At 67.4% G+C, this 227,632-nt stretch carries 213 protein-coding genes, 2 tRNA genes, 1 pseudogene and 2 riboswitches (2 of these 218 cut by a window edge); of the genes and pseudogenes, 95 read left to right on the plus strand and 121 right to left on the minus strand.

Going from position 1 to position 227,632, the window contains the following annotated elements; all coding sequences use genetic code 11:
• From EV650_RS12515 to EV650_RS12535, 5 genes are all read left to right on the plus strand, one after another.
• Positions 1-294, plus strand: partial view of an acyltransferase domain-containing protein gene (locus EV650_RS12515; protein WP_134118479.1) — the end only. The gene continues 900 nt to the left of window position 1, outside the view; the window shows 294 of its 1,194 coding nt (coding positions 901-1,194); its start codon lies off the left edge, out of view; it ends in the stop codon at positions 292-294.
• Positions 291-1,280 (plus strand): beta-ketoacyl-ACP synthase III, encoded by a 990-nt coding sequence (locus EV650_RS12520; RefSeq protein WP_134118481.1) that lies wholly within the window; start codon positions 291-293, stop codon positions 1,278-1,280. Before EV650_RS12515 ends, EV650_RS12520 begins: the two co-directional genes overlap by 4 nt.
• Positions 1,281-1,395: 115 nt before the next feature.
• Positions 1,396-1,644 (plus strand): acyl carrier protein, encoded by a 249-nt coding sequence (locus EV650_RS12525; RefSeq protein ID WP_130446978.1) that lies wholly within the window; start codon positions 1,396-1,398, stop codon positions 1,642-1,644.
• Between the two features lie 119 nt (positions 1,645-1,763).
• A complete protein-coding gene (fabF, locus tag EV650_RS12530) occupies positions 1,764-2,999 on the plus strand; it encodes a beta-ketoacyl-ACP synthase II (RefSeq protein WP_134118483.1) in 1,236 nt (411 codons plus the stop codon).
• 16 nt (positions 3,000-3,015) lie between these two features.
• Entirely contained in the window at positions 3,016-4,440 is a 1,425-nt protein-coding gene (locus tag EV650_RS12535; RefSeq protein ID WP_134118485.1) for an acyl-CoA carboxylase subunit beta, read from the plus strand.
• Between the two features lie 207 nt (positions 4,441-4,647).
• Here the strand turns inward: EV650_RS12535 and EV650_RS12540 are convergent, their stop codons facing one another.
• On the minus strand, positions 4,648-5,145 hold the full coding sequence (locus tag EV650_RS12540) for a DUF3145 domain-containing protein (protein WP_134118487.1): 498 nt from the start codon (positions 5,143-5,145) through the stop codon (positions 4,648-4,650).
• Positions 5,146-5,331: 186 nt separating this feature from the next.
• Positions 5,332-6,342 (minus strand): LacI family DNA-binding transcriptional regulator, encoded by a 1,011-nt coding sequence (locus EV650_RS12545; RefSeq protein WP_202874477.1) that lies wholly within the window; start codon positions 6,340-6,342, stop codon positions 5,332-5,334.
• Positions 6,343-6,444: 102 nt separating this feature from the next.
• Between EV650_RS12545 and EV650_RS12550 the strand changes: the two genes are divergently transcribed.
• Entirely contained in the window at positions 6,445-9,552 is a 3,108-nt protein-coding gene (locus EV650_RS12550) for a glycoside hydrolase family 9 protein (protein ID WP_166678095.1), read from the plus strand.
• Here EV650_RS12550 and EV650_RS12555 read toward each other — a convergent pair.
• The 3 genes from EV650_RS12555 to EV650_RS12565 are packed head-to-tail and all read right to left on the minus strand — an operon-like array spanning position 9,549 to position 12,528.
• Entirely contained in the window at positions 9,549-10,502 is a 954-nt protein-coding gene (locus tag EV650_RS12555) for a VWA domain-containing protein (protein WP_134118489.1), read from the minus strand. The genes EV650_RS12550 and EV650_RS12555 overlap by 4 nt on opposite strands.
• Entirely contained in the window at positions 10,502-11,464 is a 963-nt protein-coding gene (locus EV650_RS12560; RefSeq protein ID WP_134118491.1) for a DUF58 domain-containing protein, read from the minus strand. The genes EV650_RS12555 and EV650_RS12560 overlap by 1 nt, the downstream gene beginning before the upstream one ends.
• A gap of 29 nt (positions 11,465-11,493) precedes the next feature.
• A complete protein-coding gene (locus tag EV650_RS12565; RefSeq protein ID WP_134118493.1) occupies positions 11,494-12,528 on the minus strand; it encodes an AAA family ATPase in 1,035 nt (344 codons plus the stop codon).
• A gap of 205 nt (positions 12,529-12,733) precedes the next feature.
• Between EV650_RS12565 and EV650_RS12570 the strand changes: the two genes are divergently transcribed.
• Complete coding sequence (locus EV650_RS12570) at positions 12,734-13,588, plus strand: hypothetical protein (RefSeq protein ID WP_134118495.1); 855 nt, start codon at positions 12,734-12,736, stop codon at positions 13,586-13,588.
• Here EV650_RS12570 and EV650_RS12575 read toward each other — a convergent pair.
• The 7 genes from EV650_RS12575 to EV650_RS12605 all read right to left on the minus strand — a co-directional run bounded on the left by EV650_RS12575 (position 13,585) and on the right by EV650_RS12605 (position 20,696).
• Positions 13,585-13,833 carry a CBU_0592 family membrane protein gene (locus tag EV650_RS12575; RefSeq protein WP_134118497.1) on the minus strand — a complete coding sequence of 83 codons (249 nt, stop codon included), beginning with the start codon at positions 13,831-13,833 and terminating at the stop codon, positions 13,585-13,587. The two genes, EV650_RS12570 and EV650_RS12575, sit on opposite strands and share 4 nt — an antisense overlap.
• A gap of 22 nt (positions 13,834-13,855) precedes the next feature.
• Positions 13,856-13,919, minus strand: a riboswitch (guanidine-III (ykkC-III) riboswitch).
• On the minus strand, positions 13,920-14,723 hold the full coding sequence (locus EV650_RS12580; protein ID WP_134118499.1) for an aldo/keto reductase: 804 nt from the start codon (positions 14,721-14,723) through the stop codon (positions 13,920-13,922).
• An 85-nt stretch (positions 14,724-14,808) separates the two neighbouring features.
• Entirely contained in the window at positions 14,809-15,933 is a 1,125-nt protein-coding gene (locus EV650_RS12585; RefSeq protein WP_134118501.1) for a lactonase family protein, read from the minus strand.
• Positions 15,930-17,516 (minus strand): alpha/beta fold hydrolase, encoded by a 1,587-nt coding sequence (locus tag EV650_RS12590; RefSeq protein WP_134118503.1) that lies wholly within the window; start codon positions 17,514-17,516, stop codon positions 15,930-15,932. The genes EV650_RS12585 and EV650_RS12590 overlap by 4 nt, the downstream gene beginning before the upstream one ends.
• Before the next feature lie 58 nt (positions 17,517-17,574).
• Complete coding sequence (locus tag EV650_RS12595) at positions 17,575-18,504, minus strand: oxidoreductase (protein ID WP_134118505.1); 930 nt, start codon at positions 18,502-18,504, stop codon at positions 17,575-17,577.
• Positions 18,505-18,663: 159 nt separating this feature from the next.
• Positions 18,664-20,127: a M4 family metallopeptidase gene (locus EV650_RS12600; RefSeq protein ID WP_134118507.1), complete on the minus strand. Its 1,464-nt coding sequence runs from the start codon at positions 20,125-20,127 to the stop codon at positions 18,664-18,666.
• Between the two features lie 113 nt (positions 20,128-20,240).
• Positions 20,241-20,696 carry an Lrp/AsnC family transcriptional regulator gene (locus tag EV650_RS12605; RefSeq protein WP_134118509.1) on the minus strand — a complete coding sequence of 152 codons (456 nt, stop codon included), beginning with the start codon at positions 20,694-20,696 and terminating at the stop codon, positions 20,241-20,243.
• An 83-nt stretch (positions 20,697-20,779) separates the two neighbouring features.
• Here EV650_RS12605 and EV650_RS12610 point away from each other — a divergent pair, with 83 nt between their 5' ends.
• Both EV650_RS12610 and EV650_RS12615 read left to right on the plus strand, forming a co-directional pair.
• Entirely contained in the window at positions 20,780-21,343 is a 564-nt protein-coding gene (locus EV650_RS12610; RefSeq protein ID WP_134118511.1) for an RBBP9/YdeN family alpha/beta hydrolase, read from the plus strand.
• Between the two features lie 48 nt (positions 21,344-21,391).
• The gene (locus EV650_RS12615) at positions 21,392-22,528 is read left to right on the plus strand and encodes a winged helix DNA-binding domain-containing protein (RefSeq protein ID WP_134118514.1); all 1,137 of its coding nucleotides are present in this window, start codon (positions 21,392-21,394) and stop codon (positions 22,526-22,528) included.
• A 27-nt stretch (positions 22,529-22,555) separates the two neighbouring features.
• On the opposite strand, the gene EV650_RS12620 is transcribed toward EV650_RS12615, so the two are convergent.
• The 8 genes from EV650_RS12620 to EV650_RS12655 form a co-directional block, all read right to left on the minus strand.
• Positions 22,556-23,425, minus strand: a complete 870-nt coding sequence (locus tag EV650_RS12620) for a M48 family metalloprotease (RefSeq protein WP_166678096.1) — start codon at positions 23,423-23,425, stop codon at positions 22,556-22,558.
• A gap of 215 nt (positions 23,426-23,640) precedes the next feature.
• On the minus strand, positions 23,641-24,783 hold the full coding sequence (locus EV650_RS12625; RefSeq protein WP_134118518.1) for a VldE C-terminal domain-containing protein: 1,143 nt from the start codon (positions 24,781-24,783) through the stop codon (positions 23,641-23,643).
• A gap of 15 nt (positions 24,784-24,798) precedes the next feature.
• Complete coding sequence (locus tag EV650_RS12630; RefSeq protein WP_134118520.1) at positions 24,799-25,722, minus strand: hypothetical protein; 924 nt, start codon at positions 25,720-25,722, stop codon at positions 24,799-24,801.
• A gap of 6 nt (positions 25,723-25,728) precedes the next feature.
• Complete coding sequence (locus EV650_RS12635; RefSeq protein WP_134118522.1) at positions 25,729-27,750, minus strand: TrbL/VirB6 family protein; 2,022 nt, start codon at positions 27,748-27,750, stop codon at positions 25,729-25,731.
• Complete coding sequence (locus EV650_RS12640) at positions 27,747-31,034, minus strand: ATP-binding protein (RefSeq protein WP_134118524.1); 3,288 nt, start codon at positions 31,032-31,034, stop codon at positions 27,747-27,749. The genes EV650_RS12635 and EV650_RS12640 overlap by 4 nt, the downstream gene beginning before the upstream one ends.
• Positions 31,031-31,594, minus strand: a complete 564-nt coding sequence (locus tag EV650_RS12645) for a hypothetical protein (protein WP_134118526.1) — start codon at positions 31,592-31,594, stop codon at positions 31,031-31,033. The genes EV650_RS12640 and EV650_RS12645 overlap by 4 nt, the downstream gene beginning before the upstream one ends.
• Positions 31,594-31,881, minus strand: a complete 288-nt coding sequence (locus tag EV650_RS12650) for a hypothetical protein (RefSeq protein ID WP_134118528.1) — start codon at positions 31,879-31,881, stop codon at positions 31,594-31,596. Before EV650_RS12650 ends, EV650_RS12645 begins: the two co-directional genes overlap by 1 nt.
• Positions 31,882-31,930: 49 nt before the next feature.
• A complete protein-coding gene (locus tag EV650_RS12655; RefSeq protein ID WP_134118530.1) occupies positions 31,931-33,187 on the minus strand; it encodes a conjugal transfer protein in 1,257 nt (418 codons plus the stop codon).
• Between the two features lie 442 nt (positions 33,188-33,629).
• Here EV650_RS12655 and EV650_RS12660 point away from each other — a divergent pair, with 442 nt between their 5' ends.
• Positions 33,630-34,505 carry an aldo/keto reductase gene (locus EV650_RS12660; protein WP_134118532.1) on the plus strand — a complete coding sequence of 292 codons (876 nt, stop codon included), beginning with the start codon at positions 33,630-33,632 and terminating at the stop codon, positions 34,503-34,505.
• A 149-nt stretch (positions 34,506-34,654) separates the two neighbouring features.
• On the plus strand, positions 34,655-35,044 hold the full coding sequence (gene trxA, locus EV650_RS12665; RefSeq protein ID WP_134118534.1) for a thioredoxin: 390 nt from the start codon (positions 34,655-34,657) through the stop codon (positions 35,042-35,044).
• Between the two features lie 10 nt (positions 35,045-35,054).
• Here trxA and EV650_RS12670 read toward each other — a convergent pair whose 3' ends face one another.
• The 3 genes from EV650_RS12670 to EV650_RS12680 form a co-directional block, all read right to left on the minus strand.
• A complete protein-coding gene (locus tag EV650_RS12670; RefSeq protein ID WP_166678097.1) occupies positions 35,055-35,516 on the minus strand; it encodes a GNAT family N-acetyltransferase in 462 nt (153 codons plus the stop codon).
• Between the two features lie 37 nt (positions 35,517-35,553).
• Entirely contained in the window at positions 35,554-35,955 is a 402-nt protein-coding gene (locus EV650_RS12675) for a VOC family protein (RefSeq protein ID WP_134118538.1), read from the minus strand.
• Between the two features lie 272 nt (positions 35,956-36,227).
• Positions 36,228-37,499: an NAD(P)/FAD-dependent oxidoreductase gene (locus tag EV650_RS12680; protein WP_134118540.1), complete on the minus strand. Its 1,272-nt coding sequence runs from the start codon at positions 37,497-37,499 to the stop codon at positions 36,228-36,230.
• 90 nt (positions 37,500-37,589) lie between these two features.
• Between EV650_RS12680 and EV650_RS12685 the strand changes: the two genes are divergently transcribed.
• Entirely contained in the window at positions 37,590-39,128 is a 1,539-nt protein-coding gene (locus EV650_RS12685) for a helix-turn-helix domain-containing protein (protein WP_134118542.1), read from the plus strand.
• A 275-nt stretch (positions 39,129-39,403) separates the two neighbouring features.
• Here the strand turns inward: EV650_RS12685 and EV650_RS12690 are convergent, their stop codons facing one another.
• Genes EV650_RS12690 through EV650_RS12700 form a run of 3 tightly spaced genes read right to left on the minus strand, consistent with a single transcriptional unit; the run spans position 39,404 to position 41,990 of the window.
• Positions 39,404-40,420, minus strand: a complete 1,017-nt coding sequence (locus EV650_RS12690) for an NAD(P)/FAD-dependent oxidoreductase (RefSeq protein WP_134118544.1) — start codon at positions 40,418-40,420, stop codon at positions 39,404-39,406.
• On the minus strand, positions 40,417-40,944 hold the full coding sequence (locus tag EV650_RS12695) for an isoprenylcysteine carboxyl methyltransferase family protein (protein ID WP_134118546.1): 528 nt from the start codon (positions 40,942-40,944) through the stop codon (positions 40,417-40,419). The genes EV650_RS12690 and EV650_RS12695 overlap by 4 nt, the downstream gene beginning before the upstream one ends.
• Positions 40,944-41,990, minus strand: a complete 1,047-nt coding sequence (locus EV650_RS12700; RefSeq protein WP_134118548.1) for a type III polyketide synthase — start codon at positions 41,988-41,990, stop codon at positions 40,944-40,946. Before EV650_RS12700 ends, EV650_RS12695 begins: the two co-directional genes overlap by 1 nt.
• Before the next feature lie 18 nt (positions 41,991-42,008).
• Between EV650_RS12700 and EV650_RS12705 the strand changes: the two genes are divergently transcribed.
• Entirely contained in the window at positions 42,009-42,812 is an 804-nt protein-coding gene (locus tag EV650_RS12705; protein ID WP_238174174.1) for a UbiA family prenyltransferase, read from the plus strand.
• On the opposite strand, the gene EV650_RS12710 is transcribed toward EV650_RS12705, so the two are convergent.
• Complete coding sequence (locus EV650_RS12710) at positions 42,809-43,681, minus strand: LysR substrate-binding domain-containing protein (protein WP_134118550.1); 873 nt, start codon at positions 43,679-43,681, stop codon at positions 42,809-42,811. The genes EV650_RS12705 and EV650_RS12710 overlap by 4 nt on opposite strands.
• Positions 43,682-43,806: 125 nt before the next feature.
• Between EV650_RS12710 and EV650_RS12715 the strand changes: the two genes are divergently transcribed.
• Positions 43,807-45,339 carry an MFS transporter gene (locus EV650_RS12715; protein WP_134118552.1) on the plus strand — a complete coding sequence of 511 codons (1,533 nt, stop codon included), beginning with the start codon at positions 43,807-43,809 and terminating at the stop codon, positions 45,337-45,339.
• A gap of 75 nt (positions 45,340-45,414) precedes the next feature.
• Here EV650_RS12715 and EV650_RS12720 read toward each other — a convergent pair whose 3' ends face one another.
• The gene (locus EV650_RS12720) at positions 45,415-46,893 is read right to left on the minus strand and encodes a lysyl oxidase family protein (RefSeq protein ID WP_238174175.1); all 1,479 of its coding nucleotides are present in this window, start codon (positions 46,891-46,893) and stop codon (positions 45,415-45,417) included.
• 207 nt (positions 46,894-47,100) lie between these two features.
• On the opposite strand from EV650_RS12720, the gene EV650_RS12725 reads away from it, so the two are divergent.
• A complete protein-coding gene (locus EV650_RS12725; protein ID WP_134118556.1) occupies positions 47,101-49,164 on the plus strand; it encodes a fibronectin type III domain-containing protein in 2,064 nt (687 codons plus the stop codon).
• Between the two features lie 61 nt (positions 49,165-49,225).
• Positions 49,226-49,954, plus strand: a complete 729-nt coding sequence (locus tag EV650_RS12730) for a DUF427 domain-containing protein (RefSeq protein WP_134118558.1) — start codon at positions 49,226-49,228, stop codon at positions 49,952-49,954.
• 1 nt (position 49,955) lies between these two features.
• Here EV650_RS12730 and EV650_RS12735 read toward each other — a convergent pair whose 3' ends face one another.
• Together EV650_RS12735 and EV650_RS12740 are read right to left on the minus strand one after the other, a co-directional pair.
• Positions 49,956-50,723, minus strand: coding sequence for an SDR family NAD(P)-dependent oxidoreductase (locus EV650_RS12735; protein WP_134118560.1), 768 nt, complete (start codon positions 50,721-50,723; stop codon positions 49,956-49,958).
• Positions 50,724-50,731: 8 nt separating this feature from the next.
• The gene (locus EV650_RS12740) at positions 50,732-51,112 is read right to left on the minus strand and encodes a winged helix-turn-helix transcriptional regulator (RefSeq protein ID WP_134118562.1); all 381 of its coding nucleotides are present in this window, start codon (positions 51,110-51,112) and stop codon (positions 50,732-50,734) included.
• Positions 51,113-51,205: 93 nt separating this feature from the next.
• On the opposite strand from EV650_RS12740, the gene EV650_RS12745 reads away from it, so the two are divergent.
• Positions 51,206-52,528 carry a nuclear transport factor 2 family protein gene (locus EV650_RS12745; protein WP_134118564.1) on the plus strand — a complete coding sequence of 441 codons (1,323 nt, stop codon included), beginning with the start codon at positions 51,206-51,208 and terminating at the stop codon, positions 52,526-52,528.
• 231 nt (positions 52,529-52,759) lie between these two features.
• Positions 52,760-54,697: pseudogene (locus tag EV650_RS12750) on the plus strand (bifunctional SulP family inorganic anion transporter/carbonic anhydrase); the annotation flags it as partial.
• A 14-nt stretch (positions 54,698-54,711) separates the two neighbouring features.
• On the opposite strand, the gene EV650_RS12755 reads toward EV650_RS12750, so the two are convergent.
• Positions 54,712-55,539 carry a phosphatase PAP2 family protein gene (locus EV650_RS12755; RefSeq protein WP_202874479.1) on the minus strand — a complete coding sequence of 276 codons (828 nt, stop codon included), beginning with the start codon at positions 55,537-55,539 and terminating at the stop codon, positions 54,712-54,714.
• Between the two features lie 221 nt (positions 55,540-55,760).
• Between EV650_RS12755 and EV650_RS12760 the strand changes: the two genes are divergently transcribed.
• Positions 55,761-56,948: an MFS transporter gene (locus EV650_RS12760; protein WP_134118568.1), complete on the plus strand. Its 1,188-nt coding sequence runs from the start codon at positions 55,761-55,763 to the stop codon at positions 56,946-56,948.
• On the opposite strand, the gene EV650_RS12765 is transcribed toward EV650_RS12760, so the two are convergent.
• From EV650_RS12765 to EV650_RS12780, 4 genes are read right to left on the minus strand one after another with little or no spacing between them, the layout of a single operon-like run.
• Complete coding sequence (locus EV650_RS12765; protein ID WP_166678098.1) at positions 56,918-57,802, minus strand: neutral zinc metallopeptidase; 885 nt, start codon at positions 57,800-57,802, stop codon at positions 56,918-56,920. The two genes, EV650_RS12760 and EV650_RS12765, sit on opposite strands and share 31 nt — an antisense overlap.
• Positions 57,799-58,212 carry an aconitase X swivel domain-containing protein gene (locus EV650_RS12770; RefSeq protein WP_134118572.1) on the minus strand — a complete coding sequence of 138 codons (414 nt, stop codon included), beginning with the start codon at positions 58,210-58,212 and terminating at the stop codon, positions 57,799-57,801. Before EV650_RS12770 ends, EV650_RS12765 begins: the two co-directional genes overlap by 4 nt.
• Positions 58,209-59,429, minus strand: a complete 1,221-nt coding sequence (locus tag EV650_RS12775; RefSeq protein WP_134118574.1) for an aconitase X — start codon at positions 59,427-59,429, stop codon at positions 58,209-58,211. The genes EV650_RS12770 and EV650_RS12775 overlap by 4 nt, the downstream gene beginning before the upstream one ends.
• A 3-nt stretch (positions 59,430-59,432) precedes the next feature.
• Complete coding sequence (locus tag EV650_RS12780; RefSeq protein WP_134118576.1) at positions 59,433-61,400, minus strand: S41 family peptidase; 1,968 nt, start codon at positions 61,398-61,400, stop codon at positions 59,433-59,435.
• 129 nt (positions 61,401-61,529) lie between these two features.
• Here EV650_RS12780 and EV650_RS12785 point away from each other — a divergent pair, with 129 nt between their 5' ends.
• Positions 61,530-62,234, plus strand: a complete 705-nt coding sequence (locus tag EV650_RS12785) for a M50 family metallopeptidase (RefSeq protein ID WP_134118578.1) — start codon at positions 61,530-61,532, stop codon at positions 62,232-62,234.
• On the opposite strand, the gene EV650_RS12790 is transcribed toward EV650_RS12785, so the two are convergent.
• Complete coding sequence (locus EV650_RS12790; RefSeq protein WP_134118580.1) at positions 62,231-62,956, minus strand: DUF5995 family protein; 726 nt, start codon at positions 62,954-62,956, stop codon at positions 62,231-62,233. The genes EV650_RS12785 and EV650_RS12790 overlap by 4 nt on opposite strands.
• 24 nt (positions 62,957-62,980) lie before the next feature.
• Between EV650_RS12790 and EV650_RS12795 the strand changes: the two genes are divergently transcribed.
• Positions 62,981-63,568, plus strand: a complete 588-nt coding sequence (locus EV650_RS12795) for a hypothetical protein (protein WP_134118582.1) — start codon at positions 62,981-62,983, stop codon at positions 63,566-63,568.
• Here the strand turns inward: EV650_RS12795 and EV650_RS12800 are convergent.
• Positions 63,565-64,596 carry an aldo/keto reductase gene (locus EV650_RS12800; protein ID WP_134118584.1) on the minus strand — a complete coding sequence of 344 codons (1,032 nt, stop codon included), beginning with the start codon at positions 64,594-64,596 and terminating at the stop codon, positions 63,565-63,567. The two genes, EV650_RS12795 and EV650_RS12800, sit on opposite strands and share 4 nt — an antisense overlap.
• 50 nt (positions 64,597-64,646) lie before the next feature.
• On the opposite strand from EV650_RS12800, the gene EV650_RS12805 reads away from it, so the two are divergent.
• Entirely contained in the window at positions 64,647-65,147 is a 501-nt protein-coding gene (locus EV650_RS12805; RefSeq protein ID WP_134118586.1) for a mycothiol transferase, read from the plus strand.
• Here EV650_RS12805 and EV650_RS12810 read toward each other — a convergent pair.
• Genes EV650_RS12810 through EV650_RS12820 form a run of 3 tightly spaced genes read right to left on the minus strand, consistent with a single transcriptional unit; the run spans position 65,140 to position 67,933 of the window.
• A complete protein-coding gene (locus tag EV650_RS12810; protein WP_134118589.1) occupies positions 65,140-66,255 on the minus strand; it encodes a hypothetical protein in 1,116 nt (371 codons plus the stop codon). The two genes, EV650_RS12805 and EV650_RS12810, sit on opposite strands and share 8 nt — an antisense overlap.
• Complete coding sequence (locus tag EV650_RS12815; protein ID WP_134118591.1) at positions 66,255-67,124, minus strand: exodeoxyribonuclease III; 870 nt, start codon at positions 67,122-67,124, stop codon at positions 66,255-66,257. Before EV650_RS12815 ends, EV650_RS12810 begins: the two co-directional genes overlap by 1 nt.
• Before the next feature lie 32 nt (positions 67,125-67,156).
• On the minus strand, positions 67,157-67,933 hold the full coding sequence (locus tag EV650_RS12820; protein WP_166678099.1) for a uracil-DNA glycosylase family protein: 777 nt from the start codon (positions 67,931-67,933) through the stop codon (positions 67,157-67,159).
• Between the two features lie 111 nt (positions 67,934-68,044).
• Here EV650_RS12820 and EV650_RS12825 point away from each other — a divergent pair, with 111 nt between their 5' ends.
• The 6 genes from EV650_RS12825 (at position 68,045) to EV650_RS12850 (ending at position 72,732) form a co-directional block, all read left to right on the plus strand.
• Positions 68,045-69,556 (plus strand): amidohydrolase family protein, encoded by a 1,512-nt coding sequence (locus EV650_RS12825; protein ID WP_166678100.1) that lies wholly within the window; start codon positions 68,045-68,047, stop codon positions 69,554-69,556.
• An 86-nt stretch (positions 69,557-69,642) separates the two neighbouring features.
• A complete protein-coding gene (locus tag EV650_RS12830) occupies positions 69,643-70,527 on the plus strand; it encodes a sigma-70 family RNA polymerase sigma factor (RefSeq protein WP_134118597.1) in 885 nt (294 codons plus the stop codon).
• 47 nt (positions 70,528-70,574) lie between these two features.
• Positions 70,575-71,114, plus strand: coding sequence for a hypothetical protein (locus tag EV650_RS12835; RefSeq protein ID WP_134118600.1), 540 nt, complete (start codon positions 70,575-70,577; stop codon positions 71,112-71,114).
• 93 nt (positions 71,115-71,207) lie between these two features.
• Positions 71,208-71,280, plus strand: a tRNA-Asn gene (locus EV650_RS12840).
• Positions 71,281-71,352: 72 nt separating this feature from the next.
• Positions 71,353-71,964 carry a DUF4232 domain-containing protein gene (locus EV650_RS12845; RefSeq protein ID WP_134118602.1) on the plus strand — a complete coding sequence of 204 codons (612 nt, stop codon included), beginning with the start codon at positions 71,353-71,355 and terminating at the stop codon, positions 71,962-71,964.
• Positions 71,965-72,069: 105 nt separating this feature from the next.
• The gene (locus EV650_RS12850) at positions 72,070-72,732 is read left to right on the plus strand and encodes a hypothetical protein (RefSeq protein ID WP_134118604.1); all 663 of its coding nucleotides are present in this window, start codon (positions 72,070-72,072) and stop codon (positions 72,730-72,732) included.
• A gap of 133 nt (positions 72,733-72,865) precedes the next feature.
• On the opposite strand, the gene EV650_RS40335 is transcribed toward EV650_RS12850, so the two are convergent.
• Entirely contained in the window at positions 72,866-73,018 is a 153-nt protein-coding gene (locus EV650_RS40335) for a hypothetical protein (protein ID WP_166677961.1), read from the minus strand.
• 113 nt (positions 73,019-73,131) lie between these two features.
• On the opposite strand from EV650_RS40335, the gene EV650_RS12855 reads away from it, so the two are divergent.
• Both EV650_RS12855 and EV650_RS12860 read left to right on the plus strand, forming a co-directional pair.
• Positions 73,132-73,205, plus strand: a tRNA-Ile gene (locus EV650_RS12855).
• A gap of 297 nt (positions 73,206-73,502) precedes the next feature.
• A complete protein-coding gene (locus EV650_RS12860) occupies positions 73,503-73,991 on the plus strand; it encodes a hypothetical protein (RefSeq protein ID WP_134118606.1) in 489 nt (162 codons plus the stop codon).
• Positions 73,992-74,048: 57 nt separating this feature from the next.
• On the opposite strand, the gene EV650_RS12865 is transcribed toward EV650_RS12860, so the two are convergent.
• The 3 genes from EV650_RS12865 to EV650_RS12875 form a co-directional block, all read right to left on the minus strand.
• A complete protein-coding gene (locus tag EV650_RS12865; protein ID WP_134118608.1) occupies positions 74,049-75,773 on the minus strand; it encodes a S8 family serine peptidase in 1,725 nt (574 codons plus the stop codon).
• Between the two features lie 435 nt (positions 75,774-76,208).
• Complete coding sequence (locus EV650_RS12870) at positions 76,209-77,045, minus strand: hypothetical protein (RefSeq protein WP_134118610.1); 837 nt, start codon at positions 77,043-77,045, stop codon at positions 76,209-76,211.
• Positions 77,042-77,620, minus strand: a complete 579-nt coding sequence (locus EV650_RS12875; RefSeq protein WP_238174176.1) for an RNA polymerase sigma factor — start codon at positions 77,618-77,620, stop codon at positions 77,042-77,044. Before EV650_RS12875 ends, EV650_RS12870 begins: the two co-directional genes overlap by 4 nt.
• 216 nt (positions 77,621-77,836) lie before the next feature.
• Here EV650_RS12875 and smpB point away from each other — a divergent pair, with 216 nt between their 5' ends.
• Positions 77,837-78,316: an SsrA-binding protein SmpB gene (gene smpB / locus EV650_RS12880; RefSeq protein WP_134118612.1), complete on the plus strand. Its 480-nt coding sequence runs from the start codon at positions 77,837-77,839 to the stop codon at positions 78,314-78,316.
• 342 nt (positions 78,317-78,658) lie between these two features.
• Positions 78,659-79,762, plus strand: coding sequence for a TolB family protein (locus EV650_RS12885; RefSeq protein ID WP_134118614.1), 1,104 nt, complete (start codon positions 78,659-78,661; stop codon positions 79,760-79,762).
• 45 nt (positions 79,763-79,807) lie between these two features.
• Here EV650_RS12885 and EV650_RS12890 read toward each other — a convergent pair whose 3' ends face one another.
• Genes EV650_RS12890 through EV650_RS12900 form a run of 3 tightly spaced genes read right to left on the minus strand, consistent with a single transcriptional unit; the run spans position 79,808 to position 81,561 of the window.
• On the minus strand, positions 79,808-80,467 hold the full coding sequence (locus EV650_RS12890) for a phosphatase PAP2 family protein (RefSeq protein WP_134118616.1): 660 nt from the start codon (positions 80,465-80,467) through the stop codon (positions 79,808-79,810).
• Positions 80,404-81,111, minus strand: coding sequence for a phosphatase PAP2 family protein (locus EV650_RS12895; protein WP_134118618.1), 708 nt, complete (start codon positions 81,109-81,111; stop codon positions 80,404-80,406). The genes EV650_RS12890 and EV650_RS12895 overlap by 64 nt, the downstream gene beginning before the upstream one ends.
• 15 nt (positions 81,112-81,126) lie before the next feature.
• Positions 81,127-81,561, minus strand: coding sequence for a MarR family winged helix-turn-helix transcriptional regulator (locus tag EV650_RS12900; RefSeq protein ID WP_134118620.1), 435 nt, complete (start codon positions 81,559-81,561; stop codon positions 81,127-81,129).
• 103 nt (positions 81,562-81,664) lie between these two features.
• On the opposite strand from EV650_RS12900, the gene EV650_RS12905 reads away from it, so the two are divergent.
• The 3 genes from EV650_RS12905 to EV650_RS12915 all read left to right on the plus strand — a co-directional run bounded on the left by EV650_RS12905 (position 81,665) and on the right by EV650_RS12915 (position 83,440).
• On the plus strand, positions 81,665-82,108 hold the full coding sequence (locus EV650_RS12905; RefSeq protein WP_134118622.1) for an OsmC family peroxiredoxin: 444 nt from the start codon (positions 81,665-81,667) through the stop codon (positions 82,106-82,108).
• Positions 82,109-82,217: 109 nt separating this feature from the next.
• On the plus strand, positions 82,218-82,445 hold the full coding sequence (locus EV650_RS12910) for a mycothiol transferase (protein WP_134118625.1): 228 nt from the start codon (positions 82,218-82,220) through the stop codon (positions 82,443-82,445).
• Complete coding sequence (locus EV650_RS12915; RefSeq protein ID WP_134118627.1) at positions 82,442-83,440, plus strand: phosphotransferase enzyme family protein; 999 nt, start codon at positions 82,442-82,444, stop codon at positions 83,438-83,440. Before EV650_RS12910 ends, EV650_RS12915 begins: the two co-directional genes overlap by 4 nt.
• Positions 83,441-83,443: 3 nt before the next feature.
• Here the strand turns inward: EV650_RS12915 and EV650_RS12920 are convergent, their stop codons facing one another.
• Positions 83,444-84,562, minus strand: coding sequence for an FAD-dependent oxidoreductase (locus EV650_RS12920; protein WP_134118630.1), 1,119 nt, complete (start codon positions 84,560-84,562; stop codon positions 83,444-83,446).
• 92 nt (positions 84,563-84,654) lie between these two features.
• On the opposite strand from EV650_RS12920, the gene EV650_RS12925 reads away from it, so the two are divergent.
• Positions 84,655-85,257 (plus strand): TetR/AcrR family transcriptional regulator, encoded by a 603-nt coding sequence (locus tag EV650_RS12925; protein ID WP_238174177.1) that lies wholly within the window; start codon positions 84,655-84,657, stop codon positions 85,255-85,257.
• Here the strand turns inward: EV650_RS12925 and dnaG are convergent.
• Positions 85,254-87,158 carry a DNA primase gene (dnaG, locus tag EV650_RS12930; RefSeq protein ID WP_134118634.1) on the minus strand — a complete coding sequence of 635 codons (1,905 nt, stop codon included), beginning with the start codon at positions 87,156-87,158 and terminating at the stop codon, positions 85,254-85,256. The genes EV650_RS12925 and dnaG overlap by 4 nt on opposite strands.
• Before the next feature lie 40 nt (positions 87,159-87,198).
• Between dnaG and EV650_RS12935 the strand changes: the two genes are divergently transcribed.
• Positions 87,199-88,044 carry a TolB family protein gene (locus EV650_RS12935; protein WP_134118636.1) on the plus strand — a complete coding sequence of 282 codons (846 nt, stop codon included), beginning with the start codon at positions 87,199-87,201 and terminating at the stop codon, positions 88,042-88,044.
• On the opposite strand, the gene EV650_RS12940 is transcribed toward EV650_RS12935, so the two are convergent.
• On the minus strand, positions 88,041-89,285 hold the full coding sequence (locus EV650_RS12940) for an NAD(P)/FAD-dependent oxidoreductase (protein WP_134118638.1): 1,245 nt from the start codon (positions 89,283-89,285) through the stop codon (positions 88,041-88,043). The genes EV650_RS12935 and EV650_RS12940 overlap by 4 nt on opposite strands.
• 97 nt (positions 89,286-89,382) lie before the next feature.
• Here EV650_RS12940 and EV650_RS12945 point away from each other — a divergent pair, with 97 nt between their 5' ends.
• Positions 89,383-91,275, plus strand: a complete 1,893-nt coding sequence (locus EV650_RS12945) for a sialidase family protein (RefSeq protein WP_134118641.1) — start codon at positions 89,383-89,385, stop codon at positions 91,273-91,275.
• Between the two features lie 470 nt (positions 91,276-91,745).
• Here EV650_RS12945 and EV650_RS12950 read toward each other — a convergent pair whose 3' ends face one another.
• Both EV650_RS12950 and EV650_RS12955 read right to left on the minus strand, forming a co-directional pair.
• Positions 91,746-92,972, minus strand: a complete 1,227-nt coding sequence (locus EV650_RS12950) for a deoxyguanosinetriphosphate triphosphohydrolase (protein WP_134118643.1) — start codon at positions 92,970-92,972, stop codon at positions 91,746-91,748.
• A gap of 42 nt (positions 92,973-93,014) precedes the next feature.
• Positions 93,015-93,620 (minus strand): dihydrofolate reductase family protein, encoded by a 606-nt coding sequence (locus EV650_RS12955; RefSeq protein ID WP_134118645.1) that lies wholly within the window; start codon positions 93,618-93,620, stop codon positions 93,015-93,017.
• 95 nt (positions 93,621-93,715) lie between these two features.
• On the opposite strand from EV650_RS12955, the gene EV650_RS12960 reads away from it, so the two are divergent.
• Positions 93,716-94,330 carry a winged helix-turn-helix domain-containing protein gene (locus EV650_RS12960; RefSeq protein WP_134118647.1) on the plus strand — a complete coding sequence of 205 codons (615 nt, stop codon included), beginning with the start codon at positions 93,716-93,718 and terminating at the stop codon, positions 94,328-94,330.
• Entirely contained in the window at positions 94,327-95,586 is a 1,260-nt protein-coding gene (locus EV650_RS12965; RefSeq protein ID WP_134118650.1) for an MFS transporter, read from the plus strand. Before EV650_RS12960 ends, EV650_RS12965 begins: the two co-directional genes overlap by 4 nt.
• Here EV650_RS12965 and EV650_RS12970 read toward each other — a convergent pair.
• Entirely contained in the window at positions 95,526-96,152 is a 627-nt protein-coding gene (locus tag EV650_RS12970; protein ID WP_238174178.1) for a TetR/AcrR family transcriptional regulator, read from the minus strand. The genes EV650_RS12965 and EV650_RS12970 overlap by 61 nt on opposite strands.
• Before the next feature lie 88 nt (positions 96,153-96,240).
• Between EV650_RS12970 and EV650_RS12975 the strand changes: the two genes are divergently transcribed.
• Positions 96,241-97,086: an alpha/beta hydrolase gene (locus EV650_RS12975; RefSeq protein WP_134118654.1), complete on the plus strand. Its 846-nt coding sequence runs from the start codon at positions 96,241-96,243 to the stop codon at positions 97,084-97,086.
• Here EV650_RS12975 and EV650_RS12980 read toward each other — a convergent pair.
• The gene (locus EV650_RS12980; RefSeq protein WP_134118656.1) at positions 97,051-98,577 is read right to left on the minus strand and encodes a helix-turn-helix domain-containing protein; all 1,527 of its coding nucleotides are present in this window, start codon (positions 98,575-98,577) and stop codon (positions 97,051-97,053) included. The genes EV650_RS12975 and EV650_RS12980 overlap by 36 nt on opposite strands.
• A 173-nt stretch (positions 98,578-98,750) precedes the next feature.
• Between EV650_RS12980 and EV650_RS12985 the strand changes: the two genes are divergently transcribed.
• Positions 98,751-99,971: a type II toxin-antitoxin system Phd/YefM family antitoxin gene (locus EV650_RS12985; protein ID WP_134118658.1), complete on the plus strand. Its 1,221-nt coding sequence runs from the start codon at positions 98,751-98,753 to the stop codon at positions 99,969-99,971.
• Between the two features lie 54 nt (positions 99,972-100,025).
• On the opposite strand, the gene EV650_RS12990 is transcribed toward EV650_RS12985, so the two are convergent.
• From EV650_RS12990 to ppdK, 3 genes are all read right to left on the minus strand, one after another.
• Complete coding sequence (locus tag EV650_RS12990; RefSeq protein WP_134118660.1) at positions 100,026-100,307, minus strand: YciI family protein; 282 nt, start codon at positions 100,305-100,307, stop codon at positions 100,026-100,028.
• 159 nt (positions 100,308-100,466) lie between these two features.
• On the minus strand, positions 100,467-101,246 hold the full coding sequence (locus EV650_RS12995) for a class I SAM-dependent methyltransferase (protein WP_134118662.1): 780 nt from the start codon (positions 101,244-101,246) through the stop codon (positions 100,467-100,469).
• Positions 101,239-103,899: a pyruvate, phosphate dikinase gene (gene ppdK, locus EV650_RS13000; protein WP_255512022.1), complete on the minus strand. Its 2,661-nt coding sequence runs from the start codon at positions 103,897-103,899 to the stop codon at positions 101,239-101,241. The genes EV650_RS12995 and ppdK overlap by 8 nt, the downstream gene beginning before the upstream one ends.
• A 285-nt stretch (positions 103,900-104,184) precedes the next feature.
• Between ppdK and EV650_RS13005 the strand changes: the two genes are divergently transcribed.
• A complete protein-coding gene (locus EV650_RS13005; protein WP_134118666.1) occupies positions 104,185-105,051 on the plus strand; it encodes an ABC transporter substrate-binding protein in 867 nt (288 codons plus the stop codon).
• Positions 105,052-105,084: 33 nt separating this feature from the next.
• A riboswitch (cobalamin riboswitch) is annotated at positions 105,085-105,307 on the plus strand.
• Positions 105,308-105,432: 125 nt separating this feature from the next.
• Positions 105,433-107,667 (plus strand): 5-methyltetrahydropteroyltriglutamate--homocysteine S-methyltransferase, encoded by a 2,235-nt coding sequence (gene metE / locus EV650_RS13010; RefSeq protein WP_134118668.1) that lies wholly within the window; start codon positions 105,433-105,435, stop codon positions 107,665-107,667.
• A gap of 77 nt (positions 107,668-107,744) precedes the next feature.
• Here the strand turns inward: metE and EV650_RS13015 are convergent, their stop codons facing one another.
• The 6 genes from EV650_RS13015 to EV650_RS13040 are packed head-to-tail and all read right to left on the minus strand — an operon-like array spanning position 107,745 to position 114,905.
• Positions 107,745-109,703 carry a vWA domain-containing protein gene (locus tag EV650_RS13015; protein ID WP_166678101.1) on the minus strand — a complete coding sequence of 653 codons (1,959 nt, stop codon included), beginning with the start codon at positions 109,701-109,703 and terminating at the stop codon, positions 107,745-107,747.
• Between the two features lie 2 nt (positions 109,704-109,705).
• Positions 109,706-111,103 carry a sigma 54-interacting transcriptional regulator gene (locus tag EV650_RS13020; RefSeq protein WP_134118673.1) on the minus strand — a complete coding sequence of 466 codons (1,398 nt, stop codon included), beginning with the start codon at positions 111,101-111,103 and terminating at the stop codon, positions 109,706-109,708.
• Positions 111,104-111,147: 44 nt separating this feature from the next.
• Entirely contained in the window at positions 111,148-112,425 is a 1,278-nt protein-coding gene (locus EV650_RS13025) for a serine hydrolase domain-containing protein (protein ID WP_134118675.1), read from the minus strand.
• 10 nt (positions 112,426-112,435) lie between these two features.
• Complete coding sequence (locus EV650_RS13030; RefSeq protein WP_134118678.1) at positions 112,436-113,152, minus strand: Clp protease N-terminal domain-containing protein; 717 nt, start codon at positions 113,150-113,152, stop codon at positions 112,436-112,438.
• A gap of 48 nt (positions 113,153-113,200) precedes the next feature.
• The gene (locus tag EV650_RS13035; protein WP_134118680.1) at positions 113,201-114,367 is read right to left on the minus strand and encodes a serine/threonine protein kinase; all 1,167 of its coding nucleotides are present in this window, start codon (positions 114,365-114,367) and stop codon (positions 113,201-113,203) included.
• Between the two features lie 10 nt (positions 114,368-114,377).
• Positions 114,378-114,905, minus strand: a complete 528-nt coding sequence (locus EV650_RS13040; protein ID WP_134118682.1) for a hypothetical protein — start codon at positions 114,903-114,905, stop codon at positions 114,378-114,380.
• A gap of 89 nt (positions 114,906-114,994) precedes the next feature.
• On the opposite strand from EV650_RS13040, the gene EV650_RS13045 reads away from it, so the two are divergent.
• From EV650_RS13045 to EV650_RS13065, 5 genes are all read left to right on the plus strand, one after another.
• Complete coding sequence (locus EV650_RS13045; protein ID WP_166678102.1) at positions 114,995-115,315, plus strand: hypothetical protein; 321 nt, start codon at positions 114,995-114,997, stop codon at positions 115,313-115,315.
• Complete coding sequence (locus tag EV650_RS13050) at positions 115,315-115,599, plus strand: hypothetical protein (RefSeq protein ID WP_202874481.1); 285 nt, start codon at positions 115,315-115,317, stop codon at positions 115,597-115,599. The genes EV650_RS13045 and EV650_RS13050 overlap by 1 nt, the downstream gene beginning before the upstream one ends.
• Positions 115,599-116,276, plus strand: coding sequence for a hypothetical protein (locus EV650_RS13055; protein WP_134118684.1), 678 nt, complete (start codon positions 115,599-115,601; stop codon positions 116,274-116,276). The genes EV650_RS13050 and EV650_RS13055 overlap by 1 nt, the downstream gene beginning before the upstream one ends.
• Positions 116,277-116,382: 106 nt before the next feature.
• On the plus strand, positions 116,383-116,883 hold the full coding sequence (gene mug / locus EV650_RS13060; protein WP_202874483.1) for a G/U mismatch-specific DNA glycosylase: 501 nt from the start codon (positions 116,383-116,385) through the stop codon (positions 116,881-116,883).
• Between the two features lie 24 nt (positions 116,884-116,907).
• Positions 116,908-120,240, plus strand: a complete 3,333-nt coding sequence (locus EV650_RS13065) for a HEAT repeat domain-containing protein (protein ID WP_134118686.1) — start codon at positions 116,908-116,910, stop codon at positions 120,238-120,240.
• A 2-nt stretch (positions 120,241-120,242) separates the two neighbouring features.
• Here the strand turns inward: EV650_RS13065 and ligD are convergent, their stop codons facing one another.
• The 9 genes from ligD to EV650_RS13110 are packed head-to-tail and all read right to left on the minus strand — an operon-like array spanning position 120,243 to position 129,728.
• A complete protein-coding gene (gene ligD / locus EV650_RS13070) occupies positions 120,243-121,235 on the minus strand; it encodes a non-homologous end-joining DNA ligase (protein ID WP_134118688.1) in 993 nt (330 codons plus the stop codon).
• Positions 121,236-121,256: 21 nt separating this feature from the next.
• The gene (locus EV650_RS13075; protein WP_134118690.1) at positions 121,257-122,420 is read right to left on the minus strand and encodes a hypothetical protein; all 1,164 of its coding nucleotides are present in this window, start codon (positions 122,418-122,420) and stop codon (positions 121,257-121,259) included.
• The gene (locus EV650_RS13080; RefSeq protein WP_134118692.1) at positions 122,417-123,262 is read right to left on the minus strand and encodes an acetylxylan esterase; all 846 of its coding nucleotides are present in this window, start codon (positions 123,260-123,262) and stop codon (positions 122,417-122,419) included. Before EV650_RS13080 ends, EV650_RS13075 begins: the two co-directional genes overlap by 4 nt.
• Before the next feature lie 4 nt (positions 123,263-123,266).
• Entirely contained in the window at positions 123,267-124,193 is a 927-nt protein-coding gene (locus EV650_RS13085; RefSeq protein WP_134118695.1) for an acetylxylan esterase, read from the minus strand.
• Complete coding sequence (locus tag EV650_RS13090; RefSeq protein WP_134118697.1) at positions 124,190-125,287, minus strand: ABC transporter ATP-binding protein; 1,098 nt, start codon at positions 125,285-125,287, stop codon at positions 124,190-124,192. Before EV650_RS13090 ends, EV650_RS13085 begins: the two co-directional genes overlap by 4 nt.
• A gap of 4 nt (positions 125,288-125,291) precedes the next feature.
• Positions 125,292-126,185, minus strand: a complete 894-nt coding sequence (locus tag EV650_RS13095; protein WP_134118699.1) for a carbohydrate ABC transporter permease — start codon at positions 126,183-126,185, stop codon at positions 125,292-125,294.
• Positions 126,182-127,102, minus strand: coding sequence for a carbohydrate ABC transporter permease (locus tag EV650_RS13100; RefSeq protein ID WP_134118701.1), 921 nt, complete (start codon positions 127,100-127,102; stop codon positions 126,182-126,184). The genes EV650_RS13095 and EV650_RS13100 overlap by 4 nt, the downstream gene beginning before the upstream one ends.
• A gap of 2 nt (positions 127,103-127,104) precedes the next feature.
• Positions 127,105-128,430: an extracellular solute-binding protein gene (locus tag EV650_RS13105; RefSeq protein WP_134118703.1), complete on the minus strand. Its 1,326-nt coding sequence runs from the start codon at positions 128,428-128,430 to the stop codon at positions 127,105-127,107.
• Entirely contained in the window at positions 128,397-129,728 is a 1,332-nt protein-coding gene (locus EV650_RS13110; protein WP_202874485.1) for a hypothetical protein, read from the minus strand. Before EV650_RS13110 ends, EV650_RS13105 begins: the two co-directional genes overlap by 34 nt.
• 142 nt (positions 129,729-129,870) lie before the next feature.
• Here EV650_RS13110 and EV650_RS13115 point away from each other — a divergent pair, with 142 nt between their 5' ends.
• Positions 129,871-130,752, plus strand: a complete 882-nt coding sequence (locus EV650_RS13115) for an NAD-dependent epimerase/dehydratase family protein (protein ID WP_134118705.1) — start codon at positions 129,871-129,873, stop codon at positions 130,750-130,752.
• A 68-nt stretch (positions 130,753-130,820) separates the two neighbouring features.
• On the opposite strand, the gene dusB is transcribed toward EV650_RS13115, so the two are convergent.
• Genes dusB through EV650_RS13135 form a run of 4 tightly spaced genes read right to left on the minus strand, consistent with a single transcriptional unit; the run spans position 130,821 to position 134,357 of the window.
• On the minus strand, positions 130,821-131,942 hold the full coding sequence (gene dusB, locus EV650_RS13120) for a tRNA dihydrouridine synthase DusB (protein ID WP_134118707.1): 1,122 nt from the start codon (positions 131,940-131,942) through the stop codon (positions 130,821-130,823).
• A gap of 1 nt (position 131,943) precedes the next feature.
• The gene (locus EV650_RS13125; RefSeq protein WP_134118709.1) at positions 131,944-132,606 is read right to left on the minus strand and encodes a hypothetical protein; all 663 of its coding nucleotides are present in this window, start codon (positions 132,604-132,606) and stop codon (positions 131,944-131,946) included.
• 2 nt (positions 132,607-132,608) lie between these two features.
• The gene (locus tag EV650_RS13130) at positions 132,609-133,994 is read right to left on the minus strand and encodes a glycine--tRNA ligase (protein WP_134118711.1); all 1,386 of its coding nucleotides are present in this window, start codon (positions 133,992-133,994) and stop codon (positions 132,609-132,611) included.
• A gap of 30 nt (positions 133,995-134,024) precedes the next feature.
• On the minus strand, positions 134,025-134,357 hold the full coding sequence (locus EV650_RS13135) for an antibiotic biosynthesis monooxygenase family protein (protein WP_202874489.1): 333 nt from the start codon (positions 134,355-134,357) through the stop codon (positions 134,025-134,027).
• A gap of 33 nt (positions 134,358-134,390) precedes the next feature.
• Here EV650_RS13135 and EV650_RS13140 point away from each other — a divergent pair, with 33 nt between their 5' ends.
• Entirely contained in the window at positions 134,391-134,687 is a 297-nt protein-coding gene (locus EV650_RS13140; RefSeq protein WP_134118715.1) for a DUF6703 family protein, read from the plus strand.
• Here EV650_RS13140 and EV650_RS13145 read toward each other — a convergent pair whose 3' ends face one another.
• Positions 134,688-135,230: a TetR/AcrR family transcriptional regulator gene (locus tag EV650_RS13145; RefSeq protein WP_134118717.1), complete on the minus strand. Its 543-nt coding sequence runs from the start codon at positions 135,228-135,230 to the stop codon at positions 134,688-134,690.
• Between the two features lie 97 nt (positions 135,231-135,327).
• Between EV650_RS13145 and EV650_RS13150 the strand changes: the two genes are divergently transcribed.
• Entirely contained in the window at positions 135,328-136,539 is a 1,212-nt protein-coding gene (locus EV650_RS13150; protein WP_134118719.1) for an FAD-dependent monooxygenase, read from the plus strand.
• Here the strand turns inward: EV650_RS13150 and eboE are convergent.
• Positions 136,495-137,634 (minus strand): metabolite traffic protein EboE, encoded by a 1,140-nt coding sequence (gene eboE, locus EV650_RS13155; RefSeq protein WP_134118721.1) that lies wholly within the window; start codon positions 137,632-137,634, stop codon positions 136,495-136,497. The two genes, EV650_RS13150 and eboE, sit on opposite strands and share 45 nt — an antisense overlap.
• Positions 137,635-137,742: 108 nt before the next feature.
• Positions 137,743-139,029 carry a YibE/F family protein gene (locus EV650_RS13160; protein WP_134118723.1) on the minus strand — a complete coding sequence of 429 codons (1,287 nt, stop codon included), beginning with the start codon at positions 139,027-139,029 and terminating at the stop codon, positions 137,743-137,745.
• Between the two features lie 51 nt (positions 139,030-139,080).
• Here EV650_RS13160 and EV650_RS13165 point away from each other — a divergent pair, with 51 nt between their 5' ends.
• From EV650_RS13165 to EV650_RS13195, 7 genes are all read left to right on the plus strand, one after another.
• Positions 139,081-140,028, plus strand: a complete 948-nt coding sequence (locus EV650_RS13165; RefSeq protein WP_134118725.1) for a metal ABC transporter substrate-binding protein — start codon at positions 139,081-139,083, stop codon at positions 140,026-140,028.
• A gap of 65 nt (positions 140,029-140,093) precedes the next feature.
• Entirely contained in the window at positions 140,094-140,783 is a 690-nt protein-coding gene (locus tag EV650_RS13170) for a metal ABC transporter ATP-binding protein (RefSeq protein ID WP_238174179.1), read from the plus strand.
• Positions 140,780-141,784 carry a metal ABC transporter permease gene (locus tag EV650_RS13175; protein ID WP_134118729.1) on the plus strand — a complete coding sequence of 335 codons (1,005 nt, stop codon included), beginning with the start codon at positions 140,780-140,782 and terminating at the stop codon, positions 141,782-141,784. The genes EV650_RS13170 and EV650_RS13175 overlap by 4 nt, the downstream gene beginning before the upstream one ends.
• Before the next feature lie 52 nt (positions 141,785-141,836).
• Positions 141,837-142,229: a Fur family transcriptional regulator gene (locus tag EV650_RS13180; RefSeq protein WP_134118731.1), complete on the plus strand. Its 393-nt coding sequence runs from the start codon at positions 141,837-141,839 to the stop codon at positions 142,227-142,229.
• Positions 142,230-142,285: 56 nt separating this feature from the next.
• Positions 142,286-142,759: a MerR family transcriptional regulator gene (locus tag EV650_RS13185; protein ID WP_134118733.1), complete on the plus strand. Its 474-nt coding sequence runs from the start codon at positions 142,286-142,288 to the stop codon at positions 142,757-142,759.
• A 58-nt stretch (positions 142,760-142,817) separates the two neighbouring features.
• On the plus strand, positions 142,818-143,786 hold the full coding sequence (locus tag EV650_RS13190; RefSeq protein ID WP_134118735.1) for an aldo/keto reductase: 969 nt from the start codon (positions 142,818-142,820) through the stop codon (positions 143,784-143,786).
• A gap of 83 nt (positions 143,787-143,869) precedes the next feature.
• Positions 143,870-144,364: a GNAT family N-acetyltransferase gene (locus EV650_RS13195; RefSeq protein ID WP_134118737.1), complete on the plus strand. Its 495-nt coding sequence runs from the start codon at positions 143,870-143,872 to the stop codon at positions 144,362-144,364.
• On the opposite strand, the gene EV650_RS13200 is transcribed toward EV650_RS13195, so the two are convergent.
• Complete coding sequence (locus tag EV650_RS13200) at positions 144,350-145,309, minus strand: sigma-70 family RNA polymerase sigma factor (protein ID WP_134118739.1); 960 nt, start codon at positions 145,307-145,309, stop codon at positions 144,350-144,352. The genes EV650_RS13195 and EV650_RS13200 overlap by 15 nt on opposite strands.
• Before the next feature lie 135 nt (positions 145,310-145,444).
• Here EV650_RS13200 and EV650_RS13205 point away from each other — a divergent pair, with 135 nt between their 5' ends.
• Complete coding sequence (locus tag EV650_RS13205; protein ID WP_202874491.1) at positions 145,445-146,800, plus strand: MFS transporter; 1,356 nt, start codon at positions 145,445-145,447, stop codon at positions 146,798-146,800.
• Here EV650_RS13205 and EV650_RS13210 read toward each other — a convergent pair.
• On the minus strand, positions 146,778-147,872 hold the full coding sequence (locus EV650_RS13210) for an S-(hydroxymethyl)mycothiol dehydrogenase (RefSeq protein WP_134118741.1): 1,095 nt from the start codon (positions 147,870-147,872) through the stop codon (positions 146,778-146,780). The two genes, EV650_RS13205 and EV650_RS13210, sit on opposite strands and share 23 nt — an antisense overlap.
• 124 nt (positions 147,873-147,996) lie before the next feature.
• Here EV650_RS13210 and EV650_RS13215 point away from each other — a divergent pair, with 124 nt between their 5' ends.
• Genes EV650_RS13215 through EV650_RS13230 form a run of 4 tightly spaced genes read left to right on the plus strand, consistent with a single transcriptional unit; the run spans position 147,997 to position 151,665 of the window.
• The gene (locus EV650_RS13215; RefSeq protein WP_134118743.1) at positions 147,997-148,881 is read left to right on the plus strand and encodes an ABC transporter ATP-binding protein; all 885 of its coding nucleotides are present in this window, start codon (positions 147,997-147,999) and stop codon (positions 148,879-148,881) included.
• Entirely contained in the window at positions 148,881-149,693 is an 813-nt protein-coding gene (locus EV650_RS13220) for an ABC transporter permease (protein ID WP_134118745.1), read from the plus strand. Before EV650_RS13215 ends, EV650_RS13220 begins: the two co-directional genes overlap by 1 nt.
• Positions 149,693-151,027 carry a sensor histidine kinase gene (locus EV650_RS13225; protein ID WP_238174180.1) on the plus strand — a complete coding sequence of 445 codons (1,335 nt, stop codon included), beginning with the start codon at positions 149,693-149,695 and terminating at the stop codon, positions 151,025-151,027. The genes EV650_RS13220 and EV650_RS13225 overlap by 1 nt, the downstream gene beginning before the upstream one ends.
• Positions 151,024-151,665, plus strand: a complete 642-nt coding sequence (locus EV650_RS13230) for a response regulator (RefSeq protein ID WP_134118748.1) — start codon at positions 151,024-151,026, stop codon at positions 151,663-151,665. The genes EV650_RS13225 and EV650_RS13230 overlap by 4 nt, the downstream gene beginning before the upstream one ends.
• Position 151,666: 1 nt before the next feature.
• On the opposite strand, the gene EV650_RS13235 is transcribed toward EV650_RS13230, so the two are convergent.
• The gene (locus EV650_RS13235; protein ID WP_134118750.1) at positions 151,667-152,644 is read right to left on the minus strand and encodes a hypothetical protein; all 978 of its coding nucleotides are present in this window, start codon (positions 152,642-152,644) and stop codon (positions 151,667-151,669) included.
• A 167-nt stretch (positions 152,645-152,811) separates the two neighbouring features.
• The gene (locus EV650_RS13240; RefSeq protein ID WP_202874492.1) at positions 152,812-153,654 is read right to left on the minus strand and encodes an isoprenyl transferase; all 843 of its coding nucleotides are present in this window, start codon (positions 153,652-153,654) and stop codon (positions 152,812-152,814) included.
• Positions 153,655-154,384: 730 nt separating this feature from the next.
• On the opposite strand from EV650_RS13240, the gene EV650_RS13245 reads away from it, so the two are divergent.
• Entirely contained in the window at positions 154,385-155,386 is a 1,002-nt protein-coding gene (locus EV650_RS13245; protein ID WP_134118752.1) for a hypothetical protein, read from the plus strand.
• A gap of 62 nt (positions 155,387-155,448) precedes the next feature.
• Positions 155,449-155,952: a hypothetical protein gene (locus EV650_RS13250; protein ID WP_134118754.1), complete on the plus strand. Its 504-nt coding sequence runs from the start codon at positions 155,449-155,451 to the stop codon at positions 155,950-155,952.
• Positions 155,953-156,722: 770 nt separating this feature from the next.
• Here the strand turns inward: EV650_RS13250 and recO are convergent.
• The 3 genes from recO to EV650_RS13265 are packed head-to-tail and all read right to left on the minus strand — an operon-like array spanning position 156,723 to position 159,289.
• The gene (gene recO, locus EV650_RS13255) at positions 156,723-157,466 is read right to left on the minus strand and encodes a DNA repair protein RecO (protein WP_134118756.1); all 744 of its coding nucleotides are present in this window, start codon (positions 157,464-157,466) and stop codon (positions 156,723-156,725) included.
• Positions 157,467-157,478: 12 nt separating this feature from the next.
• A complete protein-coding gene (locus EV650_RS13260) occupies positions 157,479-158,303 on the minus strand; it encodes an SDR family oxidoreductase (RefSeq protein ID WP_134118758.1) in 825 nt (274 codons plus the stop codon).
• A complete protein-coding gene (locus EV650_RS13265) occupies positions 158,300-159,289 on the minus strand; it encodes an aldo/keto reductase (RefSeq protein WP_134118760.1) in 990 nt (329 codons plus the stop codon). The genes EV650_RS13260 and EV650_RS13265 overlap by 4 nt, the downstream gene beginning before the upstream one ends.
• 168 nt (positions 159,290-159,457) lie before the next feature.
• Between EV650_RS13265 and EV650_RS13270 the strand changes: the two genes are divergently transcribed.
• The 3 genes from EV650_RS13270 to EV650_RS13280 are packed head-to-tail and all read left to right on the plus strand — an operon-like array spanning position 159,458 to position 164,039.
• Entirely contained in the window at positions 159,458-162,562 is a 3,105-nt protein-coding gene (locus tag EV650_RS13270; protein ID WP_134118762.1) for an FtsX-like permease family protein, read from the plus strand.
• Positions 162,559-163,395 carry an ABC transporter ATP-binding protein gene (locus EV650_RS13275; protein ID WP_134118764.1) on the plus strand — a complete coding sequence of 279 codons (837 nt, stop codon included), beginning with the start codon at positions 162,559-162,561 and terminating at the stop codon, positions 163,393-163,395. The genes EV650_RS13270 and EV650_RS13275 overlap by 4 nt, the downstream gene beginning before the upstream one ends.
• The gene (locus EV650_RS13280; protein WP_134118766.1) at positions 163,392-164,039 is read left to right on the plus strand and encodes an ABC transporter ATP-binding protein; all 648 of its coding nucleotides are present in this window, start codon (positions 163,392-163,394) and stop codon (positions 164,037-164,039) included. The genes EV650_RS13275 and EV650_RS13280 overlap by 4 nt, the downstream gene beginning before the upstream one ends.
• Here EV650_RS13280 and EV650_RS13285 read toward each other — a convergent pair.
• The 9 genes from EV650_RS13285 to leuA form a co-directional block, all read right to left on the minus strand.
• Positions 164,017-164,223, minus strand: coding sequence for an SAV_915 family protein (locus EV650_RS13285; RefSeq protein WP_134118768.1), 207 nt, complete (start codon positions 164,221-164,223; stop codon positions 164,017-164,019). The genes EV650_RS13280 and EV650_RS13285 overlap by 23 nt on opposite strands.
• 126 nt (positions 164,224-164,349) lie before the next feature.
• Positions 164,350-165,807 (minus strand): GNAT family N-acetyltransferase, encoded by a 1,458-nt coding sequence (locus tag EV650_RS13290; RefSeq protein ID WP_134118770.1) that lies wholly within the window; start codon positions 165,805-165,807, stop codon positions 164,350-164,352.
• A 51-nt stretch (positions 165,808-165,858) separates the two neighbouring features.
• Positions 165,859-167,718 (minus strand): ABC transporter substrate-binding protein, encoded by a 1,860-nt coding sequence (locus EV650_RS13295; protein ID WP_134118772.1) that lies wholly within the window; start codon positions 167,716-167,718, stop codon positions 165,859-165,861.
• Between the two features lie 58 nt (positions 167,719-167,776).
• Positions 167,777-167,983 carry a hypothetical protein gene (locus EV650_RS13300; protein WP_134118774.1) on the minus strand — a complete coding sequence of 69 codons (207 nt, stop codon included), beginning with the start codon at positions 167,981-167,983 and terminating at the stop codon, positions 167,777-167,779.
• Positions 167,983-169,032: an ABC transporter ATP-binding protein gene (locus EV650_RS13305; RefSeq protein WP_134118776.1), complete on the minus strand. Its 1,050-nt coding sequence runs from the start codon at positions 169,030-169,032 to the stop codon at positions 167,983-167,985. Before EV650_RS13305 ends, EV650_RS13300 begins: the two co-directional genes overlap by 1 nt.
• Complete coding sequence (locus tag EV650_RS13310; protein ID WP_238174181.1) at positions 169,029-170,111, minus strand: ABC transporter ATP-binding protein; 1,083 nt, start codon at positions 170,109-170,111, stop codon at positions 169,029-169,031. Before EV650_RS13310 ends, EV650_RS13305 begins: the two co-directional genes overlap by 4 nt.
• A 5-nt stretch (positions 170,112-170,116) precedes the next feature.
• Complete coding sequence (locus EV650_RS13315; RefSeq protein ID WP_134118778.1) at positions 170,117-171,013, minus strand: ABC transporter permease; 897 nt, start codon at positions 171,011-171,013, stop codon at positions 170,117-170,119.
• Positions 171,014-171,017: 4 nt separating this feature from the next.
• Entirely contained in the window at positions 171,018-172,112 is a 1,095-nt protein-coding gene (locus tag EV650_RS13320; protein ID WP_238174182.1) for an ABC transporter permease, read from the minus strand.
• Positions 172,113-172,370: 258 nt separating this feature from the next.
• Entirely contained in the window at positions 172,371-174,044 is a 1,674-nt protein-coding gene (gene leuA / locus EV650_RS13325; protein WP_202874699.1) for a 2-isopropylmalate synthase, read from the minus strand.
• Positions 174,045-174,372: 328 nt separating this feature from the next.
• Between leuA and EV650_RS13330 the strand changes: the two genes are divergently transcribed.
• Both EV650_RS13330 and EV650_RS13335 read left to right on the plus strand, forming a co-directional pair.
• Positions 174,373-175,035, plus strand: coding sequence for a response regulator transcription factor (locus EV650_RS13330; protein ID WP_134118782.1), 663 nt, complete (start codon positions 174,373-174,375; stop codon positions 175,033-175,035).
• Complete coding sequence (locus EV650_RS13335) at positions 175,032-176,444, plus strand: HAMP domain-containing sensor histidine kinase (protein WP_238174183.1); 1,413 nt, start codon at positions 175,032-175,034, stop codon at positions 176,442-176,444. Before EV650_RS13330 ends, EV650_RS13335 begins: the two co-directional genes overlap by 4 nt.
• A gap of 73 nt (positions 176,445-176,517) precedes the next feature.
• Here the strand turns inward: EV650_RS13335 and EV650_RS13340 are convergent, their stop codons facing one another.
• Together EV650_RS13340 and EV650_RS13345 are read right to left on the minus strand one after the other, a co-directional pair.
• Positions 176,518-177,768 carry a DUF1501 domain-containing protein gene (locus tag EV650_RS13340; protein ID WP_134118784.1) on the minus strand — a complete coding sequence of 417 codons (1,251 nt, stop codon included), beginning with the start codon at positions 177,766-177,768 and terminating at the stop codon, positions 176,518-176,520.
• 11 nt (positions 177,769-177,779) lie between these two features.
• Positions 177,780-179,054, minus strand: a complete 1,275-nt coding sequence (locus EV650_RS13345) for a DUF1800 domain-containing protein (protein ID WP_134118786.1) — start codon at positions 179,052-179,054, stop codon at positions 177,780-177,782.
• Positions 179,055-179,166: 112 nt separating this feature from the next.
• On the opposite strand from EV650_RS13345, the gene EV650_RS13350 reads away from it, so the two are divergent.
• The 3 genes from EV650_RS13350 to EV650_RS13360 are packed head-to-tail and all read left to right on the plus strand — an operon-like array spanning position 179,167 to position 181,067.
• Positions 179,167-179,952 (plus strand): EamA family transporter, encoded by a 786-nt coding sequence (locus EV650_RS13350; protein ID WP_202874494.1) that lies wholly within the window; start codon positions 179,167-179,169, stop codon positions 179,950-179,952.
• A gap of 11 nt (positions 179,953-179,963) precedes the next feature.
• Positions 179,964-180,611 carry an alpha/beta fold hydrolase gene (locus EV650_RS13355; protein WP_166678104.1) on the plus strand — a complete coding sequence of 216 codons (648 nt, stop codon included), beginning with the start codon at positions 179,964-179,966 and terminating at the stop codon, positions 180,609-180,611.
• Positions 180,612-180,650: 39 nt separating this feature from the next.
• Entirely contained in the window at positions 180,651-181,067 is a 417-nt protein-coding gene (locus tag EV650_RS13360) for a PPOX class F420-dependent oxidoreductase (protein WP_134118792.1), read from the plus strand.
• Here the strand turns inward: EV650_RS13360 and EV650_RS13365 are convergent.
• A complete protein-coding gene (locus tag EV650_RS13365; RefSeq protein ID WP_134118794.1) occupies positions 181,057-182,022 on the minus strand; it encodes an AraC family transcriptional regulator in 966 nt (321 codons plus the stop codon). The two genes, EV650_RS13360 and EV650_RS13365, sit on opposite strands and share 11 nt — an antisense overlap.
• A 74-nt stretch (positions 182,023-182,096) precedes the next feature.
• Between EV650_RS13365 and EV650_RS13370 the strand changes: the two genes are divergently transcribed.
• A complete protein-coding gene (locus tag EV650_RS13370; protein ID WP_134118796.1) occupies positions 182,097-183,083 on the plus strand; it encodes an oxidoreductase in 987 nt (328 codons plus the stop codon).
• Positions 183,084-183,124: 41 nt separating this feature from the next.
• Positions 183,125-184,114 (plus strand): GNAT family N-acetyltransferase, encoded by a 990-nt coding sequence (locus EV650_RS13375; protein ID WP_238174184.1) that lies wholly within the window; start codon positions 183,125-183,127, stop codon positions 184,112-184,114.
• A gap of 72 nt (positions 184,115-184,186) precedes the next feature.
• On the opposite strand, the gene EV650_RS13380 is transcribed toward EV650_RS13375, so the two are convergent.
• The 9 genes from EV650_RS13380 to EV650_RS13420 all read right to left on the minus strand — a co-directional run bounded on the left by EV650_RS13380 (position 184,187) and on the right by EV650_RS13420 (position 191,116).
• Positions 184,187-185,140, minus strand: coding sequence for a hypothetical protein (locus EV650_RS13380; protein ID WP_134118798.1), 954 nt, complete (start codon positions 185,138-185,140; stop codon positions 184,187-184,189).
• A gap of 117 nt (positions 185,141-185,257) precedes the next feature.
• The gene (locus EV650_RS41470; RefSeq protein ID WP_369409956.1) at positions 185,258-185,473 is read right to left on the minus strand and encodes a GNAT family N-acetyltransferase; all 216 of its coding nucleotides are present in this window, start codon (positions 185,471-185,473) and stop codon (positions 185,258-185,260) included.
• 475 nt (positions 185,474-185,948) lie between these two features.
• The gene (locus EV650_RS13390; protein ID WP_134118800.1) at positions 185,949-186,374 is read right to left on the minus strand and encodes a hypothetical protein; all 426 of its coding nucleotides are present in this window, start codon (positions 186,372-186,374) and stop codon (positions 185,949-185,951) included.
• Between the two features lie 64 nt (positions 186,375-186,438).
• A complete protein-coding gene (locus tag EV650_RS13395; RefSeq protein WP_134118802.1) occupies positions 186,439-187,107 on the minus strand; it encodes a GNAT family N-acetyltransferase in 669 nt (222 codons plus the stop codon).
• The gene (gene era / locus EV650_RS13400) at positions 187,107-188,036 is read right to left on the minus strand and encodes a GTPase Era (protein WP_134118804.1); all 930 of its coding nucleotides are present in this window, start codon (positions 188,034-188,036) and stop codon (positions 187,107-187,109) included. The genes EV650_RS13395 and era overlap by 1 nt, the downstream gene beginning before the upstream one ends.
• On the minus strand, positions 188,020-188,352 hold the full coding sequence (locus EV650_RS13405) for a cytidine deaminase-like protein (protein WP_134118806.1): 333 nt from the start codon (positions 188,350-188,352) through the stop codon (positions 188,020-188,022). The genes era and EV650_RS13405 overlap by 17 nt, the downstream gene beginning before the upstream one ends.
• Before the next feature lie 52 nt (positions 188,353-188,404).
• Positions 188,405-189,709 (minus strand): hemolysin family protein, encoded by a 1,305-nt coding sequence (locus EV650_RS13410; protein ID WP_134118808.1) that lies wholly within the window; start codon positions 189,707-189,709, stop codon positions 188,405-188,407.
• A 7-nt stretch (positions 189,710-189,716) separates the two neighbouring features.
• Positions 189,717-190,193 (minus strand): rRNA maturation RNase YbeY, encoded by a 477-nt coding sequence (gene ybeY / locus EV650_RS13415; RefSeq protein ID WP_134118810.1) that lies wholly within the window; start codon positions 190,191-190,193, stop codon positions 189,717-189,719.
• Positions 190,190-191,116 carry a PhoH family protein gene (locus EV650_RS13420; protein WP_238174282.1) on the minus strand — a complete coding sequence of 309 codons (927 nt, stop codon included), beginning with the start codon at positions 191,114-191,116 and terminating at the stop codon, positions 190,190-190,192. Before EV650_RS13420 ends, ybeY begins: the two co-directional genes overlap by 4 nt.
• A gap of 279 nt (positions 191,117-191,395) precedes the next feature.
• Between EV650_RS13420 and EV650_RS13425 the strand changes: the two genes are divergently transcribed.
• Positions 191,396-191,905: a SigE family RNA polymerase sigma factor gene (locus EV650_RS13425; RefSeq protein ID WP_238174185.1), complete on the plus strand. Its 510-nt coding sequence runs from the start codon at positions 191,396-191,398 to the stop codon at positions 191,903-191,905.
• The gene (locus tag EV650_RS13430) at positions 191,902-193,032 is read left to right on the plus strand and encodes a Gmad2 immunoglobulin-like domain-containing protein (protein WP_134118812.1); all 1,131 of its coding nucleotides are present in this window, start codon (positions 191,902-191,904) and stop codon (positions 193,030-193,032) included. The genes EV650_RS13425 and EV650_RS13430 overlap by 4 nt, the downstream gene beginning before the upstream one ends.
• Positions 193,033-193,034: 2 nt before the next feature.
• On the opposite strand, the gene EV650_RS13435 is transcribed toward EV650_RS13430, so the two are convergent.
• Complete coding sequence (locus tag EV650_RS13435; RefSeq protein WP_134118814.1) at positions 193,035-193,364, minus strand: ArsR/SmtB family transcription factor; 330 nt, start codon at positions 193,362-193,364, stop codon at positions 193,035-193,037.
• A 64-nt stretch (positions 193,365-193,428) separates the two neighbouring features.
• Between EV650_RS13435 and EV650_RS13440 the strand changes: the two genes are divergently transcribed.
• Entirely contained in the window at positions 193,429-193,914 is a 486-nt protein-coding gene (locus tag EV650_RS13440; protein ID WP_134118816.1) for a YybH family protein, read from the plus strand.
• Here EV650_RS13440 and EV650_RS13445 read toward each other — a convergent pair.
• The 5 genes from EV650_RS13445 to EV650_RS13465 all read right to left on the minus strand — a co-directional run bounded on the left by EV650_RS13445 (position 193,911) and on the right by EV650_RS13465 (position 199,057).
• Positions 193,911-194,627 carry a 16S rRNA (uracil(1498)-N(3))-methyltransferase gene (locus EV650_RS13445; RefSeq protein ID WP_134118818.1) on the minus strand — a complete coding sequence of 239 codons (717 nt, stop codon included), beginning with the start codon at positions 194,625-194,627 and terminating at the stop codon, positions 193,911-193,913. The two genes, EV650_RS13440 and EV650_RS13445, sit on opposite strands and share 4 nt — an antisense overlap.
• A gap of 406 nt (positions 194,628-195,033) precedes the next feature.
• The gene (dnaJ, locus tag EV650_RS13450; RefSeq protein WP_134118820.1) at positions 195,034-196,176 is read right to left on the minus strand and encodes a molecular chaperone DnaJ; all 1,143 of its coding nucleotides are present in this window, start codon (positions 196,174-196,176) and stop codon (positions 195,034-195,036) included.
• 26 nt (positions 196,177-196,202) lie between these two features.
• Positions 196,203-197,225, minus strand: a complete 1,023-nt coding sequence (hrcA, locus tag EV650_RS13455; RefSeq protein ID WP_134118822.1) for a heat-inducible transcriptional repressor HrcA — start codon at positions 197,223-197,225, stop codon at positions 196,203-196,205.
• 102 nt (positions 197,226-197,327) lie between these two features.
• The gene (locus tag EV650_RS13460; RefSeq protein WP_134118824.1) at positions 197,328-198,431 is read right to left on the minus strand and encodes a Gfo/Idh/MocA family protein; all 1,104 of its coding nucleotides are present in this window, start codon (positions 198,429-198,431) and stop codon (positions 197,328-197,330) included.
• The gene (locus EV650_RS13465) at positions 198,416-199,057 is read right to left on the minus strand and encodes a ThuA domain-containing protein (RefSeq protein WP_238174186.1); all 642 of its coding nucleotides are present in this window, start codon (positions 199,055-199,057) and stop codon (positions 198,416-198,418) included. Before EV650_RS13465 ends, EV650_RS13460 begins: the two co-directional genes overlap by 16 nt.
• A 93-nt stretch (positions 199,058-199,150) precedes the next feature.
• Here EV650_RS13465 and EV650_RS13470 point away from each other — a divergent pair, with 93 nt between their 5' ends.
• From EV650_RS13470 to EV650_RS13485, 4 genes are all read left to right on the plus strand, one after another.
• Positions 199,151-199,540: an EF-Tu/IF-2/RF-3 family GTPase gene (locus tag EV650_RS13470; RefSeq protein WP_134118827.1), complete on the plus strand. Its 390-nt coding sequence runs from the start codon at positions 199,151-199,153 to the stop codon at positions 199,538-199,540.
• Between the two features lie 10 nt (positions 199,541-199,550).
• Positions 199,551-200,318, plus strand: coding sequence for an MBL fold metallo-hydrolase (locus EV650_RS13475; protein WP_134118829.1), 768 nt, complete (start codon positions 199,551-199,553; stop codon positions 200,316-200,318).
• A gap of 91 nt (positions 200,319-200,409) precedes the next feature.
• A complete protein-coding gene (locus EV650_RS13480; protein WP_134118831.1) occupies positions 200,410-201,948 on the plus strand; it encodes an NCS1 family nucleobase:cation symporter-1 in 1,539 nt (512 codons plus the stop codon).
• Positions 201,949-202,470: 522 nt separating this feature from the next.
• The gene (locus EV650_RS13485) at positions 202,471-203,295 is read left to right on the plus strand and encodes a DUF3097 domain-containing protein (RefSeq protein ID WP_134118833.1); all 825 of its coding nucleotides are present in this window, start codon (positions 202,471-202,473) and stop codon (positions 203,293-203,295) included.
• Here the strand turns inward: EV650_RS13485 and EV650_RS13490 are convergent.
• The gene (locus EV650_RS13490; protein WP_134118835.1) at positions 203,270-205,852 is read right to left on the minus strand and encodes a DUF3376 domain-containing protein; all 2,583 of its coding nucleotides are present in this window, start codon (positions 205,850-205,852) and stop codon (positions 203,270-203,272) included. The genes EV650_RS13485 and EV650_RS13490 overlap by 26 nt on opposite strands.
• Positions 205,853-205,954: 102 nt before the next feature.
• Here EV650_RS13490 and EV650_RS13495 point away from each other — a divergent pair, with 102 nt between their 5' ends.
• Together EV650_RS13495 and EV650_RS13500 are read left to right on the plus strand one after the other, a co-directional pair.
• The gene (locus EV650_RS13495) at positions 205,955-206,605 is read left to right on the plus strand and encodes a hypothetical protein (RefSeq protein WP_134118837.1); all 651 of its coding nucleotides are present in this window, start codon (positions 205,955-205,957) and stop codon (positions 206,603-206,605) included.
• 3 nt (positions 206,606-206,608) lie between these two features.
• Entirely contained in the window at positions 206,609-207,445 is an 837-nt protein-coding gene (locus tag EV650_RS13500) for a hypothetical protein (protein WP_134118839.1), read from the plus strand.
• Here the strand turns inward: EV650_RS13500 and EV650_RS13505 are convergent.
• Entirely contained in the window at positions 207,387-208,292 is a 906-nt protein-coding gene (locus EV650_RS13505; RefSeq protein ID WP_369409954.1) for a helix-turn-helix domain-containing protein, read from the minus strand. The genes EV650_RS13500 and EV650_RS13505 overlap by 59 nt on opposite strands.
• A gap of 84 nt (positions 208,293-208,376) precedes the next feature.
• Here EV650_RS13505 and EV650_RS13510 point away from each other — a divergent pair, with 84 nt between their 5' ends.
• Complete coding sequence (locus tag EV650_RS13510) at positions 208,377-209,405, plus strand: SDR family oxidoreductase (RefSeq protein WP_134118843.1); 1,029 nt, start codon at positions 208,377-208,379, stop codon at positions 209,403-209,405.
• Here the strand turns inward: EV650_RS13510 and EV650_RS13515 are convergent, their stop codons facing one another.
• From EV650_RS13515 to EV650_RS13525, 3 genes are all read right to left on the minus strand, one after another.
• Complete coding sequence (locus EV650_RS13515; protein ID WP_134118845.1) at positions 209,406-210,413, minus strand: LacI family DNA-binding transcriptional regulator; 1,008 nt, start codon at positions 210,411-210,413, stop codon at positions 209,406-209,408.
• Positions 210,414-210,518: 105 nt separating this feature from the next.
• Positions 210,519-211,844 (minus strand): ABC transporter substrate-binding protein, encoded by a 1,326-nt coding sequence (locus EV650_RS13520; protein WP_134118847.1) that lies wholly within the window; start codon positions 211,842-211,844, stop codon positions 210,519-210,521.
• A gap of 212 nt (positions 211,845-212,056) precedes the next feature.
• The gene (locus tag EV650_RS13525; RefSeq protein ID WP_166678105.1) at positions 212,057-212,914 is read right to left on the minus strand and encodes a LacI family DNA-binding transcriptional regulator; all 858 of its coding nucleotides are present in this window, start codon (positions 212,912-212,914) and stop codon (positions 212,057-212,059) included.
• A 71-nt stretch (positions 212,915-212,985) separates the two neighbouring features.
• On the opposite strand from EV650_RS13525, the gene EV650_RS13530 reads away from it, so the two are divergent.
• The 6 genes from EV650_RS13530 (at position 212,986) to EV650_RS13555 (ending at position 219,682) form a co-directional block, all read left to right on the plus strand.
• Positions 212,986-214,200 (plus strand): ROK family transcriptional regulator, encoded by a 1,215-nt coding sequence (locus tag EV650_RS13530; protein WP_134118851.1) that lies wholly within the window; start codon positions 212,986-212,988, stop codon positions 214,198-214,200.
• Between the two features lie 210 nt (positions 214,201-214,410).
• Positions 214,411-216,075 (plus strand): ABC transporter substrate-binding protein, encoded by a 1,665-nt coding sequence (locus EV650_RS13535; protein ID WP_238174188.1) that lies wholly within the window; start codon positions 214,411-214,413, stop codon positions 216,073-216,075.
• A gap of 9 nt (positions 216,076-216,084) precedes the next feature.
• Positions 216,085-217,074, plus strand: coding sequence for an ABC transporter permease (locus EV650_RS13540; protein ID WP_134118855.1), 990 nt, complete (start codon positions 216,085-216,087; stop codon positions 217,072-217,074).
• A 15-nt stretch (positions 217,075-217,089) separates the two neighbouring features.
• Complete coding sequence (locus EV650_RS13545) at positions 217,090-218,004, plus strand: ABC transporter permease (RefSeq protein WP_238174189.1); 915 nt, start codon at positions 217,090-217,092, stop codon at positions 218,002-218,004.
• The gene (locus EV650_RS13550) at positions 218,001-218,885 is read left to right on the plus strand and encodes an ABC transporter ATP-binding protein (protein WP_238174190.1); all 885 of its coding nucleotides are present in this window, start codon (positions 218,001-218,003) and stop codon (positions 218,883-218,885) included. The genes EV650_RS13545 and EV650_RS13550 overlap by 4 nt, the downstream gene beginning before the upstream one ends.
• On the plus strand, positions 218,882-219,682 hold the full coding sequence (locus EV650_RS13555; RefSeq protein ID WP_134118859.1) for an ABC transporter ATP-binding protein: 801 nt from the start codon (positions 218,882-218,884) through the stop codon (positions 219,680-219,682). The genes EV650_RS13550 and EV650_RS13555 overlap by 4 nt, the downstream gene beginning before the upstream one ends.
• Before the next feature lies 1 nt (position 219,683).
• Here the strand turns inward: EV650_RS13555 and EV650_RS13560 are convergent, their stop codons facing one another.
• Both EV650_RS13560 and hemW read right to left on the minus strand, forming a co-directional pair.
• Positions 219,684-222,041, minus strand: coding sequence for a polysaccharide lyase 8 family protein (locus EV650_RS13560; protein ID WP_134118861.1), 2,358 nt, complete (start codon positions 222,039-222,041; stop codon positions 219,684-219,686).
• Positions 222,042-222,134: 93 nt separating this feature from the next.
• Entirely contained in the window at positions 222,135-223,388 is a 1,254-nt protein-coding gene (gene hemW / locus EV650_RS13565) for a radical SAM family heme chaperone HemW (RefSeq protein ID WP_134118863.1), read from the minus strand.
• 329 nt (positions 223,389-223,717) lie between these two features.
• Between hemW and EV650_RS13570 the strand changes: the two genes are divergently transcribed.
• Entirely contained in the window at positions 223,718-225,730 is a 2,013-nt protein-coding gene (locus tag EV650_RS13570; RefSeq protein ID WP_134118866.1) for an MDR family MFS transporter, read from the plus strand.
• A 6-nt stretch (positions 225,731-225,736) separates the two neighbouring features.
• Here the strand turns inward: EV650_RS13570 and EV650_RS13575 are convergent, their stop codons facing one another.
• Positions 225,737-226,519 (minus strand): META domain-containing protein, encoded by a 783-nt coding sequence (locus EV650_RS13575; RefSeq protein ID WP_166678106.1) that lies wholly within the window; start codon positions 226,517-226,519, stop codon positions 225,737-225,739.
• A gap of 107 nt (positions 226,520-226,626) precedes the next feature.
• On the opposite strand from EV650_RS13575, the gene EV650_RS13580 reads away from it, so the two are divergent.
• Together EV650_RS13580 and EV650_RS13585 are read left to right on the plus strand one after the other, a co-directional pair.
• Positions 226,627-227,313 carry a Crp/Fnr family transcriptional regulator gene (locus EV650_RS13580; protein WP_166678107.1) on the plus strand — a complete coding sequence of 229 codons (687 nt, stop codon included), beginning with the start codon at positions 226,627-226,629 and terminating at the stop codon, positions 227,311-227,313.
• Positions 227,314-227,416: 103 nt separating this feature from the next.
• On the plus strand, positions 227,417-227,632 hold the start of the coding sequence (locus EV650_RS13585; protein WP_134118872.1) for an N-acyl homoserine lactonase family protein. It continues 681 nt past the right edge of the window; 216 of the gene's 897 nt are visible here — the first part of the coding sequence; its start codon is at positions 227,417-227,419; the stop codon falls past the right edge of the window.

Consider the following 227,632-nt stretch of genomic DNA (forward strand, 5'->3'; position numbering starts at 1 on the left):
CGCGCGTTCGTCGAGAAGCACGGCAGCCCGTCCGAGATCGACGCCTCCCCGACCTGGCGGCTGCTGGTCGCCCCGATGAAGGGGACGTTCACCCGCTCCGAGCAGGTACGCCGGGAGTCCGGTGACACGGTCGAGGCCGGCGAGGTGGTCGCGACGGTGAAGAGCCTCCGCGACGAGATCGAGGTCAAGGCCCCGCACGGCGGCATCGTGGTCGAGTGGCTCGCCGAAGAAGGCGACCCGGTAGCACCGGGCCAGCCCCTGGTCCGCCTCCACCCAGCCGGGAGCAACACATGATCAATGCGTCGACAGGTTCGCAGTACGCCGGAATTCTCGGGATCGGGTCGTACCGGCCGCGGCGCGTCGTACCGAACGCGGAGATCCTCGAGCAGATCGACTCCAGCGACGAGTGGATCCAGACCCGGTCCGGGATCAAGGAACGCCGCTGGGCCAGCGACGACGAGACCGTGCTGATGATGTCGGTGAACGCGGCCAAGGACGCCTTGCAGGAGTCCGGCATCGACCCGGCCGAGATCGGCGCCGTCGTCGTCGCGACCGTCACGCACCTGTACCAGACACCGGCGATCGCGACCCGGGTCGCCGTCGAGGTGGGCGCTCCGACCGCGGCCGCGTTCGACATCTCCGCGGCCTGCGCGGGCTTCTGCTACGGCGTCGCGATGGCGAACGACCTGGTCCGCGGCGGCAGTGCGAAGTACGTGCTGGCGATCGGGGTCGAGCGGCTCAGTGACATCACCGACCGGACCGACCGCGGTACGGCGTTCATCTTCGCCGACGGGGCCGGCGCCGCGATCGTTGGTCCGACCGACGAACCGGGCATCGGCCCGGTGGTGTGGGGCTCGGACGGCACGCAGCACCAGGTGATCAGCCAGACCGAATCGTGGCCGGAGGCAGTCGCCGACTCCAAGTGGCCGCACCTGGCGATGGACGGCAACCCGGTGTTCCGGTGGGCGTCGTTCGCGATGGCGAAGGCCGCGCAGCAGGCGCTGGACGTGGCCGGCGTGAAGGCCGAGCAGCTCGACCTGTTCGTGCCGCACCAGGCGAACATGCGGATCACCGACGCGATGCGACGCACGCTGAAACTGCCCGAGCACGTCAAGGTTGCCCGCGACATCGAGCGCCAGGGCAACACCTCGGCCGCCTCGATCCCGCTCGCGATCACCGCGATGCGGGAGGCCGGCGAAGCCAAGAGCGGCGACCTCGCTTTGATCATCGGCTTCGGCGCGGGCCTCGTGTACGCCGCCCTGGTGATCCGGCTTCCGTAGCTTCTCAATTTAATTCCGTCATAGTTGTCCGGGGCAGCTCAGGTGGCTGTACCCGGCTGTAGCGGCCAGCGAAGCTGGCACAAAGCCAGAAGAATCCGAAAGGGAACCAGAGAACATGGCCAGCACCGAAGAGATCCGTTCCAACCTCGCCGAGATCGTGAACGAGATCGCCGGCATCCCGGTGGAGGACGTCCAGCTGGACAAGTCCTTCACCGACGACCTCGACGTCGACTCGCTCTCCATGGTGGAGGTCGTGGTGGCCGCCGAGGAGAAGTTCGACGTGAAGATCCCCGACGACGAGGTCAAGAACCTGAAGACCGTCGGCGACGCCGTCGCGTTCATCGAGCGCGCCCAGAACGGCTGACGTCCGCCGTCACCCGTGCTGGCCGGGTGCTCACCGGCTCCCCCGGTGAGCACCACGCAGTACCGAACTCCCCTCGCTCCCCAATCCCGCAGATCGCTGATGTGAAGGATGAGGTAACCATGTCGAAGACCCGAGTCGTCATCACTGGGCTCGGAGCCACGACCCCGCTCGGCGGCGACGTGGCCAGCTCCTGGGAAGGGTTGCTGGCCGGTCGTTCCGGCGCTCGGCGGCTGACCGACGACTGGGTGCAGAACCTGGCGGTCCAGATCGCCGCCCCGGCCGCGGTCGACCCGACCGAGGTGATCGAGCGGGTCAAGGCCCGCCGCCTGGACCGGACCGCGCAGCTCGCCGTCGTCGCCGCCCGTGAGGCCTGGGCCGACTCCGGCCTGGAAGAGTCCGGAATGGACAAGGAGCGGCTCGGCGTCGCGGTCGCCTCCGGTATCGGCGGTCTGCACACCACGCTGTCGAACTACGACGCGCTGAAGACCAACCCGCGCCGGGTGTCGCCGCTGGCGATCCCGATGCTGATGCCGAACTCGTCCGCGGCGTACGTCAGCCTGGAGTTCGGTGCGAAGGGCGGCGTACACACCCCGGTCTCGGCCTGCGCCTCCGGCAACGAGGCGATCTGGCTGGGGCTGGACCAGATCCGGCTCGGCCGCGCGGACGTGGTGATCGCCGGTGGCGCCGAGGGCGCGATCATGGCGCTGCCGCTGGCCGCGTTCGGGATGATGCAGGCGCTGAGCAAGCGCAACGACGACCCGGAACGCGCCTCGCGGCCCTGGGACGTGGACCGCGACGGCTTCCTGCTCGGTGAAGGCGCCGGGGTCTTGATCCTGGAGTCGTACGAGCACGCGAAGGCGCGCGGCGCGAAGATGTACGCCGAAGTGGCCGGCGCGGGCATCTCCGCCGACGGACACGACATCGCGCAGCCCGACCCGACCGGTTCCGGCGCACGCCGGGCGATGGAGCGGGCGCTGGTCGAGGGCGACCTGACCCCGGCCGACATCTTCCACATCAACGCGCACGCCACGTCGACGCCGCAGGGTGACATCGCCGAGTCGCTCGCGATCCGGCAGGCGCTCGGCAAGGAGGCGGACCACGCGGTCGCCACGGCGCCGAAGTCGATGATCGGTCACCTGCTCGGCGGCGCAGGTGCGGTGGAGTCGATCGCGACCGTGCTCGCCGTACACAACCGGGTCTCGCCGCCGACCATCAACGTGGACAAGCTCGACGACCAGATCGACCTGGACGTCGCGACCGAGCAGCGCAAGCTGCCCGACGGGGACATCGCGGCGCTGAACAACTCGTTCGGCTTCGGCGGCCACAACGCCGCCATCGCCTTCAAATCGCTTTAATTCCCTGGAGGCCCGCATGACCGTTGCCCCGGCGAAACCGGCCAAACTACCCCGTGAGCTGGACCCGCGTAATCCGGTCAGCCGGCTGACGAATCTGCTCGACGCGGGGAGCCTGGAGCTGATCACGCCGGACAACCTGTCCGGGATGATCGCGGCTCGCGGCCGGATTGCCGGGGCGAAGGTGGTCGCGTTCTGCTCCGACGCCACCGTGATGGGCGGCGCGATGGGCGACGAGGGCTGCGACGTCGTGGTCAAGGCGTACGAGGTCGCTCGCGAGGAGCAGGTGCCGATCATCGGGCTGTGGCACTCCGGCGGCGCGCGGCTGGCCGAAGGGGTGCTGAGCCTGCACGCGGTCGGCAAGATCTTCTTCGCGATGACGCAGGCGTCGGGGAAGATCCCGCAGCTTTCCGTCGTCCTCGGCCCGGCGGCGGGCGGTGCGGCGTACGGCCCGGCGCTGACCGACATCGTCATCCTCGGTCCGGAGGGCCGGATCTTCGTCACCGGGCCGGACGTGGTCCGCTCGGTCACCGGTGAGGACGTCGACATGCTCCGGCTCGGCGGTCCCGAGCCGCACGGCCGGCGGTCCGGCGTCGTCCACATCACCACAGATTCCGAGGCGGCCGCGCTCGAGCAGGCGCGCCGGCTCACCGACCTGCTCGCCAACCAGGGCTCGATGTCGACCGACATCCCGGACACCGATCTGTCCGGGTTCCTGCCCGAGTCGGCCAAGCGTGCGTACGACGTCCATCCGCTGGTCGGAGGGGTGCTCGACGACGAGTCCTCCGTCGAACTTCACCAGCGCTGGGCGCCGAACATCGTCACCACGCTCGGCCGGCTCGGCGGGCGGACGGTCGGCGTGATCGCGAACAACCCGCTCCGGCTCGGTGGTTGCCTGGACGCGCTGTCGGCCGAGAAGGCGTCCCGCTTCGTCCGGATGTGCGACGCGTTCGGGGTGCCGCTGGTCGTGCTGGTCGACGTACCCGGGTACCTGCCGGGTGTCGGTCAGGAGTGGGACGGCGTCGTACGACGAGGTGCCAAGCTGCTGCATGCCTTCGCCGAGGCCGTCGTACCGCGGGTGACGCTGGTGACCCGGAAGACGTACGGCGGGGCGTACATCGCGATGAACGCCCGGTCGCTGGGGGCGACCCGGGTGTTCGCGTGGCCGCGGGCCGAGGTGGCCGTGATGGGTGCGATCGCTGCGGTCCGGGTGCTGCACCGGCGGAAGCTGGCCGAGGTCGATCCGGAGGTCCGGCCGCAGGTCGAGGCCGAGCTCGCCGCGGAACACGAGAAGATTGCCGGTGGCATCGACCGGGCCATCGAGATCGGCGTGGTCGACGAGGTCGTCGAACCCACCCGCACCCGCACCGCCCTCGCAACAGCCCTCGCCAAGGCAGAGTCGACCGGCACCATCCGCGGAAACCACGGCAACATCCCGCTCTGACACGCACGAAGGGCACGGATCCTAGGATCCGTGCCCTTCACGTGGTGCGGCCGCTGTTGTTCACAACCACCGGGGGTGTCCCGACACCCGGTGGCCCAGCGGCCACGGCCCCTCCCACCCTGTATGAAGTCTGATGCTCAGTCTCATCGAAAAGTTGTCGGAAGTCGCCGTGCTTCACAGCTTTCTTCTGAAGTTCTCAGGATCCGCTTAGACAACCTGGTGCAGCCAGCGAACCGGAGCACCGTCTCCGGCGTACCGGAACGGCTCCAGCTCGTCGTCCCACGGGCGGCCGAGCAGGCGCTCGACCTCCTCGGTCAGGTCGGCCTCACCGCTGGCCGCCTTCAGCATGGCCGCCTTCAACCGCTCCTCCGGAACCATGATGTCGCCGTGTACGCCGGTGGTCGCGTGGAAGACCCCGAGCTCGGGCGTGAACGAGTACCGCTCGCCCTCGACGCCGTTGCTCGGCTCCTCGGTCACCTCGAACCGGAGCTTCTGCCACCCGCGCAGGGCGGACGCCAGCTTCGCCGCCGTGCCGGCCTCGGCCTGCCACGACAGCTCGGCCCGGTACTGACCTTGAGCCGCAGGCTGCGGTGTCCAGTCCAGTTTCACGGGCACGCCGAGTATGCCGCCCGCGGCCCACTCGACATGCGGGCACAACGCTGACGGCACCGTGTGGACGTAAAGAACGCCACGAGTTGTCGCCACCGGGACCTCCTGTGCTCGAGCTGCGCCTTCCCCAGCGTTCTCGAGCCTGTCCGTCGATCCCGGCGGAACCAGTTTTCCACGAGGCACCATGAGGTGCCCCGAGCAACACTGCGTACATCTTGCACCACGACCCCCTACAACACCAGCAACCTCGCCGTGTCAACTACATCACCGTCGTGTCGCGATTCAGGTTGATGCCCGCCGGACCAGTCGAGTGGGGAGGATCAGCGGGGTCGGAGCATCCCCCGCGATCAGCGCGAGGAGCATGCGAGCCATCTCGCGACCGAGGGACTGGATCGGCTGGCTGACCGTGGTCAGCGGCGGATTGGTGTGACGAGCGGTGGCGACATCGTTGAACCCGACGAGCGCCACCTCACCGGGAACCGTCTTGCCGGCATCCGTGAGTACCCGAAGCGCGCCGGCCGCCATCTGGTCGGAGGCGACGAAAACCGCGTCCAGGTCCGGGTACGTCGCGAGCAGCTCGTGCATCGCGCGCGTACCGCCGTCCTCGGAGAAGTCAGCGTGAACGACCCGGCTCGTGTCCAGGCCGGCGACCGCGAGCGCCTCCTGATAGCCCTTGTACCGCGCAAGCCCGGCGCTCTCGTCCATCCGCCCGGTGATGGTCGCGATCCGCGTCCGGCCGGTCGCAACCAGATGCTCGGTCGCCAGCCTGGCGCCACCACGGTTGTCGGCGTCGACGTAGTACCGCGGCTCGAAGGCGACCGGCCGACCGCCGAACACGACTGGTACGCCGGACTGCTCGGCGAACTGGGCCAGCGGGTCGTCGTCGTGCATCGACATCAGCATCAGGCCGTCGGTCTGCCTGGTCCGCAAGAGTCGCTCGAGCCGGGTCTGACCGCGGGCCGAGGTCGCCATCATCAGCACGAGTTCGAGCTCGGTCTCCTCGAGCACCGAACTGATCCCGACCACGATCTCGGCGAAGAACGGATCCGCGAACACCAGCGGGTTGTCGCTGGAGATCGCCAGTACGACGGCACCGACCTGCTGGGTCGCCAGCGCGCGAGCCGACGCGTTCGGCACGTACCCGAGGTCGGTGACGGCACGCTGGACGGCCTCCCGCTTCGCCTTGCTGACGTGCGGGGCGTTGTTGAGCACCCGGGACGCCACCGACCGGGAGACGCTGGCCCGCTCGGCGACCTCGTCGAGCGTCACTTGCCGTTTGCGGAGGTCGGACACGGCAGTAATGGTAGCGCTCCCAGGCTCTTGACACAGTGTAAATGCGTGGGCACGATGCGGGAGAACTGGAAGCGCTCCCAAACGCGTGATGGAGGCCGTCCGATGCCTACTGCCCGACAGCGCGCCCTGATTCTCGCGCTCACCGTCGCCGTTCTTCCGTTCAGCGCGATCAAGCCTGCCGTCGCGGCTGATCCGACGTACGAGCGCGTGCTGAACGGGACGTTCGACAGCGAGAAGGAGCCGTGGTGGACGAGTGGAAACACTCCGTCCGCGGTCACCGACGGCCGGCTGTGCGCGCAGATCCCGGCCGGCACGGTCAACGTCTGGGACTCGATGATCGGCCAGGACGACCTGCCGCTCGAACAGGGCCAGCCGTACACCCTGCGGTTCGACGCGTCGACCAGTCGACCGGTCCAGTTCCGTGCCGTCCTCCAACAGGCCGCCGCGCCCCACGGGACCGCGTTCAACCAGGCGGTCAACGCCACCACGACCACGCAGACGTTCACTTTCACGGGCACCTCGCCGGTCAGTGACACTCACGGGCAGGTCTCGTTCCAGGCCGGCGGTGCGACTGAGCCGTACACGCTCTGCCTGGACAACATCTCGGTCATCGGCGGGATCGTTCCGCCCGGCGGCGTCCGCGACTTCGGCTCACCGGTCCGCGTCAACCAGGTCGGGTACCTCACCAACGGGCCGAAGCGAGCCACCTACGTGACGACCGCGACCACGCCCCTCGACTGGCGATTGCTTGCCGCGAGCAACCAGATCGTCAGCCACGGCCGTACCAAACCGTTCGGCAAGGACGCTCTCTCGGGCGACGCCGTCCAACTGATCGACTTCGGCTCGTACCGCGGCACCGGCAGCGGCCTCCGGCTGGCCGTCGGCGACGACGTCAGCGAGCCGTTCGACATCAGCAGCCAGGTGTACGCCGGACTTCGGAAAGACGCACTCGCGTACTTCTACAACAACCGCAGCGGCATCCCGATCGAGGCGAAGTACGTCGGCGACACGTACGCCCGCCCCGCCGGTCATCTCGGCGTCGCGCCGAACCAGGGCGACACGTCGGTCCCCTGCTACCCCGGCACCTGCGACTACAGCCTCGACGTCCGCGGCGGCTGGTACGACGCCGGCGACCAGGGCAAGTACGTCGTCAACGGCGCACTCGCGGCCTGGCAACTGCTCGACCTGTACGAGGAGACCGGACCCGGCGTCAGCCTGAAGATTCCCGAGGCGGGCAACCGTACGCCGGACGTGCTCGACGAGGCCAAGTGGGAGCTCGACTTCCTGCTGAGCATGCAGGTGCCGAAAGGCCAACCGCTGGCCGGGATGGTGCATCACAAGATTCATGACGAGAAGTGGACCGCGCTGGGGACGCCGCCGGCCGACGACCCGCAACCGCGGTACCTCTACCCGCCCTCGACCGCGGCGACCCTGAACCTCGCAGCCGTCGGCGCCCGTTGCGCCCGCGTCTACGCGAAGTGGGACAAGCAGTTCGCCGCACGCTGCCTGTCGGCTGCCGAGACGGCCTGGAACGCGGCCCGGCAGCACCCGGCGATCTACGCACCCGCAGGCGGTGAAGGCGGCGGCGCGTACGACGACACGAAGGTGACGGACGAGTTCTCCTGGGCCGCGGCGGAACTGTTCGCGACCACGGGCAAGGCGTCGTACCGGCACTTCATCACCACGACGCTGAACGCCGCCGACGGGTTCTCCTGGCAGGAGACCGGCGGGCTGGCCGATCTCGCGCTCGCCCGGGTGCCGTGGCGGCTGTCGTCAGCCGACCAGCGGAAGGTGCGCCAGCGGATCGCCACGGCGGCCGACACCTACCTGGCCGACCTCAGGTCGCAGGGGTACGCCAACCCGTACAAGCCGGCCGACGGCCAGTACGTCTGGGGCTCCAACTCAGGTACGGCGAACGACGCGATGATCCTCGGAATCGCGGCGGACCTCACCGGCCGGGCTGCCTATCGCTCAGCGGCCCTGGAGTCGCTTGACTACCTGCTCGGACGGAATGCGATCAACCAGTCCTATGTGACCGGGTACGGCGAGCGAGCCAGCGACAACCAGCACCACCGATTCTGGGCACACTCGCTCAACCCTGCGCTGCCATCGCCGTACCCCGGATCGATGGCGGGCGGACCGAACTCGCACCTGCAGGATCCCGTTGCCCAGCGCAACCTCCCTGGCTGCGCTCCGGCGAAGTGCTACATCGACGACATCGGCTCGTACTCGACCAACGAGGTCGCGATCAACTGGAACTCCGCGCTGGCCTGGCTGTCGGCGTACGCCGACACTCAATCGCACACCAGGCTGGCTGAAGCGAAGCTGCTGAGCAGTCCGATCGATCTGACCAGCGGGTTCTACGTCGATCCGAACTCGAACCCGGCGACCTGGGTCCGCGACCATCAGAGCGACTCCAGGGCGAGCAGCATCCAGAGCAACATCGCCTCGAAGCCGATGGCCAAGTGGTTCGCCAACCCGCCCGCCGGGACCACGATCGGGGCGATGGTCGGCGGCCTCGTGGGCGCGGCGGACAACGCGGACAAGCTGCCGATCCTGGTCGCGTACAACCTGCCCGGGCGAGATGCGTGCGGTGGTCATTCGGGCGGCGGGGCCGGATCGCCGGCGGCGTACCGCAGTTGGGTCGCGGCGTTCGCGGACTCGATCGGCAGTCGCCCTGCGGTGGTGATCATCGAACCCGATGCGCTGGGCGACTTCAACTGCATGAGCGCGGACCAGATCGCGGAGCGGAACGGCATGCTCTCGTTCGCGCTCCAGCAATTCCGGGACCGGGCGCCGAACACGTGGGCGTACCTGGACGCCGGCAACGCCGGATGGGTGCCCGCGGCAACGATGGCGCAGCGATTGGACGGCGCCGGGGTGAGCGCGGCGCACGGGTTCGTGGTCAACGTGTCGAACTACTACACCACGTCCCAGTCGGTGAGCTACGCGAACGACGTACGGGCGAACCAGTCGGCGCCGAAGCCGTTCGTCGTCGACACCAGCCGGAACGGCAACGGGTCCAACGGCGAGTGGTGCAACCCGGCCGGCCGCAAGCTCGGCTCCCCCGGCCAGGTCGGCGGCGGCGCCGAAATGCTCCTCTGGGTCAAGGTCCCGGGCGACTCCGACGGCCCCTGCGGCATCGCCCCGACCACACCGGCCGGCCAGTTCACTCCTGAACTGGCCACCGGGCTGATCAACGGTTTTTAGGGGAAGCGGGAGGCGAGGGCGATACAGGCGCCAGCTGCGGCCAGGGTGAAGAGCATGGCGATGCCGGCGTAACGGGAGGTGATCTCCTTGTCGACCTCGTCGTACCCGACCGAGGAGCCGATGTCCTTGTAGACGTCCTTGAGCTCGCCCGCGGACTCCGCCGTGTACGCCTTGCCGCCGGTCATCTCGGCGATGCTGCGCAGCTCGGTGCGGTCCGGTGGGACCCGCTGCCGGATGCCGTCCATCTCGATGAAGCCGGAGTCAGTGCCGAAGCAGATCGTGTAGACGGGGGTGTTCTTCGCTTTCGCTGCCTGCGCGCCTTCCTGTGCGGTCCGGCCGACGGTCCGCTTGCCGTCCGACAGCATCACGATCCGGGCCGGGGCCGGATCGTTCGGATGAGCGGGATCCGGCGGGACCTGGGTGAGCGCCTGCAGCGAGGTGAAGATGCCCTCGCCGGTCGCGGTCGACTCGGCCAGCTCCAGTCCGTCGATCGAACGGTTCACCGTGGCCCGGTCCGTGGTCGGTGGCACGATGATGGACGCCGTACCGGCGAAGTTGACCAGCGCGACGTTGAACTTGGTCGGCAGGTTGTTGACGAACTCCTTCGCCGACTCCTTCGCCGCTTCCAGCCGGTTCGGCTCGATGTCGGTCGCCATCATCGACAGCGAGACGTCGATCGCGACCACGATGGTGGCCCGCTCCCGCGGCACTTTGACCTTGTCCTTCGGCTGCGCGAACGCCAGGATGCAGGTCATCGCGGCCAGCAGCGCCAGCCCGACGGCCAGGTGCCGCCGCCACTGCGGCCGCCGCGGCGCGACCCGGTCCAGCAGCGCGATGTTGGTGAACCGCAGCGCGTACTGCGAGCGGCGGTGCTGCATGAAGATGTACCCCGCGACGATCAGCGGGATCAGCAGCAGGAACCACAATCTGGCCGGAGACAGGAAATGCATCAGCGAGCCACTCCCTTCGGCGGTTGGTGCAGGCGGGGCGCAACATGCCGGTAGGCGAGGACGAACCGCACGGTGTCGGCGACCCAGTCCCGGTCGGTCCGCAGCACAAGGTGCCCCGCACCTACCCTACGCAGGGCGGCCCTGGTTCGTTCCCGTTGCGCGAGCGCAGCGACCGCGAACGCTTCCCGGACCTTGCGCCGCCGGGTGTCGATCTCGCGCACCTCGCCGGTCTCGGGGTCACCGATCGTGACCACGCCGATGTTCGGCAGCTCCAGCTCGCGCGGGTCGACGACCTCGACCGCGAGCACCTGGTGCTGAGCGGTCAGCTTGCGCATCGCCCGCTCCCACGACGGCTCGATCTGGCTCGCAACCTCGCCGTCCTGCGGGGTAAGGAAGTCGGACACGATCACGCGCAGTCCACGCTTGCGTTGGGTCCGGGCCATCGACTCGAGCGCCGCGGACAGGTCGCTGCGGTGCGCCTCCTGGTCGCCGCTGTACTGCTCGGCCAGCAGCGCGCGCAGCAAACCGTAGAGCGCGAGTCGCCCGGAGCGCGCCGGCCAGCGCCGCAGCGCCGAGTCGCGGAGCATCAGCCCGCCGAACCGGTCACCGAGCCGGTGGGTCAGGAATCCGACCGTGGCCACGGCCGCGACAGCCAGCTCGCGCTTCTCGAGGGTCGACGTACCGAAGTCCATCGAGCCGGACAGGTCGACCAGGGCCCAGGTCTCCAGCTCACGGTCCGCGATCAGGTCGCGGACGTGCGGGATCGTGGTCCGAGCGGTGACCGCCCAGTCCATCCGCCGTACGTCGTCACCGACCTGGTACTCGCGGGCCTCGGCGAGCTCGGTGCCGGGACCAGGCAACAGCCCCAGGTGCTCCCCGTGCAGGTAGCCCTCCAGCCGCCGTACGACGGTCAGCTCGAGCCGCCGCAGCGCACGCTCAGGAGCAAGCTGCGAGATCGTCATCGCAACTCGTGGGTCTGGGCGGTTTGGCACTACACAAACTCCGGGCGGCCGGTGCCGTCGTTGCCGTCGCGCCAGACCGGCTGCGGCGGCGGGACGGTGGCGAGGATCCGCTCGATCACGGCCCGCGGGTCGATGTTGTCCGCGACCGCGTCGAAGGTCAGGCCGAGGCGATGACCCATCACGTCCAGGGCAACGGTTTGTACGTCGCTCGGCAGCAGGTAGTCACGTCCGTGGATCAGCGCGAGCGCCCGGCCGGCCGCGATCAGGCCGAGCGTGGCGCGCGGGCTGACGCCGAGCTCGATGATCGGCTCCAGGTCGGGCAGATGGAAGTCGGTCGGCGTCCGAGTCGCCATCACCAGGCGAACGGCGTACTCCGCGACCAGGTTGTGGACGAACACCTGCTCGGCGGTCCGCTGCAGCTCGAGGATCGTCTCCGGCTTCAGCACCGGCCGCGGCTCCGGCGGATCCACGCTCATCCGGCGGAGGATCTCGAACTCCTCGTGCCCCCGCGGGTGCGGTACGTCGATCTTGACCAGGAACCGGTCCCGTTGCGCCTCCGGCAGCGGGTACACACCCTCGGACTCGATCGGGTTCTGGGTGGCGATCACGATGAACGGCTTCGGCATCGGGAACGTCTGGCCGCCGATCGACACCTGCCGCTCGGCCATCAGCTCCAGCATCGCCGACTGCACCTTGGCCGGCGCGCGGTTGACCTCGTCGGCCAGGACGAAGTTCACGAAGGTGGGGCCGAGCTCGATGTCGAAGGTCTCGCGCGTCTGCCGGTAGATCCGGGTGCCGACGATGTCGGACGGGACCAGGTCGGGTGTGAACTGGATCCGGGCGAAGGTGCCGCCGACGACGGAGGCGAAGGTCCGCACCGCGAGCGTCTTGGCGACGCCGGGAACGCCCTCGAGCAGGCAGTGACCCTTGGCCAGCAGCGACACCATCAGCGTCTCGACCATGTGCTCCTGGCCGACGATCACCCGCTTGACCTCGGCAACGGCGTCGCCGATCAGCCGGGACTGCTGGGCCACGGTTCCTGCCGGCACCGTCGTTTCGGTCATGCCTGTCCTTCCGGGGCCCGCGCGGACCTTGTCATTCCCCACTTCACAACACCGGCCATTCCATCAGATCCCCGGGGCCAGCACCCGCAGACCCCACCGGGTCCGCCCCCATACTCCCCCCGCGACACAAATCCCGCCGCCCTCAACCGGGCCGTTGCGGCAGGCGTGGCGACAGTGCTACCAGGGATGTGGTGGGATTGGGGTGATGACTGCGACCGAATCCCAGACCGAGGTGCAGCCGGCGGACACGCCGGAGGAGCGGCCTGCGCTGGAGATTCCGGACGCCCTCCCGCTGCAGCCGGAGGACCCGCCGCGGGTCGGCGAGTTCTGGCTCCGCGGCCGGCTCGGGGCGAACGCGGCCGGCTACCTGTACTCGGTCCGAGACGACAACGGGCGGGACGCAGTCGTCGCGATGATGACGGAGGGCTCCGCGGACGACGCCGCCGCCCGCGACCGGTTCGTGCGCGCGGTCGACGAGCTGCCCGAGGACGCCGTACTCGCGCACAACGACTCCGATGACGAAGACCTCGCCCTGTGGGTCGCGGTCGGCCCGATCCGCGAGGACGACGGGTCGAGCGCGGCCTCCGACGAGCGATTGCTCGCGGAACGTCGCGGTGAGGACATCCTGTCGGCGGTGCTGATGGACCGCGTCCCGCAGATCGGGAAGCCGCGCGGGCCGGAGTTCCGCCACTACTGGGAGAGCCGCCGGCGTCCTGGTCTGTTCCGGATCTGGCCGCTGCCGTGGCCGAACGTCCTTCGTCCGGCCTCCCGCTGGGCGCTCGCCTTCGCCTTGCTGACGATGGCGTTGATCATGGCGCTCGCCGTCTTCCTGGCCTGGCTGCTGTTCCGCCACGCCCAGCCGCTCGAGCCCGAGCCGGTCATCCCGACTCCGAACAACACGGCCACCGTCACGGTCACCCCGACCACACCCCCGCCGGGCACCGGCACCGGGTCGCCGTCCGTGTCGGTCAGCCCCAGTCTGGTTCCGACGACAGGGATCCCCACCACGCTCCCGTCCGGGTCGATCCCCACCGCGACCGACCCGGCCGATAAGTACTAGGCAGTCTGCTCTTTTCGGTTGAGCGAGAGCAGTCCGATCAGGCTGATGACGGCCCAGCTGCCCTCCAGGAGCAGGAAGCCCCAGGAGAGCTGCACCGCGGCGATGGTGGCGAGGACTCCGGAACCGAGCAGGTTCAGGAGCTGGTAGGTGACGGTGCGCTGCCGCAATCGGCCCGCCTGCGCGGCGGCGAAGGCGACCAGAACGGTGACCGCACCAACGATCTCAAGGACGTCGAGAGTATGCATGGGACGAACCCCCTCCAGGGGGCGGGCGCCGTCTTGTCAGACCGGGTACGGCGCGCTCGTCCGGGGAGCTCGTATCCGCACGGCTCCTACGTCGAGGATAGCAAACGCAGGAACTCCGCATCCCGCCACAACCGCTCCGGCACCGGCTGACGGACCAGCGCCGCGTCGGCCCGGATCTCGGCCGGTGACGAGGCCGCGATCAAGACCGACATGACCGCGGAATGCCTGCTGGGAAAGGCGAGCGCGGCCTGCGGCAGCGAAACGCCGTACCGCTCGCACACCGCCGAGAGCCTTCGCGCTGCGACCGTTTCCGGCTGCAGGATCTGCGGTGTGAGCACGCCGGACACGATCGCCGAAACTCCGCGCGCAAGGCAACGATCGAGCAGCGGTTCCGCCGATCGGTCGAGCAACGAATACTGCCCGGTCAGTAGCACGCAGTCGAGCTCGGCGTACCGGACCAGGCGGTCGAGCTCCTGCCAGTCGTCCGACACCGCTCCGAACGCCTTGATCGCGCCTTTGCGCCGCATCTTTTCCAGCGCTGGGTACGCCGATTCTTGTTGAGCGAACACCAGATCCACCGCGAGCCCGAGCCGCTCGGCACTCGCTCGTACCGACGCCTTCGGGTCGTCGACCACTTTCGTGGCCACCAGGAACTCACCGCGTGGCCGCCGCTGCAGCGCCGTACCGAGTCGTCGTTCGGAGTCGCCGTAGGCCGGTGAGGTGTCGAAGAACCGGATGCCGGCCTGGTACGCCGCGTCCACGGTGGCGACCGCGGCCGCGTCGCCGTCCGGGCCGGGCGGCTCGCCGAGATGCGAACCGCCGAGCCCGAACCGCGGAGGCCGGAACCGGACCGTCGAACGGGGTGCGAGCACCTGACTGGGTGCGACCATCGCGCTCACCTCCCGTGGTCGTTACCTACCAGGATCGGGGTTGCGCTCCGACTTCGCATCTCGTAGAGCTTCAGCTCGCGCAGGATCAAACATTGACGCAGACCGGGCTCGGGGTGCTGAAGTCGGCGGTCTGGGTCAGGCCGCCGGTGGTCTGGTCTACCAGAAACGTGGTGATGTTGTTCGAGTTCTGGTTGGCGACGAACAGCAGCCGGCCGGTCGGGTCGAAGGCGCAGTGCCGCGGCCAGTCCCCACCACAGCTCGGCTTGCCGACCAGGTTGAGATGCGGTCCGTCGGTGCTGAAGATCGCGACGCTGTTGTCCCCACGGTTGGTGACGTACACGAAACGTCCGTCGGCGGAGATCACGACCTCGCCGGGGTAGTTCTCGCCGTCGGCCACCGGGATCGTCTCCAGAACGGTCAGCACGCCGTCGTCGTATCCGCAGACGGTGACGGTGCTGTTGAGTTCGTCGGCGACGTAGGCGTAGTCGCCGGACGGATGGAATACCAAATGCCGCGGGCCGGTGCCGGTCTTGAGTGTCGTCTGGTGTTGGAGGGTGAGCTTCCCGGCCGCAAGCGTGTAGGTGTAGATCGAGTCGGTGCCGAGATCGACGGCGAGCACGTACTCGCCGGCTTGCACGACCTGGTGTGCGTGCGGCGCGGAGCCCTCATGCTTGACCAGATCCGTTTGTTGCCCAAGGCTCCCATCTGCGGCGATCGGATGAACGGCGATGTCACCGGATCCGTAGTTCGCGCTGAACAGGTAGTCGCCGATCTTGGCGAGATGGCAGGGGCCGGATCCCTGGTTGGGTTGGGTGTTCAGGACTCTCGGCTCGGCGGAGATGTCGATCGCCGTGACCGCGCCGGCGTCCTGCTCGTTCACGGCGTACAGGAAGTTGCCGGACCTGATCACGAACGACGGGTTTGGTATACCAGCGATGTTTCCGGTTGCGGTGATCGTGCCGTCGGCGGCGTACGTCGCGATGCCGATGCCGTCGCCGTACGTGCCGAGGTAGAGGGTGCTCGCGGCTCCGTCAGCTGATGCCTTGCGGTCCGTTGTCTCGGGATCCGTTGACTCGGGGCCTGTTGTCTTGAGGTCCGGTGCATCGCCGGCGCCGGCGTCGCGGTCCGGGAGCTGACGGTTGGCGGCCTCGTGGATCGGCGCGAGGGCGGCGGCGGTGAACCCGAGGAATCCCCGGCGACTGACGCTCATCCCGCCACCGGGACCTTGACCCAGGACGGATCCCCCGCCGGCGAGCTGAACGTGACCGTCGACCCGATCACACTCCGCCCGAGATACCGCGGATCGACTGTGTCCACGACGAGCACGAGATGGTGACCGGCCGGCACCTCCCAGCTCGTCGCCTCCAGCGAGAAGTCGAGCGGAACCGCCTTGCCCGCCGTCACACCGCGCAGCGTGTACGGCTTGTGCGAGATCAACGAGCCGACTCCGAGCGCGTCGACGTCGTACAGATAGGCGAACAGCGAAGTACTCGAAGCCGACGGCTTCACCGTCACATGCAGCTCAGGCGCGCCATTGACGACCGTCGCACTGCTGAGAGCCGGCCCGGACCAGACACCGGCGAACGACCTGTCCACCAGCGGCGTCACAACCCCGGTCGGGATCGACAGCAGCCCTTGCAACGCGCCGGACACCAAGGCAACGCCGCTATCGGCGACCGTTGGTATACCAGCCCCGATCGACCTGCTCCACCCAGTCGACGAGTTGCCCTGAAGCCCGCCGGCCTTGGTGAGGTACGACGTACGCTCCTGACCGACCGCCGCCCAGTCGGCGGACCCACGCCACACTCCGCGCTGCGACTTGAGCTGGACCGGCGCCTCGGTGTCGGCGCCGTTGTTCGCTCCGGTCAGATAGTGCCGCAGCCATGCCGCGAGCTCATCCCACGTCTCGTTTGGTATACCAACGGCACCGGTCGCCTCAGGCGTGGCGTGATCGCCATGGGCGAGCAGCAGCCGCTTCGGCCCGGTCAGGCTGGTGAAGAAGTCCGTGTACTGCGACGGCGGGAAGATCGAGTCCTCGAAGGCGTTCGCGAGAAAGACGGCCGGCTTCTTCGCGTTGATTTGGTCTACCATCGTCGCCGCGGACCGCACCGGCGAGAGCTGCTTCGCGTCCGCGATGGCACCGTCGAAGTCACCAGTGACGAACTTCGTCTGCAATGAAGCCATCTCCGGACCGGGCCGGCCGGTGACGTTGCCTAGGGCAAGCAGACCGGCGACGGACTGGAGCGCGACGGTGTCGTTCGGGTCGAGGGACCGGATCAGGTCGGCCCACCCGCTCATCGCGCCGACCGCCTTGATCCGCGGATCCGTTGCGGCGGCGAGCAGCGACGTACCTGCGCCGTACGAGATCCCGACCGCGGCGACACGGCTGGTGTCCGCCGGGGTGTGCTGGCCGGCCCAGTCGATCACCTTGCTGACGTCGGCGACAGTCGGCGGACCGGCGATGTCGATCCCGCCGCCCGAGTCCCAGAAGCCGCGGCTCGAGTACGAGATGACCTGGAACCCGGCCGTGGCCAGCTTCGTGCCCTGACCGACGTACTCCGCGTTCGGCAGACCCCAACTCGACGGCATCACCACCAGTGGAAACGGACCGTCGCCCTGCCCGGTCGGCGTGAGGACGACGGCGCCGATCTCGATCCCACTAGCTCCCGGGATGCGCTGGTACGAGGTACTGAAGCCTGGTGCGGTCTGACTGGCATCCGCACTCGGACCGACCGCGATCAGGGTCAGAACGACCGCGAGGGCGACTGTGATTGCGACCGCAAGTCTGCGCACTGGAATCCTCCGGCGTTGATGATTACCGGAGGGTAACCAGAAAGCTACCGGTGTGTCACTACCTTGGCACGGTGAGTGTTGGATCGACCCCGGTGGCGTCGACCGACCACTGCCAGAGCTGCGCCGCCAGTTCCGCGTCCTGCGCGGTGTGAGTCGGCAGCACGACCTTCGGCGTACCGCGGAACTCGAAGAAGCTCGGACCGACGAACGAGCCCGGGCGGAGATCGGGGTCCGTCGCGGCGTACAGACTCGGCCAGGCGCCGGCCGCGGCGGACTGCGCGACGAGTCGGGACCCGGCGGCCCAGAGCTGCGCTTGGCGGGGACGACCGGCGAGCTCCGGACCGGCGGCCTGCAGGTGGGTAGCGGCGTACCCGGGATGCGCGCCGACGCTCAGCAGGTCGGCCCCGGCGGCACGAGCCCGGCGATCGAGCTCGAGCATGAAGAGCAGGTTGGCGAGCTTCGACTTCCCGTACGCCTCCCACTTCCGGTAGCTGCTCGCCGGCCGGCGCAGGTCGTCCTCGACGATGCCGCGAACTGTCTTGTGCATGAACGAGCTGACCGTCACGACGCGGCTGCCCTTGAGCAGCAACGGAAGCAGCCTGCCGGTCAGCGCGAAGTGACCGAGATGATTGGTGCCGAGTTGCAGCTCAAACCCGTCAACAGTCTGCCGGTACGGCGGCGCCATCACGCCGGCGTTGTTGATCAGCAGATCCAGCCGGTCGTACGACGCAGTGACCTCGTTGGCCGCCTTCTCGACACTCGCCAGATCGGCGAGGTCCAATTCGAGAACGGTCGGCGCTCGCCCGGCCTTCTGCGTCAACGTCTCCGCGGCCTGCGCCGCCTTCTCCGGATTGCGCGCCGCGACCAGCACGTCCGCGCCGTGCCGCAGCAGTTCCAGCGCGGTCTCGTACCCGAGTCCACTGGTCGCGCCGGTGACCAGCGCCCGTCGACCGGTCAGGTCAGGAATGTCCGCAGTACTCCAGGTCATGGGGCCTCCCGCCCTGGACTGAGGAGCGGAGGGAGCGAAGCGACCGGAGCGACGAGGGAAGGGCGGGAGTTACAGCCCCATGACCCGCCGCTCCGGAGGAGTGGCATCAACACAGTCATGCGCCCACGGTAGCCGCAGGCGCACGACCCGGAGTCGGTACTACAGGATCTTGCGGGCCTTGAAGGCGTCGGTCACCGTTTGCGCGGCGGCCTTGCCGTACAGCAGCCGGGCAGCCTGGACGGTGTCCTGGGCCGCGCCGGCGAACGAGGTGTCGGGGTCGTAGAAGTACGTCGCCTCGAGGATCAGCTTGTCCGCCTTGGTCCGGCCGAGCCCCTTCTGGATGTCCCAGAGCGCGTTCGACCAGATCTCGCCGTCGTCGTGCACCTCACCGTCGACGTCGTCGGTGGTCTTGCCGGTGTCGGTACGGCGCAGGCAGTGCGGCTCGTCGGTCGTGTACGACGTGGCGTCCCAGTCCATCACGCACGGCAGGTTGAAGCCCTTGCTGACCGGGACCGACATGGTGACGGCCCAGTAGTCGCCGAAGCCCTCACCGATCGCGCCGGCCTGCTCGGACTCGCCGTACCCCGGGACGATGTCGTCCTGGATCGCGTGACCGTACTCGTGCCAGATCACCTCGGCGTCCTCGGCGTCGTCGACCCCACCGTCACCGGTGGTGATCATGTCCGTCGACGGGTCGTAGAACGAGTTGTCGTCGCGGATCGTGTCGACCGAGAAGTCCTGGGACTCGTTGTTCGCGTCCTTGAACCCGAGCTTCTGGATGTACTCCTGCGCCTGGTTGATCTGGTAGTAGACCATCACCTGCTCGAACTTGTTGTTCGCGCGCTGGTAGACGAACGTGTTGTTCTTGTTCTGCGCGAGCCCGCCGTTGCCTTCCTTGATGTTGACGAAGGAGCCGTTGAGCTTCCCGGAACCGTCCAGGTTGCGCAGGACCACGTTCTTCTGCGCCAGGAACAGGGCGTCCTGGTTCTTGTCGTTCATATCGGTCAGCTTCTCGTTCTTCGTGCTGACCACCGGGTTCGGGTCGAACACCGAGCCGCGACCGTCGACGTTGTCGCTGATCACCTTCGAGTCGACCACGCTGCCGGTCTTCGCGTCGACGAGCGACTGGCTGACACCTTCGGTCGACCGGCTGGTGACGTTCCAGACCAGGCGGGCGTCCGGTCCGCCGACCACCGCGAGCTGCGCGGCACCGCTGGTCGCGGCCGGCTTCTTGACGAGGCTCTTGTTCGGCCCGATGCTCCGGGACTGGGCCTGCGCGGTAACGGTGGCGTTCGCGGACTGCGTCGCGGACGCGGGCGCGACCTTGGCGCTGACGTCCAGGTTCGCCGGTACGGCGTCCCGTCCGTCGGCGACCTGGACCGATCCGTCCTTCGCGACGTGCTTCGCGTAGTACCCGTTGACGACCGGCAGTCCCTTGAAGGTCTGCTGGTACCAGTAGTGCTTGCCGAGCAACGACGTCTTCGTCTTGATCAGCTTGAGCCCGTTCGGATTGGTCGCCGATGCCTCCGGCGCGGCCCCCGCGGCGCTGGTGAACGACAACCCGAGCGACACAGTGGCCAGTCCTGCGGTGGCGGCCACAAGCGCCTTACGGCGTTTCGACATACGCTTCCCTCCCACGTTCATGTTGCGTAACGCAACCACTACGATCCGTCGAACCCTAGTTCGCCGCAGTACTCGCTGGGAAGCGGAACTTCGCGGGATCAAGGGAAAACCTGTCAGTCGGTCGACAGTGGCTTCGCGGGGTACTCACGGAGTACCAGAGAGGTACTCACCGCGCCGAGCCGGCCGATCGCGTCGACCACCTGCTCGAGCCGGCCTGCGTCGGAGGTGTGTACGTCGAGCAGGAAGCAGTCCTCGCCGGTCAGTCGGTACGTCGCGACCACCTCGGGCAGGGTCGCGAACAACTCGAGCGCATCCGGGATGCGGGCGTGCGTCGTCCGCACGCGTACGACGGCGTGGATGTTCAGGCCGACCCGGGCCGGGTCGACGACGGCGCGGTACCCGGTGATCACCCCGGAGCGTTCGAGTCGCTGGATCCGCGCGGACACGGCGGGCTGCGACAGGTTGACCTTGCGGCCGATGTCGGCCCCGCTCAACCGGCCGTCGGTCTGCAGGATCGCCAGGATCTCCCGGTCGATCGGGTCCAATGACCCAGTCGTTGCCTCGCTCATCGACCTTCTTTTCATCAGCTGATGCCGCCGTACGGCGATGACTCCTTCATCATGGCAGGCATCCGACCTCTTCTGGAGACTCCATGACCTTCGTGATCATCCCTGGCCTCGACGGCTCCGACGACCACCACTGGCAGTCCCGCTGGGAGTCCGACTGGCTTCTTGGTGCCGTACGAATCCAGCCGTCCTCCTGGTCCGCCCCCGAGCTGTCCGACTGGTCTCGGGCCATCACCGCCGCCGTCGAGTCCATCCCCGACGACATCGTCTTCATCACTCACAGCCTCGGTTGCCACGCTGTGACCTATTGGCTGACCAGCCAGGTCGTGCCGGATCGCATCCGCGGCGCGTTCATGGTCGCGCCGCCCGACCCAGTCGCGGACACCTTCCCTGCCGACCGGCTGCCGAGCTTCACCTCACTTCCCACGCTCGCCCTCCCCGTGCCCGCCGTACTGACCGTCAGCACCGACGACCCGTACTGCACCGTCGCCGGCGCCGCGCGCCTCGCCGCCGGCTGGGCGACGCCGCTGATCGCCCTCGACGAGCTCGGCCACATCAACACCGACAGCAAGCTCGACCTGTGGTCTCAGGGACAACACCTTTTGACCGCATTCCTTGCCGGTCTCGGCGTAGTACCGGACAAGAACTGACCGCTACCTCTCCTAGCGTTAGGAGCGCGCCAAGGAGAGGATCGCGCCATGACGAAGCTGAGCCTGCAGGCCCTGAACCGTGCAACGCTGGACCGCCAGTGGCTGCTCGAACGCCGCGACGTACCCGCCCTCGACGCGATCGAGCACCTCGTCGGCATGCAGGCCCAAGCCCCGCTCGCGCCGTACGTCGGCCTGTGGACCCGCCTGACCAACTTCCACCCCGACGAACTCGTCAAGCTGCTCGAAGACCGCCAGGCAGTCCGCGGTTCGATGATGCGGGCAACCATCCACCTGGTCTCGAGCCGCGACTTCCTCGCGTTCCGCCCGCTGATCCAGCCGCGGCTCGAACGCGAGGTCTACCAGAACACGACGTACGGCCGTCATCGCCTCGAAGGCCTCGACATGGACGCCGTACTCCGGGCCGGCATCGACCGGATGACCGAAAGCCCCGCCACAGCCGTCCAACTCCGCGAGTACCTCGGCGAGTTGTGGCCCGACCGCGAACCCGCCGCCCTGGCCCACGCCGTCCGCTGCCTCCTCCCCACCATCCAGATCCCACCCCGAGGCATCTGGAACAAAGGCGGCAACCCCACCATGACCACCGCCAACCTCTGGCTGGCCGCCCCGACGCCTGACACGGTGCCCGACCCTGCCCCGACCGCCGGCGCTGACTCACCTGTCGAGGCGCTGATCCTCCGCTACCTGGCCGCCTACGGCCCAGCGTCGGTAGCCGACGCCCAAACCTGGTCCGGCCTGACCCACCTCACCGAAATCTTCGACCGCCTCGACCTCCGCACCTACACCGACGCCGACTCCGGCCGGACCCTCTACGACCTCCCCCACCTAACCCTCCCCGACGAGGACACCCCCGCCCCCACTCGCTTCCTCCCCGAATACGACAACCTCCTCCTCTCCCACGCCAACCGAACCCGCTTCATCTCAAAGGCCACCCGCGCCACCCTCACCCTCCAAGACGTCCTAACCAAAGGCACAATCCTCCACAACGGCCAAGCAACCGCCCTCTGGCGACAACCCAAATCCCCCAAATCCCAAGCCATTCTGGAGATAACCCCCATCACCCCCATAACCCCCCAAACCTGGACCACCCTAAAAACCGAAGCCCACAACCTCCTAACCTTCACCACCCCAAGCGCAACCCACGAAATCAAGCGACTCGACCAATAGCTCGGGCGCGCTGGAGGTCCTGCTTGCTCAAGAACGCTGCTGCTGCAATTGCTCGAGCGCGCGGACTCTCTCGGAGAGCGAAGGCGCACTCGCCACAAAGTGCGAGCGACGGCTGGCATCACGTCCGAGCGTTTGCTGATGTTGGAACTGCCACCCGTAGAGGACCTGGATCAGCGTCGCGCCGTAGCCCATGGTTGCGGCCCGGCGATCGGCCTGGAGAACCTCGCGGCGACTCAGCCAAGCGAGGATCGGTGGCGCGACGAGTGGAGTCAAGAAGAGCAGCGGGAGCGTAAGGCTGTCATCGAATGTCAGCACCGCCAAGAGGACGCCAAGGTATCCGATCAACACGAATCCGATGACTACACAGCCGACTGCCGGCACAGCACGCATCAACCGGCCCAGCGCACGAACGCCGATCAGCGCACAGCGAGCAGGTATCGAGTACCAGAAGCTCAGCAGGCTGAGCCAGTCTCGTCCACCCAAGTGATGGCCGAGTTCGTGGGCCAGCGTCGCCTCGAGGTGTGACGGCGGCAGCGTGTACAGCGCCCAGCGAGTAGTTCCAATGATGTGCCCAGGCGTCGGACTGGCGTTGGGATCTTCCGACTCCTGAATCCAGATCGCATATCGATCCTCCGGGATGCCGGCCCGGTCTGCCAACTGACGCCAGATGGGCCGCAACCGCTGCTCTTCGATCAACGTCGGCTGCCGAAGGCGGAAGAGGTACCGCGCGAGCATGTCCTCCACAGGTCGTAGGAAGACGACTGCCCCCGACACGATCCAGATGACTACAAGCAACCAGCCCCAGCCAAAGCCGATGATTCCAACGACCCACGAGACAACAGCAAAGCTCCAGAAGAACCAGGGCACTGCTGACAGCAAGAGCGCTGCGGTCGACACCTCGACTCGTCGCGGTTGAGATGCGCCGCTCGCCGCAGACGGTCCTGGGGGGAGCGCCGCCCACGATTGCGGTGGGGGCAGCGGCGCGCTCCCGTAGCCGGGTGGTGGCTCGGGCTGACCGTTACCGTGAGCCCAAGGACTGTTCGGGTCGCTGGGATCACCAGGGCCAGCCATCGGCTTCTCCTCGTCGAGTGGGCGGTTGGGTCCGTCCATTATCAGTACAGGGATACGTGGACGTGGTCGAAGTGGCCGCCGGTGGCGTCGGTTGGGTTGTAGACGCCGCCGCCGTTGTACGGAATCCAGGTACCTCGGCGGGCCGACCAGATCTTGCCGTACCAGATCACGTAGTGCACACCTGTCTGCCCAGCGGTCGTCACGGCCCAGTTCGCGATCTGGTCACCTCGTGCGCGAGCGGGCGCGGACTTTCTCGAGTCCGTGCCGACCATGACGTCGCAGGCCAGGCCGCGAGGGTGGTCGCTGGTCGGGTTCCACGCGTGAGCGTCCCAGCAGCTCATGCTCAGGTTGCCGAGGTTCTTCCGCGCGAGGGCAACCCAGGCCGCCGTACGCGGCGTCACTAGGCCTCCAGTGCCGGTCGGGTCAGTGACGGTCGCCTTCTGCTCCGGCCAGACTCCGTTGACCGGCTTGCCTGCGGTCAAACCGCCGGACTGACCGCAGTCGTCGTCCTGCAAACCATCGACGACCGAGCCCCCGGCCGGGGCGTCCGAGCGACCCGCGTACGGGTTCCCAGATCTGGTCAGATCGATGCCGGCTGCCGAGGCGATCTCGCGTGCCTCTTGCTCACGCGACGCGTACCTGTCGGGGAACGCGGATACCTGAACTGCCTGCGCAGCATCACCGAGCGCCATCGAAGGCCAGCCGTTGATGTCGACGAGTCCAGGCGGGCTCGGCGCCGAAGGTCCGCCGAAGAACGCATCGGCGGCGTACCGCGGATCCAGGATCTGCCTGACCGTACCCCAGCCGGCCGCCGGACGCTGCTGGAAAAGACCAACCGAGTCCGCGTCGCCGTAGGTGAGGTTCTGGAGATCCGATTCCACCAAAGCCGTCATCAACGCGATCAGCGTCGCCTTACCCGGTAACCCGCGCTGTACGGCGACGCTGTCGATCAACTTGGCGAATGCGACCTGCGTGACGCGAAGGGGACCGGTGGGCTTCGGGTCGCCGCCCTGTCCAGGAATCCCTGGAGGGCAAGCGGCCTGCGTCGTACTGCCGCCACCGAAAGGTGCGAGCATCAGCAGGCTTGCGACTCCGATGATTGCCAGCGCGGCTGCACCTTTGGCGAACCACCCTCGCCCGGCCACTGCCAGGAGTCCGCGTCCGAGATCACGCTCGTCGAACATCACAACCCCCCGCCGTCACGGTCCCGTCCCACCAGACACCTCGCTGACGACCCACTGACCGTCCTGGTTGGCCAGCGTGATGAGAAGAGGTAGGTCGAATCGCTGGGCGTGCTTGCCGGTCACGTTGATAGTGACTTTGACGAACCGGGTGATCCGGTCCGGGGTGTCAACCGGAGCTTCCGCATTCGGCTGCGGAGCGCTGACCGGCGCGCCGAGGACTGTGGATTTACCGCCGTCGTTCTTGAGTGCTTCGTACGTCGGATCGCCCGCGGCAGTGAAGCTCGACGCCACCTCGGGAGTCATGTACTTCGCGCATTTGGCGACCAGAGCGGAGTACGTCTCGGCAGCCGGATCACGGGTGTAGAAGGCTCGGGCCCAAGCACCGACTGCAGTCGACGCCAACGCCGTCGCCCCGGCCGATGGTCGCTTGCTCTCAGGAGGTGGCGTCGTGAGTGCCGAGCTCGTGGGAGCAACGGGCTGGTTCGACTGAGTCGACGGCGCGGTCGGCAGTACGACGGAGCGACCAGGAGTCAGCACGCCGATCGGCGCTCCGTCGTCCTTACTCTTATTGCCTAGCAGACGTGGCAGTCCACCGCCGACACCAAGGATGACGACGGCGAGGAGTACTACCAGAACCACAATGGCCGCAGGGCTTGTCGGCTCGGACTGACGCTGATTGCGAAGCCACGCCATCCGCTGCGCGTGATCGTCGCGACGCCAATTCTTCTTGGCACGGCGTCGCTCGCGGCCGCTGAGGTCGTCCAGCTCTTCCGGGTAGTCGTAGTCGTTGCTCATCAACGACCGCCAGCCGCCGGGCGCATCCGGGCGCGGGCGATCGTCCCGACGGTCCGTATCCGGGACCCTCGGCTCAGGCGCGCGATGCCGGGACTGGCCGGCGCCTTCCCGACGGTCCTGCGGCGATCGTGGTTTCCGGGCCATCCGACATCACCTACGCGTCGGCACGTGCACCGTCACGCCGTCCTTGGTGACAGGCGAGTAGTCCCGGAACCTCGGCGGCTGCGAAGCCGGCGCCTGCCTCCGCCGTACCCGCTGCCCCTTCGGCGGCCCTTCCCGAAGACTCGCCGAGTGAGTATGCGCACGCGGCTCGTACCGAACGTCATTGGAAGGCATAGGAATAGGCCGCCGAGAATGCCGAGCCTTCTGCGCCTCAGCCCGCGCCCCACCCGACGACGCGCTACCCGTAGTGGCCACCCCGGCGGTCGTCACCGTTATGGCCGGACGCCGGTCAGCATCCTTGGACCGATCGCGAGCACGGGCAAGATTGTGAGCTGATGTGCTCCGCGTCGAACTGGCTGCCGACGCCGTCCGACCGCCTGCGCCAGCTGTCGTGGCCCCAGTGGTACCCGCGTGTTGGCCGCCAGGGCTGCCGCCTGCGCTACTTGCTGTGGCGTCGGCTCGCTTTCTCTCCGGTCCGGCAGTCAGTTCGTGCGGCGAGCTAGCCGTCGTTCCGCGCGCCAACGAGGTGTGTGCTGGAGCCTGGCGGTAGACGCGGACCGACGGGACGTGCTGCGACCCGGCCTCTCCTGTTCGGAGACGGTCGCTCCTGCGCTCCGTCAAGGACGGTGCGGCGCCGCGACTGGCCATCGAACCAACGAGGCGTTTGAAGGCACCCATGGCGCCACGGCGAGCGAGACCTCCGAGCATGATGCTTCCTGAACCTGGCCGCATCATCGAGGTCAGGTTGTCCAGCAAACGGCGCAACCTGAAGCCCGCTATGAGAACTGCGATGGCAAGACCCGACACCGGCAGCCAGCCCAGCACGCCGGTCAAGCTGAAGACGGCCGTCACCAGGGTTAGTGCGGTTCCGAACACCAGCATCGCAAGAAACGACTGGATGACGAGTCCTATCAGGGCCTCGAACCAGTTGAGGCCCCATTGTCTCGGTCTGCCGGGAATAGTCCAAAGACAAGCGAAGAAGACACCGACAACGAGCAGCAGCAAACATCCGACGAACGCCATCAGCGCCGTAAAGGCCAGCGAGATGTTCAGAAACGCGAACAAGGTGGCCGCGATCGCAGCCAGCATTACGACTGCAATTCGCCCAAACGCATTATCGCCTTTGACCCATTTGACGGTCGGAGCATCGTCGCCGCCCTCAGCCGGAGCTATGACGGAATCGATGTACTTCGACCGTGCATCCGCGTCCGTGCCGGCGTCCAGCATCCCCTTGCCGTAGCGTCCGCACGCCTCGAGAGATCCGAACTCGGCAATACACCAAGGCGTCACGGCGAATCCACGCCAACTGGCGTCCGCCGACTTCCTTAGCAACGTGTCTCGAGAACTCCCAGTAAATCCGGGTTCTGGCCATGGCAACGGATTCTGCATCGTCGGGCCCATGGCGTCAGCCGAGGTCGCCATGATCGTGTCGGCCCCCAGTTGGCGCGCGCCGTCAACACCACGCAGCCAGGTCGCGGGTGCGATGGCAAAGCTGATACTGAGCACGCCCGCAACAAACACCCAGATCAACTGGCCCATCGCACTGCCGCTCGTCTTCCGCTGCGTGTAGGCGGCCACAGCACCGAAGGCCAACGCTGACGGCAGGAGCCATCCGACCAACTGCGTACTTGATGCCCCAATGGTCGTGGATGTCGCTTCTGTCAGCGGCTTGACATCAGTGAACGAGAACAACCACCACCCGACCGAGATAGCTCCGCGCGTAATCGCGACGATGTACATCATCACCATGTGCGCGTACCCGTTGAAGACCGACTCAATGGGGTCGCGGATGCTCTTCTCGAAGTCGAGCCCATAGACCATTGGTCCGTATTGCTCGAACAGCGTCCGCGTATCGCCGTGAGTCAAGTCGGGAGTCGGTAGGAGATCCCCGAAACCTGTCGGAGTGGTAGGCGTCGGCTTCGGGTCGGCTGCAAGGGCGACCTGGGCGGTAACAATGAGTGATATCGAGAAGACCGTCGCCGCCGTTCGAAGCCGGTAGGCCCACCTCATGCGACGTGCTCCTTGTTGCCCTTGGGGGGGTGGGTTGGTTCGTCAGGAGTGTCGCCGGTGGCGGGGTACATGGCTTCGTTGTAGGCGGCTTCGTCTGCTTCTTGGTCGTAGACCTCGTCGGGGCCGATCGGGGACTCGTGGTGGAGGGCGTGGCGGTAGTCCTGGTGGTCTGCTTCGCCGTTCGACTGGGCGTAGTGCTGGCCGTTGGCTTCGCTGGTCGGCTGGCCGTTGGGGTCGCTGTTCGGGTGACCGTTGGACTGGCCGTTTGGCTGGGGCTGGTGGTTCTGCCCGTTTTCGCGCGAGTAGGCCTGCCCGTTGGCGTGGTGGTCCTGGCCGTTGGGGGTCGGTGGGTGGCCGTCTTGCTGGGATACGGGTTGGGCTGCCGGGGGCTGGGGGGCCGTTGGCGGGTTCGAGGCGTAGGGGCGTTCAGGGCCGAGGGGGCCGGGTTGCGGCTCCGTTGATAGGGAGGCGCGGGCGGCGGGTTGGACTGGTGCAGGCGGTTGGGCGGTGGGCTGCACAGGACCGGCTGTCGGGTGCTGGGCCGGGACCGCGAGTTGCTGGGCCGCGAGTTGCTGGGCCGTGAGCTGCTGAGTCGCCAGTTGCTGAGCCGTGAGTTGGTGCGCCGCAGGTTGCTGGGCCGCGTGCTGCGGGGCCGAGGCCTGAGCGGGCTGGGCTTGGGCGGGCGGAACCTGGGCGGGCGGGGCCTGGGCGGTGGCGGCCTGCGCGGCTTGGGCGGTGGCGGCTGGTTCTAGGGAATCTTCGGGGTCGTCGGCGAACGGGTCTTCGGGTTCGTAGGGGGCGATGACCGGTTGGGTGGGTTCGTTCGCGTGTTCGGATTCGGGGGTGGTTCGGAGGAGGGCGGCTACGCGTTGGCTGGGGATGTCGATCTGGACGGTGGCTACTTCGTCCCAGCGGTCGCGCATGATGCAGTGGCCGTGGCGGATGGATTTGCCGTTGGCGGCGGTGTTGATGCCGCGGACCAGGGTTTGGTACGGCGCGGTTTGCGGGCGGCCGAGGAGTTCGAGCAGCGAGTCCACCTGTTCGCGGGAACGCAGGCTGAACGCGAACAGGGTGGTGATCTGCTCGACCAGGCCGGGGAGCTTCAGGATCGACGCCGGGTCCTGGGTGTCGAGGACCAGCGAGGCACCGAGCGCACGGCCGACACGGGCGATGTAGTCCAGGAAGGACGCGCCGTCCGGAGTCTTCGTCAGCAGGTGGACCTCGGGGACGATGACGACCTTCGACCGACCGCGGAATTCCCGGCGGCCCGTCGTACGGACCATCCAGGCGAGGCAGCCGCGGAGGCAGGCCATGCCGACGCGTTCGATCGGGGACCACGACTCGGGAGCCGACTCTGGGGACGGCAGGGTCAGGCCGGGCATCTGGACGACCCAGAGGCCTGGGTTCGTGGTCAGAGACGACAAGCCGGATGGCGGGCCGGCGACGACCGAGCCGAGGCCGGTCTCGACGAGGTCGCGTAGCGCGAAGCCGACGGTCCGGATGGTCTCGGATTCCGAGGCGCACAGTCGCTGGATGACGCCCCATGACGAGGGGTCAGGCGACTGGATCTCGGCGCGGGTAGCCGCCATGACCGGAGCCTCGGCCGCACCACGCAGGTGTGGTGGAAGCAGGAGCATGAGCTGCGACGGAGCCTGCAGCAACGCGTCATCAACGGGCAGCACCCGCAGCAGGTCTGCAGCACCAGAGAACTGTGCAGTGATCTCGATGACAGCCGTGGGTACGCCGTACTCCGCGGCGACTGCGGACACACCGGCCGCGTCACCCTTCAGGTCCAGCAACGGCACCCAAGCGCCGGCGAACGCGGAATCCAGACCGCCCATCATCGCGGCCGTCGTCTTCCCTCGACCCGACCGGCCAAGGAACAGCGTCGTCGTCGCGTCACCAAGAGCCGAACCGGCGGCCGCGTCAAAGCGAACCAGACCAGGGGTCGACCCGGTCAGGTAACCAAGAGCCGGACCGGTTGCGTCACCGATCGACGCACCGCCCCAAAACCAGGACCCGAAGAACGCGGTCGACTCCCGCACATGCCCGAGGTCCGGGACGCGCAACTGGTCGCCCGGCAGGGACTCCAGCCACAGGTCGCGCTGCTCGTCCGCGCCGGCCGCGACGGTGATGCCACGGTCCGCGTAGTGGGCGATGACGGCGTCAACGTACGCCTCGAGGTCCTCGCGGGTGTCCGCGCTGACCAGCAGTCGCGGGTGGTCCTCGACCAGAGTCAGACCACTGCGGTTGATGTCGCGCTTGACCTCACGCATCACGCGCTCGGTCTCGACGATCTCGTCGGCGGTCTCCTCCGCAGTACCCTTCGCGGCCGACCGTCGCTGCTCCTTCGCGCTCTTCCGGGTCTCGTCGACCAGGTGGCGCGCGGTCTTCTTCGTCAGCACGCGGAACCGGACGGACGCCTCGACCGTGACGTCGATCTCGTCGCCGTCGTCGTCGATCGCCTTGATCTCCGACAGCGTCCGCAGCCACTCCCCCGCACCCGGCGTCTCGAGCTCCTCCGGGAAGTCCGTCATCGCCAGAACGGTCGTGTACGCCGCGATCTGGCCACGCGTGTCGTAGATCCGCAGATGGTCGGTGTACGGCACCACCCGGCCGGACGTGAGCCGAGCCAGCGAAGCACCCGTGATCAGACCACGACGCGGCGCCGCGACCGCACCACGATGCATCTCCCGGCTGATCAGCCAGGAGATCACCTCGGCCGGCGCCGTGTGGGCCCGCCAGACGGTCGAGCCGAGCTGACGAGCGAGCTTGCGCACCCGCTCGTCCAGGTGCGCGAGCTCACGCGCGCTCACCCGCCACGACGTCGTACCCAAGGCGTCGCTGATCGAGCCGCGCACCTGGGCCGTCGCCCGCGGGTCACGGTCGGACAGGTGTACGCCGAGCGCGACGTACCGCTCCGGCATCCGCATCTCGTCGATCCGGTCGGCCCGGGTCTGCGCCCAGGCCTCGTGGTCGCCGAGCCGGTAGTGGCCGGCGACGGAGTCGATGTAGTCCTGGCCGGTCGAGCGGCCCCAGACCACCTTGAGGTGGCTGAGCCGGTCGCCGAGGATCGTCGCCGCCGCGCTGACCGCCGCGTCCAGCGCCGCGTCCTGCTCACCCTCGGTGGCCAGGTCAGTGTTCGCCACCGAGATCAGGAACCACGCTTCCGCGCTGCGCTCGGTCACCAGCAGGCCGTCGGCGATGGCGACAAGACGAGGTGGCGGTAGGCCGCGCTCGCGGCCGACCCCCACCAGGTTCAGGAGTTTGTCAGCGATCTTCATTCGCGGCCCTTCCCTGACGACGTCCTGCGACTCACCCGTTGTACGTGATCCGAGCCCAGCAGGCGGGCCCGCTGGTTCACGGTGATGTCCGCACCCGCGCGGACCATCGGATCCAGCTCCACCACGACATCGCGCTCCCACTCCGGCGTGACCCTGGCCTTCGCCAGGTCGGCCACCTTCCGGGTCGCCACGCGCTCACGCCACGGCAGGTACTCCGTCTTGTCCGCGGCCCGCGCGCCCAGACCGATGATCGGTCTGTGGGCCCGCAACGCGTACCGGACGGCCAGCGCCCACTCGGTCACCCGGCGGCGGCGTTCGTGGAACTTGCCCGGCCGCCAGCCGAACGCGGTGATCACGAACGGCGGAACGACGTACAGGCTGACCGTCGGCTTCTTCGGTACGCCGATGAACGGGAACAGCAACGCGATCCAGACGATGATGATCACGGCGCCGAAGATGATCATCCGGCGCCGGGCGCCCTCTCCCAGGTCGATGCCGAGCAGGTCGTACTGCCGGGTCTCGATCTCGAAGTGGTGGGTCAGGGTACGGCCGACTCGCATCAATTACCTCCGGACAGCAATCCCCAGAAGCCCTTGAGCACATTGATGGTCTGGTTGTTGGCGTAGATCAGCCCACCGACCAGTACCCCGGCCGCGATGTGGCCGAACAGCTCGCCCCACTCGCGCTTGAAGTAGTGCCCGATGGCCCGCAGCACGAGGATGGCGATGAAGATGTTCCCCGCGATGACCAGGACCCAGTCCTTGAAGTCCGCGCCCGTCGGGACATTGGGGTCGGCCATGGGCACGGCAAGCTGAACCACGCTCGCAGCCAGTTCGTGCGTCGTCATTGCGGTGTCTCCCTTGTTGCCTCGGTCATCCGATGGCCGGTCGCTGGATTCATCCGACGGCAGCCACTTGCCATCGTTCGGCTCCGTCCGTGGCGACAGTACGCCTCAGCGTGAGCGTGTACGTCTGGTCCAGGGTGGTATCTCCGACCCCTTCCCAGGTGACGGCCGCGGTCGCCCGCCGCTCGTCGTCGTTGCCCGTGTAGACCTGCCAGTCCTTGAGCTCCCCGAACCTGACCGCACCGTTCAGGCTGCGGATGGTCGAGCCGGGCGCGGTCACCGCCGACACCTTGTTGTCGGACTCTGCGTACGCACCGAAGAAGGCCTCTGCGTCCTTCTGGGTCGCAGCCGTCAGGTCGTCGTCGGGGGCGCCGGCCTCCGGCATGTTGTCGGGCAGCGCTGCCCGCACATCCGGCACGAACGTCGGCGGACCACTGGCCACCACCCGGGCCGAGGTGCGGGCGACCGGGACCGACACGCGCTCCCAGACGACCGGACCGGTCTTCCAGCCCCTGCCCAGCCGGGTGAACGTGTGCACGCGGACCCGGACGTCGACGACAGCGGTGATGCCGTTGGAGTCGGCCTTGACCTCCCCCGGGTACGCAACGTCAGCCGTTTGCTTACCGCGACCGTTCCAGCCCGCGCGGCTGTCCAGACCGGCGGCCAGGTCGAGACCGACCTGGGCCGGGCGGGCGTCCGGGCTGTTCTCGTCCCAGGTCAGGTAGGAGACGGCGTACCGCGTCGCGACCGCGCGCGACTCGTCCACCGGGAAGCTGCTCTGTCCGCTGACCACCGTCTCCGGCGTCCGGTTCGGGCTGATCCAGGAACGGATGCCACTGATCGCGGCCAGCAGCAGTACGACGACCACGAGGCCGCGGAAAAACCGCCGGGCCCACGTGGAGAACGACGACTCCGGCTCTGTCGACCATGGCGTTTGTCCGGGCTCCAGCACCTCACGGGCCGGCCCAGGGGCAGCGTGCGCGCCGTGCGGCGAGCGCTGTTTCAAACGTTCGGGTGGGCGGTGTGCCGGGTCCTGCTGGCGCGGTACGTCGTTAGTACGTGGAGCTGGACGACGGGGAGGCGCCATCACGCCACCGGGTGGCGGAGGTGCCTGCTGCTGCGGAGCGGAGTACTGCGCCGCTACGCCCTGCGCCTGGCGAGGGGTAGGTGTCACCGGCCCGCCGGGGTGGTCCCACCACTCCGGCGCGGTGCTCTGCGGCCGCCCTTTGCCAGCCTTCTTGGTACGGCGCTGGTCCGCCCAGTGCTCACCTTTTGGCGGCAGATTGAGAACCGTTCGCCACCAACTCATCCCTACCCGCCCCTCAGACAGCAGTTACGCGGACAGTAGCCGGGAGAATACGCCAAGCGACCGCCCTCCGGGAGACCTGAGCCCAGGATCCGGATGGTCCATCGCTCCCCGCAGTCATACTGTTACCCCGCTCACGGGCGGCGTCACCCTCACCGGCCAAGAGTGACACCTTCGGTACCGTCGTCATAGCTCCTTTTCATACCTACTCTGGTCGATCAAGCAGCGCACACCCTGCCACACGCCGCGGACAAGTTTCGAAGATCCGTGCGAACAACATGGTAAGGAATGCATCAACTGATCACGCATAGTAACCGATCCGGCGGGTCGCCTGTGGAAAACTCTCCCGTGCCCAGGGGGTCAAATTCGGCTGTGGACAACCGCTTGCCGAGGGCGGTTCGGGGCATAAGGTCGGAGTGATCCCTGCTACCCCTGGAGGACCAGGATGGAAACTCGCCGACTGGGCAGACTCGGCCACCAGAGCTCGGTACTGATCTACGGCGCGGCGTCGCTCGGCGGAGTCGACCAGGATCGGGCCGATGCCTCGATCCAGGAAGCTCTCGACGCTGGATTCAACCACTTCGACGTGGCCGCTGACTACGGCGACGCCGAACTGCGGCTCGGGCCGCGGATGCCGGAGATCCGGGACCGCATCTTCCTCGCCACCAAGACCGGCCGCCGGACGGTCGAGGAGGCCTGGAGCGAGATCAACCGGTCGCTGGAGCGGCTGCAGACCGACCATGTCGATCTGATCCAGATGCACGCCGTCTGCGACTTGGAGAATCTCGATCTGGTCACCGACAAGGGCGGTTCGCTGGAAGCCGCGATCCGGGCCAAGGACGAAGGCATGGTCCGGGCGATCGGCATCACCGGCCACACCGCGCAGGCGCCGTCGGTGCACACCGAAGGACTGCGCCGGTTCGACTTCGACAGCGTGCTCACGCCGTTGAACTACAAGCTGTCGACCGACCCGCAGTACGCCGCTGACTACGCCGGCCTGGTCGAGGCCGTGAAGGCTTCGGACGCGGCGCTGATGACGATCAAGATGATCGCGCGCCGAGGCTGGCAGGACGGCGAGGAGAAGTCGTACGACACGTGGTACCGGCCGTTCGACGAGCAGCGCTACATCACGGCCGCGACGGCCTGGCTTCTGAATGGGCACCCGGAGATCACCGGCCTCGCGACCGCGGGTGAGACCCGGTTGCTCAAACAGATGATCGTCGCAGAGCGCGAGCGGGCCGACCTCACTCCGGAGGCGGCCGCGTCGATCCTCGGCGAGGTGCAGGACTACGCGTCACCCTTCGTGGACATGCCCATCTGACGACGTGGCCCAGGTCACATACGAGACTCCGCATTCCGGTCAGGTCGTACGCCGTACGAGTCGTCCGGCGTACGCCTCCGGGTGCGGGGAACAAGTCGGGGGCGGATCGGTGTTGACTCCGACGTACTCATCTACTTTCGGAGGTCGTAGTGGCAACGGTCGAGCTGACCCAGGAGAACTTCAACGAGGTGGTCGGTAGCGACGGTCTCGTGCTGGTGGATTTCTGGGCAGAGTGGTGTGGCCCGTGCAAGATGTTCGGACCGGTGTATGAGAAGTCGTCCGAGCAGCACACGGATATCACGTACGGCAAGGTCGACACCGAGGCTCAGGTCGAGCTGGCGCAGGCGTTCGAGATCCGCTCGATCCCGACCCTGATGGCGGTCCGCGACGGCGTGGTCCTGTACTCGCAGGCCGGTGCGCTGCCGGCAGCGAGCCTCGAGGACCTGATCGGCCAGCTGCGTGCGGTCGACATGGACGAGGTCAAGGCCCAGGTCGCCGCCCACGAGGCGGAGCACGGCGCCGAGCCGCACACTCACTGATTCAAACAGTTCACCCAGATCCGGGGGCTCCTACTGAGCCCCCGGATTTGTTGGTCAACCGGGGATCGCTTGTACGCCGCATGAGGCGGGAGCGGCCGACTTCATCGGTGAAGCCCCAGCGGCGGTAGAACGGCATCAGGTCGGGCTGACAGACGAGCTCCAGACTGCGAACCGTGGCCAGCTGCGGGTGGTCGACGACAGCGTTCATCAGGGCCGCACCCAGGCCGGAGCCGCGGTGCGATTCGTCGACGATGACGTCCAGGATCAGAGCGACGCACGTGTAGTCCGTCAGGACGCGAGCGAATCCGACCAGGCGTTCGTGATGCGTGAGCGCGACGACGAGATCCGAATGCTCCAACAGTCGTACGACGTCGTCCGTCGTACGGTCCGCCATCCACCACGCCGTACGCATCAAGTCCACCAACTCGGGAACGCGGTCGGGCGCGATGGCGGATTCGATCGTGAGGTCCATCTGCCCATCGTGACGGCAGGACGATGCAACCGGCCGGTCAGAAGTCGCGCGAGCTGAGGACGCAGAACTCATTGCCCTCGGGATCCGCGAGAACCGTGAACGAGGCGTCATCCGGCTGGCCGACGCTGACGCGCTGGGCGCCGAGGGCCTCGAGCCGCGCGATCTCAGCCTCGCGGTCCTGACTGGTGTGCGGCGCGAAGTCGAGATGCAGACGGTTCTTGACCGTCTTCCCCTCCGGCACGGGAACGAACACCATACCGGGACCGATCCGCTCCCACGGGATGTCGCGGGCAACTTCCGGAGTCACCCAGCCCGGGACGTTCACACACTCGTCGTCGTTCTCGTAGATCGTCTGCCAGCCGAGCGCCTCCGCCCACCAGGCAGCCTGCTTCCGTACGTCGTTGCAGTCGACGACAACCGTGTACCACCGCAGCACCATGACGTCCTCCCCTGTCGATGAGGAGATCACCATGCCAGACACCGCCGACAGAAAACGGCGAGCGGGCCCCGGGCAGGAGAACTAAGCCAGGGCCCGCTCGTGGGCTGACCGGGAGCGACCGAGGTGACCGGCAGTAGGGCTGGCGGACGGGGTGGTTGGAACCGTCCGGAAGGGTCACCTGGCGCCCGAGGCGTCGGTCAGCCGAGGGAGGGATGCTGCCGAGGCGGCCGCGCTGCTGTGGCTGTGCGCGGACCTCGAGGCAGTCACCCCCTTTACCGCAGTGGGTTGAAGGGCTGAAGCTCCTTCGGCGCGCGTCCGGTGGTGATGGTCTCGGCCAGCAGCTGACCGGTGATCGGGCCGAGGGTGATGCCCCACATCCCGTGTCCGCCGGCCGCGAAGACGCGCGGCGAGGCGGTCGCGCCGATCAGCGGCAGACCGTCCGGGGTGCACGGCCGCGGGCCGACCCACTCGAAGGTACGAGCGTCCAGGTCGGCGTCCCGCAGCAACGGCCGGGCGGCGTCGACGATCGCGTCGATCCGGCGCGGGTCGAGCTTCGCCTCGGGCTTGCGGAACTCCATCATCCCGGCGACCCGCAGCCGGTCCCCGAGCGGCGTGCAGGCGATTCGCTGCGCCGGGAAGTACACCGGGCCGGCCGGTACGTGCGCCATCGGCACGCTGAAGCTGTACCCGCGGCCCGCCTGGACAACGGTCCGTACGCCGAACTGCCGGGCCAGGTCACCCAGCCACGCGCCGGTCGCCATCACGACCGCGTCGAACGGGTCGGTCTCGCCGTCGCCGGTGATCAGCCGGACGCCGCGGATCTCGTCGACGATGTCCTTCACGACCACGCCGCTGATGATCTGCCCGCCGCGGGCGATCACCGAGTCCGCGAGCACCTTGACGTAGTCCCCGGGGTTGATGAACCGCTGCCCGTGCAGCCGGATCGCAGCCCCGATCTCGTCGGACAGCGAGGGCTCGATCTCGCGGGCGTCGTCACCGGTGATCGCCTCGAACTCGATGTCCTGGCCGGCGGCGTGGATCTGCTCGATCTCCTCGAGCAGCACGCTGCGCTCCTCGACGGTCCGGTAGGCGGCCAGGAACGACTTGGCCTCGTACGTCTGCGCCTCGACGCCGGCCTTGGCCAGGAAGTCAAAAGCGGGCAGGGCCTGGCGGTTGATGCCGACCAGTGATTCCATCGCTGTCTTCCAGCGTCCGGCGGTGCTGTTGCGAGCGAAGCGGGTGAGGAATTTGAGGAGCCGCGGGCTCGCAGTGGGTGGCACGTACACAGGGGAGGACGGGCTCAGCACCGCACGGACGCCGTACTTGAGGACCGCTGGTTCCGGCAGCGGGGTGGCCAGGCCGGGGGTCAGCCAGCCGGCGTTGCCCCAGGACGCGCCCGCGGCGACACCTTCACGGTCCAGCACGGTGACCTCGACGCCGGCCTCCTGGAGGAACCAGGCGGTGGCCAGGCCGACCATGCCCGCGCCGACGACGGCGACGCGATCGGGAACGATGTGCGGAACTACGGAACCAGCTGTGGTCATGTATCGATGGTGCGGCCCCTTCACGCCGCTGTCATGGTGCGATCACACCATTGCCGGGACAAATGACTGTGCTCAGCGCACAATAACTTTATGATCTCCTCGTCTGACCTCATCGTCGCCATCGGCCCAGCGCTGTTCGAGGTGGTGGTGCCCGGCAAGGGCGACAGCGAGGTGCGAGACGTGTTCCTGGCCGACCCACAGGAGCCTGCGACCGGCCAGCCCGGCGATCTGGTCCTCGGACTCGGTCTACGCGACGCAGAGGACGCTGTAGAGCTCATAGAGCGCTGTGCGGCCGGCAACGCGTCTGGAGTCGTTCTGCGTACGGCGCTGGCGCACGAGCCGGCCGTGGTCGCGGCAGCCGAGAGGTGGGTCACCACGCTGGTTGCGCTGCAGCCGAGCGTCACCTGGGCCCACGTGGTCTGGCTGCTCCGCGGCGTACTCGACCGAGCAGCCGCACCGGACTCCCCTGTCGCCGGGGACGCCGGCGTACACCAGGAGCTGTTTGCGTTGGCTGATGCGGCCGCGGCGATCGTGGACGCGCCGGTGACGATCGAGGACAACCAGTCCAGAGTCCTGGCGTACTCCTCCGGTCAGGACCTCACTGACCCGACCCGTGTGTCCACCATCGTCGGGCGTCGGGTGCCGGCTGAGGTGATCGCACACTTCCGGGCTCGTGGCATCTTCCGACGGCTGGCGCGGTCCAGTGAGCCGTTCCTGGTGCCGGACGGACCTAACGGCATCCGTCCGCGTCTCGTCGTACCTGTCCGGGCTGGTGGTGAGTGGCTGGGGTCCATCTGGGCCGTTGTCGACGGTCCGGTCGACGAATCGGTCACTGCGGAGCTCAGCAACGCTGCGTCTGTCCTTGCGCTCCACCTGTTGCGACTGCGGGCACAGGCGGACGTGGCGCGGCGGAGTGCGATCGATCGGCTGCGGACGATCCTGCGGCAGTTCTCTCCGGACAACCCGGTCGACGTACGGCTTCCGCGGCAGCCGTGGCGGGTGGTGGCGCTTGGGTCGCCGGACGGGTACGACGTACCGCAGCAACTGGACCTGTGGGAGTCGACTGGTCGTCGGCACGGGTGGAGTGAGCCGCAGCTGGCTGACCTCGACGGGACCGTGCTGGCCGTTGTCACCGACACGGACGGGCCAGGGTCGTGGAGCTGGCTGCAGAAGCTGGTCAGGGACCAGCCACCGGGCACGTACGCCGCTGCGGGCGGTCCGGCTCGCGGTCCGGCTGATCTGCCGAGCTCACGGGCCGAGGCGGTCGAGTTGCTCGGTCTGGTACGACGGGGTGTCGCGCCGGGGCCGGCGTTGCGGGTGGAGGAGGCGTGGCACGTGCTGACGGTTCATCGAGCGGTCACGTCGCTTGATACCACCAAGATGGATGGTCCGCTCGCCACGCTGCTGCGGCACGACATCGAACACGACACGGGCTTCGTGGAAACGTTGCAGGCGTGGCTCAACTATCCGGGCCAACCGCAGCGGGCGGCGCGCGAACTGCACCTGCACACGAACACGTTGCGGCACCGGATGAAGCGGATCGGCGAGATCGCGGCGCTGGACCTCTCGGATCCGCGCGAGCGGCTCGCGTTGCAGCTGCAGATTGCGGCGGTCCGGACGGAGCACTGAGATCTACGCCACAACCCTATGTAACAAGGCTTCATATTCCGGCAACTGCTGGGCAACATGCGGCTGATTAAGTCTTCCTCAGGAACACCGAGCAACACCCCAAGGACTGTCCCAGCTTTTCACCAGGAAGCTGGGGCTCCGTTCCAGCCTTTCACCAGGAGGCTGGAGCGGTTGGTCCGAGCTTTTCACCAGGAAGCTCGGGCTTTCGCGGGCCCGGCGGTTGTCTGAGCGATCGCCGGGCCGGCGGCATTTCCGGGCCTAGGTGGCCTGGTTGCCTACGACAACCGGTTGACGATCGCGCCGTAGATGCCGGGCAACGCCGCGGCGGCGGGAACGATGCGCGGGGCAATCAGTGGGCGATTGCGGGCCCAGAGCAACGATGCGGTGAGTAGGCGGCACTCCCAGGAGACCCGGCGCCAGGCTGCTTCGTAGTCCTGCGGGCGGTCGGCGCGGATGCAGTCGACGAGTTCGGCGGAGGTGCGGAGGGCGACGGCGATACCTTCGCCGGTCAGCGCATCGACGTACCCGGCAGCGTCGCCGACCAGCAGGACGCGGCCGGAGGTGCGGGCGCGGACGCGTTGGCGGAGCGGTCCGGCGCCCATGACCGCGCTCGCGGGAGTCGCGCCTCGGAGGCGGCGCTGGAGTGCGGGGAAGGCTTCGAGGTGGGAGTCGAAGGTGCCGCGCGCGGTGGTAAGCACGGCGACCCCGACGAGGTCGTCAGCCACTGGGGTCACGTACGCCTCCCCCAGGCTCGACCAGTAGACCTCAACGAGGTCGGTCCACGGCGAGACCCGGAGGTGCTGCCGCAAACCGCGCCGCGAGGAAGGTGTGCGCGGGGCTGTGAGGTTGAGTTGGCGGCGGATGGGGGAATGAAGGCCGTCGGCGGCGGCTAGGTAGTGGGCGGTGTGGCCGGCGGCGGTGACGGAGGTGGTGTTTTGGGTGATGGGGCCGACTCGATCGCGGACGACCGGGACGTTGAGCTCGGCGAGCCGTGCCATCAGAGCAGCGTGGAGAGTTGTACGGCGTACTCCTAGACCAGGGCCGGCGGTGAAACGGGCGTCGACCTGCCGAGAGCCATCCAGGTAGCGGATGCCGTGGAACGGGCGGCCGTCGAGTTCCACACCCAAGCGGGTCAGGTAGTCGACGGCGCTGTGCGCGATCCCCTCGCCGCACGCCTTGTCGATAGGCCCGGAGCGCGGCTCCACGACGACCACCGACAGCCCGGCCAGCGCAGCGCGGATCGCAGTCGCGGCACCTGCCGGTCCAGCGCCGGCGACGAGCAGATCGATCATTTAGCGAGCACAGTGCCCAACGCGGTCTCTTCCGTCCGGATCCGGACCGCCAGCAGAGGAGCGTTGAGCAACGTGAACACGATCGCGGTGATGTACGCCGAATGCACCAGCGGCAGCGCGATCCCCTCACCGATCACGGCGACATAGTTCGGGTGCCGCAAGAGCCGGTACGGCCCGCGCGTGACCCGCGAGAGCCCCGGAACGACGATCACCCGGGTGTTCCACTGGTACCCGAGGACCGAGATGCACCACCACCGCAGTCCTTGCATCAGCAGCACGATCACCAGCGCCGCCCACCCGACCTTCGGATCGAACGGCCGGCCGGAGACGATCGCCTCGACCACACACCCGGCCAGCAGGCCCGTGTGCAGCACCACCATGAACGGGTAGTGCCCCTTGCCGAATTCGACGCCGCCGTGGGCGAAACTCCACTTCGCGTTCCGCAGCGACACCGCCAACTCTGCGACCCGTTCGAACCCGACCAGCACGACAAGAGCGACGTACAGCCACAGCGATTCGGTCATCACCACTCCAGGAGGACGAGCTCGGAACAGAAACCCGGGCCCATCGCGAGCAGCAGACCCATACCCGAAGGATCCAGCCTGAGCGTGTCACCGAGGACGTGCAGCACCGAGGACGACGACAGGTTGCCGACCGCATCGAGCGACTTCCAGGTCAGATCGAGCGCCCCCGGCCGCAGCTCCAGCGTCTCCGCGACCGCCTCGAGCACCTTCGGCCCACCCGGATGACTGACCCACGTGCCGATGTCCGGCACGGTCAAGCCGAAAGACCCGAGGAAGCCCCGCACATCACCGCCGAGATAGGTCCGCACCACTTCCGGCACATCCGCCCCGAGCACGATCCGGAACCCGCCCGACCCGACGTCCCAACCCATGACCCGCTCCGAGTCGGGGTACAGCCGCGAACGCGTCGCCACCACCGACGGTCCCGAGGCGGCAGGATGCTCGGACCCGGTCAGCACCACCGCAGCCGCGCCGTCCCCGAACAACGCCCCTCCCACCAGATTCGGCAACGACGCGTCGTCCCGCTGCAGCGTCAGCGAGCACAACTCCACCGACAGCAGTACGGCGACGTGCGTAGGCCAGGCGGTCAGATAGTCGTGCAGGCGCGCGATCCCCGCCGCTCCCCCGACACATCCGAGCCCGAACAACGGCAGCCGCTTCAGGTCCTCCCGCATCCCCAGCCGCATCGCGACGCGCGCATCGATCGACGGCGCCGCCACCCCGGTCACGGTCGTGAACATCAGCAGGTCGACGTCCTCCAACGTCAGCCCCGCGTCCTTCACGGCTCCCGCGACCGCCTCGGCGCCAAGATCCACAGCCGTCGCGATCCACGCGTCGTTCGCATCGCCGAAGTCCTTCAGCGCGGCGTACTCCTCGAGCGGCAACGCCAGGTGCCGAAACGAGACTCCGGCGTTCGCGTGCAGTCGCCGGAGCAGCGCCGTACCTTTGCCTTCCACCAGACAGATGTCCGCGAACGCATCGGTGAGCTCGGACTGCGGATAGCGGTACGGCGGGAGCGCGGGCCGGACCGCTGCGATCCGCGTCATCGTGGCATCGTTACGTCGGTGAAGACCGTCAAAGGTCTGGCTCTCGCCTGCCACCCCGGGCCTACTCTTGCCGTGACCGTTCTGGTCACGGCTGTTGCGTGGTCGGCCGGGCGCAGTCCGGCCGGGTGTCTCCTGGTCGCAGCAACGATCCTCACCGGCCACCTCTCGATCGGCTGGAGCAATGACGCGATAGATGCCGCCCGCGACACCATTGTGAACCGCCAGGACAAGCCCGTGGTGCGTGGACTGGTGAGTCGCCGCACGCTGGCGATCGGCGCCGGCGTGATGCTCGTGGTCACCATCCCGGTCTCTCTGGCGAACGGATTCGCGGCCGGATCGGTTCATCTGCTCTTCGTCGCCTGCGCCTGGGCGTACAACCTCGGCCTCAAGTCGACCGTGATCTCCTGGCTTCCGTACGCCGTCGCGTTCGGCGGACTGCCGTCGTTCGTGACGCTCGGCACAGCGCACGTCTGGGCGCCGTGGTGGGCGACGGCGGCGGGCGCTCTGCTGGGGATCGGCGCTCATCTGGCGAACGTCGTACCCGATCTCGCCGACGATCAGGCGACCGGCGTACGAGGCTGGCCGCATCGGCTCGGGGCGTACGCACGGCTGATCGCGCCACTCCCGTTGGCGGTCGCGACCGGGCTGCTGGTGATCGCGCCCGCCGGAGCGATCGGGGTGATCGGCTGGATCGCCCTCGCCCTGGTCGCAGGTCTCCTCGCGACGATCCTGCTGTGGCGCAACGCACCATTCCTGGTCACGATCGCGATCGCCGCGGTCAGCGTCATCGCTTTGGTGCTCCGCGGCAACTCGCTGACCTAAGCCGCGTCCGGCTTCAGCGGTGCGTTGCTGCCAAGGATGGCGGCAGTGAGCGCCTCCGCCGGCTCCTTGGCGGCGCGTGGGTTGGTGATCAGGACCAGATCGATAGACGGCAGCTCCGGCAGCCCGGCGCTCGGCGGCGGCTCGACCAGGTCCGCGGGCATCAGCGACCGGGCGAAGATCGCGATCCCGAGCCCGGCCCGGACAGCCGCGAGTACGCCGTTCACACCGCGGACGATGCAGGTGATCCGGCAGGTGCGGCCGGCCTGCTCGAGCGACTGCACACCGAGCGACCGGCTGAGCGACGGCGCCTGGTACGCGACCAGCGGCACCGGCCCGTCGGGCGCGATCCGGGTCCCTGAGATCCCCGCCCAGACCATCGGGTCCCGTCGTACCAGCCGGCCGTTGGGCTCGTAGCCGCCGCCTGCGCCGTGCTTCACGTAGGCGAGGTCCAGGTGGCCGGACTCGACCCGGCGGAGCAGGTTGGGGCTCTGGGCAACGGTCAACTCGAGGTCGATCCGCGGGTACAGCTGGCGGAAGTCGCGGAGGATCTTCGGCAGCGGGGTGAGGGCCAGGTCGTCGGTCACGCCGAACCGCAGCCGGCCGCGGAGCTCCGAGCCGGTGAAGTATCCGGCCGCCTCCTCGTGCGCGGCCAGGATGGTCCGGGCGAACCCGGCCATCGCCTCGCCGTCCGCGGTCAGCGTGACAGTACGGGTGTCACGGACGAACAGCGGTCGCCCGACCGCCATCTCGAGTTTGCGGACATGTTGACTCACCGTGGGCTGCCGGATACCCAGCCGCTCGGCTGCCTGGGTGAAGCTGAGCGACTGCGCCACCGCCAGGAACGTGCGCAACTGGTCCGGGTCGTACATCGATTCACCCCTTCATTACGTGACGCTATAAGACTAATAGGAGTAATTCGCTGGGGGAATCCAGTACCTAACCATGAGGATGGAGATGTCCTCCCCTGACCAGTCCACACGCGTAGGGATCGCTCTTGACCACCCGGGCCACTTCCGGTTCTGTCCCGTCCACCGATTTCCACCACCACCGCACCACCGACCAGACCCAGCTCCGGGACACGCAAGCGCGCCGCCCGGGTTTCAAGGACACCTTCAGCGCCCTGCGGGTCCGCAACTTCCGCCTCCTGGTCAGCGGACTGCTGGTCGTCTCGACCGGCGGCTGGATCCAGCGCATCGCGCAGGACTGGCTGGTGCTGACGCTCACCGGCAGCGCCACCGCGGTCGGCATCACGACCGCGCTGCAGTTCACCCCGACCCTCCTGCTCGGCCTGTACGGCGGTGTGATCGCCGACCGTTTCCCGAAGCGGAAGGTCCTGCTCTGCACCCAGACCACGTTCGGGTCCTGCGCCGCGATCCTGGCGGTGGTCGGGTTCACCGGCCACGTCCAGGTGTGGCACGTCTACACGATGGCCTTCGTCCTCGGGCTCGCCACCGCGGTCGACAACCCGACCCGGCAGTCGTTCGTCACCGAGCTGGTACCGCGCGACACCGTGCGGAACGCGATCAGCATGGTGTCGTCGACGTTCCAGCTCGGCAGCATGGCCGGACCGGCACTCGGCGGCGTACTGCTCGGCGTGCTCGGCACTCCCTGGGCGTTCGCGATCAACGCGTGCACCTTCTTCGCCTCGATCAGCGCCCTGCTGCGGATGCGCGAGAGCGAGATGCACGGGACGCACGCGGCCCGCAAGGCGAACGCCGGGATGCGGATCCGCGACGGACTGCGGGACGGCGTCCGGTACGCGTTCCACGAGCCGGCCGTCCGGTGGGCGATCGCGCTGGTCGGGATCTACGGCATGTTCACGATCAGTCTGGCGGTGACGCTGACCGCGTTCGCCGACCGGGTCTTCCAGATCGGCGCCTCGGGGTACGGCGTACTGAACTCCGTCGTCGCGGTCGGCGCCCTGGCCGGGGCCCTGCTCTCGGCACGGCGGATCCGGCCGAGCCGGCTGCGGAACCTGATCGGGATCGCCTGCCTGCTCACGATCACCGAAGTACTCGCCGCCATCCAGCCGTCGCTGTGGACGTTCATCCCGGTGCTGGCGTCGATGGGGATGGCGACCCTGATGTTCCTGACCGCGGCCCAGTCGATGGTCCAGTTGACCACTCCGGACGGCCTGCGCGGCCGGGTGTCCGGGATCTACAACCTGGTCTTCATCGGGGGCGGCGCGATCGGCGGGCCGACGGTCGGGTTCCTTGCCCAGCACTTCGGGGCGCGGTCGGCGCTGCTGCTGGCCGGCCTGATCCCGGCGATCGCGACGGTCGCGATCGGGCTCCGGCTGCGGCGCGACGGCCAGTTCCGCCTGGTGCTCGTCCGGACCCGTTCCCCATGGCACCAGGTCCCGATCCGGCTCAACCTGCAGCAGTCGGAGATCCAGCTGGCCGCGCCGCAGGTCACACCGCTGCCGAGCCGCACGTCACGTCCGTTCGTGCTCGGCCGGCGACAGCACGCCCGCGCCGACTCCCACCTCCGCCCCGCCCGCACCCGCCGCCGGCCTCAACACCACTGACCCACGACTCGCGCCCCCGGCTTGGATCGTGGCCGGGGGCGCGAGGGGCCGGTGGGCGGACCGGCTAGGGCGTCATCAGGGAGTTGTGATGACGCCGACCGGGAGCACCTTCACGGTGCGGTGGTGCTTGGCGCCGCCGAGGATCACCTGACGGAGCGCAACGTTGTTCTTCGTGTTGGACTCGTACAGACGGTTCTCCGGGTTGGCCGCCACCTGGACGTAGTAGGTGCCGTTCGCCAGGTTCGTGATGTCGAACGACTGTCCCGGTAGCGACTGCTCGTAGGTGTCGCCGGAGCCGACGTCCAGTACTTCGCGCACCGACAGCGAGCCGTGGTCGCCGCAGGCAGTGTGCAGATCGGTGTTGAACGGGTGCCAGTTCGCGTTCTTCACCGTGTAGTCGATGGAGTCCGTCGCGGCCAGGCAGAACGCTTCCTTCTGACTCCGGACCACTTCGGTCTGCTTGGCGTTCAGCAGGCTGTAGCGGGCGAAGTCGGTGAAGTGCCAGTGGTTGTGGCCCGGTCGGCCGTCCCACTCCAGCGTGCCGGTGTTCTGGTACCCGACCTGCTTGCCGTTCGCATCGTAGAAGTACTGGTACGCGTCCATCAGGTCCTTGCCCTGCCGCCGGAATCCGTCCAGCACCAGCGGCGACGGACCCGCGTTCCACACCGTCGCCGAGAACTGCAGGAAGTCTTTGTCGGCGTCCGGCGTACCCTCATCGCCCGGCGCGGCAACGATCCCCCAGGCAGGCACCGGCCGCAGGTCGGGCTTCGGGCCCTTCGGCACGCTCGCCTTCCCGGTCGGACGGGTCGCGTTCGGCTTCGGCGCCACCGAGCTCGCCGCCGCCTTCTTCGCCCCGCCGAAGCAACCGCGCAAACACGTGTCGGACTTCTGGACGGTCACGTTCAGATTGACCGACGCGTCCTTGGCGCCGATCTTGAAGAAGTCGCGATAACCCTTGTTCACCGTGACTGTCGCCTTGTACTTGCCGTCGGCAAGCTGCACCGGAGCCTCGTCGCCGAAGGTCCGCGAGGACCATCCCGTCTGCAGACCCCAGACCGCGCCCTGCGTGAACGGGTTCGCCGTACATCCGTCCGGGTACGGCGAGGTTGCCGGCGCATCCGGACGGGTCCGGGACCCTTCGCCGTTCAGACACACGGACTGATCCTTCTCGAGCACCTTCTTGCCCGAGGCATCGGTCAGCGTGACGTGCAGGAACTTCCCCAATCCGGAGAAGTCTGTGACCAGACCTTTCGGCAATTGCCGGGTCGGCTTGCCGTTCACGTACTGCGTCGCGACCACCGGTGAGGAGTACGTCGCGCGCGTCGCCCGTACCTCGATCGGTCCGTTGCCGGCCACAACATGGGTGCCGAGGTCGAGATCAACCCCGTAGTCCTGAATGTTGTCCAGCGTCACATCGATGCTGCCAGCAACTAGTTTCAACGGCGGCCGCGTGCTCTGTGACGTGGCAGCCGTAGCGCCCGCCGCCGCAAGTGCGACCAGACCGGCCGCACCAGTCACGGCGATCGCCGCGCGGCCGAGTTTTCTTGCCTTCACGATGATGGAACCCCCTCTTGCCTCCGGCCGGCGTCCTCACGAAGCCGGCCTGTTGCTGGTACGACGACCGAGCGGCAGAGCGAAGTTGATCAAGGTTCCATGGCAGTCGTGTCACAGGAAGTAACGGGTGCTGAATACTTGACGACGTAAATTAAGCCGACCTAGGCTCGGCCGGGTCCGCTCACTCCTCCCCCGGAGGAACATCGCATGTCTCTGAGACAGCCCAATTTGATCAAACGCTGCTCGATCGTGCTGGCCGCCGTCGCCCTGGTGTCGACAGCAGCCGCAACCGCCCCCGCCGACGCAGTCCAGGCCACAGTCCAGGCCACCCAGCCGACCCCCGTCACGCACCCGCTGATCGGCGCCAAGCCGTACATGGGCTGGAGCAGCTGGAGCCTGCAGTCGACCAACTATCCCGGCGTCAACCCCGACGGTCCCGGCAGCTTCATCAGCGAGAAGAACATCCTCACCCAGGCCAATGCCCTGGCCACCAAGCTCAAGCCGTACGGCTACGAATACGTCAACGTCGACGCCGGCTGGCAGGACGGCGGCGACGAGTACGGCCGCCCGGTCGCGATGGCGAAACGGTTCCCGCGCGGCATGAAGGCGGTCGGCGACGACATCCACAAGCTCGGGCTGAAGTTCGGCATCTACACCACCGTCGGCCTCGGCATCGACGTCTACCGCGACGGCAACACGCCGATCTACGACGCACCCGGCTGCTTCACCCGCGACATCGTCTACCCGGATCTGCGCCTCACGAACGGCTGGGACGGCGCGTACAAGATCAACTACGACAGCCCGTGTGCGCAGAAGTACGCCGACTCGATCGTCAAGCTGTTCGCGAGCTGGGGCGTCGACTTCATCAAGATGGACGGCGTCGGGCCGGGCTCCTGGAAGGGCGCTCCGGACGACCCCAACCACAACAACACCGCGGACATCGAGGCTTGGTGGCGCGCGGTGCAGAACGCCGGCCGGCCGATGATGTACACGCTGTCCTGGTCGCTCAGCCACCGGTACGCCGACGTGTGGAAGAAGAACTCGAACGGCTGGCGGATCGACACCGACGTCGAGTGCTACTGCGACACCATCGTCAAGTGGGACAGCTCGGTGAAGGCCCGCTGGTGGGACCTGCCGCAGTGGATCGACGACGCCGGTCCGGGTCACTGGAACAACCTCGACGCGATGAACGTCGGCGTCGGCGCGATGGACGGCCTGACCGACGCGGAACGCCAGAGCTACATGACGTTCTGGGCGATCAACTCCGCGCCGCTGTTCGCCGGTGACGACCTGACCAAGCTGGACGCGTACGGCCTGAAACTGCTGACGAACCGCGAGGTCATCGCGATCGACCAGTCAGGCAACCCGGCGCGCCCGCTGAACCAGGACCAGCTGCAGCAGACCTGGTACGCGCAGAACGCCGACGGCAGCACCACGGTCGCCCTGTTCAACCTGGCCGACACCCCCGCCACGGTGACCGGTAACTTCGACCAGCTCGGCATCAGCGGCAAGGCAACGGTCCGCGATATCTGGGCGAACCAGAACACCCGCAACGTGGCCGGCTCGGTCAGTGCCGCCCTGCCGGCACACGGGTCGAAGCTGTACAAGATCACGCCGAACGCCAACACACCGGTAAGCAAGCCGGCCGACCTGACCGCGACGGACGTCAGCTCGACCACGACGTCACTCACCTGGCGGCCGAGCGCCGGCGCGACGTCGTACCAAGTGTTTGCCAACGGCAAGCAAATCAAGACGAGCTCGGCCCCGAGCACCGTGGTGAGCGGGCTTTCGCCTCAGACGCAGTACACCTTCACGGTCAAGGGTGTGAAGAGCGGTCGTACGTCGGACCCGAGCGCCGCGATCACCATGTACACAGCGAAATCCGGTGGACCGGTGCGCTACGAAGCGGAGGCACCGACGAGCACGCTGACCGGGAACGCCGGCATCTCCGGCTGCACCCTGTGCTCGGGTGGCGCGAAGATCGGCAACATCGGGTACGACGCCACGGTGACGCTGAACAACATCACCGTCCCGACCACCGGCACGTACCTGGTCAAGGTCGCCTACACCGACGGTGACACCAGCCGGCAGAGCATGCTGACGGTGAATGGCGCCGACAGCTACTGGGTGAACTACAGCGGCCTCGGCGACAACGACTGGGGTACGCCGCAAGTCACCTACCTCCCGATGAAGCTGACCGCCGGATCGAACGCGATCAAGGTCAGCAACCCGAACGGCTACATCGCCGACATCGACTGGATCACCGTCTGATCCGGTCCTACTGACCGCGGGGCCGGCACCACCAGGGCCGGCCCCGCGCTTTACTGGACCAATGAGCGCCTACCCCGCACCTCTGATCCCGCCCGGTGGTACCGCACCGGTCCCCCGCCGGATCCGCGCGATGCTCGACGATCGCGTCGTCGTCGACACGATGGACGCGATCTATCTCTGGGAGTTCCCGCCGTACCCGCAGTACTACGTCCCGCTCGCGGACGTGGCCGACGGGGTGCTGACCGACACCGGTGAGACGAAGACCTTCGAGCACGGCGTCGCGCGCGTGCACACCGCGGGGTCGGGCAAGGCCTGGGTGTACGACGACGGTGTCGCAAAGGATCGCGTCCGGTTCCAGTGGGATGCGCTGGACAGCTGGTTCGAGGAAGACGAGGAAGTCTTCGTCCACCCACGCAACCCGTACTCGCGGGTGGACGCGGTGAAGTCGGCCCGGCGCTTCCAGGTCTCGGGCGACGGCGTGGTGCTGGCCGACTCGGACTCTACGGTGATCGTCTTCGAGACCGGGCTGCCACCGCGGTACTACTTCCCGCGTACCGCGGTGAACTTCGCCCACCTCACGCCGACCGACACCGTCACCGCGTGCCCGTACAAGGGCCGTACGTCGGCCTACTGGTCCGTCCCGTCGGTGCCGGACGTCGCGTGGTCGTACGACTTCCCGACCGCGAACCTGCTGCCGATCGCCGGCCACGTCGCGTTCTTCAACGAGCAGGTCGACCTCACCGTGGACGGCGTACCGCAGGAGCGGCCGATCACACCGTTCTCCAAGTAGGTCAGATGCCGGCGGTCGTGGCGCCGTCCATGGTGATGATGGACGCCGTCACGTAGCTGGCCATCGGGGACGCGAGGAACGCCGCGACGTTCGCGACCTCCTCGGGTTCGCCTGGCCGGCCCATCGGGATCTCGCGGACGAGCTCCTCGAGCAGTTCCTCCTTCGGCCTGCCGGTGGCCCGGACCGCGGCCTCGAGCCCTTCGTCGACCCGGCTGGTGCGGGTCGTGCCCGGGTTGATCACGTTGACGCGGACTCCGTTCGCGGCGTAGGCCTTCGCGTAGCCGACCGACGCCAGCATCAGCGCCGCATTGGCCGCGCCGCCGCCGATGTGCAGCGGGTTGGCGATCCGACCGCCCTGGCCGACGACGTTCACGATCGCGCCGCTGCCGCGCTCCGCCATCTGCCGGATGACGGCCTCCGTCGCGTGCATGTACGTGAAGTACTTCGCCTCCATCGTGGCGTGCAGCGCCAAACTGTCGAGCTCGTTGACCGGCGTCCGCTTGGCCGCGCCCGCACAGTTGATCAGGATGTCCGGTACGCCGATCCGCTCGAACGCGGCCTTGGTCGCGTCGGGATCGGTCAGGTCGACCGCTTCGACCGCGAACGTGAGGTCTCCGAGCTGCTCCTGGGCCTTGGCCAGATTAGCCGCGTTGCGGGAGATGCCGGTCACCGCCGCACCCTCGCGCGCGAGCACCTCGACACAGGCCAGACCGATGCCCTTACTGGCTCCGGTGACGACCGCGGTCTTCCCGGACAGTTGCAGATCCACGTGACTCCTCAGATGTTGGCGTCGTACTCGTCGCGAGCGGCGGTGATCTCGTCCATGTGGTCGTAGGCCCAGGTCCGCATCGTCGCGACTGCCGCGGCCAGGCTCAGGCCGAGCGGGGTCAGCGTATAGCTGACCGTCACCGGCACAGTAGGAAGAACCTCACGCCGCACGACGCCGTCCCGCTCGAGGTGACGAAGGGTCTGCGTGAGCATCTTCTGGGTGATGCCCTCGATGATCGACTTGAGCTGGCCGGAGCGCAGCGTGCCGCCCTTCTGGAGCGTGCTGATCACCAGCATCGTCCAGGTGTCGCCGATCCGGCCGAGCACCTGACGCGTCGGGCAGGCGCCCTTGGTGGCGTCCCACCTGCCGCTGACCTGGTCGGTATCCATTAGGTGCCCATAGCAGTAATTAGTGCTGCCTTCCGCCCGCAACGACCTGTTCGTAACGTCGCTGCCGAGTCTAGATGAAGGAGCAGAACAGCAATGAGAGCAGTGGTTGCGGTGGACACCGACACCGTTGGGTTCGCCGAGGTCGACGAGGTCCGTCCCGGCGCGGGCGAGATGGTGATCGAGGTCGCGGCGTTCTCGATCAACCGCGGTGAGACCTTCCAGCTGGAGCGCCCGCAGGACGGGTGGCGACCGGGCAAGGACATCGCCGGCCGCGTGATCGAGGCCGCTCCCGACGGTCCCCGGGTCGGCACCCGCGTGGTCGCGCACCTGCCGCATTCGGGCTGGGCCGAGCGGGCGATCGCACCGGCCACGCAGGTCGCCGTGCTGCCCGACAGCATCTCCTTCGAGCAGGCCGCCGCGCTTCCGCTGGCAGGGCTGACAGCGCTGCGCTTGTTGCGTACTGCGGGCAGCGTGATCGGACGGCGAATCCTGCTGACCGGCGCCTCAGGCGGAGTCGGGCACTACTTCACCGAACTCGCGGCCGGCGCCGGCGCATCCATCACCGCCGTCGTCTCGTCCCCTGCCCGCGGCATGCGACTGCTCGAACTCGGCGCCGAGTCCCTCGTGTACGACGTCGCGGACGCATCCGGACCGTTCGACCTCGTGCTCGAGTCCGTCGGTGGCGAGAGCCTGCCGGCCGCGTTGTCGAAGCTGGTCCAGGGCGGCGACCTGATCTGGTTCGGCCAGGCCAGCAGGCAACCCGTGACACTGGACTTCTTCGACTTCTTCACCGCCGCCGAAACCGCGCGGATCCGGCACTTCCACTACGTCCACGGCCCCGATGACCAGGACCTGGCAACGCTGGTCCGGCTGGTCGCGTCCGGCCGGCTCCACCCGGAGCTCGGCCGTGTCGAGGACTGGTCCCGGACCGAGGCGGTACTCGATGACCTGCGGAACCGTCGCATCCGCGGCAACGCCGTACTGACATTGCACGAGCAGGCACCACCGATGGACCCGAAGACTGTCGTGACCCGGTATGTCGAGGCCGTGGCAGCGGGTGACCTGCCGACGATCCGGGCCGGCTTCGCGCCGGACGTGGTGTGGACCTACCCGGGCGACCTGCCGCTGTCCGGCGACTGGAAGGGCCGGGACCTGGTCGTCGACGAGTTCCTCGGAACCGCGGCCGGCAATCTGTTCGCGCCGGGTACACCGGTGACGATCAAGCTGGTCAACGTCATCGCCGACGGCGAGCAGGTGTTCGCCGAGTGGACCGCACAGGCGACGGCCCGCAGCAGTGGTGCCTATGACAACAAGTGTGGAGCAGTCTTCACTGTTCGGGACGGTCTGATCGTCGCGGTCCGGGAGTACCTCGACACCGACCACGCGCGCCGGGTGCTGTTCGACTCGATGCCCTGAGCAATCGTCACCTTCGCCGGCGCCGGTGCTGCCGGCAACGAATTCGCAGTATCGCTGTTCCAGGCTTGAACGGGTCCGTACGATGGGTAACTAGATCGACACTCTTAGTTTCGACGCCTGATGCCCGAGCAGTTGCCCTGAGCACCGACGCCGGAGGACCCCGTGCCGACCGCACCTACCTCTTCCCTTTTGAAGATAATTCTCCACCACGACCTCCCGGCTTCGTTGGTGGTGTTTCTCATTGCGATACCGCTGTCGCTCGGGATCGCCGCCGCGTCCGGCGCTCCGCTGATCGCCGGCCTGGTGGCCGCCGTGGTCGGCGGTGTGGTCGCCGGCGCGCTCGGCGGCTCGCCGCTACAGGTCAGCGGCCCCGCGGCCGGTCTGACCGTGGTGGTCGCAGGTCTCGTCACCCAGTTCGGCTGGGCCGCGACCGCCGCCATCACCTGCGCCGCCGGCGTCGTGCAGATCCTGCTGGGCGTCACCCGCATCGGCCGGCTGGCGCTCTCCCTGTCGCCGGCCGTCGTACACGGCATGCTCGCCGGGATCGGTGTCACGATCGCCGTCCAGCAGCTGCACGTGGTGCTCGGCGGCAAAGCCCAGAGCTCGTTGATCGACAACGTGATCGCGCTCCCCGCGCAGCTGATCGCGCACCACGGCCACTCGGTCGCGGTCGGCGTACTGACCGTCGCAGTCGTGCTCGTCTGGCCCAAGATCCCGAGGGTGAAGGTGATCCCGGCACCGCTTGTCGCCGTGGTCGCGGTCACCGGGCTGGCCGCGATCTGGATGACCGACGTGACGCGGGTCAATCTGCCGGATCGGCCGCTGCAGAGCCTGATCCTGCCGAAGATGCCCGAGGGGCCGCCGGTTGCGATCGTGACCGCAGTGCTGACCGTGGCTCTGGTCGCCAGCGTCGAGTCGTTGCTGTCGGCCGTTGCCGTCGACAAGCTTCATCGCGGCAACCGCAGCAACCTCGATCGCGAACTGATCGGTCAAGGTGCGGCGAACGCGTTGTCCGGTGCGCTCGGCGGCATGCCGGTCACCGGTGTGATTGTCCGCTCGTCCACCAACGTCGCGGCCGGTGCGCGGACTCGGGCGTCCGCGATCATGCACGGCTTGTGGATCGCGGCGTTCGTACTCGCGGCCGGGTGGATGCTCGAGCTGATCCCGATGGCCGCGCTGGCCGGCGTCCTACTCGTCACCGGATTGCGGCTCGTGCAGCTCGCCCACATCCGCACGCTGCGCCGGCACGACGAGCTTCTGGTGTACGTCGTGACTGCGGTCGGGGTCGCCGCACTCGGACTGGCCGAGGGTGTGCTGCTCGGTCTGATCCTCGCGCTTGCACGGGTGCTCTATCGACTGGCGAGGGCGACCGTGACTGCGACCGAGTCGGACGGTGTGTGGACGGTCCGGATTCGCGGCACACTGGTGTTTCTCGGGGTTGCGTCACTCGTGCGGACGTTGCGGTCGATCCCGGCCGGGGCCGAGGTTCGGGTCGAGCTGACGGTCGATCATCTCGACCACGCGGCGTACGAGGCGATCGAGGACTGGCGGCGCGGACACATCGCCCGCGGCGGCCTGGTCGAAGTGCATCGCACCACGCCTGGTCAGCACTCCGCGACGCTGGACGGTCAGCAAGCTTCGACGCTCGAGGGTCGGCAGGCGTCGATGCTGGACGGGGTACGCGAGTTCGAGGCGTCGGCCGATCAGATCCGGCCGTTGCTGGCGAAGCTCGCGGCCGACGGGCAACAGCCGGAGCATCTGTTCATCACCTGCGCGGACTCACGGATCGTGCCGACGATGATCACCGCCAGCGGCCCGGGCGACCAGTTCTGCGTACGCAACGTCGGCAATCTGATCCCGCCGAAGGGATCGGACAGCAGTTCGGTCGACGCCGCGATCGAGTACGCCGTCGAGGTCCTCGGCGTGAAGTCGATTGTGGTCTGCGGTCATTCGTCCTGCGGTGCCGCCGCGGCCGCACTCGCCGCCGACGTACCCGAAGGCTCCGGTCTCCAGAACTGGCTACGTCACCTCGAGCCGTCCGTACGGCGAGCAGTCGGCATGCCGGACATCATCGATCCGGCGACCGGCGTGAAGCTGTCGGCCGCCGACAAACTGTCCGTCGCGAACGTCGCCGTACAACTCGAGAATCTGCGGAGTTTCGCATGTGTCCGCGAGGCCGAGGATCAAGGCCGGCTCGAACTGATCGGGCTGTGGTTCGACATCGGTGCGGCCGCGGCCAGAGTGGTGCTGGAGCGCGAGCCGTTCCTGGTGCGCGCCGACGCGGAGCTGTCGAAGATCACCAGCAACGGTACGGCGAGCGCGATCGCAACCAACCCGTCCAGCCAGTAGTGGTTGGCGGTGACCACGACGACAGTGAAGGTGAGCACCGGGTGTGCGATCCACAGCCAACGCCACCGCGACCGCGTCGCCCGGATCAGGAACACCGCGACCATCAACGCCCAGCCGACATGCAGACTCGGCATCGCGGCGAACTGATTAGCGACCCCGGAGTGCGTGCTCGGCCCGTAGACCGACTGGCCGAGTAGAACTCCGGTGTCCACCCAGCCCGGCATCATCCGCGGCGGCGCGAGCGGGAAGAACATGTGCCCGATCAACGCCAGCCCGGTCAGTGACGCGAGCGCCCAGCGCGCCTTCCCGTACTCGGCCGGGCGGCGGATCATCAACCACAGTAGGACCGCCGCGGTCAGCGGGAAGTGCACGCCGGCGTAGAACAGGTTCGCGGCCCGGGCGAGCCCGTCGACCTGGAGCGCATGATGCTGAAGCGTCGCCTCGCTCGGCAGCCCGAGCCACGCCTCCCACCGGATCAGCTCGTGGGCGTGCTTGAACGCCGATCCCGAATGCTCCGCCGACAGGAACCGCCCGAGGTTGTAGACCCCGAACAGCGCCGCGAGCAGCGCCACCTCCCGGACAATCCGCCAGAACCCACCGCGATGCGGCCCCACTTCCGGCAGTGCGGGCTGCTCCACCCGCTCCAGAGTCACCTGCGCCATTCCGACCCCCAGCTCAAACCGAACGCCCGTTCTCTGAGATTCCACCCTGCGCCTCGGGTCGCCGCCAGATCAAGAACGGTCGTTCGTTTTCCACTGTGATCCTTGGCACTCTTTCAAACTATCGCAACCTGCTGATAGTTGCGAAGAATATGAATCAACTCACAGTGAAGGTCTCGGCTAAATCGGTGGACCTGGGAGGTGGGCCTCGGGAGGGTGCTCGGATGGAGAAGGTCTTCATCCGGTGGACCTGGATGCGCGCGGTGCTGCACAACGGCTGGTGGCTGGTCACGAGCGTCTATCTCGTGGTCGACGCCGGCCTGTCGCCCGCGCAGCTGGTGCTGATCGGGTCGGTGCAGAGTGCGTTCGCCCTGGTCTGCGAAGTACCGGCAGGTGTCATCGCCGACACCATCAGCCGCAAGTGGTCGCTGGTGATCTCACAGGTCCTGATGGGTACGGCGATGCTCGCGACCGGACTGTTCGAGTCGTTCCCCGCGCTGCTGGCAACCCAGGTCCTGTGGGGTATCTCGTGGACCTTCGCCAGCGGGTCCGACGTCGCGCTCATCACCGACGAACTCGATCAACCCGACCGGATCAACGTCGTCCTCACCCGCTCCGCCCGGGCTCAGCTCACCGGGGCCGCAACCGGCCTCATCGTCCTCGGCGGCCTCGCCTGGGCGACCCGGCGCGACCTGACGATCGTGATCGCCGGCGCCGCGATGATGTCGCTCGCGCTCTACGTCGCGCTCCAGTTCACCGAACACAACTTCGTCCCGACCCGCACGGCCCGCTGGGCGGCGTCCTGGACCACCTTCCGTCGCGGCGTCACGCTGGTACGACGCAGCCGCGCGATCCTGCTGATCTTCGCCGCGACCTTCCTCGTCAACGGCGCCTCGGACGCCGCCGGCCGACTCACCCCGAAGCAGCTCCTCGACCTAGGCCTGCCCACCGAACCGGACCCGATCCTCTGGTTCACCGGCCTCGGCGTGATCGGACTCATTGTCGGCGCGCTCGTACTCCGCCTTGTCAGCAAACGCATCAACGGAAGTCATGCCTCGACCGACTACGCGCTGGCTGCCCTCGTCGGCGTACTCGCCATGCTCCTGCTCGCCTTCGCCCGCGATCCGGTCGTCGGCGCGATCGCCGTCGTACTCCTGTCCGGCATCGTCACCCCACTGACCCGCATCATCAGCACCATCTGGATCAACACCCGCACGACGGCCGACATCCGCGCGACGACCCACTCGTTCTTGGCCCAGCTCGAGTACCTCGGCGAGATCATCTGCGGCCTCACCATCGCCACAGTCGCCCGCCTCACCACACTCCCCCTAGCCCTCACCACCTGCGCCCTCCTCTTCGCCACAACCGCCGTACTCATGCGTCAGCCGACGAGCGACGAAGCAACCGTGTAGGTGTTGCAGGCGGCGGGACTGGCCGCGTCGAAGCCGGCCGTCGTCCAGTACCCGTGGTTCTCGCCCTTCCCGTGATCGTGCTCGTCGTCGATCGTGTTCCGGATGACCAGGCCCCAGACGTCGAGCCACTCCGAGGTGACCGGGAAGTAGTTGCGGTCGGCACCTATGTAGACCCCGCTGTAGCACGACGCCTGCAACTCCATCCGCCGCGTGTCCTCCAGGTGTGCGTCGACGCCGTTCAAGCTCACCTCGCGGTCGTACAGCGCATCGAAGACGCCGGTGAGGGCCTGGATGTGATGTCCGTACTCGTGCCCGATCTCCAGCGCCATCCATGCCAGCGCCTCGTCGGGATCCTTCCGGTACAGCGCGAGATGGGTCGCGGCATCCATGTAGATCGTGCCGCCGCAGTAGTAGTCCCGTCCGTCGTCGACGGTGCACGGTGAGGACGGTGACTGGCCTAGTACGACGACGAGCTTCGGCGGCCTGAAGGTGAAGCCTGCCTTGCGGATCGCCGGTTCCCAAGCCTTGTTCAGGCAGGCGAGGTACTGCGTGAAGTAGGCGCGCGCATTCGCCAGGGACGTAGGCTCGTACGACGGCTCGGCGCACCTGGAGGCCTGCAGCTTCCCGACTCGGTAGATCGGGTTGTGGGTCACCGCCGCGGGCAGCGGTGGCTCCGACACCGGCGCGGTCGAGTCACTGCCCGGAGATGTCGATGTCGTCGGCAAGCCGGCGCGCGCCCGGGCGACCTCCGAGGCGGCGGCCTTGTCCGCGTCCGAGACGGTGTTCTTCGACGTACAGCCGGTGAGGAGTACGCCCGCGGCGATGCAGGTGGCGATCAGGCCCCGTTGGTTCACGGAGTGAATCTAGACCAGGTGATGACTGCTTGGGTCGAGATAGCAGCAACCTGCAACCAGCCGTCGAGCGGTAGGTCGTCGTACGGCGCTACGACGACTGGGAGGTGGAGGTTGTAGAGCTCGGCGGCTACGAGGGCACCGAGGGGGATGATTGGGTCGGGGCGGCTCAGGATGATGGCGGCGGGGGCGGTGCGGGCGCGGATCTGTTCGGCCAGGACGCTGGAGGTGGAGCTGGAGCCTCGGCCGGATTCCATCAGCAGGATGCGGTTGGTGAGGATGGCGCCGCATTGCGGGTGATGGGCGTCGACGATGCGGCCGTGTTCGTCGACGCCGCCCCAGAACGACAGGGGCGCGGTGAGGCGGATGGGTTCGCCTGTCGCCGTGCCGGGGTGGAGGGTGCGGCCGATCATGAGTCGAGAATCACCCGACCGGCGCGGGCCGAGGCGACGCATTCGGGGAGTGAGCCGAGGACCGCGGAGACGTTGAGGTTGCCGGGCGCGTAGTGCGCCCACTTGCCCGAGTTGGTCATCACGTGCTTCCAGTCCGGCGACAGGATCGCCGTGACATAGGTGCAGGTGTCAACGACCACGATCACCCCGGCCGCCTCTAACGTTGTGAGTACTCCGGCCAACCGCTCACGAGTCGCCCGACCGGTCGACAAGTAGAACGGCACCTTCATCGGCGGCCCGTCCGCCACCAACTCGGCCAGCCGAACACACTCGGCGTACGACGCGTGCGGCGTACCGACGCTCACCGCATCGAGCTCGCCACCGGCGAATGTCGACAAGTCCCGCCTCACCCGCCGCAGCACATCAACGTCGACCCGACGCACCGGCAGGTCGGCAAACTCGCGCGGCGCCTCCGGCGTGACACCGACGACGTGGAACAACGCGACTCCCCCGGCCGACGCGGCCGCCGCACCTAACGCCTTCAGCTCATCCTCGGTCACCTCTTCCGGAATCCCAACCAGCACAGGGATCTCGGCCCCGACCACAGCTCCGATGTGATGACCGAGCAACGGATACGCGATCTCCGACCGCATGAAGTCACCCAACGGCCGGCAGTCGAACACCACCGTCCCCCGCCGCGCCCCCGTTGTCTGCAGACCGGAGTACGGCGCTCGCCCGGTGATCGCAGCGCAGACGTCCAGGAAGTCGCCGTACCGATCCGTGCGGGCGCCGAGGACCGAGTTCGCGAACACGATCGCGTTCGACTCCGCCCACGCGATGTGCTCGCCGAACCCCGGCCGGTTCGGGAGCTGGTACGGCGCGCAGGTGAACGTCGGCGTACATCCGAGCTCGACGTACGCCGCCATCAGCTCGCGACCGGCCGTGGCGAGTTCGGGGTCCCGGACCAGCGTCGGATGGATGAGGTCCATCGAGCCCACGTTCAACGTCGTCGGCACGCGCACCTTCGCGCCCAGCTCGACCAATCGGTGCGCGAAATCCAGGCTCACCTGGCCGTGGTACAGACACGAGTCGACATGCGCGGAGGTGATCTCGACCAGCCGCGGCGCGTCCGAGATCCGGGCCTGACCGACGATCACCCGCATCGCGAGCGCCACGCCGTCCCCGTCCCGACCGCCGAGCATCGCCTCTTCCTCGGCGGTCAGATGAGGACTCTGCATGCCCTAGACGGTAGTCCTCCTCGAAGCGACCAGCGCACCCGACTCGTAGCCGTCGGCCCGGAGGAGTTGGCCGGGTGCGACGTCAAGGATGTCGATGCTGAGCGGTCCGGTCAGGTCCTCGGAGCTGATCGGGCGGTCGTTGACGTAGAGGTCGACCCGATCGATGCCCTGAGCATCGATCGCGACGGTGAGCGTCGTACCGCTGAGCGACGTCTTCAGGTCGAGCCGCCGGATCGGCATTGCCGCCAGCAACGAACCGGCCCGGTTCAGCAGGTCGACGTTGCCCTCGAGCAGATCGGCCCTGGTCATCCGGTGCGTCTCGTGCGGCTTGACGCCGAGGTCCTCGACCGGAGTGCCGGCCAGCTTGCCGACCCGGAGGGTACGCCGGATCGCGACCCGCAGGTTCGCGCCGTTCGGCAGGGCGACGTACGGCGAGGTTTCGTCGGGTGGAGGTGGTTCGTTCAGGAGTGACGCGAGCAGGCCGTGGGTCCAGACGTTCGCGCCGCCCGCGCCGGTGTTGTCGTCGACGCCGAGGATCGTGCCGATCTCATGATCGGCGAATCCGGCCGTGAAGATGTCGGTGGCCGAATAGACCCGGGCGTCGGTGATCAGCACCACCGGGCCGTGGTACGTCTGGCCGACGTCGTTCGCGCCGTCCTCCGGGGTGATCGGCTTCGCCGCCGAGTACTGCGCACCGGTCTCGATCGCGAGGTCGAGCGAATCGAGCCAGGGCCCGAGGTCGATCCCGGCCGGATTGTCCTTGTGCCGCCGGCAGAGCTTGAGGTTGAGCGGCGTACTGATGAACTGCACCGGCTCCGGCGCGATCCGCCTCGGCGTCATCGTCTGCAGGGTGAACTCGCTCGCGTAGATGTGCCCGCCGCCGTTGTCCCGCACGTCCACGATCAGGCCGGTCTGCGGCAGCGCCGCGGCCAGCCGGACGAACTCGTCCCGGAACGCGACCGGGTCCTGCACGCTGAACGTGAAGATCCGCAAGTGGCCGAAGTTCCCGGACGGTGTGACGACCTCGCGAGCCCGGAAGACGCCAGGCATCGTCGTCGGCAGGTCCGCACCGGTGACCGCGGCCGGCGCGGCCAGTTCGGCCGAGCTCTGACCGCGTTCCAGGTCGACGACATCGCGTACGTACAACGCCTTCTTCGCCCGGGACTTCTCGTCGGAGTCGAGATCGAGACCCATCGACGCCGACGCCTCGCTGACCGCATCCAGGTCCGTCATCGGCGGGAGGTTGGCGGTGACCTTCCACTGCTCGCGGAGTTCCTGGTTCGAGCCGTCCAGGCCGACGTACGTCAGCGTCACCCAGTCCTCGTCCGGCGGGGCCTGGATCACCAGCGGCCGGAGGGTCAGCGATTCGAGGCCGCGGGCGAGGTTGGCGGCATCGTTGCTGCCGGCGAAGATCGCGCCGTTGAGGGCGACCGCGCGGGCGATCGGCGTACCGTTCCAGTGCGTCACCTCGGCGCCCTTGCCGAACTGGGGCGCGGTGAAGCCGGTGACGGTTTGCGTGATCAGGTAGTGCTCGGTGCCATCAGGGTCGTAGCACTTCTCGATCATGAACGGTAGGTACGCGATCTTGCCGGCGAACGGCACCGGCAGTAGGTAGTTGGTGTGCAGGTCGCGGACCGAGTGGAAGATGCTGGACATCTCGCGGTGGAACATCCACTCCGCTTGCATCGTCTCGCTGGTCTGGCGTTCCATCCGGGCTCGCATCACCCGCAGGCGCTGCAACGGGTTGACCGCGTGCATCGCGACCTTGAGCGGCAGGTGCACGTAGTTCTGGTCCAGTAGCAGAAGCGCTTGATCCACCAGGAGTTTCCGCTGGTCGAGCGTCAGTGTGCCTGCGCTGTCGAGGAAGTCCGACAGCGGGACGGCCGATGCCTCCTTGACGACTGCGGACGCCCTCCGTCTCGCGGCGGTCTTCTTCGCGGCAGCTGCTGTTTTCTTCCCCGTGCGTGTCATCGTGCGTGGTTGAGACATCTCTTCCCCCAAAGCAAAAACGGCCCCTCCCCCGCGATCTCTCCACCGTCGTCCGCGCACCAGGCGATGTCAACGGCGGGCGGTTGACCATCGGCCTGTAAGGATGGGCGGGTGAGTGAGTTCTGGGACAGCATCACGTCGGTCCAGCCCGAGCCGTCGTTGCGATTGGTGATCGGTACCGGTGTCGTCGCGTTGCTACTGATCGCGTGGCGACCTATCTGGCTGTACACGCGGCAGGTGGTGACGATCGCCCACGAAGGTGCGCACGGTTTGATCGCCGCACTGGTCGGACGGAAGCTGTCCGGGATCCGCCTGCACTCGGACACGTCAGGCGTCACCTTGTCCCGCGGCAAGCCGACCGGCTTCGGCATGATCGCAGTACTACTGGCCGGCTACCCCGGTCCTGCACTCTTCGGCCTGGCCGCAGCGTTCGTGCTGAGCCGTGGGTACGCCGTTGCGCTGCTGTGGGGACTGTTGGTCGCGCTGGTGATTCTGCTGCTGCAGATCCGCAATCTGTTCGGACTGTGGTCTGTGCTCGTGTTCGGCGCTCTGGTGTTCGGCGTTTCGTGGTGGGGGTCGGCGGAGGTGCAGACCACGTTCGCCCATCTGCTCACCTGGTTCCTGCTGCTGGCTGCGCCACGGGCCGTGCTGGAGCTGCAGCGGTCCCGCCGTGGCGGCCAGGGCCGTAGCTCCGACGCCGACCAGCTACGCCGCTTGACTGGTGTGCCGGCGTTGTTGTGGGTAGGAATCTTCGGACTGGTGACCCTTGCCTGCTTGGCAGTTGGCGTGATGTGGGCCGGCGTACTACCGAGCTAGACCGGTGGCAGTGTGACGCCGAAGCCTGTCACCGCAAGCCGTAGCAGCACCTGTCCCGGCCGCAGTAGGTCAGCCACCTTGGCCGCGCTCAGCACCTCCAGTTCGCCGAGTCGCTTCTCGTAGCTGCCGGCAACACGCGCCCTCTGCAGCTCGACGGTGTTGTGCCAGACCTTCTGGCGGGATTCACGCAGGAAGCGCTGCGACGCGATCCGGTTGAGCGGCGTGAGCACGTGGTCCAGCAAACTGCGCGGTCCGGTCGCGGCCAGTTCACCGTCCTCCGCTGCGACGCGTTCCGACAGCACACCGTCGATCCGCTCGTGATCGCGTCGCCGCCGATCCATCAGCGCCGGCTCCAGGAAGTCGTCGTCACTGATGACTGCCAGCAAGGCCTGCGGCAGGTCGTAGTTCACATGCGCGTTGATCCCCAGCAGCACGTGACCCAACGCCGGCAGCTGGTCGGGTGCGTCGAACGCCAACCGCCACGGCCGTGCGACCAACACTCCGTCATGAGCCTGGAGATAAAGCTCCGCGAACTTGACGTCCCAGACCTCGACCCAGTCCGGGTCCTCGAAGCGAGCCTGATCGATCGCTTGACCTACCGCCTGCGTGGTCCGGCGATACGTCTCGAGGAAGAACCGGCGATGGGCGAACTCCTCCGGCAGCTCGTCGAGCCGCTGCTGCATCCGCGCCACGACCTCGGCGATCGGATTACCATCGTTCATCGGATCTCCTCAGGGGGAGGGATCATGCGTGCGACATCAGGTCCACTGTCCTTCGACCCGGTGGTCGTCGGCAACCGTGAGACGGACGCCTGGGCCGCTTACTACCGGCATGAGTGGCGCGAGTTCCTCGTCGCCGCGGTCGGAATGGTCGCCGCCGGCTTCCGCATGCCACCGCACCGGACAGTCGCCGGAGCCTGGTACGTACTACGTGCCAACCAGGCGTGGGCGCCGTACCCGGACAATCAGCCCGACACGGCCCGCGCGTACATGCGGCGCTTCTACGAGCTCGTTGCGGTCTCGAGCGGGCTGCTCTTCGACCCGGCGCGCGCGGCCGCCTTCGAAGTCGAGTGGTGGCGAGTCCACCGAGCACACCAGCATTCGGACGAGGTCACGGAGGAGCAGCTCGAGACCGCCCTCGTCGACCTCTATTCCTACGTGTACGACGCCGATCGCGACGCAGTCCGTCAGGCAGCGAGCAAGCGGGTCGAGGCGATGGACCTCTCGGACCGCTGGGTCCGGGCGGGGTGCCATCGCGACGACCCGCTGCTGGCGGAGGAGCGGCTTGCGCTGGTTGCGTCGTACGCCGCTCTGCGGATTGCTGTCGAGGACTAGTTACGTCCGCCTGTGATGGGCCGATCACGCTGTGCCACGCCGGGACCGCCGTACGGGTAGTCCGCCGCGCCCGGGTCGCTGGCCACGTCGAGCTTGACGGTCTCTTCCCCGGTGAGGTGCAGATCCGCGGCACCGAGGTTGTCGTCGAGCTGCTCGAGCGTGCGGGCGCCCAGGATCACCGATGTGATCGACGGACGGTCGACCAACCAGGCGAGCGCGACCTGAGCCATCGAGATCCCGCGGGCCTCGGCGATCTCCCGGAGCGCGTCGACCACGTCACGGACCCGCTGGTTGCGGCTGCGCCGGTACCAGGACTCGACGCCGCGGTCCGGGTTCTCACCGAGCCGGGTCGCGCCGGACGGCTCCTCGTCGAACGAGTACTTCCCGGTCAGCCAGCCGCCGCCGAGCGGGGACCACGGCAACAGGCCGAGCCCGTTCTCCAGTGCGGCCGGGACGATCTCCCACTCGATCTCGCGCACCAGCAGGTTGTACTGCGGCTGCAGTGTGACGAGCCGCGACCAGCCGCGATACGCGATCAGGTCGCAGGCCTTCTGCAGCTGCCACCCGGTGAAGTTCGACAGGCCGCCGTACGAGATCTTGCCCGCGCGCACTGCGTCCTCGAGGAAACTGAGCGTCTCCTCGAGCGGTGTGACCGGGTCCCACGCGTGCAGCTGGTACAGGTCGATGTGCTCGACGCCGAGCCGCTCCAGCGATGCGTCGAGGGCTCGCCGGAGATGGCGTCGCGAGGTGCCGACGTCGTTCGGCCCGTCACCGGTCGGGAACCGGCCCTTGGTGGCGAGTACGACGTTGTCGCGGGCGGAGCTCTTCGCCAGCCAGCGGCCGACGATCTCCTCGGAGACACCGCCCGAGTACACGTCCGCGGTGTCGATGAAGTTGCCGCCGGCTTCGATGTACCGGTCCAGCTGCACGTGCGAGCCGGCCTCGTCGGTCTCGCTGCCGAACGTCATGGTGCCAAGCGTGTAGGTCGAGACGACTGCGCCGCTCGCCCCCAGGGTGCGAAATTCCACTGTTGCTCCCTCTCTCAGAACTGTCCGAGACGAAGACTACGGTGAGCGGTATGAAGACAAGTGAGCTACTGCTGGACGCACACAGCCGGGTTCAGGAGGTCCTGCACGAGGTCGTGACGGGGCTCGACGACAAGACGCTCGCCGCGCGGCCGGGTGAGACGGCCAACTCGATCGCCTGGCTGGTCTGGCACCTGACCCGGGTCCAGGATGACCACCTGGCGGACGCGGGTGGATATGAGCAGGTCTACACGGCCGACGGGTGGTACGAGCGGCTCGGGTTGCCGCTCGACGCGGCCGACACCGGGTATGCGCACACGTCCGACCAGGTTGCTCTGGTCCAGCTGTCGGCCGACCAGCTGCTCGGGTACTACGACGCCGTGCACGCGCGGACCGCGGAGTTCCTCGGCACCGTGACGGACGAAGGTCTGGACCGGATCGTGGACAAGCGGTGGAAGCCGCCGGTCACGCTCGGGGTGCGACTCGTGAGCGTGATCGACGACTGCGCCCAGCACTCGGGCCAGGCGGCGTACGTGAAGGGCCTGCTCAGCTGAGAGTCGTTTGCCAGAGCGAGGTGCCGGCGATCAGGTAGAGCTTGTGGTCCGGCATCAGTACGGCGTCGGTCACCTGGCCGTCCGGACCTTGTGAGTCCTGGACGGTCCAGTGATCGCCCTGACCGGTGAGCACCTTCACCTTGTTGTCTTGAGCAACGATCTGGACGATCTTGTCGCCATCGCGGATCGGCGGCGGGAGTTTGTCCTTGTCGCCGACCGGGATCGACGGGACGCCGTGGAGCCGCTTCGCCGTACCGGACGCGTCGAGTTGCCAGATCGCGAGCTGGCCGTCGACGTACCCGGAGATCACGCAGTCCTTGGCGCAGCTGGCCGTGTTCGCCTGGCTGCGGTTGCCCGGCTCGGGCAGTGGGGTCCGGGTCCAGCCCTGGTTGAGATTGGTGGATCGCCAGACGGCTGCTTCCTGCGCGACCACGTTGGGCGCGAGTCGCACCTGCGAGCCGACGATCACGATGCTTTCGCCGAGGGTCGTACCGAATCCGGGGCCGACGAGGAGGTTCGGCGTACTCTGCAGCGCCGTCTTGGTCGGATCCTGCCGGGTCCACGTCTCGCCTTTTGGCAGCCAGACCATTGCGTCGTTGCCGGTCACCACGCCGCCCCACGAGCCGAGCAGCGCGCGGCCGCTCGGCGTGATGACGGCGCTGTAGAGGTCGCCCGCGGTTTCACCGCCGAAGGTGAAGAAGTTCTGCGGACGCTCGATGAGTCCGGTTTGGGGCGTGCCGCTCCAGACGGTCCAGCGGGTGTTGGAGTGCGCGCCGCCGGCTGCTCCGCCGAGGGCGAGGAGCTGCTTGCCGTCGTACGCGATCGAGTACCAGATCGCTTCGAAGGCGTACGGGCTGACGGGGTTGGGTTTGACCGCGATCTGTGTGCGCTTGCCTGTGCTGTCTTGGAGCAGCAGCTCTGGGACGACTTTTGCGCCGCGATGGCGCAGGCCGATCAGCAGTTGATCGCCGTGACCAGTGAGGGTGACAGGCTCTGCTGGGGTGTCGACTTTCGTCCACACGACAGTGCTCGGCGTCGGCGGCTTGTCGTCACTGCAGGCGGTGAGGGTCGCGAGTACGAGGATCGCGACTGCAGCGAGGCGGCGCATCAGCGGCTCTGCGGGAGCTTGGTCGTCTTCTTCCGGCCTGCCCGTGGCGCAGACGGCGGCGGCACGACCGGGCCGATGTCGCCGTCCGGTGCGGTGTCGAGGTCGATGATCACCGGCGCGTGGTCGCTCGGCCCAGTACCCTTGCGAGCCTTGCGATCGATCCACGCGGCCTTGACCCGCTCGGCCACCGGGTCGGTCGCGAGCATCAGGTCGATCCGCATGCCGAGGTCCTGGTGGAACATGCCGGCGCGATAGTCCCAGTAACTGAAGATGCGGTTGTCCGGCCAGCGGTCGCGGACGACGTCGTGCAGATCCTTCGCGGCCATCAGCTCGGCCAGCGCCTGCCGCTCGGGCGGGGTCACGTGCGTCTGGCCGATGTACGCCACCGGGTCGAAGACGTCGGCGTCGGTCGGGGCGATGTTCATGTCCCCACAGACGATCTGGTCGGCTGGTCCGTTGGCGACGACCTCGGTGAGGGCTGTGAGCCAGGCCAGCTTGTAGTGGTAGTGATCGGAGTCGGGCTCACGTCCGTTCGGCACGTAGAGCGAGTGGATGCGGATACCGCCACAGGTCGCCGCGACCGCCCGGGCCTCAGGCTTCGGGAACCCAGGTGCTCCGGCAACGCCGGTCACGACGTCCTCGAGTCCCACCTTGGACAGGAGGGCGACGCCGTTCCACTGCGGTTCGCCGTACAGGCCGATCTCGTAGCCGCGGCCGATCAGCTCGGCGCCGAGGAGCGCGGTGAACGCGTCGTCGGCGAGCTTCGTCTCCTGCAGGCACACGACATCCGGCTGCCGCTCGTCGAGCCAGTCCAGCAACCGCGGCATCCGCTGCTTGACCGAGTTCACATTCCAGGTCGCCACTCGCATCCGACCAAGGTAGCGGCAGCCTAGGACCATTTTCAGCCCGGCTTGGGCGCCCTCCAGACGAGAGTGTTCAGAAGGTCCGTCGCCGGCCGCTCGACGCTGTTGTTGTGACGCGGTTTGTCCTTACGTCCCCAGGCGTCGTTGCCAAGCCACGGCGGTACGCCGAACGGCAGATCGCTGGCCGGGATCGGCGCGTAATCGGACTCCAGGAACTTCGGGCCATAGTTCGGTACGGCGTTGTCGCCGTCGGGATCTGGAGTGACGATTCCGCGCAGCTCCGTCACTGCCTGGCGCCAGCTGTCGATCAGCACCTTCGCGTTGCGGCTGGACGGATGCGGCACCTCGAACACCGGTACGTCGGGCTTGTCGTCCCACAGTTGCACGGCGGTTCGCGCTTGCATCCCGAACGCGACGATCGCCTGCAGTTGTGGACCGGTGATCAAGTCCAGCAGGGTGTTGCGCCACGTGAGCTGGTCGGGTTGCGCGAGCAGCGGCACGGCCTGCTGAGCACGCGACGGCCTGAGCGCGTACGCATAGGCGTTGACGAGCGTGTAGCTGCGGGTCAGGCCGAGCTTGGCCAGGAATCCTTGCGTGCGCTGGCCTGCGTCGCCTACCAGCGTGCGGCCGGCGACCCGCTCGGTCGGACCCGGATCGGACGCGATCGCGAGCAGCCGGGCGGTGCGGTTGAGCCGGCCGCGGTAGAACACCGGGCCCCAGTCGTACCAGAACAATTTCTCGAAGTCCGCATAACTCGGGACTTTCGCGAAGTGCCGCGCCACTGTGACGGGCGGTCCGGGATCGAAATCAGCCATCGTCATACCTCCCCCTCGACGATCCGCGAGCCTACGCTCGTGGTCAGGGGCGGCACGGGGAATTCTACGGGAGGGTGGGCCATGTTTGTACTGCGTGGAACCGTGGTGACAATGCGACCGGACGGGGAAGTTCTTCCCGGTGGCGCGGTGTATATCGGTGATGACGGACTGATAGCGGCGGTCACGCCGATCGACGCCGTACCGGCCGGTTTCGAGAACGCCGTTCGGATCACGGCCGGCGGATTGATCTATCCGGGACTGATCGATTTACACAATCACTTGATGTACAACAGTTTGCCGTTGTGGACGGAGCCTGCCCGCAAAGTCCCGTGGACCTCGCACAACCAGTGGGGCAGCGCGCCGACGTACAGCGCGCAGATCAGCCAGCCCGCCCGTCTGCTCGGCGCCGCGGCCGGCCGAGCGCTGCTCAGGTACGTCGAGACGCGCGCGATCGTCGGCGGTACGACGTCGATCCAGGGCAACCCGCGCGGCGCCGTACCGCCGGACAACGAGCTGATCCGGAATGTCGACTCAGAGAAACTCGGCACCCACGACGACTTCATCCGGGTCAGCACCCTGGTTGCAGACAGCAAAGAGGCGTTGGCGCCGTACGCCGCGGCGGTGGCGGCCGGGCGGGGATTCATCGCGCATTCGGCGGAAGGGTCGGATCCAAAACTGCGGTCCGAGTTCGAGTTGCTGGAAGCGGTCGACGTGGTGAAACCGCAACTGGTGGCGATTCACGGTGCTGCGCTGAACGCTGATGATTTCGCGGTGATGAAGGCCGGGAATTCCAGTCTCGTGTGGTCGCCGTTCTCGAACCTTTGGTTGTACGGGGCAACCGCGGACGTGAAATCCGCGCATGCCGTCGGACTGCGGTTGTGTCTGGGATCGGACTGGGGTCCGTCGGGGACGCGGAATGTCTTGTGGGAACTGAAGGTGGCGGACCTGTGGAACAAGGCGCACTCGGTGTTCACGGACGAGGAACTGGTCCGGATGCTGACGTCGAACCCTGGGGACGCGCTGGCCGAAATGTGGCCGGTTTCGGTCGGCCGTATCGAGCGGGGCGCACTGGCCGACATCATCGTGGTCCGTCGATCCGAGCCTGAGCCCTATCGCAGCCTGATTGCAGCCACCGAGGCCGACATCCGATTGGTTGTCGTCGGTGGGCGAGCTCGCTACGGGTTGCGCTCACTGATGCAGCGGCTGGCTCCGTCGGCGAGCCAGATCACCGTCGGCAAGCTCTCGCGCTCGATCGACTACGGCGATCCGGCCGTGACTTGGAAGACCGTGACCGCTGAGCTGGAGAAGATCCGTCAGGACCCGGCCGGTGCCTCGAACCGCGTCGCGACAGCCTTCGCCGCGCTGGCGGCCGCGGATCCGGACGTGTTCTCGACGGGCTTCTCCCCCGCGGCCGTACCGGCCGACTCCTTCGTGCTGCTGCCGGACATGCCGGCTCCAGAGCTCGACGTCCAGATGCGCCGTCGCGGCACTGCGGGCGCTACTCCGGACCCTGTCGCCATCCCGGAGCTCGAGCCGCTGACCACCGGGGCGGCCTGGTTCGACGCGGTCGATGCCAACCCGTTCCATCACGGGCTGCTCAGCGGGCTCCGTGCGTACGCCTAACTTACTGTAGTTATCCACATACTGAAAGTCACCGCGTTCTGCCGGGTCGAATCACGGCACTCTCTTTGGCAAGGAGAGGGGAACGGATGGCAGATCTCGACTGCGACCCGGCGGACGTGACCGCGCTGGTGGCGTACCTGCGTGACATCGGGCGACACGAACTACTGACCTTGGAGGAGGTGAACGAGCACTCGTACTGGATCGAGGCCGGTCTGCTGGCGGCGGATCAGCTGAACGGCGACGCGGGCCGGCACGACGCGGCTGATCTGCGGCAGGTGGTCGCGCTCGGGCGGCAGTCGTGGCGGCGGATGATCGAGGGCAACCTGCGGCTCGTCGTGTCACTGGCGCGGCGGTACTCCGGGAAGGGCATCTCGCTGCTCGACCTGATCCAGGAGGGCAATATCGGACTGATGCGAGCGGTCGAGCGCTTCGACCATCGGCTCGGCCACCGGTTCTCGACCTACGCGATCTGGTGGATCCGCCAGTCGATCGGGAGAGCTATCTCGGACCGCTCGCGGTTGGTGCGGATGCCGGCCCAGGCGTACGCCGACGCGTCGCGGGTCGCATCGAGTCGCAATGACCTGACTCAGCAGCTGGGGCGGGATCCAACCACGCCCGAGCTGGCTCACGCGACCGGGCTCACAGTCGCGCGGGTCGAGCGTGCACAGGCCTGGCGGACGCAGCCCGAGACGCTGGACTTCGACGACGCCGATCCGGTCATCGACGACGACCCCATCGTGCTGGGCGCCGCTCTGCGTCGCGATCTCGCTCACCACCTCCAGTTCCTCGATGATCTGCACCAGACCGTCCTCCATCACCGCTACGGCCTCCAAGGCCGTATTCCCTGCACCCCCGAGGAGACCGCAACCCAGCTCAACCTCACCCCCGAGAAGGTCCGTGCCCTGGAACGCGAAGCGCTCCGCCACCTCCGCCGCCGCGCACTGCCCCAACTCCGCGACTACGTCGCCTGACCCCGACCGCCCACTGACGACTTTGACCCGACTGGAATGATGAACATGTGAGACTCCTCCGTACCTCCTGGCCTCGTGAGCTGGCTGACGCCGTGTCGACAGCCTCCCGCGAGGCGACCGGGAGCAAGGACGACATCCTGGCCGCCGTACAGCTGACCAACGGCCGTTGGGCCGCCGGCACGCGGGCCGCCGTCTACCTGCCGTCGGACTCCGCGGACGCCGACCGCCGGGTCGGATGGGAGCAGATCGAGCGCGCCAACTGGGACGCCGAAGCGTCGGTCCTGCACGTCTACGAGACCACCGATTTCGGTACGCCGCTGCGCGCCACCGAGCTCAAGGTCGAAGACCCCGACCGCTTCGGTCAGCTCCTCCGCGAACGCGTCGACGCGAGCATCATCGTCCAGCGCCACGTGCGGCTGGCCGGCAAGCGCGGCGTACGCATCGTCGCCCGCCGGAATCCGGCCGTCACGGACGCAGCCGTGACCTGGAACTTCGTTCTGGACAAGGGATTGGAGCCCGACCAGCCGGGCGTCCTGGACGCGGCCGAATCCGCCCTCCGACAGGTCCGCGACGAGTTCGGAATCTGACCCCGCAGGCAGCCGAATCCCGTTTTTGTAGTTCGGTGCCCGCCTGCTAATCTACTCAGGTCCTCAGGATTTCGGGGTCATGCGACACCACGATCCCGCGTAGCTCAATTGGCAGAGCAGCCGGCTGTTAACCGGCAGGTTACTGGTTCGAGTCCAGTCGCGGGAGCAACAACCGGCCGGTCTCCTCAACAGGAGCCCGGCTTTTTCGTGTGCTCCGGTGGGCCGATAGGTTCGGGGAATGCATCGACGAGCCCGGGCAGGGCTGCTCGCCGGACTGTTGGTCCTGGCCGGATGCGGCACCGAGAGTGCGGCAACGGTGACAACCGACAGTCAACCGACCTCGACCCCATCGCCAACGCGAACGCTGGGCCCCACCCCCTTCACCACCGTCGGACCGACGCCGACCCCCACTCCGACTCCGCCGCGACCGACGTGCCCGCTGTCCGGCGCCTCGATCAGCGTCGGACCGGTCGACGCGGCCCTCGGCCACCGGGCCGTGGTCATCAAGCTGACGAACTGTCGCGCGACACCGATCAAGGTCAACGGCTACCCCGACATCGCCGTACTGAACGCGAAACGCCGCACGATGAACGTCACGATCACCCGCGGCAGCTCGTACATGGCGATCGACCCAGGCCCGGCCAAGCTGAGCCTCCGCAAAGGCCAGACCGCTCTCGCCGTCGTCTCGTGGTCGAGCACAGTCGAAGCCGGCGCGGACAAAGAGGCCGGCACTTATCTGGCCGTTGCGAGAGCCGCCACCGACCACCCCATCCTCTGGCCGGTCGACACCGACCTGGGCACGACCGCCAAGCTCACCCAGACCGCCTGGTGCCTCAAGCTGCCCAACTGACTTGACCGGCTTCTTACTGCTCGCCTATTGGCCTAGACCGCACAGTGCCGTACTTTCCACTCCATATCCCGAGGGGGGCCTCGGGGATGGAGGGGAAGGAACCCTGTGAACATCAAGAACGTTCTGAACACCAAGGGCGGTCGGCTCGTGGTTGCCGCAGTACTGGGCGCCGGCGTGCTGGTCGGTGTCGCAGTCGCGGCGAACGGCGCCGTCAAGCCGGACTGCAAGAGCCTGACGTACCCGCTCTGCCCGCGGTCGGTCGCCGCCTCGCAGGTCGTCGACAACAGCCTGCCCGCAAGCAAGCTGGTCCCGGCCGACCGAGCCGCGTTCCTGAAGGACACCGACGTCTACGGCAAGTCGGGCGTGACGAAGGACTTCGACGCGGTCGCGATCGCCAAGATCGGCGGGTCGTTCAAGACCAACAAGACCCCGGTCGGCTCGTTCACCTTGCAGCCCGGGACCTGGCTGGTGAACACGACCGCGTTCTTCGCCCGCACAACCGCCGGCGCACCAGGTACGCGGCCCGAGCTGGCGCTCCGGGTCGGCGCCTCCGACACGGCATTCGGCGAGGACTACGGGACCATCCTGGGCGCCGAGATCTCCCCGGCGAAGGATCGGGAGCTGAGCGGGTCGACCGTGAAGGTCGTCAAGGTCGCGAAGGCGACCACGGTCGAGGTCTTCGCCTTCGGCTACAACGACGACGCCGGCGCAGCCGGTGGCGGCGAGATCACCGCCAGCGCGTCCGTCGTCGCAGTACAGGTCGGCTGACGTCGATTCTGCTCGGCCGACTCCTCGTCAGCCGACTCGCCGTCGCCTGACCCTTGGCGCCGCCTGAGCAAGGAGGCCCTGACCGCGTCCTGCGGTCGGGGCCTCTGCACGTCTCCGGGGTACGCCGGCCCGCCTACTTCCCCTTCTTCCGGTCGATTGCGCGTTGGATGCGATCCTGCGGCTGACCGAGGATCTTCGCCAACAGCGGCACGCGATACTTGTACGCCGCGATCGCGCCAATCACGATCACCAGGAAAATGAACCAGCCCATCGGGGTTCCCTTCATCCGGACCTGCCTCCATCATGCCCGGTCCGACCTACTCACCACTCCGTCAAACCCCTGACCGACCCCTGGTTTCACGCCCCACCCCCACCCACCAGATACGATCACCCGCACACGGGGCGGTAGCTCAGCTGGTTAGAGCACGGGACTCATAATCCCTTGGTCACGGGTTCGAGTCCCGTCCGCCCTACAAGGCAGCGCATCTGGAAGGCCGCGGGAGCGGCGACCGTGACTGGGCTCCGCCCGAGGCGGCCGCACGTGCGCTGCTGTGGCTCAACCCGGTGAGACTGGTGCTGTAACGCGCGGCCCCGTCTGGCGGATACTACGAGTGCGTCCGTCGCGTTCTCGCGTAGCGGGCGAAGGTGTGCCGGGAAGCCTGGTCGGCGACTGAGTTCTCGACGACCGAAAGAAGCCGACCATGCACACCAGCAACGCGAAAATCCTGCGCGACCCGATCACCCAAGTGCGCCTTTTCGGCGTTTGACACATGCCTCCGGGGAAGCATCGGTACGACAGGGACGGGGTCGACGGGCCGTGGATCGAACGGATGGTGTTGTCGACGCCTGCGGGCGACTGGTCGACACTCCGCCTGGTGTTGAGCCTGCTCTGGGTGGTTGTCATGGCCGGGCTCTCGACCTCCTTCGCGTACGACGACCTGGTGCTCGATCAGCGTGGCGAGGTCGTGCGTGCGCACGTGTTCCGGACCAACTACGACCAGCGAGGCCCCAGCTTCAACGCGGAGCTGCAGGCACCCTTCGCCGGCGTACAGGTGATCGTCGAGGAGATCCACCAACGACCGGCCGTCGGCGATGTCATCGAATTACAGGTAGACCCGCGCAAACCCACGCGCGTCCGCGATCCGCAGTCCTGGCGCTGGAATCCGATCGACTTTGCCTTCATCGCCCTCGCCCCTACCGGCCTACTCATCGTCTGGGCCCGAGTGAGTCGCTCGCTACGCAAACGCCGGCGCGAGTGACCGAGCCGCCGGGTGAAGCCGGCGCCGAAACCCTGGTTCCGGCGCCGGCCGGGTGAGTTAGTGACCTCGTGCGACCTTCGTTGCGTTGACGATGCCGTCGCCGAAGAACCCGTTGTTCGGCCGCGAGCCTTCGCAGGTCTGGGTGGACGTCACGGTCACGAAGGACCCGTCGGGTTGCTGGACCTGCCGGGTGTAGGTGAACGCCGCCGGCGTCGGGCACGGCGTGTCGATCGCCGTACCGCGCAGTGCCCGCTCTACGGCGTCCGGCGAAGCCTTCTTGCCACCGTTGACGCGGTCTCGAACGCCCAGTCGACCGACCGCCAGCGCAGCGACGCCGGCCGCGTGTGGTGACGCCATCGACGTGCCCTGCAGGTACTGGTAGTAGCCGCAGACTCCCTTGCGGCAGCTCTCGACGACGCTGGGCGTGTTCGGGGTCCCGTCGGGATTGAGCTGACCGCGCTGCTCGGCGAGCTGCTTCGGGTACGCGGCGAGGATGGCCTTCGTGATGTCGCGCTTGTTGTCAGCTGTGTCGTACACGTCGCCGCCAGGTGCGGACAGGTCGGCGTAGCCGTTGCCGAAGTCGGAGTAATAGGCCTTGCGCTTGGAGATGCCGGTGCTGGTCACCGAGAGCACATGGTTGCCCTCGGACGGCATCGAGATACACGACGTCGGGATCGTCCGCGTGTACGGAGCCTCACCGGGCACGGCGGGGAAGTCCGGGCTTGACGCGTCCACGATCGTCTTGGTGTAGTCGGTCGCGCCGTTGCCCGCCGCTGCGACCAGCGTGACGCCATGGGCGTAGGCGTAGTCGAGCGCCCGCTGCATCGCCTGGATGACAGTTCGCTGCTCAGCCTGGAATTCAGGCGCGTCAGCCGGGTTGTTGGTGCAGTTGAACAGCCACGGATCGACGTAGAAGCTCATGTTCACGACATCGATGCCGTGATCGCCCGCATAGGTCAGGGCATCGACCGTGGGCTGCAGGAAGAAGAAGCCCGAATCCTGGCCGGCCCGCAGGTTGACGATCGTCGCCTTGGGCGCGATGCCCGCGATGCCGAGCTTGTTGACCGGCGACGCGATTTCGGACGCGACGTGCGTACCGTGACCGTTGTCGTCCTCGTCGACAGGGTCGACGCAGCTCGGGTGCTCACACGGTCCGTCGACCTCCGCGCCGTTCGCGTCGACCGGGATGTCCGTCGTGAAGTTCCGGCTCAGCGCCTTGTCGAAGTTGGGGGCGATGTCGGGATGGGTGCCGTCGACGCCGGTGTCGATGATGCCGACCCGTACGCCTTTGCCCTGCTCGTAGCGCTGGGAGCCGTCGGCGGTGGCGCCGATTTGCTGCATGTCCCACTGCAGCCCGGCCAGCGGCTCTTGCTTGTTCCCCTTCTTCGCCTTCTCACTGCCTGCACTTGCACCCTGAAGGTCGGTCTGCGCGGTGTCGAGCTTCAGGCTCGCCTTGCCGACGGCCGAGCCGTCGTCAGGCGCCCGGCCGATGACCGTGCTTCGCGCGACGCCCCCGATCGCGGACGAGGCGCCTGCGGCAGCCTGGAAGCCCTCACTCTTGGTGGTGACGGTGGCGACTCCGATCGCCGTGTTCTCGCTGAGCACCGTGCCGCCAGCGGCGGCGATCGCGGCATGCGCGGCTTCAGCGGAACCGCCTTGGGCGTAGAGGACGACAAACTGCCGCTCTTGGCCGCCGGTCGCCGTGCCGGGACTGGCTGCGACAAACAGCAGCCCGGCGACGCTCCCGGCCACCACGGCTGCGCGCGTGACGTACTTGAACATTGGACCCCTCCCTCGAATATCCAACTACAGCGAGCGAAACTTGCTGACTGATCGTTGGCACTGCGCGAGCGCGAGATACCCGGAGCCGGGGCACGGCCAGTTGAACTGGACCATCGAAAACCTGCTCACCATTCCCCCTTGTCCCGGCCAACAGCCCGAAACAACCCCCGGCGCCATCACAGCGCCCCACATCCCCACCTGCCCTCCTACCACCAACCTGCAAGCGTCAAACCGCCCGTACACGGTGCCTGCGGCCGTGGTTCGGTCGGGCTGCTACTGGCAATCTCCCTGACCAGCCGCTCCCGGGCTAGCTGACATCGAAGGACCTGGCGTAGAAATCGCGGAGTTCGTCGGCGCCGCGGTGGACGTTGGCCGGACCAACGGACTCTCGCAAGTAGCCGTCCGCTGCGGGTCGGCAGGGGAACCTCTGCGGGCTCAGTTGGGTAGGCGGGTCCAGGGGAGGTTTGGGCGGCAGGCCTTGGGGGCAGGGAGGGGTAGTTCCGTGCCGACCAAGGCGTAGGTGCGGCCTGTCGGGTCGGAGCGGCAGGCGGCCCGATCGGCCTTGCGGTCGGCCTCGGTCTTCGGGCTGGTGTAGACGAGGTTTCCGGTGGCGTCGTACCCGCGAACGACGTACGGGCGGGGGCTGCCGTCGGTCTCCGCCTTGCCGGCCGGCGCGGACCTGACCGGGGCGTAGTAGAAGCCGTTACGGAGCAGGGCCTCGACCGGCTCGCTGCCGAGTGGCGTGACGGTGACACGCGTGACCGACTTGATATACGCGCCACTACCCGGCCCGCCGGCCTGAACCTCGTTGAACAGCCCCAACCTCGGTGTGGCCGCGGTACCCGACACCATGACTCCGGCCTGGTTGAACCCGCAGTTCACCCACAGACCGTCGCCGTACCCGACGACCCACGTCCGGACGTACGCGTCGCTGGGCGGGTTCACGAAGCGGAAGCCGTCGAGAACCGCGTGGCCCGTGGACGTCGCCAGGTTGTAGCTGACCAAGCAGCGCTGACCGAGATGTACCTTCTCCCCCGCGCTCAACGGCTCGACCGCCGGCGCCAACGCAACCTGCTCAACGCGCGGATTGCGGTCCTTCAGAGCGAAACCGAGAGCTGCGACCAGGACGATCGCCGCGGCCGCGGCTAGGGGAACGAGCAGTCGGCGGCGTGACGACGTACCGGATTGGCTCTCGAGGATCGAGATTAGTTCGTCGCGCTGACGGTCTCGGGTCGACGGGCGCAGGTCGCCGTCGGGCAGCAGAATGTTCATGCCTCGGTCTCCAGATTGAGTTCGCGCAGGTGCTTTCGAGCGCGGGACAGCCGCGACTTGACCGTGCCGATCGGTACGTCGAGCGCGACCGCCGCCGCGGCCTGATCGAGTCCGGCCCAGACGCACAGCTCGACAATCTCGCGTTCCTGTCTGGGCAGGCGTTTCAGCGACGCCCGGACCGCCCGGATCCGGCTGTCGTCATCGAGGCGCCGCGCCACGCCATCCGCAGGGTCCTCGACCTCGCTGTGGAGGAGATGCGCGGCGGCCAGCGCGCGCCGGTAGCGGAGCTTGGTCCGCCACTCGTTGCGGACGGTGTAGTCGGCCGTTCGAAGCAGCCAGGGCAGGGCCGAGTCACGATCGAGTACGACGTCAGCTCGCCGCCGCCATGCCTGCAGGAAGACCGCGGACGTCAGGTCCTCCGCGTCGCTCCAGGACCCGGTCCGGCGGTGCAGGAAGTTGTAGATCGCCCGGGCATGCCGGTCGTACAGCTGCGCGAACGCCTCGGAGTCGCCCTCCGCGGCTTGATCCCACAGCTCCCGGTCCGAGACAGCAGGCAACGCCCGTATGCCGCTCACTCCGCACTCCCCTCACGATGGCCCTTGCGATCGTTAGGTGTCGGCGCAAGCGGCCGGGTTCCCGATCAGACGGGTGATGAGGGTGGAGCAGGGCTTCGTGGGCGACGGTGTAGAGGCCGTTCAGAGCAAGGCGGGCTAGCGCCGAATGGCTCGAGCTCGTCGACCGATGGCTACTCCTGACGGCCGAACGTCGGGGTGTTAGGGGAGAATCGGTGTGTGAAGAAACCCGAGGCCGAGCCAGTCGTCGCGCGTAACCGGAAGGCTGCGCACGACTATCAGCTGGGCGAGTCCTGGGAGGCGGGGCTCGTGCTGCAAGGCATGGAGGTGAAGGCGCTCCGTGCCGGGCGGGCGTCCCTGGTCGGCGGGTTCGCCATTGTCGAGAATCGGGAGATCTGGCTGCATGGCGTGCACATCCCGCAGTACTCGCAGGCGCGTTGGTTCAACGACGGCTCACGTCGCAAGCGGAAGTTGCTGCTGCATCGTGCCCAGATCGACAAGATCGAACGCAAGGTCAACGAGAGCGGCCTCACGATCGTCCCGCTGACCCTCTACTTCAAGGACGGTCGCGCGAAGGTCGAGATCGCCCTCGGCCGCGGCAAGAAGACCTGGGACAAACGGCACACCCTCGCCGAACGCGAGGCAACCCGCGAAGTCGAACGCGCAGTCAGCCGCCGCCTGAAAGGCCGCCCGGACTGACTTCCATGGCGGCCTGTGACGGCTCCTGGACTATCCGCGATGTAGCCGCCAGTAGACCGAGCGCCGGCAGACGCGTCCCGCGGCAGCGAACCTCTAGGCGTTGCAAATGCAACGCCGACGTCACCACTCGATTGATATCGCCTACGGGGCCTCGTATGGCCTTGTCGATGATGAGGCCACGTGTGACGATCCCAATGTCACCCCGCTCGACCACATTCACATGGTCGCTTGGGTCCGTGACCTCAACGGCGGGCTGCCGACCGCTCTCTGATCCCCGGAGCGTCTCTCAACCGGTCTGACGAAACGCAGCTAACCAGTTACGCGAGTACAGACTCGGGGATCATGGTGCAATCGACACGCCGCGGTATCGATCGACGCTTCGCGATCAGGCTGGCAGCAGGCAGTTTGTTGATCGCGTGCCTTCTCAGCCCCAGTATTGCCCTCGGCAACGCCTCCGCGGCCAAACCGAGCAGCGTCACCGCCGAGCCAATGGCAGGCGACCGGCAGGCATCAAGCACGCAACGCCTGGTTTGGGCACGGTTCCATCCCGAGGATGAGACGGTCGGTCTGATCACGGCTGACATCGACGGCCGGCACGAACATGAACTGACCCACCCGCCATCCGGCGTCTCCGACACTGACCCTGTACGGTCGCCGGACGGTCGCCGCGTCATCTTCAACCGCGAGACGGCCGATGGCGTCCAGATCGCCATTGCCAGAGTCGACGGGACAGGCGGCGTAACCATCGTCGACACCGGATGCCGGGAACCGTGCGCCGATGACATCGATCCGGGCTGGACACCTGACGGTCGCCACCTCACTTTCACCCGGGTGATCGGACCGTTCGATCCGATCACGCACGATGCCGCGTCGGCCCTGCTATATACCGCGCGGGAAGACGGCAGTCACCTGCGACGGCTGTCTGAGCCCGGAAATGACGGCAGCGCCGAAGACAACCATGCCCGGTACGCGCCGGATGGCAAGTACCTGGTGTTCGACCGGACCCGGCGGATCAACGGAACAGTGCACACCGCCATCTTCCGGATGACACCTACCGGAACTCGAGTCCAGCAATTAACCGCATGGGCGCTCGACGCTACCCGGGCCTCGGTCTCACCGGCGCGAAGAGGACCAACCGCAGGATTGGTCGTCTTCGAAACCAACGGCGTCGTTCCAGAGGCACAAGCAGACGTGGCCACTGTGCCCGCGGCTTGCCGATCTCTGGACCTGTGCAGCGCTGGCATTCGGCTGGTGACATCGAACACCGGGACCTCAAAGTCCAGCTTCATGGCCTCCTGGTCCCCGAATGGCCAACGCCTCGCCTACACCGAAACACCCGGCGGCGGCCGCGCCGCAGACATCTGGACGGCTCGCTACGACGGGCGGCATGCATTCCAGGTCACCCGATCTCCACTCTCCGATTTCTTTCCCGCTTGGAGCTTCTGAATCCCGCACACCGCGGCAGGTAGGTCAACGACGCGACCTCTCCCGTCAGCGGCGGTTGGTGCAGTGGCTGTACCAGGCGTAGGCGAGGAGGGCGCAGATGGCGCCGTTGAGGATGCCGGCGCTGACGTCGGTGACGTGGTGCATTCCGCGGTAGAGGCGGGCGAAGGCGACGAGTAGGGGCATTGCGAGGCAGAGGATGACTGTTGTCCATCGCAGCCAGGTGCGTTCGATGCGCAGAGCGAGCAGGGCCAATGCGACGTACAGGCCGGTCGATGCGCCCGTGTGGCCGCTGGGGTAGCTCGCGGTCGGTGGGGACGGGTCGAGGCGCTCCACCTGTGGGCGGTCGCGGTCCACCAGTTTGGCCGTGATCAGGAAAATCAGGCCCTGCATGGCGATCGCGACCGGTGCGACGAGTGCCAGGCGCAGGTCGCGGGTCCGCCACAGCAGTAGGGACGAGACGACGATGCAGACCGCGATCACGCCCGCGGTGTTGCCGATCTGCGACCAGATGGCGGTGATCGTGTTCCAGGTTCCGTTGCGGTCGCCGGCAAGATCCTTGTTGACCGACTCTTCGGCGTGCGAGAGCCCGTCGAGTGGTCCCTTGAGCGCGAACCCGATGCCGATGATCAGGCCACCGAGGGCTACGCCGGGTGCGACGGCCCTGGTGAGGAGATCGACGCCGTCTTGCCGATGAACCCGGTCCATGAAGCGAACATAATGCCCAAACCGAGAATGTGCCCCGCGAGGATGTCGGACGGGAAGTGCGCGCCGATGAAAAGCCGGTCCAAACCGACGATGACAGGCACCACGATCGCGAGTACGACGGCGATGCGGCGGCCGCTCGTGGACAGCAGCGGCCAGAGCAGGAAGACCAGAACGCCGGCCGCCAAGGTGATGTTCAAGGTATGGCCGGAAGGGAACGAGTAGCCCTCCGCGTGCGGCACCGGACCGTCGACGACCGGCCGGGCGCGCTGCGCGATCGGCTTGGCGATGACGCCGATCCCCCAGCCGACCATCATCGTGACGAACGCCCACAACGCGCGCCCCTTGAGCTTCTTCGACCTCCACACCCAGACCACGACCGCGGTCGCGGCGATGTACACGAAGATCGGCTGGGTGACGGACTGGACCACTGTGAGCGCCGGCACCAGCCCGTGACGAAGGCTGAACCCAGTGGCCGCGCGGATGGCCGCTTCGTCGACCCCGATCAGCGGATCGAACTGCTGCCGGACCGCCAACCCCAGGAGCACCACAGGCAGCGCGAACACCAGCATCGCCAGGACACCGCGGAACAACCGCCAACTCCGCGTCCGGACGACCCCGATCGCACCGCCCCGCCGTACCGTCATCACCAACCTGTACCCCTATGCAGGGTTGTCCAAGTGCTCGGCCAGTTGGTGGAGGGTGGTCTGGAGACGGCGGACCTGTTGCTCGGTCATGCCGAGGGACTCGCCGAGGTGGCACTGGGCCTCGTGGAAGACGGGACGGAGGGCTTCGCCGTCGGGGGTCAGGGAGACGGTGACCGAGCGGGCGTCGGCGGCGGAGCGGTCGAGGGTCAGCAGGCCGCGGTCGGCCAGGCGACGGAGCAGTGGGGTGAGGGTGCCGTGGTCGAGGCGGGTGGCGCGGCCGATGTCGCCGATCGAGCAGGTGCCGAGCCGGGTCAGTGAGACCAGGACGAGGTACTGCGGATAGGTCAGGCCGTGCGGCTCGAGGACCGGACGGTAGAGGGCGGTGACCATCCGGGACAGCGAGTACAGGTCGAAGCAGAGCAGGTCGTCGAGAACCCGGGTCTCGGTCATGGATTCCTCCCTGTGGTCGGCGTCTCACCCCGTGGGGACTTGACGAAAGAGTATCTTGTGCACAACTATCTTGTACACAAGATAACCTCTGAAGGAGATCGCAATGCCGACTCGTACCGCGCGTACCGCTTGGAACGGCACCCTCGAGCAGGGCTCGGGCCAGGTGGAACTGACCAGCTCGCACGTCGGGACGTACGACGTCTCGTTCCCGAAGCGCGCCGCCGATGACGCGGGCGGCACCACCAGTCCGGAGGAGCTCATCGCAGCCGCGCACACTGCTTGCTACGCGATGTCGCTCAGCGCCGAGATCGCCCAGCGCGGCGGCAAGCCGCTTGCCCACGAGGTCTCCGCCGCCGTCACGCTCGGCCCGGATCAGGCCAATGGCGGCTTCAAGCTGACCGGCATCAAGCTGACTGTCCGCGCCGAGGTCGAGGGTCTCGACGACGCAGGCTTCGCGGAGGCTGCGCAGTCCGCCAAGGCGAACTGCCCGATCAGCAAGGCACTCGCCGGCGTCGACATCACGTTGGACGCAGCCCTCGAAAGCTGACCATCGAGGCTCCTCGCGTACGGCATGCTGTGGGTTCGCATCCGTCGCGAAGGAGCGTTCATGGACTGGAGAGACCTGCCGAACGAGCCGAGTCCGCGCGGCACCGAGGGTGGAGGTACTGCGGTTCGCCGTGGATCGCGTTCGGCAGCAGTTCGCGTGGAAGACCGGCGGACTCGATGCCGAGCAGCTGCGGTACCGGCATCCACCGTCGACGTTGACGCTGGCCGGGTTGATCAAGCACATGGCGTTCGTCGAGGACGGCTTCACGGCGAGGGCGGCGCAGCAACCGCTCACCCCGCCGTGGAACGTCCGGAGCCGATGGCGTGACGGGGAATGATCCTGACTGAGGCGGAGAAGATCGCGGACGCGTTGGCGAGGTCGTACGGCGTGCTGGCGGTTGAGCTGATCGAGATCGAGGCGGGTACGGCGACCACCAACTTCCAAGTTGTCGACGAGACCGGGCGGCGGTGGTTCGCCAAGGTCTATCGCGGGGAGCTGCGGCGGGAACGGGCGGCGATCGAGCTGGCCGAGTTCGCCCGGCAGGACGGCGTACCGGTGCCGCAGGTACGGCGGACTCGCGACGGGCGTCTGATCGATGAACGGGCTCCTTTGTCGTTGTGGGAGTTCGTGGACGGCGAGACGGCCGAGGGCTGGATCTCGGGTGCGCGTTGGCCGGCGGTCGGGACTGTCTTGGGCAGGCTGCATCGGCGGTTGTCGGAGCATCCGACAGCAGTACCGACGCTCCGTCCGGCGGTCGAAGTACGCGATATCGGGCGTGCGATGCGGGACTTCGATGAACTGATTGCAAGGTTTCGCGCGCGTGGATCCTTGAGCCCGTTCGAGGAATGGGCATGCGACGCGGCCGAGGTACGGCGGGCCCTGCTCGATCGGGCCGGTGCGATCCTGGCGGATCTGCCCGAGCTGACCGTACAAGTGGTGCACGGCGACCTGGCCTCGCCGAACCTGATGATGCGCGGCGACGACGTAGCGGCCGTGATCGACTTCCAGCCTCCCCGTCCACGCTTCACCGCCTGGGAGATCGCGCGCATCGGCTGCGACCCGCGGACCGTGATCCTCGGCGATGAATGGATCGCCGGACTCGCCGAACTGCTGGCCGCCTACCGTGACGAACACCCGTCAGTGCGCGTCGACGACCTCGTGTCGACGGTCGCCGTCGGCTGCGCGTACACCCTCGGCTCGACGTTCCCGCTGGCCGAACCAGTAGTCACGCCGTCCCTCGAGCTCTACGCCCGAGCCCGCCACGACACAGCACTCCTGACGCTCGACCGACTCACCGAAGCACAGGACGCATTGTGCGACCGACTCAGCTGAACGTCAGGCTGGGATTGAGACACCGAAGAGCCGCTCCGCGTTCTCCAAGGACTCGGTCACTGCGGCTTGGCCGTTGGCGATCATGTCGCGCTGATACGACGCGAGGTCCTCGCCGGAGGTCAACGCTCGAGTGAGGCGCGCTGCATCCCACAGCGCGGTGTTGGCGCCGGCTCCCGCGGCCGGGGTCATTGGATGTACGGCGTCACCCAGCAGCGTCACGTGCTCAGACGACCAGGACGGCACGTCGATGCACGTCCGCAGCGTGATCGGGAAGGCCGCATCGACCTCCGCGGCATCGACCAATGAGCGGATCGCCGGATGCCAATCGGCCACCGACCGCGCGACGATCCCCCACAGGTCGGCCGGACTCATCGCGAACAGCTCCTCGTCCGACGTGCCAAGCACCTCGTTCGTCCCGGTGAGCACGGCCATCAGATAATCGCCGTACTCTGCCGGCGCCTCCCGAAACACCACCGGCCCGAACGCCGCCCCAAGCCCAGAACCGTCACTCGCGAAGCAGAACCCACGCAGGAACGCAGCCGGTGCGATCGCGCGGACGGCCGGCGTCAACGGCACCTTCCCGTAAATGCACCGCACCCCGATGTCCACCACGTCCTGATCCGGCAGCAGACTCCCGCGCACCCGAGACCCCACGCCATCCGCACCAACCAACACGTCGGCGACCGCAGAAGTCCCGTCAGCAAAGGCGACCTCGACCCCGTCAGGCGTCTCGACGTACGACGTGAACTGCTTGCCGAACTCCAGTACGTCGTCCAACCCCGTCATCAAAGCCCGCCGGAACGCGTACCGATCCACCGAAGTCACCGAATCCGGACCAGCGACCGGAAACACCTGCTCGAACTGCGTGTTCAACTGCGCATCGAACCCCGCCACCAGATCACCAGGCTGCGTCGCGGTCGCGATCACCCGACGCCGCACCGCATCAGGCAGCACCGCCGCCAGCGCCTCCTCCCCCACCGGGCTGATGTGAATCCGATACCCCTGCTTGCGGTACTGCGGAGACGGATCGCGCTCGAACACCGTCACGTCCACGCCCGCCTTCAGCAACCCCTGTGCCAGCGCCAGTCCACCGATCCCGGCGCCCATGATCGCAACCCTCATCAGCCTCTCCAATCATCCGTGCGTCGAACTCTATCATCCGTGTGGTTGATTAAGTTAGCACGCTGGATGGGAGGTCCGCTACGATGGCCTTCGTGCGGAGATCACCGGGACCCGACGAGCGACAACGGGACGCCGAGCGCACCCGGCAGCAGTTGCTGGACGCGGCGGTGATCGAGTTCGGCGCGCACGGATTCAACGGCGCGCGGGTCAGCGAGATCGCCGCCAGGGCGGGCGTCAACAAGCAGCTGATCTCGTACTACTTCGGCGGCAAAGAAGGCCTCTACCGCGCGGTCGCCGACCGCTGGCGGGCCAGCGAACCGGCCATCACCGAGGACGCGGAGTCACTCGGCGAGGTCGTCGGCGCCTACGCCCGCACCGCGATCGCGGTGCCCGACCTGCTCCGGGTCCTCGTCCGTGAGGCCGTCGACCGCGACACCAGCGCGCTGGACCCCGAAGGGCAGCGGGCCCGGTTCCGGAGCATGGTCGAGGACTTCCGCCAACGGCAGCTGAAGGGTGAGCTCGCCGCAAACCTGGACGTGGAGTACATAGCCCTGGCGCTCTTCGGCCTGGCGTCGGCTCCCGTCGTGTTCCCGCAGATCGCGAGGGCACTCGGCCTCGACCCGGACAGCGAGGAGTTCGCGGCGAAGTACGCCGACGAAACGACCCGCCTGGTCGAACATTTGAAGGAAGACTAGAGCGCGCCCGATATCGCTCGGATGCGGAGCTCGGCTTTGTAGGCCTCGAGGGCGATCAGTTCGCCGAACATCCGGTTGTACTCGTCCGCACGCTCGATCGGGTTGGTCCGCTGCAGCTTCGACTTCAGGTCCTGGATGCGGCGCGCGCAGGTCAGCTCCTGCAACCGCGCCAGCAAAGCGAGCGCGTACGGCTCGTCAGGCTCCCGACCGAGCCGCAATGGGTCCACCGCCAGCGCTCCCACGACCGCAGCCGCCGGATCGTTGCCGATGGCATCGCGTACGGCGACCACCCAGGCCTCACCCGGTGCCGCCGCGGACGGCCCACCGGCCTTGGCCATCGCGGCACGGATCGCGGCCAGCCACGGATGGGTGAAGTCATGGTCGTCGAGCTCGTCGAACGCGACCCCGACCAGAGACGGGTGCTGCATCGCGATCTTCAGCGCGTCCCACTCGATCACGAACCGCTGGTCCCGCGGCGACGGAATATCGGTACGCCGGGGCGGAGGCTGTGACGCTTCGGTCGAAACCCCAGCGGCGTGCGCGGTCTGTGCCGGAGCAGCCGTCTGCCGAGACGCAGCGCGGTACACCTCAGACCGGACCTTGTCCTCGTCCATCCCCAAATGCCCAGCCAGCTCACGCGTGAACGCATCCACCTTCGACCGGTCGCGAATACTGATCACCAGCCGCGCCGCGTCGCGCAGCGCATCGATCCGCGTGTCCGCCCGATCCAAGTCGTACTTCGACAACACATTGCCGAGCACGAACCGGTACAGCGGAACACGCCGACCAATCAGCTCCCGAACCGCCGCATCGCCCTTCTGCAACCGCAGGTCACACGGATCCAGTCCGTCCGGCTCGACCGCGACGTACGTCTGCGAAGCGAACGCCTGGTCCCCAGCAAAAGCCTTCAACGCCGCCCGCTGACCCGCCTCGTCACCGTCGAAGGTGAAGATCACCTCGCCGCGGAACTGGTCGTGATCCAGCAACAGCTGCCGCAACACGCGGGCATGGTCGTCGCCGAACGACGTACCGCAGGTGGCGACCGCGGTCTGCACTCCGGCCAGATGACACGCCATCACGTCGGTGTAGCCCTCGACGACCACGGCCTGGCGGCCCTTGGCGATCTCGCGGCGGGCGAGGTCCACGCCGTACAGGACCTTGGACTTCTTGTAGATCGGGGTCTCGGGCGTGTTCAGGTACTTCGCTTCGATCCGGTCGTCGTCGAACAGCCGCCGCGCACCGAACCCGATCACGTCCGACGACGCGTCCCGGATCGGCCACATCAGCCGGCCGCGGAACCGGTCGTACAGCCCGCGCTGTCCGTCGGCGGCCAGGCCGGACGCGACCAGCTCGGCGTTGGAGAAGCCGCGTCCGCGCAGGTGGCCGATCAGCGCCTCGCCACCGCGCGGTGAGAAGCCGACGCCGAAGTGGACGGCCGCGTCCTTGTCGAACCCGCGCTTGTCCAGGAACTGGCGTCCGAGTGACGCGTCGGCCGCGCCGAACAGCTGGTCGACGTAGAACTCCGCGGCGACCTTGTGCGCCTCGACGAGCCGCGGCCGCTGGTTGCCCGGACCGCGCTGGATCGGCGCGCCGGAGTCCTCGTACCGCAGCTGGATGCCGACCTTGGCGGCCAGCGTCTCGACCGCCTCGCTGAACGTGATCTGATCGATCTTCTGGATGAAGTCGATGACGTCGCCGCCCTCTTGGCAGCCGAAGCAGTAGAAGAACCCGCGTGCCGGGGTGACGTTGAACGACGGCGACTTCTCGTCGTGGAACGGGCACAGCCCCTTGAGCGAGCCACCGCCAGCGTTCTTCAAGGTCACATACGAACCGACGACGTCGTCGATCCGGGCTCGCTCGCGCACCAGCGCGATGTCCTCTTCCTTGATCCGGCCTGCCACCCCGCGAGTCTAGCTGGACCGGTCACATAGGTTGACCGGTATGCCACGAACACTTCGCCCTGGTCAGCGGTCCGAGTTGTACGTCGTCGATGTGACGAGTGGGGAGCACCGGTTGGTGTTCAGTTCGTCGGAGGTCCTCTTCGAGGCGCCGAACTGGACGCCGGACGGCACGCTGGTTGTGAACGGCAACGGTCGGCTGTTCCGGGTCGCGGACGAGCTCGAGGAGATCGAGCTCGGCGGCGTACCGGACATCAACAACGACCACGTGGTGAGCCCCGACGGGCGGACCGTCTACGTGTCGGCGGAGGACGGACATCTGTACGCCGTACCGATCGAGGGTGGACCTGGGCGTCGGGTGACGAACGATCGCGGGCCGGGTTTCCACCACTACCTGCACGGGGTCTCGCCGGATGGGGAGACGTTGGCGTACATCGGGCTCGAGCACGTGGACGGCCGGCGGATCACCAACGTGTGGACGATTCCGAGCGCCGGCGGGGCCGATGTGCAGGTGACGGACGACGAGTTCGCCGACGACGGGTCGGAGTACAGCCCGGACGGGAAGTGGATCTACTTCAACTCCGAGCGAGCCGGGCAGGCCCAGCTGTTCCGGATCGCGGTCGGCAGCGGTGAGGTCGAGCAGCTGACGGACGACGAGCGCGTCAACTGGTTCCCGCACCCCGCACCGGACGGTTCGGCGATCGCCTACGTGAGCTTCCCGCCCGGCACCGAGGGGCATCCCGCTGACATCGACGACGTACGACTGCGTCTGCTGACCAAGGACGGCATCCGCGAACTGACGACGCTGTTCGGCGGCCAGGGCACGATGAACGTACCGAGCTGGTCGCCGGACAGCACCGAGTTCGCCTACGTCACCTACCCGATCTAAACATCGGACAGCTCGACCGAGGTGTCGGCGAGGCGGGCCGGATCGACCGCCTTGCCGGAGCGGATCAGCTCACGGACCGCGCCGAGTCCGGTGTCCCACAGGTTGACGTGCATGCCGGCCAGGACGTGGTGGTCGTCGTCAAGCCAGAAGACCATGTAGGCGCCGGACTTCGGGTCGCCGCGGAACACCACCTGGTACGACGCGCCGCGCGGAAGGTCGCCGGCGTACTCCATGCCCAGGTCGAACTGGTCGGTGAAGAAGTACGGGATCGCATCGTGCGACACGTCCTGGCCGAGCATCGCCTTCGCGGCTGTCTTGCCGGTGTCCTTCGCGTTCTGCCAGTGCTCGACCCGGACCGAGCGGCCGTACAGCGGGTGGTCCCAGCGGACCACGTCACCGGCGGCGTACACGTCCTCGGCGGACGTCCGCAGGTTGGCGCCCGTCACGATGCCGGAGCCGTTGTTCGGCGTCGCGACCTCGATGCCGGCCTCCTCGGCGAGCTCGGTGTTCGGCCGGACGCCGACCCCGACGACCACCAGGTCCGCGGGAAGGACGTCACCTCCGGAGACGCGAACGCCGGTGACCTTGTCGGTCCCCTCGAAGCCCTCGACCCCGGTCCCGAACCGGAACTGCACGCCGTGCTGCCGGTGGAAGTCAGCGAACACGTCGCCGACCTCTTCACCCATCACCGACGCCAGCGCGGTGGACTGCGGCTCGACGACCGTCACCTCACAGCCCCGCTCGCGCGCGGCCGAAGCCGCCTCCAGCCCGATCCAGCCGGCGCCGACCACGACGACTCGCGGCTTGGCGGCGTACGCATCGGTCAACGCCTGCGCCTCCTCGGCCGTCCGCAGGTAGTGCACACCCGGCAGATCAGCGCCCGGTACGTCGAGTTTGCGGACGCGGCTGCCCGTCGCGATCAGAAGCTTGCTATACGACACCTGTGAGCCGTCGTCGAGCGTGACGGTGTGCGCGGCCGGGTCGATCGCGGTGACCGTCGTCCCGAGGCGCAGGTCGATGTTGTTGTCGTCGTACCACTGCTGGTCGTGCAGCTGAGCAGACTCGGTCCCCTTCTTGGCGAGCAGCACGTCCTTCGACAACGGAGGTCGCTCGTACGGCAAGGACTGCTCACTGCCGATCAGGACCACACCACCGGCCCAGCCTTCCTTCCGAAGGGCCTCGGCCGCGGTCGCTCCCGCGAGACTCGCACCGACGATCACGATCTGCTCAGCATCAGCCATACAACGGACTTTAGTCCCCGGCGAACTCTTGCCGCGCGCGGCGCGGATGACTAACTTGTCGAGGACATCATACGTCCTATGTCCTCCCTGGAGAGTCATGCGCGTACTCACACCGGCCCGCCTGGTGGCGGCCGCCTTGCTGGTGTTCACCACTCTTACTTCCCCGCCCGCTCAGGCCTCGCCAACTGCTCAGGCCTCCCCGCCTGCTCAAGCGCCGTTCGTCGACGACAGCGTCCTGTTCCAGCAGAAGACCGAGGGCTACTCGTGCTTCCGGATCCCGGCTGTGGTCCACGCGGCCAACGGCGTCGTACTCGCGTTCGCCGAAGGCCGGGTCGCCGACTGCGGTGACGACGGGGACATCGACATCGTGCTGAAGCGTTCGTTCGACGGCGGCAAGACCTGGGGGCCGCTGCAGGTTGTGTCCGACGGCAACGGGAGCACGCACGGCAACCCGGTGCCGATTGTTGACAATCGGACTGGTCGGATTGTCCTCATTACTACCCACAACGGCCCGGAGCCGTGCACGAACGGCTGCGACCGTGATGCGTACGTCCAGACCAGCGACGACACCGGCGCGACCTGGACCGCGCCGCGCGAGCTGACCGACGCGAAGCTGCCGAGCTGGAACTTCTGGTACGCAACCGGCCCGATGCACGGCATCCAGCTCGAGCACGGTCCGCACGCCGGCCGGCTGATCGTTGGTGCGACCTACGAGACGTACGACGGCGTCGGGCCGCATGTGTACGGCGGCCATCTGATCTACAGCGACGACTCCGGTGAGACCTGGCACATCGGAGCGACCATGGCCCGCGACGACGGCAAAGTGATCGTCGGAGAGATCACCGTGGTCGAGTTGACCGACGGCCGGATCTACGCGCTGGCACGTGAACGCGGTACCGATCCGGGTAACCGCGCGTACGCCATCAGCAGCGACGACGGTGCGACGTTCGACGCACCGTTCAAGACGATCCCGCAACTGGTGATGCCCGACGTACAAGGCTCGTTGTTGCGGTTCAGCGCGCGGAACGAGGGCGACCGGCAGAACCGGATCCTGTTCTCGGCACCGGCGCATCCGGCCGCGCGCGAGGTGATGACGGTGCGATCGTCGTACGACGAGGCGCGGTCGTTCGGCACCTGGCAGCAGGGCAAAGTCTTCTACTGGGGTCCGTCGGCGTACTCCGACATGGTCCGGCTGGACGGGGATCAAGCCGGGTTGCTGTACGAGGCCGGAGTCGCGAGCCCGTACGAGACGATCCGGTGGGCGCGGTTCAACGAGGCGTACCTGTCGACGCCGAACGGGACGCCGCCGGGGATCCCCGGTCCGCCGGCGCCGGGGCCACGGACGGCTGACGTTGGTCCGGCCCACAATCCGGCGTACGTGCGCGGTGGGGCGACTCTTGCCGAGGGCAAGTTCGGGAACGGGCTGGCGCTGGATGGGGTGGACGATTATGTCGAGGTGCCGTTCGACCGGTCGATCGATCTCGGGGCGGACGATTTCACGATGATGACGTGGATCAAGTACGGCGCTACGACCGGATCACACGCGATCCTCTGGGCGTATCGGACCGGGTCGGGAACTACACCACAGGTGTGGTTGCGGGCCGAGCCGGAGAGCAATCGGATCCGGGCGCTGTTGTCGGTGGATCGGTTCAACGTGACCGTCCAGTCGACGTCGGCGTACAACGACGATCAGTGGCATCACGTCGTACTGGAACGGGCGAATGGCAAGCTGCGGCTGGTGATCGACGGCGCCGAGGTCGGCTCGGCGACTGCACCAGCGGGGTCGGTCACGGCCGGCAAGGAGTTCGGCGTGCAAGGCATCCACGTCGGCCAACGAGTAGACGGCGCCAACCGCTTCCAAGGCACCCTCGACGAGGTCCGCATCTACCGCCGAGCCCTCTCAGACGCGGAACTGCAGCAGATCCGCGAAACCAACAGGCCGATCAACAACCACCTCGGCCTCGACCTCCCCTTCACCACCATCCACTGAGCGGCAGCTCGACAGGACATATCCGACGATCGGCCCGTCCGGCGAGCGTTCCCAGGCGGGCGCTCGCCGGCAGTGGACCTATACGTACTGTCGAGCTGCCGACGAGCGACGTCATCGGCCGCCGTCGACCACCGCTTGCCATCGGATCCTCCGCCCCACCGACCGCCTGAGGGGTCAACCCCCGAGGTTGTCGGTTGCGCAGGCAGAATCCACCTCCGCAACCGACCAGCCGAGGGGTTGACCCCTCAAACGAACCAGGACGCGACGGTCGTGGTGAGCGGGCGGCCGGGGTTGTTGTCGCCGGTGAGCGGGTGCCGGCGGCAGCTGCGGGTGGTCCCGCGCTCCCGCCCCACCGAGCGTTTGAGGGGTTAACCCCCGAGGTTGTCGGTTGCGTAAGCAGAATCCACTTCCGCAACCGACCAGCCGAGGGGTTGACCCCTCAAACGAACCGGGTGGTTCCGGTGGGGTGGTCAGGGGGTTAGGTGGGTGTGCCAGGTTTGGGCTGAGGGGTCGGTTAGGGAGGCGACCTGGTCGACTATGACGCGGAGGCGGGCGTTGTCGTCGGCCGCCTCCGCGAAGTCGGATTGGAAGGGGATGTCTAGGTGGTGGGGAGCTGTCTTCCAGAGGGCTTCCACCAACTCGGTGAGGAGTTCGCGTTGGACGGCTCGGCGGGCCTGGCGTTCGGGTGAGTTGAGGACGTGGAACATGCCGACGCCCTTCAGCAGGCCGATCTCGGTGCGCGTCCCGTCCGGTACGACGAGGTCGGCCTCGTAGCGGATCAAGCGGGACCGACCGAAGACCGCATGTGTGGCCTGTTCGGCGGCGGTGGCGAAGCGGCCGATGAGCTGGCTGGTGAGGTCCTTGAGGCCGCCCAGCGCACGGCGACTGTCGTCGAATCCGCCGGACGGCCAGTAGTTCAAGGACTTCAGCCGTTCCCAGCCCTCGTCCAGCTCGACATCGGTTGCTTCCGGCAAGTACATCCGCCGGACCGTCTCCCAGTACGGCGTTCGGTCCGCGTCGATCGCGTCGAGTTCGAGGTGGTGGGCAACGATCCCGTCCTCGACGTCGTGCACGGAGTACGCGACGTCGTCGGCGAAGTCCATCACCTGCGCCTCCAGGCAGCGCCGCTCCCCCACGCCCGCACGCAACCAGGTGAAGACCGCGAGATCGTCGTCGTACACCCCGAACTTCCGCTCCCCGGGCCGCCGAGCCCATGGGTACTTCGTCGCGGCGTCGAGCGTTGCCCGGCTCAGGTTGAGGCCGACACTGCGCCCGTCGGCGTCGAACGTCTTCGACTCGAGCCGGGTCAGCAGTCGCAGCGTCTGCGCGTTCCCTTCGAAGCCGCCGATGTCCGCGGCGACCTGGTCGAGCGCCCGCTCGCCGTTGTGCCCGAACGGCGGATGGCCGAGATCGTGCGCCAGGCAGGCCGCGTCGACGATGTCCGGATCGCAGCCGAGCGTCGACGCCAGCTCGCGGCCGATCTGCGCGACCTCGAGACTGTGGGTCAGCCGGTTCCGGACGAAGTCGTCGCTGCCGGCCGTGACCACCTGCGTCTTGGCCGCCAGCCGCCGCAACGCCGCGCTGTGCAGCACCCGCGCGCGATCACGCGCGAACGCGGTCCGCCCTGGCCGCTTGACCGGCTCGGCAACCCAACGCTCCGCGTCATGCTCGTCGTACCACTCATGCTGCTTCCTCATTACTGCTCACAGTAGCCGCGACCACCGACAGTTTCGCGACCTTCAGATGGCCACGCAGTAACGCATCCAGAGGGTGCCGTCCTTGAAGACCTCGGTGCCGACGTGTTGGAGAGCGAGCTGACGAGTGTCGTACCAGGGGTCGCCGGACCCAACGAGCACCGGATGCACGAGCAAGGCGAGTTCGTCGACCAGATCGAGCGCGAGGCAGGCCCGCAGCAACGCGCCGGCCGAGTCGACCCGCACGGTCTGTGCACCACGGCGCCCAAGGGTCTCGAGTACTTCGGCGAGGTCGACCTGCTCATATCCGGTGACCAGCTCGCGAGTCGTGGCGTCAACCGGTCGCTCCGGCGTCTGATCGGCGTACAACGCGAGCACGTCAGACCAGTACCCGAGCTGCCGCAGCGACTCCCAACTGCGAACCCGGGCTCGGCTGTCCACCACTGCGAGCAGCGGTCCTTCGGCCCGCGGTCCACGTCGAGGAGCCGCGAGTACGGCGGCCTCTTGGGCCAGGATCGTGTCCGCGCCGATCAGGGTCACGTCCTCCTGCCACAGCGACGCCAGCGCATAGAACCGGGCGAGGTCGACGTCGAATCCCGACGTCATCCCGTCCAGCGAGACCGCCAACTGAGCCACCACGTGAGGCCGCATGCCCGCCAACCTAGAGACGGCCACCGACAATCCGCAGCCCTTCGGCCAAGCCCAGCCGGTTGCAGAGACTCCTTTGCAGAGACTACTCTGCATCTATGCGACGGATCGATGCCCGAAGTCTGCGCGGACTCGCCCACCCGCTCCGGATGCGCATCCTGGAGGCGATCGAGCTCGACGGGCCGGCGACGTCGAGCACTCTGGCGGCGCGGCTCGGCGAGAACACCGGCACGATCAGCTGGCACCTGCGGCTGCTCGCCGAGCACGGGTACCTCGAGGAGGATCCGGACCGCGGCACCAAGCGGGAGCGCTGGTGGCGGCTCCCCCATCGGCAGACCGTGCTCGACCCGGCGGAGTTTCTCGACGATCCGGAGATGCGGCGTGCGCTCGATGTCTACCTGCGCGACCTCGTCGAGCGGTACTACGACCGCGTCCGCGCGTACCTCGACGACGACTGGCCCGGCGAGTGGCAGCACGCGGCCGGCCTGTCGGACTGGCGCGACCTCCGACTCACACCGGCGCAACTGCACGCACTCAACGAAGAGCTCGCCACCGTCATCAACCGCTACGCCGACGCCGGCGGGGCCTCGGACTCCGGCACCGACTCGAGCGCCGAGCCCGCCGACGGCGACACGGCCTCGGACGGCGACGCGCCCGCGGACGGCGCCGAGCGCGTGATTGTTCAACTGCAGTCGTTCCCGCGTCGCTCATGAGTCTCCTCAAGACTCATCGCGACTTCCGCCTGTTCTGGATCGGCGAGACGATCAACCGGTTCGGCAGCGCGACCTCATCAGTCGCCCTTCCCCTCGTCGCCATTTCGTTGCTCGACGCAACGACCTTTGAGGTCGGACTGCTGACCGCGGCCGCGTGGGCGCCTTGGCTGCTCATCGGCCTGCCGACCGGCGCCTGGATCGACCGGGTACGCCGTCGCCCGGTCATGCTCGCGTCCTGCGTCGCCTCGTTCCTCCTGTTCGCCGCAGTACCGCTGGCGGCGACAAACCGATTGTTGACAATCCAACTCCTACTCGCGATCGCCGGGCTTGCCGGAGCCGCGTCGGTCCTCTTCCAGACGGCGTACACCGCCTATCTCCCAACGCTTCTGGACCAACACGACCACGCCGAAGGCAACGCGAAGCTGCACGGCAGCGCCTCCGCCGCACAGATCGCCGGAATGGGATGCGGCGGCCTGCTGGTCCAGTTCGCCGGCGCAGCCAACGCACTCCTCGTCGACGCAGCGAGCTTCCTGGTCGCAGGCCTCTGCCTGGCCGCGATCCGCTACCGAGAACGCCGTACGACGAACCCTCGCAAAGCCGGCGCGATCCGCGAAGGCATCAGGCTGGTCGCGCACGACGTCTGGTTGCGCACACTGACAATCTTCGGCGCGGCTTCGAACCTTGCCCTGATGGGCTATCAGGCGATCATCGTCGTCTTCCTCGTCCGCGAAGCAGGCCTCACCGCCGGCTCGGTCGGCGCCCTCGTCGCGGCTGCATCCAGCGGCGGAGTCGTCGGCGCCTTCATCGGCCGACACACCCTACGGTTCGGTACGGCGAGGGCGTTGCTGCTGTGCGAGCTCGGGCTGCCGACGCTCGCGCTACTGATCCCGCTGAGCGGCGCGAGTCCGTGGTTCTACTTGGTCGGAGCCTTCGGCGTGAGCCTCGGAGTTGTCGGCGGCAACGTCGTCAAAACCACATTCCTTCAGTCGTACTGCCCGGCCGACCTGCTCGGCCGGCTCACCGCGACCACGGCGTTCGTCAACTACGGCACGATCCCGCTCGGCGCACTCCTCGGCGGAACGCTCGGCCAAACCCTTGGCCTGACCCCGGCGCTCTGGATCACGACAGCCGGAGTACCACTGGCCGGCCTGGTCCTGATCGCCTCACCGATCCGCAAGGTCCGCGACCTGCCAGCTCACCAGGGCAGCGGCGTACCGGGGGCGACAGCCGACTCCAATCGGGTCCGCACCGCCTGACGGGCCTGCTCGTACGTCGTCTCGTCGTTGTGCAGGATCGAGGCCAGATTCGCGGCCTCGTAGTACGCGTTCAGGTCGAATGCGAGCTGCCTAGGATCACCCGCCAGCTGACCACGCTCGACCGCCTCGCCGATCGTGGTCGTGATCAGGTCCATCCACTCGTGGTGCACGGCGGCCAGCATCTCCTGTACGGCGCCATCGCGGGCGGAGAACTCGTGCGAGACCTTCTGGAAGAAGCAGCCTCCCGGGAACACCCGGCGTTGAGAGTACTCCAGCCAGTGCATGCTCAGCGCCCACACTCGCCCCAGACCGCGCTCGACCTCGAACGCCGGGACGACCACGTTGTCGGCGTAGATCCGCCGCGCGGCCCGGATGGTCGCCAGTTGCAGCTCTTCCTTGGAGCCGAAGTGCGCGAACAGCCCGCTCTTGCTGATCCCGAGCTCGGTCGCGAGCCCGCCGATCGACAGCCCTTCGAGCCCGTCGACCGACGCGATGTCGACCGCTCGGCGCAGGACGGCGCGGCGGGTCTGATCACCCCGCACCAACCGTCCGTCGACCTTCTCCACGATCCCCGATCCTATTCCCGTTGACGACCGCGCCTGTCTAAACTAATAATACGACCGTTCGTATAGTTTGCATGAGTAGAGGTGTGCGATGGAGAAGCTGGTCAGGTTCGGACTGCGGACGATCGGGGTGGCGTCACCCCAGCTCGGCGGCCGACTCGCGTTCGCAGTGTGGCGCCGGCCGCTCGCCCGCGGCCGGGTCCGCACGGCAGAACAGGCCGTCCATGACGCCGCGCAGGTCGAACTTGTCGACGGCGTCGCCACCTACACCTGGGGCGACGGCCGCCGCCCGGTGCTGCTCGTCCACGGCTGGCGCTCGCGCGCATCGAGGTACGCCGGATTCATCGAGCGGCTGCTCGAACTCGGATACAGCGCGGTCTCGTACGACGCCCCTGCGCACGGCGACTCCGGCGGGCAGGTCGTGTCGATCCTCGGCCACCAGCGGATCATCCGCGCGCTGGAGGAACGCCACGGCCCGTTCGAGAGCGTGATCGCGCACTCCCTCGGCGTACCGTTCGCGCTGTACGCCGTCCGCGCAGGTGTCGCCGCGCAGCGACTGGTGATGATCAGCGGCGTGGCCGACTTCGGCTACCTGACCGACGCGTTCTGCGCCGAGCTCGGGCTGGGTCCGAAGGTCAACCAGGAGCTGCGGCGGCGGATCGAACGCGGGTACTTCGATGGCGACGACCAGATCTGGACCCGGTACTCGGTCGCGACCGGGAAGGCCGAGCTCCTGGTGATCCACAACGACGAGGACGACGTCGTCGACCCGGGGCAGGCACAGGTACTGCTGAGGAACTACGGTCCGCGGGCACACTTCCTGCCGACGACCGGGCTGGGTCACCGCCGGATCCTGTCCGACCCGGCGGTGATCACCGAAGCAGTTGCCTTCTTGCAGGACTCAGATGTCGCGGAAGGTCTCGATCTGGGCGCCTAGCGAGTTCAGCCGGGCGGCGAGGTCCTCGTAACCCCGGTTGATCACGTAGACGCTGCGGAGTACCGACGTACCCTTCGCGGCCATCATCGCGATCAGCGTGACGACGGCCGGCCGGAGCGCCGGCGGGCACATCATCTCGGCGCCGGAGAAGTGCGTCGGCCCCTCGACCATCACCCGGTGCGGGTCGAGCAGCTTGACCCGGCCGCCGAGCTTGTTCAGGTCGGTCAGGTAGATCGCTCGGTTCTCGTAGACCCAGTCGTGGATCAGCGTCTGCCCGGTGGCGATCGCCGCGATCGCCGCGAAGAACGGCAGGTTGTCGAGGTTCAGGCCCGGGAACGGCATCGGGTGGATCTTGTCGATCGGCGCGTGCAGCTTGGACGGCCGGGTGGTCAGGTCGACCAGCCGGGTCCGGCCGTTCTCGGCCAGGTACTCCGCGCTGCGGTCGTAGTCGAGACCCATTTCCTCGAGTACGGCGAGCTCGATCTCGAGGAACTCGACCGGCGCCCGGCGGATGGTGATCTCGGACTTGGTCACGATCGCCGCGGTGAGCAGGCTCATCGCCTCGATCGGGTCCTCGGACGGCGCGTAGTCGACGTCCACGTCGATGTCGGCCTTGCCGTGCACGGTCAGCGAGGTGGTGCCGATGCCGTCGATCTTCACGCCGAGCAGGTCGAGGTAGAAGCACAGGTCCTGGACCATGTAGTTCGGGCTCGCGTTCCGGATCACCGTCACGCCGTCGTGCCGGGCCGCAGCCATGATCGCGTTCTCGGTCACGGTGTCGCCGCGCTCGGTCAGCACGATCGGCCGGGTCGGCGTGATCGTCCGGTTGACCATCGCGTGGTAGTGCCCGCCGGTCGCCTTCACCTCGAGGCCGAACGGGCGGAGCGCGGTCATGTGCGGCTCGACCGTGCGAGTGCCGAGGTCGCAGCCGCCGGCGTACGGGAGCTCGAAGGCGTCCTCGCGGTGCAGCAGCGGGCCCAGGAACATGATGATCGAGCGGGTCCGGCCGGCCGCCTCGGCGTCCATCGAGCCGAGGTCGAGTTGCGCGGGCGGGACGATCTCCAGGTCACCGGCGTCGTTCAGCCAGGTGGTCCGGACGCCGATCGAGTTCAGTACCTCGAGCAGCCGGTTGACCTCTTCGATCCGGGCGACCTTGCGTAGCGTCGTACGGCCCTTGTTCAACAGCGATGCGCAGAGCAGCGCGACGCCGGCGTTCTTGCTCGACTTGACGTCGATGGAACCGGAAAGTTGCCGGCCACCGGCAACACGGAGGTGGACCGGACCGCCACCGAGAGAGACAATTTCGGAGTCGAGTGCCTCGCCGATCCGGGCGAGCATCTCGAGAGTGAGGTTCTGATGACCCTTCTCGATCCTGTTCACCGCGCTCTGGCTGGTGTTCAGTACTTCCGCGAGCTGCGTCTGCGTCCAGCCGCGGTGCTTGCGGGCGTCCCGGATGAGATTTCCGATCCGGCTCAGGTAGTCATCGGTCATGCGCCGGACCTTATCTCACATGTGAGATACCTCTGCACCGACCCGCCGGTGCCAGCGTAGCGAATGTCACCCTCCGCCACGCCCAGGGGGCCTCAAGGACCCCCGTGACCTGCTGAAACGCCCGCAGCCTACAGTTACTCCAACTCCCGCCGCACCCCGGAGAGGATCAGCAGATGCCCGACGACACCTCCGCCGCGGTGGTCAACGAGTTCGAGGCGGAGTCGTGGCCGCTCGAGGCAGCCGCCGACAGCCTGCACCAGGTGATCGAAGGGTTCCACAACGGCGACACCCGGCCGCTGGTCATCGGTGACGGCGACCAGCCGGTGCTCGTGGTGCTGGCGATCGCGGACCTCGCGGACTTCCGATCGCGGATCGCTGAGCTGCTCGGCAACCCGGTCGACGCCGGCTGGCTTCGGTACTACCTGCGGTCGAACTTCGACATGAGTTCGGAGCGCCTGGTCGAGCTGCTCGGAGTGGACGCGGACCACGGTCTGTCGTCGCTGGCGAGCCAGGTGAACGTCGAGCAGGCGGCGACGCTGATGCCGGACCACCTTCGTCGTACCGAAGCCGGCGGCAACCCGCTGATGCTGATCGGCGACGGAACCATGGCGACCGCAGCCCTGCTGGCCTTCCAGGCTTTCCAGGTACTGCTGGCGATGGAGGGCGACGGCAAGGGCGACGACGACTCCTGCGCGCACGACGACGAGGAGAAGCCGACCACGCCGCTGGAGGTGCTGGCCGAGCGGATCGGGCCGGTGTCGACGCAGCTGGTCGCGCAGCTCAACGCCGGTCGCGAGCCGGGCCTGCCGCGGTACGAGCTGCACTTCGAGGACGACCTGATCGAGCACCTGCGCGACCTGGAGGCACGGGCGCAGCGGGCTCCGGGCGGCGGCGCGTACGACGAGTTGAACGGGCTGCTGCATCAGTTCGACGAGATGCGCAGCGGACTGGTCGCGGCCGAGGCGGACGACGAGCCGGACGAAGCGCCGTACCTGGAGGCAACCGATCTGAAGGCGGCGCTGCCGGAGATCCGGGACATCTTCCGCGAGGGCGCCGACGACCCGTACCTGATCGGGCTGGACGGCCGACCGGCGGCGGGGCTGATCTCGTTCGACCTGTACGAGGAACTGCAGAGGGTTTCGGTCGAGCTGGGCGGGACCGAGGAGGCGCCGGTGCTGCCGCTGCCGGCGCCGCGCTGGGAGGACGGACCGCGGCTGCTGCCGTTCGAGATCGCGCTCGAGATGTGCGAAGCCGTCATCGACGACATCACCAACGGCGAGGCGTCGATGCTGTTCATCGCCGACGAGGACAACGAACCGGAGCTCGTCCTCGCCCCGCTGGTCTGGCTCTGGGCGTACGTCGACCACCTGGATCTCGAAGGCGCCGACATCTGATCTCGACGCCGACGCCAGGGCTGGTCGAAGGCGCTCGCTGCTCGCCCTTCAGCACTAGCTCTTGATCGGGAACAGCGGCTGCCACTCGGCGAGGGTGGCGATCTCGTAGACGTCGGCCGCGGTGTACGGGTCCTTCGCGAGGATGTCGCGGAGCTCTGCCTCGTCGGCGACCTCGTAGATGAGCAGCGCGCCGGTCTGATCGGCGAACGGACCGGAGGCGACGAGCTTGCCCGCGGCCTTCAGCGAGTTGAGGTACTCGCGGTGCGCCGGACGGACCGCCATCCGGTCGTCGGTCTGGGCGGCGTCGAAGCGCAACTGCACGACAAATTGGGCCATGTCCAGAACCCTACAACGGTCCGGCAATAGCTTGGAAAGAAGGGGATTTGGTGCGGGAAAGGGAGTCACGAGCCGCCACAGCGGCTGGTTCAGGTCAGACCCGAAAGTCGACGAGTGATCTCCCTTCCCGCCCGGACATTCTCACCAGTCGACGAGCCGCTACGCAAGGGGTTGGTTAAGAGAAATTCCTACAGACAGTTGATTGAGATAACACTTCGTGACCGACCCTCCGCCCTCCTCGATGAGAGCGCGGACACAGTCGTACAGTCCGTCACGCTGCTTGGTTGTCAAGGCCCGATGCCCCGAGTACGACGACAAAAGTTCGACGTACTCCCCCGCCGAATAGTCCAGATCGCGGACATATCTACGAAACTCCACCGCCCCGAAAACCCCAGACGCACCAAGCCCCGCCGAATCCTCAGGTACGTCGTCCGCAGAAGGCAGCCCGCCCTCGGCCGGATCGTCCGTAAATCGCTCGTAGCAGTCCTGAACATCCACGAAGTACTGCTCGCTCCCACCGGCCACATGATGCGTCGACACCACCGCCAACGCACCACCCGGCCGCAGTACGTCCACGCACCTCTGCACCCGCGTCGCCGGATCCAGCCAGTGGAACGCGGTCGCGGAGATGACCAGGTCGAACGCCCCGACGGGTAGGTCCCAGGTGTCGAAGTCCGCGACGATCACCTCGATCTCCGGGAACTTCCGCTGCAGGACAGTTGCGAGGTCACCGCTGAGTTCGACGGCGGTGACCGGCCAGCCGCGGGCCACCATTGCGGCGGTTGCCTGGCCGGTTCCCGGGCCGATCTCCAGCACCTTCGGATGGTCGCCGACCAAGCGCGCGAGGTCGTCGAACAGCTCGGGCGGATAGGTCGGCCGGACGCGGTCGTACAGTTCGGCGTCTTCTCCGAAGGTCTGGCGAAGCTTCTCTCTACTCACCCGCCAATGCTGCCCGCCCGGCTTCCAGGCGCGCCACTGGGATTCGGAACGGGGAGCAGGAGACGTAGTCGAGGCCGGCTTCGTGGAAGAAGTGGATGCTGTCGGGGTCGCCGCCGTGTTCACCGCAGACGCCGAGCTTGAGGTCGGGCTTGGTGGCGCGGCCGCGGTCGACGCCGGTGCGGACAAGGGCGCCGACGCCTTCGCGGTCGATCGACTCGAACGGCGAGACTGCGAAGATCCCCTTCTCCAGGTACTTCGAGAAGAACGAGCTCTCCACGTCGTCCCGGCTGAAGCCCCACGTCATCTGGGTCAGGTCGTTGGTGCCGAACGAGAAGAAGTCGGCCGCTTCGGCGATCTGGTCCGCGGTCACCGCTGCCCGCGGCAGCTCGATCATCGTGCCGATCGGGATCACCCGGCCGGGGTCGACCTCGGCGAGCACGCGTTCCACCTCGTCGCGAGCTATGTGCAGCTCCTGGGCGGCGCCGACCAACGGGATCATGATCTCCGGCCGCGGATCCTTGCCCTTGGCCCCCAATTCCTTCGCCGCTGAAGCGATCGCCCGAACCTGCATCGCGAACAGCCCCGGGATCACCAGCCCGAGCCGCACCCCGCGCAGGCCGAGCATCGGGTTCTGCTCGTGCAGCCGCTGGACCGCGGCCAGCAGCGTCGCGTCCCGGCCCGGATCCTCGCCGCGTTCACGCGCCACCGCGACCTTCACCGCGAGCTCCTCCATCGACGGCAGGAACTCGTGCAGCGGCGGATCGATCAGCCGAATCGTCACCGGCAGCCCGTCCATCGCGCCCAGCAATTCCAGGAAGTCCGCGCGCTGCAAGGGCTCCAGCTCGGCCAGCGCAGCGTCCCGCTCCTCGTCGGTGTCCGCGAGGATCAACCGCTCGACCGATTCCCGCCGCTCCCCCAGGAACATGTGTTCGGTCCGGCACAGTCCGATCCCCTGGGCCCCGAACCGCCGCGCCCGCGCCGCGTCCTCGCCCGTATCCGCGTTGGTCCGTACGCCGAGACGTCGTACCTCGTCCGCGTGGGTGATCAACCGGTGCACCGACGCGACCAGTTCGTCACCGGCCTCCGGCGCCAGCGTGCCCTCGAAGTACTGCACGACCGGCGATGGGACGACCGGGACCTCGCCGCGGAACACCTCGCCGGTGGTGCCGTCGATCGAGATCACCTCGCCCGCCTCGAGCACCGTGCCGTGGACGGTAATGGTGCCCTGGGCAACATTCACGTCGAGTTCCTCGGCGCCGCAGACACAGGTCTTACCCATGCCGCGAGCAACCACCGCCGCGTGCGAGGTCTTGCCGCCGCGACTGGTCAGCACGCCTTGCGCGGCGATCATTCCGTGCAGGTCGTCCGGGTTCGTCTCGCGCCGGACCAGGATCACCTTCTCGCCACGCTCCGCCGCCTCCACTGCGGCATCCGAGGTGAACACGATCTTGCCGGACGCCGCACCCGGCGACGCACCGATCGCCTTGGTGATCAGGTCCGTCGCCGCGTCCGCGTCGAACCGCGGGAACATCAACTGCGCGAGCTGCGCACCCTTCACCCGGCCCAGCGCCTCGTCCGCGTCGATCACACCTTCATCGATCAGGCTGGTCGCGATCCGGAACGCCGCCGCCGCGGTCCGCTTGCCGACCCGGGTCTGCAGCATCCACAGCTTGCCCCGCTCGACGGTGAATTCGATGTCGCACAGGTCCCGGTAGTGCCCCTCGAGTGTGGCCATGATCGCCATCAGTTCGTCGTACGACGTCTTGTCGATCTGCTCGAGGTCGGCGAGCGGGACGGTGTTGCGGATGCCCGCGACCACGTCCTCACCTTGGGCGTTCTGCAGGTAGTCGCCGTACACACCGGGGTGGCCGGTCGAGGGGTCGCGGGTGAAGGCCACGCCGGTGCCGGAGTCCATGCCGAGGTTGCCGAAGACCATCGAGCAGATGTTGACCGCGGTACCCAGGTCGGCGGCGATCCGCTCCTGGCGGCGGTAGAGGATCGCGCGGTCGGAGTTCCAGGAGCCGAAGACGGCCTCGATCGCGAGGTCCATCTGGGTCCGCGGGTCCTGCGGGAACTCGCGGCCGGTGTGCTCGTGGACGGCCTGCTTGAACGTCTCGACGACGGCCTTCAGATCGTCGGCGTCCAGATCGAGGTCGTTCTGGGTGCCCTTCGCCTGCTTCGCCGCCTCGATCGCGTCCTCGAAGACGTCGCCGTCCATGCCGAGCACGGTCTTGCCGAACATCTGGATCAGCCGGCGGTACGCGTCCCAGGCGAACCGCGGGTTGCCGGACTGGTGCGCGAGCCCGTTCACCGAGTCGTCGTTGAGGCCGACATTGAGGACGGTCTCCATCATGCCGGGCATCGACACGGCGGCGCCGGAGCGGACCGAGACCAGCAGCGGGTCGTCCGCCTGGCCGAGCTTCTTGCCCATCTTCTCCTGCAGCAGGGCGACGTGCTTGTCGATCTCGTCGGCCAGGTCGGCCGGGACCGTACCGCTTTCCAGGTACGCGCGGCATGCGTCGGCGGTGATGGTGAAGCCGGGTGGTACCGGCAGGCCGAGGTTGGTCATCTCGGCCAGGTTCGCCCCCTTCCCGCCGAGCAGCTGCTTCATGTCCTTGTTGCCTTCGGCGAAGTCGTAGACGAGTTTCGGCACTGTCACTCCCTGGGTTTCAGGTGGTGCTGGTGAGTCGCGGTGTGGTGTCCGCTGGCCCATCGACTCCAGTGGCGGGGGCGTTCTTTCAGAGTAAGCCGAAAAACCAGTCCAGTTGAACACTGGTCTCACGATGCTGACGTGACCCTGCCCACAGGTCGAAGGCCGGAAAACCCTTCCCTGGTTGACAACGCGAGACAATCGAGGCGTTCACCGCTGGAAGCCGCCGAGGTGATGATGCCGACGTTTCGTCGAGGTTACGGGCGGGAACCGGGGTAGATTCCAGGCGTGCGCATCGTCTCGTTACTGCCGTCCGCCACCGAGATCTGCTTCGCGCTGGGCGCGGGTGACGACGTGGTCGGGGTGACGTTCGAATGCGACTATCCGGCGGCGGCGCGGACCCGGCGGATTGTGTCGACGACGGCGTTACCCGAGGGTCTGACGCCTGGGGAGATCGACGCGTTCGTGCGCGCACGGGTCGCGGCCGGCGAGGATCTGTATCACCTGGACGCGGGGGCGTTGCGCGACCTCGATCCGGACGTGGTGATCACCCAGGACCTGTGCAAGGTGTGCGCGATCGACGTCGCTGACGTCACCGACGCGCTCGACTACCTGGGCTGCCAGGCCGAGGTCGTCACCACCGACCCACACGACCTAGACGAGGTCCTCACGTCCATCGAAACCATCGCCAAGGCAATCAACCGAGACCCGACCCCACTCCTCGACGACCTCCGCCGCCGGCTGGCTGCCACCCGAGAGAATGGCTCGGGGCCGCGGGTTGGGGTGTTGGAGTGGACGGAGCCGGCGTATGCGCCGGGGCATTGGTTGCCGGAGATGGTTGTGCTTGCGGGTGGGATCAATGTTCTTGGTACTGCGGGGCAGCGGTCGACTCCGATCAATTGGGAGGCGGTGGCCGCTGCTCGGCCTGAGGTGATCGTTTCTGCGCCGTGCGGGTACGACGTTGAAGGCGCGGAGCGGTTGACTGAGGAGCTGTTGTCAGCTGGTCATCTTCCGGGTGGAGTTCCGGTTTGGGCGGTCGACGCGAACGGGTACTTCGCGCGCCCCGGACCGCGGCTGGTCGACGGGATCGAACTGCTTGCCACCCTGCTCACCGACGGAACCGCCGACCCCGCTCTCGCCCGGCGTCTCAGGTAGTGGCATTCGTCTGCTGGCGCGGTGGGCGCGCGTAGTCTCAAGACTGCCGACGGTTCGCGCGGTCATGCGACTGGTGATCGAGCGAGGCAAGAGGGAACCCGGTGGGAATCCGGGACTGCCCCGCAGCGGTGAACGGGAACGACCGCCGTCACAAGCACTGGACGCCCAGCGTCCGGGAAGCGACGGCCAGTAGGTACGCCGGTCAGCGACCGGTCCGCCCGTGAGTCCGAAGACCTGCCGCCGGTCCGTGTACCCATCCGGGTGCGCGGTGGGATCGGTGGTCTCGTGGGAGGACCCGCCCGGACCACGGCCGCATTCGTGGTCCCAGCGTTTCCCGCGAGCGATCCGCCGATCCGTCGGCACGCTCGCGAGGAGAGAGACGTGAACACCACCACCACCGTCCTGGGCTATCCCCGGATCGGCCCGCGCCGCGAACTGAAGCACGCCCTGGAGCACTACTGGGCCGACGGCGACGCAGCCCAACTCGAAGCCGAAGCCCGCCGGCTCCGCGCCGAGACCTGGCTCGACCTCAAGGCCCGCGGCCTCGACACCATCCCCGGCAACACCTTCTCGTACTACGACCAGATGCTCGACCAGGTCCACCTGCTCGGCGTCGTACCGGACCGTTTCCGCGCACTCGGCCTGTCTGACCTCGACACGTACTTCGCAATGGCCCGCGGCCGGGACGGCGTCGCGCCGCTCGAACTGACCAAGTGGTTCGACACCAACTACCACTACCTGGTCCCGGAGCTCGACCGCGATACCCGCTTCCACCTCAACCCGGACAAGATCCTCACCGAGCTGACCGAAGCACGCGAACACGGTGTCGACCTCCGCCCGGTCGTGATCGGGCCGCTCACCTTCCTGCTGCTCTCCAAGTCCACCAGCCCGGACTTCGAGCCGCTCAGCCTGCTCAACCACCTCGTCGACGCGTACGCCGACCTCCTCGCCCAGCTCGACGCGGCCGGAGTCGACTGGGTGCAACTCGACGAACCAGCGCTCGTCCAGGACCGCACCCCCGCCGAGCTCGACGCACTCCGCCGCACCTACGACAAGCTCGCAACGCTGACCGAGCGCCCACGCCTCCTAGTCGCGACGTACTTCGGCGACCCCGGCCCAGCCCTGCCCGTGCTGGTGTCCACCCCGATCGACGGAGTGGCCCTCGATCTGGTGTCCGCGCCCGGCCTCGTCGAGCAGATCGCCGCACTCCCTTCGCTCCAACGCAAGACCGTCGTCGCCGGAGTCGTGGACGGCAGGAATGTCTGGCGGACCGCCCTCGGCGACGCGCTCTCCACCTGCGCCACCCTCAGCGGATCCGTGGGCCGGTTGGAGATCTCGACGTCCTGCTCGCTCCTTCATATCCCGTACGACGTGGAGGTCGAGGACGAGCTGGATCCACGAGTCCGCGAACGTCTCGCCTTCGCCCGGCAGAAGGTCGACGAGGTCGTCCTGCTCGGCCGCGCACTCAGCGAGAGCATCGTCGTGGACGCCGGCAACACGGCCGGCCGTCTAATCAACGACGAGCAGGCCGTCCGGGACCGGGTCGCCGCGATCCAGACCGGCGATCGGCAGCGAGCGCCGTACGACGAACGCCGTACCGCGCAGGAGTCGATCGGGCTGCCCAAACTCGCGACCACCACGATCGGCTCGTTCCCGCAGACTGTCGAGATCCGTCGCGCCCGTGCCGATCTCCGGACCGGCCGGATCGACCAGGCGACGTACGACGAGCGGATGCGGTCCGAGATCGCGGAGGTGATCGCGAGGCAGGAAGACATCGGGCTGGATGTGCTCGTCCACGGTGAGCCCGAGCGCAACGACATGGTCCAGTACTTCGCCGAGCAGCTCGACGGGTACGCGACCACCAAGCTCGGCTGGGTCCAGTCGTACGGCAGCCGGTGCGTCCGTCCGCCAATCCTGTACGGCGACGTGTCGCGGCCGAACCCGATGACCGTGCGGTGGGCGTCGTACGCGCAATCCCTGACGTCCAAGCCGGTCAAGGGCATGCTGACCGGGCCGGTGACGATGCTGGCGTGGTCGTTCGTCCGCGACGATCAACCGCTGCAGGTGACCGCGGATCAGGTTGCGCTGGCGCTCCGGGACGAGGTCGCCGATCTGGTCGCGGCAGGGATCCGGATCATCCAGGTGGACGAACCTGCTCTGCGCGAGCTGCTGCCGCTCCGCGAGGCCGACCGGAAGGCATACCTGGATTGGTCGGTCGGCGCGTTCCGACTGGCGACGGGTGGGGCGCCCGCAGCGGTCCAGGTGCACACGCATCTGTGCTACTCGGAGTTCGGCGCGGTCATCGCGGGGATTGACGGGCTGGACGCGGATGTCACGACGATCGAGGCGGCGCGGTCACGGATGGAGGTGCTGGCGGATCTGGCGGCTGTCGGCTTCCGGCGCGGCGTCGGGCCTGGCGTGTACGACATCCATTCGCCGCGAGTGCCTGGGACCGAGGAACTCATCGCCTTGATCCAGGCGGCCCTGGCCAGCACCCCAGCTGACCAGCTGTGGATCAACCCCGACTGCGGTCTGAAGACCCGCACCTATGCCGAGGTCGACCCAGCCCTCCGCAACCTGACGAAGGCCACCCAACAGGTGCGCACAACTCTCTGAGCCTCGGGACCTGAGGCAAGAAAACGGGACCTGAGACATGTCATGGCATGTCTCAGGTCCCGCTTTGGTGTCTCGGGTTACAGCTTGCGGCGTGTCCTGAGGTAGTCGCCGACGACCGCGGCCCCAAGCCCGTCCGCATCGGGCGCAAGGACCCGCCCACCGCTCCGACGAGCCAGCAGATCAACAAACGCGTTCAACCGCGGATCGTCGCCCAAGCGGAACACAGTCAGCGAAGCACCCAGTTTCGCCAACCGGTCCACCTCGAAGATCGTCTTCCGCAACGTGGCCGGCTCCGGCGGATACGAGAACTCCGCCGTCCCGTCCTGCTCCAGGTGAGCGGTCGGCTCGCCGTCAGTCACCATCAGTACGACGGGCTGCGCGTCCGGGTGCCGACGGAGATGACGACCGGCCAGCAGCAGGGCGTGATGCGCGTTGGTCCCCTGCTCCCAGGTGCCTTCCATCCCGATCAACTGCGGCAGCTCGACAACCCCGGCGTACCGCCCGAAGGTGATCAGCTGGAGTGCGTCGTTGCGATAGCGCGTCGAGATGAGCTGGTGCAGCGCGAGCGCCGTCCGCTTCATCGGCAGCCAACGGCCCTCCTGGACCATCGACCACGACGTGTCGACCAGCAACGCGACCGCGGCACGAGCACGATGCTCGGTCTCCGCGATCTCCACGTCGGCCACATCGAGCTTGACGCCACCACCACCGACATGAGCAGTCCGCAGTACGGCGTTGCGCACCGTCCTCGGCACGTCCCACGGCTGGGTGTCGCCAAACTCCCACTGCCGCGTCGATCCACTCAACTCACCGGCCGCACCGGCGTTGGACGCATCCCGCTCGCCGGCGCCCCGCGCAGTCCGCAGTACGTCGGCCAACGCGGTCTGACCGAGTTGCCGCAAGGCCTTCGGTGACAACCGCAGCGAGCCGTCCGGAGCCCGCTCGATCAGACCCTGATTCCGCAGTTCTCGTTCCAGCTCGCTCAGCCGGCGGGCGTCGACCGTTGCCTCGTCACCCAACTGCCGGGTCAGCGCATCGAGGTCGATGTCCTCGAGCCGCGCACCCGGATACGACTGCGCCAGCTGCTCGGCCAGCGCATCCAGCTCCGCCAGATCGGACATCGCCTGGGCGCCCTCGGCGAGACCGAGCGGATCTTCACCGCTCATCCGCTCCGAACCGTCCCAGTCCTCGCCCGGCCGCAGCGACTGCAGCTGAGCATCCAGCTGCGCCAACTGCTGCGCGAGTTGCGGGCTGCCGAACGCCTGCTGCGACAACTCCATCAGCTCGGCCCGCTGCTCCGGCGTCATCGAGTTCATCATCCGTTGCGCCGCGGCCGCCCGTTGCGCGAGTACGTCGATCAGTTCCTCGACGTTCTGCGGATTCTCCGGGAAGAACTCGCCGTGCTTGGCCATGAACTCTTCGAACAGCTCCGGCACTTCCGGCCGGCCCTGAGCGTGCGCCGCCAGCAACGCGTTGAGGTCGGTCAGCATCTCGTTGATCGCCTCGACGTCCTCGGGCGTGGTCTGCTCGAGCGCCTCCTTCATGCCCTCGAAGCGCGACCCGAGCAGCTCCCGCCCAAGCAGTTCGCGGATCTCCTCGTACTTCGCTCGCGCCTCCGACGACTGCCAGTCGTAGTTGGCCAGCTCCCGTACGGCGGCCGCCGTACCCGACGGAAGCGCGTCGAGCTGGGCCTCCCGGAACCGGGCGTCGTCGGACGGGTTCGGGAACAGGTCGTGCCGCTCCGCCTCCAGGGCGTCGTTCAGCAACCGCTGGACGTCGCGCAGCGTGCCGTCGAGGTTGTGCTGCCGCTGGATGTCGCGGCGGCGCTCCCACAACCGGCGGGACAGGTCGTCCAGTCCCTGGGTGTTCCGGGTGCCGCGCCGGAGGAGTTCCTCCAGCGCGGACCGCGGTGACGACCCGCCCATCACGTCCCGGCCGATCTCGTCCAGCGCGTCCCGCAGGTCCGCGGGCGCCTTGAGTGGATCCGGCCCGTCATGCCACGGACCGTAGGACCAGCCTTCCGGAATAGACGACATGGTCAGGCTCCGTAGACCGTGGTGTCGTCGTCGGCGTCCTTGGCCACTCGTTTCGACAGGTAGAGCATCTCCAGAGCGAGCTCGATCGCGGCGGCGATCCGGCCGGACGAGTCGTCCGGCTCGACACCGGCCCGGGCCGCGACATCGTGCAGGACAGGCAGCTCAGGAAGCGCAGCCAGCACGTCCCGACCCGGCACCCGCTCGCCTGTGGTCACAAGGTTGCCATTGGCAACAGCGTTGGCCAGCGGGGTCAGGTCGAGACCGGCGAACCGCTCCCGCGCGGTGTCGGCCACCGAACGCCGCAGCAGGTACTCGAGCAGCTCGATCTCGCGCCCTTCCTCACCAGGCTCGAACTCGAGCTTGCCCCGCAGTACGGCGGGAACAGCTTCGAGGTCGATCGGTCGAGCAACGGCCGGCTCCTCACCGGTGATCGCGCTCCGGCGCAATGCGGCGGCGGCGATCGTCTCGGCCGCAGCGACCGCGAACCGGGCGGACACACCCGACCGCTGGTCGATCGCGGTCGACTCCCGCAGGTGCCTGACGAATCGCGCCAGCACCTCCAGCAGCGGCTCGCCCACCTCGGCGGTGAACTCGGCCTCCTGCCGGATCACGTCCACCTCGGCGTCGATGTCGAGCGGGTAGTGGGTCCGGACCTCGGCGCCGAACCGGTCCTTCAGCGGCGTGATGATCCGGCCGCGGTTGGTGTAGTCCTCGGGGTTGGCCGTTGCCACCAGCAACACGTCGAGCGGCAGCCGGAGCGTGTACCCGCGGACCTGGATGTCGCGCTCTTCCATCACGTTCAGCAACGCGACCTGGATCCGTTCGGCCAGGTCGGGCAGCTCGTTGATCGCGACGATGCCGCGGTGCGACCGCGGAACCAGGCCGAAGTGGATGGTCTCGGGGTCGCCGAGACTGCGGCCCTCGGCAACCTTCACCGGGTCCACGTCACCGATCAGGTCACCGACCGAGGTGTCCGGCGTCGCCAGCTTCTCGGCGTACCGGAGGCTGCGGTGCAGCCAGGCGACCGGAAGGTCGTCGCCGAGCTCGGCGGCGCGCCGGATCGAGGCCGGCGTGATCGGGTCGAGCGGGTGCTCGGGCAACTCGGCGCCCTCGATCACTGGGGTCCACTCGTCGAGCAGCCCGACCAGCGTGCGCAGCAGGCGGGTCTTGCCCTGACCACGCTCACCGAGCAGTACGACGTCGTGCCCGGCGAGCAGCGCGCGCTCGAGCTGCGGAATCACCGTACGGGTGAATCCGACGATGCCGGGCCACGGATCACGTCCGGCCCGGAGTTGTTTCAGCAGGTTGTCACGGATTTCGGCCTTGATCGACCGGGGGAGGTATCCGGCGGCCCGGAGGTCACCAGCCTTACGGGGAAGTTCAGCAGGTGCACTAGTCACCCTGAAGACGTTAGCTCGGTCACGCCAGCAACGCCCGCGGTATTTCAGACCCTGGGCGTGACCCGGCCCGAAGCGAACAGGTGGGTCGGGGTGAAGGCCAGCGGGGTCCAGGGGTGATCTGGGGAGTACCGGGCAACGAAATGGTCCCCGTCGAGCGGCTCGGTCGGCAACAGCTCGTACTCGTGCACTTCCTCTTCCGCGAACGCCAACCGGTCCCCCGTGGCCTGCTCGATCAACACCAGTCCGTCATCACGCCGGACCACGTCGAAACGCACGCTGGCACGCTCGTACCGTCCGATATTGCGGTCGTCGACCGGGCCGTCGGCAGGCTGCGGATCGGCCGGGTGACCAACGCCGACGTACTGCTGGAACACTTCCGTCGCCAGCGGCTCGAACAGCCTGGTCCCGTTGCCGGAATTCGTCAGCAGGCACATGATCAGGCCGGCCTCCGGATCGATCCGCAGGAACGCCGTTTGCGAGATCGTCGAGCCGTCGTGACCGAAGATCCGGCGGCCGTCCCAGTCGTAGATCCGCCAGGTCAGGCCGAGGTCGACGAAGCCGCCGATCCCCGCGGCGAACGGCACCTGCGGCTCCTGCATCGCGGCGTACCGCTCGTCGGTCAGGTGCAGCTTGGCGAACTCGAGCAGGTCGGCAGCACTCGCCGTGATCAGACCCGCCGGACCGATACTGCGAGGCAGCTGCCAGGTCCCGACCGGGGTGCTGCCCTCAGCCGTGTGCCCGCGGGCGGCGCGATACAGGATCGCCTCCTCCGGCAGCGTGACCGTGTGGGTCAGGCCGAGTGGTCCGACCAGCCGGGCGCGCAGCGACTCGTCCCAGGTCCGTCCGTCCAGGACCTCGATGATCCGGCCGAGGACGACGAATCCAGCGTTGCAATAGGAGTACGCGGTACCTGGTTCGAAGAGCTGGTCGACGTCGGCGAGCAGCGCGACGTACCGCTCCAGGCAGTCGTCGCCGCGGCCGGTGTCGGTGAACAGATCACCGTCGATGCCGCTGGTGTGGGTGAGCAGGTGACGGACCGTGATCCGTGGGTCAATGGGGGCCTCGGGCAACAGTTTGACCGCCGGGTCGTCCAGCCGCAGCCGGTCCTCGGCCGCGAGCTGGACGATCACCGACGCGGTCCACGGCTTGCTGACCGAACCGATCTGGAGGACCGAGTCCTCGGTGGTCTCGACCCCGGTCGCGCTGTTCAGTACGCCGTACGGCGTGATTGTCGTCTCGCCGGCGGACCAGATGCCGAGCACCGCGCCCGGAACCTCAGCCGCCACCGCCAACTCGTTCAACCGCGCAGACCAGTCAGGCATGCGGCCCAACTTACTTGGTGAACCCTTCCAGTGCCGCGCGAATATCGGTCCACGCAGCCGACTCCTCGAGGCCCTGTTCGAGCAGGATCTTCGTCGCGATGCCAGCCTGGTCGCGGTAGAACGCGAGCAGGAGATGCTCGGTGCCGACGTAGTTGTGGCCGAGTGTCACCGCCTCGCCGACGGCGCCTTGCAGGACGTGCGCCGCACGCCGGGTGTACGGCGGGTTGTCGCCGTCGAGGGTCTTCGGCTTGTCCGACGGCTCGGCGGCCGGACTCTGCACGTCGACGGCCTGGAGGACGGATTCGTTGGTGATGCCGTGCTTGACCAGGACCTTGGCCGCGATCCCCTCCGGCTGGTTGTACATCCCGAGCAACAGGTGTTCGGTGCCGACGAAGTCGTGGTTCCGCTCGCGGGCGATGTCGGCCGCGGCCTGTACTACGGCGCGCGCCCGCTGGGTGTACCGCTCGAACGCCGGCCTGCTGGTCCACGAGTCGGCGAAGCGCTTGTGGGCGGCCTGTTTGGTGACGCCGAGGACGGCGCTGATCTCGACCCAGGACTTGCCGGCGCCGCGGGCGCGGTCGACGAAGAACCCGAGGGCGGCGTCGCTGGTGGTGGTCAGTTCGCTGATCGTCACCGCCGCAGTCGCGAGCTGCTCGAGCTCGTCGTCGCTGCCGGCGTCGGTCTTGATGGTGCTGATGAGCTGCTGCAGATCAGGTCCAGGAGTCATGCGTCAACCCTAGGTTGACGATCATCGCGCGTCAACCCTGGGTTGACGTCAGCAGTGATGGCGGACGAAGTCGGTCAACGACCAGCCGGTGCGGCCGTCGGGCAGGCGAACGTGAACCCAGGTGTCGCCGTCTCGCGGGGAGATCGGAGTCAGATGGTCGCCCCGATACACGGTCGCCACCACCGTCCTGCTGCGCGGCGAGTCCCGGACGGTCGCATCCTGCGCGCAAACGGTCAGCTGATCGGCCGACCCTCGCCCTTGGGCGAGAGCAGTCGCCCCGACGGCAGCCAAAACCACCACAGGTACGGCGATTGCGGTCGCGAGGACGATCCTTCGCCGGGACGTTCCCCTTACCGGGGCTCCACTTTTGGCAACCCTCAGCGCAACGGCAAACTCGGCCGCAGTGGGGTACCGGTCGGTGGGTTCCTTGGCCATCGCCTTGCGGACCACCTCGTCGTATGCGGACGAAACGCCGTACGAGCTGGGCGTCGGCGGTGGGAGCATGGCGACGGCGTAGGCGAGCTCGGGCAGCGTGCGACGTTCGTACGGGCGTCTGCCGGCGAGGAGACTGAACAGGGTGCCACCGAGGGCGTAGACGTCGGTGGCCGGTGAGACCGGATCGCCGCGCCACTGCTCAGGGGCCATGTAGGCGACCGTGCCGGCCATAGCGCCGAGGGAGGGACCTGGCGCCGATCCGCTGTGCAGCCAGGCGGCTTCGCCGGTGAGGTCCAGACCGGTGGTCGACTCGACGCTGGCGAGCTGCCGGGCGACGCCGAAGTCGGCGACCATCGGGCGCTCATTGTCGAGGATGATGTTGGCCGGCTTGAGATCCCGATGGATGACTCCGGCTTTATGCATCGCTTCGACCGCGTCCGCCACCTCGGCCATCAACGCGACGGCCTGCTCGACGTCCAGCGGGCCTTCATCGTCCAACCGGCGTTGAAGATCCGGGCCGGTCAGGCGGTCCATCACCAGCCACGCCTGATCGCGTTCGCCACCTACTTCGTGGACGCGTACGACGCCCGGATGCACGACGGCCGCGGCCAGCCGGGCCTCGCGGCGCAAGCGATCGCGGTACTGCGGGTCGACCAACTCGGGATGCATCACCTTGATCGCGACCGCGCTGCCGTCGGCCAGCCGGTTCGCCGCGTAGACGACACCTGTCGCACCTGCACCCAGCGGCTCCGCCAGGCGGTAGCCAGGTACCTCGATCACGGCTCGCACACTAACTGGCACTGTCCGCTTCCGGAAGGGAATCTGCTGCCAGCTCCACCAAGGATTCGAGGTGTGCCACCTCGGCCAGCACCTTGCGCCGGAAGCGCTGCAGATTGCCGGGGTCGTCGCCGGTCGCTCGCAGCGGGGACAACAGTTGCCTCACTGCTCGGCCGAGTTGGTCGTCGGCCGCGTCGTCGGCCACCGGCAGCAGCTCGCGCGCCTCGGCGAGGGCCTGGCTCAACAGCTTGAGCCGGATGGGTTCCTCCAGCAGCAGGGCGGCGACCCGGAGCATCCGCCGACCCGCCTTGAGTGCGAACTCGGAGCTCATCGGCTGCGCCGGTGCGTCCCGCTGCTCACGGACCGCGTCGATCCAGGGCTCAATCGTCGTACCGCGCCAGATCGGTCCGGACGACAGCTCCCCGTCGGGCTCCGGAATGCCGTGACTGCGCCGCCGGCGCCAGGCCGTGACCAACTGCCGGTTCAGGCCGAGCGCCTCGGCGATCTCGGCGATCCCGTAGAAGGCCTTGCGTGCACTCACCCGGTCAGCGTAACCACTGATGACACCTCTTGCCATCTCTGACGACACGTCTTAACGTCATCACAGATGACAATTCGATGGAGGTTCTGATGACACGGAAACCCGCCCTCCTCCTGACCGTGGTCGCCGTCACCGGCGCCGCGCTCACGGCCGGCAGTCCGGCCGCCAACGCCGTCGTACCGCCTGAACACGCAATCATCGTGTGCGACTCGGCGACCATGTACGAGAACTACGACTTCTCGATTCCCGGCCCGGTCCACGTGCTGCGCACGCTGGGCTACGGCGACAAGGTCGGCCACACCCGAGGCGCGCACCCGGTCTACAACGGCTGGGCGTCGATCCAGGACTTCGGCCCGAACGACTGGGGCTACGTCCGGATCGAGTGCCTCGGCGGTTGGGGGTCCTGGTGATGAGCCGACTGCTGCGCACCACCGCTCTGGCCGGCGCCCTGCTGGTCGGCGGCGCCGTCCTCACCGCCGCCCCGGCCAACGCCGCGAACGGTCGCGTCGGCGTCCGCGAGACCGTCTGCGCCCAGGACCTCGAGCTCCGCACCGAACCGCTCGGCGCCCGGATGGGCACCCTGCACAAGCCGCAGACCTTCCTGGTCAAGCAGGTCTCGGGCAGCTGGGTCTACGGATTCGCGTACGGCGACATCAACCACGACGGCTGGGTCCAGGACGGGTGGTTCTGCTGATGCGGCGTCTCCTTGCGATCGCGGCAGCCGCTGTTGTGCTGTGTGGTTTCAGCGCCCCGGCTCACGCCGTCAACCAGTACACGACGATCGGGAACGTGCCGAAGCCGGCGGCGTGCAACAACAGCGGGATCATGCCGGCCGGAGGCTGGCTTGCCAACAAGTCCTGCGGCTACGTCATGGGTACGGCGATTGCCGGGACGCAGTTCGATGTCCACACGACGACCGCGAACAACTTCCATTTCGGTCGGTGGCGTGCCGGGGACGGGTCGAACTTCTGCGCCTTCCTGGTCCCGGGTGCGCTGGATACGTCGCACTCGACGTCGGTCGCGTCCAGTTGCAGCGACGACACGAGTGAGCGGCTGTCCCATCGCCGTACGTTCGGTCGCGACTTCGACGCGGCGCCACACACGGGCAACGGCGCGATCATCGTGCCGATCAACCCGTCCGCGTGCACGGGCTATTACAACTACTTCGTCGACAGCAACTACGCCTCCGGGAGCCTGCACGACCCGGTCGGCTTCGCACTGCCCGCCGCCGGCGGCTACCGCTACGCCACCAACGATCTTGGCGCGGCCATGATCCGAGTGGACGCCCTCGGCCAGACGATCTGGCTCTTCGTTGCCCGGAGCTGTATTGCCGCCCAACTCCCTAGCGGACTGAACAACGAGAACGACTGAGATTGCGTACCGACGAACGGGTAGTAGTCGCCCCCGAGAACCCGCCGCAGGCGGGCGATCGGGCCGGAATGCCGACCACTACCCGTTCTTCGGTACGGTTTGGCCCGTGCAATCTCTGCCCGATGTGATCAGGCCCGGCCTGCGGGTGCTCTTCTGCGGGATCAACCCCGGATTGATGTCGGCGCAGACCGGACACCATTTCGCCCGGCCGGGGAATCGGTTCTGGCCGGCGCTTCATCTCAGCGGGTTCACCCCACGCCAGCTCAAGCCCGCCGAGCAGGAGGAGTTGCTCAGCTACCGGCTCGGGATCACCAACGTGGTCAGCCGCCCGTCGGCGCAGGCGGCCGAGCTGACCAAGGCCGAGCTCGTGTCCGGCGGCGAGCAGCTCGTGGCGAAGGTGCTCACGGCGCAGCCGGAGTGGCTCGCCGTCCTCGGAGTCACGGCGTACCGCGACGCCTTCGGAGAGCGCAAGGCGGCCATCGGCAAGCAGGACCGCACGATCGGCGCCACCCGCGTCTGGGTGCTACCGAACCCGAGCGGCCTGAACGCTCACTACACGTTGCCGAAGCTCGCCGATGCGTTCGGGGAGCTCGAGCGGGTCAGTTGACCGGAAGTTCGGCAGGATGGGGTCATGCGAGCCTCGGATCTGCTGCGGTCGATCGACCATCTCCCGTACGGCGAACGTCTCCGGACTGTCGCGCTCGAGGGGCAGCGGTTGCGTGGGACCGCTGAACTGACCGAGCTGCTCGGCGAGCTGAGCCGCGGTACCGCGTTCGAACGGACCCTCGGTCTGACCCTTGCCCAGGTGACGGGCGAGGTCGCGTACGTGACGCACCTCCTGCGCGATCCCATGCCGTCGGTCCAGCATCGCGCGCTCGCAACGGTCCGTGGAGGCGTCCCGGTCTCCGACGACGAGCTCAGAATCCTGTACGACGATGCACCGGCAGCGCTGCGCACGAAGCTCCTGCAGGTCATCCGCAAGAACGGGCGGTCCCTGCTCGCCGCGCGCCTGATCGACGAACATCGCGAACGCTGGGGCGACCGCGCCGCAGCCAGCCTCCTGAACACCACCGACGATCAGACGGTCGAGCGACTCCTTCCCGAGCTGGCCTACTGCCTCGGCAGCGGTGAGTGGCGCCGCCTCGGCACCCAGCACCCCAAGATCGTCCTCGCCTACGCGAGCACCACGCTGCCGACCGGCCCGGACAAGGACGAGTGGTGGCAAGGTCCGGCGTACGGCGTCGTCGGCGTGCTGGACCACGATCCGGAGCAGGCCGCCGACCTGCTCACCACAGCACTCCCGCCCGATCAGTTGCCGATGGCAATCGTCTCGATCCTGGGCCGACTGGTCGACGCCGATCCGGAAGGTGTGCTGGCGATCCTGCTCACCCCCGAACGTGCGCCGGCACTCCGCACCGCACTCACGCCCGCGGTCCGCCGTCGACTGCACCGCTACTCCGACGACGACCTGATCGGGCTCGGCCGACTGCTGTGGCCGGATCTGACCCAGTTGCTCGAGGACCTTCCGCCGTCCCGCCGCGCGACCATCTTCACCGCCGTCACCAGCAGCGTCGACCTGAGTCAAACCCTTCTCTCTACCGAACTGCTCGCCGTACTCCCCCGTGAGCTCCGCTTCACCCAAGCTCGTCGCATGCTCGCGCTGGCAGCGATCGCAGACGATCACCACCAGCGCTGTCGGACCGCCGCGTTCCTGCCCTTCGACGAGGCGTTCGCGCTGCTCGAGCCGGAGGTCCGTCGGCCGGATGCCGACGATCGCGCGATGGTCTATCGGGCCGTCGTTGACGCGGCAGGCCACTCCCGGGAGGCCGCGGCGATCGAGAGCGCGCTGTCCTGGGCGACGCGGGTCCGGAATGATCGTGACACCGTTCGTCAAGGGGTCGTGCGAGCAGTCAGGGAGCTCCCGCCCTCGACGCTGACCAACCGATTGGTCGGTTCACTGCAGACCCTGCTGACCGACGCTCTGGAGGCGCGCGACACGTCCTGGTACACCCGGTCGGCGCTGACCAAGATCGCCGAAACCGCCGTACGCGAAGGTGCACTGCGCAGCGAGTCCGAGCTGCTCGAGTGGGGCCTGCAGGCGCATGGCCGACTGACCGAGAACCAGGGCACGATCCAGCTGTACGGCGTGATCGACGGTCTGCCTCGCGGTCAGGAGGCCGCGGTGTACGACGTACTGCGGAGGTACGTCGACGACGCGGTGGCGCGACGGGAGTTCCGGCTGCCGTTCGCGATCGCCCGTGCCTTCGACAAGCGCGGCTGGCCGAACGAGCACCTGCAGGCCGCACTCGAGCAAGGCGTGTGGTCGAACCAGGAGTACACCGTCGGCGAGGCCACCGAGTTGTGGCTCTGGCCGACCGCGACCAGGTCCGAGCGGACCCAGCGGATTATCAAGCGCGACGTCGGCATGGCCCGATGGGATCCGGTATGGCAGGCCGTCACCGAGCTGCGGACCGACCTCCTCGACGCCGTACTCGCGAAGCCCGACCGGATCCGCCGGTTCGATCGCAACCACCCGGCCTGGCAGGTGTCCGACCGAGCGGTACGCCGCTGGCTCTCCCGCCAGCAGACCCGGTACGCCGAACTTGTCGCGCGTGCTGCTGGTGATGCACGGATGCCGGACTGGGCTCGGGCCAACGCGGTGTCGATGCTCGGGCGCGTGCCGGGGGCCGGACGTGCGGTGCTCGAACCGTTCCTGCAGCACGAGTCCGTGCTGTTGCAGGAGGCGGCGTTGGGTGCGCTGGCGTGGACCGATGTGCCGCAGGAGGCGTTGCCGGTGCTGCTGTCGCATGCGGGTGACGATCGGGCTCGGGTGGCTATCTATGCGGCGACTCGGGCGGCTCGGTTCGTCCGGCCGAGTGTGTTGCCTGGGCTGCTGCATCCCGTTCTGGTTGGTGACGGTGTGAAGGTGACTTCCCGCAAGGAGGCTGCGCGGCTGCTCGGGGAACTTCGTGCGCCCGGTGCGAGCGAAGTACTGGCCGATGCTTGGGCTTCAGCCCATCGGGATGTGAAGGCGGCGATCGCGAGCTCGGCTTCGCAGTATTTGTTGCATGAACCGGCTAGTTGGGCGTTGTTGCAGGAGGCTGTGCACGACAGTGCGGCTACGGCGACGGTGCTGACTCAGCGTGCGGCGTACGGGATGGCGTTCAAGTACCGGTCGCGTTATGCGGATCTGCTGGTCGCGATCACCAACCGGCCTGAGCCTGAGGTCGTCCAGGTCGCCTTGCGGTCGCTGCCTCGGTGGGCTCGGTGGAATCCTTCGGTGGCGCCGGTGTGTGCTGGGTTCATCACCGATCTGACCGCGCGTACGACTTGGAACGATGCGACGACTGCTTTGGTTGCGATCGTTGCGAGTGATCCGCGGCTTGGTCTGGCCGATCTGGTGTCGGCTGTGCGATTGCTGCTCAGGTTGGAGAGCGATCCGCGGTTGCCGAACGGGACTGCCGACCGCGATCATCCTGCGCGGCAGCGTCTCGTCACCCTTGTGACGCGGCTGACCAAGGCGTTCAGCGCGAAGCCGGCTGAGACACGGCAGACGTTGAAGACCGTGGCCGCGGAGTTGGACGGCTCGGACTTCCTGCAGCTTCGGCTTGAGCTCGACGTCTATTCGCTCGATTGGTCCGACCTCGGTGCTGCATTGCGCAGCCTGATCGAGGCGGTCGACGGGCGGCCGTTGGTTGCACAGCAGACGGCACTGCTGCTCGGCGCGCGACTGGGTATGACCGAGGCTCAGTGGGCGCCGGTGCTCTTGGAGCAGCCTGTCCGGGGTCTGGTGCGTGGCGACACGTTGATGGAGGGGCTGCTTGCGTGGGCGGTCATCGGGGCTGCTGGCCGGCGTACGAACTGGGCTGCGGAGCGGCGGGAGCTACTCGTTGCCTTGCGCAATCATCCGCAGGCCGACGTACGGCAGCAGGCTCTTGAGCTTGTCACCGCATCCGAGGCCTAGCGTCAGTCCTTCGGCTTGGTCTCGGCTGCTGCGGACTCCTCGGCTTCGCGGGCTCGTTTGCGGCGTTTGCCTTCGTGCATGGCGACGACTCGCGCGATCGGGATGGCGCGGCCCTCTTCGAGCAGGTCCTCCGGAAGAGACTGCGGTGCGGGAAGCGCGTCGGCCCACGGGTCGGTGTCGCCCAGCAGCGCCGGCGCGGTCTTGACGGTGAAGTCGCGCGGGGTGACGCTCTCGATGTCGTCCCATCCCACCGGGTACGAGACCGTCGTACCCGGACGGACCCGCGGGCTGTACGCCGCCACGATCGTCGCCCCGCCGGAACGAGTGGAGTCGACGAACACCTTCCCGTGCCGGTCCTCCTTGATGTACGCCGTCGTCGCGACCGACGGATCGATCTTCTCGGTCCGCGCCGCGATCGCCCGGGTCGCCGCCGCGGCGTCCTCGATCGACACCGTGTCGACGATCGGCACGATCACGTGCACACCCTTCGCGCCACTCGTCTTGACCGCGCCGGACAGCCCCGAATCCGTCAACGCCTGGCGGACCAGCAGCGCCGCCTGAACCGCCATCGTGAACGTCTCCCCCTCCGGCGGGTCGAGGTCGAGGACAAGGTGCGTGACCCGGTCCCAGCGGTCGGCCCGCATCAGGGTCGGGTGGTACTCAACTGCTCGCTGGTTGGCGAACCACAGCAGCGTCCGCCGGTCGTCGCACAACGCGTACGACACCTCGCGCTTGGACGCCTCCGCCCAGACCGGCACCGTCTTCACCCAATCCGGCGTGTACTTCGGAACGTTTTTCTGCATGAATTTGGGCTGTCCCGGACGGATCCGGATCACCGACAGCGGGCGCTCCCGCAGTTCCGGCAGGATCCGCTCGTGTACCGCGTCCAGGTAGTCGACCAGGTCCCGCTTGGTCGCCTCCGCCCCGTCGAACAACGGCTGATCCAAGTTGGTCAGGTCAACGCCGTCCCGCGTCTCATCCGGCTTACTCGCCATCCCCAGAGCTTAGACGCGCGGTCAGGCGGAGGCGAGAACGGTGAGGAGGGCTTGCAGAACTAGCTCGTCCTCACCGGGTTGGAGCGTTTGTGGGTTGAGGGCGATCGCATCGTCGGGGAGGCCGAAAGTTCCTACTGCGATGCGGGGATCGCCGTCCCATAGTTGCTTGATCACCTCGTCCCGGGTCCCCGGGAGTCTGAGTACCGCGCGGCTGTGGGGCTGGCCGGCCTCGCTTGGATACCCGCGCTCGACCACCACGCCAGGGATCGCCTGCAAGCCCACAATCCAGTTGTCAACAATCCGCTCATAGGACGCCAGTAGCTCTGCTTCGTCCTGCTCCAGCGTCCACTCGACGGCGGCAAGCAGGCCTATCAGCTCCTCCTTGCCCACCTTCATCCCGCGCCCGATCTCGTGATTGGGCGAAGAGTGCTTGCGGATCCGGTCGATCAGCCAGGCCTTCCCCAGCACGAGCCCGCTCGCCTGCGGTCCCCGCAGCCCCTTCCCACCGCTGACAATCACCGCATCGGCGCCGACGTCCCGAGTGAACCGCCACAACGACGAGACCGGCGGAATCTGAGCGGCAGCATCCACAATCACCGGGATCCGCGACCCCGGCGTCCGCGACCCCGGCGTCCGCGATCCCGGCGTCCGCGATCCCGGCGTACCGGCCGGCGTCGGTGCCTGCTGAGTGGCACGGCCGTCCATGTCCCGCGCGACGCGGACGACCTCCTCGATCGGCAGGGCGTCGGCCGCGTAATGCGCACCGGCCATCCACAGCACGCAGGCGGGCCGGCGTTCCAGTGCGTCGCGGAGCTCGTCAACGGACGGCCCGATCTCGTGGATGTGTACGCCGAGGAAGCGGGCCGAGTAGTCGTAGCCGTTCCGTTGCGAGGCGAACATGACGACTTCGGCAGGCCTGGGGAATGCCTGGGAATCGGTGGTGATGCAAGACGCGATGGCGAGGGTGATCGCAGCCGCGGCTCCAGACGTCACGTAGGCGGACTCATTGTGGGTCAGCTCAGCAAGACGCTCACCAACACGCAGCTGCAACTCGGGGAGGTCGACGAACCGGGCGGCCGCGTCCGCCATCGCCTGGACAACAGGCGGTGGCATCAACGAGCCGCCGAGGAACGTGACCGTGGCGTTGGCATTGATCACCGGGCGCACCCCCAGCGGCCCCGTCATGCGATGAACTTCGACAACGCGGGTACGCCGGATTGCTCCGCCAGCCACGCATCGAGGAAGTCGTTGTCGGTGCCGTCGAGATGCGTCACTTGATAGGCCTCCGCAGTTGGGAAGGCAGCCAGCAACGAGGCCGACCAATCGGGATCGTCGACGGCGAGCAAGGTCCGACCGGCGACGGCAGGCGCGTGCCTGACAGCATCGAAGTACGACAAGGTTGTCGACAATGCGTCAGCAGACAATCCGGCTCGTAGACAATCGTTCAACTCCTCCAGCGGATACAGCGACGACTTCAGCCGTGCCTCTATCGCCCGGTAGAACAGCACATCCGTCACCCGCACGGCACTGAACCCAGGCCGCCGCGCAGCCGTCAGCACGGCCAGATCGTCCCCACTGATCGCGACCCGCGCCGGATCCACCTCCGCCAACCCCAGCAGGAACTCCGCCGCCCGCAGACAGTCCGCCGCAATCCCTCGATAGATGTACGTCGCCGGGTCGTCGATTCCCATTGTCAACAATCCTGGGTACGCCGCCGCGAACCCTTCGTCGGCCAGCCGTTGACCGCGGTGCATCAGGCTGAGGACGACGTACCGGCTCCGGTCGTTCGGATGTGGGATGTTGTTGACGCTCCCGTAGCGCGGGGTGATGAGAAGCGCGGGGAAAGGCCCGTCACCCTTCGGGATGCTGAGATTCCCGTATACGCGGTACGGCCCGGTGCTGGTGATCCGCAAGGAGTAGAACGTTGCTTCCTCGGTCGTCCGCGCCGGCACGATGTCGAGCACCGGCCGACCAGGGATCACGGCCAGTTCGTCATCCACAGCGGCCCAGTAGCTGTCGAAGTTCATCAGGTCACCGTCCCGGGGTGAGGTGCTCGGCAAGGAAGTCCTCGACGATCCGCATCACGTCCGGCAGTCCGGCGTGATGCGCGCAGTGTGGATAGGTACGCAACGTCTTCTCGCAGGCCAGCGCCCGGTGCAACGCGAACCCGGTCTCCGGCGGGCACACGTCGTCCTCGAGCCCGACGTACAGGAACGTCGGCGCCTGCACCTTCGGCGCGAAGTTCAGCCCGTCGTAGTACGCGACCGACTCCCGCACCCGGTCGACATCCTTCGGGTGGATTCGCAGGTACTCGTTGATCTCCTCGTACGGGTACGACCGGGTCAGCGTCGGTGCGGTCATGATCCCGCACAGGTACGGCGCACCCGCCGCCACGCACCGGATCACATCCGGCAGCAGTGCGGCCGTGGAGATCCCGAGCCCGCCGCCCTGACTCGACCCCTGCAGTCCGATCCGCAGATTGTCGACATCTGGACGATCGAGCAATACCTCGACCGATCGCACCACGTCGAGGTAGAACCCGCGATACCCGTACGTGTTGGGGTCGACGATGTTGTGCGTCAACAGTCCCGGGTAGCCCGGGTTGAACACGTCGTTCGACCGCAGCTTGCCGCGCGGCGCGACCGCGAGTGCGGCGTACCCGAGCTCGGACCATTCCTTCGGGATGGTCGGCTCGGAGATGTAGCCGGGGATCGTGACCAGGGCGGGGTACGGCGCCGGGCCTTCGCGCGGGACGGTGTACCAGCCGGCGATCCGCAGACCGCCGTAGCTGGTGTAGCGCAGATCGTAGACAATCACTTTGTCTGTTGAGAGTGCGGGCATTTCGGTGAGCACCGGGTCCAGCGGGTACGACGCGCAGTCCGCGAGGCCAGCTGCCCAGAAGTCGTCGAAGTCGTCCGGCAGCTCGACCTCGACGGTCGCGTTCTCAGGGTCTCTCAAGAGCGTTCCTCTCGCTTCGGAGCGTGAAGTGCGGTGCCGTCGGACGCGGTGAACAGGTGCAGGCGGTTCGGGTTCAAGCCGACGTACACCGTGCTGTCGTGGCCGAGGCGGAACGGGGTCGGGACGCGGGCCTTGATCAGTTCGCCCTCGATCCGGACCGTGACGAGCACGTCAGGACCGAGCGGCTCGGAGACGAACACCTTCCCGAGTTGATGGCCATCGACGGGTGTGGTGGAGAGGGTGATGTCTTCGGGGCGGATGCCGAGGACTACAGCCGGGTCGGTCGTCTCGACATCCGGGTGCACCTGCTGGGTGAGGGCCGACGAGCGGAACGTTCGTACGCCGTTGACATCGGCCAGCTCGCCGGTGACGAAGTTCATCGGCGGGGAGCCCATGAACGAGGCGACGAAACGGTTCGCGGGACGTTCGTAGATCTCCTCCGGTGTCGCGCACTGCTGGATGACGCCGTCGCGCATCACCGCGATCCGGTCCGACATCGTCATCGCCTCGACCTGGTCGTGCGTCACGTAGATGAAGGTACGCGCGACATCCACATGCAACCGCTTGATCTCCGCCCGCATCAGCACCCGGAGCTGGGCGTCGAGGTTGGACAGCGGTTCGTCGAGCAGATACGCACCGGCGTCCCGGACGATCGCCCGGCCGAGCGCGACTCGTTGCCGTTGGCCACCAGACAGCTCACGCGGCTTGCGGTCCAGCAGGTCCTCGATGTCCAGCGTCCGGGCTGCCTGGAGTACCTGTTCGGCGATCGTTGCCTTCGGCACCCGCATCATCTTTAGCGCGAACCCGATGTTCTGCCGGACCGTCTTGTGCGGGTAGAGCGCGTAACTCTGGAACACCATCGACACGTCCCGCTTGTTGGCCGGCAGCCAGCTGACGGGCTTGCCGTCGAAGAAGATGTTGCCCTCGGTGGCCCGTTCGAGTCCGCAGATCATTCGTAGGGTTGTCGACTTTCCACAACCGGACGGGCCGACCAGGGTGAGGAACTCCTGGTCCTCGATGGTCAGGTTCAGGTCGTCCACCGCGGTCTTGCCGCCGAACGACTTGGTGATGCCTTCCAAACGCACTTCAGCCATCAACTCAGCCCTTCACGGATCCGGCGGCCATGCCCTGGACCAGCTTGCGCTGGAAGAGCAGGGCCAGCACCAGGGGTGGGACGACCGCGAGCACTCCGGCAGCGGCCATCACGGTGAACTGGGTGTTGAAGTCGGTGGCGAAGTTCGCCGCCACCACCGGGATCGTCTTCGCCGCCTTCGTACTGGTCAGGAACAGCGCGAACATGAACTCGTTCCACGCGGTCATGAACGCGAACACCGCCGCCGCGACCAGCCCCGGCGCCGCGACCGGCAGGAACACCGTCCACATCGTCCGGAACCACCCGCACCGATCGACCCGGGCCGCCTCTTCCAACTCTCGCGGTACCGAGCGGAAGAAGTCCTTCAGGATCCAGATCGTGATCGGCAACGCGAACGTCGTGTACGACAGGATCAGCGCCAGGTAGGTGTCCAGCAGCCCGAACGTCCGCATCAGCAGGTAGAACGGGATGATGATCGCGATCCCCGGCACCATCCGGGTCAGCAGGTACAGCACGAGCAGCACCTGACTCCCCCGGAACTTCAACCGGGAGAACGAGTACGCCGCGAATGTCGCGAGGACCAGATTCAGTACGGCGGTCGACGTCGCCACGATCAGGCTGTTCCGCAAGGAGTACGGCGTTTCCGAGACGGCCCGCCCGCCGACGAGCTCCTGCGCCGCGTTCGGGCGGATGAAGCCGAGATAGTTCTCCAGCGTCGGATGGATCGGGATCCAGTGCGGCGGCACCGAGATCGCGTCGACCTCGTGCATGAAACTCATCGCGACGATCCAGTAGAACGGCAGCACCAGATACAACGCGAACAGGATCGCCAGCACGTAGAGCACGATCTTCTTCCACGGGATCCGATAGCGCAGGGGAACGCGTACGAGAGTGCTCATACCTCGAAGTTCCCCTTTCGGTACAGGAGGCCGATGTAGCCGACGGAGATCAGGAGGGTGATCGCAGTGATCACCCAGGCGTAGGCGCTACCGAGGCCGAAGTCGGTGAAGGTCAGGACGGTTTGCACGTCGAGCAGCGCGATCGTGGTGGTCGCGTCGCCGGGTCCGCCGCCGGTCAGCACGTAGATGGTGTCGAACGCCCGGAACGCGTTCATCGTTTCGAGGATGAGCACGATCAGCAGTGGATGGAGCAGCCAGGGCAGCGTGACCTGTCCGAACCGCTGCAGGGCGCCGGCCCGGTCGACCGTCGCGGCGTCGTACAACTCTGATGGGATTGTCGACAATCCAGCAAGCAGAATGATGACCGAGAACGGGAGCGTGTTCCAGACCTGCGCCAGCGCGGTGAACAGGAACGCACCGGTGCCGGACGTCAGCCAGGCGTGGTAGTCGTCGATCACCCCGAGCTGGGACAGCAGACCGTTCAGCGCACCGGTCTTCGCGTCGAAGATGGTCCGCCACATCAGCCCGTTCACCACCCCGGGCATTGCCCAGGGCAACAAAGCGAGACTGAGCAGCAGACCGCGACCACGGAACCTCTCGTTCAGCACCAGCGCCAGGATCAACGCGAGTACGACGGTGAGCCCGAGCACCACCAGCACGAACAGCGCCGACACCTTCAACGCGGACAGGAACGCGTGATCGGTGAGCAGAGCCTTGTAGTTGTCGAACCCGATGAATCGCTTCGCCCGTGGGCGTTTCAGGTTGTTCTTCTGCAGGCTGACGTAGAAGGAGTACCCGATCGGATAGGCGACCAGCAGGGCGATCACGACCATGGCCGGCGCGTTCAGCGCCCAGGCCTTGGCGTTGTCGCCCAGCGGCTGTCGTTCGGCAAACCCAAGCCGATTGAGCGCAACCATGCTCAGGAGTACTTCTTTTTCAGGGTTTCCACGGTCTGCGCAAGCGAGTCCACCGCCGCGGACGGCTGCGTCTGGTTGCTCAGCACCCCCTGGACGACCTTGTGCATCTCGGTTTCAAATTCGGTATACCAAGGCACCCCGAGGACGTTGCGCGGCTTCGCGATCTCGGCCAGATGCTGGTATACCACCGGGTCGGCGAACTTCTTCAGCGATGCGGTGATCTCCGGATCGGATCCCATCGCCTTGTAAGCGAAGCCGAGTCCGCGCTGCAGGAACCAGAACTTCGCGGTGTACGGCTGCTTCTTCTCGTCGTACCCACCGAGGTAGGTCAGCAGCTTGAACGCGTCGTCCTTGACGTCGGTGTCCTTGGCCAGCCCGTACATCCGGGTGTTGCTGACCGTCGCGTGCTCCTTGCCGTCCAGGCTCGGCACGAGCGCCATCCGGATCTTGCCCGCGGCCTTGGACTTGGCGGGGTCGTTGTAGTCGCGGCTCGCGTACCGGGCGCCGATCGTGTACGCGTACCGGTTCGCCTTCATCGCGTTGTCGATCGGGACCGGCAGCAGCTGCAGCGACGCCGGGTCGATCACCTTCGACTTGTTGGCCGCCTGCTGCAACCAGGCGAAGACATCCTTCGTCACGGTGTCGGACGTATTCATGATCGGGTTCTGCTGATCGTCGAACAGGTTGCCGCCGCTACCGAACACGAGCGCCCAGACCCAGGACCACCACGTGTCGGACAGCTGTGCGGGCAGACCGATCGGATACTCCAGCAGGCCGGCGTTCTTGATCTTCAACGCCTGCGCCTCGAGCTCCTCGAGACTGGCCGGCGGCTTGGTGATCCCAGCTTTCGTGAGGATCCCGGTGTTGTAGGTCAGGCAGTTCGCGTCGGTGTAGTACGGCAGGCCGTACCGCTTGCCCTGGTACGTCATCGCCTCGGCGTTGCCCGGATAGATCGCGGCGTACACCTCGTCCACGCCGGGGAGGCCGTCGAGCGGCTGCAGGTACTCGCCGTCGACCCAGGCCGCCAGCGAATCGTCGTACACGTAGAGCGCGTCGGCCCCGCCGCCGCCGGTGAATTCGGCGACGACCTTCTGGACGTACTGCGCACTCGTGATCGGGGTGTAGTTGACCTTGATGTTGCTGGTTGTGGTGAAGCGGTCGAGGTTCTGCTGGACCAGTTCGGCCTCGTAGTCCCAGCCTTCGAACTTCACGCTGCCGTCCCCGGAACCACTTCCGGAGGACGAGTCGTTCGAGCAGGCAGCGAGCAGGGCGGGTGCGGTCAGGCCGAGACCGGTCAGCTTGAGGATGTGGCGGCGGGTGAGCTCCATGGTTGTGCCTCCAACGCTTGGGCGATGCGCAGTCGGTACAGACGCGTCGGGCGTCCTTTGGGGTGGTGCTGGGCGGTGCCCTCGACGCTCACCAGGCCGCCTGCGTCGAGGGTGCGGATCAGCCGGCGTCCGCTCTGATCCGTGATGCCGAGGTGACCGGCAAGCTCTCCAGGCGAGAGCGTGCGGCCTTGGAGTTCCTGGTCCAGCGCGGCCAGCCGGGAAACGGTGGTCGCGCTGAGACCGACGTACTTCGCGAGTTGTTCGACGTCATCGCCGTGCCCGCGGTACGAGAACCGGAGTGCTTCGCCGGCCGGCCCCATCGGGCCGATGACGACACCGCTGTCCTCGAACAGGTACGCGCACGGTTCGTCGGCGAGCTCGGCCCGGGCGGCGGCTTGCTCGGCGAGCAGGACGCAGTTGCGGGCGGACACGCCGACACCGAAGCCGGCCGAGATCTGTGCGCCGAGCGCCGCGGCGGCCTCGGCCAGTGCGGGTACGGCGACCCAGTTGCGGGTGACGCGCTCGAACAACGCCTTGTGGGCGAAGACGACCACGCCGCGGCGCCCGCGGTTCTCGATCCAGGCGCCGGCGAATTCGGGGGTGTTGAGCAGGTGGTTCATCAGACCGATCCGGGCGCGTTCCTCGTCCGCGGCCTGCGAGATCAGGAAGATGCCGGCCGCGAAACGCTGCGCGCTGGCCCGTTCGGACTCGATCCGCAAAGCGAGCTCGTGCAGCTCGGTGCGGATAGTGGCCGGCACCGGCATGCCGCTCATGATCTGGAGCTGTCCCGCGAGTTGTTCCCGGACGGCCGCGCGGACGCTGATCACGTAGCTGCGTTCGCCGAACCGGTGGAACGCGTCGCGGTGGAACTCGACGATCTCCTCGACGCTCTGGGTCGGTGCGTAGGGCAAGCAATCGATCTGGTCCTGGTCGAGGTCCAGCGCGGTCGCGACCGCTTCGACCGCTTCGGCGGGGAACGTGTCGATGCTGACCGGCGTACGACCCCAGCCGCGTTCCTGGGCGCGGTAGAGCGCGAGCGTCAGGTCGAGCGCCGACGACCGGATCACGCCGACCGGCAGACCGGGCGGCAGCAGTTCGCGGCTCGCGGTGTACGGCACCGGACCGGCGAGGAAGCCGTCGAGTCGCGTCGTACTCAGGAACTCGCCGACCTTGTCGCGGATCTCGTCCTCGTGGTCGTAGCTGACCCACTCGAGCCCCACGCCGCCGAGCGTGCGCGCCGCATCGTGGAACAACTCGTGGTGGGTCACATGCGTGACGACCCCGATCACGATGTCCACGGCACTCCTTTAACGAACCATGTTCGGAAGTGATTCGTAAATCCAATGCCGTCCAAGGTGGTCCCCGAGAGGCCCTCAGGTCAAGGGATCGTGCGGGATTCGTTCAAGACCGCGGCCGTCGTACCGGTCTAGCGTCGCGGCCATGATCCTCGTCACCGGTGGGCTCGGCATGATCGGCGCCCACACCGCCCGCGCCCTCCTCGACCTCGGCCAGCAGGTCGTCGTCACGTCGCACCGGCATACCGATCCCCCGTCGTTCCTCGAAGGCAAGGTCACGGTCGAACAACTCGACGTCACCGACCGATCCGCGTTCCTCGCCCTCGGCGAGCGCTACGAGATCAGCGACATCGTGCATCTCGCGGGAAGCATCCCGGCCGACGATCCGGTCGCGTACTTCCGCCACGACACCGCGGCGCTGTTCAACGCGCTGGATGCGGCGCGGGCGTGGGACGTACGGCGGTTTGCGGTCGCCAGCAGCATCGGCGTGTACATCGGGCAGGACGAATCCCCGTGGTACGAAGACCTTCCACTACCGACCGCCGACCTCCCGCACCTGATCGTCGCCTTCAAGAAGGCCGTCGAGCCGGTGACGACGCACAGCCTCGCCGGAACCGGCATCCAGCCGATCGTGCTCCGGATCGGCTCGACCTGGGGTCCGTTGATGGACCCAGAGTCGATCTTCAGCCCGATCCCGCCGTACGTCAGCGCCGTACTCCGCGGCGAAACCCCCACGCCCCTACCGGCCGACGCCGGCGGCGACTGGTGCTACGCGCCCGACATGGGCCGCGCGATCGCTCTGCTCATGACAGCCGAGGCTTTGAACCACACCACGTACAACGTCTCGAGCGGAAAGCCCTTTGTGTACGGCGAAGCGGCCGACCAGCTCACCGTCCAGCCCGGCGGCGAGACCAGCCCGCACCTCGACATCACCCGCCTGACCACCGAGACCGGCTTCACCCCCACCTTCACCTTCCCCGAAGCCGCCGCCCACTACGTCGCCTGGCGCTCCAAGAATGATCGCTGAACACCTCACGGTGTGACGAGACAAGCTATTGCATGTCTCACGACACCAAGGCTTGTCTCCACATACCTTCAGCCGCCGGAGACGCCGATCTCGGCGTCGGCTAGGTCGGCGGTTAGGCCGTCGGTGTCGTCCAGCCAGCCGTGGGGGAGGACGATGTGGTCGCGGGGGCTGCCCTGGCGGCCGCGGGGGGCGCCTAGCTCGGCGACTGGGAACGGGACCGCTGGGTCCAGTTGAGCGAGGAGCTCGTCGAGGCGGGCGAGGGAGTCGACCATGCCGAGGGCGGCGCGGAGTTCGCCGCCGGCCGGGAAGCCCTTCAGGTACCACGGGACGTGCTTGCGGAAGTCGCGCAGGCCGCGCGACTCCCCCATCAGGTCGGCGAGCAGTTCGCCGTGCCGTCGCATCACGACCGCGACCTCGCCGAGCGTCGGCAAGTTCAACGCCTCGCCGCCGGCGAACGCGACCGCGAGATCGCGGAACAACCACGGCCGGCCAAGGCATCCGCGTCCGACGATCACGCCGGCGCAACCTGTCTCGGCGACCATCCGCAGGGCGTCGCCGGCTTCCCAGATGTCGCCGTTGCCGAGGACGGGGATGCTCACGTGCTGCACGAGCTCGGTGATCTTGGTCCAGTCCGCCTGACCGGAGTACGCCTGTGCCGCCGTACGCCCGTGCAACCCGATCGCCGCGGCACCCGACTCCTCCGCGATCCGGCCCGCGTCCAGGTAGGTCTGGTGATCCGCGTCGATCCCGATCCGCGTCTTCATCGTCACGGGTACGCCGTACGGCGTCGCCGCATGCACTGCCGATCGCAGGATCGCGCCGAGCAGGTTCCGCTTCCAGGGAAGGGCCGCGCCGCCGCCCTTGCGGGTCACCTTCGGGACCGGGCAGCCGAAGTTCAGGTCGATGTGCGCAACACCGTAAGCATCACAAAGGATCTGCACCGCGCGCCCGATGTACGTCGGGTCGACGCCGTACAACTGCACCGACCGCACCGTCTCTCGCGCGTCGAAGGTCAGCATGTCGAGCGACTTCTGGTCACCCTCGACGATCCCGCGCGAGGTGATCATCTCGCACACGTACAGCCCCGCGCCCTGCTCGGCGCACAGCCGCCGGTACGCCGCGTTGGTGATGCCGGCCATCGGCGCCAGCACCACTGGCGTGTCGATCGTCAGGTTGCCCAAGGAAAGCATGTCAGGCCTTCGCGACCAGGACCTGGCCGTTGCCGGAAACCTGTGCTTTATAAGGCTGTACGGCGTTCGCGGTCGTCGTCACGTCGCAGGCGATGCCCGAGTCGGAATGCTTGACTACGGCAACATCATCCATCGTGCAGGTCACCTTCGCGGCGTCGGCGACCGTGCGCTGCACTGCGTCGACAACCTTCGCGCGAACGATCGCGACCGAGTCCGAGGTGAACTTGTACGACGCCGAGTACTGCTTCGCGTCGACCGTCAACGTGCCGCCGTACGACTTCCCGCCGTACGTCACGGTGCAGGTCAGCTCGTGGTTGCCGGCCGTCTCGACCTTGTCGATGCCCGGGCACTTCACCGTCGTGGTGGCCGCTTTGCCGGCCGCGATCTGCGCCTGCTTGGAGATCGCGAACGTGATTCGCTCCGCCAGCGGCGCATCGCTGGCAGGCTCGCCGGTGACCTTCGGAGTCGGCCAGGGCTTCGAAGGAGTCGGCAGTGCGGTCAGCGTCGGCGTGGACGCGGTCGGGATCGGTGCGCTCGAAGGCGCACTGGAGCTGGGCGCGGAGGGCGACGGCGTGCTGCCCGCGTCCGGCTTGCTGTCCGAGCAGGCCGACAACAGGAACACCGCCAGCGCGGACAGTCCGACGACAGCCAACCGACCCCGCATCGTCAGCAACCAACCAGGTGCTGGGCGAGATACCCGGTGACCTCGGTCAGCGCGACCCGCTCCTGCTTCATCGAGTCGCGCTCCCGGATGGTCACGGCGTGGTCCTCGAGGGTGTCGAAGTCGACGGTGATGCAGTACGGCGTACCGATCTCGTCCTGGCGGCGGTAGCGACGGCCGATCGCGCCGGCATCGTCGAAGTCGACGTTCCAGCTCTTCCGCAGTTCGGCGGCCAGGTCGCGTGCCTTCGGCGAGAGATCGGCGTTGCGGGACAGCGGCAGTACGGCGGCCTTGACCGGCGCGAGCCTCGGGTCGAAGCGCAGTACCGTCCGCTTGTCCACGCCGCCCTTGGCGTTCGGCGCCTCGTCCTCGGTGTACGCGTCGAGCAGGAAGGCGAGCACGTTCCGGGTCAGGCCGGCGGCGGGCTCGATCACGTACGGCGTCCAGCGCTCGCCCTTCTCCTGGTCGAAGTACGACAGGTCGGCGCCGGAGTGCTTGGAGTGCGTGGACAGGTCGAAGTCGGTCCGGTTCGCGATGCCCTCGAGCTCGTCGAACTCCTTGCCGCCGAAGTTGAACTTGTACTCGATGTCGACGGTGCGCTTCGAGTAGTGGCTCAGCTTCTCCTTCGGGTGCTCGTAGAACCGCAGGTTGTCCGGGTTCAGGCCGAGGCCGGTGTACCAGTCCCAGCGGGCCTTCAACCAGTACTCGTGCCAGTCCTCGTCCGAGCCGGGCTCGACGAAGAACTCCATCTCCATCTGCTCGAACTCGCGGGTCCGGAAGATGAAGTTGCCCGGGGTGATCTCGTTGCGGAAGCTCTTGCCGACCTGGGCGATGCCGAACGGCGGCTTCTTCCGGGCCGTGCCCATCACGTTCGCGAAGTTGATGAAGATGCCCTGCGCGGTCTCCGGGCGGAGGTAGTGCAGGCCCTCCTCGGACTCGACCGGGCCGAGGTACGTCTTGAGCAGGCCGTTGAACATCCGCGGCTCGGTGAAGGTGCCCTTGTTACCGCAGTTCGGGCAGGCGATCTCGGCCAGCTTGACCTCGTCGACGTCCTTGTTCTTCCGGCGGGCGTAGTCCTCACGCAGGTGGTCGTCGCGGAACCGCTTGTGACAGGACTGGCACTCGGTCAGCGGATCGACGAACTCGGACAGGTGCCCGGACGCCTCCCAGACCTTGGTCGGCAGGATCACCGAGGAGTCCAGGCCGACGACGTCGTCACGACCGGTCACCATCGTCCGCCACCACTGGGTCCGGATGTTGTTCTTCAGCTCGACGCCGAGCGGCCCGTAGTCCCAGGCCGACTTGGTTCCACCGTAGATCTCGCCGCACGGGTACACGAAGCCTCTCCGCTTGCTGAGGCTGACGACGGCATCGACGGTTTCCACGGGCACTTTTCGACTCCAGAACGGGCACAGATGAATCTACGGAAGAGACCAGGCTATCGGTCCCGGCGTCCCGTCATCGAATCCGTGCTGAGTCAGCAAATCTTCGTATGCGGTCGGCTCGTCGATCGCCTCCGACAACAGCGGCACAGCAGCCATCTTCACCTCGTACGGCGACAGCGCCCGCCGGTAACTCCCGACGTTCACGAACTCCAGGTCGAGCGCCAGCAACTCCGGGTCATCGACGTTCCGCCCCACCCGCGCCGACACGAACCCCTTCTGCTGCGCCAACACCTCAACGGCCGCCTGCACCCGCTCCGCAAACTCGGCCTGCTCAGCTACCCCGACCCGAAATCTGATCACCACGAACACGGGCCTAACCATAGGACCTGGAACAATGGAGGTATGAGCTCCCCTAGCAGTCCGTTGCGGCAGCGGATCACGAAGATTAGTTACCCGTACGTCGCGAAGCTGCACGGTGCGCCGAAGCTGACGCTGCCAGGGATCACGCTGGTGCTGGCGCTGGCCGGAGTGTTCGCTCCGGTGGTGGTGGGTGTACCGGCCCTGGTGCTGCTGGCGTTGCTGCTCGGGTGGCTGGCGTTCCTGTCGTGGCCGGCGGTGACGACAGGAGCGAAGTTCCTGCGGATTTTCTCGATTCTGGTGATCCTGCTGTTCGCGGTCTCCCGGATCGCCAACGGCTGATTACGGGCGGCCGAGGCTGTCGTACGCCGCTTCGACCGCAGCCTCACGTAGTTCGGCGACCGGCTCGTGGTCGATCATCACCGCGCAGTCGGACAGCCCGCCGAGCGCGACCATGCAGCGGACCACGTCTGACAGCGACGGTTCGGTGCCGATCAGCAGCGCCGCGAGCGTGCCGCGCCATTCGATGAAGCGGTCGGCGAGCTTCAGTTCGTGCAGCACCGAGAGGTCCCGGATCGCCAGCTGAATCAGGCCGCGGTGCCGGTAGGCGAGGTCGAAGTACGAGCCGAGGAGCTCACGCGCCGGGACGGGTGCGGCTGCCTGCTGCGCGGCGGCGTACGCCTCGAAGTCGGCGATCATCGGCTCGACCAGGCTGTTCAGCAGGTCCTCACGGGACGCGAAGTGGTAGTACAGCGCCGGCTTGGTCACGCCGAGCCGGTCGGCGATGTCGCGCAGGCTGGTCTGCTGCAGCCCCTGCTGGGCGAACAGCTCCAGCGCGGCCTGCTGGATCCGCGCCCGGGTGTCGCCGGTCCGTTGTCTCGGCATACCCCGAAGATTATCTGACCTTCCGGTAAGTAAACCGTTGACAACGCCGGAGGCTTTGCTTACCTTCCGTTAAGTAAACAAACGTCAGGGGGTAGCCATGAAGGTCCTGATCTCCGGCGCGAGCGTGGCCGGCCCGGTGCTGGCCCACTGGCTGCACCACCACGGTTTCGAGCCGACGATCGTCGAGCGCACACCCGAGCTGCGGCACGGACTCGGCGGCCACGCGGTCGATCTGTTCAGCTCGGCCGCCGAGGTGACCCGCCGGATGGGTTGCTGGGACGCGATCGAGGCGGCCCGCACCCGGATCGAAGCGCTGACCATCGAGCGGTTCGGCAAGCCCCCGGTCGAGGTCGACCTCAGCCGGATGTACGCCGGGATTTCGAGCAGCCACGTGGAGATCCTCCGCGGCGAACTGACGAAGATCCTGTACGACGCCACTCGCGACACGGCGGAGTACATCTTCGGCGACTCGATTGCGAGCCTGCACGACGACGGGAACGGCGTCGACGTCACATTCGACTCCGGGACGGAACGCCGGTTCGACCTGGTCATCGGCGCCGACGGACTGCACTCGAACGTCCGCCGGCTGGCCTTCGGCCCCGAGGAGCCGCTGCGTCGCTGGCTCGGCGGGTACCTCGCCGTGTTCTCGATGCCGGACATCTTCAACGTCGGCAACCACACGCTCGCGCACATGTCGGTCGACAAGCTGGTCGGGATCTACGGCGTGCACCAGACCGGCCAGACGCGTAGCGGCTTCCTGTTCCGGACACCGCACGAGCTGCACTACGACTACCGCGACAAGGACGAGCAGAAAGCCTTGCTGGTCAAGGAGTTCAGCGACTACGGCTGGAAGGCGCCACAGCTGCTGGAGCACCTTGCGTCGGCCGAAGACTTCTACTTCGACTCGATCGCACAGATCACCTTGGACACCTGGACCAGCGGGCGAATCGGGCTGGTTGGAGATGCGGGCTACTGTCCCGGACCAGCTGTCGGCGGCGGGACCAGTCTGGCTGTGGTGACGGCGTACATCCTCGCGGGCGAGTTAGCGAGCAATCCAGCGTCCGGCTTGAAGAACTACGAGCGGATCATCCGTCCGATGGTTGAGTCGAGTCGGCGGATCGGTCCGAAGTTGATGGGCACGATCATCCCGGGCAGCCCGCTGGCATTGCGGCTGATGCCGTTCGCCGCCGCAACGCTTCCCAAGCTGCCGACATCAGTGCAGCGCTTCATCTGGTCGCAGAACGCAGTAGGCAAGACCTTCAGCTCAGTGGATCTCCTCGAGTCCCAGGTCCGTCAGTCGATCACGTAGCCACTCCAGCTCCTTGGTGAGCTGTTTGGCCAACGACTGTTGATCCGACCACGCGTAAACCTCTGACTCCAGGTGGTGCGTGAGTGGATGCCCACCACCAACCAGTCTGGTCAAACAGTCGTCCAGTACACCCGTTGTCACCCTAAGCGGAGCTGGTGGGGCAGCGTGGGCCGGCAGGTGGGCATGCATCCGCCAGGCCGCGTGACCGGACAACTCGTACGCCTGCGCGATGTCGTCCACTCCCGGCCCACCCCACTCACGCACCTGCCGCAGGTACTTCGGTGTGCCGAGCTGACCGAGCACGTAGCGACCGGCCGCATCCCACGGGTCCACCAACGTCGGCGCGACCGACAGCTGGCCCTTGACCACATCGACGCCGGCCTGCCACAGCAACTGGAACACATCGGCCGGCTCCTCGAACTGGACGGCCAGATGACACGCATCCAACCCCAGTCCGATCCGCGACGCACCGCCGTACGGACTGGAGTAGCGATTGAGCCAACCGGCTGCCTGCCCGATCATCTCGAGCACGCAGCCCGGCTCGGTCTCGACGGCGATCCGGATCTTCCGGCCGGTCCTGGCCTCGGTGCGGACCAGGTGCTGCTCGACGCGGTCGAATGCCTCCCGAGCAGCACGGTTCCGCGCCTTCGACCACGGCATCCGCCAGGCCAGCGGCACGGTCGAGATCGACCCGTACGACGCGTCAGAGGGCAGCAACTCGGCTAGTACGTCGACCAGGTCGAGGGTGTAGCGGAGCCGCTCGGGGTCGGTCCAATCAGGGCAGTACAGCTTGGTACCGACGACCTTCTCGGTGAAGTGCGAGTGCGGGGTGCCGTTCAGCGAGATGACCTCAAGTCGATTGCGCTGTAGCGCTCGGCGCAGCCTGCTGAGCGACGCCGGCGAGTTCGCCAGCCGATCAGCCAGCCGGCTCGGAAACCACAGCCCTACCCCCAGCACAGGTACGCCGAGTGCCGCGCGGACCTTCCCGGCGCAGTCGTCGAGCCCGTCGATCAGCTCATCCAGCTCCTCGGCCGGATGCACGGTCGCGCAGTACCCCACATGGACGGTCGAGCCGTCCCGATGACGGAACCTCATCAGCTCTCCTCACCCCGTTAGGCCACTGAAGGTGATTACAAGCGGACTCTCCGTGACCTAACAGCACTGTAGAAGGCTGACGGCTCGGGTGGAAGGGCTGATTTTCGGTTAGAGGTGTTCCGGTTCGGCAACCAGATCGCGGGAGCGGTCGGCGACCGCCATCGCGGCGAGGGCTGTGGTCAGCGGGACGGCCGCGATGATGCCAAGACTGCCGACGAGGCCGCGGACGATCTCCATCGCGACCGACTCGGTCGAGAGGACCGCCCGGCCGGGAAGACCCTGGATCGCGAAGACCAGCAGCACGGGCAGCGCGGCGCCGGCGTACGCGAGGACGAGCGTGTTGACCACCGACGCGACGTGGGTGCGGCCGATCCGGAGGCCGGCGCTGACCAGCTCTCGACGGTTGGCGGACGGGTTCGCCGCGGACAGTTCCCAAACGGCCGCCGCCTGCGTGACGGTCACATCGTCCAGCACTCCCAAAGCGCCGATCACCATTCCAGCGATCAACAAGCCGGTCAGATCGATACCAGGCACCAGCGCCTTCGCTCCTGACGCTCCGTCGGAAGCCAATCCGCTCAGCTGGCAGAACTTGGTGAAGAACCAGCCGAGCAGCACGGTCAACCCGAGCGCGAACACTGTCCCGGACAGGGCGATCGAGCTCTCGGCATTGATCCCGTGGGTGAGGAACAACGCGATCGCCATGATCACCGTGCCGCCGACGACCGCGACCAGCAGCGCGTTCTCGCCCTTCAGGATCGCCGGGAGGATGAACTGCGTCAGCATCACCGCGGTCACCGCAAGCGCGATCAGGGCCGCGAAACCCCGCCAGCGCGACAGCGCGACGACCGCAACCGCGAAGAGGCCGGCCAGCAGGAGCAGCGATCCGGTCCGGTCATGGTCGACGTAGGTGTACCGGTCGGCGAGCGTCTTCGCGTTCCCGATCACGCCGAGCATCAGCGACTGACCAACCTTGACCGGGATCGTGGTCTGGCTGGCCTTCGGGACCTGGATCGGCACCACCTTGCCCTTGTCGGCGCCGCTGGTGAGCTTGACCGTCGCCTCGTCGCACTGGGCGTCCGGATCCTTGCAGGCCTTGAGGGCCGTCACCTCACCGCGGACGGTCTGGGTCTGGTACGACGCGACCTTCACGTCACCGCCGGGCCACATCACGATCATCCCGACGACCGCGGCCAGGATCAGCGGGATCAGCACCGCCGCGACCACGATCCGGACGCGCCGGGCCACGATCGCATCGGAGTTCACCACCGACGTGTCGACCACATGATCGCCATGGCCGTGCCCGTGGCCATGCCCGTGACCCTGGGGAATTTCCAGCTTCCGGCGCCGGTTGCCCCTGCTGTCGGCGCGCCTGCGCCCGACGTTTCGGCTGGCCATCGTGCACTCCCTGTTTTGACAATCAGTTCCAACTAAATGAAAATGATTGTCATGAAATCTGGTCTTCGAGCTGTCCTTGCCGGCGCCACCGCGCTGGCCGCCCTCACCCTGGCTGGGTGCAGCGGCTCGACCACCAACGGTTCCAGCAACGGCAAACTCGACGTCGTCGCATCGTTCTACCCGCTCGAGTTCATCGCCCGTTCAGTGGGGGGCGATGCGGTGAACGTGACCACCCTGACCGCCCCCGGCGTCGAGCCGCACGACCTCGAGCTGACCCCCAAGCAGGTCGGCTCGATCGCGACCGCGAAGCTGGTCGTGTACGAGAAGGACCTGCAGCCGGCCGTCGACGAGGCCGTCGAGCAGAACGCGAAGGACGCCGGCTTCGACGTCGCCCCGGCCGCCCAACTGGAGGCCACCGGCGCCGACTTCGAGGAGCACGAGCCCGGCCAGGCCGCCCCCGCCGTACACAAGGACAACGCCCTCGACCCGCACTTCTGGCTCGACCCGGTGCGGTACGCCGATGTTGTCAAGGCGGTCGAGGAGAAGCTCGCCTCCGTCGACAGCGCCAACGCCGCCGGGTACCACGAGCGCGCGACGGCCCTGCTCGGCCAGATCGGCAAGCTCGACACGGAGTACAAGACCGGGCTGGCGAGCTGCGAACTCAGGACATTTGTGACCAGTCATGAGGCGTTCGCGTACCTGGCCAAGCGATACGGTCTGACGATGGTCGGCATCGCCGGGTTCACACCGGACGCGGAGCCGACGCCGACCCGGATCAAGGAGGTCCAGGACCTCGTGAAGGCCCAGCACGTGACGACGATCTTCTACGAGGAGCTGGTCAGTCCGAAGCTGGCCGAGACGATCGCGCACGACGTCGGCGTCAAGACCGCCGTATTGAGCCCGATCGAGGGGCTGTCGGACGCGAACTCCAAGGAAACGTATCTGACCCTCATGCGGGAGAACCTGCAGGAGCTGCAGAAAGCGAACGGCTGCGCGTGATAGCGGAAGACTCCCCCAGGGCCGTCCAGGTCGCCGATCTTTCGGTTGACCTGGGCGGTCGACTGGTGCTCCGGGGTATCGATCTGCGGATCCGCCAGGGCGAGGTGGTCGCCGTGCTCGGGACCAACGGCTCCGGCAAGTCCACGCTGATCAAGACCGTCGTCGGGTTGCTGCCGGCGGCCCGCGGCGAGGTCCGCTTGTTCGGAACGCCGGTCCCCCGCTTCCGCGAGTGGCGCCGGGTCGGGTACGTCCCGCAGCGCATCACCGCGGCCGGCGGCGTACCCGCGACGGTGTACGAGGTGGTCTCGTCCGGACTGCTGTCGAAGCGGCGGATGTTCAGGCCACTGGGGGCCGCGGGCAAGCAGTCGATCGAGGAGGCGCTCGAGGTCGTCGACATGGCCGACCGGCGCAAGGACGCGGTCGCTGAACTGTCCGGCGGGCAGCAGCAGCGGGTCCTGATCGCTCGGGCGCTGGTCTCCGATCCCGACCTGCTGGTCCTCGACGAGCCGACGGCCGGGGTCGACCTGGCCAGTCAGCAGATCTTCGCCGACGCGATCCGGGAGCGAGTCGCGCGCGGTACGACGGTGGTGATGGTCAGCCACGACCTCGGCCCGATGGACGCGCTGATCGACCGCACGGTGGTGATGCGCCGCGGCCGCATCGTGTACGACGGCCCGCCGCACTCCTCCCAGACCCACGCCCACGTCCACCACTCACACACCTCAGAAGAAGATCCGGGGTGGATGACTCCATGACCATGTTCCAGCTGGAGTTCATGCAGCGGGCGCTGATTGCCGGTCTGCTGACCGGGCTGTCCGCGCCGGCCATCGGGACCTATCTGGTGCAGCGGCGGTTGTCGTTGATGGGTGACGGTATTGGCCACATCGCGATCACCGGGGTCGCGCTTGGTCTGCTGACCGGGTGGGCTCCGGTCCTGACCGCCGTACTCGTATCTATTGCCGGTGCGACCGCGATCGAGCTGGTCCGGGCTCGCGGCAAGGCCACGGGTGACGTGGCGCTCGCTCTGATGTTTTACGGCGGTATCGCGGGCGGTGTGCTGCTCATCGGGCTGGCTGGTCAGGGTGCGGCCACTCTGAACACCTATCTGTTCGGTTCACTCACCACGGTGTCCCAGAGCGACCTCTACGTCGTTGTCGGGCTGGCTGTCACCGTTCTGGTCGTGGCGATCGGACTGGGACCGCAGCTGTTCGCGGTGTGCCAGGACGAGGAGTTCGCGCGTACGACGGGGCTCCGGGTGCAGCTGCTCAACCTGGTGATCGCTGTGATGGCCGCGGTGACTGTGACCGTGGCTATGCGGACTGTGGGTCTGCTGCTGGTGAGTGCGTTGATGGTGGTGCCCGTGGCGACGGCGCAGCAGATCACGCGGTCGTTCCGCAGTACGTTCGTGACCGCATGTCTGATCGGTGTGGCTGCATGTCTGGCCGGCATCGTCACGTCGTACAACGCAAATGTGGCTCCGGGTGCGACCATCGTCGTGCTGGCGCTGGCCGGGTTCGTGGTGGCGGCGACGGTCGGGACGCTGCTCCGGCGGCGGTCCGGGCGGGCGCGTCCACTCGCGGACGAGGAGCCGGAGATCGGCGTACCGGCGCCGGAGCCGCATGTGGTGAGCCCTGGGCACCCGCACGCCCATGCTCCGGAGTGCGGCCACAAGAAGGTCGAACACGGTGACCACGTCGACTACGTGCACGACGGTCATCTGCACGCTGCGCACGGCGATCACTGGGACGAGCACTGATTTGCTGACTTCTGAGAGAATTGGGCCCGGTGATGAGATGACAGGAGGAACGGTGGCTATCGGAACACGCTCGACCCGTCAGCGCGCGGCGGTCGCGCAAGCGCTCGACCAGCTCGACGAATTCCGGACCGCCCAGGAGATCCACCAGGACCTCCGGACCGCCGGTGAGAACGTCGGCCTGACCACTGTCTACCGGACCCTGCAGGCGCTCGCGGACTCCAGCGAAGTCGACGTACTCCGCAACGCCGACGGCGAAACGGCGTACCGGCGCTGCTCGAAGGGTCATCACCACCACCTGGTCTGCCGCAACTGCGGCCGGACCGTCGAGGTCGAAGGCCCGGCCGTGGAGCGCTGGGCCGACAAGGTCGCGGCCGAGCACGGCTACGCCGACATCAGCCACACCCTGGAGATCTTCGGCACCTGCAAGGACTGCCAGCAGGTCTGAGGTGTGGCTCAGGTCACCTTTGCCTTTGAGTGCACTCTAAGGCGTACGTTTTGAGCATGAACACGACGGAGCTGCTCCCCGATCCCCGGCAGGCCATCGCCGAGCTCAACCCGGAGCTGGAGATCGACCCGGAGCTGCTCTGCCTGCTCGAGCTTCCGGACGACCTGCCCGAGCGGCTGTCCATCGCCGAGGCCGCCGAGCTCACCGGCCTCACCGCGCACACCCTGCGGTACTACGAGCGCACCGGGCTGCTCGACGTACGCCGGGACGTGTCCGGCTACCGCAGCTACGACCGGCGGGCGATGGCGCGGATCGTGTTCATCAGCAGGCTGCGTGCCTCCGGCATGCCGATCGGCACGATCAGCCACTACCTGGAGCTGGTCCTCGAGGGCGACCACACCGCACCGCAGCGGCTCGCCCTGATGCAGGAACACCGCGCCAGGATCCACCGGCAACTGCGTGATCTGCAGCTCGCCCTCGCGGTGACCGACTACAAGATCAACGTGTATCGCGGCACCGCCACTCCGTAACTTTCCTCGCTCAACCCGGGGGCCCGGGCGGAGCCATGTCAACTTCTGGGAGATTCTGATGAAACTGGGTAGCCAAGGCGCCGAGGTCAGCCGGCTCGGACTCGGCTGTATGGGAATGAGCTTCGCGTACGGCGAGGCCGATGACAACGAGTCCGTCGCGACCCTGCACCGCGCGCTCGACCTCGGCATCACGTTCCTCGACACCGCCGACATGTACGGCTTCGGCGCCAACGAGGAACTGGTCGGCCGGGCGATCGCCGACCGCCGGGACGAGGTGTTCCTGGCAACGAAGTTCGGCATCACCGGAAACCCGCTGACCAAGGCCCGTGGTGTGAACGGGTCGCCGGAGTACGTCCGGTCCTCGATCGACGGCTCGCTGCAGCGGCTGGGGGTCGACCACGTGGACCTCTACTACCAGCACCGGATGGATCCCGACGTACCCGTCGAGGAGACGGTCGGCGCGATGGCAGAGCTGGTCGAGGCCGGCAAGGTCCGCTATCTCGGGTTGTCCGAGGCGTCGGCGGAGACGATCCGGCGGGCGCACGTCGTACACCCGATCACCGCGGTGCAGTCCGAGTGGTCGCTGTTCAGCCGGGACATCGAGGAGTCGGTGCTGCCGGCCTGTCGCGAGCTCGGCATCGGGATCGTGCCCTACTCGCCGCTTGGTCGCGGCATGCTGACCGGCGCTCTGCCGGACCTGTCGAGTGACGACTTCCGCCGTACCCTGCCGCGCTTCTCCGACGACAACCTCGAAGCGAACCTGGCCCTGGTCGAGGAGATCCGCTCGGTGGCAGCGCGGTACGACGCCACGCCGGGGCAGGTCGCGATCGCCTGGGTGCTTGCGCAGGGCAACGATGTGGCGCCGATCCCGGGGACGAAGCGGCGCAAGTACCTCGAGGAGAACGCCGCGGCGCTGTCGCTTTCGCTGACCGCGGAGGATCTGGCCGGGCTCTCGAAGCTGACCCCGGCCGGGACGCGATACGCGGACATGAGCTGGGTCGCCGGGCAGTCCGCGCCGCAGGGCTGATAAACTGACCGCAGTAAGCCTTCCGTACCGGACTCTTCCGGCGGGAGGCTTTTCTGCGTTCTGATCCGCTCTGAAGGAGACCAATGTCTGATCTTGTGGTGCGCCGCGTCCAGTCCTCCGACCGTCCCGTGATGGAGCGGTTGTGGCTGATGTTCCGCCACGACATGTCCGAGTTCCAGGGGCAGCTGCCGCGACCCGACGGCAGCTACCGGGCCGAGTGGCTGGAGAAGGTCCTGACCGGGGACGCCGAGTGGGCCGGGTACCTGATCTCGCAGGGCGAGAACCCGATCGGCTTCTGCTTCATGCGCGCGTTGCAGCAACCGGTGCGGGTGCTGAACGCGTTCTTCATGGTGCGTCCGGTACGCCGCAACGGGCTCGGGCTGCGCGCGGTCCAGGAGGTTCTGTCGCACCACCCCGGGCCGTGCGAGGTCGCGTTTCAGGGCAACAACGAGAAGGCGGTCCGGTTCTGGCAGCGGGTCGCGACCGAGGTGTCCGGGGACGTGTGGACGCAGGAAGCCCGGCCGATCGCCGGCAAGCCCGACGCGACGCCCGACCTGTGGATCTCATTCCAGATCTAGTTCCAGGTCTAGGGACAGACCGAAGTACTCGAAGAGAGTTTGGTCGAAGAACGTGATGTTGTGAGTGATCCCGGCCTTGGTGACGGTGAAGACCTGCAGGCTGTGCGCGTGGTACCGACCGTCGTCGCCGCGGACGTAGGCGCCGACGGCGGGCTGGTCGTTCGCCACCGTCGTCACCAGTCGCCAGGCCGGGCCACGCATCGCGTAGACCCGCTCGATGAACGCGCCGTACGCGTCGCGACCCACGAACCACAGCGGCGCCGGCGGCATCTCCAGGACGACCCGCTCGGCCAGCAACTTGCTGAGCCCTTTGACGTCGGCCGCCTCGAAGGCCCGGACGTAGTCGTCGATGACAGTCCTGATCTCGCGGTCTGTCGGCTCGTCGACATCGTCTTCGGTGAGGTCGATCTCGGCGAGGCGAGCCCGGGCGCGCTGGAGGGCGCTGTTGACGGACGCCGGGGTGGTTTCCAGCGCCTCGGCGACATCGGCGGCGGACCAGTCGAGGACATCACGCAGTACCAGCACTGCACGTTGCCGGGCCGGTAGATACTGCATGGCGGCGATGAGGGCGAGCCGCAAACTGCCCCGCGCGGCGAGGGCCGCGGCCGGATCGCCGGTTGTCGGAAACGGCTGCAGCCACGCGACTTCCGGGGCCAGCTCAATTTTGGTCTGGGCGTCTTCCGCAGCACCGACAAGCCCGGACGGCAGCGCTCGCCGGCTTCGCCCTTTGAGCGCGGTCAGGCACGCATTGGTCGCGATGCGGTAGAGCCAGGTCCGGAGCGACGCTCGCTCGGCGTCGTAGGTGTCGTAGGCCCGCCACGCCCGCAGGAGAGTCTCCTGAACGAGGTCCTCGGCGTCATGAACCGACCCCAGCATGCGGTAGCAGTGCACCTGCAGCTCATGCCGGTAGGGCTTGACACTCTCGTCGAAGTCGTCGCGGTCCATCGGGGCCAGCCTTCCACGCTCGTCGGGTCTTCGCAGTACGTACCGCGCTCGGCCGCCGAATTCATCGGTCCGCCGTCGATGAATTCCTCGGTCGGCGCAGGTAGGTACTGCGAAGACCCGACGACGGAGGTACCGATGACCACTCTGACCGACAATCGCACGGATACCCGCTGGTTGATGCTGGCCGTTCTGCTACTCGGCCAGTTCATGGCGTTGCTCGACACGTTCGTGGTGAACGTCGCGATGCCGACGATCGGGGCCAACTTTCATGCGTCCGGGGCGTGGCTGCAATTGGTGGTCGGCGGCTACATGGTGGCCTATGCGATGACGCTGATCACCGGAGCAAGGCTGGGTGATCTGTACGGTCGTCGCCGGATGTTTCGGACCGGGGTCGTACTGTTCACGCTCGCATCACTGGCGTGCGGTCTGGCGCCGGGGATCCTGCTGCTCGTTGTTTTCCGGGTTATCCAGGGCATCGCGGCGGCGGTCATGGTGCCGCAGATCATGAGCGTGATCCAGACCCGCTTCACCGGCAGCGCTCGCTCCAAGGCGTTGTCGGCGTACGGCGCGACGCTGTCGGCCGGCCAGGTAGCCGGACTTGTGGTCGGCGGTCTGTTGACCAACGCCAACCTCTTCGGCACCAGCTGGCGACCGGTCTTCCTCGTCAACGTCCCGCTCGGCCTGGTTCTGGCTTTCCTTGTCCCCCGCCTGCTGCCCACGGATGTGCGAGCCGAGCGGGTACGGCGGTTCGACGTCATCGGGCTGGCGTTGGCGACGTCCGCAGTACTGCTGATCGTGCTGCCGCTGGTGATCGGGCACGAGATCGGCTGGCCGGTCTGGGCCTTCGTCTGCATCGCCGCAGGCCTTGTGCTTGCCGCGGTCTTCGTCCAGGTGGAGCGTCGCGTCGCCATCGACCCACTGCTCAACCTCGACGTACTCCGCGCACCCGGCCTGCCGTCGGGCGTGATCACGCTCGCCTGCATGCAACTCACTACCGGCGGTTTCCTGTTCGCCTTCACCCTGCATCTTCAGGCCGGCTTGGGCGAATCTCCTCTGCGAGCCGCCCTGACCTGGCTCCCCTTCGCAGCGACGTTCGGTGCGGTCGGCTACTTCTGGCGCGTCCTACCGACTCGCGTCCACTACGCCGTCGTACCCACCGGCATGGCGCTCAGCGCGATCGGCTTCATCGCTATCCCTCTTCTCTGGCCCGCCCTGGTGATCACCGGCGCCGGCATGGGTCTGTCCGCGAGTCCGCTCGTGACCCAGTCGCTTCACCGCGTCCCACCGGCTCGCGCGGCAGATGCCAGCGGCCTGCTCACCACGACTATGCAACTGAGTCAGGCCACCGGCGTGGCGGCGTTCGGCACGCTGTTCCTGTCCTCAGCGAACGACCTCACCCGCACGACTCTTGCCCTGGCCCTGACTTCCGCTGTGGGCCTGATCGCCGGCACCTTCCTGGCACGCACGGCTAGAACAGGACGACTGACCTGAGCACGTCGCCGCCGTGCATCTTGGTGAAGGCGGCCTCGACGTCCTCCAGCCCGATCGTCTCCGAGACGAAACGGTCCAGTGGCAGACGGCCTTGGAGGTGGAGGTCGATCAGCATCGGGAAATCGCGAGACGGCAGGCAGTCGCCGTACCAGCTCGACTTCAGCGAACCGCCGCGGCCGAAGAAGTCGAGCAGCGGCATCTCGAGCGTCATGTCGGGAGTGGGTACGCCGACGAGCACGACCGTGCCGGCCAGGTCCCGGGCGTAGAACGCCTGCTTCCACGTCTCGGGCCGGCCGACTGCATCGATCACCACATCGGCGCCGAACCCGCCGGTCAACTCCTGCACGGCCGCGACTACTCCGTCGTGGTCGAGGCCCTTGGAGTTGATGGTGTGGGTGGCGCCGAGCTCCTGGGCGGTCTTGAGTTTGCGGTCGTCCAGGTCGATGGCGATGACCTTCGCCGCCCCGGCCAGGCGGGCTCCGACGACAGCCGCCGTACCCACGCCGCCCGATCCGATGACCGCGACGCTGTCTCCGCGCCCGACGTTCCCGGTGTTGATCGCGGCTCCAAGGCCGGCCATCACGCCACATCCGAGCAGCCCAGCCACCTCGGGCTTGGCGGCCGGATCCACCTTGGTGCACTGACCGGCCGCGACCAGGGTCTTCTCTGCGAACGCGCCGATCCCGAGCGCCGGGCTCAGCTCGGTCCCGTCGGCCAGCGTCATCTTCTGCTTGGCGTTGTGGGTGTTGAAGCAGTACCAGGGCCGGCCGCGCAGGCAGGCGCGGCAGTTCCCGCACACGGCCCGCCAGTTCAGTACGACGAAGTCACCGGGCTGCACGTCCGTGACGCCCTCGCCGACCGACTCCACCACTCCGGCGGCCTCGTGCCCGAGCAGAAAGGGAAACTCGTCGTTGATCCCACCCTCCCGGTAGTGCAGATCCGTGTGGCAGACACCGCACGCCTGCACCACCACGACCGCTTCCCCGGGACCCGGGTCCGGGATCGTGATCTCCTCGATCGACACCGGCGCACCCTTGCGCGCCGCCACCACTCCACGCACCGTCTGAGCCATTCCCCGAACCTATCCGGCCCACCCCCTTCCCGTCAGCCCCGGCGCGTCTGTCCACCGGTTGGGGGACAGCGGGTCACCCAGGCGGTGCTCCCCGGGGACGGTGCCGGACGGCCAGAGTTGAGGCATGGAGAACGACAACGCAGTGAGGGTGCGCGGCCTGGTCAAGCGGTACCCGGACAAGGTCGCGGTCAACGGTGTCGATCTGGACATCCACCGGGGCGAGGTCTTCGCCCTGCTCGGCCCGAACGGGGCCGGTAAGACGACGACCACGGAGATTCTGGAGGGGTATCGCCGGGCCGACGAAGGTGAGGTCAGCGTGCTGGGGACAGACCCGGCGCACGCCGACCGGTTGTGGCGCAGCCGGATCGGGATCGTCCTGCAGACCTCGCGCGACGAGGCCGAGTCGACGGTCGCCGAACTGGTCAGCCACTACGCGGGCTACTACCCCAACCCACGCGACCCGGACGAGGTGATCGCCGCGGTCGGGCTCGAGGAGAAGCGCAAGACCCGCCCGCGCAAACTGTCCGGCGGTCAGCGCCGGCGGCTCGACGTCGCGCTCGGCGTCGTCGGCAACCCGGAGCTGCTCTTCCTGGACGAGCCGACGACCGGATTCGACCCGGAAGCCCGCCGGCAGTTCTGGACCCTGATCGAGAACCTGCGCACCAGCGGTACGACGATCCTGCTGACCACCCACTACCTCGACGAGGCCGAGCACCTGGCCGACCGGGTCGGCGTGATCGACGACGGCCGGATGATCGAGATCGGCACCCCGGAGACGCTCGGCGGGCGTGGCGCCCGGACCGCGCGGGTCTCCTGGAGCGACGCCGACGGTCAGCACGAGCTGCGCACCGACAAGCCGACCGCCGAGGTCGCCGCGCTGATGGCCCGCTTCGGCGGTGAGGTACCCGAGCTCGAAGTACGCCGTCCGAGCCTGGAAGACATCTACCTGGAACTGATCGGCAAGGCCAACGACGCCAAATCCGTTGCTATTGAAGCTGGAGCACTCTGATGGCCGACACCAAAGCTTTGCCGTCCACCCTCTCGGTCGGGCTGGCCCGGACCAAGCTCGAGGTGCGCGAGTTCTTCCGGGAGCGGGAGGCGCTGATCTTCACCTTCTTCTTCCCGATCATCTTCCTCGGCATCTTCTCCGCCGTCTTCGGCAACACCGACTTCAACGGCGTCAACGCCGCCACCTACTTCACGCCCGGGATGATCGCCTCCGGCATCTTCCTGAGCAGCTTCCAGTCGCTCGCGATCAGCATCGCGCTGGAGCGCGACGAAGGTCTGCTCAAGCGGCTCCGCGGTACGCCGATGCCGCCGCAGTCCTACTTCATCGGCAAGATCGGCCAGGTCCTGGTCACCTCGATCGCCCAGTTCGCGCTGCTGCTGGCGATCTCCGGACTGGTGCTCGGCGTGGACATTCCGACCGAGCCGTCGAGGTGGCTGAACTTCGTCTGGATCTTCATCCTCGGCACGGCGTCCGGCTCGGTGCTGGGGATCGCGTTCAGCGTCGTACCGAAGTCAGGCAAGGCCGCGTCCGCGGTGATCACTCCGGTCGTCCTGCTGCTGCAGTTCATGTCCGGTGTGTACTTCGTCTACAGCAGCCTGCCGGGCTGGATGCGCGGCGTCGCTTCGGTCTTCCCGCTCAAGTGGCTGGCCCAGGGGATGCGATCGGTGTTCCTGCCGGCAGGTTTCGAGGTGAACGAGCCGGGCGGTTCCTGGCAGCTCGGGACCGGTGCGATCGTGCTGTCGGTCTGGTTGGTGGTCGGCCTGTTCCTCGCCCAGCGGGTGTTCCGCTGGACCCGCCGGGACGCCGGCTGATGAATGAGGTCACCGGTACGACGTCGTCCCTCCCGGACCGGCGTCGTACCGAGCTGTCCGACGCCCCCTCCTGGACCGGGCCTCGTGTCTGGATCCTGATGTGGAGGAAGATAGGGCGGGTGGACAGGTCTCGCGGTGGCGCCGGGCAGCCGATCTGGACCCGGACGCTGATCGGGTGGCACGTCGTCTTCTGGGTGCTGCTCGGGATGACGCTGGCGCTGTCGTTCCTGGGACATCTCGGGACCGCTCGGCAGTTGGTGTTCACGGGCACGGTGGTTGTGCTCGGGGCGGCGTACCAGTTCATCGGGCTTCGCGCGATGACGTCCCGTTCGGCGGTTCCGTCGTACGCCTATCGGCTGGTGCTGATCGCTTGTCTGACGGTGCTGATCGGGGTCTATCCGCAGTCGGTGTTCTTGATGTTCATCGCGTCGGCGCAGATCTGGTTGCTGTGCGCGGACATCCGCGAAGGGATCGGGCTCAGCCTGCTGCTGGTGCTCGGTGTGGGTACGGCGCAGTTGTGGAGCGCGGGCTGGGGCTGGACCGCGTTCTGGGAGATCCTGCCGTGGATGCTGGTCAGTCTCGTGGTCAGCCTGCTGTTCGGGATCTGGATCGAGAAGGTCATCACGCAGAGTCAGCAGCGGGCCGAGCTGATCGACCAGCTCGAGTCGGCGCGGGACGAGCTCGCCGAGGCGCACCACAGTGCTGGTGTGATGGCTGAGCGGGAGCGGATGGCTCGGGAGATCCACGACACGCTCGCGCAGGGGATGACGAGCATCGTGATGCTGGCGCAGGCCGCGACGGTCGAGTTGGCGCGTGGCGGCAGCGATGGGGCCGCGGCGCGGCTGGCGGCGATCGAGGACACGGCCCGGGAGAACCTGGCCGAGGCGCGGGCGTTGGTTGCCGCGTTCACCCCAGTTGCGTTGTCAGAGGCAACGTTGACCGAAGTACTGCGACGGCAGGCGGAGCGGTTCGCGGCCGAGACCGGTGTCGACGTACAGGTCTCGTTGGACATGCCTGATGACGAGGTCGCTGCGTTGCCACAGGCGCAGCAGGTGGTGCTGTTGCGGTCGGCTCAGGAGGCGTTGGCCAACGTACGGAAGCATGCTGCGGCTACGCAGGTGCTAATCACGCTTGGGTTGTCGGACGGCGGGGTGTGGATCGAGATCTGCGACGACGGGTCCGGGTTCACGCCGGGGTCTGCGTCGGGCGGGTTCGGGCTGAACGCGATGCGCGGGCGGGTCGAGGAGTCGGGCGGATCGGTTCAGGTGGAGAGTTCGCCTGGACGCGGTACGCGCGTACAGGTGCTGATCCCGGCTGTGCAGGAGGACGTGTGATTCGGGTTCTGGTGGTCGACGATCATCCCGTGGTGCGGTCAGGGCTGACCGGGCTGCTGTCGGTGACCGACGACATCTCCGTTGTCGGCGAGGCAGCCGACGGCTCGGAGGCGGTCGCGCTGGTCGAGTCGACGCGGCCCGACGTCGTACTGATGGATCTGCGGATGCCGCGGATGGACGGTGTGACCGCGACCGGCGCGATCCTGTCCAGCTACCCGTCGACCCGGGTGCTCGTGCTGACGACGTACGACACCGACACCGACATCCTGCACGCCGTCGAGGCGGGCGCCGCCGGCTACCTGCTGAAGGACACCCCGCACGCCGAACTCCTGAACGGCATCCGCGCCGCCGCCCGCGGCGAAACCGTCCTCGCTCCGCCTGTCGCCGCGCGCCTGATGTCGCGCCTCCGTACGCCGGCCGCACCCGCCGCCGCGCAGCCCTCGCCCCGCGAACTGGAAGTCCTGGCCGCCGTGGCCCGCGGCCTCAGCAACGCCGAAATCGGCCGGGAACTCTTCATCGGCGAGGCCACGGTCAAGACCCACCTACAACGCCTCTTCGCCAAACTAGACGTAGACGACCGAACCCGAGCCGTCACCGTAGCCCTCGAACGAGGCCTGCTGCCGTCGCCCGGCCGCTGAGCTAGCGGCCGTGCCCCTGGTCTCTCGCCGGACCAGCGTTGTCGGAGTGACGCTCCTGCGCACCCATCGAGTAAGCGATCCGCGGGTCCACCCGGCCCTCGAGCCGACTGCTGAGGTCCGACTGCGCCTGGCTCACCACGGGTTGCTGGTCGGCCTGCAAGGTCGGATTCACGCCGGCCCGGACCGCATCGGCGAGCTGTTCGGCTTCCTTCGTTGCGTGCCGGTGCTCAGCGAGGGCGCCATTGGAGACGTTGACGGCGTGTTCGGCGACTTTTGCGAAATCCGCGCTGCTCCCGGAGAGGTCTGTGTGCAGCCGACGCGCGTAGTCGCGGGTCTCATCGAGCGAATCGCGCATCTGGCCGATGGTCCGGTTGAGCTTGGCGGACGGCTGTGCGTCGTCGACACCGGGCGCGGACGGCTGGAAGTTGTACGCCGCCTGCCGCCCGTTGGACAGCTGACCGACCATCTGCTCGACCCGTTCGTCGACAGCATCGACGACGGTCTTCAGGAACTCGACGCCCTGACGGAGCTGCGCCACGTCGTCCGTCGCACGATCCGGCATGTGCTCGATTGTTTCCAGATTCTTCAGGGCGCCCTGGAGGGCCTGCGCTCCGGCCCGCAGACATCTACGGTCCTCGGGAGTTGTACCGTTACGCTGAGCGTCCAGCACTTGCTGGACACTCCCGATGCTGGCCGACTGCTGTTGAATGTCGCCCTGGTACGCGGCGAACGTGTGCGCAAGGCTGGCCTTGGCGGGCTTCACGGCGGCGCCCTCGGCCCTCTGGACCGCTTGCTCGGCCGCGAAGAGGCCGTCGACGCCCCGCCTCAGCGTCCCGAGATCGTCCGATCGGCTGCCCAGCATCCGGCCGATCTCCGCGTCGCCGAGCTCGTAGGTCACCGAACTCAACGTTGCGTGCACCTCGGTGACCGCCTTCGCGATCTCGTCGGTGTAGTGGGCGAATTCCGCCTCGTTCGCCATCAGCTCGCCCTTCGTCTGCCGCGCGCTCCGGTCGGGCCCGCGCTCCCGTCGTGATTGATGCCTCGCACAACGAGCCTAGACGCAACCGGGTCGATCGCCGGTTCCCACCACCCTTCGCCCAACGGTCGGGCCCAGCGGTCGGGGTCCTGCGGTCCGGCCCTGCCGGGTCAGCCGTCCGCGGCGACCTCGTTCGGGATCGCGCCGCCGTACCTGCGGTCACGCTGCGCGTAGATCTCGATCGCCCGCCACAGGTCCCGGCGATCGAAGTCCGGCCAGAGTGTGTCCAGGAACACCATCTCGGCGTACGCGAGCTGCCAGACCAGGAAGTTGCTGGTCCGCTGCTCCCCCGACGACCGGACGAACAGGTCGACCTCGGGGATGTCCGGTGCGTAGAGATGCCGGGCGATCGTCTTCTCGGTGATCCGGTCCGGCTTGAGCTTGCCTGCGGCAACCTCCGCCGCGATCGACTTCATCGCGTCCGCGATCTCCGCCTGGCCGCCGTAGTTCACGCAGAACTGCAGGGTGATGGTGTCGTTGTCCTTGGTCCGCTCCTGTGCGTACTCGAGCTCGTCGATCACCGACTTCCACAACCGCGGCCGCCGCCCGGACCACACCACCCGGACCCCCATCGCATCCAGCTCGTCCCGCCGCCGATGGATCACTTCCCGGTTGAACCCCATCAGGAACCGGACTTCCTCCGGCGACCGCGCCCAGTTCTCCGTCGAGAACGCGTACGCAGAGATGTACTTCACCCCGATGTCGATCCCGCCCTTGATCACATCGAGCAGGCTCGCCTCCCCCGCCTTGTGCCCCTCGGTCCGCGGCAGCCCCCGCTGCTTGGCCCACCGCCCGTTCCCGTCCATCACGATCGCCACATGCCGCGGCACCAGCTCCTTGGGAACCACCGGCACCCGAGCCCCCGAAGGATGCAGCTCCGGCGGCACCACCACCTTCGTCTCCCCCGAACCCCCCAAAACCCCCCGACCCCGACGACGACCAATAGGCGACATACCCGCATCCTCCCATCCCCCCTCACCCCCCACTGCAGGAACCTGCAACCTGTGGATAACCCACCCCGCCGAACACCCTCCGTATGCAACCCTTAACCCGACCAGCACCAAAGAACGGAGCCCGCATGCCCCGCCGATCGGCCCTCGGACCCATCACCGCAGCCCTCTGCGCCCTCGCAGCGCTAACCGCCTGCCAAGGCTCCCCCGAAGCCGGTCACCCCAACACCACCCCGACGTCTCCGACAGCAACCCCGACACCGACCGCGAGCAAGCCAACCACCCCTGCGTGGACTCCGGAGGAAGAGGCTGCGATCACGGCCGCGAAGGCGCGCTACCTCGCCGCGAGGGGGGCAACCGAACGGGCCTTGCAGAATCCTGCCAAGGCAGATCGGACGGTGCTCGAGCAATCTGGAAGCGGTGGGCAATGGTTGACGGACATCATTGATGACATCTCGTTCTACCAAGACAACGGCTGGTATCAGGCCGGATCAGTCAAGTTGTCCTCGCCCAACGTGAAGTCAGTCCGTCTGGGTGCACAGCAACCTGAGGTCACGTTGACGGCGTGCGTCGACAGCAGCGCTGTTGTTGTTCGGTACCAATCGAGCAAGAAGCCCGTCCCGCTAGGTCCGGACAACGGCTCGCGCCATCAGACGCAGGCTCGCATGGTCCTGGCACCAGGACCGAGTGGTCAGAAGGCCTGGTTCCTGATCGACGAGACCGGTGACGCCAAATGCTGATGTCCAGACAGTTGGCGCGCCACCTCGTGCCATTAGCTCTCACCGTCATCCTCAGCATGGTCGGATCAACGACCAGCCCCACTCTGCCGCCGAAGCCTGATGGAGACGTTGTCCCCAAGTGCAGCAAGCTGCTGAACAAATGTTGGTGGATACCGAGGTCACTCATCCATCTGCCTGGCAAACCACCGAAAACGGGCAAACCCGGGAAGAACCAGAAGATCACCAAACCGGTGTGTGAGTTCAAGGGCGCAGCTCAGGCGTGCACCGATCCAGTCAAAGGCAACTGGTCCAACAGCCAGCAGTGCTACATGCGTCGGGAGGTGCCCCAACCACCGCCGGCCGACCCTCGATGGCAGGGGCACAAGGATGGCAGCATCTGGGCATGTGTGCGGGAGCAGGGCTATGACAAGGGCAAGCATCTCGTCACGAAGTGGGTATGGCTTCCTGGCACGCCAGACACAGTTGTGGTCGATCCAATGACGCTGGTTTATCAGGCTGTCGGGATGATGCAGTTGGCGCCACCGCTGATCAAGACTGCACCCGCGGCAGGACAGATCGGGTTGGTAAACATGCCTGTCTGGCTATGGGTGACCAAGTCCGAAAATACTTGGGGACCGATTGTGCGAAGCGCGAGCGTTCCGGGGCTGACGGTGACCGTCACCGCCCAGGTCAAGGCGGTGAACTGGGGACTTGGGGATGGGAACACTATTCGGTGCGAAGGCCCTGGAACGCCGTACACAAAGGCGATGGGTGTCAAGGATTCACCTGACTGCGGGCATCGGTACAAGAAGACATCACACGACCTTCCTGACTGCAAATACCCGGTGACGGCCACTGCGCAGTGGGACATCACCTGGCGGAGCACCTTGGGTGATGTAGGACAGATCTCCATGACGCAGCAAGCCGCGACCCAGTTGCGGATTGGAGAGGCGATCCCCGTGCTGGTCGATCCGGACGGTGGGGATGCGGTCTCGCCGACCGAGGCTGAATGCTGATGAGGCAGCGTGACCTGTGGATGAGTTCTGCGGCTGTCGATGAGAGGGAATAGGTTTGGGGTATGGCGGACTGGGCTTCTGTTGAGGTGATTCGGGGGGATCTGGCGGGGGTGCTTGCGCGGTTTCGGGGTGGGCGGACTTGGGCGTTCAGTTTTGGGGATGGGGTGCCTGAGGCGGTGATGCTTACGTACGACGAGTTTGAGGATCTTGGTGGGGAAGGGAAGTTCACCGTCGGGGATGAGGTGGTTGAGCCGGCGGTGCTTGCGGAGCGGTTGCCTCAAGTGGTGGAGGTTGCACGGGCGGGGAGCGGGAGCCCGGTGGTGTGGGGTGAGGACGGGGAGCCGGAGGCCGTGGTGATGTCGACGGCGCAGTACCGGGATCTGCGGGGCGACGACCATCCGCCGGCCGGCGTGATCGACGACCCGACCGTGCGTACCTACGTCTCCGAACCACTGCCCGACAGCCGGCCGCTGGACCTGGACGAGTGGGCTGCCAACGACCCGTTCACCCGCGAACTTCTCGACGAGATTCGAGCCGAGGACAGGTCAGAGGGCGATGACCGATGACACGCGGTATGTGGTCGTTGGCGTCGAGAAGTTCCAACAAGAGATGCATCTTCTGCGCCGGCAGGCGCAGGGGGCCGGCGGCGCGTATCTCCACCTCTACCGCGAGCTGCTGCGAGAGATCGAGCGGCTTCGGACCGGAGTAACCGACGGACACCATGCGCTCGGATATGAGGCGGGCAAAGGCGATCTCCGCGACTGCGTCACGGCGTACCTGCGCTCGGATCCAGGGCACAAGGCTGACTACCGTCTGGTGTTTCGCGAGATCGGACCTAGGGAACCTGGGCAGCTACCGCGCCGGGAGTTGCTCGCGATGAAACCGCGACGCGGCCGGAACAACATCTACGCACACGTGTGTGCCCGCTTGAGTCGCCATCCGAACGACCAGCAGCCTGGTCTCAACCGGTTCGGCAATCGGCGACCAGATGCACGCGGCAGCCAAGCCGCCCGCCAAGCCGAGCTGGATATCAAGCGAGCGATCGCACATGCATGGGCCGGTCAACAGCCGTTGCGATCAACCCGTCCCCTAGGACTCGACGAGGCGCGCAGCCCACGAGGCACGCCTCACGACGGGCCTGCGGCGCAGGTCCAGCATCCCGGCCAGCGCGAGGCCGACACGCGTTCAGAGCCCAGTAGCTCGGACCCGGCGCGGGATCGCCCAGCGCACCGGACCGGTTACCCCCAGCCAGGCGGCATTCGCCAGGGCCTAACCGGCTGGCCAACCCGCGACCGATAGTCGACAACCGGCGCTTAGGACCTTGATGCCGACGGCCTCAGGTGCCTCCTGCGGTTAGGTCTAGGTGGGGGAGGGAGCGGAGTTGGTTTTCTTGGTGGTAGGTGAAGAAGGCGGCTATCAGGCCGGTGGATTCTCGGCGGGTTCTGGGGTCGGCTTGCAACGCCGTGGGCCAGTCGCCGGTCAACAACGCACCCAGGTGGGTGACGGTGGGGGCGGACGGCATGGCTGAGGCGGGTGGGCGGCAGGAGGTGCAGACCATACCGCCGGCGGCGGGGTTGAAGGCTCGGTGCGGGCCTGGCTCGCCGCAGCGGGCGCAGTCGTCGAAGGAGGGGGCGTAGCCGGAGATCGCCAGCGACCGCAGTAAGAAGGAGTCGAGGACTAAGGACGGTTCGCGTTCGCCGGTGGAGAGGACGCGGAGGGCGCCGGCCAGCAGCAGGTGCTGTTGGGTGGCGGGTTCCTTCTCCTCGACGACGAGGCGGTCGGCGGTTTCGAGCAGGACGGTGCCGGCGGTGTACCGCGCGTAGTCGCCGACGATGCCCTCGCCGTACGCCGCGATCGACTCCGCCTGCGTCACGACGTCCAGCGTCCGCCCGGTCGCGAGCTGGAGGTCGACGTGGCTGAACGGCTCCAGCCGGGCGCCGAACCGGGACGACGTACGGCGGACTCCCTTGGCGACCGCGCGGACCTTGCCGTGCGCACGGGTCAGTAGCGTGGCGATCCGGTCCGCTTCACCCAGCTTCTGGGTGCGCAGAACGATCGCATGATCCCGGTAGAGCGGCACCGCACCAGTCTCTCACCGAGCGCCGACATACGCCTCGAGGCTGATCGGTTCGCGACCGGTGATGTCGGAGACGGCGGTGGAGACCTGGCTGAGTTCGCCGCTTGCGATCGCGGCGTACGACGTGACCCAGCCGGCGACCTCCCACGCGGCAGCACCGAAAGACTCACGCGACCGGTAGGCCTCGTCCAGCGACTCCGGTTCGTAGCGAACCTTCTGCCCAGTTGCCTCCGTGAGGACGGCCGCGGCCTCAGCCAACGTGAACGCCGAAGGGCCGGTGAGGTCGTAAGTGGCACCGGAGTGCTCAGTGACCAGGACGCGAGCCGCCACCGCGGCAACATCGTCGCGAGCGACCGCCGCGACCCGCCCGTCGCCGGCCGGCCCGCGAATCACCCCGTCCTCCCCCACAAAGCCAGGCACGAAGTCGAGGTAAATGTTGTCCCGCAAGAAGGTGAAGTCGACACCGCTCGACCGGATGTGCTCCTCGGTGTGCCAGTGATCCCGGGCGAAGGTGAACGTCGCCCCAGGCGCCGCCCCCACGAACGACGTGTAAACGATCCGCTGCACCCCTGCCGCCACGGCCGCATCGACGGTTGCCTTGTGCAACGCAACTCGATCGGCCGACTCGGTTGCACTCAGCAACATCAGTACGTCGACCCCGTCGAGTGCGTTCAGCAGCGCGGCATGCTCGCCGTACGCGGCCTGCGCCACCGTTGCACCGGGCAACTGAGGAGCCCGGCCCGGATCCCGCACGATCAGCCGCAGCGGTACGCCGGAATCAGCCAGCCGCGACGCGATCCGGGAACCCAGCTGTCCGGTCGATCCGGTGACGCCGATCACTTGCCCACCAGGTCCATCCCGCCGTCGGTGTACCGCTGCCCGGCCACCGAGTCCGCGGGGAACGTCGCATCCAGCGCCGCCAGTTCGTCAGCCGAAAGCGAGACATCCAACGCCCCCAGGTTCTCGGCCAGGTACGTGCGCCGCTTGGTCCCCGGGATCGGCGCCACGTCATTGCCCTGCGCAAGCAACCAGGCGAGCGCGAGCTGACTGGCCGTCACGCCCTTCTCGGCAGCCAGCGACTGCACCGCAGCGACCAGATCCAGGTTCCGCTGGAAGTTCTCCCCCTGGAACCGGGGCAGCCCGCGCCGCATGTCGTCCTCGGGGAAGTCCGCCTCCGACTTGATCTGCCCGGTCAGGAACCCACGGCCGAGCGGGCTGAACGGCACGAACCCGACGCCCAATTCCCGCAGCGTCGGCAGTACGACGGTCTCCGGGTCGCGGGTCCACAGCGACCACTCACTCTGTACGGCGCTGATCGGGTGTACGGCGTGTGCCGCGCGGACCGTTTCGCCGTTCACCTCCGACAGACCGAGGTACCGCACCTTGCCGGCCTCCACCATCGAGGCCATCGCGCCGACCGTCTCCTCGATCGGCACCTGCGGGTCACGCCGGTGCAGGTACCAGAGGTCGACGTGGTCCACGCCGAGCCGCCGCAGCGACGCGTCGATGGCCTCGCGCGCGTACGCCGGAGAACCGTCGACCACCGACGGCAGCGCCACGGCACTCGCGGGCCGCTTGAAGCCGAACTTCGTCGCGAGCACCACCTCGTCGCGGCGCCCGGCCAGCGCGCGGCCGACGAGCTCTTCGTTCTCGCCGTCGCCGTACACGTCGGCGGTGTCGATGAAGGTGCAGCCCGCGTCGATCGCCGCATGCAGCGTCGCGATCGACTCGGCGTCGTCGGCGCGGACGCCGTACGACTGGGACATCCCCATGCAGCCGAGGCCGAGGCTGGAAACGGTCAGGTCACCGAGCTGGGATTCACGCATGTCCCGAACCTACCGCCGCCGCCCGGCCGGCGGGGCAACGGCCCACGCTGGTCACGATCGGGACACGGGTACCTGCCGAGACAACTTTAATGTGACATTTTGCCGTCCCTCGGCACAGTGAGCGCAACATTCCGTACATTCGGCGGGCAACACGACGCTGGGGGTGGCATGTTTCTACGACAGGCGCTGCGGTACCGCTGGGCGCTGGCGCTGGTGCTGACCGGGATCAGCCTGCTGATCGGCACCTGCGCGGTCTTCGCGCCGTGGTTCGCGCGCGCGGTCGAGCAGACCGTGATGACCGAGACGCTCGACGGGCAACGCCTGCCCGCGTCCTGGCTGATCGCGTCGCAGAGCTCGCAGCGGTACGTCGGCAACGACAAGGTGAACCTCGAGCCGGCGCAACTCGACAAGCTGCTGCCCGCCGATCTGAAGCCGCTGTTCACCCCGCCCGTCCACGGTCTCTACAGCGACATCAGCTGGGGAAGCCCGGTCGCTCCGGGTGACGCTCCGCTCGCCCGGGTGCGTTGGCGCGACGGGTACTGCGCTCAACTCACCGTGACCGAGGGACGCTGCCCGACGGCCGCGAACGAGGTGATCGCCTCCGCCGTCGACAAGGACGCCTGGTCGTTCCGCATCGGCACACCACTGACCGGTACGCCGACCAGCACCGGTAAGGCCGCCGGTCGACTGACTATCGTCGGCTTCTACCAGCCGAAGGAGCCGCGTGGCGACTACTGGTTCGGCGACTACCCGAACGGGCACACGCACAAGCCGACCGACAAGGACCCCGGCGGCTCCAACGAGTTCTTCACCGACAGTACGACGTTCGCCGGTGGCGACTGGGAGCAGCGGGTAACCTCCGACACCCGCCCGCTCGCTGGAGTCGCCCGCCTCGACGACCTGTCGCGGCTCCAGGATGCGTCCCGAACGGTCAACGGGAACGCCAGCGAGCTCGGCGTACCCGCGCAGACCACCACCTCGCTGGACGATCTGGTCGACCAGATCCAGGCGGAGCGGAAGCAGGCGACCACGATCATCCCGCTGGTGATGGTCCAGGTCGGATTGTTTGCAATCGTCGTACTGGCGCTGGCCCTGGCTGCCGTGGTCGACCAGCGCCGGCCGGAGATCGCGCTGGCCCGGTTGCGTGGTTCGTCAGCTCGGCGTACCCAACGCTCGTTGTGCATCGAGCTGGGTCTGCCGGTACTGATCGGGACGTTGCTGGGCGGGCCGGCGGGATTCGGGTTGCTGCTGCTTGTCCGTGCGACCTGGTTGCGGCACGGTGCGCCGATCGAGCTGCCGTGGACGGTCCCGGCTGCGCTCGCGGTGGCCGTCGTACTCGCACTCATCGTGGTCGTACTCCAAGTCCGAGGCGCTGTCCGGCAGCCGATCTCGAGCCTGCTCCGGCGCGTGGTCCCGCTGCGGCGCGGCCGATCGATCGGCGTCGCGGACCTGTGCATCATCGTGTTCGCCGTCGCCGGACTGATCGCGGCGCTGACCGGCGACGGTCGTGGCCCGCTGCCCGTTCTCACGCCCGCCCTACTCGCGCTCGCGGTCGGCCTGACGTTCGCGCATCTGCTGCTGCCGACGGCCGGTCTGATCAGCCGGCAGGCACTACGCCGCGGCCGGCTGGGTCTCGCGCTCGGTGCCCTGCAGATCTCCCGCCGCCCAGCCGTGACCCGGATCGTCGCCGCCGTCGCGGTCGCGGCCGCGCTGCTCACGTTCGCGGGTCAGGCATCGTCGGTCGCCGCCGCCAACCGCGAGTCCAGGTCCGGCTACGAGACCGGCGCCGAGGGCGTACTCCGGATGAACGCCCTGTACCTCGGAGACTTCCTGAACACGGCCAACCAGATCGATCCGGACCGGCACTGGCTGACTCCCGTGGTGATCTCCCGGCCCGGCTCCCCAGACACACTGCAGACAGAGATGATCGAGCCGGACAGCTTCCGCCGCAACGCGTTCCGCGGTGATCAGCTGACCGACGCGCAGGGCTGGCAGACGCTGAAGGCGCCGAGCACCCCGGCGCCGATCGAGTTCCGCAGCTCGCAGCTCACCGCTACGGTCTCGGCCGAGGGAATCAAGACGCTGGTCAGCAACGACGCGAACGGCCCGATCGACTCCGGTACGCCGAAATCCGTCGTACTGCGGGCCAACGTGGTCAGCCACCGTGACGGCTCCCGCTACCTGGTCTCCTTCCCGCCGTTGAAGCTCCCGGCGACCAAACCCGTCGAGCTGCGAGCAGCAGTGGACTGCCTGGGCGGCTGTGACCTGTTGCGTCTCGGCATCGGTCGCGAGCCGCTCGACCCGGCCGGTCTGCAAGGCGACCTGGTGATCAGCAAGATCTCCAGCGACGACCATCCGACCATCGCGCTCGGCGAACCGGAGGCCTGGCAGCCGCTCCCCCGGCTCGAGTCCGACCAGAGCTCGGTTGCGTCCAAGCCGGGCGGCGCGCTGACGCTCGCGGTGAAGAGCTTCGGCCTCGACGAGTTCGTGCAGTACGCAACGGTTCCGACGGTGGTGCCGGCGCTCGTCACCCCGGAGTTCCACTATGTCGACAACGGCACCACCAGCCCGGCGATCGACGGCGTCCCGATGGCGCTCGCGAGGATCGACCGGCTCCGTGGACCCGTGAACCGGTACGGCGATCGCACCGCCGTGGTCGATATCGAGACGGTACGACGGATGGCCGGCACGGTCGACGAAGACGGGACCGACTTCGAGCTCTGGCTGAACAAGGACGGACTGGCGAACGTCGGCACGATCACGGCCAAGCTCGCCAAGGCCGGGTACAGCGCCGAGCTCGTGGATCAACGGGACGACCGGATCGCGGCGTACGGACGGTCGGCGAGCGCGCTGGCGTTGCAGCTGACGCCGGTGGTCGGGATCGCGGCCTGGGTGCTCGCGATCGTCGTACTGCTGCTGACCGTGGTGACGTCCTGGCGCTCGCGGGCCCAGGACTACGCGAGTCTCAAGATCACCGGCGTACCGGACAGCGCCACTGGGCGAGCCGCACGCTGGGAGCAGACTGCTCCGGTCGCACTGGCCGTCCTGCTCGGGACCGTCTGTGGGCTGATCGGTGCGCACGTCGCGCTGCCGTTGATACCGCTGTTCGCCACCAGCGGCGGGTCGGTGCCGCTCGACCTCGGTACGAGCTGGCCGGTCGCACTCATCCTCTGGGTCGGAGGTACGGCGATCCTCGCGGCCGCGACGCTGTTGCTCGGCAGCCGGGTCAACAGACGCTCGACGTACGGCCGAATCCGGGAGGAACTCACATGAGCGGCCTTGCCATCAGTACGACGGGACTCGTGCACATCTACCGTGCTCACGGCCATGACGTCGCCGCGCTGTCCGGTATCGGCATCACCGTGCGGCCCGGTGAGCTGGTCGGACTGCTGGGGCCGTCCGGTGCCGGGAAGTCGACGCTACTCCAGCTGTGTGGTGGTCTGCTCACCCCGAGCGCGGGACGACTGCAGGTCGGCGAGCACAACGTCGCCGCGATGACCGACACCGAGCTGGACCGGATGCGGTCCGGTGACGTCGGCATCGTCCTGCAAGGTGCCGGACGCAACCTCATCCCGTACCTGAACCCGGTCGACAACATCCGGTACGCCCAGCTCGCCGCACCACGCGACCGCGATCTCCCCGCCCCGGAGTCGATCCTCGAACTCGTTGGCCTGGGCAACCATGCGCAGAGTCCACTCGCGCAGCTGACGCCCGGTCAGGTGCAACTCTGCGCTGTTGCCGTCGGCATCGCCACGTTGCCCGGCCTGCTGCTGGCCGACGAACCGACCAGCCAGCTGGACCACCATGCCCGCGACGAGGTCCTCGCCGCGATCCGCACGGTCAACGCCGAGACCGGGATGACCGTGCTCCTGGTCACCCACGACCCGGAGGTCGCCGCGACCCTGCCCCGGACAGTCACGATCCGAGACGGCCGGATCGCTTCCGAGGGCCGGTCCGGTGAGGAGTACGCCGTGGTGGCGGTGGACGGATCGTTGCCACTACCACCACATGTCGCCGAACTGCTGCCGGCCGGGACCCTCGTCCAGGTCACCACCGACAACGGCGACATCCGGCTCACTCCCGTGAAGCAGGAGGGGAACCAGTGATCAACGTCAGCCAGGTGACAGTGCGGTACGGCGACCTGACCGCGGTGTCGGACGTGTCGTTCACGGTCCCACCCGGGTTCATGCTCGCGGTCAGCGGACCGTCCGGCGCCGGGAAGAGCTCGTTGCTCTGGGCAATCGCTGGTGCGGTGCCGCTGGCCAAGGGACAGGTCGAGATCGACGGGTTGGTGATCACCGGCCGGCCGGCGGCGGCCGCGCACGGCGTCGTACTGATCCCGCAGGGCAATGGTCTCGCGCGAGTGCTGACCGCTCGGGAGAACCTGTCGATCCCCTTGCTGGCCGAGCGAAAGCCGAGCGAGGACGTGGAGCGGACGATCGAGCAGGCGCTCGCGGGCGTCGGGCTCGAGGAGAGCGGCGACCACCTGGTCGAGGAGCTGTCCGGTGGCGAACAGCAACGCGTCGCGGTGGCGCGCGGGATCGCCCAGCAAGGACGGGTGATCCTCGCCGACGAGTCCACCAGCGAACTCGACGGCAACAACCGCGAACGCGTCCTCGACCTACTCCACGAAGAGGCCCGTCGCGGCGCCGCCGTCGTGATCGCCACCCACGACCCCACCGTCGCCGACAGCGCCGACGGCCATGCTGTGATGGACGAAGGCCACCTCAGCTGGCTACGGCGCCTCTGACCGGTACGGCGACCAGCGTCGGGTCCAGCTGGATCCGCTCGATACCAAGCGGTTCGAGGAGGTCGTGCAGACCGTCCTCCGTCATCCGCATCCACTCCTGCGCACCGGACGCCGCCCGCAGGCCGGCCAGCGTGCTGAACGCGATCCCAACCCGCCGCCCATCCGGCAGCCGCCCTGTCTGCAACGTAGCGATATCCCCGCTACACCGAACCGGAACGAACCAGTCACCACAATGTCGAGTGCTCACTCCACGAAGTTAAGCCGCTTCGTTGCCGAGATCCCCTGTTCTCACAGACTTCGCACAGCCCTCTCACAATCCCAGCTGGGTCGGGGTACTCGGCGGTCCGGACTCCAGCAACTCTCGGATCAAGGTCGGTAGATTGCGGGGCGCGAAGCGGCCTTCGTGGGACTCCAACTCTGAGAGGGTCCACCACTGGATGGCGTGGAGGTTCTCGGCTCGGAGTTCGGTAGGGGTCATGGCGCCGGCCGGGGTGAAGTGGGGGGTGCGGATCAGGAAGTAGTCGTTGATGACGCCGTCGAAACCTTCAGCGTGGCCGTCGGCAACTACTTCCTGGTGCCAGACGTGTTGGGGGTCGGGGAAGCCTTCGAGGCCCACCTCTTCGACGAGTTCGCGGCGGAGCCCTTCGATCAGGGTCTCGCCGGCTTCGAGACCGCCGCCAGGGGTCGCCCACAGCGGGCCGTCGGCGAACTCGAACCGGACGAGCAGGATGCGCTCTTCCTCATCCACGATCACCGCACGGGCGGCGGGGCGTAGGTGCGGCAGGCGCAGTTCGAGTTCGCGGTGCTCTTCGACGGCACGGAAGCCGAAGCGGGCGTTGACCTTGCGCATCGGGGCGTTCGACAGCGCGGTCCAGGTGTGCAGGAAGCGTTGCGTCGTACGGTGTTTCGCCAGCTGCTCGAGGTTCGCCAGTTTCAGGTGCGTGCCGAGGTGATGACCGCGGTGCTCACGCAGTACCAGCGTGTCGTCCTGCTGCGCGTGCTCGGCGTCGGCCCGCGGCAGGTAGAGCAGCGTGTACCCGGCCGGCTCGCCCGCATCCGTGTGCGCCATCGTCACCAGCGCGAGGTAGTTCCGGTCGATCCGCGCCTCGCTGGCCTCCAGCTTGTCGACCGTCCACGGCACGACCTCGCGCGTCATGCCACCGGTCGGCACGTCCAGATCCATCGCCGTGTGCAGGTCGGCGTACGCCTGCTGATGCTCCGGCGGGCACACTCCAGCCCACGAGATCAGCTGATAGCCGTCGAGCCGCCCCACTCCCGACTGCAGCTCCTCGAGCCGCAGGTCGTCGTACGGCAGCGGTACGACGAGGTGCTCCTCGACATGCTCCACACCGAATCCGAGCCGTTCCGCGAAGGCAGCCCCCGGCCATGGCTCAGACGGTACGCCGAGCTCGGTCTGGACGATCGTCCGCCCGAGCTGGGCCGACCGCGTGACCGCCCACTGCCACAGCGCCGTACCGATCCCCCGTCGCCGATGCGCCAGGGGTACGTCGATCTCGGCCTCGACCGTGTCCAGGTTGTCGGTCAGCCGGTACTCGAACAGCATCCCACCGAGCACCCGGTCGTCTTCGAACGCGCCGACGGCGATCCGCTGCTTCAGCGGACTGGGGTTGCGCAGCGAGTAGCCGAGCGCCTCGCGGCCGACCACCAGGGCGGCCTCCCGGCCGGCTACCGCACCGGCCCGGAAGGCGTCGTACCACTCGTCGAACAGGGCCAGGTCGGCCGGGTCGATCTCGCGAACCAAGATCACCCGGCCGACCCAATCAGACAATCAGGTCAAAAGGCCAGTCGATATCTACTGTTAAACCGGCGCGACCTTGCCCTGGTACATGTACATGATCACGAAGTTGTCCGCGTACGGCGCGTTCTTCAGGATCGGGTCGTCGTCGGCCGGGAACTTCGCCACCCGGGTGCCCTCCAGCGCCGGGTTGTTACCGTACCGCTCCCAGAGCGGGATGATCGGCAGCAGTTCGTTGAAGGCCATCGCGGCAGCGGTGACGTTCGCCTTCTGCGCGTTCAGGTCCAGGCCCTGGGCCGACTTGTCCACCACGGACTGCAGGTCGATCGGACCCGCCGAGGTGGTCTGCTTGAGCGGGAAGTTCATTCCCTTGCCGCCGGAGTTCGCCGCGATCACGTAGTTGAACGTGTAGAGGTTCTGGACGAACGCGAAGTACGGGTGCGGGTGGTTCGAGGCGCCCCAGGTCTGGATGGCGAAGTCGAACTTGCCGGCCAGTACGTCGGGGTTGAGCTGGGTGAACGTGATGCCCCGCTTGGTGATGTTGAACCCGAACTTGTTCAGCTGGTCGGCCGCGTTGGTGGCGGCCGGGTTCCAGTCGGCGAACTCGGTCGGGAACTTGATGTCGTACGCGGCCGGCTTGCCGCTCGGCAGCATCCACTTGCTGCCGGACTTCTTCCAGCCCGCCGACTGCAGCAGCTGGGCGGCCTTGTCGAGGTCCTTCTCGTACGCGTTCAGCTTCTTCTGGTCCGCGTCGGAGATCCAGTCCGGTACGGAGATGTCGGAGAAGCCGGCCATGAACTTGCAGGGCTTGCCGGAGTCGCCGAGCGCGACGGTGCCGTTCTCGTTGCGGTCGAGGACGTACGCGATGGCCTGCCGCACCTTCGGGTCGGACAGCTCCGGGTGCGCGGTGAAGTTGAACACCAGCGCCGGACCGGAGTACACCGGCGGCCGGAGGATCCGGAAGCCGCTCGACTCCAGCGTCTTCTCGGTAGCCACCGCGAATCCGTGGGTCGCGTAGTCGACGTCCTTGTTCAGTACGACCGGCGTGACGTCGGAGGTCTCACCGTTGTACAGCAGAACCTTGCTGAAGCCGATCTTGTCGGCGAACAGGCCCTTGTCGTTCTTGACCAGCGTCATCTGCGCGTTGGTCATGTTCTTCGCGTCGAAGTTGAACGGCCCGGACACGACCGGGTTCTCCGGACGGAACTTCTGGAAGTCGCCGTTCAGCTGCTTGCCCTCGGCGCTGTCCAGGCTGGTCTTGGCCTTGCGCATCGTCTCGGCCTTGGTGGCCCATTCGCCGTACACCGAGTCGGGCATGATCGGCGCGCGGAGGATGTAGCGCTCCAGCACGGTGGACGGCGTACCGATGGTGAAGGTCACCGTGGTGTCGTCCTTGGCCGTGACGTCGGACAGGAACGTCCACGACTGCTGGCGCATCAGCCAGTGCAGGTTGAACGTCGACACGACGTCCTTGGCCGTGACCGGCTTGCCGTCGCTCCAGGTCAGCCCGGAACGCAGCTTCATCGTGTACGTCTTGGTCGCCTCGTCCAGCGTGCCGGACTCGGCCATCATCCATTCCCACTTCTTGTCGGCCCAGTAGTACAGGCCGCCGCTGGGGTAGACGAGGTCGAGGTACGGGCTCTGCTGCTGGATGCCGTCGGTGACACCGGCTGCCAGGTTGAAGTGACCCTTGGGCGGCAGCTGGTACGGGTACGCGCCGTGGAACTCCTTGTTGGCCGACTTGCTGCTGTCGGAGCTGCTGTTCGGGCTACTCGGCGAGCACGCCTCGAGGGAGCCGATGCCGGCCACGCCGACACCGGCGATGCCGAACAGCTGGAGCACGTGCCGGCGCGAGATCGCGTTCGTCCGGGGGTTCTCCCCCGGAAGGTTGGAGCCGGAATCGTTGGTGCCGGTGGGACTCATCCTTCGTCCTTTCTGATCTGACCGCACAGCTGTGTGCGGCCAGGCACTACTGGTTCGATTAATTGCCGCCCTCGCGTTTTTCCCGGCGCCGGGTCCAGACGACCCCGACGACGACCACCAGGCCCAGTAGCAGGCCCAAACACAAGGTGAACAAGGTGACGACGAACTCCGGGGTGCCCGGCGACAGCGTGAGCAGAAGTGCTCCGCTGGCCAGCACCAGGAACGCCGCCCAGCCGAGCGCCATCCGGCCGATCTGAGGACCCATCAGGCCACCGGTTCATCAGGCCGGACCTCCCCGGCGCCGTCGCGGGCGACCACGTGGCAGGCCGCCGACTGACCGGACCGTACTTCGACCAGCTCGGGGACCACGCCGTCGCAGAGGCCGTCCTCGAACTGCGGGCAGCGTGGGTGGAACGAGCACCCGCCCGGCAGGTGGGCCAGGCTCGGAATCTCCAGGCTGCGCAGCGTTTCGCGGCCCTTCGTCTTGGTCAGGTCGGGATCCGGTTCGGGGATCGCGTCGATCAGCGCCCGGGTGTAGGGATGCGTCGGCGCGTTGATGATCTTCGGCGTCGGGCCGAACTCGACGATCCGGCCCAGGTACATGACCGCGGTCTTGCCGTTCCAGCCGAAGTACTTCGCGATCGCCAGGTCGTGGGTGATGAACAGGAAGCCGACGCCGAGGTCGTCGCGCAGCCGGCCGAGCATCGCCAGCACGCTGATCCGGATCGACACGTCCAGCATCGAGGTCGACTCGTCCGCGATGATCAGCTTCGGATCGAGCGTGAGCGCGCGGGCGACCGCGACCCGCTGGCGCTGACCACCGGACAGCTGGTGCGGGTACTTCGGCAGGAAGTTCTCCGCCGGGGTCAGGTCGACCTTGGTGAGCAGCTCGACCGCCTTCTCGGCGGCCGCCTTCGAGCCCTTGACCACACCGTGCTTGAGCAGCGGAGCGGTGATCGTCTGCTGGATCGTCCGGGTCGGGTTCAGCGAGGCGTACGGGTCCTGGTGGACGTACTGGACGCTGCGCCGGAACGCGCCGAAGTCGTTCCGCTTCATCGACCAGATGTCGGTGCCGTCGAACGCGACCCGGCCACTCGTCGGCCGGGCCAGGCCGGCCGCCATCCGGGCGGCGGTGGTCTTGCCGGAGCCGCTCTCGCCGACCAGGCAGAGCACCTCACCGGGGTTGACCGACAGGTTGATCCCGTCGACCGCCCGAATCGGCCCGGCCTTGGTGTCGAACACCTGGCTGACACCGTCCAGCGTCATCAACGGCGTACGGGTCTCGGCCACTGGGGCTTCCTCGAGTGCGCTCATGATGCGGTCCCCAGCTTCTCGTTCGGCACGCTGCGGTCGAGGTGGACGTCCTTGGAGTGGATGCAGGCCACGTCGTGGGCGCTGCCCTCCTCGTCGGTGATCGGGATCAGCGGCGGCTCGGCCTCTTTGCACTCGTCGGTGACGAACTTGCACCGCGGACTGAACGTGCAGCCCTTCGGCAGCGCGGCCAGGCTCGGCGGTCCACCCGGGATCGACTCGAGGTCCGGCAGGTCGCCGACGATCGGCGGCACGGCCTTGATCAGGCCGAGCGTGTACGGGTGCCGGGGCCGGTAGAACAGGTCCCGGACCCCACCGGTCTCGACGAGACGTCCGGCGTACATGGTGGCGACGCGGTCGGCGAGCTCAGCGGCCAGCGACAGGTCGTGGGAGATGAAGATCATCGAGAACCCAAGCCGCTCGCGCACCTCGTGCAGTACGTCGACGATCGACCGCTGGGTGAGGATGTCGAGCGCGGTGGTCGGCTCGTCCAGGATCAGTACTTCGGGATCGAGCAGCAGGCTCATCGCGATCAGCACGCGCTGCCGCATACCGCCGGAGAGCTCGTGCGGGTAGCAGTCCATCACCCGCTCGGGCTCGAGCCGCACCAGCCGAAGCAGCTCGCCGGCGCGTTCCTCGATCTCCTGGCGGGTCGCCTTGGTGTGCGCACGCATCGTGTCGTGCATGTGCGCGCGGATCTTCAGCACCGGGTTGAACGCGTTCATCGCGCCCTGGAACACCATCGCCGCGTCCCGCCAGCGGAAGTGCCGCAGGTCGCGGCCGTCCAGGCCGAGTACGTCGATCTCGGTGCCGTCGCCGCGGTTGAACATCACCTTGCCGCTGGCGTGACCCAGCCGCGGCAGCAGCCGGAGCAGGCCGAGCCCGAACGTCGTCTTGCCGCAGCCGCTCTCCCCGACCAGGGCAAGGCTCTCGCCCGGGTAGAGATCGAGGTCGACGCCGCGGACCGCCTGCACGGTGGCGCCCGCACCGGTGCGGTACTCGACCTTGAAGTCGCGGACCGACAGCAGTGGTTTGCCCTGTCCTCCGCGCACAGCGCGGGGTGTTCCCGAAGTAGTCGTCACCGTGCTCACCGGTCCCGGAGGCGCGGGTTGAGGATCTCTTCGAGGGATCGAGTCATCATCACCAATCCGAGCAGCAGCAGGATGATCGCGACAATCGGGCTGAGGATCCAGGCCAGACTGTTGTCGTTGAAGATCGCTCCGGCGATCCAGGCGCGGTTGAGCATGATGCCCCAGTTCGACCCGGTCAGCGGCGCCAGGCCGAGCAGGTAGAGGCCGACCAGCTGGTAGATCGCGTTCGTCACGCCGATCATGAAGTTCATCAGGATGAAGCTGGCCATGTTCGGCAGGATCTCGACGAACACCACTCGCGGCGTACCGAGATCCAGCAGTCGCGCGGCTTCGACGAACTCGCGTTCCTTCAGCGAGAACACCTGGGCCCGGACGGCCCGGGTCAGCACCGGCCAGGACAGGCCGCCGACCAGCAGGGCGAGCAGGACGGGCGAGTCGAGCTTGAAGAACGCGCCCAGGACCGCCAGCAGGACGATCTGCGGAACCGTCAGGAAGACGTCGGCCAGCGTGACGACCACCGAGTCGACCCAGCCGCCGAGGTAGGCGGCCAGCGAGCCGAGCACGATCGCCAGCGCGGTGGAGATCGCCGCGGCGACGAAGCCGACGAAGATCACCGTCCGGCCGCCGCTGATCATCTGGATCAGGACGTCCTTGCCCTCGTTGTCGGTGCCGAGCAGGTGGCCGGACGTCCCGGCCGGGAGCAGGATCTCCTTGACGTTCGGCGCCACGTCGGGCGTGAAGAACGGTCCGATCGCGCTGATCAAGATCAGCAGGGCGACGATGACGAAGCCGATGAAGCCGGCCGGGCTGCGCCGCAGCGAGTTGAGGATGCCGGCGAACCGGGATACGCCGGTGGTGCCGATCGCGGTGACGGGGATAGTTGCCTCGGTCATCTCGTCACCCCTTGCCCTGGACCCGGATCCGCGGATCCAGCCGGCTGTAGAGAATGTCGGCGAGCAGGTTGGCGGCCACCACGGAGACCGTGACGACCAGGAAGATCCCCTGCAGTACGGCGTAGTCGCGGCCGTTGACCGCGTTGAACAGGCTGAACCCGATGCCCTGGTAGCCGAAGATCTTCTCCACGAAGATCGAGCCGCCGACGACGAATCCGAGCGACACCGCGAGCTGGCTGAACAGGGGCAGTACGGCGTTACGTCCGACGTACCCGTTCCTGATCCTGGAGTCGGACAGGCCGCGGGCTCGCGCCACCGTCACGTAGTCCTCACCGAGCGTCTCCACCGTCGACGACTTCATCACCAGCGCCCAGGAGCCGACCGTGGTCAGTGTGTAGGCGAGGATCGGCAGCATCGCGTGGTAGAAGATGTCGTTCAGGAAGGCCAGGCTGAACGACGGGTGCACGCCCGGTGTGTACGATCCGCGCGCCTCGGTGAGGTTGAACCATTGCAGTTTCACCCCGAGGAAGACGACGATCAGGATCGCCAGGATGTAGTTCGGGATCGCGTGCAGCAGCGCGCCGATCGAGGTGAGCAGATGGTCGACCCAGGTTTCGCGCCGGTACGCCATCAGCATGCCCGCGGCGATGCCGATGATGAAGCTGAACACCGTGGCCACGCCGACCGAGAACAGCGTCCACGGCAGGTAGGTCTTGATGACCGAGGCAACGGTCGTGCCCGGTGACAGCGCCGAGTTGCCGAAGTCGCCGTGCAGCAGGTTCAGCATGTACGTGCCGTACTGCGAGATCAGCGGGGCGTTCGGATCCAGCGAGAACAGGTTCTTCGCCTGCGCCGCGGCCGCCTCGTACGAGATGCCGGTCTGCGCGATCTGGGTCTGGATGTAGGTGTCGACCGGGTTACCCGGCAGCAGCCGCACCAGGAAGAACGTCCCGGTGGTGACGATGAAGATGGTCAAGACTGCCTTGAAGAGTCTTCGCACCAGCCAGGCGTTGAAGAAGCGACGGGCAGCCGAGGGTCTCGGTTCGACAACCGGCCCTTCGATCAGCTCCGACGCGGGTGTCTCGACCGCACCGCTCACTGCTCACCTCCACGCGACTACCAGGGAAAGTCGGTGTCGCAGATCCTCAACAACGCGATTTAGTAACACTGTCTTGCAAGGATCTGCGCATAGTGACGACAGTGTGCGCAACCCCAGTCATCGAGTCAACGTCTTGAGGCAACGTTGAGACAACGGTGAGACAACGTTGCGGACCGTGACGTCACCGTATCGGCGTGTACAGGAATTGCCCGCCTCCGACACGGAGACGGGCAATTCAGGGTAAAGATTCGGCTGCTGTTAGCGAGTGGCGCGGTTGACAGCGGACACGACAGCCTTCAACGAGGCTGTGAGAATGTTGGCGTCCCGGCCGACACCCCAGAAGACGTCGTCGCCGACCTCGCACTCGACGTACGCCGCGGCGAGCGCGTCGCCGCCGGCGGAAAGCGCGTGCTCGTGGTAGTCCAGCACCCGTACGTCGTACTTCAGCGGCTTGATCGCATCGACGAACGCCGACACCGGACCGTTGCCTTCACCAACCAGTTCGTGCGGCACGCCATTGGAATAGACCTGAACGCGGAGCTGGTCGCCCTGGCCCTCACCGGAGGTCGAGTTCACGCTCAGCAGCGACAGCTTGCCCGGGGCAAGGTACTCGGCCGCGAAGATGTCCCACATCTGCTGTGGGCCGACCTCGCCGCCCTCGTTGTCGGTATGCTGCTGGATCACCCGGCTGAACTCGATCTGCAGCCGGCGCGGCAGGTCGAGCCGGTGCTCCGACTTCATCATGTACGCGACGCCGCCCTTGCCGGACTGCGAGTTGACCCGGATGACGGCTTCGTAGCTGCGACCGACGTCCTTCGGGTCGATCGGCAGGTACGGCGCCTCCCAGGTGATCTCGGAGACCGGCTTGCCCTCGGCCGCGGCCTGCTTGTCCAGCGCCTCCAGGCCCTTCTTGATCGCGTCCTGGTGCGACCCGGAGAAAGCGGTGTAGACCAGGTCACCGGAGTACGGCTGCCGCTCGGGTACGCGCATCTGCGTGCAGTACTCGACCGTACGGCGGATCTCGTCGATGTCGGAGAAGTCGATCTGCGGGTCGATGCCCTGGCTGAACAGGTTCATCCCCAGCGTGACCAGGTCGACGTTGCCGGTCCGCTCACCGTGGCCGAACAGGCAGCCCTCGACCCGATCGGCCCCTGCCATCAGCGCCAGCTCGGTCGCGGCCACCGCCGTACCGCGGTCGTTGTGCGGGTGCAAGCTGATCGCGCTGTGCTCGCGCCGGGTCAGGTGCCGGCCGAACCACTCGATCTGGTCGGCGTACACGTTCGGCGTACACATCTCGACCGTGGCCGGCAGGTTCAGGATGATTTCGCGGCCCTCGCTCGGCTGCCACTGGTCGCTGACCGCTTCGCAGACCTCGAGCGCGAACTCCAGCTCCGTGCCGGTGAAGATCTCCGGGCTGTACTGGTAGCCGAACTCGCAGTCGCCCAGCATGTCGTCGGCGTACTTCATCACCGTCTCGGTGCCGCGGACCGCGATGTTCAGGCACTCGGCCTTGTCCACGTTGAAGACGACCCGGCGGAACAGCGGCGCGGTCGCGTTGTAGAGGTGGATGGTGGCCTTCGGCGAGCCCTGCAGCGACTGCACGGTCCGCTCGATCAGCTCCTCGCGCGCCTGGGTCAGCACCGAGATCGTCACGTCGTCCGGGATCGCGTCGCCCTCGATCAGGCTGCGGACGAAGTCGAAGTCGTACTGGCTGGCGCTCGGGAAACCGACCTCGATCTCCTTGTAGCCCATGCTCACCAGCAGGTCGAACATCCGCCGCTTGCGGGCCGGCGACATCGGCTCGACCAGCGCCTGGTTGCCGTCGCGGAGGTCGGTGGACAGCCAGCGCGGGGTGTGATCGACGGACTTGGCCGGCCAGGTGCGGTCGGGCAGCTCGATCGGCGGGAACGCGCGGTAGCGGTGGGTCGGCATACCGGACGGCTGCTGGACGGGCTTGGGCTGATTCTTCGGTGCCACGGGGGTTCTCCTCGGAAGACGTCTACTGCACAGGGTCGCTGGACGACCGGCGTACGACGAAACTCCGCGGCGAGGAACCGGCCTTGTCAGGCCTCGCCGCGGCAGCGAAGGAGGAGAAGCTGGTGCCGCATGATGCCTGTGAGTCTATGCACAACTCCCCCGGGCCGTCGAACCGGGGGTCTCGACGGCCGAGACGGAGAGTGACGGGATCCTCGCTGAGGATGTGCTGAAGATTCCGTCCGGTCGCCGGAGAGCGACCGGTGGGCGGTGCGAGGATGGCCGGATGACGGCGCGAGTGCTCGTGGTGGAGGACGCGGAGCCGATCCGGACCGCCGTCGGCATCGCGCTGACCGAGGCCGGGCACACGGTGCGGACCCGGCCTGACGGGGACGGCTTCGAGCGGGAGCTGGCGGAGTACCGGCCGGATCTGGTGTTGCTCGACGTGATGCTGCCCGGCCGGGACGGGTTCGACCTGCTGACGGTCGCGCGGGAGACGTCGAACGCCGGGGTCATCCTGCTGACCGCGCGCGACGCCGTCGAGGATCGGCTGCACGGGCTGCGGACCGGTGCGGACGATTACGTGGTGAAGCCGTTCGTGCTGGCCGAGCTGATCGCGCGAGTAGAAGCAGTACTACGGCGGATGGGCCGGCTGCGGACCGTCCTCGCGGTCGGCGATCTCGAGGTCGACGTCGAGGCGCGCGCGGTCCGCCGGGGCGGGACGGCGATCGAGTTGACCGCGACCGAGTTCAAGCTGCTCGCGTTCCTCGCCGGGCGGGACGGGAAGGTGGTCGGCAAGACGCAGTTGCTGACCGCGATCTGGGGGTACGACGACTACGCGGACAACCTGGTCGAGGTCCACGTCAGCGGGCTCCGGCGGAAGCTGGAGGCACACGGACCGCGGCTGCTGCACACGGTCCGCGGTTCCGGATACGTGCTGCGCCCATGAGTGGACTGCGTACCGCGTCGCTGCGGGTCCGGGTGACGTTGACGGCGATCGCCGTACTGCTGGTCGTGCTGCCGATCACCGGGCTGACGGTAAAGGCGGTGTTCGACGCTCAGGCCGAGCGCAGTCTCGACTCGCTGCTGACCGGGCGCGCTCAGCTGGCCCAGCAGCTCGCGCGGCAGAATGTTGCCCCTAGCAACTTGGTACGCCGGGTTGACGCCGACGGGGTCCGGGTCACGCTGACCTTGCGGAACGGGCGGCAGTTGGGAGCACCTCCGATCGATCCCGGCGGGACTGTTCGTCAGGTGAAGGCGACTCTGCAGGCTGGACAGCAGACGAAGGGCGCGACGTTGCTGCTGTCCGCCGACACCGGTCTGCTGGCGACCGCGAGCTCACGGCTGCGCACGGTGTTGTTGATCTCGGGTGCTGCGGCGATCTTGATTACGGCGCTCGCTTTGGTGATCGGGATGCGCTTCGCGCTGGCGCCGCTGGATGCGATGACTGGACTGGCCCGATCGATCGCCGCTGGTCGTCGGGGCGAACGGTTGCAACCCGAGCGAGCAGACACCGAACTCGGGCGCACAGCAGCCGCCTTCGACGAAATGCTCGACGCCCTGGAAGGCGCCGAGGAATCCGCCCGCCGCTCGGAGGGGATCGCCCGGGAAGCCGAGGATGTCGCACGGCGGTCGGAGGATCGGATGCGGGAGTTCGTCGCGGACGCGGCGCATGAGCTGCGCACGCCTGTCGCTGGCCTGCAAACAGCTGCCGAAACTCTTATCCAGCTAGGGCCTCAGGCTTCGGCTGAGCGGCGTGAGGAGCTTGAGCTGTTGCTGGTCCGGGAGTCGCACCGGGCCGGGACGCTGGTTGCCGACCTGCTGGAGTTGAGTCGCATCGACGCCGGCCTGCAGTTGCAGCTCGTGCCCGTCGACCTCCGCGACCTCGCGGACGCTCAGGCCGCGCGGCTCCGGTTGGTCGCTCCCGAGCTGAACGTCGAAGTACACGGCTCCGCGACCGTCGCGGCCGACCCCGAACGCCTCACCCAGGTCCTCGCCAACCTCGTCGACAACGCCCGCCAAGCCGGCGCCCACTCCGTCCGGATCACCATCGCGAGCCGGGAGCTGCCCGCACAGCCGACCGCCGGCGACCACGGACTGCCCGACGTCGCCTTCACCGAGGTCCTGGTCGAGGACGACGGTCCCGGCGTACCGCCGCCTGCCCGCGAACGCATCTTCGCCCGCCTGGTCCACGGCCCCCACAGCAAAGGCGCCGGCCTAGGCCTGGCCATCGCCCGAGGCCTAGCCCAAGCCCACGGCGGCAACCTGACTGTCGGCGACCGGCAAGACGGCAAACCCGGCGCTGCCTTCCACCTCCACCTCCCGCCACCACCCCCGACCGGCAAACCCTCCACCTGAGTGGGCATCCCCTGAGTTGGAGGGTTGCCCACTCAGATTTTCAGTGGGCAACCCTCCAGGTGAAGGGGCAACCTCAGGCCCGGAGGAGGCCGTCGATGGTCGTTTGGTGGCCGGCGAGGATTTGGGCCGGGTCGGCGCCCAGGACTTGGTGGAGGACGGTGGCGTAGACGTCGCGGAAGTCGGTGCCGGCTTTCAGGTCGCCGTTCGACAAGTCCGTCAGGCTCGGTTGCTGGCCGAAGAATCCGCCCGAGACCTTCTCGCCGAGGACGAAGACCGGGCCGGCGGTGCCGTGGTCGGTGCCGTCGCTGCCGTTCGCCTGGACGCGGCGGCCGAACTCGGAGTACACCAGCACGACCGCGTTCTTTCCGCGGTCCGTCTTCTGCAGCCGCTGTACGAACGGTGTCAGCGCGCCGTCCAGTTCGGTCAGTAGCCGTTCCTGCGTACCGCGTTCATCTGCATGGGTATCGAATCCGCCGAGCGATGCGGAGTACGCCCGGGTTGGTACGCCGGCCTCGATCAGCCCCGCGATCAGTTCGAGCTGCGCGCCGAGCTGGGACGCACCGCCGGCGGACGCGCCCTTGGTGCGCTCCTCGTCGTCATCGTCCTCCTGCTCGTGCCCGCTCTTGACCGCCTTGCCCAGCACCTGCGTCGCGTTCTGCAGATCCAGGACGGACTTGGCCGCGCGCGCCTGCCAATGTCCCTCCCCCGGACTCGGCTTGCCCAGCGCGGCGTACGCCGTACCCAATGCACCGCCCGGCAACGACAACCCGCGCAACGGCAACGACGCCGCGGCGGTGGTCTCGCCCGCCAGCAACGGCGGAAGTGTCGGCTCGACAGAGACCGCTCGCAGCGGATCGGCGCCGGTCGCGTCGAGCCAGCGTCCGAGCCAGCCGGTTGGGATCGGCGACTTCGGCGACGCCGTCTGCCAGATCGCCATCGACCGGAAGTGGCTGCGATCGGGGTCCGGGTAGCCGACCCCGCGCACGATCGCGAGCCGCTTGTCGTCCCACAACCCCTTCAGGCCCTTCATCCCCGGGTTCAACCCAAGCCCTTCGCCGAGGTCGAGCACCTCGTTCTCGTGGTACGCCAGGTCCGGCCGCGCCTTCTGGTACGCCGGATCGGCCGCCGGGACGACTGTGTTGAGTCCGTCGTTCCCGCCGTACAAGGTGATGACGACAAGCACCGACTGGTCGCTCGGCAGCGGATCGTCGACAGCCGCGGCCATCAGGTCCGACCAGTTCACCTGCGTCGCACCGGCCGCCAGGGCACCGGCCGCGGTCACCCCACTGAGTGCCAGGAACCGCCGTCTCGTCACGTTGTCCATGGGTCCTCCACTCATCCGCTCACGACGTATTCGGGGGAACAGGCGGCGACCGCGACCAGCTGCGCAGGATCCTTCAGGCCGGCCAACGCGGTCTTGGTCCGTTCGGACCAGCCGTCGACTCCGAGCAGCGCCGCGACGTCCTCTTCGTTCTTGACGGCTGACAGCTCGGCCTTCTTCGCCAGTTGTTGCGCGAGCTGCAGCCGGGTCACTCCGGCCGACGTCGTCAGCCAGCTCGCACCGGCCGGCCAACCGCCGACGCTCGGCGGGCGGTACGGCAACTGGCCCATGCCGCGCAGCCCGGCGAGCAGCTTGGTCTGCTCCTTCTCCTCCAGCTTCGACGGCCGGAGTCGCAGCGCCCGCAGCAATCCGACCGCCCACTCCACCGGCTGCTTCACCAGACTCGACTCCGGATCCTTGAACGCCGCCTCGCCAACCATTGCCATCAGCAACGACCTGACATCACGATTCACGCCGTACGCCGCACTCAGCCGAGCGACCGTGGCCGCATCGGGCGGCGTCGCCGACACCAGCCGGAACCACAGCCGGCCGATCACGAACCCGGCGGACGCGGGCTGCGCGAGGGTGAGATTCGCGAAACCCTTCGCGTCGAAGTCGCCGGTCTTGCCGAGCACGGTCTTGGTGCCGGAGTCGAACCGCTTCCGTTGAAAGGTCGCGACGTCCTTGCGCAGCACCCAACCGGTGAGGCAACGAGCAGCCTGGGCGACGTCGGCCTCCTGGTAGTGGCCGATGCCGAGGGTGAACAGCTCCATGAACTCGCGGGCCAGGTTCTCGTTCGGCGACCCCTTGCGGTTCTTCTGACCGTCCAACCATCGGATCGTCGCACTGTCGACAATCATCGCCTGGGCCAGATCGCCGAACCGGCCGAGTGCGAGCCGGCGCTGGGTCTGGTTCTGCGCCAGCATCCAGGCCGCGTTGCGGACCTTCTGGTTGCTGGTCGCGAAATGGCCGTGCCAGAACCAGGTCAGCCGCTCGCCGGCGGTCCGGCTGACCACCATCCGGTCCAGCCACCACAGCGTCAGCTTGCGCTCCTGCGCGGCCCGCTGTTTGTTCGCGGCCTTCTTCGCATCCTTGTCCTGCTTCTTCGCCGCGGTCGGCGGCTCAAGGCCGGTCGGCGGGGACAGCGCAGCAGCCGCCGCGTCCGTCAGCGGACCGAGCAGGCGCCGGACGGTCGCGTCGACGCCGGCTTCCAGGTCGCCAGGTGCCGGCCCGAATCCGAACCGATCGTTCAGGCGCCGCACCACGGCCCGTTCGCTGATCTCGGTCATGTCCCGATGGTTTCCAGTCGACGCCCGGCAGACCAGGATCTGCGGTCCTTCTTCAGCGGATCCACAGGTCCGGGTAGACAGCGTCTATCGACATCCTGTAGACACTGTCTACGTGATCGCTCTTGGCTTGCTGACGGCCTCCGCCGGTTGTCACGCGGCGTGGAACCTGCTGCTGAAGCGAGGCGGTCTGGGTGGTCCGGCGTTCGTCTGGCTGTGCGGACTGCTGACGCTGCCGATCTCGGTCGTTCTGCTCGTCCGCGGATCGCTCACAACGGTCTGGTGGGCCGGACTGGTCAGCATGCTGCTGCACACGACGTACGCCGTGACTCTGCAGAAGGCCTACTCGTTCGGGGAGTTCTCGACTGTCTACTCGGTGAGCCGCGGCACCGCTCCGGCATTGGTGGCGGTGGCAACGATGGGCACTCGCGTGTTTGCTGGGGCTGCCTTGGTGCTTGTCGGCGTCCTGCTGATGGAGCGCCCGCACTCGCGTAGACCGGCTCGCGGCGTCGTACTCGGACTGGCGGTCGCCACGTGCACAGCGGCGTACACGCTCTGGGACGGGTTCGCCGTCAGTTCGTTGCACGTCGACCTGCTGACGTACCTCGCGGTGGCGAATGTGGCTCAGGTCGTCGTGCTGTCGGCCGTCGTAAGTGATCGGCGCAAGGCTCTACAGAACTGGCGACAGGCCTTGCCGATCGCAGTGCTGATGCCGGCCAGCTACGGACTTGTCTTGGTCGCGTTGTCGGTCGCATCGGTCGGCACCGTAGCGATCGGTCGCTCGCTGAACGTCGTCGTCGGTGTGCTGCTAGGAGTCGTCGTACTGCACGAGCGACTCAACCGGTCCCGGGTCATCGGGCTGGCCACCATGGTCGGTGGCGTCCTGCTGGTGAGTGTTTGAGAGGAGCGTTGGTGAAGGATCTGGTGTGTTTGCACGCTGGTACGAGCGGGCCGGCGACGTGGAAGCGCTTCGTACCTGAGTTCGAGGAGCTCGGGTATCGGGTGCACTGCCCGACGTTGTTGGGACATGGCGCAGCTCCGCGACGCCGCCCGTATTTGCTCGAAGACTTCCGGGATCAGGTGCTGGGTGAGCTGGACGGGTTGGACCGGGTGACGTTCGTCGGGAACTCGCTCGGCGCGTTCGTGGCGAGCGCGGTTGCGGTCGCAGTCCCGGATCGGGTCGAGCGGCTGGTACTCGAAGAGCTGCCGGTGCCACCGCGGGACACTCGAGACGGTGAACCGACGGTCCGATCGATGCCGGCGTTGGCGTTGCTGGTCGCTGGTTGGTTGAGCCGACGCCGCTGCGATCCGGTGTTGCTGCGCGACGTCATCGCGGACCTTCGACGGCCGCAGCCAGAGTGGTGGGCCGGGATGGCCACAGTGGAGGCGCCGACGCTGTTGCTGGCGGGCGGGCCGAAGAGTCATCTGGACCAGACGCGGTTCGAACTGGTCGCGGACCAACTGCCGGCCGCAACGGTCATGACGATCGAGGCCGGGCACCGGATCCACAGCCGCGCGCCGGAGCGTTGGCTGGCTGCGGTCCGCGGATTCCTGGGGTGACTTGCGTTCAAGGGCACTTGAAATTTTAAGCTTCGCGGTATGACGGAAACCCTCCTCGACCGGATCGGCACGCACGGTCTCGGCGTACTGGTCACCATCAAGCGCGACGGCCGGCCCCAGCTGTCCAACGTCACGTACGTGTTCGACGGCACCCGGATCCGCGTCTCGCTCACCGACGACCGCGCCAAGACCAAGAACCTCCGCCGCGACCCGCGCGCCAGCCTGTACGTCGACGGTCCGCGGGGACGCTCGTACGTCGTCCTCGAAGGCAAGGCCGAACTCAGCCCGGTCGCCGCCGACCCGCACGACGCGGTGGTCGAGGATCTGGTCGACTACTACCGGCGCGGGTCGGGCGAGCACCCGGACTGGGACGAGTACCGCGAGGTGATGGTCCAGGACAGGCGGCTGATGTTCTCGATGACCGTCGACCGCGCGTACGGAATGCCTAAGCCATAGCAGCTGCATCCGGAACAGTGCGCGTCGCCCGAGCGGCCTCGCGGAAGCGGCGTGGGGCGACTCCGTTGACGCGTTTGAAGGCGTTGCTGAACGCGCTGTCGGACGTGTAGCCGAGCGAATGCGCGAGGGCGGACAGAGGTTGGTCGTCGTCGCGCAGCGCTCGCTCGGCCAGTCGCATCCGCCAGTTGAGCAAGTAGGTCAACGGCGGTACGCCGGCCACCGAGCGGAACCGTTCCGCGAACGTCGTCCGTGACATCGCGGCGGCCTGGGCGAGCTCCTCGAGCCGCCAGGCCCGACCCGGCTGGTCGTGCATCAGCCGAAGGGCGGGCGCGATCCGCTCATCGGCGATCGCCCGCAGCCAACCGACCGGAAGCGCATCGGCCTCGGTCAGACAGGCACGCATCGCCTCGACGAACAGCAGCCGGGAAAGGTCGTCGGCGGCCAGGCTCCCGCCCGGCTGCGAGGTCGACGCTTCGTGCACCAATCGTTGGAGCAGCCAACGGAACGTCGCGGCCTGCTCGTCGGTGGACCGAAGGTGGATCACCGGCGGCAGCGCCCGCATCAGCAACTCCTCGGCGGTTCGGTTCAGGGCGATGTGGCCGCCGATGTTGACCACCTTCGCGCCGATACCGCCGTCGATTCCGCTGCCGAAGCGGGCCATCGGGCCGTCGGTGGCTCCGAATGCGACGACCGCGTCCTCGATCGGTACGTCGTCGGAGTTGCCCTTGACGAACCCGTGCCGGCCGTCAAAGAGCACGACGTCGCCCGCCTCCAGCTCGAGCCGGTGATCCAGGTCGTCGAAGGCGATCCAGCAGGTGCCCTCGACGAGGGCGGTGAACTTGAGCCGTTGCGAGGCGGGATACCGCAACGCCCACTCCCCGATCGCCACGAAGCCCCGGGAAACGTGGCAATGCGCCTCGGTGAGCGCGAGCGTGTCCGTCAGCGGATCGGTCATATCCGTACTATCGCGCAGGTTTCCGGCACTCTCAAGCATTCTCCGTCCGGATCCACGCTCGTAGTGTCGGAGACATGCAAACACCAATGGGTTCTGGATTCACCGCCGCTTCGACCGCTGACGACGTCATCGAGGGCATCGACCTGCGCGGCAAGGTCGCGATCGTCACCGGCGGGTACTCCGGTCTCGGCAAGGAGACCGTCCGCGCGTTGCGATCGGCCGGGGCGGACGTTCTGGTGCCGGCCCGCGACGTTGCCCGGGCGTCCGCCGAACTGGCGGATCTCGACCGGGTCGCCGTCGACGAGCTGGACCTGCTCGATCCCGCGAGCATCGACGCCTTCGCGGACCGTTTCCTCGCGACTGGCCGGCCGCTGCACATCCTGGTGAACAGCGCCGGGATCATGGCGAACCCGCTGACCCGCGACGCCCGCGGGTACGAGTCCCAATTCGCGACCAACCACCTCGGACACTTCCAGCTGACCAGGCGACTGCTGCCCGCGCTGCGCCGGGCCGATGGCGCGCGCGTCGTCGCAGTGTCGTCACGCGGGCACCGGTACAGCGCGGTCGATTTCGGCGACCCGAACTTCGAGCATCGCGAGTACACGCCGTGGTCGGCGTACGGGCAGTCGAAGACGGCGAACGTGCTGTTCGCGGTCGAGCTCGACGAACGCGAGCGGGCGAACGGGATCCGCGCGTTCGCGGTCCATCCCGGCAGCATCATGGACACGAACCTGAGCCGGTTCACCGACCGGGAGTCGCTGCGGAACGGCGGGTTCCTGGACGAGAACGACCAGCCGGTCATCGACCCGGCGCGCGGCCTGAAGACGCCGGAGCAAGGCGCGGCCACTCAGGTGTGGTGCGCGGTCAGCCCGCAACTCGACGGCTTTGGCGGCGTGTACTGCGAGGACGTCGACATCGCACCGCTGCGTTCGAGCAAGGAGCCGGACGTCGGCGTGGTCACGGTGGTTCGGGGCACGTACGGCGTACTGCCGTATGCGGTCGATCGGGACAACGCGCGGCGGTTGTGGAAGCTCAGCGAGGAACTTCTCGACCGTTCATAAACCACTCGCGGTAAACCGGTCCAGCGGTGGACGCTGTGGGCGTGGACATCACAAGACTGTCGCCCGACGACGAGGCCGGGTGCGCCGACGCTGTTGCCGTGAAGAACGCCGGCCTGAAGGTCGACTGCCCGGAGATGACGCCGCAGACCCCGAGCGGGTACGCGAACATGCTGCGGTACGGCTGGGACATGGTGCCTTCGTACGGTTACCTGGCACGGGATGCCGACGGGACCGCGGTGGGGTTGCTGGACGTGGGTGCCAACACGTACGACAACCTGAACCAGATCTGGATCGACGTGGACGTCCATCCGGATCATCGTGGCCGCGGTATCGGGTCCGCGTTGGTCGAGTACGCCGAGGGGCTCGCCCGTGACATGGGTCGGGACACCGTCGGGTACGGCTGCTTGGACCTGCCGAAGGGCGACGCGTTCGCTCGGCGGCACGGCTTCGTACAGAAGGCCGTCGAGGTGAACCGGCGGCAGGACCTGACCGGGCTGGACTGGGGTGTGGTGCAGCGGCTGTACGACGACGCGGTGGCCGCATCCACGTCGTACGAACTCACCAAGTTCACCGGGCCGGTGCCGGAGGAACTGCTGGAGGACATGGTCACGTTGACGTCCTCCATCAACGACGCTCCGAAGGACGACCTGGACATCGAGGACGACGTCTTCAGCCCTGGGCGGATGCGAGCCTACGAAGAGGCGCAGTCGAAGAGCGACCACACTGTCTACCGGGTGATCGCGCGGGAGAAGTCCACCGGCGCCCTCGCCGGCCACACGGTCATCGCCGTCGAACGCGAACGCCCGCACATCGGCGAACAGCACGACACCGCAGTCGACCGCGACCACCGCGGCCACCGCCTCGGCGCCCTGGTCAAGTCCGCCATGCTCCTCTGGCTCCGCGAGGCTGAGCCCGCCCTGACCCAGGTAGACACCTGGAACGCCGAATCCAACAACCACATGATCAGCATCAACGAACAACTCAACTACAAGGTCATCGCCCGAATCCTGGCCTACCAGAAGAAGCTCTGAAACAGACCGGCGGCGCCGCAACCAGCGACGCCCCCGCCCTCTTCTGCTGAAAACTCAGTTACTGCTGAAAGCTCACTCGCCCACGAGCTGGTTCCAGTGGCCGGTGATCGGGAAGATGCCGGTGCCCGGGATGGTGCCGCCGGTGACCCGGCCGTAGGACGTGACAACCGTCGCCGAGCCGTTGAACTTGCTCGTCGCGTACTGGTACGCCGAGTCGGTGTCGTTGTCGAAACCGGTCACCAGCGAGCCGCCCTTGTCACCGCAGCCCCTGGCGGCCAGCGACTCGTACGCCGCGAAGCCCGTGCTCCGCACCAGCTTCAGGATCGGCTTCGTCGAGGCGGCGGCCGGGATCCGGACCGTCCACAGCGCGCCGGCCTTGGTGGTCATCAGCAGCGTGTCGTACGACGGGTTCTCCGCCACGACGGTCATCGCCTTGAAGCCCTTGAAGCCGGCGAAGTGGCCGAGCGCCCGGAAGGTGGCACCCGACGCCGCGTAGCGGTAGAGGCTGCCGTTGGTGCTCAGCCCGTACAGGTACGAGCGGTTCGGCGCGGTGATCGCGTAGTTCGACGTCACGAGCTGGGTGAAGCTGGTCCAGCCCGAGCCGATCCGCGCGTACGTCGGCCGCGCGTTGTCGGTGTCGAAGTACGTGACACCGCGGTACAGCGTGCCGCCCTGCACGAACAGGCTGTGGTAGTAGAAGTGCGCGTCGGTCTGCACGCCGTACCACGTCGTGTTGAGACGAGTGCCGACGAACTTGAACTCCCCGAAGAACTCACCGCGCGGCGGCTTGGCCGGCGTGACCAGGACGTCGCTCATCCCCGGCGTCGGGGTGTTGAAGCCGACATCCTGCAGGCATCCCCCGGAGGCCAGTTTGGTGTTCGGCGTGGTCTTCAGGTCGCCCTTCGCCGGGTTGGCGATCGCGGGCGTCGGGTTGGACCGGACGGCGGCGGTGGCCGGGCCAGCGGCGGCCGTGGCGGCGAGTATGCCGACCCCGGCCAGGGCGAGCGCGAAGCGCTGCAGTTTCATACTGGGAGTCCCCCTCAGGACATGAATGACCTCGATGGTCCTCGAGATCGTGCGCGAGCATAACGCGCACGGGGGACAGAACGCGCCGCAATTGCACCTTGTTGCAACGGTTCCAGGCTAGACCGCCTGAACCAGTGTGACCTTCATCTCGTCGGAGAGGCTGAAACCCAGCGAACGGTACAGCCGGATCGCGGCGCTGTTGGTGGCGCCGGTGTGGAGGAACGGGGTTCGCCCGGCCGACTCGATGCGGTGGGCAACGGCTCGGATCAGGCGGGTGGCCAGGCCTGGCCCTGGTACGACGGGTGGGTGCAGACGGCGCGATCTCGGTGGGATCGGGGAGGGCGAACCGCGTGTCTGCCATCGCGATCAGGTTGCCGTCGCGGCGGATGCCGAGGCACATGCCGAGAGACCGAGCCCGCCCTGACCCAGATCGACAGCGGAACGCCGAATCCAACAACCACCTGATCACCATCAACGAACAACTCAACTACAAAATCATCGCCCGAATCCTCGCCTACCAGAAAAAGCTCTAACCGCGCCAAGGAACGCTCGCGTTGTCCCGTACGGCTGGTTGAGCCCAGGATCGGCTTTGAGGACAGCAACCGGGCCTGGAGACAGGAACTGGGGTCTGGAGACAGGTCATTTCCTGTCTCCAGACCCCACAGCATGTCCACACCCCCGAGAAGTGGTGGCGATGGATCAGCGCGACCCACGCTGCTCGAACCCGTACCGAACAACGGGTAGTAGTCAGCCAACTCGGCGATCTGCCGAAGTGGCCAGGCGGAGCCGATCGGGCTGACACCGACTACTACCCGTTCTTCGGTACATGGCTCAGGCCGAAAAGGTCGGCTACGTCGACCACGAGGCCGGTGAGACCAAGGCGCTTGGTCTCACCGGCGACTCGGTCGGTGAACATTCGGTCGCGCTGCAACAGGTTGCCCAAGGCCCGTTCTGGCGTACTCGTCCGGCCGGCGATGGACCAGAGCGACCCACGCTGCTCGAAGGCCGCCCGCTGGAAGCGTGGCGTTGGGAGCAACCACACGCCTTGCCGTCGGTCGGCGAGCAGCGGTTCGACCAGCTCGGGCAGTAGGCGGAATCCCTCGACCAGTACCGGCTCGGGCGGCAGGTTGAGCAGGTCCTCCACGATGAGGTCGAAGGCCTCGCCACGGAACCAGTGGAACGTGTCGAGCATCGTCTCCGGCGACCGGTTCGCCCACCGCTCATCCATGTCCATCGCCAGGAATTCCTGCAGGTACGGGCGTATTCGCGGGGTTGCCAGTAGACGTGAAAGAGGTCGGTCATACGGCTTCGAGGATGCTTACTTTCATTTGGTTGGTGAGGGTGAAGCCTAGGGTGTTGTAGAGGCGGATGGCGTTGGTGTTGGTGGCGCCGGTGTGGAGGAACGGGGTTCGACCGGTTGTTGCGATGTGGGCGGCGACGGCTCGGATCAGGCGACGGGCCAGGCCTTGGCCCTGGTATGACGGGTGGGTGCAGACGGCGCTGATCTCGGTGTACTGGGGAAGCGCGAACCGGGTGCCTGCCATCGCGATGAGCTCGCCGTCGCGGCGTACGCCGAGGTAGGTGCCGAGCTCGATCGTGCGGGAGCGGAACGGGCCGGGGTCGGTCAAGGCGACCAGGGCAAGCATTTCGGGTACGTCGTCGACGCCGAGGACGACCGCCTCCGGCTCCGCAGCCGGGAGATCCGCGGGCGCGGTGTACTGGACCAGGTCGATGTGTCGGTCCAGCTTGAAGCTGTCCGGGATCGTGAACTCCGGCCGGATCAGGGCCGCGCCGCCGCCCGGCCCGAGGAGCTGGGCGGCGTCGGCCCAGTCCTGGGCGGTCGGTTCGTCGGGCATGCCGAGGAACGGCGCCATCGCCGTCGGGAACCGGCGGGCGTTGCCGCGGATCTCGGCGAATTCGGCGTGCGGGCCGTTCAGTGCGGCGTACACAGGATTCTGCAGATTCATCAGAACCCTAGTTTGCGCAAATGCTTCGCATCTGTCTGCCAATTTTTGGCGATCTTGACGTGCAGGTCGAGGTAGACCGGCGTACCGAGCAGGGCTTCGATCTGCTGCCGGGCCGCCGCGCCGACGTCACGCAGTCGGGCGCCCTTGTGGCCGATCACGATGCCCTTCTGGCTGTCCCGCTCGAGGAAGATGTTCGCGTAGATGTCGAGCAGCGGCTTGTCCTCGGGGCGGCCTTCACGAAGGGTCATCTCGTCGATGGTGACCGCGATCGAGTGCGGCAGCTCGTCGCGGACGCCTTCGAGGGCGGCCTCGCGGATGAGCTCGCCGACCAAGACCTCCTCGGGCTCGTCCGTGATGTCGCCGTCGGGGTACAGCGGAAAACCCTCAGGTAGCAGCTTCACGAGCTCGTCGGCTACCACGTCGACCTGATACCCGGACGTCGCGGACACCGGGACGATCGCGGCCCACTCGATCCCCGAGGACTCACCAAGAGCCTGGATCTCGGCCAGGTGCTCGACCATCCGGTCGGGCTCGACCAGGTCGGCCTTGGTGGCGATGGCAACCTTCGGGGTCTTCGCGACCTTCGCCGCCTCGCCGACCAGGAACCGGTCACCGGGACCGATCTTCTCGCTGGCCGGCAGGCAGACCGCGATCACGTCGACCTCGGCCCAGGTGGTCTTCACCACGTCGTTCAGCCGCTCGCCGAGCAGCGTGCGCGGCTTGTGCAGACCGGGGGTGTCGACCAGGATCAGCTGCGCGTCCGGCCGGTGCACGATCCCGCGGACGGCGTGCCGCGTGGTCTGCGGCTTCGACGAAGTGATGACGATCTTCTTGCCGACCAGGGCGTTGGTCAGGGTCGACTTGCCGGCGTTGGGCCGGCCCACGAAACAGGCGAAACCTGCCTTGAAGTTCTCAGCTGTGGACGACATCGCGGACCTCTCCGGTGCCTTGCGCATGTACTACGGGGATGTTGGCGCCGGCGAAATAGCGTACGACGTCGATGTTGACGGACTCCGCGTCGGTGACGACCGCGGCTGCTTCCAGACCCTTCACACCCGACGAGAGCGCCATCGCGACCGCGAGCTGCAGTGCGGTCAGTTCGACGGTGTCGAGCGCGACCGTGCAGGCGGCGTACGTCCGTCCGTCGGAGTCGCGGACCGCGGCTCCTTCAGCGGCCCGGGTCCGAGCCCGGGCAGCGCGGGCGAGCGTGACGAGTTTGGCGTCCTCCGCCGAAAGGTCTGACAAGAAAAGCTCCAAAAAGTTCACGGAAGGAGGCGGGTCGGGAGTGGAAAGTAGGTCAGGCGTGCTGGTGGTTCTGGTCCTGCGGCGCGGGAGTCGGCTCCTCGCGTCGTACCAGAACCGTACCTACCTGGTTGCGGCGACCGGACGGCCGCTCCGCCGTCAGCGACAGACCTTCGATCGACACCTCGGCGCCAGGGATCGGAACCTTGCCGAGCAGCTTCGCCATCAGACCGCCGACCGTGTCCACATCGTCGTCGTCCAGCGGTACGCCGAACAGCTCGCCGAGCTCGTCGATCGGCAGCCGGCTCGAGACCCGATAGGCACCGTCGGACAGCTGCTGCACCGAGTCCGGGTCCTCGTCGTACTCGTCGGTGATCTCGCCGACGATCTCCTCGAGGATGTCCTCGATCGCGACCAGTCCCGCCGTACCGCCGTACTCGTCGACGACGATTGCCAGGTGCATCCGGGCGGCCTGCATCTCGCGGAGCAGCTCGTCGACCGGTTTGGAGTCCGGCACGTACATGCACGGCCGCATCACCGACTCGACCCGCTCGGTCGACTCCGACTGCGCGTTGTCGTAGACCCGGCGCATCACGTCCTTCAGGTACGCGACGCCGAGGATGTCGTCCAGCGACTCGCCGATCACCGGGATCCGCGAGTACCCGGACCGTAGCGCCAGCGACGTGAGCTGGCGGAGCTTCTTGTGCTTCTCGATGTAGACCATGTCGGTCCGCGGCACCATCACCTCGCGGACGATGGTGTCGCCGAGCTCGAACACCGAGTGGATCATCTGCCGCTCGCCGGACTCGATCACCGCGGACTTCTCCGCGTAGTCGACCAGCGCCCGCAGCTCGGCCTCGGTCGCGAACGGACCTTCGGCGAACCCCTTGCCGGGGGTCAGCGCGTTGCCGATCAGGATCAGGAACTTCGGCAGCGGACCGAGGATCTTGGTCACCGCCATCACCGGGCCGGCCGAGATGATCGCGAACCGGTCCGAGTGCTGCCGGCCGAGCGTCCGCGGCGCGACCCCGATGATCACGTACGAGACCAGCACCATCACCACGGCGGTGATCAGGATGTGTTCCCAGGTCACGGACAGGACGCCGGACAGCGCCTGGGTGACCAGCACGATCGCGGTGATCTCGCAGATCAGCCGGAGCAGGAGCAGCGAGTTCAGGTACCGCGGGGCGTCGGACAGCAGGTCCCGCAGCCGGACCGCCCGCAGGTTGCCCTGCTCGACCTGCTCGTTCGCGCGCACCTTCGAGTACGACGACAGTGCTGCCTCGGCGCCGGCGAACAGCCCAGCGAGGAGTACGAGCACCGCAGCCACAACCAGTAGAACCAGGTCGTGGGAAGTCATCGTGGTATCACGCCTCTAGCCGGTTACCAGGAGCTCGCCATGCTTCCAGAAGGCGGCCCTGGATGTCCCACATCTCCGCCTTCTCGGCGGGTTCCGCGTGGTCGTACCCGAGCAGGTGCAGGATGCCGTGCACCGTCAGCAGCTCCAGCTCGGCCCAGGTGCCGTGGCCGGCCTTCGCGCCCTGCGCGGCCGCGACGGTCGGGCAGAGCGCGATGTCGCCGAGGTGACCGAGCGGCAGGTCGGCGTCGTCCTCGTCGGCCGGCCCCGGCCGCAGCTCGTCCATCGGCCACGACATCACGTCGGTCGGACCGGGCAGGTCCAGGAACTCGACGTGGTACCGCGCCATGGTGTCCTCGTCGACCAGCTTGATCGACAGCTCACACTCCGGGTGCAGCTTCAGTGACGACATCACGAACCGGCTGAGCCGCATCAGTCCGTGTGCGTCGATCTCGACCCCGGACTCGTTGTTGACCTCGACGTTCATCGCCTGGACTCAGCGCTACCTTCGTAGTTCTCGTACGCCGACACGATCCGGCCGACCAGCTTGTGCCGGACCACGTCGTGCGACGTCAGCCGGCAGAAGGACAGGTCCTGGACACCCTCGAGGATCTCCTGGACCACCCGCAGCCCCGAACTGGTCCCGGTCGGCAGGTCGACCTGGGTGACGTCACCCGTGACCACCATCCGCGAACCGAACCCGAGCCGGGTGAGGAACATCTTCATCTGCTCCGGCGAGGTGTTCTGCGCCTCGTCCAGGATGATGAAGGCGTCGTTCAGCGTCCGGCCGCGCATGTACGCCAGCGGGGCGATCTCGATGGTGCCGGCCGTCATCAGCCGCGGGATCGACTCCGGGTCGAGCATGTCGTGCAGGGCGTCGTACAGCGGGCGCAGGTACGGGTCGATCTTCTCCGACAGCGTGCCGGGCAGGAACCCGAGCCGCTCACCGGCCTCGACCGCCGGCCGGGTCAGGATGATCCGGGTGATCTCCTTGGCCTGCAGCGCCTGGACCGCCTTGGCGACGGCCAGGTAGGTCTTGCCGGTGCCGGCCGGGCCGATACCGAAGACGATGGTGTTCTTGTCGATGGCGTCGACGTACCGCTTCTGGTTCAGCGTCTTCGGCCGGATGGTGCGGCCGCGGCTGGACAGGATGTTCTGGGTCAGCACGTCGGCCGGGCTCTCGGCCGTGGCGGACTTGATCATCGCGATGCTGCGCTCGACCGAGTCGGCGGTCAGCCCGTGACCGGTGCGGATCACCGCGATCAGCTCGTCGATCAGCCGCTCGGCAAGGGCCAGCTCGGCCGGCTCGCCGTTCAGCGTGATCTCGTTGCCGCGGACCATGATGTCAGCGGCGAACCCCTTCTCGACGATGCGGAGGAACTCGTCCCGGGCTCCGAGCAGGGCGACCATGTCGATGCTGTTCGGCACGACGATCTTGTGCGACGCCTGCGCGCTGGCGGCGGCGCCGTTCGCGCGCGCCTCCGGTTCGATACTGCGTGGCCTGGACAGGCTCTTCCTCCTGAATCGGTGAAGTAGTGCACCCATGCTAGCCGTCCACTCCGACAGCCTCACTTGTAATTCGCCCGGACACGCTCGGTGAGCGCCTTTTCACTGGCCCGTTGTCAACCTGGGACGGGGTCTTTGCGTCATCTTTTCGTGGCTCAACCGGCCGTGGTGTACGAAGAGTGCGTGACAGATGAGTCCTCGTGGGATGCCGACGAGGCGCTGACGGCTGTCTACACCGCCCATTACACCTCGCTCGTCCGCCTCGGTTCGCTGCTGCTGCGGGACACCGGTACGGCGGAGGAGATCGTGCAGGACGCGTTCGTCGCGATGCACGGCCGCTGGCACCGGCTGCGCGACCCGCACAAGGCGCTCGCGTACCTGCGGACCGCGGTGGTGAACCGCTGCCGGTCCCGCCAGCGCCACTTGGTCGTGGTCGACAAGCACACCCCTCGGACCCTCCCGGACGAGCCGAGCGCCGAGCAGGCCGTACTGCGGACAGCGGAGACGGACCGGGTCATCGAGGCGATGCGGACCCTGCCGGAGAAGCAGCGCACCGTGATGGTGCTCCGGTACTACGGTGACCTGTCGGAGGCCGAGATCGCGGACACGATGGGCATCAGCCGGGGATCCGTGAAGAGCCACGCCGCGCGCGCGACCAAATCGCTGCGCCAGGTCTTGGAGCAGAGCGTATGAACGACAACGATGACTCGTTCGACGAGCTAATGCGCCGGGCCTTGAGGGACGAGGCGGGCCGGGTCGAGCCGAGTGACGCGCTGCCGGAGATTCGCGCCCGCGCGCACGCCCAGCGCCGGCCGGCCTCCCGGCGACCCTGGCTCCTGACGGCCGGCGTGGCAGCACTGGGCACAGCGGCCGCGATCGGCGCGTTCGCCGTCTTCACAGGTGGCGACAACACCGCCAACGACGGCGATGCAGTTGCCGGTCCCGGTACGACGACCAGCGCCGCGTCCGAAGTACCGCCGAGCCAGACCCCGTCGAAGGCCACTCCCTCCCCTGTGCCCAGCCAGGGTCCGACGATGGCGCCCACCGTCAAGGCAACGCAGCCGACGGACCGCGGCGCCCCGGAGCAGTCCGTCCCGAGCGCCGTCGTACCGGTGTATTGGCTCGGTGCCAACGTCGGCGGCGCCCAGACGAAGAAGGAGGTCCGGCTCTACCGGACCTGGACGAAGGTGAGCGGCAAGCCCGCCGTCGAGGCACTTCGGGTGATGACGCAGAAACGGCCTGGCGATCCGGACTACTACTCGGCGTGGAGCGGTGCGCAGGTGAACTCGGTGACCCGAGCGGACGACCTGGTGACCGTGGACTTCAAGCAACTCCCCCAAACGCGGCTCGACTCCGACGTCGCCAACGTCGCCGCCCAGCAGCTCGTCTACACAATCCAGGGCGCGATGAAGGACGCCGGGGGTACACGCGTCCAGGTCACCGAACAGGGCCACACCGGCAGCAAGCTGTTCGGCCAGGTCGACACCAGCCAGCCACTGGACCGAGCCCAGGCCGCCGACGTACAGGCGTTCATCTGGGTGACGGCTCCCGACGACGACGCCGTCGTATCCAGCCCGCTGAAGGTGACCGGAGTCGCGTCGGTCTTCGAGGCCCAGCTCAACTGGCGAATCGTCTCGGAGAAGACCCGAGCGGTGCTCGCCAAGGGCACGGCCAACACGAGCGAGGCCTACAAATTCGCGCCGTTCGCCTTCAGTGTCACCAAGCTTCCGCCGGGCACCTACACCCTCGAGGTCTTCGAGGCTTCCGCGGTCGACGGCAGCATGACGTCGACCGACAGCAAGCTGCTGACCGTCAAGTAGAGCTAGTCCTCGCGGTCGACGGTGGCGGCCAGGAGGCCGGGGAAGGACTTGTCGAACTCGGGGCGGCGGAGGCGGTTGAGGCGGCGGGCGCCTTCGTCGCGTTGCTCGATCAGGCCGGCTGAGCGCAGTACGGCGAAGTGGTGGCTGGCGGTGGCCTTCTTGACCGGGAGGTCGAAGGTGCCGCAGGCGCGGGTCCATTCGTCGTGGGTGGCGAGGTCGCGCAGGATCGAGCGCCGGACCGGGTCCGCGAGCGCGTCGAGTGCCACCTGCAGCGGCACCTCGGCCGGTTCGACGTGGCTGAGGGTGCGGGCTCGGGCTGACTCGACGACCATGGTGTTCGATCCTTGTCGTACAGTATGTTCGGTTCCTGTCTAACAGCTTAGCGAGGGGTTCGCGATGATCCAGCTGGTCGACTACGGATTCGGCCCGTCGGCACGGTCACGGGCGGCGGAGGCGCGGTCGCCGGAGCGCGCGGGTGCGTTGGCGGCGCTGGAGACGTTCTACTACGCGCTCAACAACAAGGATCTGGACACGCTGGTGGCGGGGTGGGCGGACGACGAGCTGGTCCAGCTCAACAACCCGATCGGCGGGATCCTGCGGTCACGGGACGCGGTGCGTGCGCTGTACGAGCGGGTGTTCGCGGGGACCTTGAACGTCCAGGTGACCTTCGGCGACGCGGCGACGTACTGGCAGGACGACTCGGTCGTGTTCGCGGGGCGGGAGGTCGGCACGTACCAGCATCCGGAGCTCGGCGAGCAGCCGCTGCGGATCCGGACGACGCGGGTCTTCGCGTACGCCGGGAGCTGGGTCCAGATCCACCACCACGGCAGCATTGACGACGCCGAATCCCTGGCCGCCTACCAGCATGCAGTCCGCGGTTAGCTCCAGCGGGAGTTGGCCAGGAGCGCTGCCGCAGCGGCGACTCCAGCAGTCGAGGTGCGCAGTACGGTGTCGCCGAGGCGAACGGGCTCGACGTCGAACGCCTTCAGTTCGGTCGGGGCGATACCGCCCTCGGGCCCGATGACGAGCACGATGTCGCCGGACGGCGGGACCTGCAGCGACGCGAGCGGGACGGTCGCTTCCTCATGCAGTACGACGGGCAGCGCCGCGCGAGCGAGCCGCTCCGCGACGTCGGCCGTCGATGCGATCGGCGCAACCTCAGCGAACCAGGTACGTCGGGACTGCTTGCTCGCCTCGAACGCCCACGCCCGCCACTTCGCGAGCATCTTCTCCACCCGCTCCGGATTCGCCCGGAACTGACTCCGCTCCGCGTTCCACGGCACGATCACGTCCACGCCGACCTCGGTCAGCATCTCGACCGCCAGCTCGGCGCGCTCGCCCTTCGGCACCGCCTGCACCACAACCACCCGAGGATCGGCGGCAGCAACAGTCCCGCGTTCATCGACGGCAACCGTCACCGAACTCTTGCCCGCGGCAACCACAGCCCCTTCGGCCCAGGCTCCTCGCCCATCCGTCAACCGAACGCGCTCCCCCGGCCCGATCCGCCGTACCACCGCCGCATGCCGCCCCTCGGCGCCGCCCAGCTCCAACTCATCCCCGCCAAGCTCAGCAAGAAAGAACACCGCAACACCCACCAACAACACCTCCAACCCATCGACGCAACCAGCCAACCCCGACCAACCGACTCTCAAACTCTCACGCCCGCCCAACCATCTCAGGGGTCAACCCCTGAGTTGGTGGGTTGCCCACTCAGATTCTCAGGGGGCAACCCACCAACTGAGGGGTTAACCCCTCAGTTGTCCGCGAGCCGACGGCGGGGCGCAGGCGTCGGCGGGACGCGGGCCTGGCGGGACGCGGTCGTCGCCGGGACGCCGGCGCCTGCGGCCCTGCACCGGATCCGCGGCGTACGCCGCCGAACGCCGCTGACCGTCCATCTCAGGGGTCAACCCCTGAGATGGACGGTTGCCCACTCGGAATCTCAGGGGGCAACCGACCAGGTGAGGGGTTGACCCCTCAAGCGTTCGGGGAAGGGGGTGGGGTTTAGTGGGCGCCGAAGGCGTCGCGGAGGCGGCCGAAGACGGTTTTGTGGGTGGCTTGGACCTGGCCCTGCGGGCGTTCCTCGTCGCGGGCGGCGGCGAGTTGCCGGAGCAGCTCGGCCTGGTCGTCGTCGAGCTTGGTGGGCGTCTCGACGATGACCTGGACGATCAGGTCGCCGCGACCCGCGTGCCGCAGTCGCGGGACACCTCGGGCCGTCAGCGTGGTCGTCGTACCGGACTGAGTACCGGGCCGGATCTCCAGCGGGGTCGTCTCGCCTTCGAGCGTCGGCAGGTCGATCGTGGTGCCGAGTGCGGCCGCGGTCATCGGCAGCGTGACTGTGCAGTGCAGGTCGTCGCCGTTGCGGGTGAAGATGTCGTGCGGCTCCACCTCGATCTCGACGTACAGGTCGCCGGCCGGACCGCCGCCGGGACCGACCTCGCCCTGCCCGGACAGCTGAACCCGGGTCCCGCTGTCGACGCCACCGGGGATCTTGACGGTGACAGTACGACGGGACCGGACGCGACCGTCGCCCGCGCACTCGACGCACGGGCTCGGGATGGTCGTGCCGTAGCCGCGGCAGTTCGGGCACGGCCGCATCGTCCGCACCTCGCCGAGGAACGACCGCTGCGTGTGCGTGACTTCACCACGCCCGTGGCAGATCTCGCAGGTGACCGGCTCGGACCCGGCAGCCGCCCCGGACCCGCTACAGGTCGGACACAGTACGGCGGTGTCGACCTTGAGCTCACGCGTCGTCCCGAACGCGGCCTCAGCCAGGTCGATCCGCAAAGGGATCAACGCATCCTGACCGCGCCGGGTCCGCGGCCGCGGCCCACGGGTCGCGCCGCCGGTCTGACCGAAGAACGCGTCCATGATGTCGGTGAACGTGAACGCCTGCCCGAAGCCGGCCCCGCCCGGACCGCCGCCCGCGGACGCGAACGGGTCGCCACCGAGGTCGTGCATCTGCCGCTTCTGCGGGTCGCTGAGCACCTGGAACGCGCGCCCGATCTCCTGGAACTTCTGGTGCGCGTCCTCGGAGTCGTTCACGTCCGGGTGGTACTGGCGTGCCAGTTTGCGGTACGCCTTCTTGATCTCGTCCGCTGACGCGTCACGGCTGACGCCTAGGACGGCGTAGTAATCGGTGCTCATACTCCAGACCAGGGGGTTGTCATCAATTAGGAGTCGGCCAGTATCTGGCTGACGTAGCGCGCGACGGCCCGCACCGCGCCCATTGTGCTCGGGTAGTCCATATGGGTCGGGCCGACGATGCCGAGCGTGGCCAGCGCCTCCGACTTGGACCCGTATCCGGTCGCGACCACCGACGTGGTGGCCAGCTCCTCGAACGGGTTCTCGTGACCGATCCGAACCGTGAGGGTCGTCGGGTTCGTCGCCTCGCCGAGCAGCCGGAGCAGGATCACGTGCTCCTCGAGCGCCTCCAGCACCGGCTTCACGTTCCGCTCGAAGTCGTCGCCGTACCGGGTCAGGTTGGCCGCACCGCCGACTGCGATCCGCTGCTCGCCGACCTCGTCGGTGAACGCTTCCAGCAGCGTGGTGACGATCGACGCGACCAGTGCGCGATCGCCGGGCGCGAACAGCTCGGGAACCCCGGCCAGCGACGTGGTCGCGTCGGTCAGCCGCTGTCCGGCGAGGACCGTGTTCAGCCGCGAGCGGAGGTCGGCGATCAGCTGCTCGTCGACGTCGTGCGGGTGCTCGACGATCCGCTGCTCGACCCGGCCGTTGCTGGTGATCAGCACCAGCAGCAGCCGGCGGGCGCCCATCGTGACCACCTCGATGTGCCGGACGCTCGACCGGTTGAGCGACGGGTACTGCACGATGGCGACCTGGCGGGTGATCTGGGCGAGCAGCCGGACAGTACGGCGTACGACGTCGTCCAGATCGACCGCGCCGGCCAGGAACGACGTGATCGCCTTCTTCTCCGCGATCGACAGCGTCTTGACCGTGCTGAGCTTGTCGACGAACAGCCGGTACCCGGCGTCGGTCGGGATCCGGCCGGCGCTGGTGTGCGGCTGGGTGATGTACCCCTCCTCCTCCAGCGCGGCCATGTCGTTGCGGACCGTGGCCGGCGAGACGCCGAGGTTGTGCCGATCGACCAGCGTCTTCGACCCGACCGGCTCATGGGTCGCCACGTAGTCCTCGACGATGGCGCGGAGCACATCCAGCTTGCGGTCGTCCAGCACGCGCACCACCCTCTCTCGATCGACCTTGGCACTCGAAAGTTCCGAGTGCCAGTCTACCGAGCCGTGGTACCCACGCCGACGCACTACGGCGTGGGACGGGTCTCAGGCGATCTCGGGCGACGCTCCCAACGGTACGGCGGCAGGCCGGTCGACCGTACTTGCGACGTCCACAGGCTGATCCTGGACCGCTGCTTCCAGCAGCGACTCGAGTACGTCGAGCACGTGGTAGGCCAACGCACCGTCAGCGCGGTGTGGCTCACCGCGACGGATGGCCCGAGCCATATCGGCCACGCCGACTCCCCGGCCGGCTCCGGCGTACCCACCGGCGACCGGGACCTCGGTCCATTCACGCTGGGCCGCCGTAGCGATCTCCACCGTGCCGTCGAAGCCATTCGGGTCAGGGACCGACACGCTGCCCTCAGTCCCATGTACTTCGATCCGCGGCAGCCGGGCCGCCCAGGTGTCGAAGGACATCAGGACGGTGGTCAACGCACCGGACTCATGCTCCAGTACGCCGGTGACGTGCGTCGGCACCTCGACCGCGAACGTTGTACCAGCGCGCGGTCCGGTATGGATCTTGCGCTCCTGCTTCGACTGACCGGCCCGCGCGGTGACCCGGCGTACCGGACCGAGCAGGGTGACCAGACTGGTCACGTAATACGGCCCCATGTCGAGGACCGGGCCGCCGCCCGGCTGGTAGTAGAACTCCGGTGCCGGGTGCCACAGCTCATGCCCTGGTGTAGTGAACGACGCTGTCGCGGCATGCGGTGTACCGATGTCGCCGCGGTCGATCACTGCCCGCGCGGTCTGGGTACCTGTGCCGAGCACGGTGTCCGGTGCGCAGCCGACTCGGACGTTGTTGGCGGCGGCGTACTTCAGCAGCGGCTCCGCCTCGGTCCGGTTGACGGCCAGCGGCTTCTCGCCGTACACGTGCTTGCCGGCCTCCATCCCCGCCTGGTGCACCGCTGCGTGGGCGGCCGGGATGGTCAGGTTGAGCACGATCTCGACGTCGTCCGCGGCGTACAGCTCGTCCGGGGTCAGAGCGCGGATGCCCTCGTTCTTGTCGGCGATCGCCTCGGCGCGGCTGCGGTCCAGGTCCGCGACCGCGATCACGTCGACGCCCGGCAGTTTGGCCAGATGGTCGAGGTACGTGGCGGAGATGACTCCGGTCCCGACGATGCCGATGTTGGTCACTTGCTCGCCCACAGCAGCCCCCGCTCGATGATGGTGCGGACCTCAGGAGTCTCCAGGTCGTCCAGCTTGTGGCCGACCGTGCAGACGAAGACCTTGCCGTCGCCCCAGGTGCGGGTCCAGACCGCAGGCATCACCGCGCCCTCGATCCACGGGTAGTCCGGGTGCGACTTGAACGTGGTGGTGGCCAGCACGTTGTCGGTCGGGTCGTAGTGCACGTAGTACTGCTCGGTGTGTACGTCGAAGTGCTCGATGCCCTCGACGATCGGGTGGTCCTGCACGATGTCGACCCGGTAGTCAGTGAATCCGTGAGGATGCGAGATGAACTGCCCGCCGACGATGAAGTTGTAGTCAGCGCTGTTCCGGAACGAGTCCGCGATCCCGCCGTGCCAGCCGGCCAGACCGGTGCCGGTGCGGATCGCGGCGTCGAGTGCCTTGACGTGCTCGTTCGGGATCTCGCTCATCGTGACGCACTGCAGCACGAGGTCGACGCCGTCCAGGTCGAGGTAGCTCTCGGTCGTGTCGGAGACGGTGACGTCGTACCCGTTCTCCTTCAGGTACGGAATGAACAGGTCGGTCGCCTCGACCGGGGAATGACCCTCCCAGCCGCCGCGGACCACCAGTGCACGTCGTTCGGTCACAACGACCACCCTTCGAAAGTTTCGAGGTTCCGTTCGGAACACTTGCGACCTTAAGTCGCGGGGAGAGGGCTTGCCAACAGCTAGGGTCGAAGGATGAGCTGGAAGTTCTGGAAGCGGGACAGCAACCCGATGGATCCGCAGGAGCTGCTCGCCCGCGGGCACGCTCAGTCGGGCGGTTTCCCGGCGGCGCCGCGGCCGCAGGACACGTTGCCGGTCGGGTCGTTCGGGATGACGGTCGAGGACGTGTTCTCGATCACCGGTCGCGGCACGGTGGTGACCGGTCGGGTGCAGGCCGGCACGGTGTCGGCCGGCGAGCAGGTGCTGCTCAGCCGGGCCGGGCAGCCGCTGCTGCAGGTCGAGGTGACCGGCGTCGAGATGTTCCGCAAGATCGTGACGACCGCGAAGGCCGGCGACAACGTCGGCCTGCTGCTCCGCGGCGTCAACCGCGACCAGGTGATCAAAGGCGACGTACTCAGCAAGTAATGTCGACCGCATGAGCACGTGGAACGAGATCGGTGACCGCACCTGGGTTCGCCGGTACGACGAGTGGGACCTGAACGTCGGCCTGGTCGTTGGATCCGAGGGTGCGCTGGTGATCGACACCCGGGCCACCACCGAAGAGGCCGAGCAGTTGCGCGAGCACATCCGCGAGGTGACCGACGCCCCGGTCCGCTGGATCGTCAACACCCACGCGCATTTCGACCACGTGGCCGGCAACAGCGTCTTCGCCGACGCCACCGTTTACCTGCACGAGAACGCGGTGTCAGACGACCTCGCCGGTACGACGTTCGCGGCCGCGAAGGTGATCGACCTGGGCGATCGACGGGTCGAGCTGTTGTACGTCGGTAATGCGCACACCTCTGGTGACACGGTGGTCGTCGTACCGGATGTGGATGTGTTCTTCGTCGGCGACCTGGTCGAGGAGTCAGCACCACCGTCGTACGACGAGGACTCGTTCCCGCTCGAATGGCCGGACACGCTCAACAACGTGGTCGGCATGATGACCGCTCGGACCAAGGTCGTGCCTGGGCACGGCGCCGTGGTCGACGTCGACTTCGCTCGCGATCAGGCCATCGATCTGGGATCCGTGGCCAACGGGATCTCGGCGCTGCACCACGCCGGTACTCCGCTGGACGACGCACTGAAGCACACCGAGGACTGGCCTTGGCCGGTCGAGAAGCTTCAGGAAGCGATCCGCCGCGGCTACCAAGTCCTCGGTACGCCGCAACGCCCGAGTCTGCCCTTGCTCGGCCCGGGATAGCCCTTTCGGGTAGTTGTCCGTTGACACGACGTCACCTCGTCCCGCAACTTGTTCGGAACGAACATCGCCCGACGCGGATGGGGTGCTTCTTGTGGCCACTCTCGAACAGACCGTTCACTCCGATGGACGGGTCGAGCTGACCGATCCCGAGGCGTTGGCGGGCAGCCCGTACGCGAACGCCGAGCTGGCTCCGACCCGGTTGCCGGAGCGGACGTGGACGACGTACAACTATGCGGCGCTGTGGATGGGGATGGCGCACAACATCCCCAGCTACCTGCTCGCGTCCGGGCTGGTTGCGCTGGGCATGAACTGGCTGCAGGCGTTCCTCACGATCACGCTGGGGAACCTGATCGTGCTGGTCCCGCTGCTGCTGAACAGTCATGCGGGGACGAAGTACGGCATCCCGTTCCCGGTGTTCGCGCGGGCGTTCTACGGCGTACGCGGCGCGAACTTCCCGGCGCTGCTGCGGGCGTTCATCGCGTGCGGCTGGTTCGGCATCCAGACCTGGATCGGCGGGCAGGCGATCTACGTGATCGTCGGCGAACTCTTCGGCAAGGGCTGGACCGACACGTCCGCGATCGGGGGTCATCCGTGGACGATGTGGCTGAGCTTCGCGTTCTTCTGGGTGCTCCAGATGGCGCTGATCTTCCGCGGTATCGAGGGTCTGCGCCGGTTCGAGAACTGGGCTGCGCCGCTGGTGACGATCGCGTTCGTGGCGCTGATGGTGGCGATCCTGGTGAAGGCCGGCGGGTTCGGGCCGATCCTGTCGCAGCCGTCGAAGCTCGGCTGGGACGCGGACTTCTGGAAGATCTTCGCGCCTTCGTTGATGGGGATGATCGCGTTCTGGGCAACGCTTTCGTTGAACATGCCGGACTTCACGCGGTTCGGGAAGGGTCAGCGGGCGCAGGTGTGGGGGCAGATCATCGGTCTGCCGACGACGATGTCGTTCATCGCGCTCGTGTCGATCATTACTACGTCGGGGACCGTGGTGTTGTACGGCTCGGCGATCTGGGATCCGGTTGAGCTGACGCGGCGGTTCGAGAACCCGGTGATCGTGACGATCGGCCTGATCATGGCGATCCTCGCGACGATGTCTTGCAACGTGGCGGCGAACGTGGTGAGTCCGTCGTACGACTTTGCCAATGCGCTGCCGCGGTGGTTGAACTTCCGGACGGCGGGGTTGGTGACCGGAGTGGTCGGGATCGTGATCCAGCCTTGGCGGCTGATCTCGGATCCGTCGATCTACATCTTTGTGTGGCTGTCGTTCTACGGCGGGTTGCTGGCGTCGGTGGCTGGGGTGTTGATCGCTGGGTATTGGGTGATCGACCGGACGACTTTGCAGCTTGCCGATCTCTACCAGGCCGGCGGGCGCTACTGGTATTCGGCCGGCTGGAACTGGCGAGGCGTGGTCGCGACGCTGCTCGGCTCGGTGCTCGCGGTCGGCGGCGCGTACTCGAATCCTGGGGCTGGACCGTTCCCGCAGGACGGGTTGATCCCGTTCCTCAAGCCGCTCTACGACTACTCCTGGGCGGTGGGGCTTGTGGTCGGCTTCCTTGCGTACTACGTGTTGACGGTCATGACGCCTTCTCGGGAAGCGACCGCAACGCGCGCTGCTCCTACGACTTCCTGACGGACTGCGGTCGGGCGCGTTCCGGAACGGGCGTGGTTGCGCGGGTTCCGGGAGGACTGCGGCTCGGGGCGGGGTTGGGAACGGACTGTGGTTGCGTCTCCGGGCTGCGTGATCGTGCTAGTCGTGGCGGCGTGAGTCAAGTGCGCCTTCGGCGTCCCTGCGGGATCTTCGACACTTGACACACACCGCCACGACCAGGGAAGGACGCAGCTACGCCCGGAGCCGGTGGGAGGTATGGACACGGTCGACGTCGATCGACAGCAGCATCTTGGTCGGGCGGCGCACAACCAGCCCTGGTCGCGCATCAGCCGGCCGAGCGAGTTCGCGGTCAGTTGTGGGGACCTGAGACACCCTCCGGTGACCGGAGACAGGTTATTTCAGGTCTCCAGCCCCCATTACCTGTCTCCAGACCCGTTCCTGGTCCGGGCCCCTCAGTCGTCGAGTCGTGGGTTTGGGGAGGGCTTGGGGAATTGGGGTGTGTGGTTGAGGGGGAAGGGGGTTGGGGGGACATAGCGTTGGGGGGTGGCTGATCGGTATGGGAATGATGTGCTCAGTGGGGACTGGCGGAAGCCTAAGAATGGGCGGACCGTTGAGGTTGAGATTGAGAAGGGGATGGTCGTCGAGGAGCCGAGTTCTGGGTTCGTCGGGGCGATTGTTCGGTGGGAGCACGGGGTGGTCGATCTCGAGGATCGGCATGGGCGGGTGCGGACGTATCCGCTCGGGCCTGGGTTCTGGATCGACGGCAAACCGGTCAGTCTGAAGCCGCCGAAGAAGGCGGGACCGGTCAAGAAGACGCGTACGGCGTCCGGGTCGGTGGCTGTGGACAACGTTCGGGCCAAAGTCGCGCGGGCCAGCCGGATCTATGTCGAGGGCCGACATGATGCCGAGCTGGTGGAGAAGGTCTGGGGCGACGACCTGCGGATCGAAGGGGTCGTGGTCGAGTATCTCGAAGGGGTCGATGACCTGGTCGAGATCGTCAACCGGTTCCAGCCTGGTCCCGGCCGGCGGCTCGGCGTACTCGTGGATCATCTGGTGGAGGGATCGAAGGAGTCGAAGATCGCCGCCCAGGTGAGCAACCGGTACGTGCGCGTGGTCGGGCATCCGTACATCGATATCTGGGAAGCGGTCAAGCCGTCATCGGTCGGGATCAAGGCGTGGCCGAGGATCCCGCACGGGCAGGACTGGAAGAAGGGCGTGCTGCAGTCGTTCGGCTGGCCGGCGACAGATCAGGCTGATGTTGCCGCGGCGTGGAAGCACATTCTGTCGAAGGTGAAGAGTTTCGCCGATCTCGACCCAGCGTTGCTCGGCCGGGTCGAGGAGCTCATCGATTTCGTGACTCTGGATTGATCTCGGGCATCCGCTTCTCTAGCCAGGCCCGGATCAGTCGGCGGGAGCGTCGTACGTACCAGGTGATCACGCCGAGCGCGGCGGCGATCGCCAGTACCGCACCGGCCAGTACGGCGGCGATGATGCGTACGGCGCCTGCGTCGACTAGGCCGGCGACGATCAGCAGTACGACGCCGACCGCAGCCGTTGCCGCAGGCAACCATGGTTCGAAGACCGGCGGCCGGTGGGCGGGACTGACCTTCGCGCCACGCACCATCCGCTCCCACAGCAACTGCCGGGCCGGCTCAGTAAACCACCGCGCCGTACGCAACAACCATGACCCGGGCTGATGTTTGCGGCCTGCCATCGCCTTGACCCAGTTGCCGACCTGTGGACCGAGCCCGGCCGAGACGTCGACCATCCGGTCGGCCAGGCCCTTGGTGATCGCGCGGCCTTCAGGTGACGCGTTAAGCTCGTCCCGCATCGTCACGAGCGCGCCGATGCCGGCTTCGGCCGGGAAGTCCTTGGCCAGCCGTTCGACCTGCTCGGCGACCGCACTGAGCTGCCAGCCCTCCGCCTGCAAGACCTGACGCTGGGTCTCGCGGATCCAGTCCGCGTCCGCGCCGAGCATCGCGCCGAGGTGCGCGACGCTGTGCAGCCGGCCCATCAACCAGTCCCACCGCCGCCAGTCAGCCGCACCGAAGGCGCCGAAGTGGCCGACCTGACTGCCATAAAGGATGCGTTCGTTGAGCTGGTTGGCGATCGAGCCTTCCTGCAGCTCGTCGAGCACCGCGAGCGGGATGTCCGGACCGAGCCGGAGGAACTGGAACGGCGCGCTGCGCTGCTCCGGTGTCCGCGCCGACGTACAGCGGGAAACGATCTCCACCTCGAGCGCGGTGTCGACAAGGTCCCAGCCGACCACCGTGACGAGCTCGGTGAACGCGTCGCCGAGCGCTCGCTGGATCTGCAGTTGCTCGAAGATGTCGTTCAGCCCGACCGCTACCGCCTCTGCACCACCGGCGGGCCGCAGGTCGAGGTGTGCCGCGGCGAGCACTGAGTCGAGGGCGTCGCGGACGGCCTGGACCTTCATCAAGCAGTCGCTCGTCGCGGTCAGCCGTTTGTCGAGCTCCGCCCTGTCGGGCCGCGAGGCCTTGCTGATCTGGTTCCTCAAGGAGCGCAGGATCAGCCGTACGACGCGTTCGGCCGCGCCCGTCCCCCACAGCCAGCTGGGGTTGCCGTCGGCATCGTCCTGCAAGGCCTTCGTCGAACCGTCTGGCGCCGGCACCCACGGATGCTTGGCCGCGAGGATCTCGTCGATCTCCGGCTCCGACAGCGCGGTCGCGGCGTCCAGCACGGTCGACTGGTCGTGGCTCGCGATCGTCACCGCCTCCCACACTCCGCCGGCGGCCCGGCCGCGGGAGTACGCCGGTTGCAACGCCTTGGCGGCCGCCGTCAACCGAGCCCGCTCCTCTGGTTGCCTCAGGCAACGGTCGAAGAGCCGCTGAGTGTCGGACCAGGACGCGTCCGCTTCGAGCAGCAGCCGTTCCAGCTGCTCGACGTCAGAGCGGAAGTCCACCTCGCGCGGGAACTGGACCGCCGACAACGCCGACACCCGCCAGCTAGGCTCCTTCGCGCCGGGCAACGCGGTCGACGCGTGCCCGATCCCGGCCGACGGTACGACGTACAGCACGTAGCGGGTGGCCTTCCCGGTCACCGGCCGCCGAGCGACCACGTCGAGCACCGGACCGAACGGCGCGTTGTCGAGCACGCCGCCGTCCACCAGCCAGGACCCCGCCTCGGCCGGACCAGGTTGGATCCGTGGCGGCGACGCAGCCAGCTCAGGCGTCTCCAGCACCGGACCGAACGCGGCCGGGAACGACGCCGACGCACGCGCCGCCCGCGCAAGCAGCTCAGTGTCCTTCAGCCCGTTCTTGTCATGTACGCCGAACTTCCGCTCAGCACCGTCGTACGTCGGCGCATCCTCACTCGTGAAGCCATACAGATACCGATGATCCGGTACGACGAACGCCTGCCCCGCCGCGTCCTTCGCATCGAACTGCTGCACACCCAACCCGGACGCCGTGACGAACAACGTCACCGGCTCCTCGGCGGCGTTCTCACCCGCGTCGGCGACGCCCTTCAACAGGTCCTCGAGCTGCCGCAGGAAATACTTGCCGTCCAGCACCGAAGTCGACTTCACGCCGGCCGACGGCACCAGCTTGCCGACGTCGAGCGAACCGAGCGCGACCCACTTCTGCCGCAGCCACGGACCGTTGTCACCGTCGGGGTCCAGGGTCGAACCGTTCGCGATCGCTGTCGCCAGCAACGATCCGTTCAGACCGCCGGCACTCGTCCCCGCGATCACGTCGACCACCACACGCCGCCGTTCCTCGCCGCGATGGCACAACTCTCGCCAACGGTCCGCGAGCACGGCGTCGTACGGCTGCGAGGCGGGCGCGTCCGATCCACCGGACGCGCGCCGGATCAGATCCAGCTCGTGCGTCACCCCGCCCATCCAGACCGCCAGGCTGACACCACCGTTCAGAACCAGCGCGATCCGGATCTCATGGTCGGTCATGGGGCCAGAGATATCACGGATGCACGGTTGTCGCAGCGGAGAGTGAACAAAAGGTTGTCGAGGTCTGCACGCAGGGTCATTCTGTTCGTGGGGGTGGTCGTCATGCGGGCCTTGGTCGTGGCTGTTTCGGTGACAGTCTTGTGGCTGGCGGGGTGTTCCGACCCGTCGGGCGGTACGCCGGGTCAGGCCCCACAGCCCGAGGTGAGCGCAACCGCCGACGACACCACCGAACCGGCCCCGGAACCGACCGACGCCGAATCGACCCAACCGGCGCAGAAGAAGCCGTCGATCAACATCGTCTCCCTGCCGATCGGTCCGGGAGCCCAGGCGGATCAGCCCGACGACCAGTCGAAGCAGTGCATCGGCGTCACCCTGACGGGGCTGGAAGTTCCGGCCGGCACCACGATCACCTTCGGCTCACCCAGTCTCGAGCAGGACGGCAAGTACTTCGAGATCGACCAGTCGGGCTGTGGCGGCCAGGGCCCGGCCTGCGACAGCCACCAGATCGGGTCCGACGATCAGCCGCCCTGCTACGTCGGCGTACACCAGACGACCCAGGATGAAGGCAAGCACTCGACCTTGGTCTTCAAGGCCGCGTCGGCGACCTGTGCATCCGATCAGGACTGTGCGTCGATCAAGGACGGCGGCGGCAGTCAGGTCGGCATCGACACGCGCGCACTCGGCGGTGGCGGTGGAGAACCTTCCGAGACCCCCACGGAAGACCAGCCTTCCGAGACCCCTTCGGACGGCTGACGAATGGCGGACGAGCGGTCGCAGGCCGAGCGGTGGATCAGTTTCGCGGCCGGCATCGTCACTCCGGTGACGCTGGTCAGCACGCTGCTGTTCTACTTCGGCTACGTCTCGTCACGTTCGCAGTACGAGTACTTCGGGATCGACGTCGACACGATCGGCCTGAGTACGCAGGACTACGTGATGCGCAGTCCGCAACCACTACTCGTCCCGCTCCTGGTGATCACGTTGCTCGCGGTCGCCGCTCTCCTTCTGCACAACGCGATCCACCCGACGCCAGGCGCCGTACGCCGCGCTGCCCGCATCGCCGTACTCGTCCTCGTCATCGGCGTAGCCGGCCTCCTCGCCTATCCGCTGATCGGCAGCGTGCCGTACTACGCCCTCATCGTGCCAACCGTGATCGGTCTGTCCGCCGCAGCCCTTGCCTACCTCACCTATCTCCGCCGCAAAGCCGATCCGACCCTCGGTCCACAGCGAGTCCTCATCGCCCTACTCGCTGTCGCGACCGTGACCTGTGCGTTCTGGGCGACCGCGACAACCGCGCAGTACTCCGGCCGCGGCCTCGCCAGGTCGGACGCCCGTCACCTGAACCGCTTCCCCGTGGTCATCCTCGACACCAAGGAGAAACTCGCACTGCGCTCCCCCGGTCTCGAGGAAACCGCCCTCCGGTCCGGCGCCGGCCAGACCTTCAACTACCGGTACCGCGGCCTGCGCCTGCTCGTGGTCGGGGAGAACCGGCTCTTCCTGGTGCCGCAGAACTGGTCTGCCGCCAACACCACGGTCGTCATTCCGCTGGACGACTCGATTCGCGTGCAGTTCCAGTTCCAGAACGATCCGCCGTAAGGGAAACCGACGCGAGCAGGGCCAGCCGATCGGCGCTGTCTGTGCCCGGTTCAGGATGGTAGATGACGAGCATCGCGCCATCGACGCCCGCGATCGCGAGCTTCTCACGGTCAAGACGAAGCGGCCCGACCTGAGGATGGTCGATGGTGAGGTTGGCGCCGAGCCGCTCGCCGACGTCGTGCCGCGCCCACAATTTGCGGAACAGCGGGCTGGCCAGCGACAGCTCCCCCACGAGTTCGATGAATCTGGGGTCGTCGATATCGGTTCCGACCGACCGCCGGAAGCCCGCCAGCAAGGTCTGCGCAGCCCGCTCCCAGTCGCTGAACAGGGCCTGCTCAGCCGGATCCAGGAACACGTCGCGCAGCCGATTGCCGCCGACAACCAGTCGAGGCGACAAGGCAGTCGCAAGCGTGTTCGCAACCAGCACGTCGAGATACCGCCCTTCAACGAAAGCAGGAAACGGAAGCGCGTCGACCAATCGCACCGTGCTCGCCGGCAGAACCTCCCGCCGTACCCGCCGCCGACGAGTCGGCCGAGGCCTGTCCGCCACCAAGCTGAGCAGGTACGCCGTGTCGTCGATCTGGAGCACGCCCGCGATCGATTGCAGCACCTGCACGGACGGATTGCGGTCCCGGCCTTGCTCGAGTCGCAGGTAATACTCGGCGCTGATCCCCGCTAGCATCGCGACCTCTTCGCGCCGCAGACCCCGAACGCGCCGGGTGCCGAGCACCGGGATGCCGACCTGTTCAGGCGTCACCAGTTCGCGCCGGGCGCGGAGGTACTCCCCGAGGAGATTCACGTTCACCACGGTAGGCCGAACCGTCGCGATCGTGGCTGTCCCTGCCACTACCAGTGTCGCCGGGGCCCTGGCTGGTCGTCGTACATCGCCCGACGATCGAAGCATCCAACGTGAACAAAGGAGATCGACGCCATGCCGCAACGGGTGCTCGTCACCGGTGGTTCCGGGTTCATCGCCGGCCACTGCATCCTGCAACTCCTCGAGCAGGGCTACCTCGTCCGTACGACGGTGCGTTCGCTCAACCGTGAAGCCGCCGTACGCGCGGTGCTCGCGGACGCCGGCGCGTCGATCGTCGACAATCTGACATTCGTACCAGCAGACCTGACCAAGGACGACGGATGGGCTGAGGCGGTCGAAGGATGCGACTTCGTCCTCCACGTCGCCTCGCCGGTCCACCCCGGACACGTCGAGAACGAGGACGACGTCATCGTCCCCGCCCGGGAAGGAACGCTCCGGGTACTGCGTGCTGCCCGCGACGCCGGCGTGAAGCGCGTCGTACTCACCTCCGCGTTCCACGCTGTCGGATTCGGCCACCCACACAGCGATCACGTCTTCACCGAGGACGATTGGACAGTGCTAGACGGCCCCGGGGTCGATGCCTATGGCAAGAGCAAGACCCTCGCCGAACGCGCCGCCTGGAGCTTCGTCGCGGACGAAGGCAACGGGCTCGAGCTCACCACGATCCTGCCGGTCGCGGTGATGGGTCCGGCCATGGGCAACGAGGTCTCGGGGTCCAACGGCATCGTCCAACGCATGCTCGCCGGCAAGCTGCCCGCTTATCCGAATGTGTACATTCCGATTGTCGACGTTCGGGATGTCGCCACGGCGCACGTCGCTGCGATGACCGCTCCCGGCGCCGCCGGCCAAAGGATCCTGGTCGCGAGCGACCGACCGGCCGTCGCGATGAAGCAGATCGGCGCGACCCTGAAGGCCCACTTCGGCGAGGCCGCCGGCAAGGTGCCGACCCGGACCATGCCCGACCTCATCGTCCGCATTGCTGCCCGCTTCAATCCCGAGTTCCGCCCGATCGCAGCCGACCTGCAGTTCGTCAAGAAGATCTCGAACGAGAAGGCCCGTCAGCGCCTGGGCCTCAACCCGCGCGATCCCGAACAAGCAATCACCGCGGCCGGCGAGAGCCTCATCGCCAAGTCGCTGATCTAGTCAGGCGCTGTCTCTGATGATGAGCTCGGTGTCGTAGATCTCCGGGCTGGTGAGCTGAGCCCCGCCGATCTTGGCCAGCAGGATCTCGGCAAGCCGCGCACCCAACTGTTCGACCGGTTGGCGAACGGTGGTCAGCTTCGGCGTAGTCGTGGTCGCCAGCACCGAGTCGTCGAAGCCAACCACAGCAACGTCGGCGGGCACGCGGCGACCGTGCTGCGACAGAACGCGGAGCGCGGCGGTCGCCATCAGATCGGATGCCACGAACAGTCCGTCCAGGTCCGGATGCTCGTCCAGCAGCCGCAGCGTCGCCTGCTCACCACCATCAGCCGTAAAGTCGCCGTACGCAATCATCGCCGGAAGCCCGGCTTCCCTCATCACGTCCTGGTACCCGGTCAGCCGGTCAATTCCGGCCGTCATGTCGAGCGGCCCAGCAACGGTCCCGACGTGGCGGCGACCGATCGCGAGCAGATGCTCGACCCCGGTCCGCGCACCGGCAACGTTGTCCACATCCACACTCGCCACCGGTACGTCGACACCGAGCGGGCGAGCGCTGAACACGATCGGCAGCGGCAACTGCGCGAGCTCTTGCAGCACGTTGTCGCGGCCGTGGTGACTGATGATGATCGCGCCGTCGACATGACCGCCGCGCAGGTACCGCAACAGGCGCTGGTCGTCGCCCGCGGCCGGCTCGATCAGCAGCACGAGCTGCGACGACGTCGGTGCGAGCGTCTTGCTGACGCCGCTGAGCATGCCGGCGAAGAAGGGGTCCGAGAACACCCGGCTGTCCGGCTCCGGTGCGACGATCGCGATCGAATCGGTCCGGCGCGTCACCAGCGCGCGGGCGGCCCGGTTCGGCACGTAGCCGAGCTCGCGGATCGCGTGCTCGACCGCGGCGACCGTCTCCGGCAGGACTTTCGGCGAGCCGTTCACGACCCGGGAGACGGTTGCCCGCGACACCCCGGCCAAGGCCGCGACCTGCTCCAAGGTAGGAGAACCAGACCAGTCCATCGGCCCTCCTCAGTCGTCGATCGGCCCGCGTTCACACCGTAGTACGTCCCAGGTCGATCGCGCGTCAGGAATTGGCCACCCTCCAGGGCGTGTTGGCAGATTTCTTCAGTTCCCGACGCGGGTGTCCGCGACCTTCTCCGCCTCGTCAACAGCCTGCTTCCAGGCGGCGTTCGGAGACTGCTTGCCGTCGTCGACGCGGGCCAGCGCGGCGCTGAAGATCTGGTTGATCTCGCCGTCACGGGGACCCTTGTGCTGCTTGAGGATCACGTTCTGGGCCCGGTTGATGAAGATCTGCCCCACCGGTGCATTGTTGAAGTACGCGTTGACCTGCGACTTCACCTGCGGGTCGCCGTACGCATCGAGCGTGGACGGGAACGAGCCGATCTTCTTGAACACCTTCACCTGCTGCTCCGGCGCGGTCAGCCAGGCGGCCAGCTTCGCGGCCTCCTCCGGCTGCGGCGACTGCACGGGCACGGTCAGGTACGAGCCACCCCAGTTGCCGCCACCACCGGGAAAGACGTCGGCGACGTCCCATTTGCCCTTCCCGTAGGCGCCCGCGTTGTCCTGGATCACGCCGAGCAGCCAGCCCGGGCACGCCATCGTCGCGAACTTGTCGCTGCGGAAGGCCGAGTTCCAGCTGTCGGTCCAGGCCACCAGCCCGGCGGACAGACCGTCCTTGCTACCGGCCACCACCTGGTTCCAGGTGTTCTTCAGCAGCGGGTTCTCATCAGCCAGGAAGCGGTCCTGGTTCGAGTAGTACGCCTGGATCAGCTGGTTCCGCATCGCTTCCCAGGTGAGTACGGCGGAGTCGTACCAGGCCGAATTGGGCACCTTTGCCTTGAACTTCCGCCCGGTCGCGAAGTACGACGGCCAGTCCTGGAACATCTTGGCCACCTGAGCCCGGTCGGTCGGCAGGCCGGCCTTCGCGAACAGATCGCGGCGGTAGCAGATCGCCTCCGGGCCGATGTCGGTGCCGTACCCGATGATCTTGCCGGACTGTGTGGTCGCGCCGGCCACCTTCCAATCCAGCCAGCGGTCCTTGAGGTCGTCGGCGCCGTAGTCGCGCAGGTCGACGAACTTGTCCGCCTTGGCCAGGTACTTGTAGATCCAGCTGACCTCCATCGCCTCGATGTCGGCCAGCCCGGTCCCGGAGGCCAGGTTCGCGTCCAGGTTCTTGACGTGGTCGTCGACGGTCTTCGCGTGCTGCTCGACGATGGTGATGTTCGGGTGCTCGGCCTCGTACTCCGCGTACAGGTCGGCGTACCCGAACTCGTTGAAGGTGGCGATGGTCAACTGGATCTTCGGCCCGTCCGCCTTCTTGCCGGCGGCATCGGACGGACCGGAACCGCCACCACACGCCGCGGTGGCGAGGAAGACCGCGGCGCAGGCGAGGAGTCCGGCTATGGGGCGATAGCGGGCACTGGGCCGCATGAACGTGCTCCCTGGAACTTGGACGGGTTGAGAGCGCTCTCGGATCGCGAAAGTGACCTGAGTCTCAAACGTCCTCACCGGATATGTCAAGCACACCTCGATCACGCTGAGATACGAGGCCTACAAGGTCCTGACATAGTGTCATCGCTGGTCACGCTGCGAATCAGCGCCGTCACCCAGGGGCGTACTCGCTGGCAGTTAGCTGTGAGTGATCAGTTCCGGCTGATGGCGGCGGTGGACTGCGCCAGCCGGATCGTCGGCTTCGGCACGTGGTACGTCGTCGCGCCGGCGCCGTCCATCGCCGCGAGGATCGCCTCGCCGACGATCGTGCCGAGGCCGTGGACGTCGACGGTCACCACGCTCAACGGAGGATGCGCGAGCCTGGCCACTGCCGTGTCGTCCCAGGCGATGACGGACAGGTCGTCCGGTACGCCGGCACCCAGCTCCTTCGCCACGGCCAGACCGCCGATCGCCATCAGGTCGTTGTCATAGACAACGGCACTCGGGATCCGGCTCCCGGTCAGCAACTGCCGGGTCGCCTCCTGGCCCGAGACTTCGGAGTAGTCCCCCTCGATGAGCTCCCCGTGCACGCCCCGCTCTGCGCAGGTGGCGATGAACGCCTCGTCCCGGGCCTGGCAGTGCACCATGTCGCGCGGACCGCTCACCCTGGCGATGTCACGGTGGCCGAGGTCGGCCAGCGCGCGGACCGCCGCCCGGGCGCCTTCGGCGTTGTCGACCAGTACGTTCGTGATCGGCGCCTCGAGCTCAGGCCCACCGAGCAGTACGCCGGGCTTCGCCAGGCGCTCCAGCTCGGCCAGCCGCGGGTCGCGGCTACGCAGATCCACCATGACGATTCCGTCGACGTGATCGTTGGCCACCCAACGACGCCAGATCTCGATCTCGCCGGCGACGTCCGCGGTGAATTCGATCAGCAGGCTGCAGCGCCGACCGGCGAAGTACTCCTCGATGCCCTGGACGACGTCGGCCATGAACGGTTCCATCCCGAGCAGCCGGTCGGGGCGCGCGAGGACCAGCCCGGCGATGCGATCCCGGGGCGTCTTGGCCTGCATACACTGCCCTCCTAGGCAACTGTTCCTACTATATTCACAGATCGAACTAACCGGCCGAGGGGGACGCATCGATGCAGCAGGTCAGCGACTCCTCGCCATCGCCGGGCTACGATCCGGCGCCGACGAGCAGCCGCGCCCTCATCGTCGACCGGATCCGCTCCGCCGGCACCCTCAGCCGGGTCGAACTTACCCAGCTCACCGGCCTCACCGCACCGTCGATCACCGCGGTCGTCCGCCGGCTGATCGACGACGGCCTTGTCGCCGAGGCCGGCCGCGGTACCTCCGCGTCCACCGGCGGCAAACCCCGCACGTTGCTGCAGATCCGCGGCGCGGCGCGGTACGTCGTCGGCGTCCACCTGAGCGTGGACAGCCTGACGTACGTGCTGGTCGACTACGCCGGCGGAGTCGTGGCGCGCTGGCGGCGGGACGGTCCGGGTGACGAGAGCGACCCCGAGGAGGTCGTCCAGCGGGTGGCGCTCGAGACCGGTGAACTGATCGAGCGTTCCGGCGTCGACCCGGCGCTGGTTCTCGGGCTCGGCTTCGTCTGTCCCGGCCCGCTGATCCGCAACCGTGGGGTGACGTCGGCTCCGCCGTCGATGACGCGCTGGGTCGGTTTCCCGGTCCGCAGTCGCCTCCAGGAGCGACTCGGCCTGCCCGCGTTACTCGAGAACGACGCGACCGCGGCCGCCGCAGGGACTCGCCTCACCACCAGCCACGACGTCTCGGTGATGGCCGCGCTGTTCATGAGCGAGGGCATCGGATCCGGCTTGCGCCTGAACGGCAACGTCTACCAGGGCGCGCACGGCAACGCCGGCGAGGTCGGGCACATCTGCGTCCAGATCGGCGGTCCGCGCTGCTGGTGCGGAGGCACCGGCTGCCTGGAGGCCCTCGCCGGACCTGCCGCCGTCGTCGCGAAGGCCCGCGCGGCCGGGCTCGACCTCGGCTCACACCGGCACTCCGGCGTCGCGGCGTTCGCCGCCATCGCCCGCCTCGCGTTGAGCGGGGACTCCCGCGCCGAGGCGATCATCAAGGACTCCGCGGCCTGGATGGCCCTGGGCGCGCAGACGATCGCCAATATGTACGACGTACAGCTCCTGGTCCTCACGGGGCCGGCCTTCGCCGTCGCCGGGACGATCTACCTGCCGATCCTGCAGGAACGGATCCTGAGCTCGGTCTTCGGGCGCAGCGTCGGCACCGAGGTGGTCCTCGACGAGCGCGGGCACGACGCGGCCGCGCTCGGCGCCGCGCTGCTGATGCTCAAGTCCGAGCACGCCGTCTCGGCCTAGCCGGCCCTGGAGCTACGACCCTGCGCGGTCAAATCGTTACCCACGCGAACCCTTGCGCCGAGTTTGTTAGGCCAACTAAGTTACCGCCAGCTTCCCTGGCCGGGTGCGCCGGGTGACGCGTTCCAAGGACCGCGTTCGTGCGGATCCTGCCCGGAAAGGAATCCATCAATGCTCCGGAACTCGACGAATCGCACGAGGACGCGCCGCCTGGTGAGCGTCGCCGCCGTCGCGACCGCCACCGCCCTGCTGATCGGCGCGTGCTCCGGCACCGGCACAGGCGCCGGCAACCAGGCCGCCACCAAGGACGCCTCGATCACGGTGTTCAACGGCGCGACCGGCACGATCACCAAGAACTTCAACCCGTTCAGCAGCACCGCTCTGCAGCCGACGCTCGGCGTCATCTACGAGCCGCTGTACTGGTACAACTTCGCCAAGCAGTCCGACCCGACCCCGGTCCTCGCGACCGGCTACTCGTGGAACGCGGCCGGCACCGAGCTGACCATCAAGACCCGCCACGACGTGAAGTGGAACGATGGTCAGCCGTTCACCGCGAAGGACGTAGCTTTCACGTTCAACCTGGTCGCGAAGACACCGGCGCTCAACCCGTCGGGCCTGGCCGCCGTGGCCAAGGCGACCGCGGACGACACCGCCGTACTGACGTTCAAGTCGAAGTCGCTGATGCAGGAGCCGGCGGTGCTCGCCAACCAGGCGATCGTGCCTGAGCACATCTGGAAAGACATCAAGGATCCGACCACGAACATCAATGACAACCCCGTCGGCACCGGTCCGTTCAAACTGAAGTCGTTCACCCCGCAGAGCTACGTGCTGGGGAAGAACGACCAGTACTGGGAGCAGGGCAAGCCGTCGATCAAGGAAGTCCGCTACATCTCGCTCGACTCGGCGGACGCGGCCAGCGCGGCGCTCGTCGCCGGCAAGGTCGACTGGATGAGCGCCTACCTGCCCGGGATCGACAACATCATCAAGTCCGGCAAGGACCTCTCGTACCTGAACACCCCGGTGATGACGACGGTGATCGTGACGTGTTCCAACGCGGCCCTCGGCTGCACCGGACCGCAGACCGACCCGGCCGTTCGCAAGGCGATCTACCTCGCGATGAACCGCGAACAGCTGACCAAGCTGGCCGGTGGCGGAGTCGCTGCCGTCGGATCGCCGACCCTGCTGCTCCCGGGCCGCGACGACAATTGGATCGCGGACGCCGGTACGGCGAAGTTGCCGCAGGCCGCCAACGCCGACGAGGTGAACAAGATCCTCGACGCAGCCGGCTGGACCAAGGGCAGTGACGGCGTACGGGCGAAGGACGGCAAGCGGCTGTCGCTGACCGTCCAGACCGTCACCGGCTGGAGCGACTACATCTCGATCAACGACACCCTCAAGCAGCAACTGTCCGCGGTCGGCATCGAGCTCAAGCCCAGCCAGGTCTCCTGGAACGAGTGGAACGCCGCCCAGACCAATGGGAAGTTCCAGCTCTCGCTCGACTCCGTCGGCCTCGGTGCGTCCACGAACCCCTACTTCACCTACGACAGCAAGCTCGCCACGACGAACACCGCGCCGGTCGGCAAGAGCGCATCGGCCGGCAACCAGTCCCGGTTCTCAGATCCGGCCGTGGACGCGGCCCTCACGGCAGCGGCCGGGACCACGGACCAGGCTGCGCAGAAGGCGGAGTACGCGAAGATCCAGAGCGTCGTCGCGGAGCAGCTGCCCTACATCCCGGTCTACGTGAACTCGATGCTGACCGAGTTCAACACCTCGCGTGCGACCGGCTGGCCGACCAAGGACAACACCTACGTCCTGCCGGCGTCCTGGAAGGCGTGGGACAACGGCATCGTGCTCAAGACGATCACTCCCGCCAAGTAGCGGCCGACTGTGCGCTATCTGCTGCGAAAACTCGTCTTCTACGTCGTCGCCCTCTGGGCGGCGCTGACGCTGAACTTCCTGATTCCCCGGCTGATGCCGGGGAACCCGGTCGACCTGATGCTGTCGAAGCTGGCGACGAAGGGACCGGTCACACCGACGACCCGGGCAGCGATCGAGGCGCTGCTCGGGACGGACTCGCACACGTCGCTGTGGGGCCAGTACTGGAAGTACCTGCACCAGCTCGTGTCCGGGAACCTCGGCACCTCGGTCGCCTACTTCCCGGCGCCGGTCTCCCAGGTCATCGGTCAGACGTTGCCGTGGACGGTCGGTCTGATCGGGCTGGCAACGGTGATCTCGTTCGCGATCGGCATCCTGCTCGGCCGGGCCGCGGGTTGGCGACGCGGTTCGTGGATCGACAACCTCATCCCCGTCACCACCATGCTGCAGTCGGTGCCGTACTTCTGGCTCGCGCTGCTGTTGCTGTTCCTGCTCGGCAGTACGTGGCCGCTCTTCCCCCTCAACGGCGGGTACGACGTGTACTCCGTCACGCCGGGATGGAACCTGCCGTTCCTGCAGTCGGTCGCGTACCACGGCGCGCTGCCGGCGCTGACCATCGTGATCTCGTCGATCGGCGGGTGGATGCTCGGGATGCGCAACATGATGGTCTCGACGCTGTCCGAGGACTTCGTCGTCACCGCCGAGGCGAAAGGACTGACCCCGCGCCGGATCCGCTCGCGCTACGTCGCCCGGAACGCGATCCTGCCGTCGATCTCGGGGTTCGCGATCTCGCTCGGTTTCGTCGTCGCCGGGTCGATCGTCACCGAGGCCGTCTTCTCGTACCCCGGTATCGGGTCCGCGCTACTGCTTGCTGTAGGCAACAACGACTACGCATTGATGCAAGGCGTGTTCCTGATCATCACGCTCGCCGTCCTCGGCGCGAACCTGCTCGTCGACCTGCTGTACGGCGTCATCGACCCACGCACCCGTGCGCGGTCCTGAGAAGGGTGAACTGATTTGGCTATCACCACCGAAGGGGCAGTGCAGGCGGCGACCGCGGCTCCGGCCCGGCGCCGGCTGCCGCCGATGACCCTCAAACTGGCTGTCGGACTGACCATCGCCGGTGTGATCATCCTGTTCGGCGTCGTCGGTCCGCTCCTCGTCGGCAACCCTTCGACCGTCCGGGACATCGGCCTGACGGGACCGGGCAACGGCTTCGTGCTCGGTACGACGCAGACCGGTCAGGACGTCTTCGCCCAACTCGCCCACGCGACCCGGGGATCGCTGATCATCGGCGTCGTGGTGGGTGCGCTCACTCTGCTGCTGTCGTCGTTCTTCGGCATCGTCGGCGCCTTCGTCGGCGGCTGGGCGGACGAGGCGTTCTCGCTGTTCACCAACATCATGCTCGTCATCCCTGGCCTGCCGCTGGTGATCCTGATCTCCAGCTACGTGCCGAACAAGTCGATCTGGCTGGTGGCCGCGGTCCTCGCGATCACCAGCTGGGCGGGTTCGGCCCGCGTACTGCGCGGCTTCACGCTGAGCGTGCGCAGCCGTGACTACGTGCTCGCCGCCCGGATCAGCGGCGAGAAACGCTGGCGGATCCTGCTGGTCGAGATCCTCCCCAACCTGATCCCGCTGCTCGCGTCGCAGGTGGTGTTCGCGGTGATCTTCGCGATCCTCGGCGAGGCCGGCCTGTCGTTCCTCGGCCTGGGCGCCTCCGGATCGTTCACCTGGGGGACGATGCTCTTCTACGCCCAGAACGGCCTCGCGCTCCGACTCGGCGCCTGGTGGTGGTTCGCACCGCCGGGACTGGCGATCGCCCTGTTCGGCGCGGCGCTGTCGCTGATCAACTTCTCGATCGACGAGATCATCAACCCGAAGCTCCGCTCGCAAACGCGTGCCGAACGCAACAAATGGAGCGTGAAGGCATGAATTCCGTTCTCAGCATCGAGAGTCTCAGCGTCGACTACCTGGCCGAGACGACGGTGCACGCCGTCCGCGAGGTGTCGCTCACCCTGGAGCGCGGCGAGATCCTCGGCCTGGCGGGCGAGAGTGGCTGTGGGAAGTCGACGCTGGCGTACGCGATCACCCGGCTGCTGAAACCACCGGCACGGATCACCGCGGGACGGGTGGTCTTCGCGTCCCGTGAGGGGTACGACATCGACCTGTCGAGCCTGGCCGGCGACGACCTGCGCGCGTTTCGCTGGGACAAGATCGCGATGGTGTTCCAGGGCGCGATGAACTCGCTCAATCCGGTACTGCGGATCTCCGAGCAGCTCGAGGACGTCTACATCACCCATCGCCCCGAGCTGACCAAGGCGGAACGCCGGTCGCGCTGCGGCGAGCTGCTCGAACGGGTCGGCGTCGACCGCGACCGGCTCCGCGCCTATCCGCACGAGCTGTCCGGCGGGATGCGGCAGCGGGTGATGATCGCGATGGCACTCGCCCTCGAGCCGCAGGTGCTGATCATGGACGAGCCGACGACCGCTCTCGATGTCGTCGTACAACGGGAGATCCTCCGCGAGATCACCCGGCTGCGGTCGGAGCTCGGGTTCGCGGTCATCTTCATCACCCACGACCTGCCGCTGCTGCTCGAGATCAGTGACCGGATCGCGGTGATGCGCGCGGGCCTGATCGTCGAGCTGGACGACGCGTTGACGCTCTACTCGAAACCCAAGCACCCGTACACCAAGCGGCTGCTCTCGTCGTTCCCCAGCCTCACCGGCGAACGCGGCGGCTTCGTCCGGACCGGCGAACTGTCGCTGGACGAGACCGAACAGACCGTCGAGGCCGTTGAGATGGAGATCCAATGAGTGTGCTCGAGATGCGCGAGGTCGTGAAGGATTATCGGCTGCGCAACGGTTTGCGGAGCACGCGGTTGCGGGCCGTCGACCACGTCAGCTTCGAGCTGAAGCCAGGTCGCACGATCGCGCTGGTCGGACAGTCCGGTTCGGGCAAGTCGACGATCGCCAAGCTGCTGATGCAACTCGAACGGCCGACCGCCGGATCGATCCTCGTCGACGGCGAGCCGATGCGGTACCACGGTGCCGGCGCGGCGGCGTACCGGAAGGCCGTGCAGATGGTGTTCCAGGATCCGTTCGGGTCGTTGAACCCGTACCACACGATCGCTCATCACCTGGCCCGGCCGGTGAAGCTCCATCACCCGGACTTCACCCGCGAGCAGGTCGCCGACCGGGTGCTGGAGCTGTTGCACCGGGTCCGGCTGGACGAAGACTTCGCCAGCCGGAAGCCGCACGAGTTGTCCGGTGGCCAGCGGCAACGAGTCGCGATCGCCCGAGCACTCGCGCCGGAGCCCGCGATCCTGGTCGCCGACGAACCCGTATCGATGCTCGACGTGTCGATCCGGCTCGGAGTACTCAACCTACTCGCGGCACTCCAGCGGGAGGAGAACCTCGGCGTCCTGTACATCACCCACGACCTCGCGACGGCGCGGCACTTCAGCGACGAGATCATGGTTCTGTACCGCGGCGCCGTCGTCGAGCGTGGCCCGGCCGACGACGTGATCCTGAATCCGCAGCACGAGTACACCCAACTGCTCGCCGAGGCCGCTCCGGCGCCGGAGCGGCGGCTCGCGGAGCTCGGTCCCTGACTCAGTGGAACGACGCGGTATGGGTCGCGCCGTTGGTGCCGCCAACGGCAACGTCGAGGACGAGCTGTCTGCCGATCGCGACCACCGTGATCGCCGGGTCCGCTGTGACGACGGCGCGGACCCGCTGATCGATGGTCAGCCGGACTGTCTGAACCGTCCGGCTCGGATCGGACATGGCGATCGTCGTGGTGCGACCGTCCTTGCCCACCACCACTGAGGCCGGCCCGTCCGTGGTGATTCCGCCGGCCGTCGACGCCGCCCAGAAGTTCGCCAGCGTCAGCTGCTCGCGGTGTGAACGGATCGCTTGCACTGTCGCGGTGTTGGCAAGAATGCTGACACCGGGATCGACGGCCCTCGCCGCGGTCTCCCACTTGCTTGCCCCGGGCAACAGGATGTAGGCGTAGCTGCCGGCTTCGGTGCCGTGCTCCAGGACGAGCTTCGCGTAGCGACGCGTGTACGGCGTGGTTGAACCGGCTGTGTCGTTGCCGATGTTGATCTCCGACCAGGACCCGGTCCGGTCCTCGCGTTCGGCCCGCAGTCGTCCGCCCTGCGGGAAGACGTAGCCCGCGACACCGTCCAGGTGTGCCCAGTGCGGATTGTTGTAGGTGCCGATTGTTGACAATCCATTGATCAGCAGGGCCGCCGTACCGTTCTCGTGCAGGTTGCGGTTCTCGACGATCGTCTCGACCGGGTAGCCGTCAGTGCCGGTGATCCCGGCGCCGAGGGAAACGACCGAGTCGCGCAAGCAGAACCAGGACTTCCTTGCCTGCAAGGTCTTGTCGTAGTTGATCAAGTGCATCCCGACCGCACCGGCGACCTCGCGGTACGACGCCCCGCCGACCCAATCGGCGTACGCCGCGACAGTGCCAGTGCCGGCGCCCGTCCCGCCGGGCTGACGGGTTTGCGTGCTGACTGTCGTACCCGGCATCCGCTGGGCGTCGACGGTCGGCCAGTAGGCGTCGTAGTACTGGGACTGGTCGGCGGCGTAGAGGTACGTCATGCCATCACCGACGTACCAGCCGCGGAGGTTCTCGCCGTTGCCCCACTCGTAGCGGGCCATCCGTTTCGACGACATCGCGATCGCGAAGGTCCAGCCCGGACGACGATGGACGACGCGGTCCTGGTTGTAGAACTGGAAGTGCTGCGGGGTCGCGGGCGCGGGCTTGACCTGCGTGTCGGCCAGGAGTGCCTTCGCGCGGGAGATCTCCGGGATCGACGCACCGGGCAGATAGTCGTTGAGGCCGTCGCGAGTGATCCAGCCCTTGGCGAGCGCCTTGTACCGGGACGCATACGGCTCGGCGACACCGCTCGCCAGCAACAGCACGGTCGACGTGGTGGCGTGACCGTTGCGGTGGTCGCCGCCGGCCCCGCGAGAGATCGCGCGACCGGAAACGCAGTCCATCATCAGGCCGTCGACCAGGAACGGGGCGAAGCTCGCGTCGACCGCGTCCAGGAGTACGGCGCGATTCGGGTCGGTGATCTCCCAGCTGGAGCCGCCGAGCAGCGAGACGAGGTTCGCGACACCGCCGAGGGCGACGTTTCCGTAGCTGCCGACGTACGCGAGATTGCCGTGCTGGATGAACGAGCCGTCGCGGTAGAAGCCGTCGCCGGAGGTGACATAGGTGAACACGCTGTTCTTGCCGGCCTCGGCGACGTCGCTCAACGCGTCACGGCCGGCGGCGAGCTTGTCGGCGGACTTGCCGACGATGCCGCGGAGGGCGACGATCAGCGCCTTGTCGACCCGGTTCGCCCCGGTCTCGCGAACGGTGGGCGAGTTGGTCCGGCGGTTCGGATCCGGGTCGAAGTGATCGACGACCTTCAGGTATGCCGTGAGTTGGCCGGCGGACAGCACGTCGTACGCGAGGATGCAGGTGTCGAGGAGGGCGCGCGGGGCGCCGATCTCCCAGAACCACCAGTTGCCGGTCTCTGCGAGCGTCTCGTTGAAGGCGTTCACGTTGAGGAAGTCGAGCGCCGAGCTCAACTGTTCGCCCGGGTCGGCGCTCAGTGTCGCGCCGGTGGTCGCCCGGGCGAGGGCGATCGTCTTCAGGCGCGTGTAGCTGATGGAGAAGTTCCCGCTCAACGGGCTGAGCGGCACATCCGCCCACAACGCGGTCCGATCCGACGCGGTGATCATCGTGTCGACGAACTGCTGGGCCTGCGTGCTCAGCTTGGTGAGCGCGGCCGTGTAGGCGGGATCGGTCGCGTCGATCGCTCCGCCGGTGGTGAGTTCGGCCCACCGCGCTCGCAGTACGTCGAACTCGTCGTCCGCGAACGCCTCGGTGGGCAGTCGGAGGGTGGTCAGGGCTCCAGCTGCGAGCCCGGCCTGAAGCAGCAGGCGTCGGCTGATGAAGGGCGGCATCGCGACTCCTCGAGAGTGGGTAAACGCTTGCCGCGATCCTGCCGTCTGCTCATAACAGTCGTCAACAGCTTGGAGTGATCACTTCTGATCACTTCACGGGAGCAGGTCGCGCACCACCGCATCGGCCAGCAACCGGCCTCTTGGGGTCAGCACGAGCCGACCACCAGCCGCGCTCTCCGTGCTCTCCTTGCTTTCCGGCGGGGTCGAGGCGATCGTCGCCAAGCCGTTCTGGAGGACCGACTTGGCCGCGGCGCGGCCTGCCTCGTCCAGGACCTCGAGCGGGAGGCCGTCGGAGAGTCTGACTTCGAGGAGGACTCGTTCGACCCGGCGGGTTTCGGGGTCGAGGGTTTCGCGGGCGTGCGCCGGGCTCTCGCCGGCGTTGAGGCGTTCGGCGTACGCGGACGGGTGCTTGACGTTCCACCAGCGGATGCCGCCGACGTGGCTGTGCGCGCCGGGACCGATCCCCCACCAGGTGTCGCCGCGCCAGTAGAGCTCGTTGTGCCGGCAGCGCGCCGCCGTACTGCGGGCCCAGTTGGAGACCTCGTACCAGTGCAGGCCTTCGGCGGACAGCATCTCGTCGGCCAGCACGTACTTGTCGGCCAGATCGTCGTCATCCGTCATCGGCAGTTCGCCGCGACGGATCCGCCGGGCCAACTGCGTCCCGTCCTCGACGATCAACGCGTACGCGCTGACGTGATCCGGCTGGACCGACAACGCCGACTCCAGCGACCCGCGCCAGTCGTCGAGCGACTCCCCCGGCGTCCCGTAGATCAGGTCGAGGTTCACGTGCTCGAACCCGGCCGCGGTCGCCTCCTTCACCGCCTGCAGCGCCCGGCCGGGTGTGTGCTGCCGGTCCAGGATCCGCAGCACCTGCGACGACGCGCTCTGCATCCCGAAACTGACCCGCGTGAACCCCGCCTCGAGCAACGCCTCGAGGTACGCGGGATCGACGGACTCCGGATTCGCCTCGGTCGTCACCTCCGCCCCGGGCGCGAGACCGAACTCGTCCCGGACGGCCGCGAGCATCTTCCCGAGATCCGCGGCCGGCAGCAACGTCGGCGTACCGCCACCGAAGAACACGGTGTCGACCGGCCGATCCAGCTCCCCGAGGACCCGGCGAGCCATCCGGACCTCGCCGACCGCCGTCTCGGCGTACGACGCCTGCGATCCGCCACCACCGAGCTCGGTCGCGGTGTAGGTGTTGAAGTCGCAGTACCCGCACCGCGAAGCGCAGAACGGGACATGCAGGTAGAACCCCAGCGGCCGCGACCCCGCCTCACGAACAGCAGCATCCGGCAACGCCCCATCCCGGGGCGCAACCTCCCCCTCAGGCAATGTCGACGGCACCCACCCATCCTACGAACCCCCGCCACACGCGTACCGACGGACGGGTAGTAGCGGACTGCCCGTCGGCCATCCCCGACCAAGTCCCGCCTGGACACCCCCATCACACGTGCCACCAACCGACTACTACCCGTCCGTCGGTACGGCCAGCCCGCGACCCCGCACTTCGACCTTGTGCACCAGAGCCGTACCCCGGCGGGGTTCGGGCACGGCTTCGGTGCACAAAGTCGAGGAGCCGGGTGGGTGGTGGGTGGGAGTGGTGGCGAAGTTTCTTGACCGGATCTCCGTCGTTTCGTGGTCACAGAAGGTCCGGAGATGGCTACATTCGGCTCATGGACACCGAGGCTCAGCCTGTCGGACGCGGCACCCGGAACGCGGTCGTGGTCGCGATCATGCTCGGAATGTTGCTCGCGGCCCTCGATCAGACGATCGTGGCGACCGCGCTGCCGACCATCGTCAGCGACCTGGGCGGCGCCAACCACCTGTCCTGGGTGGTCACGTCGTACCTGCTCGCCGAGACGATCATGACCGCGCTGATCGGCAAGTTCGGCGACCTGTACGGGCGCAAGCCGATGTTCCTGACCAGCGTCGTGCTGTTCCTGGCCGGCTCGGCGTTGTGCGGGATGGCCCACTCGATGCTGTGGCTGGTCGGCTCCCGCGCGATCCAGGGCCTCGGCGCCGGCGGCCTGATGGTGACCGCGATGGCGGTGATCGCGGACGTCGTACCGCTGAGCGAACGCGGCAAGTACCAGGGTGTGATGGGTTCGGTCTTCGGCGTCTCGACCGTCGCCGGCCCGCTGCTCGGCGGGCTGTTCGTCGACCACCTGAGCTGGCGGTGGGCGTTCTACGTGAACATCCCGCTCGGCATCGTCGTACTGATCGTCGCCTCGATCACGTTGCCGTCGGTGAAGGCCGCGGTCGGGCCGAAGATCGACTATCTCGGGATCCTGTTCATAGGCCTGGCGGCGACCGGGCTGACGCTGGTGACGACGTGGGGCGGGAACGAGTACGACTGGACGTCGACCGTGATCATCGCGATGGCGGTCGGGTCGATCCTTGCGCTGGTCATCTTCGTGATGGTCGAGCAACGGGCGGCCGAGCCGTTACTGCCGTTGCGGCTGTTCCGGTCCGGAGTATTCACGGTGTGCTCGGTGCTGAGCTTCATCATCGGGTTCGCGATGCTGGGTGGGGTCACGTATCTGCCGACGTACCTGCAGTTCGTGCACGGCGCTTCGGCGACCGAGTCCGGTTTGCAGATGCTGCCGCTGGTGATGGGGCTCCTGGTCGCGTCGGTCGGGGTCGGTCAGGTGATCAGCAAGACCGGTCGCTACCGGCTGTTCCCGATCGTGGGCACGGTCCTGATCGGTGTCGGTCTCTTCCTGCTGTCGCTGATGGACAATTCGACGTCGTACGTCGTGACGGCCGGCTACATGGTCGTCCTCGGTGTGGGTGTCGGTCTGTGTATGCCGGTGCCGACCGTCGTCGTCCAGAGCACCGTCGACTACGCGGACCTCGGCGTCGCGACCTCCGGCGTGAGCTTCCTGCGCACGATGGGCAGCTCGTTCGGGGTTGCCGTCTTCGGGTCCATCTACTCCCACCAACTGCCGGTTCACCTGGCTGAAGCCGTCAAGGCCACCGGCGCGGATCCCCGGGTGGTGACGACGGTCGAAGGCGTGCGCAAGCTACCGGAGTCGATGCGATCAGCGGTCACGGCGGCGTACGCGGACTCCTTGCACACGGTGTTCCTGTGGGCCGTCCCGGTGGCGGCGCTCGGCTTTCTGACTGCGTTGCTGCTGAAGGAGGTCCCGCTCCGCGACACCGCCCGGATGGCCGCGTCCGACGTCGGCGAGAACTTCGGCGCACCCTCCTCGTTCGACTCCGAGCACGAACTGCAGAAGCTCGCGGCCCTCGTCGTACGGCACCACAAGCGCAACCCCGCACCCGAGGTGCTCGCCGAGTCCGGGCTGCCGCTCAGCCACGCCCAGGCCTGGATGATCATGCGGGTGTTCCGCGGCGGGGCAGAGAAGGGTTCCGCGACGCTGGCCGAGATGACCGGTGACCTCCGGATGCCACCCGGCGTACTCGAACCGCTCGCCACCCAACTGGTTGCCGGCGGCTACCTTTCCGAGACCCTCGGCCACTACCGCTTCACGCCGCTCGGAATGGAGATGTTCCAGCGCTTCGTCGGCGCGTTCCGGATCTGGATGCTCGACCGCCTGACCGACTGGGACCCCGAACACTCCGACGCCTTCTCCCTCGCCGTCGACCGCATCGCCGAACAAATGATCGACCAAGGCCAATCCCTAACCACCGGCAAACACGCCGCCCTAGCCGCAACGAGCTGACCAGTCTCACAAAGACCCGGCGGGAGATCCGTCCGGGCGTACGGCGACGAGGTTGAGACCGGTCGTTCTTGTCGGGCCGCGGAGTTTCATGCGGTTGGACTCGATCGTGTAGGTGAGCGGGGTGCGGAGGTTCTCGAGGACGACTTGTTCCAGGTCCGCGGCTCGTCCTCTGGGGTGCGTGGTCTCGACTGTGAGCTCGCTGAAGACGAGCGTCGAGCCGTCGCGGGACACTGTCGCGGTGAAGGAGCTGCTGCCGGTCGAGCCGGTGACGTGGGTGCCGTTGATGGTGAGGCCGGCCTTACCGATCACGACGAGGCTACGCGGACCGGCGAGGATGAAGTGTTCGAAGACGTCCCCGCGGACCACTGACTCGACCTGCCAGGTGCTGCCTTCGAGCGGAAAGTCGGGGTTGGCGAGGCGGCGGTCGAGAAGTACGAGCGTCGTGCCACCGCTGGTCAGCGTGAGCGTGTCACCGTCGACAACGCCGTCCGACTGCATCAGCAGCCCGGCGAGCCAGTCGTCTTGAGCCTCGAGTTCAGGACCGCATCCCACTTGAGTCTGGATGTGCGGCTCGAAGCGCAGTAGGCCGTCGACGACCTGGATCACCCCGCTGAGCTGGTTGCAGCCGGCGATCGCGATGAACACGCCGTCTTTCCGGACGGTCACCCGAATTCGAGTCCCCGGCACCAACTGTCGGTCCACCCCGGCTTCGGTTACGGCGACCGACAGATAGGTCTTCCCGATCGGCGATCCTTCCCCAGGGATCACCGGCCCGTACCCCTGCGTCATACGCCACCCCCTTTCCTCGCATCCTCCACCGCTCGGCTCTCCCCCGCCAGTAGGTTGCAGCGTCGGCCGCTGTCGAGGTCTTGCGCAGAGTGGCGGATGCTTGGGGTGTGGGTGATGGAGATGTGGTGGCTGCTCTGGCGGGGAGTTTTCTCGGCGGGCTTCCGGATGAGCTGATCGGGCGGTTGCTGGCGACCGGTGATCGGGTTGATTACCCGGCGGGTAGCACGTTGTACCGGGAGCGGTCTTCTCCTCGGGCGGTGCTGGTCGTGCGCGGGCTGTTGCGCGTCTACATGTCATCGCCCGAGGGACGTCAGGTGACGGTGCGGTACGCGCGCGCTCGCGACGTACTCGGGATTGCCGTCCTCGTCGCCGGGCCGGCCGATGTCGGCGTACAGACGCTGGCTGACTGCACCTTGTTCCGGATCGACGCCGGCCTGCTGACCACCGCCGCACGCAATGACAGCCGGGTCGGATGGGCGCTGGCACAGGAGCTCAGCCGCCGGCTGTACGAGAACCTCCAGCAGACCGCGGTCAACGCCTTCGGCACTGTGCGGCAGCGGGTTGCCGCCCACCTGCTGGACCTGGCGTCCACTCAGCAAAGTCCGCGCGGCGAGCTCGTCGCCCGGGTATCGCAGCAGGAGCTCGCGGATGCCGTCGGCTCGGTCCGTGAGGTGGTGGCGCGCGTACTGCGCGACTTCCGGCTGGCCCAGCTGGTCGCCACCTCGGCGGACAGCGTCCACATCCTCGACGCCACCGGGCTCCACGACCAGACCTGGAACCCCGACGACGAATGACTCCGGCGCACGACAAAAGTCACAGACAGGCCGCGATCGCGGGCGAAGACTGATGCCCTCGGCCCCGAATTCGTCGGGACCGATCGGCACCTCAGGAGTCCAGATGTCCACGGAAGCGACACGATTGCCGGCGCGGACCGGTACCGGCGACCCGGTCCGGGCGGTGTCGGTGATCAGCACCGGCAGCGTAGAGATCCACCCCGAACACGCCTACGGAACGAAGAAACCGCTGTACTGGTGGCTGCTCACCTCCCACCGATGGCTGCCACCTCGGCCGATCAACGTGTACGTCGTTGAGCACACGAACGGACTGGTGTTG

The sequence above is a fragment of the Kribbella kalugense genome (assembly GCF_004365875.1).
Classification (GTDB): Bacteria; Actinomycetota; Actinomycetes; order Propionibacteriales; family Kribbellaceae; genus Kribbella; species Kribbella kalugense.

Coding starts and splice junctions, on each gene's coding strand:
- EV650_RS12820 (WP_166678099.1), bottom strand. CDS start 67,933: ATGGCTGATTTCGATCCCGGACCGCCCGTCACAGTGGCGCGGCACTTC.
- dnaJ (WP_134118820.1), bottom strand. CDS start 196,176: ATGAGCACCGATTACTACGCCGTCCTAGGCGTCAGCCGTGACGCGTCA.
- EV650_RS13440 (WP_134118816.1), top strand. CDS start 193,429: ATGATCCAGCTGGTCGACTACGGATTCGGCCCGTCGGCACGGTCACGG.
- EV650_RS13210 (WP_134118741.1), bottom strand. CDS start 147,872: ATGGCTCAGACGGTGCGTGGAGTGGTGGCGGCGCGCAAGGGTGCGCCG.
- EV650_RS12940 (WP_134118638.1), bottom strand. CDS start 89,285: ATGGCTGATGCTGAGCAGATCGTGATCGTCGGTGCGAGTCTCGCGGGA.
- EV650_RS12985 (WP_134118658.1), top strand. CDS start 98,751: ATGCCCGACGACACCTCCGCCGCGGTGGTCAACGAGTTCGAGGCGGAG.
- EV650_RS12895 (WP_134118618.1), bottom strand. CDS start 81,111: ATGACGGTACGGCGGGGCGGTGCGATCGGGGTCGTCCGGACGCGGAGT.
- EV650_RS12595 (WP_134118505.1), bottom strand. CDS start 18,504: ATGACCTGGAGTACTGCGGACATTCCTGACCTGACCGGTCGACGGGCG.
- EV650_RS13380 (WP_134118798.1), bottom strand. CDS start 185,140: ATGAAACTGCAGCGCTTCGCGCTCGCCCTGGCCGGGGTCGGCATACTC.
- EV650_RS13240 (WP_202874492.1), bottom strand. CDS start 153,654: ATGTCGCCTATTGGTCGTCGTCGGGGTCGGGGGGTTTTGGGGGGTTCG.
- EV650_RS13270 (WP_134118762.1), top strand. CDS start 159,458: ATGTTTCTACGACAGGCGCTGCGGTACCGCTGGGCGCTGGCGCTGGTG.
- fabF (WP_134118483.1), top strand. CDS start 1,764: ATGTCGAAGACCCGAGTCGTCATCACTGGGCTCGGAGCCACGACCCCG.
- EV650_RS12975 (WP_134118654.1), top strand. CDS start 96,241: ATGGAGAAGCTGGTCAGGTTCGGACTGCGGACGATCGGGGTGGCGTCA.
- EV650_RS12650 (WP_134118528.1), bottom strand. CDS start 31,881: ATGACGACGCACGAACTGGCTGCGAGCGTGGTTCAGCTTGCCGTGCCC.
- EV650_RS12680 (WP_134118540.1), bottom strand. CDS start 37,499: ATGACCACAGCTGGTTCCGTAGTTCCGCACATCGTTCCCGATCGCGTC.
- EV650_RS12600 (WP_134118507.1), bottom strand. CDS start 20,127: ATGTCGAAACGCCGTAAGGCGCTTGTGGCCGCCACCGCAGGACTGGCC.
- EV650_RS13370 (WP_134118796.1), top strand. CDS start 182,097: ATGCAAACACCAATGGGTTCTGGATTCACCGCCGCTTCGACCGCTGAC.
- EV650_RS12555 (WP_134118489.1), bottom strand. CDS start 10,502: ATGCATTTCCTGTCTCCGGCCAGATTGTGGTTCCTGCTGCTGATCCCG.
- EV650_RS12810 (WP_134118589.1), bottom strand. CDS start 66,255: ATGCGCCGCCTCGCTGCAGTCGCGATCCTCGTACTCGCGACCCTCACC.
- EV650_RS12805 (WP_134118586.1), top strand. CDS start 64,647: ATGAAGACAAGTGAGCTACTGCTGGACGCACACAGCCGGGTTCAGGAG.
- EV650_RS12635 (WP_134118522.1), bottom strand. CDS start 27,750: ATGAGGTGGGCCTACCGGCTTCGAACGGCGGCGACGGTCTTCTCGATA.
- EV650_RS13500 (WP_134118839.1), top strand. CDS start 206,609: ATGGCGGACGAGCGGTCGCAGGCCGAGCGGTGGATCAGTTTCGCGGCC.
- EV650_RS13160 (WP_134118723.1), bottom strand. CDS start 139,029: ATGGCCAGCCGAAACGTCGGGCGCAGGCGCGCCGACAGCAGGGGCAAC.
- EV650_RS12830 (WP_134118597.1), top strand. CDS start 69,643: ATGGCAGATCTCGACTGCGACCCGGCGGACGTGACCGCGCTGGTGGCG.
- EV650_RS12860 (WP_134118606.1), top strand. CDS start 73,503: ATGCCTCCGGGGAAGCATCGGTACGACAGGGACGGGGTCGACGGGCCG.
- EV650_RS13520 (WP_134118847.1), bottom strand. CDS start 211,844: ATGCGGCCCAGTGCCCGCTATCGCCCCATAGCCGGACTCCTCGCCTGC.
- EV650_RS13175 (WP_134118729.1), top strand. CDS start 140,780: ATGACCATGTTCCAGCTGGAGTTCATGCAGCGGGCGCTGATTGCCGGT.
- EV650_RS12770 (WP_134118572.1), bottom strand. CDS start 58,212: ATGATCGGCCGCACCCTCCACCCCGGCACGGCGACAGGCGAACCCATC.
- era (WP_134118804.1), bottom strand. CDS start 188,036: ATGTCGTCCACAGCTGAGAACTTCAAGGCAGGTTTCGCCTGTTTCGTG.
- EV650_RS13200 (WP_134118739.1), bottom strand. CDS start 145,309: ATGGACCGCGACGACTTCGACGAGAGTGTCAAGCCCTACCGGCATGAG.
- EV650_RS12745 (WP_134118564.1), top strand. CDS start 51,206: ATGAGAGCAGTGGTTGCGGTGGACACCGACACCGTTGGGTTCGCCGAG.
- EV650_RS12795 (WP_134118582.1), top strand. CDS start 62,981: ATGCGTGCGACATCAGGTCCACTGTCCTTCGACCCGGTGGTCGTCGGC.
- EV650_RS13015 (WP_166678101.1), bottom strand. CDS start 109,703: ATGTCGTCTATTCCGGAAGGCTGGTCCTACGGTCCGTGGCATGACGGG.
- EV650_RS12520 (WP_134118481.1), top strand. CDS start 291: ATGATCAATGCGTCGACAGGTTCGCAGTACGCCGGAATTCTCGGGATC.
- EV650_RS12920 (WP_134118630.1), bottom strand. CDS start 84,562: ATGAGGGTTGCGATCATGGGCGCCGGGATCGGTGGACTGGCGCTGGCA.
- EV650_RS12610 (WP_134118511.1), top strand. CDS start 20,780: ATGACCTTCGTGATCATCCCTGGCCTCGACGGCTCCGACGACCACCAC.
- EV650_RS12630 (WP_134118520.1), bottom strand. CDS start 25,722: ATGGCCCGGAAACCACGATCGCCGCAGGACCGTCGGGAAGGCGCCGGC.
- EV650_RS13530 (WP_134118851.1), top strand. CDS start 212,986: ATGCAGCAGGTCAGCGACTCCTCGCCATCGCCGGGCTACGATCCGGCG.
- EV650_RS40335 (WP_166677961.1), bottom strand. CDS start 73,018: ATGAAGGGAACCCCGATGGGCTGGTTCATTTTCCTGGTGATCGTGATT.
- EV650_RS12960 (WP_134118647.1), top strand. CDS start 93,716: ATGCGACGGATCGATGCCCGAAGTCTGCGCGGACTCGCCCACCCGCTC.
- EV650_RS13150 (WP_134118719.1), top strand. CDS start 135,328: ATGAAGGTCCTGATCTCCGGCGCGAGCGTGGCCGGCCCGGTGCTGGCC.
- EV650_RS13030 (WP_134118678.1), bottom strand. CDS start 113,152: ATGACTCCTGGACCTGATCTGCAGCAGCTCATCAGCACCATCAAGACC.
- EV650_RS12695 (WP_134118546.1), bottom strand. CDS start 40,944: ATGACCGAATCGCTGTGGCTGTACGTCGCTCTTGTCGTGCTGGTCGGG.
- EV650_RS12525 (WP_130446978.1), top strand. CDS start 1,396: ATGGCCAGCACCGAAGAGATCCGTTCCAACCTCGCCGAGATCGTGAAC.
- EV650_RS13140 (WP_134118715.1), top strand. CDS start 134,391: ATGAGCTCCCCTAGCAGTCCGTTGCGGCAGCGGATCACGAAGATTAGT.
- EV650_RS12775 (WP_134118574.1), bottom strand. CDS start 59,429: ATGCAGAGTCCTCATCTGACCGCCGAGGAAGAGGCGATGCTCGGCGGT.
- EV650_RS13430 (WP_134118812.1), top strand. CDS start 191,902: ATGAACGACAACGATGACTCGTTCGACGAGCTAATGCGCCGGGCCTTG.
- EV650_RS13340 (WP_134118784.1), bottom strand. CDS start 177,768: ATGGACAACGTGACGAGACGGCGGTTCCTGGCACTCAGTGGGGTGACC.
- EV650_RS12660 (WP_134118532.1), top strand. CDS start 33,630: ATGGAAACTCGCCGACTGGGCAGACTCGGCCACCAGAGCTCGGTACTG.
- EV650_RS13570 (WP_134118866.1), top strand. CDS start 223,718: ATGGACACCGAGGCTCAGCCTGTCGGACGCGGCACCCGGAACGCGGTC.
- EV650_RS13305 (WP_134118776.1), bottom strand. CDS start 169,032: ATGAGCGCACTCGAGGAAGCCCCAGTGGCCGAGACCCGTACGCCGTTG.
- EV650_RS12640 (WP_134118524.1), bottom strand. CDS start 31,034: ATGAAGATCGCTGACAAACTCCTGAACCTGGTGGGGGTCGGCCGCGAG.
- EV650_RS12615 (WP_134118514.1), top strand. CDS start 21,392: ATGACGAAGCTGAGCCTGCAGGCCCTGAACCGTGCAACGCTGGACCGC.
- ybeY (WP_134118810.1), bottom strand. CDS start 190,193: ATGAACGTCGAGGTCAACAACGAGTCCGGGGTCGAGATCGACGCACAC.
- EV650_RS12740 (WP_134118562.1), bottom strand. CDS start 51,112: ATGGATACCGACCAGGTCAGCGGCAGGTGGGACGCCACCAAGGGCGCC.
- EV650_RS13330 (WP_134118782.1), top strand. CDS start 174,373: ATGACGGCGCGAGTGCTCGTGGTGGAGGACGCGGAGCCGATCCGGACC.
- EV650_RS13470 (WP_134118827.1), top strand. CDS start 199,151: ATGAGCTGGAAGTTCTGGAAGCGGGACAGCAACCCGATGGATCCGCAG.
- EV650_RS13025 (WP_134118675.1), bottom strand. CDS start 112,425: ATGCCTGACTGGTCTGCGCGGTTGAACGAGTTGGCGGTGGCGGCTGAG.
- EV650_RS13075 (WP_134118690.1), bottom strand. CDS start 122,420: ATGACGGGGCCGCTGGGGGTGCGCCCGGTGATCAATGCCAACGCCACG.
- EV650_RS13515 (WP_134118845.1), bottom strand. CDS start 210,413: ATGGACTGGTCTGGTTCTCCTACCTTGGAGCAGGTCGCGGCCTTGGCC.
- leuA (WP_202874699.1), bottom strand. CDS start 174,044: ATGCCGACCCACCGCTACCGCGCGTTCCCGCCGATCGAGCTGCCCGAC.
- EV650_RS13205 (WP_202874491.1), top strand. CDS start 145,445: ATGACCACTCTGACCGACAATCGCACGGATACCCGCTGGTTGATGCTG.
- EV650_RS12755 (WP_202874479.1), bottom strand. CDS start 55,539: ATGGCGCAGGTGACTCTGGAGCGGGTGGAGCAGCCCGCACTGCCGGAA.
- EV650_RS12825 (WP_166678100.1), top strand. CDS start 68,045: ATGCGACCGGACGGGGAAGTTCTTCCCGGTGGCGCGGTGTATATCGGT.
- EV650_RS12700 (WP_134118548.1), bottom strand. CDS start 41,990: ATGACGCGGATCGCAGCGGTCCGGCCCGCGCTCCCGCCGTACCGCTAT.
- EV650_RS13145 (WP_134118717.1), bottom strand. CDS start 135,230: ATGCCGAGACAACGGACCGGCGACACCCGGGCGCGGATCCAGCAGGCC.
- EV650_RS13095 (WP_134118699.1), bottom strand. CDS start 126,185: ATGAGCACTCTCGTACGCGTTCCCCTGCGCTATCGGATCCCGTGGAAG.
- EV650_RS12935 (WP_134118636.1), top strand. CDS start 87,199: ATGCCACGAACACTTCGCCCTGGTCAGCGGTCCGAGTTGTACGTCGTC.
- EV650_RS13360 (WP_134118792.1), top strand. CDS start 180,651: ATGACGGAAACCCTCCTCGACCGGATCGGCACGCACGGTCTCGGCGTA.
- EV650_RS12645 (WP_134118526.1), bottom strand. CDS start 31,594: ATGCGAGTCGGCCGTACCCTGACCCACCACTTCGAGATCGAGACCCGG.
- EV650_RS13185 (WP_134118733.1), top strand. CDS start 142,286: ATGAACACGACGGAGCTGCTCCCCGATCCCCGGCAGGCCATCGCCGAG.
- EV650_RS13525 (WP_166678105.1), bottom strand. CDS start 212,914: ATGCAGGCCAAGACGCCCCGGGATCGCATCGCCGGGCTGGTCCTCGCG.
- EV650_RS13080 (WP_134118692.1), bottom strand. CDS start 123,262: ATGAACTTCGACAGCTACTGGGCCGCTGTGGATGACGAACTGGCCGTG.
- dusB (WP_134118707.1), bottom strand. CDS start 131,942: ATGCTTTCCTTGGGCAACCTGACGATCGACACGCCAGTGGTGCTGGCG.
- EV650_RS12710 (WP_134118550.1), bottom strand. CDS start 43,681: ATGTACGACCCGGACCAGTTGCGCACGTTCCTGGCGGTGGCGCAGTCG.
- eboE (WP_134118721.1), bottom strand. CDS start 137,634: ATGAGGTTCCGTCATCGGGACGGCTCGACCGTCCATGTGGGGTACTGC.
- EV650_RS13275 (WP_134118764.1), top strand. CDS start 162,559: ATGAGCGGCCTTGCCATCAGTACGACGGGACTCGTGCACATCTACCGT.
- EV650_RS13220 (WP_134118745.1), top strand. CDS start 148,881: ATGGCCGACACCAAAGCTTTGCCGTCCACCCTCTCGGTCGGGCTGGCC.
- EV650_RS13560 (WP_134118861.1), bottom strand. CDS start 222,041: ATGCCGCCCTTCATCAGCCGACGCCTGCTGCTTCAGGCCGGGCTCGCA.
- EV650_RS12945 (WP_134118641.1), top strand. CDS start 89,383: ATGCGCGTACTCACACCGGCCCGCCTGGTGGCGGCCGCCTTGCTGGTG.
- EV650_RS12585 (WP_134118501.1), bottom strand. CDS start 15,933: ATGAGCGTCAGTCGCCGGGGATTCCTCGGGTTCACCGCCGCCGCCCTC.
- EV650_RS12900 (WP_134118620.1), bottom strand. CDS start 81,561: ATGACCGAGACCCGGGTTCTCGACGACCTGCTCTGCTTCGACCTGTAC.
- EV650_RS12870 (WP_134118610.1), bottom strand. CDS start 77,045: ATGAACATTCTGCTGCCCGACGGCGACCTGCGCCCGTCGACCCGAGAC.
- EV650_RS12790 (WP_134118580.1), bottom strand. CDS start 62,956: ATGAACGATGGTAATCCGATCGCCGAGGTCGTGGCGCGGATGCAGCAG.
- EV650_RS12965 (WP_134118650.1), top strand. CDS start 94,327: ATGAGTCTCCTCAAGACTCATCGCGACTTCCGCCTGTTCTGGATCGGC.
- EV650_RS12725 (WP_134118556.1), top strand. CDS start 47,101: ATGTCTCTGAGACAGCCCAATTTGATCAAACGCTGCTCGATCGTGCTG.
- EV650_RS13345 (WP_134118786.1), bottom strand. CDS start 179,054: ATGACCGAGATCAGCGAACGGGCCGTGGTGCGGCGCCTGAACGATCGG.
- EV650_RS13435 (WP_134118814.1), bottom strand. CDS start 193,364: ATGGTCGTCGAGTCAGCCCGAGCCCGCACCCTCAGCCACGTCGAACCG.
- EV650_RS13245 (WP_134118752.1), top strand. CDS start 154,385: ATGCTGATGTCCAGACAGTTGGCGCGCCACCTCGTGCCATTAGCTCTC.
- EV650_RS13300 (WP_134118774.1), bottom strand. CDS start 167,983: ATGGGTCCTCAGATCGGCCGGATGGCGCTCGGCTGGGCGGCGTTCCTG.
- EV650_RS12980 (WP_134118656.1), bottom strand. CDS start 98,577: ATGACCGATGACTACCTGAGCCGGATCGGAAATCTCATCCGGGACGCC.
- EV650_RS12670 (WP_166678097.1), bottom strand. CDS start 35,516: ATGGACCTCACGATCGAATCCGCCATCGCGCCCGACCGCGTTCCCGAG.
- EV650_RS13410 (WP_134118808.1), bottom strand. CDS start 189,709: ATGACTTCCCACGACCTGGTTCTACTGGTTGTGGCTGCGGTGCTCGTA.
- EV650_RS13335 (WP_238174183.1), top strand. CDS start 175,032: ATGAGTGGACTGCGTACCGCGTCGCTGCGGGTCCGGGTGACGTTGACG.
- EV650_RS13395 (WP_134118802.1), bottom strand. CDS start 187,107: ATGAATCTGCAGAATCCTGTGTACGCCGCACTGAACGGCCCGCACGCC.
- EV650_RS13315 (WP_134118778.1), bottom strand. CDS start 171,013: ATGACCGAGGCAACTATCCCCGTCACCGCGATCGGCACCACCGGCGTA.
- EV650_RS13045 (WP_166678102.1), top strand. CDS start 114,995: ATGACACGGAAACCCGCCCTCCTCCTGACCGTGGTCGCCGTCACCGGC.
- EV650_RS13235 (WP_134118750.1), bottom strand. CDS start 152,644: ATGGCGAACGAGGCGGAATTCGCCCACTACACCGACGAGATCGCGAAG.
- EV650_RS12550 (WP_166678095.1), top strand. CDS start 6,445: ATGCCTACTGCCCGACAGCGCGCCCTGATTCTCGCGCTCACCGTCGCC.
- EV650_RS13420 (WP_238174282.1), bottom strand. CDS start 191,116: ATGGTCGCCCTGCTCGGAGCCCGGGACGAGTTCCTCCGCATCGTCGAG.
- EV650_RS12580 (WP_134118499.1), bottom strand. CDS start 14,723: ATGGTCGCACCCAGTCAGGTGCTCGCACCCCGTTCGACGGTCCGGTTC.
- EV650_RS12990 (WP_134118660.1), bottom strand. CDS start 100,307: ATGGCCCAATTTGTCGTGCAGTTGCGCTTCGACGCCGCCCAGACCGAC.
- EV650_RS13050 (WP_202874481.1), top strand. CDS start 115,315: ATGAGCCGACTGCTGCGCACCACCGCTCTGGCCGGCGCCCTGCTGGTC.
- ligD (WP_134118688.1), bottom strand. CDS start 121,235: ATGGCGAGTAAGCCGGATGAGACGCGGGACGGCGTTGACCTGACCAAC.
- EV650_RS12675 (WP_134118538.1), bottom strand. CDS start 35,955: ATGGTGCTGCGGTGGTACACGGTTGTCGTCGACTGCAACGACGTACGG.
- EV650_RS13065 (WP_134118686.1), top strand. CDS start 116,908: ATGCGAGCCTCGGATCTGCTGCGGTCGATCGACCATCTCCCGTACGGC.
- EV650_RS12535 (WP_134118485.1), top strand. CDS start 3,016: ATGACCGTTGCCCCGGCGAAACCGGCCAAACTACCCCGTGAGCTGGAC.
- EV650_RS12625 (WP_134118518.1), bottom strand. CDS start 24,783: ATGTTCGACGAGCGTGATCTCGGACGCGGACTCCTGGCAGTGGCCGGG.
- EV650_RS12655 (WP_134118530.1), bottom strand. CDS start 33,187: ATGAGTTGGTGGCGAACGGTTCTCAATCTGCCGCCAAAAGGTGAGCAC.
- EV650_RS13195 (WP_134118737.1), top strand. CDS start 143,870: ATGTCTGATCTTGTGGTGCGCCGCGTCCAGTCCTCCGACCGTCCCGTG.
- EV650_RS12845 (WP_134118602.1), top strand. CDS start 71,353: ATGCATCGACGAGCCCGGGCAGGGCTGCTCGCCGGACTGTTGGTCCTG.
- EV650_RS12915 (WP_134118627.1), top strand. CDS start 82,442: ATGATCCTGACTGAGGCGGAGAAGATCGCGGACGCGTTGGCGAGGTCG.
- EV650_RS12605 (WP_134118509.1), bottom strand. CDS start 20,696: ATGAGCGAGGCAACGACTGGGTCATTGGACCCGATCGACCGGGAGATC.
- EV650_RS13215 (WP_134118743.1), top strand. CDS start 147,997: ATGGAGAACGACAACGCAGTGAGGGTGCGCGGCCTGGTCAAGCGGTAC.
- EV650_RS12690 (WP_134118544.1), bottom strand. CDS start 40,420: ATGATCGATCTGCTCGTCGCCGGCGCTGGACCGGCAGGTGCCGCGACT.
- EV650_RS12905 (WP_134118622.1), top strand. CDS start 81,665: ATGCCGACTCGTACCGCGCGTACCGCTTGGAACGGCACCCTCGAGCAG.
- EV650_RS13550 (WP_238174190.1), top strand. CDS start 218,001: ATGAATTCCGTTCTCAGCATCGAGAGTCTCAGCGTCGACTACCTGGCC.
- EV650_RS13265 (WP_134118760.1), bottom strand. CDS start 159,289: ATGCGTGAATCCCAGCTCGGTGACCTGACCGTTTCCAGCCTCGGCCTC.
- EV650_RS13125 (WP_134118709.1), bottom strand. CDS start 132,606: ATGCGGGGTCGGTTGGCTGTCGTCGGACTGTCCGCGCTGGCGGTGTTC.
- EV650_RS13475 (WP_134118829.1), top strand. CDS start 199,551: ATGAGCACGTGGAACGAGATCGGTGACCGCACCTGGGTTCGCCGGTAC.
- EV650_RS13115 (WP_134118705.1), top strand. CDS start 129,871: ATGATCCTCGTCACCGGTGGGCTCGGCATGATCGGCGCCCACACCGCC.
- EV650_RS13190 (WP_134118735.1), top strand. CDS start 142,818: ATGAAACTGGGTAGCCAAGGCGCCGAGGTCAGCCGGCTCGGACTCGGC.
- EV650_RS12885 (WP_134118614.1), top strand. CDS start 78,659: ATGGTGCAATCGACACGCCGCGGTATCGATCGACGCTTCGCGATCAGG.
- EV650_RS12730 (WP_134118558.1), top strand. CDS start 49,226: ATGAGCGCCTACCCCGCACCTCTGATCCCGCCCGGTGGTACCGCACCG.
- EV650_RS13165 (WP_134118725.1), top strand. CDS start 139,081: ATGAAATCTGGTCTTCGAGCTGTCCTTGCCGGCGCCACCGCGCTGGCC.
- EV650_RS12570 (WP_134118495.1), top strand. CDS start 12,734: ATGACTGCGACCGAATCCCAGACCGAGGTGCAGCCGGCGGACACGCCG.
- EV650_RS12890 (WP_134118616.1), bottom strand. CDS start 80,467: ATGGACCGGGTTCATCGGCAAGACGGCGTCGATCTCCTCACCAGGGCC.
- EV650_RS13555 (WP_134118859.1), top strand. CDS start 218,882: ATGAGTGTGCTCGAGATGCGCGAGGTCGTGAAGGATTATCGGCTGCGC.
- EV650_RS12560 (WP_134118491.1), bottom strand. CDS start 11,464: ATGACGATCTCGCAGCTTGCTCCTGAGCGTGCGCTGCGGCGGCTCGAG.
- EV650_RS13090 (WP_134118697.1), bottom strand. CDS start 125,287: ATGGCTGAAGTGCGTTTGGAAGGCATCACCAAGTCGTTCGGCGGCAAG.
- EV650_RS12685 (WP_134118542.1), top strand. CDS start 37,590: ATGATCTCCTCGTCTGACCTCATCGTCGCCATCGGCCCAGCGCTGTTC.
- EV650_RS12950 (WP_134118643.1), bottom strand. CDS start 92,972: ATGAGGAAGCAGCATGAGTGGTACGACGAGCATGACGCGGAGCGTTGG.
- EV650_RS12575 (WP_134118497.1), bottom strand. CDS start 13,833: ATGCATACTCTCGACGTCCTTGAGATCGTTGGTGCGGTCACCGTTCTG.
- EV650_RS13490 (WP_134118835.1), bottom strand. CDS start 205,852: ATGACCGACCATGAGATCCGGATCGCGCTGGTTCTGAACGGTGGTGTC.
- EV650_RS13575 (WP_166678106.1), bottom strand. CDS start 226,519: ATGACGCAGGGGTACGGGCCGGTGATCCCTGGGGAAGGATCGCCGATC.
- EV650_RS12815 (WP_134118591.1), bottom strand. CDS start 67,124: ATGCGAGTGGCGACCTGGAATGTGAACTCGGTCAAGCAGCGGATGCCG.
- EV650_RS13225 (WP_238174180.1), top strand. CDS start 149,693: ATGAATGAGGTCACCGGTACGACGTCGTCCCTCCCGGACCGGCGTCGT.
- EV650_RS13055 (WP_134118684.1), top strand. CDS start 115,599: ATGCGGCGTCTCCTTGCGATCGCGGCAGCCGCTGTTGTGCTGTGTGGT.
- EV650_RS13105 (WP_134118703.1), bottom strand. CDS start 128,430: ATGGAGCTCACCCGCCGCCACATCCTCAAGCTGACCGGTCTCGGCCTG.
- EV650_RS12760 (WP_134118568.1), top strand. CDS start 55,761: ATGGAGAAGGTCTTCATCCGGTGGACCTGGATGCGCGCGGTGCTGCAC.
- EV650_RS13495 (WP_134118837.1), top strand. CDS start 205,955: ATGCGGGCCTTGGTCGTGGCTGTTTCGGTGACAGTCTTGTGGCTGGCG.
- EV650_RS12865 (WP_134118608.1), bottom strand. CDS start 75,773: ATGTTCAAGTACGTCACGCGCGCAGCCGTGGTGGCCGGGAGCGTCGCC.
- EV650_RS13295 (WP_134118772.1), bottom strand. CDS start 167,718: ATGAGTCCCACCGGCACCAACGATTCCGGCTCCAACCTTCCGGGGGAG.
- EV650_RS12955 (WP_134118645.1), bottom strand. CDS start 93,620: ATGCGGCCTCACGTGGTGGCTCAGTTGGCGGTCTCGCTGGACGGGATG.
- EV650_RS12780 (WP_134118576.1), bottom strand. CDS start 61,400: ATGACACGCACGGGGAAGAAAACAGCAGCTGCCGCGAAGAAGACCGCC.
- EV650_RS12565 (WP_134118493.1), bottom strand. CDS start 12,528: ATGACCGAAACGACGGTGCCGGCAGGAACCGTGGCCCAGCAGTCCCGG.
- EV650_RS13250 (WP_134118754.1), top strand. CDS start 155,449: ATGGCGGACTGGGCTTCTGTTGAGGTGATTCGGGGGGATCTGGCGGGG.
- EV650_RS13365 (WP_134118794.1), bottom strand. CDS start 182,022: ATGACCGATCCGCTGACGGACACGCTCGCGCTCACCGAGGCGCATTGC.
- EV650_RS13510 (WP_134118843.1), top strand. CDS start 208,377: ATGCCGCAACGGGTGCTCGTCACCGGTGGTTCCGGGTTCATCGCCGGC.
- EV650_RS13100 (WP_134118701.1), bottom strand. CDS start 127,102: ATGGTTGCGCTCAATCGGCTTGGGTTTGCCGAACGACAGCCGCTGGGC.
- EV650_RS13390 (WP_134118800.1), bottom strand. CDS start 186,374: ATGGACATGGATGAGCGGTGGGCGAACCGGTCGCCGGAGACGATGCTC.